Source organism: Paenibacillus sp. NPDC058071, assembly GCF_042885235.1.
Lineage (GTDB): Bacteria > Bacillota > Bacilli > Paenibacillales > Paenibacillaceae > Pristimantibacillus.
Genome location: NZ_JBHVSK010000005.1, coordinates 115,343 through 346,028, shown reverse-complemented (window position 1 = coordinate 346,028; position 230,686 = coordinate 115,343). Strand labels below are relative to the sequence as shown.

Annotated in this window: 193 protein-coding genes, 1 other RNA gene, 1 pseudogene and 1 other annotated feature (1 of these 196 only partly in view); of the genes and pseudogenes, 55 read left to right on the top strand and 140 right to left on the bottom strand. The window is 51.6% G+C overall.

The genetic code is table 11. From position 1 onward, the window contains the following. Both ACFVTB_RS11245 and ACFVTB_RS11240 read left to right on the top strand, forming a co-directional pair. Positions 1 to 106 carry the 3' end of a DEAD/DEAH box helicase gene (locus ACFVTB_RS11245; protein ID WP_387748489.1) on the top strand. It extends 1,589 nt beyond the left edge of the window, so the window shows 106 of its 1,695 coding nt (coding positions 1,590–1,695); its start codon lies off the left edge, out of view; the stop codon is at positions 104 to 106. A gap of 21 nt (positions 107 to 127) precedes the next feature. Continuing rightward, the gene (locus ACFVTB_RS11240; RefSeq protein ID WP_387748487.1) at positions 128 to 1,522 is read left to right on the top strand and encodes an RsmB/NOP family class I SAM-dependent RNA methyltransferase; all 1,395 of its coding nucleotides are present in this window, start codon (positions 128 to 130) and stop codon (positions 1,520 to 1,522) included. Positions 1,523 to 1,981: 459 nt separating this feature from the next. Here ACFVTB_RS11240 and ACFVTB_RS11235 read toward each other — a convergent pair whose 3' ends face one another. From ACFVTB_RS11235 to ACFVTB_RS11220, 4 genes are all read right to left on the bottom strand, one after another. After that, positions 1,982 to 2,749 (bottom strand): pseudouridine synthase, encoded by a 768-nt coding sequence (locus ACFVTB_RS11235; protein ID WP_387748485.1) that lies wholly within the window; start codon positions 2,747 to 2,749, stop codon positions 1,982 to 1,984. Beyond that, positions 2,750 to 4,360, bottom strand: coding sequence for an RsmB/NOP family class I SAM-dependent RNA methyltransferase (locus ACFVTB_RS11230; RefSeq protein WP_387748483.1), 1,611 nt, complete (start codon positions 4,358 to 4,360; stop codon positions 2,750 to 2,752). It lies immediately after the preceding gene. Positions 4,361 to 4,580: 220 nt separating this feature from the next. Beyond that, complete coding sequence (yjbM, locus tag ACFVTB_RS11225; RefSeq protein ID WP_387748481.1) at positions 4,581 to 5,384, bottom strand: GTP diphosphokinase; 804 nt, start codon at positions 5,382 to 5,384, stop codon at positions 4,581 to 4,583. Between the two features lie 17 nt (positions 5,385 to 5,401). After that, positions 5,402 to 6,499, bottom strand: coding sequence for a quinone-dependent dihydroorotate dehydrogenase (locus tag ACFVTB_RS11220; protein ID WP_387748599.1), 1,098 nt, complete (start codon positions 6,497 to 6,499; stop codon positions 5,402 to 5,404). 181 nt (positions 6,500 to 6,680) lie between these two features. Here ACFVTB_RS11220 and ACFVTB_RS11215 point away from each other — a divergent pair, with 181 nt between their 5' ends. Then, complete coding sequence (locus ACFVTB_RS11215; protein ID WP_387748479.1) at positions 6,681 to 6,821, top strand: hypothetical protein; 141 nt, start codon at positions 6,681 to 6,683, stop codon at positions 6,819 to 6,821. Positions 6,822 to 6,825: 4 nt separating this feature from the next. On the opposite strand, the gene ACFVTB_RS11210 is transcribed toward ACFVTB_RS11215, so the two are convergent. The 3 genes from ACFVTB_RS11210 to ACFVTB_RS11200 all read right to left on the bottom strand — a co-directional run bounded on the left by ACFVTB_RS11210 (position 6,826) and on the right by ACFVTB_RS11200 (position 9,983). After that, positions 6,826 to 8,205, bottom strand: coding sequence for a L,D-transpeptidase (locus tag ACFVTB_RS11210; RefSeq protein ID WP_387748477.1), 1,380 nt, complete (start codon positions 8,203 to 8,205; stop codon positions 6,826 to 6,828). A 116-nt stretch (positions 8,206 to 8,321) separates the two neighbouring features. Continuing rightward, positions 8,322 to 8,558 carry a ferredoxin gene (locus ACFVTB_RS11205; RefSeq protein ID WP_387748475.1) on the bottom strand — a complete coding sequence of 79 codons (237 nt, stop codon included), beginning with the start codon at positions 8,556 to 8,558 and terminating at the stop codon, positions 8,322 to 8,324. Between the two features lie 150 nt (positions 8,559 to 8,708). Continuing rightward, positions 8,709 to 9,983, bottom strand: coding sequence for a DNA polymerase IV (locus ACFVTB_RS11200; RefSeq protein ID WP_387748472.1), 1,275 nt, complete (start codon positions 9,981 to 9,983; stop codon positions 8,709 to 8,711). A 203-nt stretch (positions 9,984 to 10,186) separates the two neighbouring features. Here ACFVTB_RS11200 and cimA point away from each other — a divergent pair, with 203 nt between their 5' ends. After that, on the top strand, positions 10,187 to 11,800 hold the full coding sequence (cimA, locus tag ACFVTB_RS11195) for a citramalate synthase (RefSeq protein ID WP_387748470.1): 1,614 nt from the start codon (positions 10,187 to 10,189) through the stop codon (positions 11,798 to 11,800). A gap of 113 nt (positions 11,801 to 11,913) precedes the next feature. On the opposite strand, the gene ACFVTB_RS11190 is transcribed toward cimA, so the two are convergent. Then, complete coding sequence (locus tag ACFVTB_RS11190) at positions 11,914 to 12,447, bottom strand: TlpA family protein disulfide reductase (protein ID WP_387748468.1); 534 nt, start codon at positions 12,445 to 12,447, stop codon at positions 11,914 to 11,916. Between the two features lie 158 nt (positions 12,448 to 12,605). Between ACFVTB_RS11190 and ACFVTB_RS11185 the strand changes: the two genes are divergently transcribed. Further along, positions 12,606 to 13,061, top strand: a complete 456-nt coding sequence (locus ACFVTB_RS11185) for a M67 family metallopeptidase (RefSeq protein ID WP_387748466.1) — start codon at positions 12,606 to 12,608, stop codon at positions 13,059 to 13,061. Here the strand turns inward: ACFVTB_RS11185 and ACFVTB_RS11180 are convergent. The 3 genes from ACFVTB_RS11180 to ACFVTB_RS11170 are packed head-to-tail and all read right to left on the bottom strand — an operon-like array spanning position 13,047 to position 16,258. Continuing rightward, entirely contained in the window at positions 13,047 to 13,781 is a 735-nt protein-coding gene (locus ACFVTB_RS11180; protein ID WP_387748464.1) for a 3'-5' exonuclease, read from the bottom strand. The two genes, ACFVTB_RS11185 and ACFVTB_RS11180, sit on opposite strands and share 15 nt — an antisense overlap. A gap of 15 nt (positions 13,782 to 13,796) precedes the next feature. Continuing rightward, positions 13,797 to 14,864 carry a DUF294 nucleotidyltransferase-like domain-containing protein gene (locus tag ACFVTB_RS11175; protein ID WP_387748462.1) on the bottom strand — a complete coding sequence of 356 codons (1,068 nt, stop codon included), beginning with the start codon at positions 14,862 to 14,864 and terminating at the stop codon, positions 13,797 to 13,799. 38 nt (positions 14,865 to 14,902) lie between these two features. Further along, entirely contained in the window at positions 14,903 to 16,258 is a 1,356-nt protein-coding gene (locus tag ACFVTB_RS11170) for an ammonium transporter (protein WP_387748460.1), read from the bottom strand. Positions 16,259 to 16,632: 374 nt separating this feature from the next. Here ACFVTB_RS11170 and ACFVTB_RS11165 point away from each other — a divergent pair, with 374 nt between their 5' ends. Both ACFVTB_RS11165 and ACFVTB_RS11160 read left to right on the top strand, forming a co-directional pair. Continuing rightward, positions 16,633 to 17,064, top strand: a complete 432-nt coding sequence (locus ACFVTB_RS11165) for a MerR family transcriptional regulator (RefSeq protein WP_387748458.1) — start codon at positions 16,633 to 16,635, stop codon at positions 17,062 to 17,064. A 57-nt stretch (positions 17,065 to 17,121) separates the two neighbouring features. Then, positions 17,122 to 17,805 (top strand): zinc metallopeptidase, encoded by a 684-nt coding sequence (locus tag ACFVTB_RS11160; RefSeq protein ID WP_387748456.1) that lies wholly within the window; start codon positions 17,122 to 17,124, stop codon positions 17,803 to 17,805. A gap of 341 nt (positions 17,806 to 18,146) precedes the next feature. On the opposite strand, the gene gltC is transcribed toward ACFVTB_RS11160, so the two are convergent. Together gltC and ACFVTB_RS11150 are read right to left on the bottom strand one after the other, a co-directional pair. Next, positions 18,147 to 19,046, bottom strand: a complete 900-nt coding sequence (gene gltC / locus ACFVTB_RS11155; RefSeq protein WP_387748454.1) for a glutamate biosynthesis transcriptional regulator GltC — start codon at positions 19,044 to 19,046, stop codon at positions 18,147 to 18,149. 37 nt (positions 19,047 to 19,083) lie between these two features. Next, positions 19,084 to 19,725, bottom strand: a complete 642-nt coding sequence (locus ACFVTB_RS11150) for a rhomboid family intramembrane serine protease (RefSeq protein ID WP_387748452.1) — start codon at positions 19,723 to 19,725, stop codon at positions 19,084 to 19,086. Positions 19,726 to 19,822: 97 nt separating this feature from the next. Between ACFVTB_RS11150 and tpx the strand changes: the two genes are divergently transcribed. After that, positions 19,823 to 20,341 (top strand): thiol peroxidase, encoded by a 519-nt coding sequence (gene tpx / locus ACFVTB_RS11145; protein WP_387748450.1) that lies wholly within the window; start codon positions 19,823 to 19,825, stop codon positions 20,339 to 20,341. Positions 20,342 to 20,436: 95 nt separating this feature from the next. Here tpx and ACFVTB_RS11140 read toward each other — a convergent pair whose 3' ends face one another. The 4 genes from ACFVTB_RS11140 to cshA form a co-directional block, all read right to left on the bottom strand. After that, entirely contained in the window at positions 20,437 to 20,832 is a 396-nt protein-coding gene (locus ACFVTB_RS11140; protein WP_387748448.1) for a DUF1499 domain-containing protein, read from the bottom strand. Between the two features lie 160 nt (positions 20,833 to 20,992). Further along, a non-coding RNA gene (gene ssrS / locus ACFVTB_RS11135) (6S RNA) lies at positions 20,993 to 21,175 on the bottom strand. Between the two features lie 48 nt (positions 21,176 to 21,223). Then, a complete protein-coding gene (locus ACFVTB_RS11130; protein WP_387748446.1) occupies positions 21,224 to 22,009 on the bottom strand; it encodes a YesL family protein in 786 nt (261 codons plus the stop codon). Between the two features lie 209 nt (positions 22,010 to 22,218). After that, positions 22,219 to 23,811, bottom strand: coding sequence for a degradosome RNA helicase CshA (cshA, locus tag ACFVTB_RS11125; RefSeq protein ID WP_387748444.1), 1,593 nt, complete (start codon positions 23,809 to 23,811; stop codon positions 22,219 to 22,221). Positions 23,812 to 24,014: 203 nt separating this feature from the next. Between cshA and ACFVTB_RS11120 the strand changes: the two genes are divergently transcribed. The 3 genes from ACFVTB_RS11120 to ACFVTB_RS11110 all read left to right on the top strand — a co-directional run bounded on the left by ACFVTB_RS11120 (position 24,015) and on the right by ACFVTB_RS11110 (position 26,602). Next, a complete protein-coding gene (locus tag ACFVTB_RS11120; protein WP_387748597.1) occupies positions 24,015 to 24,812 on the top strand; it encodes a YitT family protein in 798 nt (265 codons plus the stop codon). Positions 24,813 to 25,030: 218 nt separating this feature from the next. Then, positions 25,031 to 25,219, top strand: a complete 189-nt coding sequence (locus tag ACFVTB_RS11115; RefSeq protein ID WP_387748595.1) for a hypothetical protein — start codon at positions 25,031 to 25,033, stop codon at positions 25,217 to 25,219. Positions 25,220 to 25,414: 195 nt separating this feature from the next. Continuing rightward, on the top strand, positions 25,415 to 26,602 hold the full coding sequence (locus ACFVTB_RS11110; RefSeq protein WP_387748442.1) for a putative glycoside hydrolase: 1,188 nt from the start codon (positions 25,415 to 25,417) through the stop codon (positions 26,600 to 26,602). A 109-nt stretch (positions 26,603 to 26,711) separates the two neighbouring features. Here the strand turns inward: ACFVTB_RS11110 and ACFVTB_RS11105 are convergent, their stop codons facing one another. The 7 genes from ACFVTB_RS11105 to ACFVTB_RS11075 all read right to left on the bottom strand — a co-directional run bounded on the left by ACFVTB_RS11105 (position 26,712) and on the right by ACFVTB_RS11075 (position 33,981). Continuing rightward, positions 26,712 to 27,521, bottom strand: coding sequence for a GNAT family N-acetyltransferase (locus tag ACFVTB_RS11105; RefSeq protein WP_387748440.1), 810 nt, complete (start codon positions 27,519 to 27,521; stop codon positions 26,712 to 26,714). A 59-nt stretch (positions 27,522 to 27,580) separates the two neighbouring features. Continuing rightward, positions 27,581 to 28,684 (bottom strand): sensor histidine kinase, encoded by a 1,104-nt coding sequence (locus tag ACFVTB_RS11100; protein ID WP_387748438.1) that lies wholly within the window; start codon positions 28,682 to 28,684, stop codon positions 27,581 to 27,583. Continuing rightward, positions 28,684 to 29,361 carry a response regulator transcription factor gene (locus ACFVTB_RS11095; RefSeq protein WP_387748436.1) on the bottom strand — a complete coding sequence of 226 codons (678 nt, stop codon included), beginning with the start codon at positions 29,359 to 29,361 and terminating at the stop codon, positions 28,684 to 28,686. The genes ACFVTB_RS11100 and ACFVTB_RS11095 overlap by 1 nt, the downstream gene beginning before the upstream one ends. Positions 29,362 to 29,399: 38 nt before the next feature. Further along, complete coding sequence (locus ACFVTB_RS11090) at positions 29,400 to 31,193, bottom strand: ABC transporter ATP-binding protein (protein ID WP_387748593.1); 1,794 nt, start codon at positions 31,191 to 31,193, stop codon at positions 29,400 to 29,402. A gap of 353 nt (positions 31,194 to 31,546) precedes the next feature. Further along, complete coding sequence (gene pfkA / locus ACFVTB_RS11085) at positions 31,547 to 32,515, bottom strand: 6-phosphofructokinase (RefSeq protein WP_387748434.1); 969 nt, start codon at positions 32,513 to 32,515, stop codon at positions 31,547 to 31,549. A gap of 43 nt (positions 32,516 to 32,558) precedes the next feature. Then, positions 32,559 to 33,641, bottom strand: coding sequence for a tetraprenyl-beta-curcumene synthase family protein (locus tag ACFVTB_RS11080; protein WP_387748432.1), 1,083 nt, complete (start codon positions 33,639 to 33,641; stop codon positions 32,559 to 32,561). A gap of 22 nt (positions 33,642 to 33,663) precedes the next feature. Then, positions 33,664 to 33,981: a hypothetical protein gene (locus ACFVTB_RS11075; RefSeq protein ID WP_387748430.1), complete on the bottom strand. Its 318-nt coding sequence runs from the start codon at positions 33,979 to 33,981 to the stop codon at positions 33,664 to 33,666. Between the two features lie 179 nt (positions 33,982 to 34,160). Here ACFVTB_RS11075 and ACFVTB_RS11070 point away from each other — a divergent pair, with 179 nt between their 5' ends. After that, entirely contained in the window at positions 34,161 to 35,354 is a 1,194-nt protein-coding gene (locus ACFVTB_RS11070; RefSeq protein WP_387748428.1) for an MFS transporter, read from the top strand. 66 nt (positions 35,355 to 35,420) lie between these two features. Here ACFVTB_RS11070 and ACFVTB_RS11065 read toward each other — a convergent pair whose 3' ends face one another. After that, positions 35,421 to 36,125 (bottom strand): class I SAM-dependent methyltransferase, encoded by a 705-nt coding sequence (locus ACFVTB_RS11065; RefSeq protein WP_387748426.1) that lies wholly within the window; start codon positions 36,123 to 36,125, stop codon positions 35,421 to 35,423. A 232-nt stretch (positions 36,126 to 36,357) separates the two neighbouring features. On the opposite strand from ACFVTB_RS11065, the gene ACFVTB_RS11060 reads away from it, so the two are divergent. From ACFVTB_RS11060 to pepF, 3 genes are all read left to right on the top strand, one after another. Next, complete coding sequence (locus ACFVTB_RS11060) at positions 36,358 to 36,591, top strand: hypothetical protein (RefSeq protein ID WP_387748424.1); 234 nt, start codon at positions 36,358 to 36,360, stop codon at positions 36,589 to 36,591. 110 nt (positions 36,592 to 36,701) lie between these two features. Continuing rightward, positions 36,702 to 36,884, top strand: a complete 183-nt coding sequence (locus ACFVTB_RS11055) for a hypothetical protein (RefSeq protein ID WP_387748422.1) — start codon at positions 36,702 to 36,704, stop codon at positions 36,882 to 36,884. 185 nt (positions 36,885 to 37,069) lie between these two features. Beyond that, a complete protein-coding gene (gene pepF, locus ACFVTB_RS11050; RefSeq protein ID WP_387748420.1) occupies positions 37,070 to 38,860 on the top strand; it encodes an oligoendopeptidase F in 1,791 nt (596 codons plus the stop codon). A gap of 322 nt (positions 38,861 to 39,182) precedes the next feature. Here the strand turns inward: pepF and ACFVTB_RS11045 are convergent, their stop codons facing one another. From ACFVTB_RS11045 to hemE, 6 genes are all read right to left on the bottom strand, one after another. Then, positions 39,183 to 40,022: a DUF92 domain-containing protein gene (locus ACFVTB_RS11045; protein ID WP_387748418.1), complete on the bottom strand. Its 840-nt coding sequence runs from the start codon at positions 40,020 to 40,022 to the stop codon at positions 39,183 to 39,185. 100 nt (positions 40,023 to 40,122) lie between these two features. After that, on the bottom strand, positions 40,123 to 40,866 hold the full coding sequence (locus tag ACFVTB_RS11040; protein WP_387748416.1) for a glycerophosphodiester phosphodiesterase: 744 nt from the start codon (positions 40,864 to 40,866) through the stop codon (positions 40,123 to 40,125). 26 nt (positions 40,867 to 40,892) lie between these two features. After that, positions 40,893 to 42,170, bottom strand: coding sequence for a CapA family protein (locus ACFVTB_RS11035; protein WP_387748414.1), 1,278 nt, complete (start codon positions 42,168 to 42,170; stop codon positions 40,893 to 40,895). Between the two features lie 131 nt (positions 42,171 to 42,301). After that, a complete protein-coding gene (gene hemG / locus ACFVTB_RS11030; protein ID WP_387748412.1) occupies positions 42,302 to 43,774 on the bottom strand; it encodes a protoporphyrinogen oxidase in 1,473 nt (490 codons plus the stop codon). Positions 43,775 to 43,799: 25 nt separating this feature from the next. Next, on the bottom strand, positions 43,800 to 44,762 hold the full coding sequence (gene hemH, locus ACFVTB_RS11025; RefSeq protein WP_387748410.1) for a ferrochelatase: 963 nt from the start codon (positions 44,760 to 44,762) through the stop codon (positions 43,800 to 43,802). Then, positions 44,755 to 45,825, bottom strand: coding sequence for a uroporphyrinogen decarboxylase (gene hemE / locus ACFVTB_RS11020; RefSeq protein WP_387748408.1), 1,071 nt, complete (start codon positions 45,823 to 45,825; stop codon positions 44,755 to 44,757). Before hemE ends, hemH begins: the two co-directional genes overlap by 8 nt. 173 nt (positions 45,826 to 45,998) lie before the next feature. On the opposite strand from hemE, the gene ACFVTB_RS11015 reads away from it, so the two are divergent. Further along, the gene (locus ACFVTB_RS11015) at positions 45,999 to 47,213 is read left to right on the top strand and encodes an MFS transporter (protein WP_387748406.1); all 1,215 of its coding nucleotides are present in this window, start codon (positions 45,999 to 46,001) and stop codon (positions 47,211 to 47,213) included. Positions 47,214 to 47,964: 751 nt separating this feature from the next. Here ACFVTB_RS11015 and ACFVTB_RS11010 read toward each other — a convergent pair. Next, a complete protein-coding gene (locus tag ACFVTB_RS11010; RefSeq protein ID WP_387748404.1) occupies positions 47,965 to 48,603 on the bottom strand; it encodes an O-methyltransferase in 639 nt (212 codons plus the stop codon). A 123-nt stretch (positions 48,604 to 48,726) separates the two neighbouring features. Here ACFVTB_RS11010 and ACFVTB_RS11005 point away from each other — a divergent pair, with 123 nt between their 5' ends. Together ACFVTB_RS11005 and ACFVTB_RS11000 are read left to right on the top strand one after the other, a co-directional pair. Next, complete coding sequence (locus ACFVTB_RS11005) at positions 48,727 to 49,863, top strand: THUMP domain-containing class I SAM-dependent RNA methyltransferase (protein ID WP_387748402.1); 1,137 nt, start codon at positions 48,727 to 48,729, stop codon at positions 49,861 to 49,863. A 1,210-nt stretch (positions 49,864 to 51,073) separates the two neighbouring features. Beyond that, complete coding sequence (locus tag ACFVTB_RS11000) at positions 51,074 to 53,098, top strand: LTA synthase family protein (RefSeq protein ID WP_387748400.1); 2,025 nt, start codon at positions 51,074 to 51,076, stop codon at positions 53,096 to 53,098. Between the two features lie 100 nt (positions 53,099 to 53,198). Here ACFVTB_RS11000 and ACFVTB_RS10995 read toward each other — a convergent pair whose 3' ends face one another. The 10 genes from ACFVTB_RS10995 to ACFVTB_RS10950 all read right to left on the bottom strand — a co-directional run bounded on the left by ACFVTB_RS10995 (position 53,199) and on the right by ACFVTB_RS10950 (position 59,864). Further along, positions 53,199 to 54,599 carry a PDZ domain-containing protein gene (locus ACFVTB_RS10995; RefSeq protein ID WP_387748398.1) on the bottom strand — a complete coding sequence of 467 codons (1,401 nt, stop codon included), beginning with the start codon at positions 54,597 to 54,599 and terminating at the stop codon, positions 53,199 to 53,201. A 241-nt stretch (positions 54,600 to 54,840) separates the two neighbouring features. After that, positions 54,841 to 55,062, bottom strand: coding sequence for a YuzB family protein (locus ACFVTB_RS10990; RefSeq protein WP_387748396.1), 222 nt, complete (start codon positions 55,060 to 55,062; stop codon positions 54,841 to 54,843). A gap of 55 nt (positions 55,063 to 55,117) precedes the next feature. Next, positions 55,118 to 55,420 (bottom strand): iron-sulfur cluster assembly accessory protein, encoded by a 303-nt coding sequence (locus ACFVTB_RS10985; protein WP_387748394.1) that lies wholly within the window; start codon positions 55,418 to 55,420, stop codon positions 55,118 to 55,120. A 42-nt stretch (positions 55,421 to 55,462) separates the two neighbouring features. Continuing rightward, positions 55,463 to 55,708, bottom strand: a complete 246-nt coding sequence (locus ACFVTB_RS10980; protein WP_387748591.1) for a hypothetical protein — start codon at positions 55,706 to 55,708, stop codon at positions 55,463 to 55,465. 113 nt (positions 55,709 to 55,821) lie between these two features. Continuing rightward, the gene (locus tag ACFVTB_RS10975) at positions 55,822 to 56,724 is read right to left on the bottom strand and encodes a M14 family metallopeptidase (protein ID WP_387748392.1); all 903 of its coding nucleotides are present in this window, start codon (positions 56,722 to 56,724) and stop codon (positions 55,822 to 55,824) included. A 252-nt stretch (positions 56,725 to 56,976) separates the two neighbouring features. After that, entirely contained in the window at positions 56,977 to 57,783 is an 807-nt protein-coding gene (murI, locus tag ACFVTB_RS10970) for a glutamate racemase (protein WP_387748390.1), read from the bottom strand. A 153-nt stretch (positions 57,784 to 57,936) separates the two neighbouring features. Next, positions 57,937 to 58,314 carry a YtxH domain-containing protein gene (locus ACFVTB_RS10965; protein ID WP_387748388.1) on the bottom strand — a complete coding sequence of 126 codons (378 nt, stop codon included), beginning with the start codon at positions 58,312 to 58,314 and terminating at the stop codon, positions 57,937 to 57,939. Between the two features lie 31 nt (positions 58,315 to 58,345). Then, a complete protein-coding gene (locus ACFVTB_RS10960; protein ID WP_387748386.1) occupies positions 58,346 to 58,810 on the bottom strand; it encodes a DUF948 domain-containing protein in 465 nt (154 codons plus the stop codon). Between the two features lie 200 nt (positions 58,811 to 59,010). Beyond that, the gene (locus tag ACFVTB_RS10955; RefSeq protein ID WP_387748384.1) at positions 59,011 to 59,433 is read right to left on the bottom strand and encodes a DUF86 domain-containing protein; all 423 of its coding nucleotides are present in this window, start codon (positions 59,431 to 59,433) and stop codon (positions 59,011 to 59,013) included. A gap of 143 nt (positions 59,434 to 59,576) precedes the next feature. After that, on the bottom strand, positions 59,577 to 59,864 hold the full coding sequence (locus ACFVTB_RS10950; protein WP_387748382.1) for a Dabb family protein: 288 nt from the start codon (positions 59,862 to 59,864) through the stop codon (positions 59,577 to 59,579). 106 nt (positions 59,865 to 59,970) lie between these two features. On the opposite strand from ACFVTB_RS10950, the gene ACFVTB_RS10945 reads away from it, so the two are divergent. Next, positions 59,971 to 60,225: a hypothetical protein gene (locus ACFVTB_RS10945; RefSeq protein ID WP_387748380.1), complete on the top strand. Its 255-nt coding sequence runs from the start codon at positions 59,971 to 59,973 to the stop codon at positions 60,223 to 60,225. Between the two features lie 40 nt (positions 60,226 to 60,265). On the opposite strand, the gene ACFVTB_RS10940 is transcribed toward ACFVTB_RS10945, so the two are convergent. The 6 genes from ACFVTB_RS10940 to ACFVTB_RS10915 form a co-directional block, all read right to left on the bottom strand. Beyond that, positions 60,266 to 60,655, bottom strand: a complete 390-nt coding sequence (locus ACFVTB_RS10940; RefSeq protein WP_387748378.1) for a cytochrome C oxidase subunit II — start codon at positions 60,653 to 60,655, stop codon at positions 60,266 to 60,268. 134 nt (positions 60,656 to 60,789) lie between these two features. Further along, entirely contained in the window at positions 60,790 to 61,194 is a 405-nt protein-coding gene (locus tag ACFVTB_RS10935) for a YhjD family protein (RefSeq protein ID WP_387748376.1), read from the bottom strand. Between the two features lie 131 nt (positions 61,195 to 61,325). Beyond that, entirely contained in the window at positions 61,326 to 61,718 is a 393-nt protein-coding gene (locus ACFVTB_RS10930) for a phage holin family protein (protein ID WP_387748374.1), read from the bottom strand. Positions 61,719 to 61,914: 196 nt separating this feature from the next. Continuing rightward, the gene (locus ACFVTB_RS10925; RefSeq protein WP_387748372.1) at positions 61,915 to 63,810 is read right to left on the bottom strand and encodes an ABC transporter ATP-binding protein; all 1,896 of its coding nucleotides are present in this window, start codon (positions 63,808 to 63,810) and stop codon (positions 61,915 to 61,917) included. Then, positions 63,807 to 65,537, bottom strand: a complete 1,731-nt coding sequence (locus ACFVTB_RS10920) for an ABC transporter ATP-binding protein (RefSeq protein WP_387748370.1) — start codon at positions 65,535 to 65,537, stop codon at positions 63,807 to 63,809. The genes ACFVTB_RS10925 and ACFVTB_RS10920 overlap by 4 nt, the downstream gene beginning before the upstream one ends. Next, a complete protein-coding gene (locus ACFVTB_RS10915; RefSeq protein ID WP_387748368.1) occupies positions 65,531 to 66,019 on the bottom strand; it encodes a MarR family winged helix-turn-helix transcriptional regulator in 489 nt (162 codons plus the stop codon). The genes ACFVTB_RS10920 and ACFVTB_RS10915 overlap by 7 nt, the downstream gene beginning before the upstream one ends. Before the next feature lie 286 nt (positions 66,020 to 66,305). On the opposite strand from ACFVTB_RS10915, the gene ACFVTB_RS10910 reads away from it, so the two are divergent. Next, positions 66,306 to 66,797, top strand: a complete 492-nt coding sequence (locus ACFVTB_RS10910) for a C40 family peptidase (RefSeq protein WP_387748366.1) — start codon at positions 66,306 to 66,308, stop codon at positions 66,795 to 66,797. Positions 66,798 to 68,422: 1,625 nt separating this feature from the next. Here ACFVTB_RS10910 and ACFVTB_RS10905 read toward each other — a convergent pair. Further along, positions 68,423 to 69,355 (bottom strand): manganese-dependent inorganic pyrophosphatase, encoded by a 933-nt coding sequence (locus ACFVTB_RS10905; protein WP_387748364.1) that lies wholly within the window; start codon positions 69,353 to 69,355, stop codon positions 68,423 to 68,425. A gap of 238 nt (positions 69,356 to 69,593) precedes the next feature. Here ACFVTB_RS10905 and ACFVTB_RS10900 point away from each other — a divergent pair, with 238 nt between their 5' ends. Then, a complete protein-coding gene (locus ACFVTB_RS10900) occupies positions 69,594 to 70,367 on the top strand; it encodes a Cof-type HAD-IIB family hydrolase (RefSeq protein WP_387748362.1) in 774 nt (257 codons plus the stop codon). A gap of 159 nt (positions 70,368 to 70,526) precedes the next feature. On the opposite strand, the gene ACFVTB_RS10895 is transcribed toward ACFVTB_RS10900, so the two are convergent. After that, a complete protein-coding gene (locus tag ACFVTB_RS10895; RefSeq protein ID WP_387748360.1) occupies positions 70,527 to 71,309 on the bottom strand; it encodes an SDR family NAD(P)-dependent oxidoreductase in 783 nt (260 codons plus the stop codon). A 132-nt stretch (positions 71,310 to 71,441) separates the two neighbouring features. Between ACFVTB_RS10895 and ACFVTB_RS10890 the strand changes: the two genes are divergently transcribed. After that, on the top strand, positions 71,442 to 72,131 hold the full coding sequence (locus ACFVTB_RS10890) for a metal-dependent hydrolase (protein WP_387748358.1): 690 nt from the start codon (positions 71,442 to 71,444) through the stop codon (positions 72,129 to 72,131). 210 nt (positions 72,132 to 72,341) lie between these two features. On the opposite strand, the gene ACFVTB_RS10885 is transcribed toward ACFVTB_RS10890, so the two are convergent. The 7 genes from ACFVTB_RS10885 to ACFVTB_RS10855 form a co-directional block, all read right to left on the bottom strand. Further along, a complete protein-coding gene (locus ACFVTB_RS10885) occupies positions 72,342 to 73,457 on the bottom strand; it encodes a response regulator (protein WP_387748356.1) in 1,116 nt (371 codons plus the stop codon). 2 nt (positions 73,458 to 73,459) lie between these two features. Continuing rightward, positions 73,460 to 76,567 (bottom strand): ATP-binding protein, encoded by a 3,108-nt coding sequence (locus ACFVTB_RS10880; protein ID WP_387748354.1) that lies wholly within the window; start codon positions 76,565 to 76,567, stop codon positions 73,460 to 73,462. A gap of 122 nt (positions 76,568 to 76,689) precedes the next feature. Continuing rightward, positions 76,690 to 81,765 carry a fibronectin type III domain-containing protein gene (locus ACFVTB_RS10875; RefSeq protein ID WP_387748352.1) on the bottom strand — a complete coding sequence of 1,692 codons (5,076 nt, stop codon included), beginning with the start codon at positions 81,763 to 81,765 and terminating at the stop codon, positions 76,690 to 76,692. A 271-nt stretch (positions 81,766 to 82,036) separates the two neighbouring features. Beyond that, entirely contained in the window at positions 82,037 to 82,678 is a 642-nt protein-coding gene (locus ACFVTB_RS10870; RefSeq protein ID WP_387748350.1) for an NAD(P)-dependent oxidoreductase, read from the bottom strand. Between the two features lie 129 nt (positions 82,679 to 82,807). After that, positions 82,808 to 84,481: an ABC1 kinase family protein gene (locus ACFVTB_RS10865; RefSeq protein ID WP_387748348.1), complete on the bottom strand. Its 1,674-nt coding sequence runs from the start codon at positions 84,479 to 84,481 to the stop codon at positions 82,808 to 82,810. A 14-nt stretch (positions 84,482 to 84,495) separates the two neighbouring features. After that, positions 84,496 to 84,804 carry a phasin family protein gene (locus tag ACFVTB_RS10860; protein ID WP_387748346.1) on the bottom strand — a complete coding sequence of 103 codons (309 nt, stop codon included), beginning with the start codon at positions 84,802 to 84,804 and terminating at the stop codon, positions 84,496 to 84,498. 200 nt (positions 84,805 to 85,004) lie between these two features. After that, on the bottom strand, positions 85,005 to 85,889 hold the full coding sequence (locus ACFVTB_RS10855) for an ATP-dependent DNA ligase (protein WP_387748344.1): 885 nt from the start codon (positions 85,887 to 85,889) through the stop codon (positions 85,005 to 85,007). A 130-nt stretch (positions 85,890 to 86,019) separates the two neighbouring features. On the opposite strand from ACFVTB_RS10855, the gene ACFVTB_RS10850 reads away from it, so the two are divergent. Continuing rightward, positions 86,020 to 86,229 carry an alpha/beta-type small acid-soluble spore protein gene (locus ACFVTB_RS10850; RefSeq protein ID WP_387748342.1) on the top strand — a complete coding sequence of 70 codons (210 nt, stop codon included), beginning with the start codon at positions 86,020 to 86,022 and terminating at the stop codon, positions 86,227 to 86,229. Positions 86,230 to 86,454: 225 nt separating this feature from the next. Then, positions 86,455 to 87,645 carry an enoyl-ACP reductase FabV gene (fabV, locus tag ACFVTB_RS10845; protein ID WP_387748340.1) on the top strand — a complete coding sequence of 397 codons (1,191 nt, stop codon included), beginning with the start codon at positions 86,455 to 86,457 and terminating at the stop codon, positions 87,643 to 87,645. Between the two features lie 155 nt (positions 87,646 to 87,800). Here the strand turns inward: fabV and ACFVTB_RS10840 are convergent, their stop codons facing one another. Next, on the bottom strand, positions 87,801 to 88,565 hold the full coding sequence (locus ACFVTB_RS10840; protein WP_387748338.1) for a DUF3891 family protein: 765 nt from the start codon (positions 88,563 to 88,565) through the stop codon (positions 87,801 to 87,803). Positions 88,566 to 88,651: 86 nt separating this feature from the next. Continuing rightward, on the bottom strand, positions 88,652 to 91,015 hold the full coding sequence (locus ACFVTB_RS10835; RefSeq protein WP_387748336.1) for a glycosyl hydrolase family 95 catalytic domain-containing protein: 2,364 nt from the start codon (positions 91,013 to 91,015) through the stop codon (positions 88,652 to 88,654). Positions 91,016 to 91,164: 149 nt separating this feature from the next. On the opposite strand from ACFVTB_RS10835, the gene ACFVTB_RS10830 reads away from it, so the two are divergent. Together ACFVTB_RS10830 and ACFVTB_RS10825 are read left to right on the top strand one after the other, a co-directional pair. Further along, complete coding sequence (locus ACFVTB_RS10830; protein WP_387748334.1) at positions 91,165 to 92,016, top strand: helix-turn-helix domain-containing protein; 852 nt, start codon at positions 91,165 to 91,167, stop codon at positions 92,014 to 92,016. A gap of 134 nt (positions 92,017 to 92,150) precedes the next feature. Next, positions 92,151 to 92,666: a VanZ family protein gene (locus ACFVTB_RS10825; protein WP_387748332.1), complete on the top strand. Its 516-nt coding sequence runs from the start codon at positions 92,151 to 92,153 to the stop codon at positions 92,664 to 92,666. Between the two features lie 273 nt (positions 92,667 to 92,939). On the opposite strand, the gene ACFVTB_RS10820 is transcribed toward ACFVTB_RS10825, so the two are convergent. Both ACFVTB_RS10820 and ACFVTB_RS10815 read right to left on the bottom strand, forming a co-directional pair. Then, complete coding sequence (locus ACFVTB_RS10820; RefSeq protein ID WP_387748330.1) at positions 92,940 to 93,965, bottom strand: LLM class flavin-dependent oxidoreductase; 1,026 nt, start codon at positions 93,963 to 93,965, stop codon at positions 92,940 to 92,942. A gap of 552 nt (positions 93,966 to 94,517) precedes the next feature. After that, entirely contained in the window at positions 94,518 to 96,344 is a 1,827-nt protein-coding gene (locus ACFVTB_RS10815; protein WP_387748329.1) for a stalk domain-containing protein, read from the bottom strand. A gap of 357 nt (positions 96,345 to 96,701) precedes the next feature. Between ACFVTB_RS10815 and ACFVTB_RS10810 the strand changes: the two genes are divergently transcribed. Beyond that, complete coding sequence (locus tag ACFVTB_RS10810; protein WP_387748327.1) at positions 96,702 to 97,070, top strand: globin domain-containing protein; 369 nt, start codon at positions 96,702 to 96,704, stop codon at positions 97,068 to 97,070. Between the two features lie 171 nt (positions 97,071 to 97,241). Beyond that, entirely contained in the window at positions 97,242 to 99,950 is a 2,709-nt protein-coding gene (acnA, locus tag ACFVTB_RS10805) for an aconitate hydratase AcnA (protein ID WP_387748325.1), read from the top strand. A 104-nt stretch (positions 99,951 to 100,054) separates the two neighbouring features. Here the strand turns inward: acnA and ACFVTB_RS10800 are convergent, their stop codons facing one another. The 3 genes from ACFVTB_RS10800 to aroC form a co-directional block, all read right to left on the bottom strand. Then, entirely contained in the window at positions 100,055 to 101,860 is a 1,806-nt protein-coding gene (locus ACFVTB_RS10800) for a baseplate megatron protein TIM-barrel domain-containing protein (RefSeq protein ID WP_387748323.1), read from the bottom strand. Positions 101,861 to 102,157: 297 nt separating this feature from the next. Then, positions 102,158 to 102,307 carry a hypothetical protein gene (locus ACFVTB_RS10795; protein WP_387748321.1) on the bottom strand — a complete coding sequence of 50 codons (150 nt, stop codon included), beginning with the start codon at positions 102,305 to 102,307 and terminating at the stop codon, positions 102,158 to 102,160. Between the two features lie 81 nt (positions 102,308 to 102,388). Next, the gene (aroC, locus tag ACFVTB_RS10790) at positions 102,389 to 103,447 is read right to left on the bottom strand and encodes a chorismate synthase (protein ID WP_387748319.1); all 1,059 of its coding nucleotides are present in this window, start codon (positions 103,445 to 103,447) and stop codon (positions 102,389 to 102,391) included. Positions 103,448 to 103,561: 114 nt separating this feature from the next. On the opposite strand from aroC, the gene ACFVTB_RS10785 reads away from it, so the two are divergent. The 4 genes from ACFVTB_RS10785 (at position 103,562) to ACFVTB_RS10770 (ending at position 106,533) form a co-directional block, all read left to right on the top strand. Next, positions 103,562 to 104,458 (top strand): LysR family transcriptional regulator, encoded by an 897-nt coding sequence (locus ACFVTB_RS10785; protein ID WP_387748317.1) that lies wholly within the window; start codon positions 103,562 to 103,564, stop codon positions 104,456 to 104,458. Between the two features lie 79 nt (positions 104,459 to 104,537). Then, complete coding sequence (locus ACFVTB_RS10780; protein WP_387748315.1) at positions 104,538 to 105,173, top strand: helix-turn-helix transcriptional regulator; 636 nt, start codon at positions 104,538 to 104,540, stop codon at positions 105,171 to 105,173. 165 nt (positions 105,174 to 105,338) lie between these two features. Beyond that, positions 105,339 to 106,262 (top strand): oxygen-dependent tRNA uridine(34) hydroxylase TrhO, encoded by a 924-nt coding sequence (gene trhO, locus ACFVTB_RS10775; protein WP_387748313.1) that lies wholly within the window; start codon positions 105,339 to 105,341, stop codon positions 106,260 to 106,262. 19 nt (positions 106,263 to 106,281) lie between these two features. Further along, the gene (locus tag ACFVTB_RS10770) at positions 106,282 to 106,533 is read left to right on the top strand and encodes a DUF1450 domain-containing protein (RefSeq protein ID WP_387748311.1); all 252 of its coding nucleotides are present in this window, start codon (positions 106,282 to 106,284) and stop codon (positions 106,531 to 106,533) included. Between the two features lie 109 nt (positions 106,534 to 106,642). Here the strand turns inward: ACFVTB_RS10770 and ACFVTB_RS10765 are convergent, their stop codons facing one another. Further along, a complete protein-coding gene (locus tag ACFVTB_RS10765) occupies positions 106,643 to 108,256 on the bottom strand; it encodes a response regulator (protein WP_387748309.1) in 1,614 nt (537 codons plus the stop codon). After that, positions 108,253 to 110,085, bottom strand: coding sequence for a cache domain-containing sensor histidine kinase (locus ACFVTB_RS10760; RefSeq protein ID WP_387748307.1), 1,833 nt, complete (start codon positions 110,083 to 110,085; stop codon positions 108,253 to 108,255). The genes ACFVTB_RS10765 and ACFVTB_RS10760 overlap by 4 nt, the downstream gene beginning before the upstream one ends. A 117-nt stretch (positions 110,086 to 110,202) precedes the next feature. Between ACFVTB_RS10760 and ACFVTB_RS10755 the strand changes: the two genes are divergently transcribed. The 4 genes from ACFVTB_RS10755 to ACFVTB_RS10740 all read left to right on the top strand — a co-directional run bounded on the left by ACFVTB_RS10755 (position 110,203) and on the right by ACFVTB_RS10740 (position 114,437). Next, the gene (locus ACFVTB_RS10755) at positions 110,203 to 111,090 is read left to right on the top strand and encodes a carbohydrate ABC transporter permease (protein WP_387748305.1); all 888 of its coding nucleotides are present in this window, start codon (positions 110,203 to 110,205) and stop codon (positions 111,088 to 111,090) included. Beyond that, a complete protein-coding gene (locus ACFVTB_RS10750) occupies positions 111,090 to 111,917 on the top strand; it encodes a carbohydrate ABC transporter permease (protein ID WP_387748303.1) in 828 nt (275 codons plus the stop codon). The genes ACFVTB_RS10755 and ACFVTB_RS10750 overlap by 1 nt, the downstream gene beginning before the upstream one ends. 126 nt (positions 111,918 to 112,043) lie before the next feature. After that, a complete protein-coding gene (locus ACFVTB_RS10745; RefSeq protein ID WP_387748301.1) occupies positions 112,044 to 113,333 on the top strand; it encodes an ABC transporter substrate-binding protein in 1,290 nt (429 codons plus the stop codon). Between the two features lie 159 nt (positions 113,334 to 113,492). Next, positions 113,493 to 114,437, top strand: coding sequence for a ribose-phosphate diphosphokinase (locus ACFVTB_RS10740; protein WP_387748299.1), 945 nt, complete (start codon positions 113,493 to 113,495; stop codon positions 114,435 to 114,437). 42 nt (positions 114,438 to 114,479) lie between these two features. Here the strand turns inward: ACFVTB_RS10740 and ACFVTB_RS10735 are convergent, their stop codons facing one another. Then, entirely contained in the window at positions 114,480 to 115,529 is a 1,050-nt protein-coding gene (locus ACFVTB_RS10735) for a Gfo/Idh/MocA family protein (protein WP_387748297.1), read from the bottom strand. A gap of 183 nt (positions 115,530 to 115,712) precedes the next feature. Here ACFVTB_RS10735 and ACFVTB_RS10730 point away from each other — a divergent pair, with 183 nt between their 5' ends. Continuing rightward, positions 115,713 to 116,606, top strand: coding sequence for a helix-turn-helix transcriptional regulator (locus ACFVTB_RS10730; RefSeq protein WP_387748295.1), 894 nt, complete (start codon positions 115,713 to 115,715; stop codon positions 116,604 to 116,606). Positions 116,607 to 116,656: 50 nt separating this feature from the next. Here ACFVTB_RS10730 and ACFVTB_RS10725 read toward each other — a convergent pair whose 3' ends face one another. Both ACFVTB_RS10725 and ACFVTB_RS10720 read right to left on the bottom strand, forming a co-directional pair. Continuing rightward, on the bottom strand, positions 116,657 to 117,730 hold the full coding sequence (locus tag ACFVTB_RS10725; protein ID WP_387748293.1) for an LLM class flavin-dependent oxidoreductase: 1,074 nt from the start codon (positions 117,728 to 117,730) through the stop codon (positions 116,657 to 116,659). Positions 117,731 to 118,068: 338 nt separating this feature from the next. Continuing rightward, the gene (locus ACFVTB_RS10720) at positions 118,069 to 118,827 is read right to left on the bottom strand and encodes an SDR family oxidoreductase (protein WP_387748291.1); all 759 of its coding nucleotides are present in this window, start codon (positions 118,825 to 118,827) and stop codon (positions 118,069 to 118,071) included. Positions 118,828 to 119,025: 198 nt separating this feature from the next. Here ACFVTB_RS10720 and ACFVTB_RS10715 point away from each other — a divergent pair, with 198 nt between their 5' ends. Then, the gene (locus tag ACFVTB_RS10715; RefSeq protein WP_387748289.1) at positions 119,026 to 119,646 is read left to right on the top strand and encodes a TetR/AcrR family transcriptional regulator; all 621 of its coding nucleotides are present in this window, start codon (positions 119,026 to 119,028) and stop codon (positions 119,644 to 119,646) included. A 27-nt stretch (positions 119,647 to 119,673) separates the two neighbouring features. Here ACFVTB_RS10715 and ACFVTB_RS10710 read toward each other — a convergent pair whose 3' ends face one another. After that, a complete protein-coding gene (locus ACFVTB_RS10710; RefSeq protein ID WP_387748287.1) occupies positions 119,674 to 121,722 on the bottom strand; it encodes a Na+/H+ antiporter in 2,049 nt (682 codons plus the stop codon). Between the two features lie 150 nt (positions 121,723 to 121,872). Continuing rightward, positions 121,873 to 122,781 carry an aldo/keto reductase gene (locus ACFVTB_RS10705; protein WP_387748285.1) on the bottom strand — a complete coding sequence of 303 codons (909 nt, stop codon included), beginning with the start codon at positions 122,779 to 122,781 and terminating at the stop codon, positions 121,873 to 121,875. A gap of 141 nt (positions 122,782 to 122,922) precedes the next feature. Here ACFVTB_RS10705 and ACFVTB_RS10700 point away from each other — a divergent pair, with 141 nt between their 5' ends. Further along, entirely contained in the window at positions 122,923 to 123,387 is a 465-nt protein-coding gene (locus ACFVTB_RS10700; RefSeq protein ID WP_387748283.1) for a MarR family winged helix-turn-helix transcriptional regulator, read from the top strand. Positions 123,388 to 123,445: 58 nt separating this feature from the next. Here the strand turns inward: ACFVTB_RS10700 and ACFVTB_RS10695 are convergent, their stop codons facing one another. Beyond that, on the bottom strand, positions 123,446 to 125,062 hold the full coding sequence (locus tag ACFVTB_RS10695) for an MDR family MFS transporter (RefSeq protein ID WP_387748281.1): 1,617 nt from the start codon (positions 125,060 to 125,062) through the stop codon (positions 123,446 to 123,448). Between the two features lie 271 nt (positions 125,063 to 125,333). On the opposite strand from ACFVTB_RS10695, the gene ACFVTB_RS10690 reads away from it, so the two are divergent. Continuing rightward, positions 125,334 to 125,801 (top strand): CBS domain-containing protein, encoded by a 468-nt coding sequence (locus ACFVTB_RS10690; RefSeq protein WP_387748279.1) that lies wholly within the window; start codon positions 125,334 to 125,336, stop codon positions 125,799 to 125,801. A gap of 171 nt (positions 125,802 to 125,972) precedes the next feature. Here the strand turns inward: ACFVTB_RS10690 and ACFVTB_RS10685 are convergent, their stop codons facing one another. Then, positions 125,973 to 126,710, bottom strand: coding sequence for a ThuA domain-containing protein (locus ACFVTB_RS10685; RefSeq protein ID WP_387748277.1), 738 nt, complete (start codon positions 126,708 to 126,710; stop codon positions 125,973 to 125,975). 139 nt (positions 126,711 to 126,849) lie between these two features. Between ACFVTB_RS10685 and ACFVTB_RS10680 the strand changes: the two genes are divergently transcribed. After that, entirely contained in the window at positions 126,850 to 127,773 is a 924-nt protein-coding gene (locus ACFVTB_RS10680; protein WP_387748275.1) for a helix-turn-helix domain-containing protein, read from the top strand. A 78-nt stretch (positions 127,774 to 127,851) separates the two neighbouring features. Here ACFVTB_RS10680 and ACFVTB_RS10675 read toward each other — a convergent pair whose 3' ends face one another. The 4 genes from ACFVTB_RS10675 to ACFVTB_RS10660 all read right to left on the bottom strand — a co-directional run bounded on the left by ACFVTB_RS10675 (position 127,852) and on the right by ACFVTB_RS10660 (position 131,272). Next, positions 127,852 to 128,064, bottom strand: coding sequence for a hypothetical protein (locus ACFVTB_RS10675; RefSeq protein ID WP_387748273.1), 213 nt, complete (start codon positions 128,062 to 128,064; stop codon positions 127,852 to 127,854). A 101-nt stretch (positions 128,065 to 128,165) separates the two neighbouring features. After that, a complete protein-coding gene (locus ACFVTB_RS10670) occupies positions 128,166 to 129,143 on the bottom strand; it encodes a hypothetical protein (RefSeq protein ID WP_387748271.1) in 978 nt (325 codons plus the stop codon). Then, positions 129,140 to 129,673, bottom strand: a complete 534-nt coding sequence (locus ACFVTB_RS10665; RefSeq protein WP_387748269.1) for an RNA polymerase sigma factor — start codon at positions 129,671 to 129,673, stop codon at positions 129,140 to 129,142. Before ACFVTB_RS10665 ends, ACFVTB_RS10670 begins: the two co-directional genes overlap by 4 nt. Before the next feature lie 120 nt (positions 129,674 to 129,793). After that, positions 129,794 to 131,272 (bottom strand): MDR family MFS transporter, encoded by a 1,479-nt coding sequence (locus ACFVTB_RS10660; protein ID WP_387748267.1) that lies wholly within the window; start codon positions 131,270 to 131,272, stop codon positions 129,794 to 129,796. A gap of 158 nt (positions 131,273 to 131,430) precedes the next feature. Between ACFVTB_RS10660 and ACFVTB_RS10655 the strand changes: the two genes are divergently transcribed. Beyond that, a complete protein-coding gene (locus ACFVTB_RS10655) occupies positions 131,431 to 132,276 on the top strand; it encodes a hypothetical protein (protein ID WP_387748265.1) in 846 nt (281 codons plus the stop codon). Between the two features lie 90 nt (positions 132,277 to 132,366). Here the strand turns inward: ACFVTB_RS10655 and htpG are convergent, their stop codons facing one another. Then, positions 132,367 to 134,244: a molecular chaperone HtpG gene (gene htpG / locus ACFVTB_RS10650; protein ID WP_387748263.1), complete on the bottom strand. Its 1,878-nt coding sequence runs from the start codon at positions 134,242 to 134,244 to the stop codon at positions 132,367 to 132,369. A 179-nt stretch (positions 134,245 to 134,423) separates the two neighbouring features. On the opposite strand from htpG, the gene ACFVTB_RS10645 reads away from it, so the two are divergent. Together ACFVTB_RS10645 and ACFVTB_RS10640 are read left to right on the top strand one after the other, a co-directional pair. Then, positions 134,424 to 135,398: an alpha/beta hydrolase gene (locus tag ACFVTB_RS10645; protein WP_387748261.1), complete on the top strand. Its 975-nt coding sequence runs from the start codon at positions 134,424 to 134,426 to the stop codon at positions 135,396 to 135,398. A 224-nt stretch (positions 135,399 to 135,622) separates the two neighbouring features. Continuing rightward, positions 135,623 to 136,240, top strand: coding sequence for a YqaA family protein (locus ACFVTB_RS10640; RefSeq protein WP_387748259.1), 618 nt, complete (start codon positions 135,623 to 135,625; stop codon positions 136,238 to 136,240). 112 nt (positions 136,241 to 136,352) lie between these two features. On the opposite strand, the gene ACFVTB_RS10635 is transcribed toward ACFVTB_RS10640, so the two are convergent. The 5 genes and pseudogenes from ACFVTB_RS10635 to ACFVTB_RS10615 form a co-directional block, all read right to left on the bottom strand. After that, complete coding sequence (locus ACFVTB_RS10635) at positions 136,353 to 136,796, bottom strand: GNAT family N-acetyltransferase (RefSeq protein ID WP_387748589.1); 444 nt, start codon at positions 136,794 to 136,796, stop codon at positions 136,353 to 136,355. Between the two features lie 27 nt (positions 136,797 to 136,823). Then, positions 136,824 to 137,329, bottom strand: a pseudogene (locus ACFVTB_RS10630) (GrpB family protein); the annotation flags it as partial. 353 nt (positions 137,330 to 137,682) lie between these two features. After that, positions 137,683 to 138,141, bottom strand: coding sequence for a DinB family protein (locus tag ACFVTB_RS10625; protein ID WP_387748257.1), 459 nt, complete (start codon positions 138,139 to 138,141; stop codon positions 137,683 to 137,685). Positions 138,142 to 138,306: 165 nt separating this feature from the next. After that, positions 138,307 to 139,860 (bottom strand): 2-isopropylmalate synthase, encoded by a 1,554-nt coding sequence (locus tag ACFVTB_RS10620; protein ID WP_387748255.1) that lies wholly within the window; start codon positions 139,858 to 139,860, stop codon positions 138,307 to 138,309. Between the two features lie 115 nt (positions 139,861 to 139,975). Beyond that, positions 139,976 to 140,206 (bottom strand) — a binding site (T-box leader). A 101-nt stretch (positions 140,207 to 140,307) separates the two neighbouring features. After that, positions 140,308 to 140,682 carry a MerR family transcriptional regulator gene (locus ACFVTB_RS10615; RefSeq protein ID WP_387748253.1) on the bottom strand — a complete coding sequence of 125 codons (375 nt, stop codon included), beginning with the start codon at positions 140,680 to 140,682 and terminating at the stop codon, positions 140,308 to 140,310. A gap of 101 nt (positions 140,683 to 140,783) precedes the next feature. Here ACFVTB_RS10615 and ACFVTB_RS10610 point away from each other — a divergent pair, with 101 nt between their 5' ends. Beyond that, on the top strand, positions 140,784 to 141,710 hold the full coding sequence (locus tag ACFVTB_RS10610; protein ID WP_387748251.1) for an aldo/keto reductase: 927 nt from the start codon (positions 140,784 to 140,786) through the stop codon (positions 141,708 to 141,710). 721 nt (positions 141,711 to 142,431) lie between these two features. Here ACFVTB_RS10610 and ACFVTB_RS10605 read toward each other — a convergent pair. The 3 genes from ACFVTB_RS10605 to ACFVTB_RS10595 all read right to left on the bottom strand — a co-directional run bounded on the left by ACFVTB_RS10605 (position 142,432) and on the right by ACFVTB_RS10595 (position 144,886). Further along, on the bottom strand, positions 142,432 to 142,956 hold the full coding sequence (locus tag ACFVTB_RS10605; protein WP_387748249.1) for a VanZ family protein: 525 nt from the start codon (positions 142,954 to 142,956) through the stop codon (positions 142,432 to 142,434). A gap of 157 nt (positions 142,957 to 143,113) precedes the next feature. Then, positions 143,114 to 143,656, bottom strand: coding sequence for a PadR family transcriptional regulator (locus ACFVTB_RS10600; protein WP_387748247.1), 543 nt, complete (start codon positions 143,654 to 143,656; stop codon positions 143,114 to 143,116). Positions 143,657 to 143,722: 66 nt separating this feature from the next. Next, positions 143,723 to 144,886, bottom strand: a complete 1,164-nt coding sequence (locus tag ACFVTB_RS10595) for a YhgE/Pip domain-containing protein (RefSeq protein ID WP_387748245.1) — start codon at positions 144,884 to 144,886, stop codon at positions 143,723 to 143,725. Positions 144,887 to 145,698: 812 nt separating this feature from the next. On the opposite strand from ACFVTB_RS10595, the gene ACFVTB_RS10590 reads away from it, so the two are divergent. Beyond that, positions 145,699 to 146,367 (top strand): DUF559 domain-containing protein, encoded by a 669-nt coding sequence (locus ACFVTB_RS10590; RefSeq protein ID WP_387748243.1) that lies wholly within the window; start codon positions 145,699 to 145,701, stop codon positions 146,365 to 146,367. A 190-nt stretch (positions 146,368 to 146,557) separates the two neighbouring features. On the opposite strand, the gene ACFVTB_RS10585 is transcribed toward ACFVTB_RS10590, so the two are convergent. The 3 genes from ACFVTB_RS10585 to ACFVTB_RS10575 all read right to left on the bottom strand — a co-directional run bounded on the left by ACFVTB_RS10585 (position 146,558) and on the right by ACFVTB_RS10575 (position 150,914). Next, a complete protein-coding gene (locus ACFVTB_RS10585; protein ID WP_387748241.1) occupies positions 146,558 to 149,272 on the bottom strand; it encodes a winged helix-turn-helix domain-containing protein in 2,715 nt (904 codons plus the stop codon). Between the two features lie 280 nt (positions 149,273 to 149,552). Then, positions 149,553 to 149,795, bottom strand: coding sequence for a hypothetical protein (locus ACFVTB_RS10580; RefSeq protein WP_387748239.1), 243 nt, complete (start codon positions 149,793 to 149,795; stop codon positions 149,553 to 149,555). A gap of 99 nt (positions 149,796 to 149,894) precedes the next feature. Continuing rightward, positions 149,895 to 150,914, bottom strand: a complete 1,020-nt coding sequence (locus ACFVTB_RS10575; RefSeq protein WP_387748237.1) for an AraC family transcriptional regulator — start codon at positions 150,912 to 150,914, stop codon at positions 149,895 to 149,897. A gap of 145 nt (positions 150,915 to 151,059) precedes the next feature. Between ACFVTB_RS10575 and ACFVTB_RS10570 the strand changes: the two genes are divergently transcribed. Next, entirely contained in the window at positions 151,060 to 151,647 is a 588-nt protein-coding gene (locus ACFVTB_RS10570; protein ID WP_387748235.1) for an NAD(P)H-dependent oxidoreductase, read from the top strand. Positions 151,648 to 152,132: 485 nt separating this feature from the next. Here ACFVTB_RS10570 and vanT read toward each other — a convergent pair whose 3' ends face one another. From vanT to ACFVTB_RS10515, 11 genes are all read right to left on the bottom strand, one after another. Further along, the gene (gene vanT, locus ACFVTB_RS10565) at positions 152,133 to 153,272 is read right to left on the bottom strand and encodes a serine racemase VanT catalytic subunit (RefSeq protein WP_387748233.1); all 1,140 of its coding nucleotides are present in this window, start codon (positions 153,270 to 153,272) and stop codon (positions 152,133 to 152,135) included. Positions 153,273 to 153,306: 34 nt separating this feature from the next. Beyond that, positions 153,307 to 154,365, bottom strand: coding sequence for a D-alanine--D-serine ligase VanG (gene vanG / locus ACFVTB_RS10560; protein ID WP_387748231.1), 1,059 nt, complete (start codon positions 154,363 to 154,365; stop codon positions 153,307 to 153,309). A gap of 229 nt (positions 154,366 to 154,594) precedes the next feature. Next, positions 154,595 to 156,550, bottom strand: a complete 1,956-nt coding sequence (locus tag ACFVTB_RS10555) for an ABC transporter ATP-binding protein (protein WP_387748229.1) — start codon at positions 156,548 to 156,550, stop codon at positions 154,595 to 154,597. A gap of 121 nt (positions 156,551 to 156,671) precedes the next feature. Then, positions 156,672 to 156,815, bottom strand: a complete 144-nt coding sequence (locus ACFVTB_RS10550) for an RAxF-45 family protein (RefSeq protein WP_387748227.1) — start codon at positions 156,813 to 156,815, stop codon at positions 156,672 to 156,674. 139 nt (positions 156,816 to 156,954) lie between these two features. Next, positions 156,955 to 158,091 carry a Gfo/Idh/MocA family protein gene (locus ACFVTB_RS10545; RefSeq protein WP_387748587.1) on the bottom strand — a complete coding sequence of 379 codons (1,137 nt, stop codon included), beginning with the start codon at positions 158,089 to 158,091 and terminating at the stop codon, positions 156,955 to 156,957. A 20-nt stretch (positions 158,092 to 158,111) separates the two neighbouring features. Continuing rightward, positions 158,112 to 159,074 carry a sugar phosphate isomerase/epimerase family protein gene (locus ACFVTB_RS10540; protein ID WP_387748225.1) on the bottom strand — a complete coding sequence of 321 codons (963 nt, stop codon included), beginning with the start codon at positions 159,072 to 159,074 and terminating at the stop codon, positions 158,112 to 158,114. A 22-nt stretch (positions 159,075 to 159,096) separates the two neighbouring features. After that, on the bottom strand, positions 159,097 to 160,143 hold the full coding sequence (locus ACFVTB_RS10535; protein ID WP_387748223.1) for a substrate-binding domain-containing protein: 1,047 nt from the start codon (positions 160,141 to 160,143) through the stop codon (positions 159,097 to 159,099). A 97-nt stretch (positions 160,144 to 160,240) separates the two neighbouring features. Next, positions 160,241 to 161,215, bottom strand: coding sequence for an ABC transporter permease (locus tag ACFVTB_RS10530; RefSeq protein ID WP_387748221.1), 975 nt, complete (start codon positions 161,213 to 161,215; stop codon positions 160,241 to 160,243). Between the two features lie 18 nt (positions 161,216 to 161,233). Then, positions 161,234 to 162,712, bottom strand: a complete 1,479-nt coding sequence (locus ACFVTB_RS10525; RefSeq protein ID WP_387748219.1) for a sugar ABC transporter ATP-binding protein — start codon at positions 162,710 to 162,712, stop codon at positions 161,234 to 161,236. 186 nt (positions 162,713 to 162,898) lie between these two features. Further along, positions 162,899 to 163,873, bottom strand: a complete 975-nt coding sequence (locus tag ACFVTB_RS10520) for an ABC transporter permease (RefSeq protein WP_387748217.1) — start codon at positions 163,871 to 163,873, stop codon at positions 162,899 to 162,901. Positions 163,874 to 163,884: 11 nt separating this feature from the next. Next, positions 163,885 to 165,369 carry a sugar ABC transporter ATP-binding protein gene (locus tag ACFVTB_RS10515; RefSeq protein WP_387748215.1) on the bottom strand — a complete coding sequence of 495 codons (1,485 nt, stop codon included), beginning with the start codon at positions 165,367 to 165,369 and terminating at the stop codon, positions 163,885 to 163,887. A 251-nt stretch (positions 165,370 to 165,620) separates the two neighbouring features. Between ACFVTB_RS10515 and ACFVTB_RS10510 the strand changes: the two genes are divergently transcribed. Further along, positions 165,621 to 166,436, top strand: coding sequence for a helix-turn-helix transcriptional regulator (locus tag ACFVTB_RS10510; protein ID WP_387748213.1), 816 nt, complete (start codon positions 165,621 to 165,623; stop codon positions 166,434 to 166,436). A gap of 77 nt (positions 166,437 to 166,513) precedes the next feature. Here the strand turns inward: ACFVTB_RS10510 and ACFVTB_RS10505 are convergent, their stop codons facing one another. Next, entirely contained in the window at positions 166,514 to 167,125 is a 612-nt protein-coding gene (locus tag ACFVTB_RS10505) for a DUF1697 domain-containing protein (protein WP_387748211.1), read from the bottom strand. 460 nt (positions 167,126 to 167,585) lie between these two features. After that, entirely contained in the window at positions 167,586 to 168,350 is a 765-nt protein-coding gene (locus ACFVTB_RS10500; RefSeq protein WP_387748209.1) for an SDR family NAD(P)-dependent oxidoreductase, read from the bottom strand. Between the two features lie 117 nt (positions 168,351 to 168,467). On the opposite strand from ACFVTB_RS10500, the gene ACFVTB_RS10495 reads away from it, so the two are divergent. Then, positions 168,468 to 168,905: a MerR family transcriptional regulator gene (locus ACFVTB_RS10495; protein WP_387748207.1), complete on the top strand. Its 438-nt coding sequence runs from the start codon at positions 168,468 to 168,470 to the stop codon at positions 168,903 to 168,905. 379 nt (positions 168,906 to 169,284) lie between these two features. Here ACFVTB_RS10495 and ACFVTB_RS10490 read toward each other — a convergent pair whose 3' ends face one another. The 18 genes from ACFVTB_RS10490 to ACFVTB_RS10405 all read right to left on the bottom strand — a co-directional run bounded on the left by ACFVTB_RS10490 (position 169,285) and on the right by ACFVTB_RS10405 (position 191,608). After that, positions 169,285 to 170,088 carry an ABC transporter ATP-binding protein gene (locus ACFVTB_RS10490; RefSeq protein ID WP_387748205.1) on the bottom strand — a complete coding sequence of 268 codons (804 nt, stop codon included), beginning with the start codon at positions 170,086 to 170,088 and terminating at the stop codon, positions 169,285 to 169,287. After that, positions 170,089 to 171,120, bottom strand: a complete 1,032-nt coding sequence (locus tag ACFVTB_RS10485; RefSeq protein ID WP_387748203.1) for a FecCD family ABC transporter permease — start codon at positions 171,118 to 171,120, stop codon at positions 170,089 to 170,091. Continuing rightward, complete coding sequence (locus tag ACFVTB_RS10480; RefSeq protein ID WP_387748201.1) at positions 171,117 to 172,112, bottom strand: FecCD family ABC transporter permease; 996 nt, start codon at positions 172,110 to 172,112, stop codon at positions 171,117 to 171,119. Before ACFVTB_RS10480 ends, ACFVTB_RS10485 begins: the two co-directional genes overlap by 4 nt. Before the next feature lie 37 nt (positions 172,113 to 172,149). Next, positions 172,150 to 173,226 (bottom strand): iron-siderophore ABC transporter substrate-binding protein, encoded by a 1,077-nt coding sequence (locus ACFVTB_RS10475; protein ID WP_387748199.1) that lies wholly within the window; start codon positions 173,224 to 173,226, stop codon positions 172,150 to 172,152. 945 nt (positions 173,227 to 174,171) lie between these two features. Further along, positions 174,172 to 174,924: a glucosamine-6-phosphate deaminase gene (gene nagB, locus ACFVTB_RS10470; protein ID WP_387748197.1), complete on the bottom strand. Its 753-nt coding sequence runs from the start codon at positions 174,922 to 174,924 to the stop codon at positions 174,172 to 174,174. A gap of 23 nt (positions 174,925 to 174,947) precedes the next feature. Beyond that, positions 174,948 to 175,922: a phosphotriesterase family protein gene (locus tag ACFVTB_RS10465; RefSeq protein WP_387748195.1), complete on the bottom strand. Its 975-nt coding sequence runs from the start codon at positions 175,920 to 175,922 to the stop codon at positions 174,948 to 174,950. A gap of 209 nt (positions 175,923 to 176,131) precedes the next feature. Further along, the gene (locus ACFVTB_RS10460) at positions 176,132 to 176,977 is read right to left on the bottom strand and encodes a carbohydrate ABC transporter permease (protein WP_387748193.1); all 846 of its coding nucleotides are present in this window, start codon (positions 176,975 to 176,977) and stop codon (positions 176,132 to 176,134) included. Continuing rightward, entirely contained in the window at positions 176,974 to 177,858 is an 885-nt protein-coding gene (locus ACFVTB_RS10455; protein ID WP_387748191.1) for a carbohydrate ABC transporter permease, read from the bottom strand. The genes ACFVTB_RS10460 and ACFVTB_RS10455 overlap by 4 nt, the downstream gene beginning before the upstream one ends. 72 nt (positions 177,859 to 177,930) lie before the next feature. After that, positions 177,931 to 179,289 carry an ABC transporter substrate-binding protein gene (locus ACFVTB_RS10450; protein ID WP_387748189.1) on the bottom strand — a complete coding sequence of 453 codons (1,359 nt, stop codon included), beginning with the start codon at positions 179,287 to 179,289 and terminating at the stop codon, positions 177,931 to 177,933. Positions 179,290 to 179,392: 103 nt separating this feature from the next. Further along, positions 179,393 to 181,027: a response regulator transcription factor gene (locus ACFVTB_RS10445; protein WP_387748585.1), complete on the bottom strand. Its 1,635-nt coding sequence runs from the start codon at positions 181,025 to 181,027 to the stop codon at positions 179,393 to 179,395. After that, the gene (locus ACFVTB_RS10440; protein WP_387748187.1) at positions 181,020 to 182,864 is read right to left on the bottom strand and encodes a cache domain-containing sensor histidine kinase; all 1,845 of its coding nucleotides are present in this window, start codon (positions 182,862 to 182,864) and stop codon (positions 181,020 to 181,022) included. The genes ACFVTB_RS10445 and ACFVTB_RS10440 overlap by 8 nt, the downstream gene beginning before the upstream one ends. Positions 182,865 to 183,031: 167 nt before the next feature. After that, a complete protein-coding gene (locus tag ACFVTB_RS10435; RefSeq protein ID WP_387748185.1) occupies positions 183,032 to 184,012 on the bottom strand; it encodes a PfkB family carbohydrate kinase in 981 nt (326 codons plus the stop codon). Positions 184,013 to 184,029: 17 nt separating this feature from the next. Further along, positions 184,030 to 185,028 carry a glycoside hydrolase family 88 protein gene (locus tag ACFVTB_RS10430; RefSeq protein ID WP_387748183.1) on the bottom strand — a complete coding sequence of 333 codons (999 nt, stop codon included), beginning with the start codon at positions 185,026 to 185,028 and terminating at the stop codon, positions 184,030 to 184,032. Between the two features lie 34 nt (positions 185,029 to 185,062). Continuing rightward, positions 185,063 to 185,716, bottom strand: a complete 654-nt coding sequence (locus ACFVTB_RS10425; protein ID WP_387748181.1) for a ThuA domain-containing protein — start codon at positions 185,714 to 185,716, stop codon at positions 185,063 to 185,065. Positions 185,717 to 187,271: 1,555 nt separating this feature from the next. Beyond that, positions 187,272 to 188,384 carry a metallophosphoesterase gene (locus ACFVTB_RS10420; protein WP_387748179.1) on the bottom strand — a complete coding sequence of 371 codons (1,113 nt, stop codon included), beginning with the start codon at positions 188,382 to 188,384 and terminating at the stop codon, positions 187,272 to 187,274. A gap of 74 nt (positions 188,385 to 188,458) precedes the next feature. Next, positions 188,459 to 189,082: a glycerol-3-phosphate acyltransferase gene (locus ACFVTB_RS10415; protein WP_387748177.1), complete on the bottom strand. Its 624-nt coding sequence runs from the start codon at positions 189,080 to 189,082 to the stop codon at positions 188,459 to 188,461. Next, positions 189,079 to 190,173 carry a glycosyltransferase family 2 protein gene (locus ACFVTB_RS10410; RefSeq protein WP_387748175.1) on the bottom strand — a complete coding sequence of 365 codons (1,095 nt, stop codon included), beginning with the start codon at positions 190,171 to 190,173 and terminating at the stop codon, positions 189,079 to 189,081. The genes ACFVTB_RS10415 and ACFVTB_RS10410 overlap by 4 nt, the downstream gene beginning before the upstream one ends. A 439-nt stretch (positions 190,174 to 190,612) precedes the next feature. After that, positions 190,613 to 191,608, bottom strand: a complete 996-nt coding sequence (locus ACFVTB_RS10405) for a cell wall hydrolase (RefSeq protein ID WP_387748173.1) — start codon at positions 191,606 to 191,608, stop codon at positions 190,613 to 190,615. Between the two features lie 372 nt (positions 191,609 to 191,980). Between ACFVTB_RS10405 and ACFVTB_RS10400 the strand changes: the two genes are divergently transcribed. Next, positions 191,981 to 192,901 (top strand): ABC transporter ATP-binding protein, encoded by a 921-nt coding sequence (locus ACFVTB_RS10400; protein WP_387748171.1) that lies wholly within the window; start codon positions 191,981 to 191,983, stop codon positions 192,899 to 192,901. After that, positions 192,894 to 193,850, top strand: a complete 957-nt coding sequence (locus ACFVTB_RS10395) for an ABC transporter permease (RefSeq protein WP_387748169.1) — start codon at positions 192,894 to 192,896, stop codon at positions 193,848 to 193,850. The genes ACFVTB_RS10400 and ACFVTB_RS10395 overlap by 8 nt, the downstream gene beginning before the upstream one ends. Before the next feature lie 448 nt (positions 193,851 to 194,298). Here the strand turns inward: ACFVTB_RS10395 and ACFVTB_RS10390 are convergent, their stop codons facing one another. Together ACFVTB_RS10390 and ACFVTB_RS10385 are read right to left on the bottom strand one after the other, a co-directional pair. Continuing rightward, positions 194,299 to 195,279 carry an NAD(P)-dependent alcohol dehydrogenase gene (locus tag ACFVTB_RS10390; RefSeq protein WP_387748167.1) on the bottom strand — a complete coding sequence of 327 codons (981 nt, stop codon included), beginning with the start codon at positions 195,277 to 195,279 and terminating at the stop codon, positions 194,299 to 194,301. A 127-nt stretch (positions 195,280 to 195,406) separates the two neighbouring features. Further along, positions 195,407 to 198,118: a winged helix-turn-helix domain-containing protein gene (locus tag ACFVTB_RS10385; protein WP_387748165.1), complete on the bottom strand. Its 2,712-nt coding sequence runs from the start codon at positions 198,116 to 198,118 to the stop codon at positions 195,407 to 195,409. Positions 198,119 to 198,349: 231 nt separating this feature from the next. Here ACFVTB_RS10385 and ACFVTB_RS10380 point away from each other — a divergent pair, with 231 nt between their 5' ends. Beyond that, positions 198,350 to 199,291, top strand: coding sequence for a methylenetetrahydrofolate reductase (locus ACFVTB_RS10380; RefSeq protein WP_387748163.1), 942 nt, complete (start codon positions 198,350 to 198,352; stop codon positions 199,289 to 199,291). Between the two features lie 58 nt (positions 199,292 to 199,349). On the opposite strand, the gene ACFVTB_RS10375 is transcribed toward ACFVTB_RS10380, so the two are convergent. The 9 genes from ACFVTB_RS10375 to ACFVTB_RS10335 form a co-directional block, all read right to left on the bottom strand. Then, positions 199,350 to 199,841 (bottom strand): DsrE/DsrF/DrsH-like family protein, encoded by a 492-nt coding sequence (locus ACFVTB_RS10375; RefSeq protein ID WP_387748161.1) that lies wholly within the window; start codon positions 199,839 to 199,841, stop codon positions 199,350 to 199,352. Then, the gene (locus tag ACFVTB_RS10370; RefSeq protein ID WP_387748159.1) at positions 199,838 to 200,065 is read right to left on the bottom strand and encodes a sulfurtransferase TusA family protein; all 228 of its coding nucleotides are present in this window, start codon (positions 200,063 to 200,065) and stop codon (positions 199,838 to 199,840) included. The genes ACFVTB_RS10375 and ACFVTB_RS10370 overlap by 4 nt, the downstream gene beginning before the upstream one ends. A 33-nt stretch (positions 200,066 to 200,098) precedes the next feature. Continuing rightward, entirely contained in the window at positions 200,099 to 201,244 is a 1,146-nt protein-coding gene (locus ACFVTB_RS10365) for an MBL fold metallo-hydrolase (RefSeq protein WP_387748157.1), read from the bottom strand. Positions 201,245 to 201,307: 63 nt separating this feature from the next. Further along, positions 201,308 to 201,880 (bottom strand): sulfurtransferase TusA family protein, encoded by a 573-nt coding sequence (locus ACFVTB_RS10360; RefSeq protein WP_387748155.1) that lies wholly within the window; start codon positions 201,878 to 201,880, stop codon positions 201,308 to 201,310. Positions 201,881 to 201,945: 65 nt separating this feature from the next. Next, positions 201,946 to 202,725 (bottom strand): sulfite exporter TauE/SafE family protein, encoded by a 780-nt coding sequence (locus ACFVTB_RS10355; RefSeq protein WP_387748153.1) that lies wholly within the window; start codon positions 202,723 to 202,725, stop codon positions 201,946 to 201,948. Positions 202,726 to 203,039: 314 nt separating this feature from the next. After that, on the bottom strand, positions 203,040 to 203,843 hold the full coding sequence (locus tag ACFVTB_RS10350; RefSeq protein WP_387748151.1) for an ABC transporter permease: 804 nt from the start codon (positions 203,841 to 203,843) through the stop codon (positions 203,040 to 203,042). Beyond that, positions 203,840 to 204,874, bottom strand: a complete 1,035-nt coding sequence (locus ACFVTB_RS10345) for an ATP-binding cassette domain-containing protein (protein ID WP_387748149.1) — start codon at positions 204,872 to 204,874, stop codon at positions 203,840 to 203,842. The genes ACFVTB_RS10350 and ACFVTB_RS10345 overlap by 4 nt, the downstream gene beginning before the upstream one ends. A gap of 175 nt (positions 204,875 to 205,049) precedes the next feature. Next, entirely contained in the window at positions 205,050 to 206,783 is a 1,734-nt protein-coding gene (cysI, locus tag ACFVTB_RS10340; RefSeq protein ID WP_387748147.1) for an assimilatory sulfite reductase (NADPH) hemoprotein subunit, read from the bottom strand. A 46-nt stretch (positions 206,784 to 206,829) separates the two neighbouring features. Continuing rightward, a complete protein-coding gene (locus ACFVTB_RS10335) occupies positions 206,830 to 208,695 on the bottom strand; it encodes an assimilatory sulfite reductase (NADPH) flavoprotein subunit (RefSeq protein ID WP_387748145.1) in 1,866 nt (621 codons plus the stop codon). Positions 208,696 to 209,045: 350 nt separating this feature from the next. On the opposite strand from ACFVTB_RS10335, the gene ACFVTB_RS10330 reads away from it, so the two are divergent. After that, complete coding sequence (locus tag ACFVTB_RS10330) at positions 209,046 to 210,512, top strand: MFS transporter (protein WP_387748143.1); 1,467 nt, start codon at positions 209,046 to 209,048, stop codon at positions 210,510 to 210,512. A 59-nt stretch (positions 210,513 to 210,571) separates the two neighbouring features. Here ACFVTB_RS10330 and ACFVTB_RS10325 read toward each other — a convergent pair whose 3' ends face one another. Next, entirely contained in the window at positions 210,572 to 211,582 is a 1,011-nt protein-coding gene (locus ACFVTB_RS10325) for a DUF4179 domain-containing protein (protein WP_387748141.1), read from the bottom strand. Between the two features lie 2 nt (positions 211,583 to 211,584). Further along, positions 211,585 to 212,142 carry a sigma-70 family RNA polymerase sigma factor gene (locus ACFVTB_RS10320; RefSeq protein WP_387748139.1) on the bottom strand — a complete coding sequence of 186 codons (558 nt, stop codon included), beginning with the start codon at positions 212,140 to 212,142 and terminating at the stop codon, positions 211,585 to 211,587. Positions 212,143 to 212,480: 338 nt separating this feature from the next. On the opposite strand from ACFVTB_RS10320, the gene ACFVTB_RS10315 reads away from it, so the two are divergent. Continuing rightward, complete coding sequence (locus tag ACFVTB_RS10315) at positions 212,481 to 213,092, top strand: hypothetical protein (RefSeq protein ID WP_387748137.1); 612 nt, start codon at positions 212,481 to 212,483, stop codon at positions 213,090 to 213,092. Here the strand turns inward: ACFVTB_RS10315 and ACFVTB_RS10310 are convergent, their stop codons facing one another. From ACFVTB_RS10310 to ACFVTB_RS10285, 6 genes are all read right to left on the bottom strand, one after another. Further along, entirely contained in the window at positions 213,093 to 213,485 is a 393-nt protein-coding gene (locus ACFVTB_RS10310) for a VOC family protein (protein ID WP_387748135.1), read from the bottom strand. It abuts the gene before it with no gap. A 142-nt stretch (positions 213,486 to 213,627) separates the two neighbouring features. Further along, positions 213,628 to 220,074 carry an S-layer homology domain-containing protein gene (locus tag ACFVTB_RS10305; protein WP_387748133.1) on the bottom strand — a complete coding sequence of 2,149 codons (6,447 nt, stop codon included), beginning with the start codon at positions 220,072 to 220,074 and terminating at the stop codon, positions 213,628 to 213,630. Between the two features lie 103 nt (positions 220,075 to 220,177). Beyond that, complete coding sequence (locus tag ACFVTB_RS10300) at positions 220,178 to 221,743, bottom strand: extracellular solute-binding protein (protein ID WP_387748131.1); 1,566 nt, start codon at positions 221,741 to 221,743, stop codon at positions 220,178 to 220,180. Between the two features lie 63 nt (positions 221,744 to 221,806). Continuing rightward, the gene (locus ACFVTB_RS10295; protein ID WP_387748129.1) at positions 221,807 to 222,691 is read right to left on the bottom strand and encodes a carbohydrate ABC transporter permease; all 885 of its coding nucleotides are present in this window, start codon (positions 222,689 to 222,691) and stop codon (positions 221,807 to 221,809) included. A gap of 19 nt (positions 222,692 to 222,710) precedes the next feature. Beyond that, positions 222,711 to 223,637, bottom strand: a complete 927-nt coding sequence (locus tag ACFVTB_RS10290) for an ABC transporter permease (RefSeq protein ID WP_387748127.1) — start codon at positions 223,635 to 223,637, stop codon at positions 222,711 to 222,713. Between the two features lie 221 nt (positions 223,638 to 223,858). After that, positions 223,859 to 225,658 (bottom strand): cache domain-containing sensor histidine kinase, encoded by a 1,800-nt coding sequence (locus tag ACFVTB_RS10285; protein ID WP_387748125.1) that lies wholly within the window; start codon positions 225,656 to 225,658, stop codon positions 223,859 to 223,861. Between the two features lie 188 nt (positions 225,659 to 225,846). Here ACFVTB_RS10285 and ACFVTB_RS10280 point away from each other — a divergent pair, with 188 nt between their 5' ends. Further along, a complete protein-coding gene (locus ACFVTB_RS10280; protein ID WP_387748123.1) occupies positions 225,847 to 228,597 on the top strand; it encodes an alpha-mannosidase in 2,751 nt (916 codons plus the stop codon). Between the two features lie 131 nt (positions 228,598 to 228,728). On the opposite strand, the gene ACFVTB_RS10275 is transcribed toward ACFVTB_RS10280, so the two are convergent. Further along, positions 228,729 to 230,363 carry a response regulator transcription factor gene (locus tag ACFVTB_RS10275; protein ID WP_387748121.1) on the bottom strand — a complete coding sequence of 545 codons (1,635 nt, stop codon included), beginning with the start codon at positions 230,361 to 230,363 and terminating at the stop codon, positions 228,729 to 228,731. Positions 230,364 to 230,686 lie beyond the last annotated feature (323 nt).

Sequence of the window (230,686 nt, the reverse complement as noted above, 5' to 3'; positions counted from 1 at the left end):
CGGCGGACGCGGCGGAAACCGCGGAGCCGGCTCTGGCTCTAGCTCGAGACCGCAAGGCTCACGTTCGTCCAAGCCAGGCGGCGGACGGGGACGCGGCAGATCATAGAGAAGGGAGCCGCAGACAGCTTTGTCCAACGTACAACTTCCAGAGTCTTATATCCGGCAAATAACTGCTCTGCTTGGCGCAGAGCAGACAGAGAAGTTTTTACGCAGCTACGAAGAACCGCGAGCCTACGGGCTCCGGTTCAATCCGTTAAAAACCGGATCGGCTAAGGAAAGCGCCGGGACACTGAAGGAAGCATTCAGCCTGTCCCCCATCCCTTGGTGCGAGACCGGTTACTATTACGAGCATGACGCAAAGCCCGGCAAGCATCCGTTGTATGCTGCCGGACTCTATTACATTCAAGAGCCGTCGGCGATGTCCGCGGCAGAGCGGCTCGACGCGCAGCCTGGCGAGACGATTCTCGATTTCGCGGCCGCACCGGGTGGCAAAACAACGCATATCGCCGGTCAATTGCGGGGCGAAGGGCTGCTAATCGCCAATGAAATTCATCCGGCAAGAGCCAAAATATTAAGCGAGAATGTGGAGCGGGCTGGCATCTCCAACGCCGTCGTCACCAACGGCGCGCCGCATGAGCTGTCCTCCCGATTTCCGGGCTTTTTCGATCGTATTATGCTGGACGCCCCATGCTCCGGTGAAGGCATGTTTCGCAAAGACGCCGATGCTATTGCCGAGTGGTCGCCGCAGCATGTCGACTATTGCGCGCAGCGGCAAGCCGATATTTTGGAGCATGCGGCAATTATGCTTAAGCCGGGCGGGACACTCGTTTACTCTACCTGTACATTCAATCGTGAAGAAAACGAGGAGACGATCGAGCAGTTCATCGCCAAGCACCCTTCTTTCCGGCTAGAAGCAACGGAACGGCTTTGGCCGCATCTCGTTCAAGGTGAAGGCCATTTCGTAGCCGTTCTCAGGCAGTCGGAATCGGCGGAAATGTCGGCGCAAGGCAGCGAACGGGCTGTGGGCAAAGCGTCCAAAAAACGCGACCGCGGCAAAAAGCCCGGCGGCGCGTCTACAGCGGCGCAGCAGCTGACGGCATTCAATGAATTCGCGAACAAGTCGCTTCCCCGTTTCGTCCTTGGCGCTGGGGAGCCCGTTCTATTTGGCGACGCCTTATACTGGCTTCCGCATGACGGAGAACAGCGATTTGGCGCAGCTCAATTGGACGGTTTGAAGGTAGCGCGGGCTGGTCTCCACTTAGGCGATCTTCGCAAAAACCGGTTCGAACCGGCCCACGCCCTCGCCATGGCCGTTCGGCCCGAGCAAGCGGACTGGGTACAGAACTATTCAGCCGATGCTCCCGAAATCGCTGCCTATTTGCGCGGCGAAACATTGGCCGCAGCCGATGCTCAAAGCGGCTGGGGGCTTGTAACGGCAGACGGTTATCCGCTCGGCTGGGCAAAAGCGAGCGGAGGGCAGCTGAAAAACCATTTGCCAAAAGGGCTGCGCCGACACCTTTAAGATAGACGGCTGTCAGGCAAGACGAATGCCACTCAACGGCAAAGCTCCCTTGGCGACTGACCCGAATGGCTTCATTTTCGGCCCTGACATTCGCCCAATTCCATATACACCGGGATAAAAGTCCATTCTTTTTCCTGCTTTCCCCATACAATATCCCATACCGAGCGGCCTCATTCCAGGCATTCCATTCGATTAGCAGCATGCGCCGAACCGCCGCCGGATTCTATTACAGGGAGGAATTTGCGTGTCTGGTGTATTTGGAGGCTCCTCGACGGTCGGATTCATCCTCGTCCTGTTCATCCTGCTGGTGATCATTTCGAGAGGCGCTCTCATCTAATCGAATAGCTGAAAGCGAGAAAAAGCCGCCCTTGCCAGGCGGCTTTTTCCTATTTTATATAGGGCAACAGACGTAACGCCCCTGCGAGCGTCTATAACCCATTCATCTGCTGTCTCAAATGCTCAAGAATGGCGTTCCGCCGCATCCGGTCTCCGGTAGCTGCGCAGCAGCTCCACCTCTGCCACCGTCAGCTCCCGGTACTCGCCTTCCGCAAGCTTTTCGTCAAGAAGCAGCGGCCCCATAGCCGATCGCTTCAAATAAAGCACCTTTTTGCCGACCGCTTCGAACATCCGCTTCACCTGATGAAACTTTCCTTCCATAATGGTGAGCTCAATGCTGCTGCGCGTCTCGCCGTCCTCCTGCGTTTTGTCGGCAACGACGAGCTCAGATGGCATCGTAACGTAGCCGTCGTCCAGCTCGACGCCGGCAACGAACGCTTGCCTGTCTTCCTCGCCAACATCGCCCGATACGATTGCCTCGTACGTTTTCGGCACATGCTTACGCGGTGATAAAAGCTCATGCGCCAGCTGCCCGTCGTTGGTCAGCAGCAGCAAACCAACCGTATCTTTATCGAGCCTTCCCACCGGAAACGGCTCCATTCGCCTGTCTTCCGGTGACAACAAGTCGAGTACCGTCCGCTCGCGGCGGTCTTCGGTAGCCGATATGACGCCTGGCGGCTTGTTCAGCATTAAGTAAATGAACTCGCGATAGACAGCCGCTTCCCCGCCGACCTCTACCCGCTGACTGTCCGGGTCGACGATCAATCCCCCGTCCTTCGCCACGGCATCGTCCACTGTTACAATGCCTTGCTTAATCAGCTTTTTAATCTCGCTCCTCGTTCCAAAGCCGGTATGCGAAAGCAGCTTGTCCAGCCTCATCCTCTTCGCCATTTATACGTACCTCCAACCAGCCGGCAGCTCGTTCTTCAGCATGCCGCCGTCCGAATATTTACCCCACCCGAGCGGATAGCCCTCAACGCAGACGAGCACATACCCTCTCAAGGCCGCTTTGTTCCTATCGCTATCGCCTTCCACGAGCTCGACGGCCTCGGGTTCGACAAAGAGCGTCTCTCCCTTCAAATAGCGAATGACTGCCGGATCTTCAGACGAGAAACGGATCGACCGTTTCGCCCACTGTTTTTGCAAGCCCATCGCAAGCGCTTGCGACGGCTCGAACCGTCCGCGTTCCGCTTCTCCGACATACCATCCCGCCCGGACGACCCGAACGCCGTCCAGCGACGGCAGCTCCTGCGGCTGCAAATAGACGCGGGAACCGAACGCGACGATCTTACCTTCGTCCCACCCGCTTCCCGTCAAATTCGCCTGCGCAAATTGCAGCCAGGAAGCGGCGGCGTCTTCCGTCCGTTCCACGGGACGTGATGCTCCGCGTCCTTTCAGGTTCCCGCCAGCCTTGCCTGCGTGCCGTTTCTCGCCGGCCTGCAGCGCCAATCGATCTTTCTTTCCTCTCGACCTTGAACGATCATTGTCGCTGACGCTAAGCGCCTTCGTTTCAACCGTCCGCTCTTCCATTTCAGCCGGCGGCTTTGCTTCGCCGCTATCCTCCCGTTTCCGCAGCACGGCCGCATAATGGCCTTCCCCTTCCAGCAAATGAGGCCACAGCCGCACCGTTCCGGCGATCGAAGCGAGCCGTTCCGCGTCTAATTCGTCCTTTGCTTCACCGGCCCAATCTGGATTGCCTGGCCGCCAGCCGAAGTCATGCTCCGACGGCAACAGTTCAAAATGAGGATTAGCGGCTAGAAACGCGGCGATTTGCGCTTCATTTTCCTCGGGAGAGAATGTGCAGGTCGAATAGACAATCACTCCGCCCGGCGCAAGCAACAGAGCCGCGTCTCGCAAAATGTCTCGCTGCATAACGCTGCAGCGCTCAACCGAATGCTTTTCCCAGCCGGCGATCATCGAATCGTCCTTGCGGAACATGCCTTCGCCGGAGCAAGGCGCATCGATCAGAATACGGTCGAACCATCCCCGGAAAGCCGGAATTAACGCCGAAGGCTCGGCGTTTAGCACGACGGCGTTGCGAACGCCCGCCAGCTCGATATTTTTAGCAAGCGCCTTCGTCCGTTCGCTCGCATTGTCATTGCTGACCAGCACGCCGCGGCCTTGCAGCTTGCCGGCGATTTGCGTCGATTTGCCGCCCGGCGCGGCGCAAAGATCGAGCACTCGATGACCCGGCTGTACATCCAATAATTCAACCGGCGCCATCGCGCTCGGCTCTTGGATATAATAAAGCCCGGCATGATAAAACGGATGCTTGCCCGGGCGCATGTCCTCCTTGTAATAATAGCCGTCCCCGTTCCAAGGGACGCGGCGCAAGTCGCTGCCGAACGGAGTAATCGCCCGCCATTCATCCGCATTCAGCTTCAGCCGGTTAAGCCGAAGCCCGTATAAGCGTTCATGCTCGTACGAGGCCATAAATGGCGCAAATTCATCCCCCAGCAGCTGTTCCATTTTCGTTAAAAAAGCGCGCGGTAATTCTATCATCTCTTCCCCCTGATTGTCGAAGCCTCTGTCATCGGACCTCTTAATGTCCGGTTACCGATTCTATCTATTACCTGTCCAGTCGATATCAAACTGAGTATACCTTAGGACGTCTGTCATTTCAAAAACCAGATTGGCCGCCATTCTCTCTAGCTGCCCATTCCGCCAAAATCCCCCGTTTCGCCTGTCCGCGAAACGGGGGATTTTGGCGTAGACGCCGCGCCTACGATTGGTTATTTTTCTTAGCCCGCACAATGGCCGCTTCAATCTCGGACGCCAGCTGCTTCAAACCGAACATATCCTCTTGCTCCCACAGCTCGTTGAATTTCAACTGAAATTGCGCCGCCTCGCGAACTCTGTGAAAGTAATACAGCGTCTGAATATTGTTCAGCACTTTCGTAACGACGTTCGAGCCTTCCTCGAAGCCGCGCTGCGCATCCAATATTTCGTGCCGGATGCTCGACATCTCGGTATCGAGCTGGAAAGCCGCCTCGGCCGCCTTTTTCAATCGCTCGCGAACGTCCTCCGGCAAGCTTTCTTTATATTTATAATTAAGCGAGTGCTCGATCGTCGCCCAGAAGTTCATCGCCAGCGTGCGAATCTGAATTTCGGCCAGCACGATTTTTTGTCCAAGCGCAGTTTGCACCGGATATTCGACAATCATATGGTAGCTGCGATAGCCGCTATCCTTATAATTGGTTATATAATCCTTCTCGTAAACGAGCGTAAGGTCCTTACGGGACCGGATCAACCCGGCCACCCGGTGAATGTCGTCCACAAACTGGCACATTATACGGATGCCGGCGATATCCTCAATGCCCGTTTCCATCTGATCAGGCGGAACCTGCAGCCGTTTCGCTTTTTCCAATATGCTCGATATTTTTTTGACTCGGCCGGTAACGAATTCGATTGGCGCATAAGCTTCTCGCATTTTCAGCTCGACTCGCATCGTTTTCAGCTTCACTTTCAGTTCTTCTACAGCTTGCTCATAGGGCTGTAAAAATAGATTCCAGTTCCTTCCGTCCATCCGGCCGCCTCCTGTTCCTAACGATGATCCGCGCCTACTGCTTCCGATATGCTGCGGTAGCCGTCCTTACGCAATTTTTCCTTTAAGCCGTCCGTCAGTTCGCGGAGCACGCCCGGTCCTTTATAGATGAGGGATGTATAAATTTCTACAAGCGATGCGCCCGCGCGAATTTTATCGTATGCGTCCGAGGCATTAAAAATACCGCCGGAGCCGATAATCGGCAGTTTACCCTCTGTTTGCTTATAAATAGCGCGAATAATTTCTGTCGAACGCTGGCGCAGCGGCAGTCCGCTAAGTCCACCCGCTTCCCCGGCGTTGGCATGCGTCAAGCCGTCCCGCGATAACGTCGTATTGGTAGCGATGATGCCTGCAACACCGCTTTCCTGGATCGTCGCCACCGTTAATTCCAACTGCTCGTCCGTCATGTCTGGAGCGATCTTCACCAGCACCGGCTTAGGCGGTTTTCCGGCGATCTTCGCTTGTGCGTTCATTTCCTCCCGCACTTCGCCAAGCAGCGTGCGCAGCTCGTCGCCATGCTGCAGCGCCCGCAGGTCGGGCGTATTCGGGGAGCTGATATTGACGACGAAGAAATCACCGTGCGCATACAACACTTTTATGCAGGAGCGATAATCTTCGTGCGCCCACTCGTTCTCGGTCACTTTGTTTTTGCCGATGTTGACCGCAACCGGAATACGCCGCACCTTCCGGCCTTCCAACTGCTTCGCCATGGCTTCCGCTCCATCGTTATTGAAGCCCATCCGGTTGATTAGCGCTTCGTCCGAAGGCAGCCGGAACAGTCTCGGCAGCTCGTTGCCGGGCTGTCCTTTCGGCGTAACGGTGCCGACTTCGGCAAATCCGAGGCCGATATTCGAGAAGGAATCGACCGCTTTCGCGTTTTTGTCCAGTCCAGCCGCCAACCCGACCGGATGCGGGAAGCGTAGGCCGAACAGATCGACTGTCAGCTCTGGCGATTCCGCCACACCGTACATGGCGTTCAGCAAACCGTTGAAGCCTGGCACTTTGCCCGCGGTATGTAGCCCGTCTATAATAAGATGATGGGCCTTCTCTGCGTCCATATTGAACAATACAGGTTTAAGTATCGAAGAATAAAGCACTGCCATTCACTCCGTTCTCATAATGCGTTAAGCATGTCCTACCCTTCAGTTTAGCTTTTTTATGCCAAAAAGAAAAGAGCCTTGCCGTAGCTAGGACTCTTCATGATATTGCGGCAATCTGAGAAAACGATTACAATATTTATTGATTATTCATATTACGCGATAGAAAGGTTGATTGTCGATGAGTACGGCGAAACGGAAGCCTCCGGCGTTAAAAACAAAACCAAAAGAAGAGGTCAATAAGAAAGCGCTCGTATGGGCGGGATCTATCGTTGGCATAGTTGTCGTTGCGGTTGCTGTTCTATTGATTGTCAATCCGTAACGCATTAATTCAGCCATCGATAAACTTTATCGGGATTCGTTTCGTTCGCCTGCGGCGCCAGCTTGAACCTTTTGGCTGGAGCCTGCTGCTTGGACGGAAGGGTCCCGTTTTTTATCGTCACAGCCGTGCCAAGCGGAACCAGATCGTACAGCTCTTCGACATCCTTCCGGCCCATTCGGATGCAGCCATGCGACTCATCCTTACCGATGCTGTCTGGCTCGTCCGTGCCATGTATCGCATACAGCGTATTGGAAAGCGCCATACCGCGGCTGCCGAACTCTCCGTCATCGCGGCCGTTCGGATTTCTTACCTTCTCGCTTATTTGGAACAATCCTTCAGGCGTTTCATCGCCGCCCAATCCTACTGGATAGCTGCGCACGACGATGTCGCCGCTGACAACCGCCAGCTGGTGCGTCGCTTTGTCGATAACGATTTCGAGCGGCTTGCGCCAGCTGCCATGCACCGCTTCTTCTCCTTCTGTTATAGCAGACACGGATAGCGGCGGCTTCCCTTCGCTTCCCTTCTTGCCTCCCTCCGCCGCACGTTCGGCCGCATCCGCTTTTACCGCCGCAAGCAGCGGCGCGAACATTCGCTTCATCTCGCTCGAATCGCCGGAAAGCACGTTGCGGGGATAAGGCTGGGTCAGCTGGTCCAGTCGTTCCGGCCATTTTCCGTAAAGCCGGTTATATTGGAATATGGCGCTGGATAACGTCCAGCGGGTTTCTTGTTTTTGCGCCCATTCGGTCAGCTTGGACTGAAGCTGCCTGTCATCCATTGGCACACAGTTGCAGGCTCCCCGGTCATACATTCGAACTTGCAGCGGAGCGGCTTCATTTTCTCTTTCAACCGACATGACGAGCCGCTTGCTTCCCGTCCATTTGCGCCAGCCGTCCTCCTCTTCAAGCCGGGCCGCGACGGCAAGCACCGGCTGCCTCGGCCAAGCAAGCATGGCGCTCCAAGCTTTTCCTACCTGTTCGCGCTCTTGCGGCCGGACAAGGACAACGCCAAACTGCGGTCGTATCCATGCAATGATTTGCGGCGCGTCAGCCGTCTCCGTGGAATCGTCCTGACCCCCGGGCAGCGCAACAACCAACAACAGCAGCAAGACGGCAAGACCGGCCACTCGCTGCGCCAGTCTCTTTCTCCGCTGTCTCGCGTTCCATTGCTCCAGTACTTGCTGCGGCTGACCGTCGGCTAGCGGGTGCCGCTTGCGTTCGTAGGCATCATATATTTTACCCGCTTGCAGGAAGCAGTAATTCGCTTTGCCCTCTTTACCTTGCATCATATATTGCTTGCCCAGCAAATACCATGCCATCTGATTATCGGGGTGCTGATTGACGTAGTGCTTCAAGTATAGCGTTTCTGCGTGTGTCTCCATCTCCATCCCTCCAATCCCTCCTAATACTGTATATCGGCAAATTGGAGGCAGAAACAAAGGGCACGCAAGCAAAAAGCTCCCGGCCTATGCGGGGATGCATAAGGCCGGGAGCTTCAAAATCATTACATATTAAATGGTTCGTCAGCGATTTTGATCGAATCGGTAGGGCATCCGTCGCAAGCATCCTGAAGATCGTCGTACAGATCCTCTGGAATTTCCGTATTGCCTTTATTTCCGTCGTTCGCGTAAATCACTTCGGCGATTCCATCATCGTCATAATCGTAAATATCAGGTGCCGTTGCGCCGCAAGCGCCGCAAGCGATACAGGTATCTTTCTCTACCCATGTAAACTTACCCATCACATTTCCCTCCCCAAAATATTACGGATCATTTCGGAACATTTCTCCTATAATGAAGTTATGCTTGTCTTCCGCGTGTTATCCATAGTGTAAACCTTCACTCATCAATATATAACAAACAAACGCAGCTTGGCAATAACGACCGCCTATTTATGGGCTCAAATCATCCTTCTGCAACGACGTTCCGCGGCGTTTCTTGTTACGGATCAGAGCTGACGGATCGTCCCCCAGCATACCGGCGGTCAGTACCGCGTCCTCGCCGAATTTATCCCGCAGCCGATCCATCGCAGCCGTCAGCGCCTCCTTGCGAGGCTGTTGCTCGTAGTCGAACAGATCAAGCTGAATGGCGGTATCTTCCTGCGGCGATAAATTTTGCAGTGTGATGCCAAGCAGCCGTACCGGTTCCCCGTTCGGCCAGTGGACGTCGAACAGCCGACATGCCTCTACATAGATGACATCAGCCGAATGGGTCGGCGTTCGCAGTGTATGCGATCGCGTAATCGTCGTCATATCCGGCCTCCGGATCGTAATTTGCACGGTAGCCGCCATCAGCTTTTGTCGCCGCAGCCTCCGTCCCGTCTGGTCGGCCAAATTGAGCATAATCCGGTGGACGTCCTCCGTCCGCGTCACGTCGCTTGGCAGCGTGGTCGTATGACCGATCGATTTGTTGGCTTCGCGCTCTCCGTTGACGGGAGCATGGTCAATACCATGCGCGGCTGCTTTCATCCAGGAGCCAATCGTGCCGAATTGTTTAACCAGCATCGCTTCGTCTGCCGCAGCCAGTTGGCCGATCGTGTGAATATGAAGCCTCTTGAGTTTCTCTGCCGTCTTGCCTCCGATGCCAAACAGCGTATCGCAAGGTTTATCCCAGAGCAAACCAGGCACATCGCGGATGCGAAGCACAGTCATGCCGTTTGGCTTCTTCATATCGGACGCCATTTTGGCCAGCAGCTTGTTGGGTCCGACGCCAATCGAGCAAGGCAGCGACAGCTCGCTCCGAATGCGGATCTGAATCGCCTCGGCGATGTCCAACGGCGCACCAAACAGCTTGGAACCCGTAATGTCCAAATAACACTCGTCGATGGACACCGTCTCGACTAACGGCGTATATTGGCGTGCAATCGCCATAAAACCGCGTGAATATTTGCGGTACAAATCAAAATCCGGTTGAATGAGGATCAGCTCCGGGCATTGGCGCATAGCCTGCTTCACCGTCATTCCGGTCTTAACGCCGCGCTTTCTAGCCGGATATGAGCAGGTGACGACGATGCCTTTGCGCAGCTCGATGCTGCCTGCAACCGCCGTCGGCTTTCCTTTATATAAGTCCGGCTCCTCCGCCTCATGCACGGAGCAGTAGAACGCGTTCATATCAACATGCAGGATGACGCGCCCTTTGGCCGGATTCGTTTGACCGGTCTCCCCCATCGCGGCGTCTCCTCCTTCTTCTTCAGTCTCCAGTCATCGAACGTACATTCCCATCATACCGCCGGTCCGCCGAGCAAGTCAATCAACCCTTGCCAACCGGCCAAAATAAATTACTGCCTCCTCTCTACATTCGATCTAACAAGTGCTATAATAATACATTATGATTTGTAATGGCTATCAGTGAAGGAGGCCTCCCGGCAATAATGAATACTTCGATATCGATATTCGACACAACACTCCGTGACGGGACACAAGGCGAAGGAATCAGCCTGTCAGCGGATGATAAATTGAAAATTGCGCAAAAACTCGACGCATTGGGCGTTCACTATATTGAGGGCGGCAATCCGGGCAGTAACAGCAAAGACATCGAATTTTTTCAACGCGTCAAGACGCTGAACCTGCAAGCTAAAGTGACTGCATTCGGCAGCACCCGCCGCAAGTTCAGCGAAGCCGATCAGGACGCCAGCCTCGTTCGCATCGCAGAGTCAGGCGTACCCGCCGCGACGCTTGTCGGGAAGTCTTGGGATTTCCATGTCCATACGGCCCTTCAAACAACGCTAGAAGAGAATTTGGCGATGGTTTACGATTCGATCGCTTATTTGAAGCGGAAGCAGATGGAGGCGATTTTCGACTCCGAGCATTTCTTTGACGGCTTCAAAAACAATCCGGAATACGCGTTGTCCGTATTGAGAAAAGCGCAAGATGCCGGAGCAGATTGGCTCGTCCTCTGCGATACGAACGGCGGAACGCTGCCGAACGAAATTCATGACATCGTCAGCCGCGTGCGTGCTGAGCTGACGGCGCCTATCGGCATCCATACCCATAACGACTGCGAGCTTGCCGTTGCGAATTCGCTCGCTGCCGTGCAAGCCGGAGCGCGTCAAGTGCAAGGTACGATCAACGGATACGGCGAACGGTGCGGCAATGCCAACCTTTGCTCGATTATCCCGAACCTGCAGTTGAAGCTCAATTACGATTGCTTGCCTGAAGACCGAATTCGGACATTGACGAGCACGGCGCGCTACGTCAGCGAGATCGCCAACGTGAGCATGCCGGTAGGTCAAGCCTATGTCGGCAATGCAGCGTTCGCCCATAAAGGCGGAATACACGTCTCGGCGATTATGAAGGATTCCAAGACGTACGAGCATATTGCGCCAGAGCTTGTCGGCAACAAACAGCGCATTCTCGTATCCGAGCTGGCCGGTCAAAGCAACATTATTTCCAAAGGGCAGGAGCTTGGCCTCGACGTTAACGCCAACAATGAGAAAACGAAGGAAATTATGGATCGCATCAAAGAATTGGAGCATCAGGGCTACCAATTTGAAGGCGCAGACGCTTCCCTCGAATTGCTGCTTCGGGACGCATTCGGCCAATCGGAGGAAGTATTCGTCGCCGAATCGTACAAAATGCTCATGGACAGCACGCACGGCAATATGTTGTCGGAGGCGATTGTCCGCCTGAACGTGCTTGGACAGCAAGTCTACACGGCAGCTGAGGGCAACGGTCCCGTAAATGCGCTCGACAACGCGCTTCGTAAAGCGCTTGTGCAGTTTTATCCGAAAATTAACGAAATCCATCTCTCCGACTATAAAGTGCGCGTATTCGACGAGAAGGATGCGACGGCGGCTAAAGTGCGCGTGCTCGTCGAATCCACTGATCAGCAAAATACGTGGAGCACGGTCGGCGTTTCGAGCAACGTCATTGAAGCGAGCTGGGAAGCGCTCGTTGACAGCTTCCGCTACGCCCTGCTTGGCATGTCCAACCCAGAGACGGTGCCGGTGGATAATCCAGAGCGGCTCGGCCTCGTTAATCTGTAATTCAGAGCGGCTGCTTTATCCGCTCTTAACAACATAAGAAAAGCGGAACGGACATCACTGACGATGTCCGTTCCGCTTTTTTATTTCACATATTAGGTCCGCAACGGTCGTTTCTACGACTTGTACTTCTCGATCAGCCTTTCCCATTCGGCAATCGGTATAACCCCGTTAATGCGTTCAACGATCATCCCGTTCGAATCAATCAGGAAACTGGTTGGAAACGTGTCGACTTTATATTGCTTCGTTACGTCGCCAACCCGATCCATTAAGATCGGAAACGTAAACTCATGCTCATTCACGAAATTTCTGGCTGCCCTTTCCTTGTCGAACTTCGTAGCGTTCACGCCGTACATGACAATTTGATCGCCATACTTTTCATGGAGCTCCTGCAGATCTGGCGCTTCCAGCTCGCAAGGACCGCACCAGGAAGCCCAAAAGTTGACGAATGTCAGCTTTGGCTGGGCGCCGCCCACTTGATACGATTTCTCGTCCAAGCCAGGAAGCTCGAACGAAGCCGCCTGAAAGCCCGCCTTAGGTTTAAAATCGGCCGCTTGAGCATTAAGAGCCTCATCTCCGGCTATGTATTGATAGATGGCGAATCCCGCCAAAATAAACGCAATTGCGAACCATGCCGATGCGCGCTTCATATGCTGCCCCTTCTTTCCATCTTATGCTTCACTTTCGCCTTCCATGTTACCATGAAGGGCAAGCAAGCTCAAGCGAGTGAGTCGGAAGCGCTCGCCATCCCGCTTCAATCGCTTTATAATAGCCGTAATGGATTTAGAAGAAGCAAGGAGAGCCTAAGATGAACGGAACGTATTCGATAAAAATAACACAGGAAGCGCTGCGGGAAACGATTGAGCTTTGCAGAGCAGCATGGCCGCAGGAAGCATGCGGCATTCTTCTATCGCCCTCGCCCATGCACAAGGAAAGCCTAGATCCCTTCGATCCGCCAATTGAAGCCGTGCGTCCAATCGCCAACACGCATCGCGACCCGCTCCACTCCTTTGCCTTCGATCCTGCTGAATGGACAGCCGCTTATTATGACACACAAAAAAGCCGGCAAAAAATATCCGGCTTCTTCCACTCCCATCCGTCATCGGAGGCTTTGCCGTCCGTCCGCGATGTGCGCGGATACTGGCCTGCCGACGACAGTCTCTCTTATTGGATCGTTTCGTTGTCAAACCTTGGAGAGCCGGTTGTCCGGCCTTTCGCCAGAACGAAGGACGGTTTTCAGCCGCTCGCTCTAGTGTTTGCTTAAATAAGCGTACAAGTCGCCTAGCGTCGTAATGTTGCGGTCTAAAATCCGATGTAAGTAGCTTTGCCACAATCTCGCGGTCATCAGCGAATCTTCTAACGCGTGATGCCGCTCCGTAATCGGAACCCCGGCTTCCTCAAGCAGATCATCAAGCGCATAGGAAGCTCTCTTCGGTTCCAGCCATTTCGCGACCAGCATCGTATCCAACACGCGGTGATTCAGATTGACTTTGGACGTCCGCCATAAGGCAGCGTTCAAAAATTGCTTGTCATGGCCGGAAGCATGGGCAATCAACAAACGTTTTCCGATAAACTCCATAAAGTCATGCAGCACCTGCATCAAGTCCGGAGCGTCTTGAACCATCTCGTTCGTCAGGCCCGTCAGCTCCACTATCGCACGGGGAATTCTCCTTTTCGGATTGACAAGGCTGTAAAACGTCTCTTTCTCGTACAGCTCCGTTCCTTTCATAAGCACCGCGCCGAACGAAATGATCTCATCTCCGTTGGTCGGGTAGAATCCTGTCGTTTCCAAATCGAATACGACATACTCCAGCTCTTGAAGCGGGGTTTCCAGCATCGGCTGCTTGCGCTGTTCTTTATTAACGGAACGAATAAAAGCCATTTGCTGCGCATTCTGCGAGCCAAGCATGGAGGCGATAGCGGGAGTGAATCCTCCCATCTTATAAAGACTCCACATCCTGCCGACACCTTTAGGTTCCTTCATTACGTTGCCACCGCCTTACCTGAGCCTACCCATGGTTTGCTTGTATACCGTGCGCTGCAGCCTCTTTCCAAGCCTGAGCGCGCTTTTCAATTCTTCCGTCATTTCCTTTGTCAGCTTGCGGCTCGCTAATTTACCGTTGTTGGCATATAAGCCTTCGTCGATATTCTCAGTCGTCATCAGCCGAAGACGGAGAAACAGCCTGAATGCTTGCTCGTACGCCGCGGCTTCAATGGAACTGAGATGCTCTTCCTCCACTAGACTGCGAATCCGCCTAAGCGTCGACGTATCACGAATGCCCGCCTGTACAGCTAGCAGGCGAATTGCGTTAACCATTGGAATGTAGGCTCCGTACTTAATATCCAAGCTCCCCGCATCTTCACCGTATTGCTCTTTCAGCAAATGACCAAAAACGCCGAGCAGCACTTTATGACGCATCGTATTGTCTAGCATCCGCTGAATAATAATCGGATGGTCTAGCATATCACTGAAGAAATGGTTTTTCAGTTCAACCAGCAGCTTATGCTCGCCGTACAGCGACCTTCCGTCAGCGATAATAAGCAAATACCGGACCGACTCCCATGCCGGTTCTTGAAACCAACCGTTCATCTTCTCTTTCCACTCGGACATTGACCTGCACCATTCCGGATTATTGCTGAGCACATTGCCTTCGCATGGCGGATAACCTGTTCGCTGCAAATAGCTTACCGCCTGCAAGGCCAATTGCTGAAAATAGCGCTGCACTTGCTCCGAATCAGACCCCGGGTCCTGATAGACAATGCCGCTATCCTGATCGCTGGACAGCGTTTGTTCCTCTCTCCCGCCGCTGCCGAACAATAAATAAGCGTAAGGCACGGGGGGAGAACCCATCCCCGACCGTGCCATTTCCGCTTCCGCGAGTGCAATGGCGCGGCCTATGACCGCATCATGCAACTCGTTCAATTGTTCATTAAATTGTTCGACCGGGCTCGAAGAGAGAAGAGCTTCCATCTGTTCGTGCGCTTGATCTCTCAAGCTGCGCAGCACGTTTACGTCATCGGCTTTACCGATTTGCTTTAATAGCTGCACACGGACCGAATCGGCCATTCTCTCGCCCTCTCCCCTCGGTCAGACCATCTGTTGGATTAGCCTTGAATGTTTTGACCCGATTTTTTCAGTTGCTCAGGATAACCATAAGCTCCATGTTCGCTCAGGTCAAGACCGATAATTTCTTGCTCCTCCGTAACCCGGAAGCCCATGATCCATTTCATTACGCCAAGGACAAGGAACGATGCGGCAAGAACGAATGCGCCGGCAACGACGACAGATTCGAATTGCACCCATAATTGCTTCCAGCTGCCCGTATCGATAAGGCCGCCTTGACCTACGCCCACTTTCTCAGCCAACTCTTGCGTAGCGAAGATGCCGTTTGCCAGCGTGCCCCAGATACCGGCTACACCGTGTACGGACAAAGCGAAGATTGGATCGTCAACTTTGATTTTTTCGAAAAACTTAGCGCTGAAGAATACAAGTACACCCGCGATCAAACCGATTACGACTGCCGCCCAAGGCTCAACGAATGCACAAGAAGCTGTAATGGCTACAAGGCCTGCGAGCGTTCCGTTCAATGTCGTAGTGATGTCAGCTTTGCCGAGAATCGCCCAAGAGATGAGAAGCGCTGCGAATGCGCCTGCACCTGCGCCGAGCATCGTCGTGAATGCGACATATCCGAAGAAGCCGTCGCCGATCGCCAATGTGCTGCCTGCGTTGAAGCCGAACCAGCCAACCCAGAGAAGCAATACGGACAATGCCGTAAACACTTGGTTGTGACCGGAAATTTCGTTAGCCGAACCGTCTTTGTTAAATTTACCGATACGCGGTTTCAATAGCACGGTAGCCGCGAATGCCGCGAGTGCGCCGGACAAGTGAACGACCGTAGAGCCGGCAAAGTCTTGCGCGCCGTCTTCGGCGAGCCAGCCGCCGCCCCAAATCCAATGAGCAACGATCGGATAAATGACTGCGATGAACACGATTGTAAAGATTAAGTAGGAAGATAATTTCGCACGTTCCGCGAAACCGCCCCAAGCGATGGAAAGCGATACGGCTGCGAACGCCAGCTGGAACATGAAGAATACTGAGCTTGGTACGCCTTCGCCGTCACCGGCATAACCAGGGTTGAAGAAGAAGTCGCCCCAGCCAATGAAGCCGTTGCCGCTGCCGCCGAATGCGATGCCGTATCCGACTGCCCAATAAATCAGAGCCGCAATACCTACAGTGAAGATTGTTTTGCCCGCCACATGGCCGGCGTTCTTCATTCGGGTGGAGCCCGTTTCAAGAAGGATGAAGCCGCCTTGCATGAGCAATACGAGCACGAAAGCGACCATGACCCACAACGAATTGATTCCGATGTCCAGCGACTTGCCAGATGGATCATCGGCAAAAGCCATTGCCGGGAACACCAGACTTAGCGCCCCTAATGTGATAAGTAATTTCTTGACCATGACGACCACTCCCTCAGTGTTATGTTTTCTTACATGTGATGAAAGTCTTAATGTCATTATAGTCAGAAGTGCTCAGTTTGACAATACACTTTCCTCAATTTTTCGAAAAAAATCTAACGTTCGTGTCTCGTTTTAGTTCAAATGTTAAGTTTTTTAACAGTTTTGAAGTAGTTAAACTGCCGAAGAAAGCGTATTCTTCGCATTTTGACTATACTGACGTACTTCCCTTCTTTAATAGAAGTCTTTTTCCGTCCGTTTTGCGGATGATTTTCCGATAATTACACGAGCATGTAACACGTTTGACTGTATGGTTCATTTTTGATTATCATAGAAGTAGAGATAACAGGGAGAAGGAAGGTGGAGAACATGGGGATATGAAGCTCTATCGCATTGGCGAATTAGCCAAGTTGGCCGGCATCAGCCCTCGTACCATAGATTTCTATACATCCACGGGATTAATCGAGCCGTCGGAACGTTCGGCGAAAAACTATCGTCTCTATAATGATGAAACTTTACTCCGTCTCGAACGTATTGAATCTTTGAAGAAGGAAAAGTATACGCTCGACGAGATCAAAAGCATGATCGCCGCTTGGGAAGATGTGACCGCCCAAGAGAAGGTGTCGCAGAAGCTGCTGGACCTGCAGCATCATTTAAGCCAAATCGAGAAGGAAGTCAAGGAACTCGAGCCGGTTATTAAGCAAATGAAGCCCCGGCAGGCCAACAAAATGTACACCCGGCTCATGCCACAGACTGTAGCGTGTATCGAAGCGCTCATGCTGCTCATGAATAAAGGGAACTTTATGTAGTAAAGCCGAGACGCTCCGTATCCGACAATAAAGACAAAATAATGGAGGTAAATCGTTATGCTACTATTCCATCCGATGGATTTTCTCATCCTAATCGCGTTTGCGATTTCCATTTGGGCTCAATTCCGTGTCAAAGGTACGTTCAACAAATGGACCGAAGTGCAAGCCATGAGCGGATTGACCGGTTATCAGGCGGCAAGAAGAATGTTGGACAACAACGGACTGCACGATGTGCCGATCGAACCGATTCCAGGACGTCTGACCGACCACTACGACCCAATCAACCGCGTCGTTAGACTTTCGGAGCCCGTTTACTACGAAAGCTCCATTTCGGCCATCTCGGTCGCTTGTCACGAAATCGGACACGCGATCCAGCACAAGGAAAGCTATCCGATGCTGGTGCTGCGCCACCGCATTTTCCCGGTCGTCAACTTTGCTTCCGGCTTGGCTCCGTTTCTGCTGATCGGCGGCTTCCTGTTCCAAGCAACCGGCTTGATCGGCCTCGGCATCATTTTCTTCTCGGTCGCGGTTGCGTTCCAGCTCATTACATTGCCGGTCGAGTTCAACGCCAGCAGCCGGGCGCGCGACTTGATGATTTCGGAAGGCTTTATTACGAACGATGAAGAACGCGGCGTAGCAAAAGTGCTCAATGCGGCGGCGCTCACTTACGTAGCCGCGGCGCTTATCTCGCTGCTCGAGCTCGTCAAATACATTATGATCTTCACCTCCAACCGGGATTAATCCGATGGAGCAAACAGGCATCTTCTTAACGAGGATGCCTGTTTTTTTTGCATGCAGCAATATAAAAAAAGGACTCAAAACCCAAATCAGTTCTTGACTATAAGTGAGTGGAAGCGCTGCGGGTCAGAGGGTTCTTCCGATCGCCATTAAAGCCTGATTCCTTATTTAATAGTTGTCTGCGGTAGAAATCTTGCTTTAAAAGCGAACACTATCGTTTCTCCAGAATCCCTCTGACCCTCCGCTGCTCTCTCCTATTGCGTCAAGCACTGATTTTAAGTTTGAGCAAAAAAAAGAGCAACCAGCTGTTAGCTGGTTGCCCTGAATATTCGTTATAAAGTACTTCATTTTTTCATAATATCGTTAAAATGATTCGTCAGAAAGCCGTGAAATACTTTTGCGACAAGCGGCAGCTTCTCGCCGGAGCGGTGAATGATGCCGATCGTTCGGGTAACCTTCGGATTTTCTACACGAATTTTCGCAGGCTGTAGAGCCCCTCCATGATGAAGCGCCATCTCAGGCAGCAAGCTGACGCCCATACCGGCGGCGACCAAACCCCGGATCGTCTCCGTCTCCTCGCCTTCAAAGCCGATTTTAGGGGTAAATCCGGCCTTTAGACAAGCTTCCCACACAATCGGCCGCAAAGAATAGCCTTCGCTGAAAAGTACGAATGTTTCGTCCTTCAAGTCGGCCAAATCGATTCGTTCTTTGTTTGACAAACGGTGCCCGGGAGGCAAAATCGCGTACAGCTCCTCCGTTAGCAGCACCTGGCCGGAAACCTGATCATGCTCGTCCGGAAATGGCGATATAAAAGCGAGATCGATCTCCCCTTGAACCATATCCCGAATAAGCGTTGGGTACATCCCTTGCTTGAACCTGAATTTGACGTTAGGATGCTTCTTCCGAAACGCGGCGACGACTTGCGGGATGAGTGAAACGCCAAGACTGTGCGGAAAGCCGAGCCGAATTTCTCCTCTCTCGGGGTCGAGAAATTCGTGGATTTCCACCACCATCCGCTCAAGGTCGGCCAATATCACTTCCGCCCGTTTCAGAAACAACTGGCCGACGGGCGTCAATTGCAAGTTTCTTCCCTTTTGAAGAAACAGCTTAACGCCCAACTCCTCCTCGAGCTGGTGAATTTGCCGGCTTACCGCCGACTGCGCCACATGCAGCTCCTCGGCCGCCTGCGTCACGTGTTCTTTTTTTGCTACCTTAACAAAGTAATAAAGCTGACGAAGTTCCATAACGTCTCCTTCATTCTAATAGTCCATGCAACGGAAGTTATCTCGCCCGTTTGCGGCGAACCATTGCGCGGTCAAGCAGTCCGTAAAGAAGAAAGCCGGCCAACCCGCCGCCTACGTGGCCCCATAAGCTTATTTTCGGTATCAAAATCGAATATATAATACCAAATACCAAAATCGTATAAACGGTTTTGCGCGATCCGTCATCCAGCCATGCTTTGCGGAACAGCGCAATGTACAAGAAGGCCCCGTAAACGCCGTAAATCGCTCCAGACGCTCCGACAGCAAGCAACGGCCCGTCTCCGAGCACCAGCTGCATTACAGCGCTGAATGCGCTGGCGAGAACGCCGCATAGCAGGTAGAACAACAAGTAGCGCGGTTTCTTCAGCAAACGTTCGAGCGGCGGAGCGAAAACAAGCAGCGAAAACATATTAAACAACAGATGTTGAAAGCCCGCATGCATAAACATCGATGTCACATAACGCCAAGGTTCCAATATACCATACGGATCAACATCGGGAAGGGTTACAAAAGCTCCGTACTTTATTAGCGTGTACGTATCGGTTGTACCTCCGTTTAGCGCGACAACGATAAAATAAACAATATTGAGGGCAATCAAAATGACGGTTACCGGATAAAGCCGCAAATATTCGCGAAAGCTTTCGTATCGTAAAAAAATCAAGACAATCATCTCCTTGCTGTATTGGACAATAACGATTCATTACGATTATAATAAATTTGGTATTGACCATTCAAATTTAAGGAGAGGTGTTCTTGCTATGACGCAAACACGTACCGGCGCTGCCACGTTTAAAGGCAACCCTATTACTTTGATCGGACCGGAATTGAAAGCCGGCGATAAAGCTCCAGATTTTACTGTTAGCAAATCGCTTGTCGAAGAAGTTTCCTTGAAGGATTTTGCAGGTAAAATCAAGCTGATCAGCGTCGTTCCTTCGATCGACACCGGCGTATGCGACGCGCAAACCCGCCGTTTCAATGAAGAAGCAGCCGCTCTCGGCGACAATGTAGTCGTTCTGACGGTCAGCGTTGACCTGCCGTTCGCCCAATCCCGCTGGTGCGGTGCTGCCGGCGTTGACAAAGTTGTCCTGCTGTCCGATTACAAAACGCGCAGCTTCGGCGAAGCTTACGGCGTTTACATTCAAGAGCTTGGCCTTGATATGCGCTCCATCTTCGTTATCGACGCCGACGATCAAATCCGTTATGTCGAGTACTTGGGTGAAATGACTGAGCATCCGAACTACGAGCAAGCCGTACAAGCGGTAAAAGCACTCGTCTAAGATTCAAAGACAGGGCAGGGTTGTACATACATACGCATTACGACCCTTACGCACAAACAAAGCGAGTGAAGGCTAAACCTTCCTCGCTTTGTTTTTTAACGGTTAGCGCTCAGTTTGTAGGCGCCTAGCTTCTTGTCCAGCGTACGGTAAATATCGAGAATAACCCGGTAGTTGGAGCCCAAATCGCCCATCGAGCCGCGAGAGGCGGAGTAAATGTCTACAGCGGAATTGACAGGATTGACGCTGATAACCGAAACGGTAATATCCATCGTACGGCCGAACGCGGTTCTTTTCTCAACGACGATCTCTCCGACGGATTGCACCTCGTGCAACACCTTGTAGCCTTGCATTTTCTTTAAAGTAGATACGACCTCGTCCCAAGCCTTCTCCTTGGAGAGCTTGTAGAAATGAGATTTGAGCAGAGGGTCCTTCGCTTTATCCCCTGTCTGTTCATGACTGCGCAGCAGCCCGATTAAGGTCCGCTTTAACAACGACGATCTCCTCCTCCGGCAAAATATGTACGGTCTGTGTTCATACTTTGATTTCCGCCGCAATCCGCATGCGTAAACCGGTTACGCCGACATCTATATTCATAATAAGAGGCTTCGCGCCGTCTTTCAACCTACCGCAAAGCCTCCTCGTATGGGCATAAAAAAACCCGCATATGCCGTCCGACTTACATGTTTCTGAACCCGCTCTCGCAGGTGGGTGTCCGCAGAAACGGTTATGAGATCCCTTTTCGAGGGCATGTCAGCCGCGCTTCAATATTGAACTCCCTTGAAACAGCCATTGGTTCAAAACAACGAAAAGCCGAAACGAACATCGCAGGATGTATAGACCATTATAGACGTATCGGCGGTAAAAGTAAACTTCGACAAGCAGTTATTTATTGTCTTTGCCCGAATCCGAGTTCGTCAGCTCGGCGAACTCTTCCGCTTCCTCTTCTTCGGCCTGCCTCGCCTTCTCCGCTTGATCCTGCAGCTTCTGATAGATCAAGTGGAAGTTCCAGAAGGACAGGTATGCGATAATGCTGCCCATGAAGAAAGGAATAAGGAACGTGAAGCGAGTGCTCAAGAACATAACCGCAATGGCCATAATAGCTGTGGAAAACGACCGGAACGGCTTACCAATCGTAATGAGAATGGCATTTTTGAGCAATTGAAACGTTTTCATATGATAGTGGACGACCATCGAGAAAAAGTTAAACATCGACACGACGAGCAGCAGCAGCAGCGCAATAAACAGATAAGACAGAATAGCCAGTTGCTCTCTGAAAAACTGGAAATCCAAAATCATGATGACGAACAGAACCGTATACACAATTCCGCCAATCATGCTTTGCAAGTAGTTTTCCTTATAACCGCGGAAATAGGTTTTGAACAATGGTGCGTCGGTTTCACCCATTACCCATTTACGGGCAATCGTGAACATAGCAGATGTTGCCGGAAAAAGCGTAAACGGAGCGACAATGGCAAGCAGCCACATCGTCTGATACAATTGGCCCAGCAGATCTTGTTCTGTGCCGCCTTCCGGGGCCATCAGCAGTCCGGTAAACGCGATAAACACAAACGGAATCGAGCATATAAGCCACAGTACATTAATAACGGACAGGCGCATGATCCACTCGGAAATCCTGTAAAATCCGCCCATTAGGCCTCTTGGTTCCATTCCTTCTGCCTCCACTACTGTAAGATACTTGATTAGCCTTTATTGCGCGTAGCAGGCCGTTATCCATTTCGGATACGCAAGCCGTCTTGCCGCCAGCTCATGAAAACAGGGAAGTCCGGGATGCCCGCAAGGCAAAACGGACTTCCCTGTGCTGTTCATGCTTTTTCGCATCGCGCGCAGTTTCCTGCGCACGGTGCGAAAGGATGCGCTTAGTTGTTTACGTAATCTTCGGAAGAAGGTTTCGGACGGCGCGATTCTCCGCTGTTGCTGCGGGTTCTGCCGTTATTGTCACGGTTGCGGTCGTAGCTTCCGCCACGGTATCCGCCGCCGCCATTGCCACCGTTGCTGCTGCCGTTGCTCGAACGACGATCGTCACGACCGCGGTATCCTCCGCCGCCATTTCCGCCGCGGGAGCCGCCAAACGAGCTGCCGCCGGAATAACGGCGACCGTTGGAACGGATATCCGGCTTCCGTTTTTTCGCGCGAAGCGGCTCTTCTGGAGTCAGCTCCACGTTTACGTCTTTCTTCTCTCCTGTCAGCAGCTTAACCGCTGCAGCGAGCAGATGAACGGAATCGTATTGATCAAGCAGTTGGATTGCGATGCTCTTGTACTCGTTGAAATCGTCGTTTTGCACGATTTCGAGAATGCGCTCCGCCGTAACCTTTTGCTTGCCTTCAATGGCTTCCGCCATGCTTGGCAGAGGCTTGCGGTTAATGCGTTGACGCGTTACTTTCTCGATGAAATGCAAGTGATCGATTTCGCGAGGCGTTACGAACGACAGAGCCGTTCCTTCTTTGCCCGCGCGGCCCGTACGGCCGATACGGTGAACATAGCTTTCCGGATCTTGCGGAAGGTCGAAGTTGATAACGTGCGTCACGCCCGACACGTCGAGACCGCGAGCGGCAACGTCAGTAGCGACGAGTACGTCGATGCTTCCATCGCGGAATTTGCGCATGACGTTATCGCGCTGATTCTGCGACAGGTCGCCGTGCAGACCGTCGGCCGAGTAGCCGCGCTTCTGCAAGCCTTCGCTCAATTCATCGACGCGGCGCTTCGTACGGCCGAAAATAATAGCCAACTCCGGCGATTCCATATCGAGCAGGCGGCTAAGCGCTTCGAACTTTTGGCGCTCATGCACTTCGATGTAAGCTTGATCGATAAGTGGAGCTGTAACCTGTTTCGGAATAACCGAAACATGCTCCGGATTTTTCAGGAATTGTTGGGCCAGCTTCTGAATGTTCGGCGGCATAGTAGCCGAGAACAGCATCGTTTGGCGTTCATCCGGAACCATTTTCAAAATGGATTGAATGTCTTCCATGAAGCCCATGTCCAGCATTTCATCCGCTTCGTCAAGAACGACCGTGTTAACGTCTTCCAAGCGAATGGTCTTCCGGTTGATGTGGTCAAGCAGTCGGCCCGGCGTGCCGATAATAATTTGCGGCTTCTTCTTCAGCGCGCGGATCTGGCGGCCGATTTCTTGTCCACCGTAAATTGGCAAGGAACGGAGCCCTTTGTATCGAGTCAACTTCCCGATTTCCTCGGCTACCTGAATAGCGAGTTCGCGGGTAGGGGTCATGATTAACGCGACAATGCGCTCTTCGCTGGTAGGAATTTTGTTGATCAGCGGAATTCCGAATGCAGCCGTTTTGCCTGTACCCGTCTGTGCTTGGCCGATCATGTCGCTACCGGTCATCGCAATTGGAATGGATTTGTCCTGGATCGGGGTAGATTCCTCGAATCCAAGCTCCGTAATTGCCTGCAACACTTTCGGTTCCAGGCCAAATTCAGCAAATGTTTTCAAACTTTCTCATACTCCTTTTTTTCTACAGCCTACTTAAAAATATCTGAATCATTATAGCACAAATTCGATTACGAATACCAGTAAAGTATAAAAAGGCATACTACATAAATAAAAGATCCCTTTTTATTGTCTCACTTTCAGTCATTCAAGGAGCGATCGCATTGAAGCATCCTCGAGCAAACAACCTGCTTTCGGCGACAGCCATGATCGTCGGCTCGCTGCTTATCGCCGCGAGCTTTAATCTGTTTTTAATCCCCCATCGGCTGCTCAGCGGCGGATTGTCCGGCATCGCGATGATGATCGGCTATATAACCGGCGGCAACATCGGATGGCTTTACTTATTGCTTAACCTGCCCGTTCTTATATGGGGATGGTTTGCTGTCGGGCGCCGATTTATTGCGTGGAGCATTTGCGCCGTTATAGCCTCCACCCTTTTCATGCAACTCATTCCGGTTGTAACAGTGACCGACGACATTGTGCTAGGCGCTGTTTTCGGCGGTATCGTGCTTGGCTTTGGAACCGGTCTTACGCTTAGGTACGGCGGCTCCTCAGGTGGCTTTGACATCATCGCCTCTATCGTTATCCGCAAACGCGATTTGCCTGTCGGCATGATTATCTTTATTTTGAACGGACTCGTCATCGCTGCTCTTGTCGCCTTTTCCCATGATTGGAACCTTGCGCTATATTCGCTCGTTGCCATCTATACGGCAGGCAAAATGGTCGATATTATTCATGTGCGCCACATTAAAGTGACCGCTTTTATCGTCACGACGTGCACGGAGGAACTGCTCGCCAAGCTGCTTTCCCATCCCCGAGGGATTACGATCATCAAGACACGAGGCGCTTATTCGTCCGCGGAACGGGATATGCTGATGACGGTTCGGACACGCTATGAATTAGAGGAACTGCGCAAAACGATCGCTTCTGTCGATCCGCGCGCATTCGTAAATATTGTCGAGACGGTCGGGGTCATGGGCGACTTTTCCAAACCTAAGGACTGACTTGCGCCCGCATCTCCACGCTGCATGCGACACGCGGCATACAGAGTACGGCACGCCGTATTCGGTGTGCAGCAAACAGCAAGGCACGGAAAGAGCGCTATACCTATCCCTATGTTTTTACCGATGTTCCTGTTATAATGGAATTATCCCGCTCGTTTCAATTTCATGCCATATGATTTGCCCTTAACCAATGATGAAAGGGTGATGCTCAGGTGGATATGGAAACTGTCACATTGTCTCAAATTGTGGAGAAGCTTGCGCCCGAACTTGGATCATTCCTAACGAAACGCGAGCTGGCAATCAACATTGTGCTGAGGGACGGGTTAGCCGTACTGGCTCCGGCCGATGCGATGGAAATCGTGCAGCTAAGTATTTGCGAGCACCAAGTAGAAGCTCTGTTACAGTAACTATCGGGAAAACGAAGGAAAGATTGTAAGCCTGCTGCCATGCGTCAGCAGGCTTTTTTGTTGTCCGCAACAGCACTGGAAGCCGATTTAGAAACAATTGGCGGCTTAAATATAGCCGTTTTGAAAAAAAATAAGTGCCACGGTTGTCCTTTGTGTTTTATAATTTGGGAAGAATAGCTAGCGGGGAGAGAATTTATGGACATCTTCTTTTCTACACTTATGCTGATGTACAGCCTGATGACAGGCACTGGAGAGGAAAATGCAGCGGCAAACCACGTGGCAGCTTCGCTGTTGAACGCTGCGTCGGGACAAACCGTCATCGAGACGTCGACACCGGGCCAGTCGGGCTTGCCGGGAAATACGGACGGCAAGAAGCAGGATCCGCAGCCGGATGCGCCCGTGGTCAAGGGCATCTACGTAACGGCCCACAGCGCCGGAGGAGCAAGAATGGAATCGCTGCTGAAGCTCGTGGACGATACCGATCTGAACAGCATGGTTATCGACATCAAAGACGACAACGGATACATAACTTATCCGACGGCAACGCCGGAGCTGCTGGAGCTCGGGACGCCGCAAAAGTATATTAAGGATATCGACGAGCTAATGGCTTCGCTCAAAAAGCATAACATTTATCCGATTGCGCGAATCGTCGTCTTTAAAGACACTGTCTTGGCACGAAAGCAGCCGGAGTGGAGCTTCCGACATTCCGACGGCACGATCTGGAAGAACGGCAAAGGCGAAAGCTTCGTCAACCCTTACCGCGAGGAAGTTTGGAAGTACAACGTCAATATCGCTAAGGAAGCGGCGCGCCTAGGCTTTAAGGAAATTCAGTTCGACTATGTGCGGTTCCCGGAAGGTTTCGAGAAGCGTGCCGAATCGCTCGCGTTCGACAAAAACGAAGCGAGCCGCGTCGACGCCGTCTCTGGGTTCGTCAAGTACGCCAGAGAGCAGCTTGAGCCGCTTGGCGTGCGCGTATCGGTCGATATTTTCGGCTATGCCGCCTCCGTGCCCGCTGCTGAAGGAATCGGCCAGGATTTCGTCAAAATATCGAATGACGTGCACGTCATTTCACCAATGATTTATCCGAGCCACTATACGACCGGCTGGTTCAGCCAAAAGGATCCCGATCTCAGCCCTTATGCCACAATCAAAGGCGCCATGGACGATACGCATAAGAAGCTGGACCCGATCGGCAAAGAAAAGCCGATTATCCGTCCTTGGATTCAAGACTTCACGGCAAGCTGGCTCGGGAAAGGCCATTATAAGAAATACGGCAAAGCCGAGGTCGAGGCCCAGATCAAAGCGCTTCGGGATTCGAACGTCAATGAGTACTTGCTCTGGAATGCGGGAAACAAATATTCGGCCGATGTCGAGTACAAGTAAAAGCGGTAATAAATGCAGCTGTTTGGTTTACAAAAACGAAGGACTCCTTCTCCTGCTTTGCAGTGGAACTGGAGCCCTTCGTTTTTATATTGGATTTGCAAAAAGCAGTTTAGCACAGCCCTGAGACTAAACGGGACAATGTAAAATTAACAATGAAAACCTCCTTGGTCCTTTTATAACCCAAGCTCTTATAGATATGGATAGCAGGTAAGTTATCGATAGATACGCCCAAATAGATATGAGGCGAACGCTTTTTCCCGAGATGCGTTAATTCACTTGTCAGGAGCTTTGCCAACCCTCTTCCTCTGAACTCCACCTTAGTTAATATATTGCCTATCTCTACAAGCTTTGCGTCATAAAAGTGATACCCCCCCATCGATATAAATTCGTTCCCCTGTTTAATACCAAGAAACGGATAGCGCTTAAGCTTATCTACTGTGAAAAACTTCATCCCGCCGCTTTGCAAAAAATCAACAGCCTCCGCATACTCGCTTTCCTGAACCTCGGTTACAGTGCTTGAATGAAGAAGTTTGGATTCATCTTCATGCTTCATCATTTGAAAACGCTGAGGAGTGCCGCTAATCAAGCCAAAGCCTTGAAACAGCTCAAGATCCTCCTGGCTAAGTATCGTGCCGCAAATGGCCTGTTCATCGAGCGTAATCGTTTCTCTTGTAAAAGCGATGAGTTCTGGAAAACGAATCTCCTTCCCTTCCACTCGGAAGAACGAAAAGGCGGGGAAGGAAAGCCCGCTAAAATAGGCGAATACGACTGTAAGTTGACCATTAATAAATTGGCCGATGTACTGCGCCTTCTCCTTGTGCTGCGTTACGTAGCTATAAAAAAGTAAATTCTGATCTGCATTTATATGGGGCAGTAATTCAACAACAGCTTTATGAGCAAGCAATTGGTGGGAAATCATTCTAACACCTCGCGATTTATACTTCCTTCCATTGTAAAACCCTTCTTCGATCGTTATCCTCAGCTCTGCTTTTGTTTCAGCATTTCTTCCGGTGGAAGGATAACCGTGAAAGCCGCTCCCTGGCCCGGCTCGCTCTCTAAGAATATATGGCCTTTATGCATATCGACGATTTTTTTGGCGAGCGACAATCCCAGCCCGCTGCCGCCGGTTTTGCGGCTTCTCGCCTTATCGGCTTTATAAAACCGTTGGAATACGAGCTCCCTGCTTTCCTCCGGAATCCCGATCCCATTGTCCGCGATCCGGAATCGGACAGATTGATCGGCTGCGTCACGCGACAGCCGGACGTCGATCCTGCCGCCCTCCGGCGTAAATTTAATCGCGTTGCCGAGCAAATTAATCCATACTTGGCTAAGCAGGTCTTCATCGCCAAAAACGAGCACTTCGTCCATGTCGACGTTCATCTCAAGTCTCTTCTCCGTCCATTGCGGCTCGCAGGATAAAATCAAATTGCCTAGCTGCCGATCCAGCCGATACGCTTTCGGCTCGAAGGGATGATGATCGGATTCGAGCGAAGACAGCTTGAGCAAGTTGTCGCTCAAGCGGGACAGTCTAACGCTTTCGCTTTCGATAATTCGCAAATACGACCGACGCGTCTCTTGCGGCAGGCTATCGTTTTGCAGCGCCCGGGCGAAGCCGCTGATCGACGTCAACGGCGTCTGAATTTCATGCGATACGTCGGAAATGAAAGCTTGCCGCAGCTGTTCCATTTCATCCAGCTCAACGGCCATATGATTAATTTCATGCATAATCGTTTCAAACGGCCCTCTATTCCGACGCCCAATATCGAGCCGCACTTTGAAATCTCCTTTTGCGATCCGTCGCATCGCATCGAGCGTGCTGTTGATTTCCATCGGCGTCTTGTTGCCTATCATCATGACGACGCGAATCACGCCGAAAATTAAAAATAAACCGATGAATGAATGAAGGATTTGCTTCCAGAAATCGGTTGGCTCCCAGCCAATCCAGCCGTACAGTAGGTTCATACCGAAATAAACGAGCCCCCAGCCTGCAGCCAGCACAAGACAGAACACAAAGACGCCGGCAGTCGCATGGGCAATAAAAAACCAGCGCCGATCCCCGTATTTCTCCTCCAGCCTCGACATTACCCCTTCACCTCCAGGCGATAGCCGAGGCCTCGAATCGTCACAATCCGAAAGCCGCTGTCAGCTTCCGGAAATCTTTCGCGCAGCCGATTGATGTGAACGTCGAGCGTTCTTTCGTTCCCCTCGAAGTCAAAGCCCCAAATGGACTCGATCAGCTGCCCTCGCGAGAATGATTGGCCGGGATAGCTCGCAAGCTTGAACAGCAGCTCGAACTCCTTAAGAGGAATAGTCAAGCGCTCGCCAGAAGAAGTCACCGCTAGTTGAGCACGATCGAGTACAACCTCCCCCGCCTGCACGAGCTGCGATGAGGCGATTCGATAACGCTTGAGCAGCGCCTTGACCCTGGCGATGAGCTCAAGCGGCTCGAAGGGCTTGACCAAGTAATCGTCTGCTCCCAGCTCGAACCCTTTCAGCTTTTGCGTGGTTTCCCCCTTCGCCGTCAACAGCAGACGAGGCATATCGCCGTAATGATCGCGAAGCTCCCGGCACAGCTCCCATCCGTCCATCTCCGGCATCATGACGTCGATAATGGCAAGGTCGGGCTTCTCCGCCTCGATCAAGGACAGCGCCTCTTTGCCATTCTCCGCCTCAAGCACCTCGAAGCCTTCCGCCTTCAGAAAATGACCGACCAGCCGCCGAATATTGGAATCGTCGTCCACAACCGCAATTCTCGTCATAGAGCATGCGCCCTCCTATCATCGTTTGCTTTAAAAGATTATCCCGACATCGATATCGTCTCCGTCAGCTTCAACTGCTGCTCCGCGAATTCGCGGTAAAGAGGATGCGTTTCGATCAGTTGCAGATGCGTTCCTCGTCCAGTAATGACCCCTTTTTCCATGAACAGTATTTGATCGGCGTCCACGACCGTCGACAACCGATGGGCGATAACGAGCGTTGTCCGGCCGGCCATTAAATTGTCCAGCGCTTGCTGCACGACCGCCTCCGACTGGCTGTCGAGACTGGACGTCGCTTCGTCAAGCATTAAAATGCTCGGATTGCGCAGCAGCGCCCTTGCAATTGCGATACGCTGGCGCTGACCGCCCGACAGCTTGATGCCCCTTTCGCCCACTTCCGTCTCGTATTTGTCCGGCAGCTCATCGATAAAACGATCGGCATAAGCCATACGCGCAGCTTGTCTCAGTTCCTCATCGCTAATTTCCCGCTTCGCACCGTAGCACAGATTATCCTTGATGGTCCCGGCAATGAGCGGACTTTCTTGCGAAACATAGCCGATGTGATTGCGCCAGGAAGCTAGCTGTATCTCGTAAATGCTGCTTCCTCCGATTGTTATATCGCCCTGCTGCGGCTCATAGAAGCGCTCCAGCAGCGAGAACATCGTCGTTTTGCCGCCGCCGCTTGGCCCGACGATCGCCGTTACGGTGCCCGGTTTCAACGCAAAGCTGACATCCCGCAGCACCGGCTCCTGATCCTCGTAAGCGAAGCTGACGCCTTCGACCAGAATCGGCCTCCGCGCATCGGCCAACACCTCGCCGGCTTCCGACGGTTCCTCATCGGCGCCAAGCGTCTCTACAATTCGTTCCGTCGCGCCTACCGCTTTATTCATTTGCGTGACAAACGTCGAGATTTGATTGATCGGCATGACGATCTGGATCAGATACAAAATAAAAGCGACCAAATCACCCGCCGTCAGCTCTCCGTTCGATACACGCATGCCGCCATATCCGATAATGAGCACCAGCATCGCCATCATCACTAACCCGATGAGCGGGAAAATAAACGCGCTCAGCTTGCCTTCCCGAATACCGAGCCGCAGCAGCTCGGAAATCGATTTTTTGCCTGCGTCGTATTCGATTTTTTCGGCATTCGACGCTTTGACGAGCCGAATTTCGGAAAGCGCCTGGTTCAGCGTCGATGTAAAAGTTGCCGTCTCATCCTGCAGCGTTTTCGACAACGACATCATTTTTCGTCCGATCGGGATCATGACGGCCATCGCAAACGGCACGGCAAGAAGCATCAGCAGCGTCATCCGCCAGTCCAAAAAGAGAAGAATGACAACCGCTCCGACTATCGAAATGATGCCGCTTAAGAAACCGGTCATATGCTCGGTAATTAGGCCTTTGACAATCGCCGTATCGTTTGTGACACGGCTGATCGTATCGCCCGTCCGGTGCTTGTCATAATAAGGGATCGTTAAGTTAAGCAGTTTCTTCCACAGTCTGTCTCGCAGTCCGGCAACAACCGACTGACCGATCCTCGCCAGCAAATAGATGGAAAAGCCCGAAGCCAGCGCCTGCCCGAGAAAAGCGACGCCTAACACGACGATTTGCCGCGTACCAATTTGCGACGTCGAAAAGCTGTCGACGACATCCTTTGTAAACAAAGGTACGATCAACGAGGCTGCCGTCGATACAACGCTCAGCAAAATCGCGATTGTCAAAAGCAGCTTCGGCGGCTTCGTCTCCATAATCATTTTTAAAAACGGCTTCCAGCTGCCAATACTCTTTTTCCCAGCTTTACCGGCCGGCACCTTGGCTCCTTCAGTGTGCATTTCGGCTCTGTTGTTCTGTTCGTTATGATCCATTGTCTGCTCCAACTCCTCTATCTGTATGAAAGAAGTTTACTTCCTTATTGTAAACGGAATTTAAACCGAATGCATAACGGCCCCGGAGCCAAGAACACTGAGCGCAGCATACAACGCGATGTTGCGCTGCATGGCGGTGAGTGATCGACCATTATGCATTTAAAGCCACCGTTACTTAACGCACCGCACTCCTAAGAAATTGGGCACGTCGGACGAAAAAAAGCCCGGGCATATGCCCGAGCCGCTGCAGCCGCCAGCTGGAACGAAGCCAGCAGCGCGACCAAACTATTAAATAATTGAACTTGGCTCTAAGTCTGCAATTATTGCGACAAACGGAGCGCCAGCTCGTAAAGATCCATATTAAACGGTTTTTTGGAATTAACGACCGTATCGATATCTGTCGTCACCAGTTCACCTTTAACAATGCCGCATGCCTTGCCCGATTCGCCGGCCATCAATTGCTGAACCGCAAAATCGCCGAGACGGCTTGCCAAAATACGGTCGGTTGCCGTTGGCGTGCCTCCGCGTTGAATGTGACCAAGAACCGTTACGCGCGGTTCCAATCCGCAGCCGTCCAAAATTTCGCGTGCGATATCGTCGCCTTTGCCAGCGCCTTCAGCTACCACGATAATGCTGTGGCGTTTGCCTTTTGCGAAGTTGGCTTTCATACGCTCGGATACTTCTTTGGAATCATAAGGCACTTCCGGTACGATAATCGTCTCGGCGCCGCTCGCAAGACCGGCATACAGAGCGATATCGCCGCAATGGCGACCCATAACCTCAACGACCGAGGAACGCTCGTGCGAGGACATCGTGTCGCGAATTTTGTTAATCGCATCAACAACGATGCTAACGGCCGTATCGAAGCCGATCGTATAGTCGGTGAACGGAATATCATTGTCGATTGTGCCTGGCAAGCCCATCGTTTTGATGCCCAGCTTGCTCAGCTTGTTCGCGCCTTGGTAAGAGCCGTCGCCGCCGATAACGACCAGACCGTCAATGCCTCTGGCCCGAAGCACGTCTGCGCCGCGCTGTTGGCCTTCCGCCGTCACAAACTCTTTACAGCGAGCCGTTTGCAAAATAGTGCCTCCGCGTTGAATGATATCGCCTACGCTGCGAAGATCCATCGGACGGAGATCGTCGTTCAGCAAGCCTTGGTAGCCGCGCTGTACGCCGTATACTTCAATCCCGTGAAACAAGGCGCTGCGCACGACCGCGCGTACTGCCGCGTTCATCCCTTGCGAGTCGCCTCCGCTCGTTAATACTGCAATCGATTTTACTGAAGACATCTTCCATTCCTCCAAAAAAATAATAGACTTTGTTTATATATAACTAAGCTTGCTGCTTCCGAATCCAAATGCTGTTGACCAGAAAAAACAAGCGGGTAAACGGACTTTTCTTCATCAATTTTTTCGTCACGCTTTGCACGTCGGTTTGCGACTTAATCTTCGGATCGGACAAGTAAAGCGCGAGCAGGCCTTCGATAATAAGACCGTGGAATCTGGAAGCTGGCAGCTGCCGTACGTCACGGCGGGCATGGGTCGCAATAAATCCGATTCGTTCGGCCAGACGCTGCTGACTGTCGTAATAGCTGCAAAAATTAAGATCGCCGCCCGTCTCGTCCTCCTCCTGATCGATCAAATAATCGAGCATGATATGGAGTCCGCATACGTGCGGAAAATAAATCTCCTTGATCTCCCTGGCGTCGCTTTGAGACAAGCCGTCTCCGCTCGCCGCCAAAAATAGCGTAAACATACCGAGCGTAGAGCCCGTCGCGGCGGCAAACTCATTCCACTGCAGTCCGGGGTAATGCTCCATATGCTCTTCCCACCAGGATAAAAGCTGCGGTTCCCGCAATTCTTTGCGAATATGCTTGTACACCTGAAGATCGCCGTATAACCCAACCAATTCCTTTACGCTTCGAAGCACGCTGCCGTAAGACGGCAGCTTGGCGACGTTCGTCTGGCATGTGCGAACCAAATGGTGAAGATAGCCGCCGTCGTCCCGTTCCTTGCGATGCGCATAATAGTCAGTTAACGACGCATCGGGATCAACCGCATCCAGCATCGATTGATGGAGCAGCCGGAAATCTTCCGGGTCGAGCGACGTGCTTCGATCGCACAAATTGTCCAAATAGTCGCTAATCGTCTGAAGCGCGACAATGAGCGGAATTAGGACATGCCGATATTCCATGTTCGCGCAGGCGTATACCGCTCCGCCCTGGCAATGAAATTTCTTGCTTGCCATGCTGCTGAGCGCCTGTGTACGCAGCTCAGGATCGGGAATGCGCTCCGCCAGCTGCCGCAGCCGATCAAGCTCGGCCTCTACATCGGGCAGTATGTAGCGATAAACGCGATACATTAATTTGAAAGGTCCTTGCGGGATCTGACGGGTGGTTACAGTCGTCAAACGCATCCTATTTGTCTCCTTCCATCGCTTAGGAATGCCGACGCGAATCGAGTTGTTGATTGACACGGTACCAGATGTGAAGATCGTTGATCCGGCTCGCATATTCGGCGATTTCCGCATTGATCCGGCAGGACTCTGCAAAGTTTTCTTCTTCAAACAGCTCCGCCTGCTTCACATTGATAATGCGCTCAAACTCCATGATTCGATCTGGAATGGCGCCGCGGATAAGCTCCCACCGCTCTACCATTTCCGATTGCTCCCTGGTCCCGTACGACTCCCATTCACCCTCCAGCACAGGTAGAGCGATCCGAAGCCGTTCATTCCATTGAAACCGATAATCCCCCATAATGAACCTCCACACATTAATGTACCATTTCGACAACCAATAATCCAGCGCTTCATGGTATACTGATTTACAAAAATGATAGAATTCAAGCGCTAACGGCGTCATCGAAACATCGCAAATTCACCCCTTATACGCCTTATCGCTCCCAATAGAACAGACAGGAAGTGACCCGTCCAATTATGGATAGTTCGATCTCTGCAAAAGAAACCGCTGTAAATTCGGTATCCGCCAGAAAGGAAACAGCCGCGCTGCGCGGCTTCAGCTTTGCCGCCTATGCGACGCACGCGGCGGTCGTCTCCTTTCTTCCTTTATATTTTTTGGATAAAGGCTTTACGCCTTCCCAAATCGGCATTATCGCCTCGACCGGTCCTTTCATATCCATATTCGCCAATTTGCTGCTCGGCTGGGCGAGCGACCGGTTTCAGACGATCAAAAAGCTGCTGACGCTGTTGCTGTTCGGGCAGCTCGCCTCGCTTGCGCTGCTTTTTCCAGCCGAGCAATTCGCGGTAATTTGCGCGGTGATGACCGCTTTTTATTTTTTCCAGACACCGATCAACCCGCTGAGCGACAGCCTCTTTTTGCTTTCCAGCCAGTATACGGGTACGCCCTACGCGCTCATTCGCATATTCGGCTCGCTCGGCTTCGCCGCGTCCGCTTTCGCTTTCGGCCTGCTGCTGAAAGTCGTCGGCACCGGATGGACGCTGCCTATTGCGCTCGGGACGATCACCCTCTCGCTGCTTTTTTCGTTTATCATTAAAGATTATAGGGGAAGCGCAGGCAAAATCGATTTTTCAGGCTTTTTCGTTCTGATGCGCAAGCCGCAAATCGTTATCTTCTTTTTTATAATATTACTTATTTCCATTTCTCACCGGATGTACGAAGGCTTTCTTGGACTTACGCTGCGGGAAATGGGCGCGTCCGACTCGCTTGTCGGGAGTGCCTGGCTCCTCTCCGCAATGAGCGAAATTCCGATCCTGTTCCTGCTTGGCAAGTACGGACACAAGTTTAAAGAAATACCATTGCTTGTTATCGCGTGCTTGCTCTATGCGTTAAGACTGGGACTGTTAAGCGAAATCAGCGATCCGCGCCTCGTGCTCGCCACGCAGCTTATGCACAGTGTAACGTTTGGCATTTATTTCTCAACGGCGCTTCGCTACATTTCACGCCTTATTCCAGACGAATTCCGTTCTTCGGGCCAGGCGGTGCACGCGATCGTCTGGACTGGAATCGCCGGTGTGCTAAGCGGCACGTTCGGCGGCTACGTGTTCGAATTTTTCGGCCGCGATACGTTTTTCCATATCGGCTCGGCGCTTGCGCTCGTCGCTGCAGGCGGCTTTATCGCTCTGCATCTGTACAACAGGAACCGGGTATAAAACGTAAACAAAGCTCCTCTCGGAACGGCCGAGGGGAGCTTTGTTTACGTTTTATTTAGTCAAACTTTATCGCAAGACGATTTTCAAATAGTGATCGGAGCCCGGGATAAACGGCAAATTCGACTGACAGATTTCCGGCTCGCCGCCGGCTTCCCTGATCGCGATCAGCAGCTCATCCAGCCGCTCGTATCGCTCCCAATTGAGCGACAGCAGCGGGTAAATGCGCACCTCGCCGCCCGGCTTGCACACGCGCATTAGCTCCAGCACGGATTGTTTATGAAATTCAAAGCCAAACTGCTCGGCGTATAAAAACAAAAAATGACTGCAAAGCGCCAGCGAAAAGGTCCCGTCTGCAAAAGGCAGCTGAGGCAGCCCTCCAGCAATATATCGTTGCTTTCCTTCTTCTTCGCTCAAATGAGATACAAACCGACGAAGCGATTCCTCGCGTCCAGCCCGATGAAGCTTCACATTACCGTAGTAGCTCCAGTCGAACGTTCCCTTCAGCTTATCGATCTTGGCCGTCGACACGGTGATTTCTTCGGTTGCCTCGCGGATCCATTCATTTGCGTTCTTCGAATAACGAGGATCGACGGCGTAAGCGTCCGCTCCCCTGCCGCACAATTCCGCCGTGAACGACGATGCTCCCCCCGCCACGTCGAGGACGCTTCCTCGGCTTAGCAGCGTCTCGTTCAGATCGAACATGCGGACGTATTCATTAAATCCGCGGCATGTCATAGCAACGCCAATTTGCTCGTAATGCGTAGTTGTCATTCTTGCACTCTCCTCTTCTCATCTCATCTAATCTGATCTCGCCTCGTCTTTGCGTTTGCCTGCCGACCAATTCAAACCTCGACACTCCCGATTGGAGCTTTTCTAGTCAAGTCTTTCGCCAGCGGGAAAACTGTCCTTATTCTACCATTCGAAGTTATTGATTTCCACCCCTAGTTTTGGCTATGATGAAGAGTATACAATTTTACAGCTCGTTCGAAAGGTGGTTGCAGGCATGTTCAAAAAACATGAAATCTACAAAACAGATAAATATAATATGCTAACCGTGGAAGTGAGAGGCAAAACGTTGATTGTCCGGGAAATATCCGATCAATGGGGTGAGGAATGCCACACGTTTGTCAGTCGTCCGGAGATGATGCATTGGGCGGAAAACCGTTTCAAAGTTTCTTCTTTTAAAGGCAGCGAGGAAGAACGCGAAGCGATTATCACTGCGTTTAAGGCCGTCTGATTTTTGGTTCGCCGCAGCATATCGCCGCACCGGCAGGAAAATTCCTCCTGTGCGGCGAACATAACGCTAAAGCATACCGCATAAGAGCTAATACGGGAGGCCCAACAGAAATGGATTTTACCGCAACGATTATTTTCGTCATTGCTTCCTTCGCGCTTGGCGCAGTCGTCTATATGAAACGCGATTCGCTGCCAGCAAATATGAAGCGCAGTTTGGCGCTCATTTCGATTTTAATGATCGCCTTTTCGTTTTTTCTGATCGTTTATAGTCTTTATTCGATGGGGCTGGAGTAAAAACAGGCGGAGCCGCACATACTAGGACAAACTGTGTCCCAGAGGTGACTGCCCGGATGAAATGGCTGACCATTTTGCTGGCTTTAAGCTTGGCGCCGGGGTCGTCAGCGGCCGCTTCCTATCCGCACGCCGCCCCTAGCTCCAAGCAAGCCGCACCATTATCCGTACCGAGGAGGAGTAGTACCATGAATCAAGTACCGAAACGTTCCGAATCCGCTGTCGAGACTCGCTGGAAGCTGGAGGATTTGTTCCCTAACCAAGCGGCCTGGGACAAAGAATACGACGAAGCGAAAGCTTTAATGAAGAAAGTATCGGCCTTCGAAGGAAAGCTGAGCGATGCCCAGCAGCTGAAAGCATGCTTCGAGCTTGAGGACGAAATTTCCCTCCATGTGGAACGGCTTTATGTATACGCCAATATGAAGCATCATGAAGATACGGCTGAACCCGAGTTTCAGTCGCTGTCCGAGAAATCGAAAAAAATTAGCGTCGAAACAGGCGAGGCCCTTTCGTTCATTACGCCGGAAGTGTTGTCGCTGTCCGATGACAAACTGGATGAGCTAATTGCCGATCCGGAGCTCGCAACGTTCCGCCATACGCTCGAGGAAATGCGTCGCCAGAAAGCGCATATTTTATCGAAAAGCGAAGAAGCGCTGCTTGCGCAAGTTGGCAACGTCAGCTCCGCACCGGGAACGATTTTCAACATGCTGAACAACGCGGATCTGAAATTCCCGAAAGTGAAAAATGATAAAGGCGAGGAAGTCGAGCTAACGCACGGCCGCTACATTCAATTTCTGGAGAGCGCCAAGCCGGAAGTGCGCCGGGATGCTTTTAAAGCGATGTACGATACATACGGCAAGCTGAAAAACACACTCGGTTCGACGCTTAACGCGAACGTAACGAAAAATGTTTTTTATGCGCGCGCCCGCAAGTACCCTTCGGTATTGGAAATGTCGTTGTACGGCGACAACATTCCGACAACGGTCTACACCAATCTGATTGATACGATTCATAAGTCGCTGCCGCTGATGCATCGCTATATGAAGCTTCGCAAGAAATTGCTTGGCGTCGACGAGCTTCATATGTATGATCTGTTCGCTCCGCTCGTTGACGAATTCGAGATGAACATTACGTACGATGAAGCGAAAGCGACGGTAAAAGAAAGCTTGAAGCCGCTTGGAGAAGACTACTTGGGCGCTTTGCAGGACGGCTTCGACAACGGCTGGGTCGACGTATACGAGAACGAAGGCAAGCGCAGCGGCGCTTACAGCTGGGGCGCATTCGGCACCCATCCTTACGTGCTGCTCAACCATAAAGACAACTTGAACAGCATGTTCACGCTGACGCACGAGATGGGCCACGCTCTTCACTCGTACTACTCGGACCATAATCAAAGCTACCGCGACGCGCAATATACGATCTTCTTAGCGGAAGTAGCGTCGACGACGAACGAAGCGCTGCTGATGGACTATTTGCTGAACAAGTCGACTGATCCAAAAGAAAAAATGTTCCTGCTTACGTACTACGCGGACCAATTCCGGACGACCGTCTTCCGTCAAACGATGTTTGCCGAGTTCGAGAAAATCGTTCACGAGCGGACTGAAGCCGGTGAGTCGCTGACGCCGCAGGAATTAAGCAAAATTTATTATGATCTGAACGTGCTGTACCACGGCAAAGAGATGGTCATCGATAAAGAAATCGAAATGGAATGGGCACGCATTCCTCACTTCTATACCAGCTTCTACGTGTTCAAGTACGCGACCGGTTTCTCAGCAGCGACTAGCTTTGCGAAGCAAATATTGGACGAAGGCGCTCCAGCCGTCGACCGCTATCTTGGCTTCCTGAAGAGCGGCGGCAGCGACTTCTCGATCAATATATTGCAAAAAGCGGGCGTCGACATGTCCTCGCCTGAACCGATCGAGCAAGCGATGAGCGTATTCGAAAGTCTGATTGAACAAATGGAACAGCTGACGAAATAATAGCAAGCGTGAAAAAAAGCCCCTGTCGGAACCGTTTCGCCGGACATCATCGTCCGTCGAACGGCCCTGGCAGGGGCTTTCTTGTTTATTTTGGGCTCAAAACCGAAATCAGTGCATGACTTAAAGTGAGAGGAAGCTCTGCGGGTCAGAGGGTTTTGGATAGAGTTTTGCGGTAGGAATCATGCTTTAAAAGCGACCACTGCCGTTTCTCCAGAATCCCTCTGCCCCTCCACTGCTCCCTACTTTTAGTCAATCACTGATTTTAAGTCTGATCCAATTTTTGAAAGAAGTTCTTGTCTGACAGTTCTATCGCCATTAACCGTTAGCCAATCAGCAACAAGCCAAGCGCCCAGCCGATCGCGCCCGCTGCGAGCGATGACAGCATATTCACCCGGTCGTTATTCATCCAGGCTATTCCTCTAAGAGGTACTGTCTTTGTACCGCAATGAACGGTGCGTTCTGTTTCGGCTCCGCATTTCGGGCAGCGGTACATCGCTTGAACGGTCGCACCGAGCAGCGAATCGGCGTAACAGCCGGCGAAACCCGCCAGCGCAGCGACAACTGCAACCGCTGCTGCGCTTGCAGACGTCGTCTCCGTTGGCCAGAGCCAAGCTGCGACAAGGCCAATGAACGCGGCTCCTGCGAACGCTGCGGCAGACCCGAGCGCTGTAACTGCACCGCTCGTGCCTGCGGCAACCTTCTTGCCCGACAGCAGCGAACGAGGCGCTGAGCGGCTCAAAGCGCCAATCTCAGTCGCCCAAGTATCGGCATTGACTGCTCCCATCACGCCGATAAAGGCATACAGCCAGCCGGCCGAAGGCCATATGGCGTCCGCCGCGCATAGCGCCAGACCGATTCCGCCGTTGGCCCATACTTGACCGGCGTCGCGACGGCCGGTTTTCTCATAGTTCGCCTCCGCTTGCGCTTTGGCTCGATGTCTTTTCTTATATTTCGACCATGCCGTCGATGAAATAAAAAAAGCAATGAGGCAAGCAAACCAAATCGGTTCGCCAAGCGCGATAAACCCAGCGCCCATGGCCAACGCCGAAAGCGCGCCTGAGCCAGATAGCGCCCGGGCTCGATAGGCGGCGGCAGCCGCCAAACCGGCGCCAATAACGCCAATAAGGAGACGCAGCCACCACTCGTCGATAATTCCAACCATTGCTACCCTTCATCCCTTCTGGCGTATGAATCACTGCCAACGCACCGCTCCATCACACTAAGCGTGGAGAGACGACCGGCTCTGACTGCGTTTTTTTGCATTAGCGCACGGCTATTCCAGCCAGCGCTTCCTGCCAACGATCCAAATAATTGGTGCAAATCATAATATCCGGGTCCAGCGCTGCTGTTTTTCGAATGGCTCGCACCTCGTTCGGTGTCCACGCCATCGTGCGAATGCCCGCTTCCTTTAACCGATTAATACGTTCTGGCTTCAGCTTGCCGTATTCGATGGACAAGAAATCGGAATCCGTGCCGCGTAGCTCGGCAATCAGCGATTCCCTCCACTTGTCGACGATAAGCCCGGTCCGTGCTTCTCCATCGGTCAAACTGCGCATCGTGTGAAGCGCCCCCGCGTGAAAAGAAGTGATGACTACGTCATTTTCCGCGCCATATGCTTTGACCAGCGACCAGACTCGTTCTTCGATATGCGGATAGCGGATACCGTCCGTTTTCAGCTCGATATTCAGGCCAATTCGTCCGAACCCTTCTTGCAGCACCTCTTCCAGGAGCGGAATCCGCTCACCCCTGTAACGAGGAGAAAACCAGCTTCCGGCATCGAGCGCGGACAGCTCCTCGGCCGTCCAATCCTTGACCAGGCCGCGTCCATTCGTCGTCCTCCGCAGCTTGTAATCATGGATGACGACCGGCACGCTGTCCTTCGACAGCTGGACGTCGATTTCCACCCACTCGACCCGCGGCTCCTCAATGGCAAGGCGAATAGCGGCCATCGTATTTTCCGGCGCCCGGCCAGACCAGCCTCGATGCGCAACGCACGGGTTTCTCATTGCGGCTGCTCCCTTCCCGGTATCCGTTACTTTACAGGGGAAAGCTTGCCGTCACTTCCCAGCTTCACGCCGAACGAAAGCTGCGTAAGCTGCTTCAACAGCTCCGCTCCTTTATCCGCCGCCATCGGCTTTGGCTGCGCCATATCCGCATACATCGGATGGAATTGCAGCTCGCAATCTCCCTTTGGCGTACAAACCGCGTCCAATACGCCGGTATCCCCCGATCTCCCTTTCGGATACACGCTAAAAATAAAGTTTCCTAAACTGTATGCAATCCATTTGCCTTTATACGTCTCAAAGCCTTGCAGCACGTGGGGGTGGCTGCCGATAACGAGATCGGCCCCGGCGTCGATGTATGCGCGAGCGTCATCACGCTGATATTTTTCAGGCTTATCCGCTTTTTCGACGCCCCAATGCACCATAACAGCAACGATATCGGCCCGCTCCTTCGCATCTTTGATCGCAGCTATCGCTCTCGTCACATCATACGTTTCTGCTACGCCCGGATTGTTTTTATCCGCCTTCCAGGACACTTTCGGCACGACTCGGCTTAGTCCGATATAGGCGATCTTCACCCCGCGAACCTCGCGGATAACGGGTTTGTACGCTTCTTTGTCGTTGTTGCCTGCTCCCATATGGGCGATTCCAGCCTCGTCCAAATGCCCCATCGTATCGAGCAAACCTTCCACGCCTTGGTCGAGCGTGTGATTGTTCGCCAAGCTAAGCACGTCGAAGCCGGCGTTTTTCAACGCTGGAAGCGCTTCTGGAGTCCCTTTGAACACGAACGTTTTATCTTCCGCCGGCACTCCGCGGTGCGTGACCGGATACTCCAAGTTGCCCGCCATAACGTCAGGTTCGCTCAAATAAAGCTTCGATTCCGCGTAAGGAAAATCGTAGCCGTTCTTTTGCAGCAATTCACCAACCGAAGCGCCGAGTAATATATCCCCGACGAAGGATAGACGAACCTTCTCGCTATCGTCGTAGCCGCCGTCCGTTGTCCCTTTGCCTGTAGAACCGGTTGAACCGCCGTCGTCAGTCGCTCCTTCCGAGCCTTCCGCCGGATTGCCGGTTTGATTGCCTTCTGGAGCCTCTTCATCCCCATTGCCAGCGGACGGATTTCCATCATCCTTCGAGACATCGTCGCCGGGTTCACCGCCCTGCTGCGCTGACTGGGATGGCTTACCGCCGCCATCTTGTCCAAGCGGCAAATCTTCATTCCCTTTGTCCAATATAAAGAACCACACTGCCAATAAAATAATAATTGCACCCAGCATAGACAAATTCAGTGTCAGAAGACGCCTCATTCTTCTTTTGCGCCTTTTTCTATCTTGCTGCCGAGATTCGGAACGGGATACGTACATGGATTCGGCTCCTTTATGAAAGAAAGTCTTTTCCATTATAGCAAGGTTCCCATCAATATGCTAAAATTTCATCTCTATTCTTGTGGAACGGACGGAGCGGCCAGCGCCGCTAGCGCCGTCTCTTTTCCTTGCCGGATACAATCGGGCAGACCGACACCGCCGAAAGCCGCTCCCGTCACCCACACGCCAGGCAGTTCGCTGGCCAGACGACTGCGAAGCCGCTGGATGTTGTCCAGATGACCGACCGGATATTGCGGCATGGAGCGAGGCAGCCTCGTAATTTCGGTAAAAAGCGGTTCTGCTTCGATACCCATCGTCTTGCGGATATCTTCCAATACCGCCCGCTTCAGCTCATCGTCCGGCAAATACGCCGCCGATTCGTCACCCGCGCGGCCGACGTAGCAGCGCAGCAGCACTTTATTTTCCGGACTCGTATGCAGCCATTTAGTCGACGTCCACGTGCAGGCCGTGATCCGCAACCCCTCAGACCGCGGTACGAGAAAACCAGAGCCGTCAAACGTCACGCCAAACTTGTCTTTATCGAAAGCCATCACAACGTTCGCGACAGAAACGTAATCAATCGTCTCTAATTCAGAAGCGTCGACAAGCGGTGCAATCAGCTTTGCGGCTTGGAAAGCCTGCGTCGTCACGACTACGTGGTCGGCGAGCAGCAATTCGCCCGAATCCAGCTCTACTGTATACTGCGCTTCGCTTCCGTCACTTTCGTTTTTGACTATCGCCGACACTGATGAGCCGAGTATACGTTCCGCCTTCTCTAAGGCGCTGTCCAAAGCGCGGACAAGCGTCGACAAGCCGCCCTTGAAGCTGAGAAACACACTCTCGCGAATGTCCTGCGGCATGTCTGCCAACAGCTCGGACTGAGGCTGCTTCGCCTTCTCCCGCTGCTGGATTTGAGTGCCGCGAATAAGGCTGCCGTGCTCCCGCTCCGCATCGGCGAATTGAGGAAACGTCGCCTGAATGCTCAGCTTATTCAAATCGCCGGCGTAAATGCCCGCCAGCAGCGGCTCGGAAATATCCTTCATAATTTCGGAACCAAGACGCCGCGATAAAAAGCCGCCGAGCGATTCGTCGCCCTCCGGCGCGTCGCTTGGCAGCTCTAAATCTTCAAGCGCTCTGCGCTTGCCCTCTTCAGATACAAGCCCGCTCGCAAGGAAAGCGTCGAGATCGGTCGGAATGCCGAGTACAAGTCCCTTCGGCATGGGATGGAGTTGCCCGCCTTTTAATATATAAGCCTGCTTGCCGCTTTTGTTCTGGGCGGTCAGTTCGTCCTCGATACCAAGCTCTTTCGCCAACTCAAGAATCGGCAGCTTCCGGGTCAGGAACGAATCCGGTCCCCTTTCAATGACAAAGCCGTCCCGCTGCAGCGTATTGATTTTTCCGCCAAGGGCAGGCGCGCCGTCCACAATAGTTAACTGAATCGCCCGTCCTTGCCGCTCCGCTTCCCGCTGCAAATAAAAAGCGGAGCTCAGTCCGCTGAGGCCTCCGCCAATAATGACTATTCGCTCCACAGCACTGTTTCTCCGCATTGAAATCCATCTCCTCTAGACTATCTTATCGTGACGCGACAGCCGGTGAAGCTTCAATTACCGACTCCGCGAGCGTCTCCATATACAGCGGATCGCGATTCAGCATTGCAATCCGTTCGAAAGATACGCCAAGCTTGGCGGCCTCCGCCTTCGCCTCGATATCCAGGTCGTACAGCACCTCGAGATGATCGGAGACGAAACCTACCGGTGCCGCGAGCATCGCTTGCACGCCTTCCTTCGCCAACTGCTCCATCGTTTCCAAAATGTCCGGACCGAGCCAAGGATCTCTTGTCCGTCCAGCGCTTTGCCAAGTGAACTGCCAATCGCTGTCAGCAAGTCCTGCCGCTTTCGCAACTGCTGCAGAAGTTTCCAACAGCTGCTGCTCGTAAGGGTCGCCAAGCTCGCGGATTTTCTCCGGCAAGCTATGCGCGCTGAACAGCACTTTATATGGACGCGCGCCGCTAGAAGTCGCATCCAAACGCTTCAGTCCGTCCGTTACGCGCTCCGTAATCGCTTGAAGCAGCTTCGGATGCAAATGATACTGGTGCACGAAAGTCATTGAGACGCCGCTTTTCTCCGCTTGCTCCTGCGCACGTTTAATATAAGAACCGACGCTCATCGTCGAATAATGAGGCGCGAGCACGATGCCGACTGCTTCTTTAATGCCGTCTGCAGCCATCTTCTCGACTCCGTCCTCGATATAAGGGCTTGCATGCTTCAGCCCTTGATAGCAGGCATAACGGCCTGGAGCAAGCTGCTCCAGCTTGTCTTGCAAGCCGGCCGTTTGGCTGTCCGTATTCTCCCGCAACGGAAAGACGCCGCCGACAATCGCTTCGTAACGGCTCTTCAGCTCTTCAAGCTGCTCCGCCGTTGGAGGATGGCCCCGGCGAATATGCGTGTAATAGGATTCGACGTCGTCCAGGCTTTGCGGCGTCCCGTAGGACATGACCAGCACGCCGATTTTCCCTTCGTTCAATCGGTCAGACATGGGTTTGCTCCTTTCCGTTTTGCGAAGCGATCCGCTTCTCCGAGTACGAATGAATAAATGCCGTCAGCTCCGTCAGCTTCTCAAGCGAAGCTTCCGGGAACAGGCCATGGCCAAGGTTGAATACGAAGCCCGGTTGCTCGAGACCTTGGTCAATAATTTCCGCCGCATACGATTCGATGACACTCATCGGCGCCGTCAGCACCGTCGGGTCAAGGTTGCCCTGCACCGCGTAAGCGCCGTTCAAACGTCTGCGTCCTTCGGCGATCGGAACACGCCAATCGAGACCAATCACATCGGCCTTCACATTTCCAAGCTCAGGCAGCAGTTCGCCCGAGCTGACGCCTGGGAAATATATTTTAGGCTGCCGTAAATCGGACAGCTCGTCAAAAATCCGTTCAATGGTTGGCAATACGAACCGGCGGAAATCGGCCGGCGACAACGCGCCTACCCAGCTGTCGAACAACTGGAACGCCTTTCCTCCGGATGCCATATGGGCACGCAAATAAGCGATGACCATGTCACCCAGCTTCTCCATCAGCGCATGCCAAACTTTCGGCTCGCTGTACATCAGCTCTTTCGTCCGCAAATAGTTTTTGGAAGGCCGTCCTTCGATCAGATAACTGGCGATCGTAAACGGTGCTCCAGCAAACGTAATGAGCGGCACGTCCAGCTCGCGATCCAAAATACGAATCGTCTCCAGCACATGGCTAAGATCGCCCTCGACGTCGATCGGCTTAAGCTTTCCCACGTCCGCTGCGGATCGGATCGGGTTGGCGATCACTGGTCCGATATTCGCTACGATATCGAAATCAATGCCGATCGATGCGACCGGATTCATGATATCCGAATATAAAATGGCCGCGTCAACACCCAGCTTGCGAACCGGCATCATCGTCACTTCCGCCGCCAGCTCGGGTATTTTGCAAATCTCGAGCAACGAATACTTCTCTTTAATTTTACGATACTCTGGATCATAACGCCCGGCTTGGCGCATATACCATACCGGCACGCGATCTACTGTTTCTTTCCGGCAAGCCCGAATGAAACGGTCGTTATAGCTCATCTGCCGTTCCTCTTTTCCTGATAGTTTGTCCTTATTTTCCATTATGCCCTTTTTCAATTGCCCTAACAACCTTAAGCCGTTCTGTTCCTATGACAATAGTATGACAATCCGTCCCGGCCGCGCAGCGAAGGCCTGAAACCGAGGATATTGAAATTTGTGATATACTAGCGTACATGGAACAGTGGAAAAAAAATCTCATCGTCTTATGGTTTGGGCAGTTTCTCGTCAACGCCGGCATGACGATGATCGTGCCCTTTCTCTCGCTTTACTTGCAATTCGACCTCGGCCTTAGTGATCAGCATGAGATCGGCATCTGGGCAGGCTTTATTTTCGCCGGCAATTTCGTTACATCTTTTATTTTTCAGCCCATTTGGGGCAAGCTGTCCGACCGTTACGGAAGGAAAATGATGCTGCTCCGTTCCGGCTTCGGCATGGCCGCTGTCATGACGCTGATGGGCTTCGCAACAAGCCCTTGGCAGCTGCTTTTGCTGCGTATGCTGAACGGCACCATATCGGGCTTCAATCCGGCGTCCGTCGCCCTCGTGTCGGCAACGACGCCGAAGGAACGGACAGGCTTTGCAATGGGAACGCTGCAATCGGGCGGCATCGCCGGTACGATTCTTGGACCTTTTATCGGCGGCTTGCTTGCAGACGCGGTCGGCTTCCGTCCTATTTTTTACATAACGGGCACGCTGCTTTTCGCCGCTTCTTTGCTGGCTATGTTCGTCGTAAAAGAATCGTTTGACCGATCCAAAGCGGCGGCTTTGCCGAACGAAACGGTTATCGAGGGGCTGCGCAAGCTGAGCCGTATTCCGCAACTAACGGCTCTCTATACCGTGACGTTTCTGATTCAATTCGCGATGCTGAGCCCGATGACGCTAATGCCGCTCTACGTGCAAGAGCTGCACGGCTCGATGGCGAATCTCGCCTTGTTAGCCGGGTTCGTCGGCTCAGTGACCGGCTTATCCAACATGATGGCGTCTCCGCTGCTCGGCAAGCTGAGCGACCGGATCGGGTCGGAACGCATATTGGCCGTCTCTTTGATCGGCGCGGCGCTCAGCTTTGTTCCGCAGGCGTTGGCAGGCGCAGTCTGGCAGCTGCTGCTCGCCCGCTTCATGCTCGGCATTTTTCTCGGCGGCCTCGCGCCAAGCGTCAACGCGCTTATTCGCAAGTATACGCCGAGCGGCATGGAGTCGCGCGCATACAGCTTCAACAGCAGCGCGCTCGGCCTCGGAAATATGATCGGCCCGATTACAGGAGGTGCTTTATCCGGCTTTATCGGCATTAAAGGGCTGTTTCTAATGTCCGGGACGCTAATGCTGGCCAATTCCGTTTGGGTGATGAACTCCCTCGTCCGTCGAAACCGCAAGAGCGGTACTGAGCGCTAGGAGGATGGGAGTGACGGTGACGGGACCGGGGCGTAGGACGGAATAGTGCTGGACGTGCTATATGAAAAATCGGCTCATACTTAAAGTCAGTGCGTGACGGAAGTGGAGAAGAAGAAGCGAAGGGTCAGAGGGAGTCTGGAGAAACGATAATGGTCGCATTTAAAACCCGATTCCTACTGTGAACTTTAATTAAAAGAAAAGGAATCGGGCTTTAACAGCGATCGGAAGAACCCTCTGACCTGCAGCGTTCCCTCTTCATTGAAGTCAAGCACTGAGAAGTCAAGCTCTGATTTCGGTTTTGAGCCGAAAAATCATGTGCAATGAGTACTCTGCGCTCCATTCAGCGAATTGTACAATGTACTTCGACGATACCCTTTTTTATAACAAAAGGACCTCACTGCCTGCTTATGGGCGGAAACGAGGTCCTTTTGTTTACGAATATTTTAAGTACCGTTTACGGGATGAGCACCCCATATTACGACAAGCCATTACGTATATGGCTTGTCGTATACAGTACTAAGTTGTTTTTTCCGTGCAGTTGTTCATTCAATGCTGGACTTATCATCTTGCTTAACTTATCGTCACACGCAGAGCTTTGTCACTCGAAAGAATAGTTAGCCCATGCAGTATTCGTTACCGGGTACGTCGAAAGAATCGTTATCCCATACAGGATTCGCTACCGGGTACGAAACTCACGCATATAATTCGTCAGCTTGTGAGAGACTCATCACCTCGCGCCGATCTTGTCACTTCAATTCCCTTTAAGAATGGCGATCGCAAGACCGTCATAGCCTGGCAAAACAGTGCTCATGAGCCGCTCGTCACTCGCAATTCGCTCGTTGAAGCTGCGTACCGCCAATACTGACGGACCCGCCTTGTCCGGATTTGTTGTTCGTCCTCGCAGCAGCACATTGTCGCCAATGATGACAGCCCCCGGATTGCCTAATTCAATCGCGTAGTCCAGATACACAGGATATCCTTCCTTATCGGCGTCGATAAAGAAGAAGTCGAACTTCCTTCCCTCTTCCTTCAATTGCTCTAAGCTGGCACGCGCATCGCCGATCCGATATTCGACCGCGTCTCCGAGTCCAGCCTCCTCCATATGAGCCTTCGCCGTTTCCGCATACTCTTCTTTTAGCTCGAGAGAGGTTAAACGCCCGCCGCTTGCTAGTCCTCTTGCTAAGCAAATACCGCTGTACCCGCCGAGTGCGCCGATCTCCAGCACTTCGCGCGCGCCGCGGAGCGAGACGAGCATCGTCAGCAGTCTGCCGTAGCCGTCCGCGATCGAAATATCCGGCATTCCTTTAGCAGCAATCCCCTTCTTCGTTCTGATAAGATCGGCGTCCTCACTGTATAGACCGTCCGCATATTGTTCTTCTATCGTTGACATCTTTCAAATCTCTCCAATATTTCAGTTTGTAAATCAAGCTCGCTTTGTCCTATACTTGATTGTATGATTTTGACCGCGAGGAAACAACTGCGTTTTCGCATATAAGGAGAGAAGAAACACTTTATGACCACAATCAATCTGATCGCGACTGCACCGATGGGACTTGAAGCCGTCGTCGCCCGCGAGTTGAAAGAACTAGGCTATGACAATTTAAAAGTAGAGAACGGCCGCGTCCGTTTCCAAGGCAGTCCCATCGACATTTGCCGTACAAACCTGTGGCTTCGCACGGCTGGCCGTGTGCTCGTGGAAATGGCTGAGTTTCCGGCAAGGACGTTTGAGGAATTGTTCGAAGGCACGAAAGCGATCGACTGGCCGGAATGGATTCCAGAGGATGGCGAGTTTCCAGTCAACGGACGTTCGCAAAAATCGCAGCTGACGAGCGTCCCCGCCTGCCAATCGATCGTCAAGAAAGCGGTCGTTGAGAAAATGAAGGAGCGCTACGGCACCGAGTGGTTCCATGAGGACGGCGGCAAGTTCGTCATTGAAGTGTCCCTGATGAACGATCTGGCGCTCATTACGCTTGATACGACCGGAGCTGGTCTCCATCAACGCGGCTATCGCCGAGTATCGACGGAGGCGCCTCTGCGCGAGACAATGGCTGCCGCGCTCGTCCAGCTTAGCCGTTGGCGTCCGGAACGGCCGCTGTATGATCCATTCTGCGGTTCGGGCACCATCCTGATCGAAGCAGCGATGATCGCATGGAATATCGCGCCGGGTCTCCGCCGCAGCTTCAACAGCGAAGGCTGGCCGCTCGTGTCGAACGAGCTTTGGGAAGAAGCGCGCAACGAAGCTTTCGATGCGGTAAAAGATGACGTGCCGCTGCAAATTGCCGGTTCCGACATCGATCCGTACGCGATCGAGATCGCCGAAGCGGCCGTGCGCAAAGCGGGCTTCAGCAAAGAAATTAAACTAAGCGTGCTGCCGGTCGCGAAGATGAAGCCTCAAGGCGAATATGGCGTCATTATTACCAACCCGCCTTACGGAGAGCGGCTAGGTGACGACAACGAAGCGGAGCTGGCCATTCGCCAACTGGGACTGTCATCGCTTCACTTGCCAACCTGGTCCTTCTTCGCAATAACGCCGACGAAGTCGATCGAGCATTACTTCACCCGCGCAGCCGATAAAAAACGCAAACTGTTCAACGGCCGCATCCAAACCGATTTCTACCAATTTTTCGGCCCATTGCCTCCACGCAAATAAACAGGAATGCGCTGAAAAGTTGAACTTCCGCTAAAAACGCCCCGCCCGCAACCACCGGTTGACGGACATGGCGTTTTTTTTTGCGCTCACTACTCTTGCAGAAGGTATGAGAGAGGAAAAAGGTAGATAGACTGATGCTATCGGCGTGAAACTGCAGAGGGCTCCGGCTTATGAACTGACCCCGGTGCGGTTTTCGGAGCTGTAAGACGGTTTGCCGCCTTACAGCTCGACTTGGGCTCGTTTCTTGGCTCTGTAAGACGGTTTTCCGTCTTACAGCTCGACTTGGGCTCGTTTTTTGGCTCTGTAAGGCGGTTTTCCAGCTTACAGCTCAACTTGGGCTCGTTTTTTGGCTCTGTAAGACGGTTTTCCGCCTTACAGCTCGACTTGGACCCGGTTTTCGCCTCTGTAAGACGGTTTTCGGCTTACGGCTCAACTTGGGCTCGTTTTTCGGCTCTGTGAAACGGTTTTCCGCCTTACAGCTCGTCTTGGGCACGTTTTTTGGCTCTGTAAGACGGTTTTCCGTCTTACAGCTCGACTTGGGCTCGTTTTTTGGCTCTGTAAGACGGTTTTCCAGCTTACAGCTCGTCTTGGGCACGTTTCTTGGCTCTGTAAGACGGTTTCGAACCTAACGAGCCGGCTCGGACGCGCTTTTCGTCTCCGTAAGGCTCCTTTGAGCCTTACAGCTCGGCTCGAGCACGCTTTTCGCCTCTGTAAGGCGCTTTCGAGCCTTACGGGCCGACTCGGACGCGCTTTTCGCCTCTGTAAGGCGCTTTCGAGCCTTACAGACCGACTCGGACGCGCTTTTCGTCTCTGTAAGGCGCTTTCGAGCCTTACAGACCGACTCGGACGCACTTTTCGTCTCTGTAAGGCGCTTTCGAGCCTTACAGACCGACTTGGACGCGCTTTCCGACTCTGTAAGGCGCTTTCGAGCCTTACAGACCGACTCGGACGCGCTTTTCGTCTCTGTAAGGCTCTTTCGAGCCTTACAGCTCGACTCGGACGCACCTTTCTGCCTCTGTAAGGCGCTTTCGAGCCTTACAGAGGCTCGACTCAGACCCGCTTTCTCCCTCTGTAAGGCGCTTTCCGGGCAGTTTGACAGCACTTAAAGCGTTTGCACGATACGTTCACAAGGTTTATAGTGTAGAGATGTTTGGATTGGCAAGGCAATGGCAAGGCAAGCTCTTAGAACGAAAGGAATGGAATTAAGAAGATGGAATGGGGAACTGTCCGGCAAAATCCGCTGCGGCGCGTCATGCGGACGACGCTTGAGTGGCTGGAGCGTTTGAAAGCGGTGGATTTGCTTTTATTTTGGATCGTCATCATGCTAAAAATCTTATGGTTTGATCAATTGCTCGATATCCCGAATATGCGAATGGATGATTACGACAAATACGTGGCCGCCGGGACGCTCGGGATTGTCTCCTTCTGGACGATTTGGCTTCCAACCCGCGGGCGCATTGTAGCGCTTGCTATAGTAAATGTTCTGCTTTCTTTCCTGATGTACGCCGATATCATCTACTATCGTTACTTTCAAGATTTGATTTCGGTTCCGGTGCTGATGCAGGCCAGTCAGGTCGATTCGCTCGGCGAAAGCATCGGAACGCTGCTTGAAGCGGCTGATTTCTGGCTGTTGGCCGACTGGATTATCGTGATCCCATTTGCGGTATACACCATCTGGCGAGGAGGCGCCGATTTGCGCGACACGTTCGGGGCAGATCGCCGTAAAGCAGGCTGGCGTCAATGGGCTGTTCGCGTCGCCCTTGGCGTCGCAATCGGTGTAATGGGTACGAATATGGCCATCGGCCATATTTCCGAGGCGAGGCGGACTTGGGCCATCGGCTTGTTCGAAAATAATTGGTGGAGTCTCTCGCTGTACAATGTGACGGGAGTCGTCGGGTTCCACGGCTATGACGTGTACAGATACGCTAAGCAGCACTGGCTGGGCACGGAGCAGGTATCAGCGGAAGCCGCTGATGAGATACGGCAATGGACCGAGGAAAGAGCCGACGGCAGGCATCATCTGGAACAGGCTTCATCTTTCGGTGCGTACAAGGGCAGCAATGTACTGCTTGTCCAAGTCGAGGCGCTGCAAAATTTCATGATCGATCGCTCAATCGGCGGCGAGGAAATTACTCCGAACTTAAATAGGCTTGTGAAGGAGAGCGCCTATTTCGACCAGTTTTATCATCAAACGTCGCAAGGCCGAACGTCTGACGCCGATTTCCTGGCCAACTGTTCGCTTCAACCGCTCGCAAGCGGATCGGTATTCATCCAGTATGCGAGCCACACGTTCAACTGCTTGCCGCAGACGCTGAGCGACAACGGTTATGAGACGACGGTTCATCATGCGTATGACGGAGGTTTTTGGAACCGGAATACGATGTACCCTAGCATGGGCTACGACCATTTTTACAGCAAAAAACACTTCGAGCTGGATGAGCCGATCGGCTGGTCGCTCGGCGACCGCTCGTTCTTTCGCCAGTCGATGGACAGGATTGATGGCCAGCAGCAGCCGTTTTACGCTTTTATGATTACGCTCTCGACGCATCACCCTTTCACAATGCCGGAATCTGAGCGCAAGCTTGCAGTTGGCGAACTGGAAGGGACTATGATGGGCGATTACCTGCAATCTGTTCATTACGCGGATGCTGCGCTTGGCGAATTGGTTGAATCGCTCAAACAAAAGGGCTTGTGGGACAAGACGATCTTCGCCTTGTACGGCGACCATGACAATTCGATCAAAGACTGGGAGCTGTTCGAACGGTTTCTGGAGCAGCCGCTGAACGATTTAGAACGCCAGATGATATTGAAGCAGGTTCCTTTCATCGTTCACCTTCCCGACGGAGCCTATGCAGGAACGCAAACGCAAGTCGGCGGTCAGCTGGACGTAACGCCTACGCTGCTTCATTTGCTCGGCATCTCTACCGCCGACCAAACGCTGCTCGGAACTCCGCTACTCACTGCAAACAAATCCGGCAACGATGGTAAGCTGATCGTTCAGCGCAACGGGGCCTTCACCGACGGGAAGCTTTACTTCCTTCCGTCCTCCGACGGCATTGCGGCTAATGGAGCGTGCTGGAGCGTATCGGACAACGAGATAATCGACACTGCCAAATGCCTTCCTTATGTTGAGGCCGCTGCGGAGGAACTGGCGAAATCGGATCAAATCGTAAACAATGATCTCATCCCGCAATTTATTGAAAGCCGCTCGATTCCTGCAAGCACATTTGAATAGGCCGACCATAAACAGGGCTGACCCAGCAAACTTCAAACGCTGCACTCCCGACAATTAAAAGCCTCCCGATTCGCCGCATTGACCAATACGGCTGAACTAACTATTCGATCTGCTTCGAATGCCGCTTCAACCAGTCCAGCACATCGTCGATCGATTGGACGGGAACAATGTTCAGCTTAGGAGCCGCCGCTCGTGCTTCGTCCGACGCCTCGGCCGGCACGAAAAATACATCAGCGTCGGTTCGCGACACCGCATACGCTTTTTGCGGAATACCGCCGACCATGCCGACCGAGCCGTCAGGCTCTATCGTACCCGTTCCTGCTACGTTCACGCCGTTCGTCACCCCGCCCGGCGTCAGTTGGTCGATCAGCGCCAGCGTGAGCATCGCGCCGTGCGACGGACCACCGATATGCGCAATATAATGCTTGAAGTGGACGCCGCGCGGTTTATCGGCATGAAGCTCATCCTGTACCGAGACGCCGAACACTGCCCTTCCCGGCTTGCCGTCATCCGTCTGCGCTTCGCCCGTCGGAACGCGGACGGCCGTCTCGCTGCCGTTCCGGCGCAAGCCCACATTTACGGTATCGCCGGGTTTTACCTTCTCCGTCATGTACGAGACCATTTCCATAACACTTCGAATGACGGAGCCGTTCAAGCTGACGATAACGTCACCCGCCTGCAGCGATTTGGACGAAGGGCCTTCTTTCACAACAGCCGCAACAAGAACACCTTCACTCGAGACGCCTTTGCCGATTCCTGCCTTTTGCATCGCAATAGCCGAAGCGATATCGTCTGCCCCCGTCTTCATGGCTACAACCTGCGTATACGCTTCTGTCAGCGGCGGTTCATTCTTGCTTTTTCGCTCGAACACGTACTCTGGAAACAACTTGCCATATAAAAAATCAGAAAGAAAGGCCGGCCTTTCAAATACAAGCACACCGCTGACGCTGCCGCCCTGACCCCCTCCTTCAGCATGTGCATAATGATTCATGGCGATCGTCATCGCCGGATACGTCACGCGATACGGTACAGGGTAAAGAAGAGCGGCGAATAAGACGGCGGATGAACCGAGCCAGATCAGACCGCGCTTAGGCCAGCCAAGACGCTTTCCACGGCTGCGGCCGGCGAGGACCGCTTCGCTGAACAGCCCATCGATCAATGCCAGCAGCAAAGCAGCTGCGACGGCAGCCAAGTTAACGAGCAGCCTTTCGGGATCGCTCAGCACAAGCAGAATGGCCGTTGCGGCCACTAATGCAGTTAACGCGCGTATGCCAATCAACACTCGACCCGTCTTGTGGACTGGCCGAATAAGAACGGCCGCCGCTCCGATCAGAACAAGCAGCGGCAGCACCGCTACTCCGTAGAGCATGTCGTCGATCAATTCAATCCACAATCGCCCGGAAGGAGTGCGGAATGGAGCGGGAAGCCAAATGAGTTGTACAAATACAATGCAAACAAACAGAAACGAAAACGCGGCCGCATACATTCGGCGATTCATCATGTTATCCGCCCGTTCTTTTATAAAATTTTCGGTTCATAACCGAAATCAGCGCTTATGTAGCTGCTTCATCCAAAAAAGCGACGACTTGATTCAGTTTATGCAAATCATTGGGAGCTATTTTGAAAGTCGTTCCCGGCTCACCCGTGCCACCGTAAATAAAGGGATGCTGCCTGGCTATTAAAAAAAGACTCAACATCGCTGTTGAGTCTCTTGGTCCTGCAATCGGCCGCGCGGCCTTCCGCTATTTCAAATACTGACGCGCTTTTTCAATCGCTTCGTCCTCGTTCGCCGCCTTGATATAGCGGCCATTAATAAAAATGAATGCATAGCGGGCGCATGGCCCGCAATAAGATTTGCAGCCGACGCGTATTTCCGCGTCGGGCGCCATTTGCTGCAGCTTCGGCAAGATCGATTTGACCTTGACATGCTTGCATTTCTCGCATACACGTATATCGTTTGCCATCTTTATCTTCCTATCTGCAATCAAGTTCGTTCAGCCGCCGGCTAGCAGGCAGCGATCAATGCTCGCCGTGATTTCCTTTGGAAGGATTCGTTACGGCAAAGCCCTCTTCCGGCACATAGAAATAATCGATGCGGACGCCGTCCAAAAAGTCGTTGTCCTTTTCCAAAATAACATCGATATCCTTGTCTGTGGAAACGACTACATCCTTCTCTGTAGGCTCGTCAATTCCAAGACCATAGTGGGCATGGTCGCCGTGCGCATGCGTCACGTAAACGCGCAGTTTTTTACCTTCGTTTTCCGGCTTGTCCAGCTCAAGCTTTAATATTTTTGCAGCATTACGCGAAATTTTGCAATTCATAGTATCCGCTCCTTCTTATCATTCGAACAAGATGCCTCGGCATCATCGTATTTTATTATACTTCTTCTCCATTCTCCGGGCAAACCATTCCGCAGCTATCATCGTCACGGCGATGTCATCGAATGGCAACAGCGGCATCACATCGGGCAATACCCAATAGAGTGCCACCGGAACGAGAAAAAGCAACTTGTCGAAGATGGAGACTTCTTTCGAACGGAGCAGAGCGAAAATGCGGACGAACGTATTGCGCCAATGACGCAGCGAAAAAATTTTACGCACCGGGCACATCACCTCGCTGCCATTATAGCATAGACGTGCCCGATGTTCATATTGAGGTAATTCGCGTGCGACCGCCGCCATCGTGCTGCGTCCTGACGCGCGGCGCCTTCGGCTTTGCCGCCTTACCGATGAAGCACAAGCAATTCCGTCAGCAGCGGCTGCAGCGACCGATATATATCATCAAAATGGTCGACTGGCAGCGGATTGCTGCCCATGCCAGCTTCAATCGTGAAGGCAGGCTTCCGATATTGCTGAATGAACCAGTCTTTATAGCCGGCGTCGCTGCCCGTCAGCTTAACGGGCTTGTAGCCGCTTGCCTTCCCCAGCCGCTCTGCCAGCTCTAATGCGTTGTCCGGCTCATAATCGCGATAATTCCAATAAATCTCTTCTCCTTGCGTATGAAGCGCTGCCGCCGTATCAAATTGCAGCAGTGATGTAAAATTGGCGATAGCCTGCGCTTCCGGTTCACTCAAAGGGTACGGCCCCGGATAATCGCGAGGCGCCGGACCGGCCGTTCCCCTCCTCTCGCGCTCCTCCTCCCAATGCGCCGGAAACTGATCGTTCAGGTCGACGCCGCGAGCGTTCGCCTTCCATTGATCGAATTGGTCCGAGCCCCCGTTCCAGTCCAACAGCTGCCTGTAATGCGGATGAGTCTGCTGCAAGCCGTACAACGCCAAATCGACGCCGTCTGGATTGACCATCGGCACGATCCACAGCGACGTTTCCTCGTAAAGCCGACAAGCGCGCTGGCCATTTAAATCGTTATCCTCTACGCAAGCGCTGGACCAATCCTCTAAATAGCGCATGAGCAACGCTGATGTAATCCATTCGTTCGCGTGAAAGGCGCCATTCAAATGAACGCGTCGAGGCCCTCTGCCGCAACGCAAGGCGACAATTGGCCGTCCCATGACAGATTGTCCAATTGCATACGCCTCCACAAAAGACCGCTTGCCAATCAATCGAATGCAATCCCCAATCATAGCCCGATACCCATAGCTGGCGAGACCAATGTTTTTTTCGCTCAAATTTCCACCTCACCTCATCTCGATATATCCGCTCCTTTATGCCTATTCAGAATGGCCGGAGTCCATGCAACGGATGAATGGAGGTAAGTGGGGACGATCGCCTAATGTTCTTATTGTGTTTATTGTGTTGTCTGGCATCTTCAACGAAGCCTTGAAGCTTGCCTTTTGCCGGGCGAATGTCGAAAAGAAGAACAAATAAAGGATGCCCGCTTATCCAGCCGATTGGCCGAGATAACGGGCATCCTATCGCAATTAACAAATTTGTGGAACCCGCCATACGATCGGCCTCAGCTCCATATGCTCGCCCAGCCATTGACGGGCGATCGTTTGAAACAGATCCGGGTTGCCGCTGCAAAAAAACTGATGAACAGGCATACGGACATCCGAGAGCATGCCCGATTGACGTAAAATGCTTGTTGCTTCCCTCGTCGTTTCTTCCGCCGAGCTAATCAGACTGATGCCAGTGCCCATCACCTCGGAAATCGTTTCGGATAAAAACGGATAATGCGTGCAGCCAAGTATCAGACTGTCGATGGGATACATCCGCAAATGGCCGATCGATTGACGGATCGTTTTGTACGCCTCATGCGATCGGAAGTCGCCGCGTTCGACAAGCGGGACGAACTGAGGACACGCTTCACTGATGACGCGAACGTCGGGGGACAGCTCCAGCAACGCCGTCTCGTATGCGCCGCTTCGAATGGTGCCTTCCGTGCCGATTACGCCTACGCAGCCGCTGACCGTCCGGCCGACTGCCGCCCTTGCTCCCGGTTTGATAACACCGACTACCGGCACTTGAACGAGCCGGCGAATATCGTCAAGGGCAAAGGCAGTACTCGTATTACATGCGATAATGATCATTTTCGGATGAAATTGGGTTAAATAATCGACGATTTCACGGGTGAATCGGGCTACTTCCTCCGGCGGCCGAGATCCGTACGGGGCTCTTGCCGTATCACCGAAATAGACAATGGCTTCTCCGGGCAGCTGGCGCATCATCTCTTTAACGACCGTTAAACCACCGACGCCCGAGTCGAGTACCGCAATCGGTTGCTGCACAAACACACCGCTTTCTATATGACGATATTGGCAGTTGCTGCGACCTGTATAGACACCAATATCATATGATATGCGCCTTGCAAACGTACCTAAATCCGCATAAAGAAGCAGCCAAGTCGCTTTTGAACCTCCGCGCTTGGCTGCTTCTTGAATTTATTCAACCGTTACGGGCACACGCTCTTCCTCTTGCGGCGCAACAACAGCCTCCGCATCGATATCGTCTGCAATCTCCTCTGCTGACAATGGCTTGCGGTCCCGGACGATGTCCGCCACGGAAATAGCCGCTTCCTTTGCCTTTCCTGCAATATGAGATGCTTGATCGCCGATTTGCCGAGCGATTCTGCCTGTCGTATCGCCGACTCGATTCGCCGCTCTAACGGTTGATTCTTGAACCTTGTGCGCCCCTTCCGCCAAGTCCTTACGCAATTCCTTGCCCGCTTTCGGCGCGAGCAGCAAAGCGGTGATAGAGCCTACAACCCCTCCCGCTAACGCCCCGTAAATAAAACCTCTCGATTGTTTGCGTGCTGACATCAATGAATCGCTCCCTTCGTTCTGGATGACGCTATTCGTCCGGATGCGCGGCATCGGCATCGTTTCGGCGCTTGCGATTAGTTTGCCATAGCTGCCAGGCGGCCATACCAAGCTCCGCCCAATCTAAAGCTTCCTCGACACGCCGTTGCCCAGAATCCCGCTCCGCATGGCGCGAAACAGACTTTGCCAGCACGGCGGCAGCCTCATTGGCCGCTCGGGAGGCGTGCTCGATCGTTCCGCCGATATGAGACGCAGCTTCGAAAAGCCGATTGACTGAGTGCAGCTGCCGATTAACCGTCCGGATCGTTTCCTCAGCCGGTTCGGCAATTCTCTCCAACCGTTCCGCTGAACCTTGCAGACGGCGGCTCAGCTCATCGGCCGCTGACTGTACCTTTGCTAGCTTTATCATAGCTGCCCTAGCGAACAATAACAGACCGATCGTCAATACAGTGAATGCAACTGCAGCTGAAGCAGCGCTCCATTCCACCACGCTCATGCGCTCCCCTCCCGTTATACCGTCTGACTTGCTTAACTCTGCCGTCAGAACCGGGCGAATGCCCATTTCGTATTAGCATTATAAGCAGCATAGGCTTGTCTTGACACAGTATGCGGAGGAAAACTTTCTTACGCGACGGGCAGCCAAGTCAAATAAAAAGCGCGGCTGCCTGTCGGCAACCGCGCTCTGCTTTTCTTCTGTTAAATGAGCTCGCGTTCTATGTAGCTCTCAACCGCTTCTTTATAAACCAGAAGCTGTTCGGACAGTTCCTTTGTCATCGGATGAAGCTGTTCCCGGTCCCAAGTGAAATAGTCCTGCACAAGCGGCCTGCGGAGCTTGACCAGCTCGATGAACGTCTCCTGCAAATGCCGCGGAAATACGCCCTCTTCGCCTGTAATTTCAATAATGTCTTCATAACTGCTTGCATCCCGCATAATAAAACCGTCAATCAGAAAGCTTCCTACATCCGTTATCGTCTCGGCAGCCAGATGAAGCGCCCGTTCCTGCGCAAGCCCTTCAATCAACGTACCTTGCCAGCCGTCGGCTAGCGTTCGAAGCGCTTCCGAAATGGCCGGAATAGCCTGCAGTCTCACTCCGATTTGTTCTTGGTTTACGTAATACATGGCCATTCTCCCGCTTTCAGTCTTGCTTTTTGTTTTTAGCCTTGCGTTTCAGCCAAGCCACCATGATGACGCTGCTGGCTAAGATGACGATCAAATAGGTCATCATTTCATATACGTCACGCATTCCCCCGCCAACGTCCTTTCTAGCTTTCGAAATCTACGCTGGCCGAAGCTTCGCGCACTTGGGTCATATACTCGATCACTTTTTGATGCTCCGGATGCACCTGATAAACATTCAGCGCGTCCAACGAATCGAATTTTGTAATGAGCGCGATATGATACGAACGTTCGGAGTGCAGCACGTCAATACCGACTTCAATGTATTTCAAAACGTCGATTTTTCCCTCCATGTTGCGGAGCACTTGCGCGGTTTTTTCCACGTTTTCTGGACTGCCGTCCTTTAATTTAAAAAATACGATATGTGTAATCATAATTCCCGTTCTCCCTTCGTCGAATGACAACTATCCTTTTGTCACATAATAACCCAAGAAACCGCATTACGGCAACACGCCCTAACGTAGAAAGGATCGGTCCGCTATGCGATATACGGTTACTATCGCCGCTACCCTTATCGGTCTCGCGCTATGCCTGTACAATTCAACGGGCTACGACCCGCATAATTTCGTCTTCTTTATGTTCAGCATTCCTGCATGGTTCGCCGACCTGTTCGTCGATATCCACGATGTCAGCGTCATGCTCATGTATGTGCTTACCGTCATTAGCTGGGCCGCGATCGGCCTACTTGCCGATTGGCTCATCGCCAGAGGAAGAAGCCGTCGCCGTGCAAGCTAATAAGCAAAGAGGAGCCGTTAGGCTCCTCTTTCTTTACGTTTTACGCTGCTTCAACAATCAGTTTCGTTTTCATTTCCGTATGGCCCGCTCCACATGGAACCGAGCAATGGATAATATATTCACCCGGCTTGTCGAACTCCAGATTGGTCTCCAGATTATCTCCTTCGAGGTCAACGTTCAGCTCGTCGATCTTAATGCCGTGAACGCCGCTTTTATTCTGAAGCTTCAGAATAACCTTGTCGCCGACTTTCACTTTATATTCTTCTTGACCGAACGTGAAGTCGCTGTTCGCTTCGACTTTCACCAATACCGTTCCTTCCGGCAGCGCAGCCGACTCGTCAACCGGTTTCTCTGGCAGGCCGAACGTCAGCAAATACACTCCCAGAAGAGAGGCTGCTGTCAATAGAATGAACATAATCCACTTTTGCATTACTCCGTGCTCCCCTTTACGAACGTTGTGTTTGCTTCTTATATTACATAAGATCGTCCGAAGTTCACAACCTTAAACTTCTTTTCAAGGAAAACTTTTTACTCTTTTATGACAAAACCATGAACTTTCTGTGATCATGCTTGAAAATATCGCTTCAACACCCTTTCGGATTCTGCTTTCACATGACTCCAAAGCATACGAAACGTATGGCGGTAGCCGCGGCAAACATAATCGACATCGACGCCGTCCGTGCCGCGCCTCTCCTCCAGCAGCTTGATGCCCTTCTCTTTAAACCGCTTCCTAAGCGCAGCCTGATCGAGCAGCACTCGATCCTGAACACCTCTTAGCATCGATTCGTACAGGCGGGGCAGCTTGATCGCAGATGCTCCGATCGAACGAATATCATGGTCCAGCACCCGCATCACAACGCCCAGCAGCACATACTTCTTGACCGATTCAAGCTCGTCCTCCGTCTGTACCGGCGGCCGGGCAAGCGCTAACGCGCCGCCGCTTCCGCCGAATGTCGTCCCTTTGTCCACCGTTATGGCCACCTTTCTATAACAAGAACATATGTTCTTATTATAGCCGATCCACTTCCTTTTAGGCAAGCCTTCGAAAATAAGCGTCTACCCTTCACCTCTGTCCGTTCCACGTTAATGAATCATTGCATCTACTTTTTCTCTTTTAAAATTTCAATGATTTTACGAATCCGATCCGGCATTGGCAGACCGATTCGGCCGTAATTTTCGGTAATTGAAATCAGTTCGTTCGCGATATAAAAGTAAATGGCAGCGCCCATTGTCACATCGGGCAGGTTCAAAAGCAGATCGACACGGTGAGCTAACAGAACAACAAGCAGCATTAATCCTTTCCGTGCGAGCCCCCATGCGCCAAAAGAGCTGTTTAAGCCGCGCCCCTCTCTTAATGACGCCAATACCCCCGATAAATAGTCGAGCCCCATTGCAACGACAAGAACGGTCAGAGACTCGTCCCAGCTGCCGAAAGCGAATGTAATAATCGAACCCAATATAGCGCTGACGGAACAGACTTTAATTAATGGCAAGCTTGCCACCCCTCTCCCTCGATAGAATCGCTATTATTCTATGCCGGAGAAAAAAAGGTTGTCCTCAACTAGCATACAAAATGCGAGCGTATTTTCAGTTTTCGAGTTTATTGGGCAAGCTTGACGTTGTATGGACGAAAAAAACTTCCGATCCGTGTCATCAACGGAATCGGAAGTTTCTTGCCTTGCATCGCCCTTACCCCGCTTCGACGCTGTCTTTAGGCGCCTGGCCGGTGAATTGGCTGTTGTACAAATCCGCATAAAATTGCCCCAACGCAAGAAGCTCGTCATGCGTGCCTTGCTCGATAATTCGACCTTTGTTCATCACAAGAATTAAATCGGCGTCGCGTATCGTCGACAGACGGTGTGCGATAACAAAGCTCGTTCGGCCTTTCATCAGCTCGCCCATCGCTTTCTGAATGAATATTTCAGTCCGCGTATCGACGCTGCTTGTCGCCTCATCAAGAATAAGAATGGAAGGGTCGGCCAAAATCGCCCTCGCAATCGTAAGCAGCTGCTTCTGGCCTTGCGAAATATTGGTTCCTTCCTCATTCAGCACCGTATCGTACCCCTCCGGCAGCGTCCGGATAAAGTGATCGGCATGAGCAGCCTGCGCCGCTGCAACGATTTCCTCATCAGAGGCGCCTTCCCGTCCATAGCCGATATTGTCCCTAATTGTGCCATTGAAGAGCCACGTATCCTGCAGCACCATCCCGAACAAACGGCGCAGCCCGCTGCGTGAATGCATCGTAAGCGGCACACCGTCAATCGTTATCCGACCGTCGCTCAGCTCGTAGAAGCGCATCAGCAAATTAATAAGCGTCGTTTTACCGGCTCCGGTCGGTCCGACGATCGCGACGGTTTGACCTGGTTTGACCTCAACATTCAAATCTTCGATTAAAGGAGCGTCCGCGCTGTAACCGAAGGCGACATGCTCGAACCGCACCTCTCCGCGGGCCGAAGCGTGATCAGCCGCATGATTCTGGTCTGGCGTTTCCTCTTCTTCGTCCAGCAGTTCGAACACCCGTTCCGCAGAAGCGATCGTCGATTGAATGACGTTCGAAATATTCGCCAGCTGCGTAATCGGCATTGTAAACTGGCGCACATATTGAATGAAGGCAAGGATATCGCCCAGCTCGATTGCTCTGCGCGTTACGAGCAAGCCGCCTACGATGCTTACAAACACATAGCCAATATTGCCGATAAAGCTCATAACCGGCATAATAATGCCAGAAATAAACTGGGCTCTCCAGCCCGATTCGTAAAGCTGTCCATTCATTTCGTTGAACTTTTCGATAGACCGTTCCTCACGACCGAACGCTTTTACAATCTGGTGGCCTGTAAACATTTCCTCCACATGACCGTTCAGCTTGCCAAGCTCGGCCTGCTGTCTGATGAAATAAGTCTGCGAACGCTTGGCTATGATCGCTGTTGCGACCAAGCTGACCGGAATGGTCAGGAAAACGATTAACGTCATCAGCGGACTAATCGTTAACATCATTACGATAACGCCAATAAGCGTGATAATCGATGTAATAAATTGCGTTAAGCTTTGCTGCAGCGTCATGCTTATATTGTCGACGTCATTAACGACGCGGCTTAAAATTTCGCCGTTCGAACGGGAATCGAAATACTTAAGCGGAAGCCGTTCGAATTTCGCGTTCACTTCCTTCCGCAAGCCGTAAACGGTCCGCTGCGCCACTCCCGCCATTAAATACTGCTGCAGATAAGCGAATATCGAGCTGATTAGATACAGCAGCACCAGTTTGATTAATATGGCATTTACCGCATCAAAATCGATATGCGCATCAGGAATGCCCTGCATTTTGGCCAAAACGCCTTTAGACAGCTCCGTGAACGCCTTGCCCATAATATCGGGACTCAAAATAGTAAAAACCGTACTCAGCGCAGCCGTCAGCAGCACCAATAACAATTTAAAACGATGCGGTTTTAAATACGTGATGAGCCGAAAGAGCGTTCCTTTGAAATTTTTCGCTTTCTGGACGGGCATGCTCATGCCCATACCCGGTCCCGGACCGCCCATGCCTCTGCCCGGCCCTCTTGGCGTATGCCTCTCCGATTGTCGGCTCATGCGATCTCCTCCTCCGACAGCTGCGATGCGACGATTTCCCGATAAACGCTGCAGCTTTCCATCAACTCGCGATGATTGCCGATGCCCGCGATCAGCCCTTCCTCCAACACGATAATACGATCGGCGTCCATGACGGTGCTGACGCGCTGAGCGACAAGAATGACGGTCGATTGGCCGATTTCCGGTCGCAGCGCAGCCCTCAGCTTCGCATCGGTTTTAAAATCGAGCGCAGAGAAGCTATCGTCGAACACATAAATATCCGGCTTTCTCACTAACGCTCTAGCGATGGACAGTCGTTGCTTTTGCCCGCCGGAAACATTGATCCCGCCTTGCGCAATGACCGAATCGTAACCTTGTTCCATAGCTGTGACGAAATCGTCGGCTTGTGCAATGACCGCCGCCCGGCGCACTTCTTCTTCCGTTGCGTCCTCTTTGCCGTATCTGATATTATCCGTCACCGTGCCTGTAAACAATACCGCCTTCTGCGGCACAAAGCCGATTCGCGAGCGGAGACTGCGCTGGGTCATCTGCTTGACGTCCTGCCCGTCAATCAATACGGAGCCGTCACTCGTATCGTAGAAACGCGCAATTAATCCGACTAACGTTGATTTGCCCGAACCCGTACCGCCGATAATCGCCGTCACCTCTCCAGGTCCCGCGTTAAACGAAATATGGCTTATAGCGGCCTGCTCCGCTCCCGGATAGTGGAACGTCACATCGCGAAACTCAACCCGTCCTTGACCAAGACCGGCCGCTTCCGCCGCATTCGGCGCGTCTTTCATCGAAGGCGCCATCTCCAGCACCTCGTTAATCCGTACAGCCGACGCTTGCGCGCGCGGCACCATAACAAGCAGCATTGACAGCATCAGCAGCGAGAACATAATTTGCATCGCATACTGAATAAAAGCCATCAGCGAGCCCGCTTCCAAACTGCCATTGTCGATGCGCATGCCCCCGAACGCGATAATCGCAACTGTCGAGAGATTCATGACCAGCATCATTAGCGGCATCAGTACCGCCATTATTTTATTGACCTTAACCGCCGTTTCGGTCAAATCGGTATTGGCCTCGTCGAACCGTTTTGCTTCATGCTTCGTCCGGTCGAACGCGCGGATGACGCGAATGCCGGTTAATCCTTCTCGAAGCACCAAGTTCAGTTTATCGAGCTTCACTTGCATCGCTTTGAACAGCGGTATTCCTTTGCGCACAACGCCATAAATCGCACCTGCGAGCACCGGCAGAACGACGACCAATATGAGCGAGAGCTTTGCGTCTTTGGAAACGGCCATAATGATTCCTCCTATGCACATCATAGGAGCCATGACCATCATTCGCAGGATCATCATTAAAACTTGCTGCACTTGCGTAATATCGTTTGTCGTACGCGTTATTAAAGAAGCGGTGCCGATCTTATCGAATTCCTGCATCGAGAAATGCTCAGCATGACGAAACATGCCTTCCCGCAAACGCTTGCCGAATCCCGACGCCGTTTTGGCTGAGAAGAAGCTCGCGATGACCGAGCAGCATACGCCCACTGCCGATACGACGAGCATAAATCCGCCGATCTTCCAAATATACCCGGTATCGTTTGCCGTCACGCCCTTATCTACAATGTCCGCCATTAAAGTCGGGAGATATAAATCTGCGAGCGTCTGCAAAAAAACGAAAACGAGCACCATCGCCACCTCCATGCGGAAATGGTTCAAATATCGAAAAAGCTTTAACAAGTTTGCTCGACCTCCTGCCGTTCTGAACGATTGCCCTGCTGCTCAAAATAGGTTTTTGTCTTGAGCAGCAGCCTCGTAAAATGCTCCGTATCCTGTTTGCCCAAGTATGCTGCCAGCCCCTCCAGCCTCTCCTTCAGCATCGCGGCCGCATGTGCTGCGCGTCGCTCACCCTCCGGAGTCAACGCAAGCAGAACAGAACGCCGGTCCTTTGGATCCGGTCGCCGTTCTACCGCTCCAGCCGACTCCAGCCGGTTAATCAGCTGCGTTGCCGTCGGCGAGGTGACATGAAGCAGCTTGCTCAGCTCCGACACCTTCACCCCGACTCGCTCCCGCACGACCGACATGTGCTTGATGCACATAAGCGCCTGGAGCTCGCTCCGGCTGCCGTTTTCCGAGGAGTATTGCCAATGCTGTTTATGAAACAGCGTGAATGCTTCCAACAGCTTCATCGTATCAAGCTTCCACTCCTGTTCCTCTATCAATACGTATCCCTCCGCTTCCAAAAAATCGCTATTTGTTTTATGAGTAAAATAATAGGCAACCTAATTATAATCAAGCAAATGAAACAGCGTCAAATTAAATGAGAAAGGAATGTTGCATTTATGAACGTATTCTCATAAAACTCTCATAATGATTAAACCGCACCCGTGGTTAGGGATTTCCGCTCTAATTGGAACAAATTAGCGGATTAAAGTTATGTTATAGTGGTTCCAGTCGAGATGAACCTCAAATTCGAATAAAATTGAATCGAAAGGATATATTACATCTATGCGAACATTTAAACTTCCTGGTATTAAGAAAATAATGAAATTGACTATCTGCGCCACCATTGGTTTTTCCGCTTTTGCGTTTGGCTCCTTGGCCGATAAAGCCCAAGCTGCAACGCCCGAATCGCTAGCACTTATCGACAGCGGTAAAAACTATATCGGAACGCCTTATAAATTTGGAGCTCCCGTTGGCGTTACATATGCGTTCGACTGCTCTTCCTTTACAAAGTACATGTTTAATGGACTAGATATCGAGCTGCCAAGAACGGCCGGCGAGCAAGCAAACGTAGGCAAGAAAGTAGCAAAAGGTGAGCTAAGCGTGGGCGATCTCGTTTTCTTTAAAACAAACGGAAAAAACATCAGTCACGTCGCCATTTACGCCGGCTCCAACAAGATGCTGCACAGCTCCAGCAGCCAAGGCGTAACGCTTTCGAACATGAACTCTGCTTACTGGACGAAAAATTATGTTACGGCTCGCCGTGTGATGAGCTAATTTCCATATTGTAAAAAGCCCGGCCGCTGAGCCGGGCTTTTTTTGTCGTGAGCCGGGGACGAGGGCAACGCGTTGGGTGATGTCTGCTCCATGTTAGTTGGCCTTTTTGCAGCCGATTGTTAGTTGCGGTAACTCTCTTGAGGAGTATGGCGTTATGGGCGCGGATAGTTTTCCGGCTCATGGAGGCGCGATTGCGACGTTCTCACTGTTGTAAGGCTCCTTTGAGCCTTACAGCGCGACTCGGGCGTACTTTTTGCCTCTGTAAGGCTCCTTTGAGCCTTACGCTCGACTTGGACGCGGTTTTCGTCTCTGTAAGGCTCCTTTGAGCCTTACAACTCGACTTGGACGCGGTTTTCGCCGCTGTAAGGCTCCTTTGAGCCTTACAGCTCAACGTGGGCGTACTTTTCTTCTCTGTAAGGCTCCTTTGAGCCTTACAGCGCGACTCGGGCGCGCTTTTCGTCTCTGTAAGGCTCTTTAGAGCCTTACAGACGACTCGGGTGTGCTTTTTGCTTCTGTAAGGCTCCTTTGAGCCTTACAGACCGACTTGGGCGTGCTTTTTGCCTCTGTAAGGCTCCTTTGAGCCTTACAGCTCGACTTGGACTCGGTTTTCGCCTCTGTAAGGCTCCTTTGAGCCTTACAGCTCGACTCGGGCGCGGTTTTCGCCGCTGTAAGGCTCCTTTGAGCCTTACAGCTCGACTCGGGCGCGCTTTTCGCCTTTGTAAGGCTCCTTTGAGCCTTACAGCTCGACTCGGGCGCGCTTTTCGCCTCTGTAAGACTCCTTTGAGCCTTACAGACCGACTGGTGAATGTAGATCAAAAAGTACGCTTTAACAGCCATCCTGCTGCAATAAAACAAACACAACATTGTCTCTTTGTAAGACGGTACCCCTCTGTAAGAAGACTTACCGGCATACAGGGGCACGAATCGACTTTTCCACCTCTGTAAGACGGTTTTCCGCCTTACAGGGGCTCGATTGCGACGGTTTCGTCTCTGTAAGACGGTTTTCCGCCTTACAGGCTCGCAATTGCGACGTTTTCGTCTCTGTAAGACGGTTTTCCGCCTTACAGGCTCGCGTTTGCGACGTTTTCGTCTCTGTAAGACGGTTTTCCGCCTTACAGGGGCTCGATTGCGACGGTTTCGTCTCTGTAAGACGGTTTTCCGCCTTACGAGCTCGCGTTTGCGACGGTTTCGCCTCTGTAAGACGGTTTTCCGCCTTACAGGGCTCGATTGCGACGGTTTCGTCTCTGTAAGACGGTTTTCCGCCTTACAGGCTCGCAATTGCGACGGTTTAGACGCTGTAAGACGATTTTCCGCATTACAGACTCGCGATTGCGACGGTTTCGTCTCTGTAAGGCGGTTTTCCGCCTTACAGGGGCACGATTGCGACGGTTTCATCTCTGTAAGACGGTTTTCCGCCTTACAGGCTCGCGATTGCGACGGTTTCGTCTCTGTAAGACGATTTTCCAGCTTACAGGCACGCGAAGCGGAATATTGAGGAGCGACGAGCGCACCTGTTCGCGCGGTGTCCCCTTCACTCACTCCCTTCACCTCAATCAGCCATAAAAAAAGAAGCTCCGGCAACGGTTGAGATACCGTGCAGAGCCTCTTTTTTACTATATATATGATTACAGGCTGCTGAGCGTCTCCGTCAGTACAGGAACGATTTGCGATTTCCGGGAAACAACGCCTTTCAGCACCGCTTTGTTATCGACCAGCGATACGTTGTAAGCCTTCTCTACCGCTGCCGTTTTCGCACCAAGGGTCAGAGCGACCGAATCGCTGTTCAAAATGTCGGTTACGACGAATACGAACAAGTCCAGTCCTTTCGACGCGATAATGCCGTTCAGCGCCGCTTCCAGCTCTTGCTGGCGAACGAGCACATCGTTCACGTCGATCGCGTTCACTTGTGCGATTTCAACTTTGTAGCTGCCCATTTGGAACTCTTTCGCGTCCAGCGAGATGAGCTGCTCGATCGTTTTGTCGCGCAGGTCGGCGCCGGCTTTCAGCATTTCCAAGCCGTACGTTTGCGCGTCCACACCTGCGATTGCAGCAAGCTCGTTAGCTGCAGCGATATCTTGCTCCGTGCACGTTGGCGATTTAAACAGCAAAGAATCGGAAATGATGGCCGAAAGCATCAGACCGGCAATGTTTTTGCTAACCGCAATGCCGTTTTCTTTGTACAATTTATTCAAAATGGTAGCCGTGCAGCCTACTGGCTCTGCGCGGAAGTAAAGCGGCTGCGCCGTTTCGAAGTTGGCGATGCGGTGGTGGTCGATGACTTCCGTCACGCGCACTTGATCGATATCGGAAACGCTTTGCTGGCGCTCGTTATGGTCAACCAGAATAACGCTGTTTACTTCGTTCGCTACCGTCGAAACAAGACGCGGAGCTTCCGCGTTAAATGTACGCAGTGCATATTCCGTCTCACCATTCAATTCGCCAAGGCGAACTGCCTCTACGTTCGCTCCAAGCTGCGTTTTCAAATCGGCATACGCAATCGCGGAACAGATCGTGTCCGTATCCGGATTTTTGTGCCCGAAAATCAATGTTTTTTCCATTGCCTGCATTCTCCTTATTCGTTCGATATTGTTGACGAGACTTGTTCGGACAAGCCCGCTCGTTACCCAAACTCGATTATAGCGCAAATTAATATTTATTCCTATTCCTTTACAGAGAGTAATACAGAATGTCATCTTTTTTATGCCCGCCGAGTCTTGCCTATTTTGCCGTGCGGATGGTATAGTACGACAATAATAGAGAGATCGTCTACACAACATCGGGATAGGAGAGATCATCATGGCCTACAAAATCGCTTTTTTTGATATTGACGGTACGCTTGTGAACGAGGAAAAGCAAATTCCGCAAGACACGATCGACGCGATTCAAGAAGTGCAGGCAAAAGGGATCGAAGCGGTTATCGCCACCGGCAGAGCCCCTTATTTCTTCGCAGCGCTCGCCGAGCAGCTTGGCATCGATTCCTATGTCAGTCTGAACGGCGCTTACGTCGTATACAAGGGCAAGCCGATTTACAGCAACCCGATTCCGCAAAAGGACATGGAAGCGCTCGTCCGGCATGCCGGGCAGCATGATCATAAGCTCGTATTCGAAGGGCATTCCGCTTTTTATGCAAACGACGACGTCCACCCTTCCGTTATTCAAGCAGTCAAGTCACTGCGCGTCGAACTGCCCGGCTACGACCCTGATTTTTGGAAAAAGGAAGACATTTATCAAGCGTTCCTTCATTGTGAAGCGGAGGAAGAGCACTTGTATGAGGACGCGCTACCCGGTTTGCGGCTGATCCGCTGGCATCCTTCAGCAATGGATGTGCTGCGCGAGGACGGCTCCAAAGCAAAGGGTATTCAAGCTTTGCTTGAAAAGCTCGGCCTGTCGACCGACGATGCGATCGCCTTTGGAGACGGCTTGAACGACAAGGAAATGCTCGAAGCGGTAGGACTCGGCATCGCGATGGGCAATTCGCATGAAGAGCTGCTGCCTTTCGCCAATTACGTCACCGCACACGTGAACGAAGGCGGCATTCGCCAAGGGCTTCAGCACGCAGGATTGCTGTAACGTAAATTAATATAGAAATGATCCGTATGCAAAAAAAAGCCCGCAAGCAGCAGTCACGCTGTTTGCGGGCTTTTAGCTGTTGCAAGCTTTTAACTGTTTGCAAGCTTTCAGTTGTTTACGAGCCCTTTTATATGAAGAAAAACTTTCAAGCTAAAAAAACTAAAGAACCGATGATTTACCTCCGTCGATATTGATCGCCGTGCCTGTTACGTAGGACGCCGCGTCCGAGACGAGAAAAGCGATCGCCCGGGCAGCCTCCTCAGCTTCGCCGATCCGGCCGAGCGGAATACCGTGCCCCGGCAGCGCGGAAAATTGCTCCCACGTCAGCTCTGAATGACTAGACTGCCACATCCGTTCGATTTGCGCACTGCGAATGAGCCCGATGCAAACGGCGTTTACGCGAATGCGATTGCCTGCCAAATCTTTGCTCATTGCTTTCGTAAGCGCAAGGCCGGCTGCGCGGCTGACCGAGGTCGGCAGCGACGACGCTGGAGGCGTCTTGCCTGCCACTGCTGTGACATTTACGATCGCTCCGCCCCCCGCCTTCTTCATATGCGGCAGTGCCGCCTTCGCGAAATGGACGGCTCCAAACAGCTTCAAGTCGAGATCGTCCAACCAGCCTTCCGCTTCTACGCGCTCAAAAGGCGCTGCCGCCGATGTGCCGGCATTGTTGACGAGAATATCAAGACTCCCAAAATGTTCGGCCGTCAGTTCGACCGCCCGCTCACATTGCTCACGCTTCGCAACGTCGGCCGCGATCGTCAGCGGTCTGCCACCCGTCTGTTCCTCTATTCGAGCTGCGGCTTCCTCAAGCCCTTTCTCATCACGAGCGACGATTGCAACCTGCGCTCCTTCCGAGGCCAGCAGCAGTGCCGTCGCAAGGCCGATTCCTTTGCTTCCTCCCGTTATTAAAGCCACCTTACCCTGCAATCCTAAATCCATTCTTGCTCGCCTCCCATCTCATATAATTCCATCATAGCATATTTAGAACCCGCTGCCTTGCTTGCCGATGCGTTTACTTGACTTTGAATCTTCCTATCGGTATGGTGGAAATAAAAGGAGGCGTTATTCATAGTGGAACTGATCTATCATGGCCATTCTTGCATCCAGTTGTCAGCAGAAGGTAAATCGCTTGTCATCGACCCGTTCTTGCGAGGTAACGAGCTTGCCGTTACAAAACCGGAAGACGTGAAAGTCGATGCCGTATTGCTTACACACGCTCATATAGACCACATTCTCGACGCCGCACCAATTGCTAAAGCGAACAATGCGCCGGTCGTCGCCAACGTCGAGCTGGCTGCCTACATGTCTTGGAAAGGCGTGTCGACGCTTGACATGAATATCGGCGGCACGATCGATCTCGGGTTTGCGCAAGCGAAAATGATTCAAGCAATCCACAGCTCCGGTATTGTCGTGCCCAAGGAGGAGCGCGTTATCTACGGCGGTATGCCGGGCGGCTACATCGTAACGATTGGCGGTGTTACCGTGCTCCATCCAGGCGACACGGCACTGTTCAGCGACATGAAGCTAATCGGCGACCGCCATGAGATCGACGTTGCGCTCGTCCCGATCGGCGACCATTATACAATGGGACCGGACGATGCGCTGCTCGCCGCGGAATGGTATCAGGCGAAGCTGACGATTCCGATCCATTACAATTCGTTCCCGGCCATTCGTCAGGACGCCGAGCAGTTCGTCGAACGACTAGCGGCGAAAGGGTTGCGCGGACAAGTGCTGCAGCCGGGACAAGCCATCTCTCTATAACCCGCAATCCTGATTCTCGGTTCAAAAATACCATAAAGAAACCCGGTGTCATATGACGCCGGGTTTCTTCATGCTGTCTACAAAGCCCATTTCGAGTGTTCATTGAATTCAAAAACACAGAAACCATACGAAAATGCAGAAGATCGCCTACCTCGCCTTATGCTGCTAAGAAGAGGGTTCAAACTTTAAATCAGTACTTGATTTCAGCTATCACTGCTCTGCCAATCCTGTATACAAACGTTCTACAAACTCCGTTAATCGGCGATCCGGCTTGATGCCAAGCTCCAGCTGTAAATGCTCCTCCATCCGGCGATAGGATCGCACAGCTTCATGGCTTCGTCCCAGCTCCGAGAGCAGCTTGATCATCTCGAAATAAATATCCTCGCGAATCGGATCGAGCCGGACGATCTCTCCAAAGTAATGCAGCGCATTTTGAGGCTGCCGTCCCGCCAGCTCATAGCTTGCGGCAATCTCCATCAGCTCTATGTAATGGCGCTCCAGCCCCCGCGCCTTATCGACAGACCAGTCATAAGCCTTCCCCTTCAACAATGCACCGGTATAAAGCGCCTCAGCCTGCGTGATCTGCCCTGCGCTGTCCATCGGCGCCTGACGAATCTCCTTTAGCAATCGCTCGAATAGATAGAGATCGCAATCGACATCCGATTCGGTCAATTTGATCTCTTCGCGTGTAGAGTGAATCGATAAGCCCGCTCCGCTGTCGGAAATCGCTCTTCGCAAGTAATAGAGAGTGGAATTCAGATTTTTCCATGCCTTTTTCGGTTCCAGATCCGACCAAAGCGTCTCGACAATCTCGTCTCGGCTGGCCGTTCGTTTGTAGATGAGAAAGGCAAACAGCTCCTCGGTTTTAGGACTTCGGAATTTAAGCGGCTCCGAACTGCTTTCAGCATAGATATGCAAGCCGTTGAACATGCGGATATGTAAGCTTGCCTGCTCCCTCGCGGTTGCGGCTCTTACGGGGATTTTGCCCAGTGTCTGCTCGAGCCGATGAGCTGTCACCGGCTTGAGCAAGTAGTCGAGCGCATTGACATCGAAAGCTTGAACCGCATAATGATCATAGCCTGTTGCAAATACAATATGAATCGACGGATTGATTTTCTTGAGCATGATAGACAGCGACATACCGTTTATTTCCGGCATCGATATGTCCAGAAAAGCGACGTCAATCGCGTTTTCCTCCGCAAACACGTAGGCTTCAACCGGATTTATAAAGGTATGGCAGCTTTCAAGTCGCCCACTTTCGGTCAGCAGCCGTTTAAGCCTTTTAATAGACAGTTCTTCATCATCAACGATCATTACCCGCAGCACTGTTATCCCCCACCTGTTTGACCTGATGTAATTGGAAGTGAAAAGACAACCTTCGTCCCCTTCCCTTCCTCACTCTCGATATGCAGCTGCGTACCGTATAGCAGCCGCAGCCGCTGACTGATATTCCATAGTCCTACGCCCGATACTTCGCTATCCGATCGTTCGATTTGTCCCAACCGCTCTGCCTTTATGCCGCAACCGTTATCTTCTATGACAAATCGCAGCGTATCGGCAGATTCCTTCGATATTTCAATTCGGACGGTGCCGCCGTCTACCTTGGACATAAGCCCGTGCCTGATCGCATTCTCCACAAGCGGCTGTAGAATTAACGGCGGAATGCCAATATTGGCATTCAGGTCGGCATTAATGCGATACTCCACTTGCAGCCGCGACCCGAATCGCGCTTCTTCGATGCGCGTATACGTTCGGACGAGCTCCAGCTCATTCCGAAGCGTAGTCAAGGAATGAAGCTGCTTGAAATCAAAGCTGCTTCGCAAATAGGCTGACAGTTGAAGCGTCAACTCTTCCGCCCGCTCTGCGTTATCCACGCACAGCTCGGCAATCGCGTTAAGCACGTTGTATAAGAAATGCGGGTTAATCTGAGACCGCAGGAATGCGATTTCCGCTGCTCTGGCCTGACGAACGGAGGCTCTTAATCCGGTCAAGCTCCTGACCCTAGCAAGCAACTCGTCCGCCTCGAACGGCTTGCCGACATAATCGTTAGCCCCTTTCTCGAGCGACAACCGGGCATCGGACAATCGGCTGCGCGCCGTCAGCATCAGAACAGGCAGCTCGGCTGCAGAGTACTTGCTGCGCAATTGTCCAAGCACTTCATAGCCGGACATATCCGGCATCATAATATCGAGAATGACCAGCGATAGATCACGCCTTCCGTTAATTTGCTCAAGCGCCAGCTGCCCTCGGTTTACGACGATGAGTGTGTAGCCGTCAAGCCTGAGCAAATTCATCATCGATTGCAAATTGGCATAATCGTCATCGACAATCAGCACCGTCTCGCCGAGCTCCCCCTCGATTACGATTGGGTAGTCTGGCCGCTGCGGGGATGCCGTACCCTCCCGGGCTGCAGCCTCCAGACGAAGCGTGCGGACATCCGTCTCATCCGCAAGCGGCAGCGTAAAGGTAAAGGTGGAACCCTTTCCCGCCTCAGAGCGTACGTCTATGCTTCCTCCCTGCAATTCAACAAGCTTCTTCGTAATGCTCAGTCCAAGCCCCGTTCCTCCGGCTTTCACCGCTTCCGGTGCGTCCGCCTGAGCAAATGCCTCGAAAATCTTTCCCTGCTGTTCCTTTGGAATGCCGATCCCGGAGTCGGTGACCGTAATTTCCGCTAAGCCCTTCCTCAACTTCGCATCGATCTCAACGGCACCGTGCGCCGTAAATTTGACGGCATTGCCGATCAGATTGTGCAAAATTTGCAGCAATCGGTTATTATCCGCATGCACAGGCGGAAAATCGATACGCACATGGTTGACCAGTCCAACTTGGTTGCTGCCGAGCAAAAAGGAATGGATGTTGACCACTGCATCTACAGCCGCCTTTAAGTCAATGCTGGCGGGATACAAGGAAATATCGCCATTTTTCAGCTTCGAATAATCGAGCAGTTCATTGACCATATGCGTAAGCTTGCGGGCGCTGCTGACGACAATGGCCAAATTTTGCTCCTGCTTGCCGTTCAACGGACCCGCAATCCCTCTGAGCAGCGTATCTGTAATATTGACGATGCCATTGAGCGGTGTCTTGAGCTCGTGCGAGGTAAACATCAGAAACTCTTCTTTCATCTGATTCGTCCGCTCCAGACGATTCTTCATTTCGTTGATGGTACGGTAAGCGGCAAAGAAGCGAAGCAGGACAAATAATATAAGCGCTATATTAAAAATGAGAAGATAGAGCTGGCTTGCCCATAATTGATCCTTCCAGAAAAGCGAGAACAAATAGATATCGATTGAATATAAATTGACGCAGAGCAGCGCGATGAACAGGAGCAGCGAGCCGCTTTGCATCTCCGCCTTCCTTATATAGCTTTTGACGCTGCGCACAAGCATCCAAAGCGCGAGAAGCTCGCAAAGAACGACAATGAAGGTATATCCGAGCACATAGGTACGCATCGGCAGCACCGCGATCAGCAAGAACAAAACTCCAAGCGACGCAGCGGCTGTACAGGCTTGCTTAAAGGAAAGCACCGATTTCTGTATATGATAAAACAAGAATGTCAGCGCCATATAATAAATGATGGAACTCAAGTCCTTCAGCTTGTACAGCTCGGCAAAGGACAGTCCCGGCAGCACAAGAAACAACGCCCGCTGTCCCATCAATCCATTATAGACCCCATAGATTATACAAATGATAGCCATAGCCAACAGCGTGTAGTCCTTGCCTTGGTAAATGGCTGCCACGATAAAAAAGATAAAATAAATAAAGGCCAGCGTAAACAGCATGGCGATGATGCCGAACTCGCGCGCAAGCATGCCGTCACGTTCGGCCAGCATCGCCTTCTCCTCGCCCAGATACAGCGATAATGGAATTCCTCCATGAATGTAGTCATGATTGGCGACCTGCACCACAATCTCTATGGTTCCGTCCGACGGAGGCACCCGAACCAGACTGGGCACGTTGCCCGGCTCGTAATCGGCCGCGTCCAGAGCCGGCTTCCCATCCATATTCTGGAGTTGACCGTTAATATAGATTGCGCTGGAAAAGCGAATATTGGTCTTTTTAACCGCAAGCTCCACATCTTTAGGGGCATGAAGCAGAAGCAGCCTGTAGGTTGCGGCCCCGTACGCCGGGAGCGGCTCACCGGCTACAATCTTGCCTTTCCATTGTGACGGTACGTTCATGAAGCCGGACATCTCGGACAGGCTGCCCTGTCCGGCAGCAAATTGCTCCGGTTCAAGCAGGCGATTCCAATAAAACGCCCACTCGCCGTCTAGCGCAACTTCCGGCGTCTTGTTCCTATCCCAATCAGCCAAGTCAAGCACGCCTTGATGCGCCTGCAGCTCTTGCAGCTGCTTGCCTCCGCCGAGCAACATCGATAACGGTATAAATGAACAGGCCGCAATGACAATGAGGCCTAAAAATATCGTTCTTTTGAACACGAGCTTCCTCCCCCGGCTCCTTCACATGCTTTATTATGGTAATTCTACATATTGCGACAGAAACCTTCCATCCCTCCTAAAGAAGCAGACCCGGCCGAATAGCCGGGTCTGTCCGATGATGTTTAAATCAAGTTGGAGCGTGAGAGCAGCCGCTGAACAATAACAGCCACTTCTGCGCGCGTAATATTTTGTTTAGGAGCAAGCAGTCCATTGCTGCGTCCCTGAATAAGGTCGGCCTTCAGATTTTGCGCCACGTCGAGGCTAGCCCAGTTCGCTACAGCACCGCCGTCCTTGTAGGCGCTCAACATCTCGCGGGTCGAGGCCTCGGATAAATCGGCGTAAATTCCGGTCAGCTTCATAGCCCGAGCTGTAATCGCAAGAGCTTGTTCTCTTGTAATAAGCGTTCCAGGAGCGAACTCCGTGCTGCTGTAGCCTTGAATGAGGTCATAGGCATAAGCGGTGTCAATCACTCCGCTATACCAGTCCGTCTGCTTCACATCGGCAAATGGCGCAGCGCCGCTCTTCTGACCAAGTCCCAGCGCTCTGACAATGATAGCCGCAAACTCCGCACGGGTAATCGCTTGGTCAGGCTTGAATGTACCATCCTCATAGCCGTTAATGACCGTGCGCGAGGCCATATCGTGAATGGCTTCATTTGCCCAATGCTTAGTAGTATCCTTGAATGCTGCCTCATTCCAAATGACCGAGTAGACGCCGTTCGTCAAGCTGTTAATTTGCGCATAGTAGATTCCGTCAACGACGACGACTTTCGTCGGCACGTGGCGGAGCGTTCCGTCCGCTTCAACAATGACGCCGGTTGTAATTTTTTTCGGGTCGGTCCCTTTCGGAAGCGCAATCGTTTTCGTAGTATAAACACCGGATTCCCGCACTACGGACTCTTGCCCGCCGTAGTTCGCCTTTACCGAAAATTCGATGACCGGTCCGACAATGCTGACGCCGCGCTGCGCTGCCGCTTGCTCGGCTTTAGCCTTCACTTCGGAAGACGGTATCGAAATCTCAACGCGAAGACGGATATCCTCCACCGCTGTACCCGGTCCGAATCCTGCCGCAAGCTTATCAAGCTCAATGGAAGATGCCGGGAGCGTATACGTGCCGCCATTCCCATGCAGCTCGATTACGCCATCCAGACGCTGCAAATCTTTGATGCTGCCGCCTGTCAGCTCGCCTGCTGCCGTCTGGGCATTCCCTTGAACTGGAATGACCACGACGACGCCTTCCTTCTCGCCTTCAAGCCGCTGCTTCAGCTTCGCTTCGTCTACCGATGTCACAACAACCGTCCGGCCGTTGACCGTTTCGTTTTTCGTCGCGCCTCCGCTTACCGGCTTGCCGTTAACGATCAAATCGACGCCTGCCGGTTCCTGTGGAGACTGTGAAGGCTGCGGCTGTGGCTGCTGCGGCGTACTGCCGCCAGAGCCGTTCGGCACGACCGGAGCCGACTCAGCAGACGCGCCGCCTTCTCCGGCCTCATTTTTCGCAGTAACGGTAAAGGTGTAAGAGACGCCGTTGGTCAATCCGTCAATGGTAATCGGACTGCCGGTTCCTTCAACCTTCTTCCCGCCCGGCATGACCGTAACGATATAGCCTTCGATTGGCTTACCGCCATTATCTGCCGGCGGATCAAAGCTCACAATCGCCGTACCGTTGCCGCCCTCTGCGCGAACGCCGGTCGGTACGCCAGGCACCGTGAACGGCGTTGCTTTTACTTCTGTAGAAGGCGTTCCATTTCCGTCAGCATTTTTCGCCTGTACGGTGAAGGTGTATTCGACGCCGTTCGTTAAGCCTTCCACGACAATTGGGCTAGCATTTCCTTCTATCACCCTGTTGCCTGGCTGAACTATCACTACATAACCGTCAACCGGACTGCTTCCGTTGTTAGCAGGCGGATCAAAGCTCACCACAGCGCGGCCATTCCCGCTTTCTACGTGAACGTCCGCTGGCGCTGAAGGTACAGAAGAAGGTGCCGTTCCGACCTCTTCAGAAGTGTTGCTCTCACCGTTTTCATTCACTGCTTTTACGATAAAGGTATAGTCGACGCCGTCCGTTAAGTTGTCCACCGTAATCGGACTAGTCGTTCCCTGTACCTCTCTGCCGCTGGGCAGCACAATGACTTTGTAGCCTGTAATTGGTTTGCCGCCGTCGTTCACTGGCGGGTCAAAGCTAACCGTCGCCTTCCCGCCCTTGACTTTCGCTTGGACGTTTGTCGGCGCTCCAGGAACGGCGGAAGGTGCGATTCGGCTTTCACCCGAGGCGACGCCTTCACCCGCTTCGTTTTTCGCTTTGACGGTAAAGGAGTAGACCGTGCCGTTGGTAAGGCCATCCACCACAATCGGGCTGGACGTTCCAGTGACTTCCCGATTGCCTGGCATAATGGTTACGATGTACTCGTCTATCATTCTGCCTCCATTATTCGCTGGAGGATCGAAGCTGACTTGCACTTCGCCATTGCCGCTCACAAGCGTAAGGCCGGTTGGCGCTTCCGGAGTCGTAAACGGTATCTCGTTTACGGCTGTGGACGGCGTACCTGCGCCCGCCAAGTTTTTGGCCGCTACAGTAAAGGAATAGCTTTTGCCGTTGGTCAAGCCATCGACGACAACCGTCGTCGTCGTGGCGTCAACCTCGATCATCCGATTGCCGGGCATTACCGTGACCACATAGCCCTCTATCGCTTTGCCGCCGTTATTTGCCGGAGGATCGAAGCTGATCTCTACAGTGCCGTCTCCCGCTTCCGCCGACACTTGAGTCGGCGCGCCTGCCACCGAATAAGGCACTGCGCTGATTTCATTGGAAGATGGGCTGTCCCCACCGGCATTCGTCGCGATCACTGTAAAATAATACGTTGTTCCGTTCGTCAATCCGCTTGCCTGATAGCTGTATACTGACTCACCGACAGTCGCAACCAGCAGGCCGGCTTGACCGGAATTCTCGCTTTGATAAACCTTGTAACTATCAGTCTGTGGTACCCTCAACCAGTTGATGGAGACCGTCCCGTCTCCTGCAACGCTGTTTGTCAAAGTTGGAGCATCCGGTGCAGGAACCTGCGGTGTTACGACAACTTCCTCCGAAGCCTCGCCAATAACGCCCATCGTATAGGCTCTGACGATAAAATGATAGTTCGTTCCGTTTGTTAAACCAGTCAGGTTGTAGCTGAGACCGGCCGTAGAAGCATAAGGAGCGCTGTATCCGCCGGCCAATTCAAGCACGTAGATATGGTAGCCATCCGCTCCTTCTACCGGATTCCAGCTTAAGGTCGCCTCCCCATCGCCCGAGTCCGCCGATACAATAATCGGGGCCGCAGGCGGCGCCGGCAGCGGCTTAGCAGTCACTTCATTGGAGAGAGCGCTCTCCGATTGCCCCCGCTTCGCGGTTACCGTGAAATAATAGGTTGTTCCGTTTGCCAGTCCGTCCGCTGTATAGCTCGTCGCCGTCTCATTCAGCGTAGCGATAAGCTGGCCTCCCGAGCCGGAAACGGTGCTGCGATAAACCAAATATTGCTGCGCTCCGTCGACGGGGCCCCAGTCCAGAAATACTTGTCCGCTGCTGGCAGATGGAGTCGCCAGCTTCGGAGCAGCCAATGGACGGGTGATCGTCAACGTATAGTCCGAACCTTTGTATTTCCCGTTGCTCGACCGGCTATTTACTGTGATCAAGTTCTCGCCGTAATCAAGCTTTACCGTTGCCGGCAAGCTGCTTGCCAGCTTCCCGTTGATGTAAATGTATGCGCCGTTGTCCGCTGCTGTCGGAGACAGCTGCAGCTGATCCGCATTTGCCGGCACAATCAGCGTATAATCGAACACCCCGCTGTTGAAAGAAATGTTCGTTTGCACGCCCGTAAGCCCTAGGGCAGAAAGCTTCCCGGAAAACTGATCGGTGACAAACGATGTGACTGCGCTATATGCGGTACCTTGCGCGTTGATTGCATATGAGCGAACATATACTGTCGTATTTTGAGCCAAACCGCTTAAGGTCGCGGAAAACTCACCTAATCCAGACCCTGCGGCACCCTTTATGACAGCTGTGCCTCCCACTCGCGGATCGGTATTTGACGTTGAATAGAGGAAGCCCCGTTCCGTGATCGGCGAATTGGCCTGATCAATTACGCTGGACTTAACCTGTCCTGTCGTTAAATCTTTATCCAGCACAGTGACCGGCGACAGCGAAGGCAGAATTGTCAGCGTCCAGGTTTCATCGGTCGGAGTATTGCCCTGAATGTCGTAGCCGCCAAACATAACAAACTGCTCTTTGCCGTTATCGTATACCATGGTGGCATCGTTGCGAGGCTTCAGCGTTACGTTAGGTGTAATCGGCGTAAACGTGCTGCCGGTTAAAGCCCATGCGTCACTTTCAATTTTGTTGCTATATCCACCGTAAAGCACAATCTTCTTGTACTGCGGATCGTAAGCGAAAGCCGAGCCGTGACGAGCCGATGGCTTGCTGGATGTAATTGTGCGCTCCGACCAAGCCGTTCCGTCCCAAACCCACATATCGTTGAGCTTTCTGTTGCCTGGAACCTGCTCGCCTCCGAACATCACCACATTGCTGCCGTCGAATGCGATCATGCCGAAATCCCTTTTCGGAGGCTTAACGGTTACGTTGCGCTGCTGCCAAGTTGTGCCGTTCCATGTCCAAGTATCGTCCAGCGATTGAATAGTCTGCGATATTCCGCCAAACAGCACTACATTTTTGTTTTTTCCGTCATACGCCATTTGCATGACGCCCCGCCCCGGAGGACTCTGCGCCGGCGTCTTTTGAATCCAGTTGTTCGTCGCAACATCCCATACCCATGTGTCGCCCAACTGAGAGGTCGCGCCGTCGCCGCCAAACATCAAAATCTGCTTGCGCTGCTCGTCATAGACCATGCCGCCGCCGCTGCGTACGGGAGGCTTGGTTGCCGTATTCAACTGCGTCCATTTGCCGTTTTGAAATTTCCAAGTATCGTTGAGACGCCCGGTAGGCGTCCAGCCACCAAACATCAGCACATAACCTTGCTCCTGATGATAAGCCATAAGCGGAGCAGTTCTAGACCTTGGCCAACTGTCCCCCGCTTGTTTGACCTGCTGCTCCCAATAATAAGTTCCCGTAATTCCCTCTGCCGGTGCGGCGTATGTGCCTGCCATAGGCAGACTTGTCCACAACAATGCCAGACATAAGAGGACCATCGCTGTTTGTTTCAGCTTCATCCGTATACCTCGCTTATATTTTTATGTAGTGCCTTTTTTCGGCAAAATCTGACTTTATTCTACTCAGGCAGGATAAACAAGAAATAAACAGGCTCAAAACCGAACTCAGTGCTTGACTACAAGTGAGGGGATGGGTCAGAGGGTTCTTCCGATCGCCATTAAAGCCTGATTCCTTTATCCGTCAAAAACTGATTTTGATGTAGAATCAATAAACAAAAAAAAGCCAGCCCCCGATTCAATCGGAGACTGGCTGTTCGTTGCGGCTGCTATTTTATTCCCTTTCGGAGACGACGGTGAAGCGCTCGTTCACATGGCTCGCTTGCTCGATTTCATCAACGATGGCGATCGCATAATCTTCGTAGCTGACATAGCTGTGACCTTTCGAGTTCACGAGCAGGAAATCGGTGCCTTTTCCATACTTGCCTGTCCGTTTCCCAAGCGCAAATTCGGCGGAAGGACTGACAAACGTCCATTTTATGCGATTGTTCTGACGCAAAATATCCAAGTTTTTCGCTTGATTCGAAGCGGTCGCAACGAACATCTCAGGGAATTCCGGCGTGTCTACGACGCGGATTGTTTTATCCGGATCGACATACAGGCTGCCCGCTCCGCCAACGACGATCAACCGTGTATCGCTGCCTGCCTCTTCCAGCGCCTTAATAAGGACGTTGCCCGCATCGACATGCAATTGCTCTTGACCGAGCGGCGCGCCGAACGCATTGACTACAATATCGAAAGCTTTTAAATCATCGCCTGTAAGATCGAAAATATCTTTCTCCAGCACAGCGGCGCCTTGATTCTGTACTTTAGACGCACTCCGTACGACAGCGGTCACTTCATGGCCTCTATCCAGCGCCTCCTTCACGATATTGCTGCCCGCTTTGCCGTTTGCTCCTATAACTGCTATTTTCATTTTCATCCGCCTCCGCTTTTGAAATCTTGTATAACGCTCTACATGTAACTATAATAGTTACAAGTTATTGTTTTGTCAACGGCAACAGCTGGCAGCCAATATCTCTCCTTTGGGCGGCTATGCCAAGAGCTAGAAACGTCCGGACCGAAAAATGGCATACGTCAGCCAAAGAAACAGCGCTGCCGCTATTCCGAAGCCGATTTCAATGGCGGGGATGTTCCACAGCACCGTTCTCTGATGCTGCAAAGAGGACCCGATAATTAGTCCGACCATAATAATGCTGAAACTGAGCAGCACGATGCTAAGCGACAGACGGTTGCTGATCTGATCCATTTTGCGCAACAGCTCGCCCAATTCGGGCACCGTTATCTCCAACCCCAGCTTTCCTTTGCGCAGAAACGTCCACAGCTTGCGCGCGTTTCGCGGCGCGTCGGTTGCAAATGCAGCCAGTTCAGGCAGCTCTTCGAGCCATTTTTTGGCCGTAAGGAGCGGGTTTAACCGTTCCAGCAGCAGCTTCTTGCCGAACGGCTCCGCAACATCGAACACGCTGAAATTTGCATCGAGATGCGTAACAACCCCTTCCATCGTCAAAAACGTTTTGCCAAGCAGCGTCAGCTCGGCCGGCACTTGAATCCGGTGCCTCATGGCGAGATCGAACAAATCGTTAACCGTCTCCCCCATGCTGACCTGGCTGAGCGGCACTTTATAATATTTTTCTCTCAACTCGTCAACATCGGCTCTCAACGCTTCTCGGTCCGTATCGTCCGTTATAAAGCCCATACCCGCGATTGCGCGAATGACGCCATTTGTGCTCTGATTGCGCAAGGCGATTACGAAAGATATAAAATGCCTTTTTCTTTCTTGCTGCAGCCTTCCTACCATGCCAAAGTCTAAAAACGCGATTTTACCGTCCCGCAGCGCAAGTACGTTGCCTGGATGAGGATCGCCGTGGAAGAAGCCGTCGGTCAGCACCTGCTCGAAAATAGCTCCGGCAAACCGCTCCGCCAGCTTTTTACGGTCCAATCCGGCCTCCTCCAGCGCCCCGAAGTCCGACAGCTTGATGCCGTTTATGTATTCCATCGTCAGCACTTTTTTCGTGGAGTACGGCCAAAATACGGCTGGGATGCGCACCTGCTCCGACTTAGCCGCATAGATGGCAAACCGCTCCGCATTGCGGGCTTCCTTCTCATAGTCGAGCTCACGCCAAAGCGCATCAGCCAATTCTTCGATCATATCCCGCAGCTTATAGAGGCGCGCCCACTCCAGCCTTTTTTCCGCCGCTTTCGTCAGCTCCGTCAAAATATCGAGATCGGTTTTCATGTTTGCCGCGATTTTCGGCCGCTGTACCTTGACGGCCACTTCGGTTCCGTCTTTCAGCCGGGCCAAATAAACTTGGCCGATCGAGGCGGAAGCGACAGGCTCGCTTCCGAAATCGTCAAACCATTCATCAATCGGCGCGCCTAGCTCTTCTTCAATGATCCGTGCGGCCTCCTCGTATGGAAATGGGGGAACATGATCCTGCAGCAGCTCAAGTTGTGCAATAATAGTGGCCGGGATAAGATCGGAACGGACGCTGGCGATTTGACCGAGCTTTACGAAGGTTGGCCCCAGCTCTTCGAGAAACAGCCGCAGCCGTTCGCCGACCGAGCGAGTGCGGGCGCTCCCCTTCCCGCCGTCGATGCGTCGAAATAGCATATCGGTCAGTCCTAGATCTTTTGCGACATATCCGAAGCCGTTGCGGACGAAAGCGGATGCAATTTCCCGGTATCGCCGCAGATGGCGCAGCTTGCCGACGACGCTCATATGGCGGCCTCCCTTCAGCTTTGCGGAAATTCGCGCTGCTCCAGCGCTTCAAGACGGCGCTCCAGTCTCTCGATCTCCTCTTTGCCTGCATACTTGCCTTCCCGCTCGCTTAATATCGATTGCACGCGTTCTCGGACAGTCGACTCCACCTGCTGCCTTGCTTCCTCTCCTTTCTGAACAAGCCGATCAACGTACTCCGCCGACTCGGCTTTGCCGACCTCGCCCTTCTTCACCCAGTCGTCCACCATTTTCTCCACCTGCTCCTTGCTGGCGACCGCGAGGCCAAATCCCAGCGATAACGCTCTATCCAGCTTGTCCAGCATTACGCATACATCTCCTTCTTTTTCTAGCATTGGTTTTCGTACAGTTTGCGCAAAAATGACAAAAACCAGTCATGACAGCCAGCAAGGCATCAAGCCTAATTGCATGCGAAAAAAACCGACAGCTAATGCCGTCGGTTGTCTGCTTTACGATTGCGTTGAACAGGATCAAGGGTATCTCAAACTATTATTGCATCTGTTATCTAACTTTTGCTTAGCGCCGCAATCATACGTTTTTCATGCTCGCTGTAAAGCCGCAGCAATGCCGGTTTGCGCATTCGGCCGTCGCTTAGCCAGCCTCTATGCGCAACCGAGGCAAGCACACCCGCTTTCAAGTAATAATTGTCGCGATCTTCCCTGGCGATTGTACCGTTGTCCTTGAGCCAAGCCGCCAGCTCTGGGGCGACCTGTCCATCAACAAACGACGTATTCGATTCATTCGTTCGAATCAACCATCCGCGCCTGTCCTTCCGCCATCCGGCAACCTGCAGCTCTTGCCGCCGGTGGTTGATCACCTTCAGCCATTCGCCGTCTCTTCCGCCTATGTAGCGGCTCTCCGCAGGCTTGCACGCCATCCCGTCTAGCTGCAGACGCTTCACCATTTCGAACATCCGCTTCCCATCTCCTCGGATATGAGGCAAGATGCGGAAATGGGTATTATGACCTAGCAGCTCGGACAAGAGCCGCTTTCTTTCGCTCAGAGGCCAGTCCCGCAAATCTTGACCATTATAATAAAGAAGATCGAATACGAAATAAGTAACCGGCAGTCTCTTCGCTGCCTCACGAATACGCGGCCGCTTCTTCATTCGAAAACGCTCCATCAGCGTTTCGAAACGCGTCTCGCCCGTATCCGAGTCGACAAAGGCGACTTCTCCGTCAACGATGATGTCGGCATTCCGAAGCATTGGAACGTTTAACAATTCCGGGTACTGCTCGGATATGTCGTTGCGATATCGGGTAAACAACCGCGTCCGCTGGCCGATAAAAGAAAGCAGCAGCCTATGGCCGTCCAGCATCGGCTCGAATAAATAATCGTCGTCGGAAAAGGGCTCCTCAACCTCGGACGTCAGCATCGGTTCCATCCACATGCGCCGTTCCCTCCCCGTATTCCGATTTTATCACGACTATGCATCCGACTTCGGCGGTAAATAACGGCTGAAATGACGAATAATCCATATACGGCCGCCGCATAATAACGGCAAGAAGGAGGTCGAACCTATGGCGAGAAACCAAAACCAGCTGCTTATCCCGCAAGCGCGGGCCGCACTTGAGCAGTTGAAATACGAAGTGGCGCAAGAACTGGGCATACAGCTGCCTGCGGACGGATATTACGGCCATATGACTACGCGCGACATGGGCTCTATTGGCGGCTCCATTACGAGACGTCTCGTTCAACTGGCGGAACAGCAAATTTCCGGAACAAGATAGGCCGCAGCCGCATGGCGGAGTGGTTGCAAGACAAGGGCTGGCCCGATGCGGATCGATCCGCGAAACCGGGCGCAGCCTTTTTCATTTGTCGAAACCGGGAACGCTTTCCTATTTTGCGAAATACAGCCGCCGTTTGCTTCCCTTTAGCGTTAAAAATCGGTAAAATGGGATAGAGTGTCCTCATCCGCGAATACATGAATTTCAAATCAGAAAGGAATATCCCATATGAACATTCAACCGAAAACGCGCGGCTTTATTTGTACGACTGCGCATCCCGAAGGCTGTGCCCAGCAAGTAAAGAGGCAAGTCGAATATGTAAAAGCTCAGCCTGCACTTGAAGGCCCTAAAAACGTCCTCGTCATCGGCGCTTCCACCGGATACGGCTTGGCGTCGCGCATCGTTGCCTCTTTCGCTTCCGGCGCGAACACGATCGGCGTATACTTCGACAAGGCGGCAGAAGGCTCCCGCACGGCTTCGGCCGGCTGGTACAATTCCGCAGCGTTCGAGCGCGAAGCTGCTGAAGCAGGCCGCAAGTCTTACAGCATTGTAGGCGATGCTTTCTCCGATGAGATCAAAGCGAAAACCCTCGATCTGATCCGCACCGAATTGGGCAAAATTGACTTGATCGTTTACAGCGTTGCGTCTCCGCGCCGTACTCATCCGAAAACAGGTGAAACGTTCACTTCCGTCATCAAGCCGATCGGCGGTACATACTCGAATAAAACGGTCAACTTCCATACTGGCGAAGTGACGACTGCCGTTATCGAGCCCGCTACCGAGGATGAAATTCGCCAAACGATTGCTGTCATGGGCGGCGAGGACTGGCAAATGTGGATCGACGAGCTGCAAAAGGCTGACTTGCTGACAGCCGATGCAACGACGGTCGCCTATTCGTATATCGGACCGGAAATTACGCATGCCGTATATCGCGAAGGTACGATTGGACGTGCGAAAAACGATCTGGAAGCAACGGCGCTCCGCTTGAACAAGCAATTGGGCGCAACGGGCGGACGGGCATACGTATCGGTAAACAAAGCGCTCGTCACTCAATCGAGCTCGGCGATTCCGGTTGTGCCTCTCTACATTTCCGCGCTGTATAAAGTTATGAAAGAAAAGGGCAACCACGAGGGCTGCATCGAGCAAATGTACCGTTTGTTCTCCGAACGGCTCTACACGGGCGGCGAGACGCCAGTTGAGCCAGACGGTCTGATTCGGATCGACGATTGGGAAATGCGCGAGGACGTGCAAGCGGAAGTCATGCAGTTGTGGGCCGATCTTGCTACGGAGAACGTATACGAGAAGTCCGATCTGGAAGGCTATCGCCGCGAGTTTTTCCAGCTGTTCGGCTTTGAGACCGAAGGCGTCGACTACGAGGCCGACACGAATCCGGAAGTAGATATTCCTAACCTTCGCTAACGAATAGCCCTATTGCAGAAAAAAGCCGGGAAATCGGATTCAATTCCGATTTCCCGGCTTTTTATTTTGCGCTTTAGCCGTTATTTGGACGGCTATATCCTATCGCACGGCGACAATAGGGAAATAACGCGCACCGAGTGAAGTGATTATTGCTGTTACTTCCCCGGCTCTCCGCCGCGAAACACAATTGCTTTTTCCTTTAATATCTCTCGTTTGTAAGCTTCGCCGATCCCAAGACGGGCGACTTCTGCTTTATCTACTTCTTTATAGATGATTACGGTACGAACCTCTGAAGCGAAGGGGAACGGCCGCAGCTCGATCGACTCGACTCCGTTCCAGTCGGCATTCAGCCGCCGCGGCTCTCCCTCCCGAATATACGCGAAACCGTCCGCAAACCATTCAAATTGCTCTCTAGGCGTTCCCGGCTCATTCATGCAGGCAAATAAGCTAAGCCCATCGCACAGAACGAGCGCGCTGATATGGTTTTGCAGCCTGCTTTCATCTACTTTGAAGAGCCGCTTTATCGTGCGCTGACGAGCATATTCGCGATTGACGAAACGAACCGCATCGTCGTTCTCGAATTTTTCGGCCAAGGACGTGTACAGCATGCTGCCCAGCAAAGCAGCGTACCCGTTGCTCCGCTGTACCTCGTCCAAACCTTTCGTGTAATAATGAAATCGGATATTGCCCGGAAAGTCGATAAAGGAATAAGGCTTTCGAGCCGCATCGTTCCAAAGCGGCCAGCAGTCCAGGTCAATCCAGCTCCGGTCATGCTCATAGGCAGCCAATATCATATCGTCTGTCCGCGGGTCCCGCTGCCCCGCTTCCGATTCCCACGCTTTCATCAAATCGCCGGAAATGCGCGCGTGGTCGTGTTGGGCAATCAGCACAAAGGCGTGCTCTTTCTCGTATACGATCATTTGGAGCTCCTCCTCTCGCATGCAAGCAGTATACTTCTATTGTACTCGCTTACATGCCAAGTAAGGAAGAGCATCTTGTCCCGGGCTTACAATTGCTGCGTCAGTTCGAACTGATCTCCCGCCGCCATCGTCAACGTTATAACACCGCCAACCGGTTCCATCTGCCTGCCATCCGCCGAATGCCAAGCGCTCTCTGAAACAAACCGGAAATCTCCTCCGTTCACGGACTGTACCGTGATCCGCTCCGCTGCGCCATCCTTCCACGATACGTTAAGCTCGAAGCCGTTTCTTGCTCGCAAGCCGCCAAACTGGCCTTCAGCTCTCCATTGCGCCGGTAGCGCCGGCAACAGCCGCACCACACCGTCATGCGATTGCATCAGCATTTCCGCAACGCCAGCCGTGTAGCCAAAGTTGCCGTCAATCTGGAACGGCGGATGCGCGTCGAATAGATTCGCGTACACGCCTCCCCCTTCGCCGCCGTGAGCGTCACTGCGAACGAGACGAAGCAAATTGCCGATCAATGCAAGCGCGCGATCGCCTTCGCCGAAGCGGGCCCATAAATTCAGCTTCCAAGCTAAGCTCCAGCCTGTTCCTTCGTCGCCTCTCCGCTCCAGCGACCGTCTGCCTGCTTCGAACCACACTTTACGATCCTCGTTCCAAGGCGTCAATTCTTCGCCAGGGTATATCCCATAAAGCCCGGAGACATGACGGTGATGAACGTCCTCGTCTTCGAAGTCTTCCGCCCATTCCTGCAGCTGGCCGTATTTTCCGATCTTATAAGGCTGCAGCTTGGCACGCGCTTCCTCTAGCTTGCTGCGGAACGACTCGTCCTCGTCCAGCTCCTTGGATGCTTCGATCGTGTTCGTGAACAGGTCACGGATAAGCGCAATATCCATCGTCGCGCCTTCGCTGACTGCCGCCAGGCCGCCCTCCGGACTTTGGAACTTGTGCTCCGGCGATGTGGAAGGTGAAGTCGTCAAGTATCCGTCCCGGTTCGGAACGAGCCATTCGAGGCAGAACACAGCCGCTTCCTTCATAACGGGATATGCTTTTTCCCGCAAGTACTCAAGATCTCCGCCGAACGCGTAATGGTCCCATAAATGCCGGCACAACCAAGGCGCCGATGCGAACCAGCTTGCCCACACCGGATCGCCGTCCCCGTAATCGCCGACGGGAGCCGCGTGCGCCCAGACGTCGCTGTTATGATGGGCAACCCAGCCGCCTAAACCGTAGTTTTCTTTTGCAATCGCAGCCCCGTTGACCGCAATTCGTTCGATAAAATCGATCATTGGCTCGTGACACTCAGCCAAATGGCAGGTTTCCGCCAGCCAATAGTTCATTTGCAAGTTAATGTTCAGCGTATAGTTGCTGCTCCAAGGCGGACGGGTCTCTTTATTCCAAATACCCTGCAGGTTCGCTGCTTGCGTGCCCGGTCTGGAGCTGGCAATTAGCAAATAACGGCCGTAATGAAACAATAGCTCTACAAGGCGAGGATCGCTTGCGCCATAGGTTTTGACCCGCTCGTCCGTCGGCAGATCTTCAGGTAGCTGCGAAGCGCCAAGATGGAGACTAACGCGGTCGAACAACGGCTTATAGTCATTAATATGGCGTTCCAGTAGTTCGGTATGCTTTCTCGCAAGCACCGCCTCGAGACGCTCGCGTGTAATCGGAGAAGGATCTTTACCTTCCATATGCGGGTGGCGATCAAAGCCGTTGAAGCTGGTCGCCGCTGTAAACACGAACGTTACGGCCGATGCGCCTTCAATATGGATGCCGTCATGATCGGTTTGCCGTGTTCCGCCTTCAGTAATTGCGAACAGTCTTCCTTCAAATCGCATAGCCGGCTCATCATAAGAGAACGGTTTGCGGGATGCGAAGTAGTTCGGGTCAACATTGGATGGACAATTGCCTTTCAGCAAATAATGCTCGCCTTCCACGGCCGTTTTATACTTGAGCTGACTGCTCAGTCGCGCAGAGCAATCGATGCCGTCCGGCCCATCCGCTTCGATGCGCAGCACAAGCGCCTGATCCGGGAACGAAACGAACGTCGTCCTTCTGTAAACTGTACTGCCGATGCGGTAAGCAGTCCGCTGCACCGCATCCTTCAAGTCGAGTCTGCGCTCGTAGTCTTCGGCGATTCCGCCATGATAAAATTGCACGGCCAGGTCGCCAAACGGCATATAAGATTGCGTATAGGGACCCATCGTTTTTTTCGCCGCCTGGTCAGCTTCGATATATTTGCCTTCCCCAATCAGCCTGCGAATTTCAGGAAGCACCTCTTTGGCTCCCGGATTCGCGCCCAAGTGCGGGTAGCCCGAGTAGAGCGTATCCTCGTTTAATTGAAGAAGCTCCGACTCAATTCCTCCGAATATCATCGCTCCTAGACTGCCGTTGCCGAGCGGAAGCGCTTCCGTCCAGACGGATGCCGGTTTACGGTAAAACAGTTCCATGTCTGTTCCTCTCTTTCTATCGCTCCCTATATCGATTATGATAGTAGGACAGCGAAATGGTCATTTTGACCGGTATGGTATTACGATTATGATTACCGGAAGTTATACGCATTTCTCCAATCCAACAATGAAACGCGGTGAAACACGGTTTGAACCCGACTACGGAAGACAAAGCGTTATCGGATCTGCTGCAATCGCTTCATATGGAGCTGCTAGTCGCCGCCTACACGCAAGTATCGATGCAATGGGGCGAAACCGATTCGATCCGTTCCTACAATAAATTGTATTATATCGTGGACGGGGAAGGCTGGATCAAAGTCGGGCAGGAGCATCTGCATCCGAAGCCTGGCCAGCTATGCATCGTCCCGGCCGGCATGCAGCATTCCTTTTCGCCAATCAACGACAAGCCTTTTTTGAAATATTGGTGCCATTTCACGTTGACAGCAGGGCCGCTTGATTTGTTCCAATGGATCGGCGTGCCGCTCTGCATCGATATCGAGGATGCCGAACGGATGACCCGCCTGTTTCAGGAAATGGTTCATTGGAACGGCCAGTCTTCGGTCATCGCCCGTTTGCGCGAGAAGCTTGTCCTGCTGGAAATCGTCTCCGCCTTTTTAGAGCTGGTTCCGGTCAAGGCGCTGCAGCAGCGTACTGAGGAAATGAATCGGCTGAGCGTTATTCAACATTATGTCGAAGCCCATCTCGACCAAACGATCAGCACCCGCATGCTGGCCGACGCCGTTCATTTGCATCCGAATTATTTTATCGCCTACTTCAAAAAGCATTTCGGCATGCCGCCGCTTAAATACGTAGGGCGCAAACGGATCGAGCGGGCTAAGCTGCTCCTGACGACGACGACGCTCAGCGTGAAGGAAATCGCCGTTCGGACCGGTTTTTCCGAGACGAATCATTTCACCAAGTTTTTCAGAAAAGATACGGGCTACTCCCCTACCGATTTCCGGACAGTTTACACAGCCAAATCTCCTGCTGACGCACAATAATGTCTTGACCCGTATGCCTCCATTATAGGAACGGAATCGGGAAGGTGCGATGGATGAAATTAAGATTCGACTGCATATTTTTAATGTAGTTATAGAGATGGATGGAACTTAATATCGAGGAGCTTGTTATAACTTTGGGCTACTTATTTGATTTTATGCTGCTGGTGCTCGTTTATTTTTTGTTCTTTTATCGGAAATGGAATAGGATTTCGAAACAGAAACTAGCGGTTAATACGCTGTTATACGTCTATATTGCAATGGTCTTGTTTGTTACCCTCATGCCGTTTACCATTCCGTTCGCAGGCACGAATAACTTTTTTTGGGAGACAGCAAACTTTGAACCATTTAGAGATTTAAGGCTAAATCATGGAGGAGCGGCTAAAGAGATATTTTTGAATGTCATTATGATGATGCCGTTCGGATTCTTGTTTCCTCTAACGACAAAGAAGGGGTTTTCGAGTACCGTTGCTTCTACCTTTCTCTTCAGTTTGATGATCGAATGCGCACAATTGCTGAGCGCGTGGTGGGGTGATTTACATTCGAGAACATTCGATGTAACGGATCTAATTACGAACACAACGGGTGCGCTAACAGACTTCTTACTATTTGTTGTCTTGCGGCCAGTTGTTTCTAAAATAATCAAAATATAGGCTCAACCTTATAGCCCGATGCCTCCCCCAAACTTCGATGAAATAAAGGAATCGGGCTTTAACAACGATGGGTAGAATGGCCGCACGAGGTTTGACCGTCGGCGTGTTACCGAGCACCGCGCGCCGGGAGGCGCGCGCTGTGCGTTCCCTCCTTTTTCCTATATGCATCAAAAAAAAAGCCTTACGGACTTCCGGCTACCCATCTGGCGAATGGGATACGGTTGTTCGTAAGGCTTATTTTTGTTAGCGAGGGATTGTCTCGCCCGTGATAGGTTAGACGGATGGATTCAACCCGAGTTGAGCGATCAGCTCGTAAGACCGAAGGCGATCTTGATGGTCGAATACGCTTGTATTGATAATCACTTCATCCGCTTGCGTCTCGTCGATGAACTTATTCAGCTTGTCGCGGAATGTTTCCGGACTTCCGGTAATAGCGGACTTCAGCTGTTTCATGACGGCCGCTTTCTCATACTCGTTCCAGATGCTGTTCATGTCGGCAGGAGGCTGAATCTTTTTCGGCGTTCCTCCGCGAATGAGGTTGACAAATTGCTGCAGCATCGTCGAGAACAGAAATTCCGCTTTCTCGTCCGTATCGGCCGCAATGCCGTTAATGCCGACCATCGTGTAAGGACGGTCCAAATATTTGGACGGACGGAAATGGCTATGGTAAGCGTGCAGCGCCGGCAGCGTGTAATCCGGCGAGAAATGGCTTGCAAATGCAAACGGTAGCCCCAGCTCGCCCGCCATTTTCGCGCTAAAATCGCTGGATCCGAGCAGCCATACCGGAACATCGAGTCCTTGGCCCGGAACAGCGGTCACCGGCATCCCGGCCGACGGTTCGCCAAAGTAGGCGAACAGTTCTTGTACTTGCGCAGGAAAATCCTCGCCATGGTTCAAATCCCGTCGCAGCGCCATCGCGGTAAGCCGGTCGCTGCCCGGCGCCCGGCCCAAGCCGAGGTCGATCCGCCCCGGATAAAGCGACTCAAGCGTACCGAACTGCTCGGCGATCACGAGCGAAGAATGGTTAGGCAGCATAATGCCGCCTGATCCGACACGAATGGTCGAGGTTCCGCCAGCGATATGGCCAATTACGACCGACGTAGCCGAGCTTGCGATGCCCGGCATATTATGATGTTCAGCCACCCAATATCGGTTATAGCCCCATTTCTCGGCATGCTGTGCCAGGTCGAGACTGTTTTGCAGCGCTTCTCTCGGAGTAGCGCCTTCTACGACCGGTGCTAAATCAAGAATAGAAAGCGGAATCGTGCCTAGTTGCTTTTTACGCGTTGAATGAGTCATTTATCGTTTCGCCCCTCTTCATAGATATATTCATAAAAATAGATATACATTTTCTAGAAAATGATGCTCTAAATGTACAATTGAATACTGTAGATGTACATTCGTTCGCACCCATAAGCTCCATTATAGTTTGTTAGCTATTTATGTTCAAGTAATTTTGTTCATGTGTGTTGTTCATGTGTGTTGTTCATGGGATCAAGGATCACAGTCAATCGTTCGTCGTATGTGCTTGATTCGACCGACGTTTGCCTCTGTAAGACGGTTTTCCGCCTTACAGCGATCGATTCCGGCCGATTTGGACTCCGTAAGACGGTTTTCCGTCTTACAGCGCTCGATTTTTCAACCCATTTAACGCGACAAAAGGCGGGCTTCCGCTTTACAGCTTCTACCCCGCCTTTATCCCCTATTGGTCCGCCTGGCATCACATCTCAGACATACAGTCAGTCAGTCAGTCAATCAAGTAAGCAGCTGAAAACAAATGTTCAGCTCCCATTTCTACATCCGCACTGCCTTACCGCCAGCGCTTCTTGCTGCTGCGCCCTGCGGATTCGATTAAAGAGCTGATGGAAGCGGCAGGAAGATCAAATTGATCGGCAGGTTGCTGCCGGAAGCCGGTGAAAATACGATGGTGACTTTCTCCTCGCGGCTGCCTGTACGATACAAGACGCCTGCCTCGCTTGAGTTGCTCAATATGTTCTCGGTCGTCATATACGTCAGCTTGCCGTTCACGAGGAATGCCCCACCGTAGTGGCCGCCGCGCGCATTCAGAGCGATAAGCGTGTTCGGCTGCACCCGCTCCAGCGTAATGGTATAGTTGGAGCCGTAGTTGCCGCTGTTCACCTGCGGCATGCCGCTTAATGCATCATATCCTTGCAAATACGAATCATAAGTTTGATCGGCAAGCACCATCCGCGACGGCGAGCCGCCAAGCGATTCGCGAAGCGTAATGGACCGGTCGGCCTGCTCAAACGTACCGCGCGCATGCTTGCCATCCCACGGCAATACCGGAAGCTGCGGCATTGCGACAAGCGGATCACGCCCGTCGTTCACTACGACCGAAGTAAAACGAAGCGGCTGCGAAGTAACCAAATCGGCGTGCGCAGTAATAACTTTTCCGGTATCGAGCCTGATATTGCTGATTTCCCGCAGCACGATTCGGCTCTCTCCTGGCGGAATGACCGTGGTAACGGAATCGTTCGTCCCCTGCAAGTAACGGGCAAGCGCATTTTTGCCGGTTGCAGAAACGTATGTGGAAGGTCCTCCTATTCCGATTTTACCGGAAGTGACAATAACGGGGTCCTCATTTGTGTTGGTTGCGATCAAATAAATTCTAACCGGACTTGTCCGGTTGTTTTGGTGATGGAGCAAAAACCGCACATTGCCGGATGCTGTATCACTGTAATAAATGCCTTCTTCATAAATCGTCTCCGGGCTGTTCAAACGCATCAGCGTTTGCTGTCCGCTCTTCTCAATGGCATAGTTAAGCGCCTGGAACTGCAGTACGCTTGCCGCATCAATAGGGAACTTATCCCCGATTTTCGTAAACAGCCGATCGTATTGTTCTTTCGTATAAAGAATTTCGTTCGTAACCGTTACATCTAACGAATAATCGGCAGACAACCCTTCTTTATCGGTAACGCGAAGCGTCACGGTATAATTGCCTGGCTCGAAAAACACATCTTGCTTATTCATCCATTCGGTTTTTACGATACCTTTATCGTCTGTGCTTTGATCGGTATAGAGAACTTGTTCTCCGATTCGGTAACTCTGCTTATCGGTAATAAAACGTGCGACAGGCGGCTCGTTAGCCGGAGGAGTCGGAGTTGTTGGCGGATCAGTTGGATTCGGCGGTTCAGTCGGCTCGACAGGAGTCTCCCCTCCAGGATCAGGAGTCGGAGTAGGATTCGGAACCGAGGTCGACGATCCTGAGACGACGATGCGTTTTTGCTGCTTGTCCAGTGCCAGCGTCATGCCGAGCGGAGAAACGAGGGATCGCAGTGGAACCATTAGTGAGCCATTTTTTATGTATACCGCGCCAATTGCGTTCGCTTGCGTTCCGTTTACCGTATACGAAGCGGAATTCAACTTGTAGCGTAATTTAACGCTATTATTCATAAAATCGTACTCTTTCGTCTTCGCGTTGTAGGTCACCTGCATGCCCAGCTTCGATGCGAGCGAACGCGCTGCCACAAATGTGACGCCTTTCTTCTCTTCGGTTGGCTGAGTCGCCATAAACAATTGGCCATTATCGTACATCTTGCTGCTTTGCTGCATAACGATCATTTGCTTCGGACCGCCTGCCGCCGCCGAGTAGGCGGGAACAGCCAGCGTTGCAGCCAGCAGCGCGGTCATCGCCGCTATGCTTGCTTTTTTTAACATTACAATCTCCTTTGTCCACTCTAGTTGTCGCTTCAAGGCTTTTCTATCATTCGTTAGACGCAATTTTACTAGAAAAGTTGCTGAAACGGGGATATTTATAGGAGGTAAATGCAGCCAGTTGGCTGTTGCAAGCTAGAAAAGCTCCATTATAAAGACCGGAGAAAGCTGTCAGGAGCGGACGCATTATGACAGCAAGCTACGATGAAACCTGCGCTCGGCACGACTGCCGCCGACGGTCACGAAAGTTTACAAACCCGGCCAATTCCATTACATTGAACATGAGGTTGCTATACGCTATCACATACGCCTTAATAATAGAAGCAAGCGATAACCAGTAAAAGAGAGGACGAAAATACGATGACAATGACAATATACGAAGCACTTGGCGGACAAGCTGGCATTCGCCGGATCGTAGAAGCCTTTTATCCAAAAGTTGTAAAAGACCCGTTAATCGGTCCATTATTCCCGGAGGACATCGATCCTGTTATAGATAAACAGGAATTGTTTTTGACGCAATTTTTCGGCGGGGAGCCCTTATATACGGAGCAGTATGGGCATCCTAGGATGAGAGCGCGCCATATGCACATTTCGATTGGAAAAGAACACGCCGAAGCGTGGCTCCAATGCATGTATCAGGCTTTGCAGGAAGTTGGCGTGCCGGAGGAAGTTGTCGACCCCGTTATGGAACGGCTTGCAGGCAGTGCCTATTTCTTTGTCAATTCGTAATCCTTAACGCCTAAAATCGAAAAAATCCGTACCTATTCCGGTCGTTACCGCTTTACGAACGGACGCTTTTCACGCTATAATAGAGCCATAGACGATTTTTGAAATAGTGTTTCACAGAGTGAAACAAAACCAATCGTTCATCTCATTTTCAAAAGGAGGAGCTTCAAGAAAATGGCTAACAATGACCATTACGCTGTCCGTTCCAGCCTCGAGGTTGGCGGAAAGAACTATTCCTACTTCAGCCTTCAGGCGCTTGAAGGACAAGGGCTAGGCGACATTTCCAAACTTCCTTTCTCCATTAAAGTGCTTCTGGAGGGTGCCGTACGTCAATTCGACGGACGCGCGATTACGAAAGAGCATGTCAAACAACTTGCTGATTGGGCGGCTAACCGCGACGACAAAGAAATTCCTTTCATTCCTTCCCGTATCGTACTGCAGGACTTGACCGGCGTACCGGTTGTCGTAGACCTTGCGGCAATGCGCGAAACCGTTAAAAAAGCAGGCGGCGATCCTAAAAAAATCAACCCGCTCGTTCCGGTCGACCTCGTAATCGACCACTCGGTCATGGTCGACGCATTCGGTTCCCCGGACGCGCTCGAGATCAACCAACGCATCGAGTTCGAACGCAACGCAGAACGCTACCGTTTCTTCCGTTGGGCGCAAACAGCGTTTGACAACTTCCGCGCGGTTCCGCCGGATACCGGTATCGTTCACCAAGTCAACCTCGAGTACCTCGCTTCCGTAGCGACTACGAAGACAGTTGACGGCGAAACTTTTGTATTCCCTGACTCGCTCGTCGGTACGGACTCCCATACGACGATGATCAACGGTCTCGGCATCGTAGGCTGGGGCGTAGGCGGCATCGAGGCGGAAGCCGGCATGCTTGGCCAACCGCTGTACTTCGTAACGCCTGAAGTTATCGGCTTCAAGCTGACCGGCAGCCTGGCGGAAGGCGCTACTGCGACTGACCTTGCCCTGACAATTACGCAATTGCTTCGTAAAAAAGGCGTTGTCGGCAAATTCGTTGAGTTCTTCGGCTCGGGCTTGTCCAACATCAGCTTGCCTGACCGTGCGACAGTTGCCAACATGGCTCCAGAGTATGGCGCAACGATCGGCTTCTTCCCTGTCGATGCGACGACGCTCGACTTCCTGCACCAAACAGGCCGTACGGAAGAGCAAATTGCACTCGTTGAAGCTTACTACAAAGCGCAAAACATGTTCCGTTCGGATGATACGCCAGACCCTACGTTCACTGAAGTAGTCGAACTGGATCTCGGTTCCGTCGTTCCGAGCCTTGCAGGTCCAAAACGTCCGCAAGACCGCATCAACCTGACGGAGATGAAAGATTCCTGGAATACGATCGCTCGTCAACCGGTTGACAAAGGCGGCTACGGTCTATCCGACAGCAAGCTTGACCAAACGGTCGAAGTGAAGCACGGCAACGGCAAAGTCAGCCAAATGAAAGACGGCGCTGTCGTTCTCGCCGCAATTACAAGCTGCACGAACACGTCCAACCCAAGCGTTATGGTGGGCGCAGGCATCGTGGCGAAGAAAGCTGTCGAGCTCGGTCTCGTGAAGCCTGAATATGTGAAAAGCTCGCTGACTCCAGGTTCCCTGGTTGTTACCGACTACTTGCGCAAAGCAAACCTGCTGGAATCGCTCGAAGCGCTTGGCTTCCACGTAGCAGGCTATGGCTGCGCAACCTGTATCGGCAACTCCGGTCCGCTTCCGGAAGACGTAAGCCAAGCAATCGCTGACAATGATATGACGGTGGCGGCTGTCCTCTCCGGTAACCGGAACTTCGAGGGCCGCATCCATGCGCAAATCAAAGCGAACTACCTGGCTTCGCCTCCACTCGTTGTTGCTTACGCACTTGCAGGTACAGTCAACATCGACTTCGCTAGCGAGCCGATCGGTACGGGCAAAAACGGCCAACCGGTTTACCTGAAAGACATCTGGCCAACAAACAAAGAAATTGCGGACGCAATCGGCGTTTCCTTGTCGCCTGAAATGTTCCGTGCAAAATACGAAAACGTTTATACGCAAAACGAACGCTGGAACCAGATTCCAGTACCGGAAGGCGAGCTGTACGAGTGGGATCCGAAATCGACGTACATTGCAAACCCTCCATTCTTCGACAAGCTGGCTGACGGCATCCGTGACGTTGAAGATATCAAAGCGGCAAAAACGCTGCTTGCACTCGGCGACTCGGTTACAACCGACCATATTTCCCCTGCGGGCAGCATCCGTCCGGACGCTCCAGGCGGCAAATACTTGATCGCTAACGGCGTTGAGAAGAAAGACTTCAACTCGTACGGTTCCCGTCGCGGTCATCATGAAGTGATGGTTCGCGGTACTTTCGCGAACATCCGCATCAAGAACCAAATCGCTCCAGGTACAGAGGGCGGCTTCTCGACTTACCAGCCAACAGGCGAAGTAACGTCGGTATACGAAGCTTCCATGAAATACCAAGCAGACGGCACGAACCTTGTCGTGCTCGGCGGCAAAGAGTACGGTACTGGCTCCTCCCGTGACTGGGCGGCAAAAGGTACTTTCCTGCTCGGCGTTAAAGCCGTTATCACGGAAAGCTTCGAACGTATTCACCGTTCCAACCTGGTCGGCATGGGCGTTCTGCCGCTGCAATTCCTGCCTGGCGAAGGCTGGAAGCAACTTGGCTTGACCGGCTATGAAACATTCGACATCGTTGGTCTTTCCAACGACGTGCAGCCTGGCGACAAAGTGAAGGTTGTAGCTACGAAAGAAGACGGCGCGACTATTGAATTCCAAGTTATCGTTCGTCTCGACTCGCTCGTTGACGTCGACTACTACCGGAACGGCGGCATTCTGCAAACCGTTCTGCGTCAAATGATCAACAACTAATAGTTGACGATAGTCAACCACAACTGGTCCCCATAGACTGGACACTTATAAAAGTGTTTAGACTATGGGGACTTTTTGTGTACTGGTATTAGCATCAATTGAAATCAAATGAAAATAAGCCGTACAATTTCAGCAAATTTTTGTAAATGAACTATAGTGAATATCGAAATCAAATAAAAAAAACGGTATAGTTGCATCAAATTTTTGTTAATGACATGAGCTCCATTGGAAGTGTCAATTGGATCAGCTATTAGCGATTGACTGTCGGTGTATTCGGGATATTCTCTCCTTAGCGTCTCTACACTAAAGTCCCCGGAAATTGAAGGATGTGTTTTACCTTGCAACCAATGCCCCTTCTCCCAATTGCCCCCGTCTGACCAAAAGCTGCTTAACGGAAACGCCGGGAAGGGCCTGGCATCCCAAGTCCAAACAAACACATTGCCTATCCAAGGCTGGGTGTTCAAAAAATCCAAAGCAGCATCTAATCCCACCGCCTGTGCCATCACACTCGTCTCACTATTCGATCCTCTTGGATACCCGCTCTTTAATGATGTAGGGTCAACAAATATATTAGGTTGAACGGTAGTACCGTTAACCGATGCAAATCCCAGCTCGGTAAACCAAATCTTTTTGGAACGGGGAATCCAATCGGTCTGGCTGCCATCCGGATTGAAGTGTTCATTTTCCCACCAATACTGGATGTTCTTTATGGCATATTTCTCCTGTATAGGAAGCCTGTTCTCATAATCCGTACCCTCGTAATAATAATCAAAGTATTCACCTGATTGCCACCCGTTGTAAATCTCTTGATAATCTACAGAATGTTGTTCAGTAAGCGGAAAATAAGCATCAATCCCTACAAAATCTGCTTCCTTCCAGAGCTTGTCAAGATGATAGTAGCCGTTGCTCGGGTCATGATGGTACTCTGACCAGTTCGCTGCGTAAGATACCTGCACACGCGATCCAAACTCTGCCTTGGCCTCACGAATCAATTGAATCAGATGATCAACGGCAGGGTATTCAGGCGATGCGGACAGTGTTAGTGCTTCCATCTCCGATCCAACTAAAAATCCGTCAATTCTTTCATTTTTCAGCAACTGAATATAGTGACCAATAAATGAATTGTAGCCTGTAGACTTTGTCATGAAGTTATGAACTTGCGCCTCTGAAGAAAGCGCCAGTCGTCCACGCCATGGCTTATCAGCTCGATAGCCAAGCAAGAACGGATAGATCATAACCTGGTAACCTTGAGATTTATAATATCTAACTGCTTCAATGATTTCCTGATCGGAAGGTGTTTCACCGTATGTAATCGAGGGATCAATAAGCTGAGCGGCATTTCTGTCTTCACTGCCTACCTTCCAATAAGATTGCGGAGCCTCTATGACATAGCCATTCGAAACTGTACGCTGATACGTTGCTTCATCTATCAGCACATTTTTACGAATTGTTCGAACATATTGCTTGAAGACGATTTGGTCATTCACGTCTTGTTCTCTGATTGTAATCGTTTCTTGTTCAAATTCTTCCTTCTTCTCTACCATTGGTCGTACTTCCAATTGTTCGAAGTCAAGCTGCCAGCCTATTGTTAACGCTATCCATTTATTGTTAGGCAGTTCCGTTTGCAATTGTTCGGTCGATATTCGAATATTGGGGGTTCCCGGCGTATTCTGGTCATTAAATGTCGTCTCCCAATAAATCTTCCCAATATCCGGGTCATTGGGCCAGGTCGAATCGTACAAGTAGTTGATTTGATAAATAACCTGATCGGCATAGGCTCCTACGCCAGAAGACGGGATCATGGTTACACCTTCTACTTTTTCTTTATAATCAGGAACGTACGCAGCCGCCTCCGCTCCATATGCCAGTATCATACTGATCACTGTCATCCACGTAATGAGCTTTTTCATCCCTGCCCCCCGTTAACGAATTTGATAAGCAAAATGGTCCAGTATGATCGTCGCGGCGCCATTTGTATAAGTATATTCCTACCCGTGTACTGAGGCTGCATTTAACCAACACAAAACAAAGATAAATGTAAATCTGGTTAATAATGAATAATCGATGTCAAAGATACCTTTTGAAATAAATTGTAAATTAGTTTCTATTTATAGTAAATAATATTTACCAGAACTGCTCATTCACTCCTTCAAGAGCATATCTCCAGTACTACTACCTCAGATACCCTTGTCCATAATAGATCCTTCTCAGAGGCCGATAGCGACGAGAATAATGTTGCCATGAGCCGCTCCCGCCACTGCGATAACGTCGGACAAGTTTACTTCCAATCTTGTTTTACGCAATAGACGATTTTGGTCTTCGGTTGTCAAAAAAAAGAAACGGCGGCGCAGGGACAACCTCCCTAGCACCGCCATTTCTTCAATATAGCTATATCGTGAGAATGAGCCAGTAAACACGCTCATCTCCACTGTTCATTATTAATCGTGCAAGGCGCCTTGACGCTTGTACAGATCCTCGAGCACCATGCAAACCATTGCTTCAACAACCGGAATAACGCGCGGACAAATGCAAGGATCGTGACGGCCGATCGTTTCGATCGTTTGCTCTTCACCCGACTGGTCTACCGTCTTCTGCTGCTTGGAAATCGACGAAGTCGGCTTAACCGCAATGCGGAAGACGATGTCTTGTCCAGTGCTGATGCCGCCGATAATGCCGCCGGCGTTGTTGCTCAAGAAGCCGTTCTTGTCCATCTGGTCGTTATGCTCGCTGCCCAGCATGTCCGCCGCTGCAAAGCCCGCTCCGAACTCGATGCCTTTCACGGCGCCGATCGACAGCATCGCTTTGGCCAATTCAGCGTCCAGCTTGTCGAACGTCGGCTCGCCGATGCCCGGCTTCACGCCGCGAATAATGCATTCGACGATACCGCCGCAGCTGTCCCCAACGCTTGCCAAGTATTCGATCTTCTCGACCATTTTGGCCGCTGCTACTGGATCGGCCGCGCGCACCGGATTTTTCTCGATGAAGTCTACATCGACCGTCTCGCCTTTAATACCGCCTACTTCTTTCGTGTAAGCAGTCACTGACACGCCGCGCAGGCTGAGCAGCTTGCGCGCAACCGCACCAGCCGCTACGCGTCCTGCCGTCTCGCGTCCCGATGCGCGGCCGCTGCCGCGATGATCGCGGTGAACGTACTTTTGCACGTACGTGTAGTCGGCATGGCCGGGACGGAACAACAATTTATTTTTCTCGTACGCAGAAGGTCTCATATCCGTATTGTTCAACATAACAGCCAGCGGCGCGCCGGTCGTTCTGCCCTCGAACACGCCCGACAAAATGCGGATCGTATCCGACTCCTTGCGCGGCGTCGTCACCGACGATTGGCCCGGCTTGCGGCGGTCCATCTGATATTGAATTTCCTGCTCCGTAATTTCAACGCCCGGTGTCACGCCGTCGATAATAACGCCGACTGCTTCCCCATGCGATTCTCCAAAAGTCGTCATCGTAAACAATTTGCCAAAGCTGCTGCTTCCCGACATCTTTCATCATCCTTCCCGTTAATAATGCTCTATGTCCTTTATTATAAAGAGGGTCGTGTTATAATGGAAATAATAAATAAGGCATCTTGCCATAGAGAGGATTTATGACAGGACATGCAGCTGGAAAACTATCGGATTTTTCTCCAAACCGCTAAAACCGGCAATTTCACAAAGGCGGCTCAAGCGCTCCATATGACGCAGCCCTCCGTCAGCTATGCCATTAAGCAGCTGGAAGAGGAATGCGGCGTCAAGCTGTTCGATCGCCTGTCCAAAGGCGTTCGGCTGACGCCGGAAGGAACTGCGCTGCTCGGCTATGTGGAGCAAAGCTTCGCGCTGCTCGGACGAGGCGAGCAAAAGCTGAAGCAGCTCGCCCGCTTGGAAGACGGCGAGCTGCGTATCGGCGCTAGCGGACCTATTATCCGGCATGTGCTGCTGCCCCATCTAGACCGCTTTCACGTCAATTATCCCGATGTCCGCATTCGTCTCCTGCAGCTTAGATCGAGCGAGGTTGCCCGTCAGCTGCAGGAGAATACGATCGACCTCGGACTGCTTTATTTGCCCTTTGCGGACGATGCGCTCGTTGCACAGCCTCTGCTGGCGATTCAAGACTGCTTTATCGTCGGGCGGGCTTACGAGCGTTTGGCCGATTCGCCGGTCGACGCCGTCCAGCTCCAGCGCATTCCGCTGCTGCTGCCGACTTCAGGCAGCAGCACGCGAACGTTTGTCGAGCAATGGTTCGCCTCGCAAGGAGTAAGCAAAGAGCCCGATTTCGAACTGACCAGCACCGAGACCATGATCGAATTCGCAAGGCTCGGATACGGAGCTGTCTTTGTCGCGCGTCAATTCGCCCGCAAAGAGCTCGAGGAAGGCTCGTTGATTGAGCTGCGGCCGACTGTGCCGATTCCGCCCCGCGAAATCGGCGTAGTGACGCGGCGCGACGCGGCGCTGCCAAGCGCCTCCGCCGTCTTCCTGCGCCTATTGACAGCAGACGAATCATCCGCTGGATATTGATTCCGGCTACTTTTGAGACATTTATATTGAATAATGTGGTATGATGGAGAAAGCATCAACTACCAGGGCGGTGAACCAAATGAATCAGGAGAACGCGATGTCGACCCGGGAAACGATCTTGCATCTATTGAAGACGAACGGCGAGCTGAGCGCTAAAGAGCTGACGGGTTTGCTTGGCTTGACCGGGATGGCCGTTCGCCGCCACCTTGACGGCTTCGAGAAGGACGGCTGGCTGAAGAGCCGAACGGTCAAGCAGGCAATGGGACGGCCGACCGCGCTGTACAGTCTAACCGACAGCGCGCAGCAGCATTTTCCAAGAAACTATCATTCTCTCGCGCTAGACCTGTTAGGCGAGCTCGGGCAAGAAGCCGGCGGAGAAATGGTCGAGCGGCTGTTCGAACGCCGGCAGCAATCGCTTTATAACAAATACGTTTCCGCAATGGAAAACAAAAGCTTGTCCGATAAGGTGTCAGCCTTGTCGCGCATTCAGAACGAGAACGGTTATATGGCTCATTGGGAGCGGGGAGACGAAGGCGAGTTCGTGCTGCGCGAGCATAACTGCCCGATCGCCGACGTCGCCAATCAATATAATCATGCCTGCAGCTGCGAGCTCGATTTGTTCGAATCGCTGCTGAACGCAGACGTTACGCGCTCCGAATGCCTTGCAAAAGGCGACCGCTGCTGCGTCTATCGAATCAAAGAGCGTGAGTCTTGATTTTTCGGGCGTTTACACGGCCAATCCGTCCAATAGACGAACGATTGTAGTTCGTTTTATTCGCGCGACGCTTGCTCGATTTGTCATTGATAGATACAGGTTGACTGAGAAGCAGCCCAAGTATAGCATTAACAATATTCATTCTTAAACTGGAGAAGATCGAACATGAGCGAAACAAAACCTTACCGCATTTTGCTTTACTACAAATACGTGAAGCTTGAGAACTACGAGCAGTTCGCCGCCGAGCATTTAACTTTTTGCAAGGAGCTGGGCGTAAAAGGACGCATCCTCGTCGCCGAGCAAGGCATTAACGGCACCCTTTCGGGAACCGTCGAGCAGACGGAAGCCTACATGGCTCATATGCGCGCGAACCCTCTGTTTGCCGATATGGTATACAAAATCGATGAAGCCGATACGCATGCGTTCAAAAAAATATTTGTCCGTCCGAAGAAAGAGCTCGTAACGCTGCGCTACAACAAACCGCTCGATCCGAACGTGCGGACCGGCAAGCATTTGTCGCCGAAGGAATTCCACGAGCAGTTGCAGCGCGACGACGTCGTTATCATCGACGGACGCAACGATTACGAATATGATATTGGACATTTCCGCGGCGCCATCCGTCCGACGGTCGAATCGTTCCGCGAGTTTCCCGAATGGATTCGCAAAAATTTGCAAGAGTCGGACAAGGACAAGACGATCCTCACCTACTGCACCGGCGGCATCCGCTGCGAGACGCTGACCGCCGTGCTGTTGGAAGAAGGATTCAGCGACGTCGCCCAGTTGGACGGCGGCATCGCCACTTACGGTAAAGACGAAGACGTACAAGGCCGTTTGTTTGACGGCAAAATGTATGTGTTCGACGAGCGGATTTCCGTGCGCGTCAACCATACCGACGAAGACGTGATCGTCGGCAAATGCTACCATTGCGGCAAGCCGGAAGACCGCTATATTAACTGCGCCGACGACTTGTGCCACCGTCAGCACATTTGCTGCGAAGAATGCGAAGCGGAGCATTCCGCTTATTGCTCCGACGAATGCTTCGTCAACGACGAACCGAAACGCAAGCTAAAAGTGCTGCAATCCTTTTAATATAGGCAGGTGTTGAGCGATGGGTCTCGGACTTGTCGTCGTTGAAATATGCGACCGTAACGACATGGCGCTGCTTCCGCTCGAAGAAATCGAGGAGAAATATCCGGAGGCAGCCGTCATGCGTACCAATTGTTTGAATATGTGCAATTTATGCCGCGCCCGTCCGTATGCGATGGTCAACGATAAACGGATATTTGCTGAAACGCCTGCGAAATGCCTCGCTCTTGTCGAAGAGGCGGTTCGAGAGGAAATCGAGCAATTTTTCAGTTGATCCCATCCATCGCTGAAGCGCGCAATGAGCGTATCCCCAGTGAACGCAGTAAAAAACCTCGGAAAGTCGGCTTCGTGCCGCTTCCGAGGTTTTTTCGTGTTCAGTGTAATTATCCCTCCTGCTGTTTCCGGTATTGATTGGGCGATTGTCCGGCGATTTTTTTAAACACTTTGCTAAAATACTTCTCGTCGTCGTAACCGACCATTCCGGCGATTTGACCGATTTTCAAATGTGGGCTTAGCAGCAGCTCCTTCGCTTTGCCGACGCGGACTCGCGCCAGATAGTCGAACACATTCTCGCCAATTTCCTGCTTGAACTTCCTGGAGATGTACTCCCGGCTCAAGAAGAACCGCTCGGAAATATCCTGCAGCGTCACTTCGTGATGATAATTTTGCTCCATATATTTGGCAATGTCGAGCATGACGCTGTCTCTGCCGCGATCACTTCCCGCCTGCGCCGACAACGCCGTTAAGCCGCGAACCAGCTCGGTTTTCCATGCCGCCAGATCGAGCTTCCCGTCATCGTCCAGCAGTTGCTGCAGCGGCGGCCTGTCGTATTTCCAATTCGCCGCCTTGTCTTCCCCCGCCTTCGACAGCCGCTCATGGATAAGCCGGTTCAACAGCATTTCATATTCGTACAAGTGCAGCTCCAGCTGTTCCAGCTTGAGGGTCGGCTGCTGTTCAAGCGCCCCGATCCAACTGTCCGCCGCGGCGCATATATCTTTCTCTTTACCGCTGAGGGCCGCCACGAGAAATCGCTCCTCAAATTGAGACAGACTAACAGCGTTCAATCCTAGCTTGTGGTCTAGCTGAAAGCAGTATAGACCTTCCGACGCTGCCAGCACGTTACGCTGCTTTAGAGCGACGCTCGCCTCCCGGTACGACACGCGCGCCCCTGCCGGAAACGGCTGCTCCCGTCCTATGCCAAGCAGGAAACGTCCGGGAATGATGCGCTCGAGCCCTTCTCTAATACTCGCAAACAGCTCAAAATGCGCATCCAATCCGTCCCACAGCAGCAGAACGATTTCGTTCTCGCTGTTCCAATAACGGAAGGCAAATCCTTGATTGCCGGCTCTTAAAAATTCATTGCACACATTAATAACGGCGAAGTTGAGCAAATCGCGATTGTTGCGAAACCGGTTTCCAGCTGCTTGCTCGGCAGCTGTCGTGCTCAAAATCGCGGTCAAGCAGCGGTCTTTTCCAGAGAGGTCGAACTCCTCTTTCAATACAACGGGCAGCGCTGGGACGCCTGATTCGCCGATCAGACCGGAAAACAGCTTATCCCAATAGACCGGCTTAATCTGGTTCATTTCCATATTCCGCTGCTGGTCGACACGGCGCGCCCGCTCCTCGCTCTCCCAACTGAGCACCGCCTTCTGCAGCGCTTCCCGGAGCTGCTCCGGATCAATCGGCTTCAGCAAATAATCGAGCCCTCCGTATTTCATCGAGCTGCGGACGAGCTCGAAATCGTCGTAGCCGCTAACGACAATCGTTTTACATCTATGCCTGCCGGCGTGCAGCCAGGATAGCAGCTCTACGCCGTCGCGGTGAGGCATCCGCATATCGGTAATGACGATTTCGGGACAATCGCGCTCGATCAACTGGGCCGCGGCGTTGCCATTATCGGCTTCATAAAGCTCGGTGACGCCCAGCTCTTCCCAATCGATCAGCAGCCGGATTGCCTCCCTCACATGCTGTTCATCGTCGACTAGCAATACTCTCATGCCTGCCCCTCCAGTTCATATCGCAGCGGTATCCGCAGCATCACCCGGAAGCCTCCGTTCGGCTCCGAACCGATACTCATTTCCGCCTCATCGTTATAATAGAGCTTCAATCTCATCCATACATTGCTAATGCCGATATGGCTCTGCTCCTCAATCAGCCCGCCCGAGGAACGCTGCAGCATTCTTTGCAGCTCCTGCAGTCTCTCGCTGTCCATGCCGCTGCCGTTGTCCTCCACTTTGATCGTCAGCCAATCGCCGTTTTTCGTATCGGCGCTGATTCGAATCTCCCCTCTACCTTCCGCGCCTTCGTAGCCGTGCTTAAAGTAATTTTCAATCAACGGCTGCAGCAGCATTTTCGGTACAAGAATCGGCAGGGCGGCTGAATCGATCTCGTAGTCTACGCTCAACTGGTCATTGAACCGCTGCTGTTGCAGCTCTAGGTAGGCCTTGGCGTGGTTCAATTCAACCGAGAACGGCACAATTGCCTCGCTCGTATTCATGTTGTAGCGCATCATTCGGGCGATCGCCGAAATGAGGGAGTAAACTTTGGGCGCTTTATAATGCAGTGCAAGCGTACCGATCGATTGCAGCGCATTGTAAAGGAAATGCGGATTGATTTGCGCCTGCATCGCTTTCAGCTGATTCGTCTTATTGGCGATCTCAAGCCGGTACTCGCGATTAATCAAATCTCTAATCGTCTGTATCATCGTATTGAACCGTCTTGCCAATATGCCGATTTCGTCCTTGCCCTGCACCGGCACAGAAATATCAAAATTGCCGACCTGCACCTGGTTGATATGACCGATCAGCCGCTTAATCGGCTTCGTAAATTGATACGACAGCAGCACGCTCGCGATCACGACAATCGTTACAAATATGGCCAGAATCGTCGTATTGATCGCCGATACCGCATTCGCGCTCTCGTACAAATACGAGTAAGGCAGCTGCTTGACCACGATCCAATCCATATAGTTCGCGCTCAGCGTATCATAAATGACGATGCCCGAAAAGGAACCGTCCACGCGGCGGATAACGCCGTTCTCCGAACTGGACGAAACTACCTCCTGCACCCACGGCAAGTCCAGCTCTCCCTCCTGCTCGTCGTTGCCCGCGCAAATGATTTGCTTATTTCTGTCGATGATATACAGCTTCTCGCGCTCGTCCAGCGTCAGCTGCTTGCATATTTTGTTCAGCTCCGTCATTTTCACGTCCATCGACAAGTATCCGATTACTTCGTCGCTTGGCGTGCGAATGACCGGACGATGGAGCGTAATGACGCTCTCCTCCTTCACCCATCTGCTCCAGTCGAGCTCGTAGCGGCGGCTTGTATGCGTCGCCTCCAGAAAGGGGCGCGGATTGCTGCGGTCCTCTTCCCGCCATTCGCTTTCAAGTCCGATGTCGCTGCGGAACATCCCTCTTGCCAGAAGATAAGAGAGCCGCCGCTCCTTCCCCATCTCCAAATACAGCTGATGAATCCCTTTATTGGATTGATAGATATTAAGCATATGCGTAAAAATTTGCATATTGTTCTTTTCTTCGAAAGCGTTTACATTTACATTCGGAGATTGTGCGCGCTCGATTAGCGCATAGAGCGAGTTCGGTGCATTGATTGAATTATAGACATCGAGCGACGTTTCGTTCACTGCATTCATATAGCTGATCACATTGTTTTTCCCCAGCGACAGCAGCTTTTGATTCTCGTGAATCGACTGCTCAGTCACTTTATTTTTAATATAATTGTTCGAAATCAGCATTGAAATGATGATCGGAATGACCGTCACCGCAAGCAAAAGCGCCGTCAGTTTTTTGCGTATGCTCGATGCGAACAAGACGCTTCACGCTCCCCCATGTCAATATATTGCACCAAACCCATCATATCTATCAGTGTTCCAAAAAACAATAACTGTTTATATTTTAGGTACACAAACCTGTAGGAGGAGGCTGCCATGGGCATGCGCAAAAGATCAAGTCAATGGATGCAACAGCTCGTTTTCGTCGGTCCCGGCACAATCGCTTTTACCATCATCGTCCTCATTCCGTTCCTGCTGGGCTTCTACTATTCGTTTACCGAATGGAACGGGCTCGACTTGGACAAAGCCAAATGGGTAGGACTGGACAATCTACAACGCATCTTTACGAATGACGAAAAGTTTTGGAAATCGTTCTGGTTCACGATTCGGTTCACGGTCGTAACCGTCGCCGCCACCAACTTATTCGGATTTTTGCTGGCGCTGCTGCTGACCCGCCCGATGAAGGGCCGCAACGCGCTGCGCACCATATTTTTTATGCCGAACGTCATCGGGGGCATTTTGCTCGGCTACATTTGGCAATTCATTTTCACCAAAGGCTTCAAAACGATCGGCGAGTTGACAGGCATTCCCTTGTTCGAACTGTCGTGGCTCGGAACGCCGCAAACCGGCTTTTGGGGACTCGTCATCGTCTTCATCTGGCAAACGACCGGTTATATGATGATTATTTATATCGCCGCTATTGTCGGCGTTCCAAAAGATTTGATGGAAGCGGCCACGATCGATGGCGCGTCTTACTGGCAAACGATTCGCAAAGTGACGGCCCCGCTTATTATGCCGGCCATTACCGTCTGCCTGTTCCTCACCACCTCGAACGCGTTCAAGATGTTCGACTTGAACCTGTCGCTGACCAAAGGCGGTCCGGGCACGTCGACGCAATCGCTTGCTTACAACATTTATGCCGAAGCGCTGATCAACAACCGGTACGGACTCGGCACGGCCAAAGCGATGCTGTTCTTCTTCGCTGTCTCGCTCATCGCCGTCACGCAAGTGTGGCTTACTAAACGGAAGGAGGTTGAAGCTTGATGACATCGCGTACTAGACAATTCAGCCTGCTTGCAATCGGCATCTTGTTCGCGCTTTTGTTCATGTTGCCCTTCTACTTCGTGCTAGTCAACTCTGTAAAATCACTTGGCGAAATTATGGTCGACGCCGCCTTGCTGCCGGTTGAATACCAATTCGCCAACTATCAGAAAGTATGGGAAATTATTAAGTTCCCGAAAGTACTGGGCAATTCGGTTCTGATCACCGGCCTTAGCGTTACCTGCATCGTGCTTGTCAGCGCTATGACCGGATATCGGCTCGTAAGACGGCCTACTGTGTTCAACAAGCTGCTGTTCACCTGCTTCGTCGCCGCGATGATCATTCCGTTTCAATCGGTTATGCTGCAGCTTGTTCGGATCACGAGCTTACTGGAGCTTCGCGGCAATCTGTTCGGCATTCTCGTCTGTTATCTCGGCTTCGGCCTGTCCCTCTCGGTCTTCCTTTTCCACGGCTTCGTCAAAAGCGTGCCGCTCGAGGTCGAGGAAGCGGCGATTGTCGACGGCTGCTCCCCTTACGGGGTGTTTTGGAAAATTGTATTCCCTCTGCTGACGCCAATCATGATCACCGTCGTTATCTTAAACGGCTTGTGGATATGGAACGATTATTTGCTTCCGGTCCTCGTGATTGGCTCGAACAAAGATTTAACGACGATTCCGCTTGCGGTGACCCGTTTCTTCGGGCAGTACACGAAGCAATGGGACCTCGCGCTGGCCGGTCTGACGATGAGCATCATTCCGATATTGACACTTTTCCTTGTGCTCCAAAAACATATTGTAGAAGGAATTTCCTCAGGTTCCTTAAAAGGGTAACCCATCAATATATTACACTTTTGTCGTCAAAAACGTCGGTTTTTCTAACGATACTCCTCTCCTATAATCTAGTTGTAAGCGTTGTAAAACAATAAAAGCACTATAAAAACTTTGGGAGGTCATCAAATGAAACGTTTTTCATTATTTCTCGCGGCGCTGACACTTGTGGTTGCAGCGGGCTGCGGCAATGGCAACAACGGCGGCAATACAGCAACCGATGCGCCGAAAAACAACGCCGAGAAGCCTGCGGAAGGCCAGAAAAAGAACGTGACGATCAAAGTATTCCAATTCAAGGTTGAAATCGCTGATGCGCTGAACCGGATGGCCGAAGCGTACGAGAAAGAAACCGGCATCAAAGTCGAAGTGGAAACGCACGGCGGCGGTGAAGATTACAGCGCCCTGTTGAAAGCAGAAATCGCGGCCGGCTCCGAACCGGAGATTTTCAACGCCGAAAGCTTCGCGGCTTTCGACGCCTACAAGGACCGCGCGACTGATTTGTCAGGCGAGACTTGGGCGAAGGACGTCGTTCCGGCGGCGGCTGTTCCGGCGCAAGTTGACGGCAAGCTGCTCGGCATGCCGATGAACATCGAAGGCTACGGCATTTTCTATAACAAAGAGCTGTTCAAGCAAGCTGGCATTACCGAAAATCCGAAGACGCTGACCGAGCTTGAGAATGTGGCGAAAAAGCTGCAAGACGCCGGCATTACGCCATTCTCGACAACGAACGAATGGTGGTCGATCGGCCATCATACGATCAACGTCGCTCTCGCCGACCAAGCCGATCCGGTTGCTTTCGTCGAAGGAACGAAAAACGGCTCCGAGCAGTTCAAAAACAATGAAATTTTCAAGAAGTGGATCAACTATGTAGACCTCGTGTTTAAGTACAGCCAAAAAGACAAGCTGACGACGGACTACGCGACTCAAGTTGCCAACTTCGCTTCCGGCAAGTCGGCGATGATTCAGCAAGGCAACTGGATTCAAGGCGACGTTGACAAAGTGGCGCAGCTCGATATCGGCCTCATGCCGATTCCTTATGACGACAGCGGCAACGCGCACATTTATACCGGCCCAGCTAACTTCTGGGTCGTTAACAGCAAGTCGAAGCATCCGGAAGAAGCGAAAGCGTTCCTCGACTGGATGGTTACTTCGGAAACGGGCAAATCGTATTTGACGAAGGAATTCAAGTTCATCCCGGCGCTTACTTCAATTACGGCAACATCCGAGGACGTTGGCCAAATGGGCGCAGAGGTGTCCGAGCAAGCGGCAACCGCCGGCGGCTGGCAGTGGGGCCGTTATCCAGACGGCGTGCCGCAAGGCTGGGGCGCGGCGATGCAGGAATATCAAGGCGGCACGATCAACCAAGAGCAGCTGTTCGATAAGCTGAACAAAGCGATCGACGAGATCGTATCGAAATAAGCGGCGTTATGCCGCGCAGTTGGACGGCCCGGAAGCCAAGCTTCCGGGCCGTTTCTTTTCCGCTATCGTCTGGTGGCGGTTTGATTATTCCTACTATAAAGGTATAATGTAAGGGGTACATACAGGTGTGAAACAACAAAGCTGCATTTGGAGGCTGTTATGCATAAAGTTAAAATTTTTTCTGGCAATTCGAATAAATCGCTGGCAAATCGACTGTGCGAGCAACTGAATCTATCGCTCGGCAATGTCGATATTTCTCGCCATCAAAGCGGTGAAATTCATCTTTCTTATGGCGAAACGCTGCGAAACTGCCATGTGTTCATCGTCCAATCGCTGTCTCATCCGGTCAATGAGAACTTGGTTGAACTGCTCGTGATGATCGACGCTGCGAAGCGGGCTTCCGCTAAAACGATCAATATTGTTATGCCGTATTACGGCTATGCCCGACAGGAACGGAAATCCGCCCCGCGCGAGCCAATTTCGGCCAAGCTGGTAGCCGACGTCTTGACGACGGTCGGAGCCAATCGTCTCGTCACTGTCGATTTGCACGCCGATGCGATTCAAGGCTTCTTCCAAATTCCGGTCGACCATTTGACGGCGCTCGATCTGATTACCGATTATTTGAAACGGCAAAACATACCGAACCCTGTCGTCGTTTCCCCGGATGCGGGACGCGCGTCGGCGGCTGAGAAGCTGGCCGACTATCTCGACTGTCCGTTCGCCATTATGATTAAAAATCGGCCTGCTCACAACCAGACCGAGATTACGCATATTATCGGCGAAGTCAAAGGCATGACGCCGATCATTATCGAGGACTTGATCGATACGGGCGGCACGATCGTCAACGTCGTCGAAGCGCTGAACAAGCGCGGCGCCAACGATGCTTACATTTGCGCTACGCACGGCCTGTTCTCGTCCAATGCGCTGGAGCGGCTGAACCATCCGAATATTCGCGAGGTGGTCGTAACCGATACAATCGAGCTGGACAACAAATACCCGGACAAGTTCGTCGTGCTGTCGATGGCGGACCTGCTCGCCAATGCTATCCGCATTATCAGCAGCGGCGGCTCTATCGACCATCTGCTCAAACACAATATAGAATAGAACAACAAACGCCCGGACGCAATCGTCCGGGCGTTTGTTGTTCTATTGATTTTCCTTTATATAATCGGCTATGCTCACTTTCTGCCCTAGCTTGGCGCTTTCCAAAGCAGCCAGCACCATCGCCATGCTGAACCGATTGTCCCGACTGCTCGTTTCAGCCGGACGGCCCTCCTCCAGCGACAGGAACATTTCGTCCAAGCAGCCTTGGTGGAAAGTCGCTCCGCCCTCTTCCGGAGCCGTGTCGACGCGAACAAATTTGTTCATGAACGGCTGCTCCTCGCCTTCGCCCTTCTCTGCAGTCACTTCCGCATATGGAGCGCCGTTGCCGTCCCATATCGCCGTTCCCTTCTCGCCCGTCACGCGCCACTCTGCTTCCCAGGAGGTCGGCGCCCCTTCGGCACACCACGATCCGCGGTAGCAGAAGACGGAGCCGTCCGACATCTCGAAAATGCAAATGGCCGCCGCGCTGCCCGCATACCAGGAGCCTGCCGGATTAAATTGCTGGCAGTACACCGTAACTGGATCGGCGTTCAGAATCAGTCTTGCTTGATCGAACGTATGGATCGCCATATCAAGCAGCAGCGGACTTTCCATCGCCTCGCGGAAGCCTCCGAAATGCGGTGCCAGGAAGAAGTCGGCCCCTACGAAGCCAGGCTTCCCGATCGTGCCTTCCTCGATAAGACCGCGAAGCGCCCGGATTCGCGGATCATAGCGCCGGTTTTGCATAATAGCGTGCGAGCGCCCTGTCTGCTCCGACAGCTCAACTAGCCGGTTGCACTGCTCCATCGTTTCCGCCAGCGGCTTCTCGCCGAATACGCTGCAGCCCAGCTCCATCGATGCGGAGGCAATGCCAAAATGAGTGGACGGAACGGTGACGTCAAACACGAGGTTCGCCCCCGTCTCCTTGATTGCTTCTCCGATGTCGCTATAAATTCCGCAGCTCAGCCCGTGTCTTGCCGCCATCGCTTCCGCATTCGAACGCATAATATCAACCAATCCCACAATTTCCGTATCGGGACGCTTTAACGCATATTCAATCCAAGTATTCGCCATGCCGCCGCAGCCGGCTGCGACGATTTTGTAGATTGCCAATTCAATCCCTCTCTTTCCCTCTGTTAGCGGCTTGCCGCCACTCTTAAATTGCTCTATAGTGATAGGACTAACCCTATTATAAACCCGAAAACACAACGTTTTCTCTATCTATATTGCGTTTCACTAGTCGGATATTGCGCTTTCGTTAACTTGTGGAAACGTTCGAAAGGAGGGGCGTCTATCGTGGTCGCTGTCACCGCCAAATCGATGGAATTATGGGAAAATACGAGGCTGGAGGAAGACGACTATCCTTTCCAGCTCTTCTTCAATCGCAACGACAATGCGTTGCCCGGTCAAACCATCCTTTTTTTGCACTGGCATGAGCATCATGAAATTATCGTTATGGAGCAAGGCTCCGCCGTTTTTCATATCGACAGCGAACGCTGCGAAGTCCGTCAAGGCGATGTGCTGTTTGTCCCCGCCGGCGCTCTTCATGTGGGTTATAGTCAGGTTGAAGGACCCGTTGCTTATGTGTCGCTCGTGTACAATCCTTCCCTCTATCAAGACCGGATCGGCGATCTGCATCATGATTCACTAATCGCCCCGTATCTTGAAGGCTCCATTCGCCTGCCTGTGCAGCCATCTTGGCTGTCTGCTTCCGGCCACAGCCGGATTATCGGACAAATCATCCATGAAGCCCGCTTGAAACGCGACGCATACCGGCTGATGATTAAAACGATGCTTTATCAGCTTCTACTATTGCTCGCCCGCGAGCAGCTATCGATGCCTGCATCTGGAGGAAGAAAGGAGCCCAGCGCGGCCAATCGGGAACGGTTCAAGCCGTTAATCGTCGAGATCGAGCAGAACTATGCCAACAAATGGACCGTAGCAGAAGCAGCTGGGATGGTCGGTCTCAGTCCCTATCATTTTTGTAAAACATTCAAGAAGCTGACCGGACGCACGTTTGTCGAATATATACATCTGTGCCGGATGAACGAGGCCGAGCGGCTGCTTGCCGACACGGACTGGACTGTGACCGAAATCGCTGTCGCGGTCGGCTGCGACAATCCGAATTACTTTACCAAGCTGTTCAAGCTGTATAAAGGCGAAGCGCCCTCCCAGTTTCGCGGCAAATAAAAAAGGCGGGATCGGCTATGCCTTGCGCATGCGAATCCTGCCTTTTCACCTTATTTCGAGCCGATCGCTTTCCTGACCGCCGGCGCCACTTTCTCCGCCAGCAGTTCAATGGCTCGAGCCACTTGCTCGAACGGCAAGCCGCCGATATCGAACTGCGCCATAAACCGGCACGTACCGAACAGCTCATGCTGCTTGATCCATTTCTCCGCCACTTCTTCCGCACTGCCGACTGCAAGCGCCGTATCTGCGCCGGTCAGCTGCTCGAATTGTTCTCTCGTCAGCTCCGGCCGGCCCATAAAATGCGAGTAATAGTGGGCGTAGTGAGGATAAAACTCGTCTCTTGCCCGCTTTGAATCGTCGGCAATATAGCAATGTCCGGTGATGCCGATGCGCAAATCTTCCGGCCGATGTCCGGCAGCTTGACCGGCCTCCCGGTACGTGTCGGCCAAATGACGGAACGCATGCGGATCGCCGCCTAAAATCGCAATCGCCATGCCCGCTCCCATCGACCCCGCCAATGCCGCGCTCGAAGACGTTCCGCCGACTCCAAGCCATAACGGCAGCTTAGGCTGTACCGGACGCGGCGCGATTTCCGCATTTAGCAGCGCCGAACGGAATTTGCCTTCCCACGACACAATCTCCTTCTCGTTCAGCTCCCGAAACAGATCGAGATTCTCACGTAGCAGCTCGGCGGAATCATCCACCTCGTAGCCAAACAAAGGAAAAGACTCGATATACGCTCCCCGCCCCGCTATCATCTCCGCCCTTCCGTCCGACAGCAGGTCGAGCGTTGCGAAATCCTCGAATATTCGAACCGGGTCGGATGTGGCAAGCACCGTAGTCGCGCTTGTCAGCTTGATCCTTTTGGTTGCCTGAGCAACCGCAGCCAGCAGCACCGGCGGCGACGAAATTGCAAAATCTAGCCGATGATGCTCGCCTACTCCAAACACATCAATGCCGGCACGATCCGCCAGTACAGCTGCGTCGATGACTTCCCGAATACGCTGCTGCGCCGTTAACGCGCTGCCAGTAACCGGGTTTGGCGACAAATCGCCTAATGTATAAATGCCGAATTCAATCGGACATGCCTCGTTCAGCTCCGAATCTCTCTCGCTGTCTGCCATTCGAATTCCATCCTCCTGCTTACGTTCATCCTTGAATATACTCACTCAACGTCTGTTAAGTTAGTTACTTTATATTAGTAATTATAATTTAGTAATTAGCTGATGTCAAACGTCCTCCTCCATTTTGTTTCATCGTATGCGAAGCGCAGCGGTTTTGCCGCATTGACGGCGATCGTAATAATGGAAAACATATCCATATTGACTACTGCAGGAAGATGACCACGAAAGCGAAGCAGCAGGCATATCAATTAAAGACTGTCGGACTGCCGTTCCGTAGCGAAAAGGGCCGGCCGCAATTGCCGCAGCAATCGGGCCGACCCTTATTTTCAAGACCTGAATTATACCGCTGTCCAGCCCGCATCCGTCGTAACAACTGTACCGTTCACGAAGCTCGACTCGTCGGAAGCAAGGAACAACGCCACTTTAGCGATCTCGGACGGCTCGCCCGCTCTCGGAATAGCGGCCATGCCGGCTTTCGCCTTATCGAGTCCGAATTCATTCGGCGCGGAGCTGCCCATGCCGATGTTCGTATTCACCGCGCCAGGCGCAATAGCGTTGCAACGAATGCCGAGCTTCGCATATTGGAAGCCAACGTTTTTCGTTAAGCCGACAACGGCATGCTTGGCCGCTGTGTAAGCTGCGCCTGCTCGAGAACCGAACAAGCCGCCGACGGAAGCGATATTGACGATCGCGCCGTTTCCTTTCTCCATGAAAATCGGAAGCGCCTTGCGGATCGCACGCATCGGACCGGTTGTATTGACCGCGAATACTTTCTCCCACATCGCGTCCGTCAATTCATGCGCCGGCACCATGCCGTCCATAATGCCTGCATTGTTGACCAGAATGTCAAGCGTACCATATTTCGAAGTTGCTGTATCGATCATGCGCTGCACGTCCTCTTCTACCGCAACGTTCGATACGACGACAACTGCGCTGCCGCCGTCCGCCTCGATCTTCGAAGCCGTCTCTTGCGCCGATTGCTCATTCAAATCTGACACAACCACTTTCGCGCCCTCTTTCGCAAACAATACCGCAATCTCTCTGCCCATGCCGGAGCCTGCTCCCGTTACAACCGCCACTTTGCCTTCTAATCGCATTAGATAAGCCTCCATTCGTCTATTTGTTATTCGTCAAAAGTGTGTTATACTGTACAACTGTTCATTAAAGTACAATTGTACAACCTCAGTATAGCGAATCTCATGAAGGCGAACAATCAGCAGAACCGGCGCGTTTGTTCGTTATCGTACAAAAGGGCAGCCGTTGTACAAAATCTATTAATGGAAGGATTGGAAATCGTGACAGAAGCGAAATCCAAGACGGATAAGCGGATTATCAGGAGCAAGGAAGCGTTAAAGAAAGCGCTGCTGGAATTGATGAAAATCAAGCCTTTCTCCGCGATCACAACAACCGAAATCGTTAAAACAGCTGATTTCAACCGCGGAACGTTCTATGCCCATTACGAGCATAAGGAAGCACTGCTGGAGGACATTATCAACGATATGCTGAACGGCTTGATCGCCGCTTTCCGCAAGCCCTATCTGGAGATTGATTCGTTCGATTTCAGGCATTTTCCGGCCAGTGCGGTCGCCCTGTTCGATCATATCTACGAGAATGCATCCCTCTATTCGCTTATGGTCGATGAGCAAGTGATGCCTGGCTTCAAGGAAAAAATGTATCAAGCGATCTCTACAACTAGCGCCACCGATTTGATCTACGATATCGACAAGACCAATCCGCCGATCGACGGCGAGCTGCTTAACGTCTATCACATGCATGCTCTGCTCGGATTAACCTTCCATTGGATTCAGGATGGGTTTAAGCAGACGCCGGATTATATGGCCAAGCAGCTCGTTCTTTTCCTCGGCTTGTCAAAAGGCGAGCGTAAAGTCGTCACGCGTATGAAGCCGCAAACGTAACGTAACCCGTTAACCTGTTCACAGAGGCTAACCTTCGCTTGGGCTCATGTTTTGCTCGATAATGTCCGCTTCGCGGTAATTAACCATCATTTGCAGCTTGTGCAGCTGTTTGCGCGTCAGCCTTGCATTCTCGTACAAACATTGCAGCTCATTGCGCTCGGCTTGCAGACATGCCAACTGCAGCTCTTTTTTCTGTTCCTCGAATTGGTCATTCTCACAGTTCGTTCGCAGATGCTTGCGCATCTCTGCAATTCTTCGATTGTAATGAGAGATGACCTTGTAAGCAACCGCCCTATTTTCCGGCGTTACAGCTTGCTTCAGTTCTTTCACAGCAGCCTCCGCCGTTCGCAGCCCTAGCGCGAATACGCTCATTTTCTCTACCGCCGTCATTTTGCCGGCTTGCTGCGTGTGGCCAGGAAAGAGCCGGTTCCCCAGCTTTCCGGCCAACCCCTTAAAGAGTACCCACAGCATGCGGAATCGATTCGTTAGCGCGAGCTCCACCGTCGACAGCACCGATTGCAGCCTTTTTGCAGCCGCAGGATCGACACTCTCCTCCTCAAGGAATCGCGACAGCGCTTTTTTCTCAGCCTCCAATGCGATACGCCTCATGCCAAGCTCTTCACCCCGCAGCGCCTGGCCGTTCTCCGCCGATACGGAAGCCGATTGGAGCATGGCCAACTGCTGATGATAGGAAGAAAGGACGGCTGACGCTGCCGCTTCGTTTTGTTCGTTGCGGGCAAGCTGCACCGTCTGAATGGCTGCTTGAATCGCCTTGGAGACGGCATCTCGCGGCACAACGGAGGATTGCGAATGCTCCTCCTCAGGCTGCGTCCTCGACGCAAGTAGCGGAAGCAGGATACTGGCCGTAATTAATGAGAGCAAAATAACGCCGGCGGCTAAAAAGAGGATTAAATCCCTTTCCGGAAAGACTTCTCCGTTCGCCAAAAATAACGGAATCGAGAAAGCGCCTGCCAGCGTTAACGTCCCTCTTACACCCGATATCGACAATAGCGCGATCGACAGCCAAGATACCTTTTCTGCATCTCCATTATCCGAGAAGAGAGACGGCATGTGAGTCGACAGCAGCAGCCAGACGAACCGGATAGCAAGCAGCAGCAAATATAAAAGGATGACATAACCGACAACGAGCAGATTGTTATGCGTCGTATCAATAAATATTTTTTCCATTACCACTGGAATATGAAGGCCGAGCAGCATAAAAACAAATCCGTTTAAAATAAAGAGCGCGACCGACCAGGTGCTGTCGGAGACGATCCGCAGCTCGATTTCTTCCTTCCGGATTTTATCCCTTTCCACCGCATGAACAATCCCTCCCGCCACGGCGGCCAAAATACCAGACAGGCCCAGTTCTTCCGCTAAAATGTAGAGCAGGAACGGCGTGATGAGAACAATCATCATATGGACGGTGACGTCTTCCATGCCGAATCGGCGAAGCAGCGCTCTCACCCAAATAATAAACAAGCCAAATACCGCGCCAAACAGCAATCCGCCAAGGGCAATGATGACAAAGCTGTATGCCGCCTGCCAGAGCGAAAAAACGCCGGTAACGGTTGCCGCAATGGCGAAACGGAATGCAACCAGGCCGGAAGCGTCGTTCATCAGTGCCTCGCCCTCCAGCAGCCGGTGAATTCGGCGAGGCAGGTGAACGCGTGATGCCATAGACGAGACCGCTACGGCATCGGTAGGCGACAAAATCGCAGCCAGACCGAATGCGGCGGCAAGCGGAATGGTTGGAATAAGTTGATGAATCGTATAGCCGCCAATTAGAACCGTAACGAATACAAGCCCAACCGCCAACAATAAAATCGGCGCCCGCAGCTTCCACAGTTCATCCCTCGGCGTCACTTTTCCGTCATTGAACAGCAGCGGCGCGATGAACAGCACCATAAACAGCTCCGGGTCGAGCGGAATATCCAGTTCTACCGGCAGCAGAGCGACTGCCGCGCCGAGCGCAATCTGAATAATAGGCACCGGAACAAACGGAACAAGCCGATTGACCACATGCGAAACGGCTATTAATGTAATCAATATCAAAATAGCGATAAGAAGCTCCATAATTCCTCCCCGTGCTGCCCACTGCTTACCATGGCATGGGCGGTCTCCTCTAGATTGCCCTTCGCCATGCGGCAGCTATTCCCTATTCGAAAAAGCCCGAATCGCATGTCAGATTCGGGCTTTCGTTCATGATGGTCGGCAATAATGATTTCAGCGATGCTGTTCATATCGATTTGGACGAGTCAGCGCGCGCAGAGCGGACAGCTCCGCTTCCGTTAAAGCTGGGGAATGAGCCGCCTCGATATTGCCAAGCAGCTGCTCGCGCGAGCTCGCTCCGGGAATCGCTACTGCAACAGTTGGGTCTGCTAACGTGTAACGGATTGCCAGTTGGGCAAGATCGCGTCCGTCGGCCAATTCCAGCAGCTTCCGATGCAAGTCCGCCAGCTCTTCTGGATTGTAATCGAGGTAGCCTTTCACAGCTTTTTGGGCGCCGTTCCCCGTCAGTACGCCTTTAGCGACCGGTCCGCGAGCGATAAGGCCGATCTCTGCTTGCGCAAGCAGCGGCAGAACCGTTTCCTCTGGTCTTCTGTCTAACAAGCTGTACTGGCTCATAACGGATACCATTCCCGATCTGGCCGCATATTCGCGTATGACATTCGGCCGGATGGAAGAAATGCCATAGTGGCGAATAACCCCTTCTTGCTTCAGTTGCTCGAATGCTTCGATCGTCTCATCGATCGGATCGTCGAGCGTCCCTCCATGAAGCTGATACAAATCAATGTAATCGACGCCAAGCCGCTTCAAACTGCCTTTAACCGAGGACAATATGTAAGCTTTAGACGGGTCCCAAACCCAGCCCTCCTGCCCCGGAATACGGCGATTGCCAACTTTCGTGGCAAGGATGATATCTTCCCGCCTTTTTCCTTTTATCGCTTCGCCTACGATTTCCTCGCTCAATCCGTCGTCGTACAAGTCGGCGGTATCGAGAAAATTAACGCCATTATCCAACGCTTCATGGATCAGTGCAATTGCTTTCCCGCGATCCGTTCCAAGCGACATGCAGCCTAATCCAATTTCGCCGGCCAGCAGCTCGGATTGACCTAATCGATTTTTCCTCATCCGTACACTCCCCTGCCTTCAGTATGAAATTATTATACACGGGTTGCGAGCCAGTCTTCTATTATAAATGTGTGAAGGTTGACTGAAATGAACAACAAAACTTATAATGAACCCAATTAGAACGAGGTTCGGAGGATAGCCATGACTGCAGACAAGCACGGCAGCGTGACACAATTGATCGAAGTGTTTCAAAAGTTCGGCAGAGCCGACTGGCGAAAAAGAACGATGTGGGGACTAAAGGCCAGCGAAGTCAGAGTGCTGCTTTGCATCAAGGAAGGGTCTCAGCAGAATGAGAGTGGCATTACCGTCTCGGAAATCAGCAAAATGCTGTTCGTTACCTCCCCCACCGTTACACAAATGGTCAACAGTCTCATCGAGCACGGATACACAACACGTACAGCCAACTCGCGCGACCGGCGGATTGCACACTTGACGCTGACGGACAAAGGCGAGCAAATCGCGCAAAAGGTTTATGAAAGATACACCGCCTATTTCGAAGGCTTGATCGATTTTTTAGGTCAAGAACAAAGCGATCAATTAATCCATCTGCTAACTCAAGTATTCGAATATACGGATGAAGCGAACAAAGCGGACATTCACGATTGATTATTGAAGTGAAAAGGGAGAAGCGGCCAACAGCCGTTTCTCCCTTTTCTTTCCCGTCTTATTCCAGCACAGGCTGTTTAACAGGCTTCGCGTCCGCCTTCTCCGATTCGTTGACGGAATTAGAGGTACGAAGCGGAATTTCCTTCAAGAATAGCACGAGTATCGCCGCTACGATGAGCAGAACCATGCCGACAAGGAAAACGACGGTCAACGTGTCGCTCAGCACGTTGCGCAGCATTTCCAACATCTGGTTGAATAACGGCTGAATCGCGTCGGGCAGCGTCGTTTGCAGCTCCTTCAGCTTCGGCTGATCAAGCAGCAGCTGCGGGTTCAAGAAGCCTGAAAGCTGCTGCGCAGTCTCCGGATCAACTTTCGACAAATCCGCTCCCTGTCCCGAAGTGACAGCTGCTTCCAGCTTATTCTTCATAGTCGAGGTCATTACCGTACCCAGAACGGCGATCCCGATCGTTCCTCCTAAATTGCGGAACAAAGTAGTCGTTGCCGTCGCTACGCCAAGCTCGGAAGGCTTCACTGCATTTTGTACCGTAAGGGTAAAGACCGGCATTGAGATGCCCAGTCCGATACCGAATACGATCATGCTTGCAACGGCCACGGCTATGCTGTTCATAAATGCCATCATCAGCATTCCGATGACCATAAACGGCATCCCGATCACGGCGTATCGTTTGTATTTGCCCGATTTCGAAATCCAGTTGCCGGCCAGCGTACTGAGCACGATCATCGCAATCGACATCGGCATATTTACAAAGCCCGATGCGGTCGGGGAAATGCCTTTTACCCCTTGAACAAAGAACGGCAGGTACATCATGGCGCCCATCATGCCCGCGTTCATCAAAAATCCGATAATGTTCGAAATGTTGACGATTCCGTTCTTAAAGAGCGACAAAGGCAGAACCGGGCTTTTCGCTCTCCGTTCCACAAGCAGTAAAATACCGATCAGTACAACCGCTCCGGCAAGCAGGCCGATAATTTCCGGGGAGCCCCATTCGTATTTGCTGCCGGCCCAAGAAAAGCCGAGCAACAGCGAGATAATCGCCAAAGACATGATCAACATGCCCAAGTAATCGATGCTTTCCGATTTGGCGCGTACCATCTTCGGAAACATGCCCATAATCATGGCAAAGGCAACGACGCCGATCGGGAGGAAGATCCAGAACAGCCATTTCCAATCCATATGGTCGACCATGAAGCCGCCCAAAGTCGGCCCAAGCACGCTGGAAAATCCGAAAATCGCCATCATGACGCCGGTCCATTTCGCCCGTTCGCGAGGTGCGAACAAATCGCCGACTGCCGTGACCGTAGCCGACATTAGAACGCCGCCCCCGACGCCTTGAATGCCCCGGTACGTAATCAACTGAAAGATCGTCGTCGACGTACCGCTTAAGAAGGCGCCGATAATAAAGAAAATAATACCGATCAGCAAAAACGGCTTCCTTCCGTAAATGTCTGAAAGTTTTCCGACCAGTACGGTTGCGATGGTTGAGGTCAGCATGTAAATCGTAATGACCCAGGAGTAATACTCCATACCGCCTAGCATCGCAATAATGCGCGGCATCGCCGTGCTGACGATCGTTTGGTTGATTGCCGCAAAAAACATAGCAGCCATTAGAGCAATCATGATCGTCACTTTCTTTTTCTGAGTGAGCTGCTCCATCGTTCAAGACCTTCCTTCCTGCATTGTAAAGTTATTATTTTCGTTTGGCAGTTATCCCATGCAAGAAAGATAGGTTGCCAATCTATTTATGATTATAAAACAATCGTTTATGAAAAACAACTTCAGTACTAAATTATTTTGAAATAAAACAATAAAGCGCTGTCATCAATTTATTGACGTTATCCGCCCTTTTATGCTATTTTACTTTACGCATATGCACCAATGAATTGTAAATCGTATACAACATATAACGAAGGAGGTCGAGCCGTGTATGATCGCCCAGGATATTATGATTAGACAAGTATACAAAGTGAAAGAGCAGGACAACGTTCGGTCCGTCATTGATAAATTTATTACACATCAAATCAGCGGCCTTCCCGTTGTTAACGACCGGAACGAAATTGTCGCTTACATTAGTGACGGCGATATTATGCGCTATATCGGCAAACAGCCGAACCTTGTCGTCAACCATTATTTGTATCTTGGCATTTTACGCGGAGATTATGACCGCTTCGACGAGAAAACCGACAGCCTGCTTAAGCTGAACGTCATGGAGATTGCCCGTAAAAAAGTAATTACGGTTAGTTGGGACGAGGATGTGGAGGAAATCGCCTCCATATTGGGCGAGAAGCATATCAAGAAGCTGCCCGTCGAACGCAGAGGGGTATTAGTCGGTATCATTAGCCGAGGCGACGTCATTCGTAACGTCTTCGGCCGTAAGGAATCGGACTGCGAGTAAATAAAAGCTGCAACCAGCTACTTACCGTAGTCATCGGTTTGAACGCCTAAAAGCGCCAGCCATCTAGACGAGACGCAGCAGAGCGGCATGATAAAGCTAGCAAGCGAACACCAAAAAGGCCGGAAATCCATTCAGGGATTTCCGGCCTTTTTCTCATATAGAAGTTAACGCTTACGGAGTATAGCCTTCGATCGGCTCGAGCGGAACCGGCGCATGACCATAGCTTGGATTCTCGCGTTTCACCGGAGCCGCCCATTTAACGGCGTTGCTGATGACTTTGCGAACATCCGCATTATAGTAGGTCGGGAACGTCTCATGCCCCGGACGGAAGTAGAAGATTTTGCCCGCGCCGCGCGTGTACGTGCAGCCGCTGCGGAACACTTCTCCGCCCTCGAACCAGCTGACGAAAACCAGCTCGTCCGGCTGCGGAATATCGAAATGCTCGCCGTACATTTCTTCTTCCGGCAGTTCGATATAAGGACCGATGCCTTCCACGATTGGATGACCTGGGTTGACAACCCATAGCCGCTCCTTCTCTCCGGCTTCGCGCCATTTCAGGTCGCAGCTTGTACCCATCAGCTTTTTGAAAATTTTCGAGAAGTGGCCGGAATGAAGCACGATAAGTCCCATTCCTTGCAGGACACGCCGTTGAACGCGTTCTACGATTTCGTCCTGCACCTCGTCATGGGCCATATGCCCCCACCAGAGCAGCACATCGGTCCGGTTCAACACTTCCTCCGTCAAGCCATGCTCAGCATCGTCAAGCACCGCATACGTTACGTTGCACAACTCGGGAAGCCCGTCGGCAATCGCCTTGTGGATGCCGTCCGGGTACAGCTCGGCCACTTTCGGATTCGATTTTTCATGTCGAAACTCATTCCATATCGTTACATTAATTGTCGTTGTCAAAGTGAGTCACTTCCTTCGTCTAAGGTGAATGTCCTCTTCATTGTAACGAAACGATGTCCGTTCACCAATTCCAAAATGCGTCTCATTATTACGCTATTCTGTTATAATCAACATATATAACGAAAAAACGAGGGATTCCATGTATCCGGAAATGTATCATGAAAAGGTCGTTTATCAAAATCCGCTGCTTGCTCTGCGCGCCTGGCGAATCGATGGGAACGACAGTGCCCCTGACCATATCAGAGAACAAACCGAAGCCAGCTGGCACTCCAAAAATTACGCCAAATGGCACTATCACAAAGAAGTGGAATTTCTGCTCGTCATTCAAGGGCAAATGACGGCATTCTGTCCAGATGAGAGGCTCGAGCTGAAAGAAGGCGACGTCGCAATCTTCGGTTCGAATGAACCGCATACAACGTTGCCTACCGGAGGACGGCTCAGTTATTACGTGTTTCAAATCGATATTAAACAGTACTGGGATCCGAGCAGCATGAACAGTATGAGACGATTCTCGGAAGTCATTCGGCCGCTCAGCAGCTTGAATTATATCTACCGGGAAAACGAGGAGATTAAGGAAGCCACCGCCAAGCTGATCCGCGATATTTACCGGGAAATGCAGCAAGCGGAGGATGGCTGCGATCTTGCCGTCTCCTCCAGCTTCAAGACGATGCTGCTCATGCTGCTTCGCCACGACAGCCGCTCTATGCTTCATGACAGCGACAATCTGCTGCTGCACCGCTTCCAGCCAGCGCTCGACTATATCGAAGCCAGCTTGGGAGATAAAGTGTCTGTCGAAACGTTAAGCCGGCTTTCGAATATGAGCTATACTTATTTTATAAAGCAGTTCAAGCAAGCGCTCGGCATGTCGTTTACCGAATTTCTTGCCTTTCGGCGGGTCAAGCGAGCTGAACAGCTGCTGCTGACAAGCAGGCTAAGCATAGCTGAAATCGCTGAAACGGTCGGGATCTCTAATATCGGACATTTCTATCGGATGTTCCGCCGTATCAACGGCTGTACGCCGCGCCAATATCTCGATCGGCTGCAGGAGCCCTTCTCCCAATAGCTAAACCAAACAAAGCCTTCGAGAGATGCAGCCGCTGCCGCTCCCGAAGGCTTATGTATAGCGCCTGATCGTGCCAAGTTACAGCTTGACCAGCTCTTTTTTCCAAAAATCGATGACGGTATATCCTTTCAACTCCATCGACGCCCAGCTCACCTTATACTTGAAACCGTAGTTTTCCATCATTACGAGCACGTCTTTGGTTTCCGAATCAGGCACCCGCAACTCAAGCGACACGCTATGCCGGATGATGTAATCCAGCTCGCGGAGACGTTCGGCATCGGCTTCCGTCAAGGCTGCTCCCTCCTTCGCTTCATCTCGTCATAGATTGCCCCTCGAAGAGATGATTATCCGAATAAAGCTCATGAGAGACGTCAAAGAAGTCTTATGTCTTGTCAATCATGCAGGCGAATGAACTGATTCCGCCCTTCCGCATAGCGGTAATTGCGTATGCCTTCTCCGCTGGACATTTGGAAAATTTGACGGGACGGTTCGTAGTATACGCGTTCATCATAATCGCTTGCATCCAGCGCTTTGTTGACATCGACGTACATGATGCGATCGCCCATTTTCTTATAAATGAAGACATGCTTTTTGTAGTAATCGGTCGTTGCGACAACGATTTCTTCCTCGCCGTCCCTATCCAAGTCGGCAATATACATAGGGCCTTCGAATGATGCATGGCTGTTGAGGCCGCCTTCGCTGTCTGGCGTAAACCAGAACGAGCAGACTTTGAAAGTTGGTCCGCAATTGACCTGCAGCAGATAGCCCTCTTCGCCGAATGCCCTCTCTCTTGTTAGCTGGGGATCCCACATCAGCGTGCCGAAATAAAAGAGCTGGCCAGGAGTTTCGATGTCGTCCAGCACAAACCCTGTTTTTGGATATCGCTTAGGATCTTCCAGCTCCGATTTAAAATAAAAATGATAAACGGTTCCTACTCCTTGAGCAGGATAAACGTCTTCGATTTGAACCGATGACATGTCTACGAGCTCGATAGAACGGGGTTCATGCATAATGCTTGGATTGGTCATACGATCCTCTTTTCGTATAATTTCTCCCTCTCCGTAATATTGGACATTGGAGTAATCCAGCAAGGTTACATCTTCAGGCGGGGGAGCCGACGCTCCGCTGCGATCCACGCCGCGCTCGGACCACAGCAGGTCGCCGTTCAATCCGACCCAGATCGCGAGAAGCAGTACAACTGCTGTTAAGCTGCCGAATGTTACAACTCTGTTTCGAAACAGCAGTGAAATGCGGCGGCGAGGACGGTTAATTCGATCGATTACCGCCTGCATCGAGTGTTCGTTGAATTTGCCTTTTGCAATATCATCCCGAACAGCGACGGAATACCAATCCGGCTTCGTTTCGTTCATTCTTCTCTCTCCTTCCATTGGCGTTCCACCTCTTTGCGCGCCCGATAAAGCCTCGATTTGACCGTACCTTCCGACAGCTCCAGCAGCTCGGCTATTTCCTTCATCGTCATATCCTGCTGAAGATCGAGAACAAGCACCTCTCTCAGCTTGCGGGGCAGCTGCATAATAATCGTCCATATATCGTCAGTCGATTGACGGCCCATATAATCGGCCTCCGCTGACGGCGCAACCTCCCGTCTCCGGACGCTTTCGAGCAGCAAAACCTTGCGAAAGTAACTCGATCTGCGAACGTTGATCGCCTGGTTGCGGGTAATGGTGAGCAGCCATGTCTTGAACGTCGATCGTCCCTTAAACGTATGCAAGCTGTAATAGGCCTTAATAAACACTTCCTGAGCAATATCGCTTGCTTGCTCCCGATCGCGTGTAATCGCATAGGCGTACCGCCATACGTCGTCCCCGTATCGGTTCATCAGTTCGGACAGTTCGGCCTCGCCGACCGACTCGATATATTTCAAATAATCGGCTTCCATCGATTCACCTCCACCCTATTAGACAAGACGGAATCGCCATTCGTTCCGTAGAAGCTCATAAAAAAAGACGACCCGCTTTCATGTGCGGGTCGTCTATGATTGTCTGCTATCGTTTATCGGTTAGTTAGCTTGTTTCTGCTCCGCTTCAGGGCTTTTCGCACGCTTCACGAAGAATGCCAACACGATTGCAACGACGGCAAAGCCAAGGCCAATCAAGAAGGCGTCGTGAACGCCGGCAACGACAGAAGCCGGAATTGCTTGAGCCGGGTCGGCTCCTGCCTCAAGTCCTTCGAAATATTTGCGCTGACCGTTCGTCATGATACTGATGAAGAACGATACGCCAATTGCGCCTGCTACCTGCTGCAGCGTGTTCAGGATCGCTGTGCCGTGCGGGTAGTATCTGGCCGGCAATTGATTCAAGCCGTTCGTCTGCGTCGGCATCATGATCATCGAGATGGCGATCATAATGCAAATATGCAAAATCATCAGTGTCGGTTTCGTCGTCTCGACCGTAATGCGCGTAAAGAAGAACATAACGACAGTCAATAAGATCGTTCCCGGAATGACGAGCGCTCTCGGCCCGAATTTATCGAACAGCTTGCCCATGACCGGCGACAGGAAGCCGTTCAACAAGCTGCCCGGCAGCATCAGCAAGCCGGAAGCGAAAACGGTCATCGCAAGCGCCCCTTGGAATAGGAACGGCAGCAGCGTCATCGTCGAGAACAATGTCATCATCATAATGATGAGCAAAATGGCAGTGAGTGTAAACAACGGGAATCTGAACGCCCGCAAATCCATTAGCGGCTCTTTTACCCGCAGTTGGCGAATAACGAACAGAATTAATGCAGCGCCACCGGCGATTACCGTACCGTACACTTCCGGATGAGTCCAGCCGCCGCTGCCTTCACCCAAGCTGCTAAAGCCGTACACGATGCCGCCGAAGCCGATAGTCGATAAAATAATGGACAATACGTCCACCTTCGGTTTTGTAGGCGTCGATACGTTTTTCAGAAAGAAAAACGCGAACACGACAGAAAAAATAGCGAATGGCAGCACCAGATAGAACAACCAGCGCCATTCGAGCACTTCCAAAATAAGACCGGACAGCGTCGGCCCGATCGCCGGCGCAAACATAATAACAAGACCGATTGTTCCCATCGCCGCTCCCCGTTTCTCAGGCGGGTACAGGACGAGAATGGTATTCATCATGACGGGCAGCATCAGTCCCGTGCCAGCCGCTTGCAGGAGCCGGCCAACGAGCAGAATGGAAAATCCGGGCGAGAGTGCACATACAAGCGTGCCGATCGTGAATAGGCCCATCGCCCCGAGAAACATTTGTCTTGTTGTGAACCATTGAACGAGCAAAGCCGATGCCGGTACGAGCACGCCGACGACGAGCATGTAGCCGGTAGCCAGCCATTGCAGCGTGGATGCCGTGACGTTAAGCTCCGTTACAAGCTTTGGAAACGCGATTTGAAGAAGCGTCTCGTTCAGTATGGAGAAGAAAGCTCCAATAATGAGCGAAATAAGGATCGGCAATCGTTTTACTTGACCGAGGTCAAAAGGAGCCGCCGAAGCTCCGGTAGTAGCAGTATTCACTTGGTTCTTTCCCTCCCTTTGTATATTGGGCTATTATATTACAAGAATGCTCTTTCTTTCAATCCTAAAACGTCATTTCAACCTTATCGATTTTGTTAACAAAAAGCAAGCACATTTGTTCGGTTTTTCGGAATTATTTCAGAAAGGATGACTGTCATTTGAAACGATTGCTTTTGCTGATCTGCTCGCTTATTTGGATAGCCGCATGCAGCAGCGCCGTCCAAACCGATGAAGGTCCGGAAAGCCCTGTTCTCCCGATGCAAACTAATGATGCAAACGCCCCGATTACTCCTGCGCAAGCGCCGAACGAATCGCCGCCAGCCACCTCCTTCGCTGCGGAAATCGAGCTTGCTTTTACCCCGTTGCAGATGAATCCGCTTAACAAGGAACGTCCTTCAAGGCAGTGGCTATTGGCAGGAGAGCTGCCCCTCGGCAATGTGCTGGACCAACCGGCAACGCTGGTTCTATTCGGGGAAGATGACCAAGAAATCAGTGATACTTCTCCTTTGCATGCTATGATACGACATAACGACGATTACTATGTGCTGCCGTACGAATTACTCGGCATTCCGTCCATTGAAAACTCGTCCTTATTTCTACTGAATTATTCGTTCTCCGAGCGTTACCTGTTAGTCGGCGGATTGGAATTGTACGCTAATGGTCCAGGGCTAGTCGGTTATGTCGTTTATGATATCGCAAACGGCCAATGGCTCACTTTTGACCGGTGGGGAAAACCGCAAATCATCGATTTAGATTCAGATGGCAAGGAAGACTTCATCATTCAATTCGAAGGTCTTCATTTAAGCTTTCCCGATTTAACGATTTACGCTTGGAGCGGCGAAGACATTCAAGAAAGTGAATCGGTTCAAGTCGCGGTTACGGGAATAAGCAAAGGATACGCCCTGCTTGGCTCGGAACGAAAAATTGAAATCGGCACACTCGAGTCGGAAACGCATGCTTTGTATGTTTACCGAGAAGGCAAGCTGATTCGAATCTCCTCTTAGAAGCGCCAATGAAACTGACCCCTGAGCACTAGAAAACGGGACCGGAGCTATTGTCCGATCCCGTTTTCTTGTCATGACTTCATTTTCTCGTTACAGCATTACTTTACAAATGTTATTTGTAAATTCAACCGGATCGCTAATCGGCAAGCCTTCAATTAGCAGTGCCTGGTTATACAGCAGGCTCGTATACAAGGCCAGCTTTTCCTTATCTCCTGCTTGTGCAGCCTTCAGCGATTGATAAACCTCGTGGTTGACGTTAATTTCAAGCACCTTGTCAGCTTGAACATCCTGGCCGTTCGGCATCGCCTTTAGTATCTTCTCCATCTCGATCGACAGCTCGCCCTCGCTCGACAAGCAAACCGGATGCGACTTGAGACGCTTCGAAGCCTTGACCTTTTTCACCTTGCCGCCAAGCAGCTCGGCCATTTGCTCGAACAGCTCCTTATCTTTCTCCTCCGCCTCGGTAACGTTCTTGTCTTCTTCCTGTTCGATGCCAAGATCGCCGCTCGATACCGACTTAAACGATTTTTCCTTGTACGTATCAATCGTCTTTAAGGCAAATTCGTCGATATCGTCAGTCAGGTAAAGAATTTCATAGCCTTTATCGGCAACAAGCTCGGTTTGCGGCAGCTTATCCAGCCTGTCGATCGACTCCCCGGCGGCGTAGTAAATATACTTCTGATCCTCTGCCATTCGAGATACGTACTCGTCAAGCGTAACAAGCTTCTTCTCTTTCGACGAATAGAACAGAAGCAAATCCTGCAGCACGTCCTTGTTCTGGCCGTAATCGCTGTACACGCCATACTTCAGCTGACGGCCGAATGCTTTGTAGAACTTCTCATAGCTCTCACGGTCGTCCTTCAGCGTGCTTTGCAGCAGCGATTTGATTTTATTTTTGATATTCTTAGCGATCAGTTGCAGCTGGCGGTCATGCTGCAGGAGCTCGCGAGAGATGTTAAGCGACAGGTTTTCCGAATCGACCATCCCTTTGACGAAGCTGAAATAATCAGGCAACAGATCGGCGCTTTTGTCCATAATAAGCACGCCGTTCGAATACAGCTCCAGCCCTTTCTCGAACTCCTTCGAGTAATAATCGAATGGCGTATTTTCCGGAACGAACAGAATCGCGTTGTAAACAACCGCGCCGTCGGCGCTAATATGCAAATGCTTGAGCGGCTTGTCGAAGCCATACCGCTTCTCCATATAGAAGTTGTTATAGTCGTCTTCCGTCAACTCGTTTTTGTTTTTGCGCCAAATTGGCACCATACTGTTGACCGTTTGCTCTTCCGTGTACTCCTCGAACTCGTTGTCCGCGCCTTCCTTCGGACGGGAGCCGTTGATGTCCATTTTAATCGGATAGCGAATGAAGTCGGAGTATTTTTTAATAATCGACCGCAGCCGGTACGTCTCTAAATATTCGTCGTACTGCTCGTCTTCGGTGCTTTCTTTAATTTTCATCGTAATTTCGGTTCCAATGCTATCTTTCTCGCAAGGCTCGATGATGTAACCGTCCGCTCCCTTGGACACCCACTTGTAAGCCTGGTCGCTGCCGAGCGCCTTGCTGATAACCGTTAGTTCGTCGGCTACCATGAACGCCGAATAGAAGCCTACGCCGAATTGACCGATAATATTATGGCCGTCTTTCGACTCGTTCTCCTTCTTGAAGGCAAGCGAGCCGCTTTTGGCGATCACGCCGAGATTGTTTTCGAGTTCCTGCTCAGTCATCCCAATTCCGGTATCGGAGAGGGTCAACGTCCGGTTCGCCGGATCAATGCTCACTTTAATGAAGTAATTGTCCTTGTCAAAGGTTAGCGAGTCGTCAGTCAACGCTTTATAATAAATTTTATCGATCGCGTCGCTCGCATTAGAGATCAGCTCTCTTAAAAAGATTTCTTTCTGGGTGTAAATCGAATTGATCATCATTTCCAGCAGACGCTTTGATTCCGCTTTAAATTGTTTTTGGGCCATAATTGATAAAAGGCTCCCTTCGCTTCATTATCGTTAGCACTCCTTGCAACCGAGTGCTAAGCCGTCATCTTAAATATTACCGATTGCCTATTTTCATGTCAATAAGAGTTGGTTGAGAAAACAGCCGATTTGCTATACTAACGATAAAGAAACGCTACTAAATTAATGAAAGGACTCGAATGGTCATGGGAAACGGCCTTCAGCTCGCGCTTCTTATTTCTCTGCTGCTTCTCTTTTTAATCGCTGTGTATGCTTTCATCGGCAATTATTTTTATAACTTCGCCCTAAACGCGCGAAAAAAAGATTTATTTATGAAGCGCAACGGCGTGTCCGACACTGTCGAGCCTCAATCGGTCCGCTTGGACGACGAACATCAAACTGCGGACGACGCTTTCGCCGTTCGTTTTCTTCCGGAGCGGCTGACGATTGTCTCTGCGGACGGACTGCGGCTGGCCGGTTATTTATACAGCAATGTTGCAACGTCCGACAAATGGGCTATCGTGGCGCATGGTTACCATGGCAGTCACGTGCAGATGATCGGCTTCGTGCGCCATTTTCATGAACGCGGATACCATGTGCTGGCCCCCGATCTGCGCGGCCACGGCGACAGCGAGGGACATTATATTGGGATGGGCTGGGATGATCGCAAAGACGTATTGTTGTGGATCGATGAGGTGCTTCGCAGACAGCCAAACGGCAAGATCGTGTTGTTCGGTATTTCGATGGGAGGAGCGACCGTAATGATGGCCTCGGGAGAGCCGCTTCCACCAAACGTGAAAGCAATTGTCGAGGATTGCGGCTATACGTCGGTTATGGACCAATTCGTCCATCAATTAAAGGCGATGTTCAAGCTCCCGAAATTCCCGGTCATGTATGCCGCAAATTGGATGACGAGATGGAGGGCAGGCTTCGATTTGAATGATGCCTCTTCGGTTAAACAGCTGGCATCGAGCCGCACTCCGATGTTGTTCATTCATGGAGACAGGGATGATTTCGTCCCTTATCGGATGATGGAATCGGTCTATAAGGCGACCGCTGCGCCTAAAGAAAAGCTAACGATTCGAGGTGCCGCTCATGCCGAGTCGTCGCTCAAAGATCCCGATATTTATTGGGAAACCGTCTGGACATTTCTTGGAAAATACATGCACGGTTAACCGTGACTACCAGCATTCCTGCCCTTCCCCCGACGCTAGCATAGGGACCGGCTGGGCCAGGGTCCAGTTTACGTATCTAAAGGTTTTCATTTGCCCGCGCGTATGGTAATGTTTAAGTAATAAAAGAATATGAAACCGAACGTATACTCAGTTCGTATTATGTTACGGTACGTGCATCCCGCCGATCGAGAAAATCTTCTCGTTTCGCAGAAGAGAGGCCTTATATGATTCAAGATTTTATCGATTATCTTATGGAGTTCGGAACGCTCGGATTGTTTATCCACTCGTTTATTGATGCCATCATTTTTCCGATTCCCGCCTTGTTTCTGCAAATTCCGCTCAGTCTCGTCAATCCATCGAACGCGCTTTGGCTCGCGACGGCCGGGTTCGTCGCCTGTATGCTCGGATCTCCGATAGGTTATTATATCGGCCGGACTCTCGGCGGCAAGCTGCTTTATAAAATACTGAAGAAAGAATGGGTCGACAAAGCTACTGATTTGTTTCAGAAGAACGGCGAAGCCGCAGTCATGATCGGCTCCTTCACTCCCATTCCGTTCAAAGTGTTCACGATTTTATCCGGGTCGCTGAGATTTCCATTGTGGAAGCTGCTCGCTTATGCGGCGGTTGGTCGCGCGATTAAGTTTTATGCCGTTGGTGCGCTCTTTTATATTTACGGACGTTCGGCTGAAGGTATGGTCAAGGATGTATCGATGTATATATTCGCAATCGGCGTTCCGCTTATCGTGATCTTCTTGTTTGTTCGCAAAAAAATGCGTCAGAAGAAACAGAAGGCTGCGGATGCAACCCAAACAACTGCAACGGCGCACGAATTATCAGAGTAATCGAACGAGAGCCTGTTCGTCATCAAAGACGAGCGGACTCTCTTTTTTGATTGGTTTCTCCAGAATCTCTCTGCCCCTTCGCTGCTTTCTCTATTTTATCAAAGCGCTTATTTTATGTTTGAGTCGATTTTTCATGCCCATTCTCCAATCTCATTGCAACGCTTCTTTCTTTAAAGCCAAGCGAGCTCCAGAACGAGTATGCCGCCTTATTCCAGTACAACACTTCGATATCGATCTGATCCGTATCTAAAGCTTGAAGCAGCTTTCTGAAAGCCGATTTGCCAAACCCCTTTCTTCTGCTTTCTCTGCCTATAAAAAAATGCCTCAAATATAGAGGGCGATCCGTATGCTTCACCAAAGCATAGCCGATCACTTGATCGCCGTTTTCAAATAAATAGGCCTTATATTCAGTATGGAGAAAATGATGCATTCTTGCTTTCAACTGCTCGACATTCATTTGATTGTCATGCTGCTCATCCTCAATAAGCTGTTCGTTGAGCCCCGCGAGGAGGTACAGATCTTCGTCTGAGCAAATCCGAATCGACAGTTCATCCATCGCATGAGCTCCTCCATCAGCTGTAAGCGATTCATTAAACCATAAAAGCGCAAGTTGTTCCATTTCTGTTACAAACGCCTTTTTCGCTGGGCTATATTGACTTGTGTTTTCATATTGTTGAGCTAATTGTTCCTTAAATCGGCCATACCTCGTTGCCTCTTCAGGATGGCTTCTTAAGTAATCTCTGAATATAAGATGGCGTTTAATCTGAGGGTTATTGAGTTGATAAAAGTGGATGTTATGGGTTCTGTTTTTCCCGCCTTTGCGAAATAATCTTCTTCCCGGGATACCCCATTCTCCTGCAACATCATAATCTAGAGCAACCATTTCTTCGTTAAATGAATCAATTGTATTAATGTCTTTCACGATGCACATCATGTCGATGACAGGCTTAGCTTTTAAGCCCCGAACGGCTGTGCTTCCAAAATGCTCGAATCGTATGATTTCATCCGAAAATATGGCTTGCAGAAATTCAACTTCATCCTGGAACAGCCTTACCAATTTTCATCGTAATCCGTTAATCTTACCTTCACGCGTTCCGCCTCCTATGCATAGGATATATATTCCATATGCCCTTGCAAGTTCCTGTCCGCTCTTATGTCACCCATAGAAAAAACCAGTTCAAAGCGGAAATTAGTACATGACATTAAGTGAGGAATGCGCTGTGGGTCAGAGGGTTCTTCCGATCGCCATTAAAGCCAGATTCCTTTATTGTATAGCGGTTTAAGGTAGGAATCTTGCTTTAAAAGCGACCACTTTCGTTTCTCCAGATTCCCTCTGCCCCTTCGCTGCTCTCTACTTTTCAGTCAAACACTGAGTTTGAGTCAAAAAGAACAAAAAAAAAGCCTTCGAACTTCGTTCGAAGACTTTAACTTACTCCATCTATCTAACCGCGGCTAACGAAGAAAGGCAGCTTCTCGATGCCGGCGAGACGCAAATAAGTGAACAATTGCCCTTTATGATGAATTTCATGATCTTTTGCGTTTTGCAGCAGCGCGCTGCCAGGCAATGTATTGCCGAAAAATGCGATCAGCTTGTCCAACTGCTCTGGAGCGAGCGATTTCAACATCTCCACCGTTTGTTCCGTAACAGCCGTAACGTTCGCCCGAAACTCATCAGCGGTCGCAAATGGCTTCGGCGCTCCCGGTTGCGTATGCTCGCTGTTCTTCACGGTAAGGGCGAACATGCTCATGGAACCGGTAATATGAAGGATAAGCTCCGATACGGACATCCCCTTCTCCCAAGGCTTGAAGGCAAGCTGTTCGGTGGTCACTTCCTCTAGCATCTGATGCAGGGTATTGCGATGGCTCATCCAGCCCGAGATAAATTCATTCATGTTCGTCATGTCATAAATTCTCCTTTGATGTATGCGTCTGCTGCGCGTGAGTTGAATCAGATCAGCAGTATCCCTCTATTATAACGGATAAAGGAGTGGACAGACAAAAGCCCCCAAGCTCCAGCTTGCTGACAAGAGCTTGGGGGCGGATTGCCTCCATCTATTCAGTCGACGCTAGTTAGCTTCGACTGGAGCCGCGTCCTTTGCTGTATCCAGCAGCGCCGCATTAATGCCGTTCAGAAAAGCCATCGCGCTTGCCTTGATAATGTCGGCATCCATCGCCCGTCCGGCATACGTTTTGCCTTCGTATTCCATACGGATGTTAACCCGGCCGATTGCTTCCTTGCCTCGGGACATGCTGTTAATTTTATAGTCCTTCAATTGTACATCCGCTTGAGCAAGCGTCTTGATTACGCTGTACAGCGCATCGATTGGCCCATCGCCGACGGCGCTTCCTTCCACAAATTCGGCGCCCTTCTTCAGCTTTACAGTAGCTGTCGGCAGCAGATCGTTCGTAATGACCTGGAACGAATCGAGCTCGAACAGCTGCTTGTCGCCTTCTTCAATCTTTCTGTGGTTCGAAACAAGATAGAAGACGTCGTGATCGTATACTTCCTTCTTCGAGTCGGCAAGCGCCAGAAACTGTTGGAACAGCTGCTCGAATTCATCGCTGTTGCCCGCTTCAAAGCCCAGCTTCTCTACCGCGTTTTTGAACGCATGACGGCCCGAGCGAGCGGTCAGAATGAGTTCCATATCCTCCACGCCGACTTCGTCTGGAGACATAATTTCGTAAACCTGCTTATCCTTGAGCAGTCCGTCCTGATGAATGCCCGACGAATGGGCAAATGCGTTCTCGCCGGTTATTGCTTTGTTCACTTGGACATCCAGACCGGTCAAATAAGTCAGCAGACGCGAAGTTCGCATAATTTCCTCTGTTCGAATGCGCGTATTCGCTTGGAAATGATTCTCCCGCACTTTCAAGCCCATGACAACTTCCTCGAGCGATGTGTTGCCGGCGCGCTCGCCCAAGCCGTTAATCGTAACTTCGACTTTGTCGGCGCCGTTTTTGACTGCAGCCAGTGTGTTGGCTGTCGCCATACCGAGGTCGTTATGGCAATGAACACTCAGCACGACCTTGTCGTTGACATTTTTCAGACGATCGTTAATTTTCCGAATCAGCTCGCCAAACTCTTCCGGAACGGCATAGCCGACCGTATCCGGAACGTTAATCATCGTAGCTCCCGCCTTAACAACGGCCTCAATCGTTTTCCACAAGTATTCAAAATCGGAGCGCGAAGCATCCTCCGTCGAGTATTGAACGTTTGGCAGCAAAGTTTTGGCGTATTTGACCGCGTCAACGCCCATTTGCATTACAGCGTCTTTGGAGCGGTTGAATTTTTTCTCCACGTGAATGTTCGACGTCCCCAGGACGATATGAATCAACGGATTTTGCGCCAGCTTAATGCTTTCGTAGACAGCGTCGATATCGCCTTTGACCGCTCTGCCGAGCGCCGTAATCGAGATCGAATCGCCAACCGCTTTCGCAATTTCCTGAACAGCGCGGAAGTCGCCGGCAGAAGAGGCCGGAAAGCCTGCTTCGATAATATCGACGTTCAGCCGTTTCAACTGATGAGCGAATTCCAGCTTCTGTTGTACGTTCAGTTTCGCACCCGGTACCTGCTCACCGTCGCGCAGCGTCGTATCCAGCACAATAATTTGTTTTGTCATTTTCATATCCTCCTGTATGCTCGTCATTGATTTGTATTTCAAGCCTCGCTTGTCTAAACCCGGAATTTAGCCAAACTAGGCGATTTCTAGATACAAAAAAACCCCGTCTCTATTATCTAGAGACGAGGTTTAACCCGCGGTACCACTCTAATTCATTTCTTGCGAAATGAGCTCATTTCGATGGCCATCACCATCTATCCCTGTAACGGTGGAATTCCGTCTAACCCTACATTATCGGGCAGCTGTTCATAGACGAGTTCGAAGGGACCGACGCTGCCGTTTCACACCAAACAACGGCTCTCTGAAAGGTCATATCACTTCTACTATTTCTAATCAAAACATTTGTGTATGAATTATGGCTATTATAGGACCTTGCGTTCGAAAATGTCAACCGCTTTTCGCATTTATTTTATTTTGCACTTTTTTGTTCCCCTTTAATGCACGGTCTTAAAGCTTGGCAAACTTCTCTTTGTACATTTTCGGCAAATGTGCGATTTTATACTCGATTGTGTCCAGATGGCGGCGCGTTTCCTCCATTTGACGCTGTACGTTCTCTTTGTGGCGCACGAGAATTTCCAGCCCCTTTTCCACGACAGCGCGGTTGTCCGTACACGTCTGAATAAACGTGCGGATTTCTTTAATCGGCATGCCCGTATTTTTCAGGCAGCAGATCAAATCGATCCAATCGATATCTTCCTCATGAAAAACCCGAGTGCCATTATGGCGGTCTACAAACGGAAGCAGCCCTTCTTTGTCGTAGTAACGAATGGTGAAGATGGATAGGTTCGTTTTTTGCGCAACTTGCGAAATGGTATATGTCACAGCAAGTCCTCCCATAATAATTGCGATGCAAGTATTGACCTAGAGTTAACTCTATCATTTATCCTGTATTTGATAAAGAGATCGAAGGGAGATTTTTGACGATGAAATATTTTCCGATTGCTAACACTGACTTGAACGTTTCCAACCTTATTCTTGGCAATATGCGCCTGAAAGAGCTCAGCCTGTCTGATGCAGAGAAGCTTGTGCGCACGTCTATGGAGGAAGGCATTAATTTCTTTGACCACGCCGACATTTACGGCCCGAGCTACGGCGAGTGCGAATCGTACTTTGCCGAAGCGGTGCAAATGAATGCTAGCCTTCGCGAGAAAATGATCATTCAAAGCAAATGCGGCATCCGTCCAGGCTTCTTCGACTTCTCGAAAGAGCATATTTTGAATGCGACGGACGGGATTTTGAATCGTCTGCAAACCGATTACTTGGACATTCTGCTGCTGCATCGTCCGGACGCGCTGATGGAGCCGGAAGAAATTGCAGAAGCGTTCGAAACGCTGCATAAAAGCGGAAAAGTTCGCTATTTCGGCGTATCGAACCAAACGCCAAACCAAATCGCATTGCTGCAAAAATATATCCCGCATAAGCTGGTCGTCAACCAGTTGCAATTCAGCATCGCGCACACGCCGATGATCGATGCAGGCATCGCTGCGAACATGAACATCGACCAGTCGATCGACCGCGACGGCGGTATTCTCGACTATTGTCGCCTGAACGATATTACTGTGCAAGCATGGTCTCCGTTCCAGAAAGGCTTCTTCGAAGGTCCTTTCCTCGGCGATCAGGAACAATATGCTGAACTGAACAAGCTGATCGACGAATTAGCTGCGAAGTACAACGTTACTAACACGGCCATCGCCGTTGCTTGGATTACACGCCATCCGGCGAACATCCAAGTCGTGCTCGGCACGACCAAGATCGGCCGTCTGAAGGATGCGATCCAAGGCTCCGACCTTCCGCTTACCCGCGAAGAATGGTACGGCATTTACAAAGCGGCTGGCAACATTTTGCCTTAATTGCCCGTGCGCTGTATTGGCCCTGATGCTGGGCCAAGCGGCTGCTTTGCGCGCCGTAACTAGCAAAAGAGACTTGATCCGTTGCGGGTCAAGTCTCTTTTTTTCCGTTGCAACAATCCCGGCAGCTTGAACTGGTGTGACTTTTCTTTCTTTTCTTTTCTTTTCTTTTCTTTTCTTTTCTTTTCTTTCCTTTCCTTCCCTTTGCCTTCCCTTCGCATCGTATCGCTTCCCAATGCTAATTGAATTCTGTCTGTCGATACCAACCAGTAGTGGGACAACGGCTATCATGCAACGAAGCACCGCGATCTGGCCGGGAGGCTGTGCGTAGTTTTAGATGTATCAATTATGAAATTCAGGCTGGTTTGATAAAGCTCCTTGCATCCCGCACCCCGTGCCCCGTGCCCCTCGCACGTCTTGCCTCTTGAACCAATAACTGCATTTTTGCAGTTATTCCTTACCTTTATAGCTGTCAAAATAAAAATAACTGCCATTCTGCAGTTATTTCGCCCCCGGATCCGCCAATTGCTCTCGTTTGCCTGTCAATAACTGCGTTTTGGCAGTTATTCCCTCATAGAGCACTCCACAGCAAAAAACAACTGCAGTTTTGCAGTTATCTTTCATCCCATCGGCAGCGCCAGAACATTTTATCGCTTGATATGTGTGAGAAACGTCCCCCCACTTAACGAGAGCTTGGGAGCATGCGGCAATAGGCAACCTCATCTCAACGATTCTCCACTCTTGCCTGCACATGTCGCCGCCTCGTCTCATTCTGCCCCGCCGTCGGAGCGATCCATTTGTACAAAGCAAAACCTACAGCACCGCCGAGTGTATTCAAAATGAGATCGTCGGTATCGAACGTCCCGATAAAGAAGACGAGCTGCAATACCTCAAGCAGCAAACTGAGTCCAAACGATGCGAGGACCGCCCCTGACCACGACAGGCCCCGTACCAAATAACCAAGAAAGAGCCCCAACGGCACGAACAACGCAATATTGCCAAACAGGTTTATCCAGCCATGAATGGATGGGTACAGGAGCGTGTCCAACACCGACCTGAACGGCACGACATTGTATAAGTACGTAAACTCCCTAAGGAATGAACGCTCTGGCAAACGCTGCAGCTGCTCCCACAGAAACGGCAGATTCGGGGTGCCAAATTTAAACAAAATAATAATAAACAGTACATACAAATAGGCGGTAAACAGCCCGACTACGGCTATTGTCCCTATACGAAACCCGCTCTTCACTTGCATCGACTCCTTCTGTTTTTCTCTCTAACCGATTCGGATTCGATTCGATAGAAACAGAATACAGAAATCTTTTTAAGAAGAAGCAAGGAAAACCTAAAGTTTCTCTTAAAAGAGTGTGAAGATCCCGGGTAAATTACAACAAAAGCCTCTTTGCTTATTGTTGGTGATTGTCTTGACGAATTTTGGACAGCACGCTTCGCAGCAGGGTCAAATTATTGCTCAGCGTTTGAGCCGCATGCTGGAACAGAATTTGAACCGATTCAGCCTGGCTTTCGGTCATCTTGCCCTTGTCCAGCTGATAATCGGCGCCCTTCCTCTCCCATCCCTCCAACCGTTCAATCGTCTCTTCAATAATAAAAGCCAGCTTCGTTTTATTGACATTATCGAGGAATAATAATGAAGAGTAAATGGAGGCATTATTGTTGAAATTTTTAAAGCTCGCGTAAACCTCCTCCTCCAGCGCTTTTAACCCCGGCTCTGTTATACCGTAGGTCGTTTTCTCCGGGCGGTTGTCGATTTGCACAACATCGACCTTGCGAATAAGCCCTTTTTTGAGCAGCGAGTCAAAATGATAATATAATGTGCCGTCCGTTATGTTGATTGTATTTTCTAGCGACCGCTGTACCGTCTTTTTAATATCGTACGGATGATGGTCGCCTTGGCTAAGCATGCCAAGGATGAACACTTGCAGTGACAATCTAAAGCCCTCCTTCATGCAATAAAAGCCGACAGGCCTATGCAGCCTGTCAGCCCTCTTATTATTCTACATGATTATCGGCTGAGATGCAGGCTCAACTTGCTCATCAAGTGCTTTCGCCTTTTCCTTTTTGAACAAGAAGATGACAGCATTTATCGCAAGCGCTGATAAGGCGATTGCTGCCAAACTGAATAGATAAACGCCTGTTTTGCCTCCGCCGAACAAGAAATTGTAATCAAGCTGCACTGTATAGTACATGACCGAAATGTGGCTGACGGCCTCGAAAAAGCCTGGCATCATCGCACGCGGCATAACGGCCCCATTGCTGATCGTCTGCACCAAAAGCAGCACCATATTGAGAAGCATGCCCGCTTGACCGAGCAACAGCGAGAAGATGCTTGTGAACTCGATGGCCGCGAACAGCTCGAGGGAATGGTTCAGCCATACTTGGAAGAAGGCGGCCGCGTCGTACCCTTGAACTGAAAAGTAAATGCCGAGACCGACTAGCGGCGCTATGACGGCAATGACGGCGTTCGTGCCTTGCAAAGCGAGGAAAGCTTTCCACTTGCCCATTTTCCCTCTCATGCTTTTCAGAGCGGATACGCTCATCATGGAATAGATCATCGCGCCGACGTAGGTTGCCATCGTCAGAAACATCGGAGCCATTTGATTATGCATGCCCGCCGGCTGCGGGTTCGTTACGACAATATTGGATTCGACCTTCGTCATAATCGAGTCGACAGTTGCTTTTGCCTGCTCCTCCGGCATTTGCATAGTGGTCAGCAAGCCTTGGAAGCTCTGCGATTGCAGCTGCGCGGCGATTTGATTCGTAATTTGTTCTGCAACGCTTTGAACAGTGCTGACGACGATTGCCGGATTTCCTCCATTTGCATAGTAATTCAGACTGGCTTTCTCACCCTGACCCGACAGCTTCTCAGAGAAGTCGCTTGGAATTTGCATAATGAAATGAATATCGCGATTTTCAAGTTCTTCTTTAGCTTGAGCAAGCGACTGGTCCGTTATAACGCGGAACGGCAACTGCTCCTTTATTTTGTCCGCGAACTCCACTCCGTACTTCGCATCTTCGTTCACGACTGCGACAGTCAACCGGTCAATGTTTTTCGGAACTGCGCTGTACCCGGACATAAATACGCTAAGCATAATAACCTGGTAAAGCACAATCATAAAAATCCCGCTAAGCACGCCTTTGTTTCTAAAAAAGTTTCTCATCCCTATCCTCCGCCTTCTCTCCTCAATTTACTCTATATCTTTTACTCTAATTAGAGTAATCTGTTTGGAGTATGAAGTCAAATCAAAAGTTTCTTTCTAAAATCTTGTTGGATTGCAACCGTTTTCCACGCATTTTCTGTTATAATGAGCACGAAAATCTGTTTGTAGATAAAAGATCGCCAAAATTGTTTCGGATAAAGGATTATTAGCTTTTTGATAAATGATTAAAATAGGAACGGTCAGAGTTCTTGCAAGCTATGCAAGCTCCGTTTCCTCCTTGAGGTGATTTCGTGAACAAAGTGAACTTAGCTTCAAGAATAGCCATTAGTTTATTGCTCTCATGTGTATGGATAATAATTGGAACTATCCTTTACATCAATTCATTGGCAACGCTATCTACTTCAGGTTTTGGAATGAACTACTTGGTCCGTTTCTAATGGGGCTTACCTATTGTTGCAGCATTACTGGGTGTAATTTTCTTGAAAAATTTAGGGTTGAAAATCTCAATCGTCTCGTTCACGGCGGGAACAATACTGTTTACAACAATGATTCCTATATTATTTGAGTGAGTTTTCTAGTTTCTGTGGCTGGTGGGAAGGAAGCTAAAAAAAACGCTAGGCGAAAGGCTAGTACTAGCACTAGCACTAGTGCTTTTCTATATTTTGGGATATAATAAATAACAACGCGACGAAGAACGTCCCGACTCATCCTTAAGCAGGGTGGCGGGACGTTCTTTTTTATTTCAGTAACTACAGCCGATGGTTAAAAATTCGAATCGACGCCTGCGGGCGTCACATGAGAGGAAGATGAGCATGAATTTTGATGAGGCGCATAGCGCTTTTTTGAAAAGGCACATCGCGAGGCGAACGGGTGAGCGAAAAGGAAGGTTGGAGCGGGGACATTCGGAAGCAGAGCAGTTATTTTGCCGTAATGTATGGTGGCGGTTGTGGGGAAACTTCGACAATCTGCATCCCGAATATGAGATTTTGGACTGGAGGGGGGTATCTTACTTTTGCGACTTCGTCTGGATGAGTCCTTCCGTTCAGCTTATTATCGAGATTAAGGGCTTTGGTCCACATGTACGCGATATGGATCGGCAAAAGTATTGCAACGAGTTGAATCGGGAAACCTTCCTTACTGCCATGGGATATTCGGTCATTTCTTTTTCGTACGACGATGTCGCTTACCGTCCCGATTTGTGCGTTACGTTATTGCGTATGGTCATTAGCCGCTTCTCGGCTGAAGCTTCCCATGATGAACAGCTAATCTACTCTGAACGTGAGATCATTCGGCTTGCCTACGCCATGGCCCGTCCGCTTCGACCGGTGGATGTGCAATCGTCCCTTGGAACTAGCCACCGCAAGTCGGTGCGATTGCTACAAGCGCTTTGTGACAAAAGATTGCTTACTCCAATTACTGGCGAGCATGGCAGACGAATAACACGTTACGAGCTGGTTCCTGGAGCCAAGCCACTCCTGTAGACTGTCTGTGGCAGGCCGTTCGTGTTAAATCGCGCGGAGCAAGTGAGGGACTTTTCGAGACCAATAACTGCCTTTTTGCAGTTATTGGTCTCGTTATCAGCCTTATCGGAGGGAATAACTGCATTTCGGACGTTACTACTCCCTCCGCTCGACCTTAGCGAGGCTTTTCGTGGGCATCACCCAAAACCAGTCACAACAAATTCAACTCTCGTGCACGAGACACAGCTTGTACGCGATTTTTCGTCCGGAGTTTTTGATACAGGTTATGTGAGTACCGTTTGATCGTGCCTGGTGAGACAAATAAAGCCTCGCCAATTTCCGCGTTGGTACGCCCCTCTGCAATCAGGCACAGAATCTGGAGCTCTCTCTTCGTTAGCGAAATGGTTTCTGCCACCGATGAAGCACCGGTCGTCGAATCACCACTTGCCACGTCAAACGCCGAACTAGCGCCGGTAACCTGTTCACCGCTGTCACCGCTTCTCGCGCCCGGCACCGCCATCCTTTCAACGCTGCTCGCCGATTCCAATCCAGCCGACTCCGCTTCAAACGCCGCGAACAATTCGCTGGCATATCGATATAACGCATCATTTTCCAGCGTTTCGTTTTTAGCCGCCGCGTGCAGATAGCTTGTCAGCATCTCCGCCAAGGGCTCCCCCTCGTCGAGAAAAATACGGACGTAGCCTTCCGGCTCCGCGAGCTGCAGCGCTATCTCCAATGAACTGCCCGCTTTTGCCGCATTCCCTTGGCAATGATAAACTAACGCCAACAAAATCAAAATTTCGATGCGGCTGCCCAGCCGGTCGGACTGGATCGCATTTCTTTCTAGCTGCCTTAAAAGATGAATAGCCGGCTCATTCCTCTTCAATTTCAGTAAAAGCCGTGCTAATGTAATCAGCTCATATTCCCTCTCGACGGTTACGCGACTATCAGGTTGAATGCGCCGCCGTTCGCTCCAGCGCAGCCCTTGATCTACGTCTCCTTTCGACAGTCGCATCCGGACGAACCGTGCTTCAAGCATTAGCTGCCAATGCGGTGAACTGAAGGGTTCCATCTCAGCGATCATGGTGCGCAGCAACTGCTCGGCCTCGTTCCATTCGCCTAGCGCTTGAAGGATTTTGGAGAGCAATATGGTACCTGGCGTTACGACGCCCAAATTGTCTTCCGACCTTTGAATACCGCCAAATCCTGCCTCGATCATTTGCCGAGCTTCTTCAAGCTTGTTTTTCTCATACATAAAATCAGCCAGAAATACGACCCCATGGCCTTGCAGCATATATTGCATCGCTTGTCTGATCTGGTTATCGGCAGCAATTCGCTGCGACAAATAGGCCATTTTACCAAGTCTGCCGCCAAAACCGATTGGTCCTCGATGCAGCATGGCCTCTCCCAAATTTACGACCTTTACGATCGGAGGGAAATGCTCCAGCTCTTCGACATTGACCGCCACCAGTTCGATAAACGAATCAATATCGCCACGGTAGTAGGCGACAGACGCCCGATAGAGCTCCGAACCGACTTTGAGCTTCCTTCTCGTATCCGATGATAGCTGCTTATGCCCCTCCGATAATAATTCAAGCGTGCGATCGAGCCAATTCTGCGCCTCAAGACTTCGCCCGCCCGCGGCCAGTGTCCCCACCAAATAATAAAACAAATCGGGCCGGCCAGCGATTTCGCCGAGCGGCAATTCCTTGATCCAACGAAGCAACGAAGCCTCGGAACCGTTCTTGATAAGCGAGGGCAGATGGCGATCCATGTATGACGCGGCCGATTCGTAATCTTTTGCTTTAATGGCATGTTCGATCGCATCCGAATAGAAGTCGTTCTCCTCAAACCAAATATGCGCCCTTTGATGCAATTCCTCGATATGTTCTAACTCTGCATAATCGTTCAGCTTGCGTCTAAGCATCTCGCCAAATAAATGATGAAAGCGATACCACTTCCGACTGTCGTCGAGCGGCACAAGGAACATATGGGCCTTTTCTAAAAAAATGATCTGCTCGGAGGAATCGCTGCGTTCCGTAACAGCATCGGCTAATGACGGACAAAACCGATCCAATACGGATAACTGCAGCAAAAAACGTTGTAGCTCTCCCTCTTGCCGGTTCAACACTTCGTCGACCAAATAATCGATTACATACCGGTGACTGCCTGAAAATGAATCGATAAATGCCGAGACGTCGCTCCGCTTGTCGACAGATAGAAAAGCAAGCAGCAACCCCGCCGCCCAGCCTTCTGTCTTCTGCTCCAAACGCGCCAAATCTTCTAGTGGCATCGGCTTCTCCAGTGACAGCTTCTGCAGCTCGTCCGCTTCATCGATTGTAAAACGAAGCTCGTTGGCGTCGATATGAAGCAGTTGCTTGCTGACTCGCAGCCTTGGCAGAGGGAGGTTTGGAATCGTCCGGCTCAGCAGAAGCAGACGACTTCGCGCCGGTAAATGCTCCGTAAAGAAAGCCAAGCTTTCTTGCACGTCTTTGTTCGTAATGACATGGTAGTCGTCCAGCACCAAATGAAATATTTTCTCGTTTCGATCCATCTCGTTCAGCAGCAAAGACACAGCAGTTTCCATTGAAGAGCTTCTCAGCGCCTTCTTCGCAGGCTGCAGCCTTTCCCCAAAACCTCCATGCTGCTCAATCGCGGAAATGAGGTGACTCCAAAATCGAATCGGATCGTTGTCGCTCTCGTCCAGAGAATACCAAGCCGCTTCAACGGAACGGCTATGTACCCAACTGCTAGCCAGCGTCGTTTTGCCGAATCCGGCAGGAGCGGTAATCAATGTTAAAGGTATTTCGCCGCCGGTATCCAGCTTACTCATAAGCCGGATGCGGAATACTTCGTTGCCGCTTAAACGCGGCAAATAGATTTTTGACTGCAGAACCGATTCTTCCCATTCCTCGGTCACCGCCATTCACCTCGTCTCTCCTAGTACGATTATCCAATTACCGATGATATGACTTCTATCAGCTTATAAAATCGACATTCCGCTTGTCAACTTTCTTTCCATGAGGATTGTCACAATGAAATGTGATGTGATTGTCCTTTTTCAACTTAAGGCCACCAGTAGGCGCCGACGCTGAATCACAACAAAGTAAAAAGCCGCGAAAGACTTTGTTCGATCTACTGCCTGATTCTAAAAAAAGAAAAAACCCCGTTTTTGATATTCGGGGTTTCTTCTCATCTATACGAAATTAATAACCTTTGCCCACGTTTGCTCCAGCCACGTTGCCGTATCCCGTATTCACGCCGGCTACATTGCCATAGCCGGTGTTAGCGCCTGCCACGTTGCCATAGCCGGTGTTAGCTCCGCCCACATATGGACTGCCGCCCCAACCGCCGAAAATTCCGCAGCTGCAAGCAATAATAACGAGCAAAATGAACAATACCAAAATGATACCCGTGTGATTAAAAGCTCCGCCTACAAAACCGGACATAATTTACAGCACCTCCTGGAAGATTGAGTACGTTGTAGGTTATGAGCAAACGCCTCTCTTTGATTGGGTGATTGTACCGGAATGGCATTCGCCTACCTGTTAACCGTGCTGCTCGTTCTGCCATTGTGTCCGGTATTGTCCCGGCGTCAGACCGGTCCATTTTTTGAACGCATTTTGAAAAGAGCTCGGTTCAGAGAAATGCAGCGCAAAAGCAACGTCCCCAATGGATAGGGCGCTTTTGCGCAAATAGCCGATGGCAAGCTCTTTGCGTAAAACGACCGATAACTCGTAAAAAGAGGTGTTTTCCGCTTTCAGCCTGTTTTGCAGCGTCCTAGCGCTCATCGCAAACCGATCAGCCGTTTGCTGCAGAGTGGGAAGGCCTGCCGGGAGAGCGTCTCTCAGCCATTGCAGCACTTGCGACGAAAATGTCTCTGCCTGCGACAGCCCGCGTAGTGCTTCATCCGCAAGCGTCCGGAACATGCCGAGCAGCTTAACATCCGAATAAAGCACCTGTTCCTGCAACGCTTTTTTCTCGATAACGAGCTCGTTCTGCCTGCAGCCGAACCTCGGACTAAGGCCGAATACAGCAAGGTAAGGCTCTACGTCCAAAGGTGCCTCGTGCGAAAAACGAACCTCCTTCAACGGAATTATTCGGTTGCACAGCCTGCCCATCAGCCTATACAGTGATGTCGCCATATCCTCCACACAGTGCCTGGATAAGCGGCGGGGATACTCCGCAGATATAACGATCGCCACATCCGCCTCCCCCCGATCCTCCAACTCAATCGTAAAGCCGCTGCAAAGTAAAACGTTATACCGCCGGTAAGCGGCCAGCGCATCCGCCACTGTCTCCGAATGCAGCATCATATAACCGAGAATGCCCATATCTTCAAATTCCATCAACTGCCCTTGCAGCAGCCCGAAATGGTCGTTTTGCGTAAAAGCAGCGGCTGCGACCGTCATGCGCTCCAGCTCGCTGCCTGTTATTCGCGCTTCAGGATCTTGCAGAAGCTTCGTATCAAAGGAAGCGTAGCGGCAAAAATGCTCCTCGCTGTACCCCATCCGTACGATTGTTTTCATAATCGGATATATCATCGAAATCGCAATTCCTTGTTCCATTCGTTCCCCCTTGCGTCAATTCGCAACCGGCTTGCGTTCCCGATCATTTTCTCGGCGGCAGCAACCGTCTAAACTGACTATAAGCACTATTGGTCTTTAACCAATATAGCATAGGACAAATAGGTTGAGGAGGCGAACCACTATTATGCAATCCAATAAAAAAATCGTCGTCATCGACGGCCATCCCGATTTGCAAAGCTACTGCGCATCCCTTTCCGAAGCTTATGCGGCAGGCGCAGTCACGGCAGGCTCAGAAGTTCGAATCATTCGCTTGCGTGATCTCCAGTTTAATCCGATATTGCAGTACGGTTACCGCAAAAGAACCGAGCTGGAAAGCGATTTGCTGAACGCACAAGAGTTAATTCGCTGGGCCGATCATCTTGTGTTTGTTTATCCGATATGGTGGGGAGCGATGCCCGCATTGCTGAAAGGATTTATTGATCGTGTCTTTCTGCCGGGCTTCGGATTTAAGTACCGCGAAAATTCTATAATTTGGGATAAGCTGCTAAAAGGAAAAACAGCCCGATTAATCGTAACGTCAGATACACCGTCCTTCTATAACCGGATCGTATATGGACGCGCAGGTTATAACATCATGAAGAAAAACATTTTGCAGTTTTGCGGCATCTCGCCGGTGCGCATCACCGAGATCGGCCCTGTGAAGTCGTCCGTCCCCGAACAGCGGGATAAATGGTTGGCGCGTGTAAAAAAATTAGGGACGCGGCTTGGCTGATGTCACAGCTTTGGCGTTACCCGGTTTGTTTCGTCGACATGTTGCAGAAAGGGCTATTCCAAAGTAGCTCTATGAAATTATTAACTTCTGCAAAAGCGGCTCAAAACCGAAATCAGTGCTTGACTATAAGTGAGGGGAAACACTACGGGTCAGAGGGTTCTTCCGATCGCCATTAAAGCCTGATTCCTTTATTTAATAGAGGTTTGAGGTAGGAATCATGCTTTAAAAGCGACCACTGCCGTTTCTCCAGAATCCCTCTGCCCCTTCGCTACTCTCTTCTTTTGCGTCAAGAACTGATTTTGATGTAGAACCGCAAAAGTAATAAAAAGCCTTCAAATCCACGATAGAGTGGTTTTGAAGGCTTTCTTGTCGTTTAGATTTGAGACTTGCACATCCATAATCAGTGCTTGACTTGTAGTGAGGGGAATTTATTTTGAAGGACTGCACAAGTCTTCTCGACAGCAAAAAGAGCCAGCCCTGTTGGGCTAACTCTTTTTGCTGTACCGGCGCTCTACCCGAGCCCCGATGGATACCAGCACTTCGTTTGGCAGCGTGCCAAGACGCTGCGCAATATGCTCTGCGGTAATGATCTCGTCGCCGTCTTGACCGATAAGCGTCGCAACATCGCCTTGGCTCACGCCTTCAATGCCAGTCACATCGACCATCAGTTGATCCATGCATATTTTGCCAACCATCGGCGCTCTCTGGCCCCGAATTAGTACATAGCCTCTCCGTTCCGATAGCTCCCTTGCTACGCCGTCCGCGTAGCCAATGGACAGCGTAGCAATGACGCTTTTACGAGCTAGGAGATACGCTCTATCGTAACCGACACTCTCATCCGCCTCCATCTCCTTGACGTGAGAAACGAGCGCCTTCAGCGACAGAACGGGGAGCAACTGGACAGGCGTTGCTACTTCTACTTTTACCCTATAATCGGGCGGATAACCAAATAGCGCAATGCCCGGCCTTGCCAAATCCATACCCTCCGTTCCAAATCGAAGCAAACCGCCGCTCCCATGCAAATGTAACCGGCCGGGATCGATGCCCGCTTCCTTGATACGTTCGATGGCCCTGCGAAAACGGATATGCTGCGCTTCTGCAAACCAAACGCCGTCTTCATCGGCACTGTCTGCCGTCGCCAGGTGGCTGAACGTTCCCTCAACCCGCAGCCTCGAATGCCGATAAATCGACAGCAGACGCTTAATCCGGTCGTATCGTTCGCCAAGCCGTCCCATTCCGGTATCGATTTTGACATGAACACGAATTCGCTTCCCGTAAGCTTGCAGCTTCTCCGCATAATCGGCGCCGACAATCGTTTGACTGAGCCTACATCGAACAAGGTCCGCGAACCGGTGCTCCGGCGTATAGCCCAGAATCAAGATTTCCCCGCGAATACCGCTGCGACGAAGACGAATCGCCTCGTCAACCGATGCAACGGCCAAAGCGCGAATGCCGAGCTTGCGAAGAACGCGCGCAACCTGCACGCTGCCGTGACCGTAAGCGTCTGCTTTGACTACGCCCATCAACGAGGTTCCGTTTGCTACCGCCTTCACCAGTTCCTTTCCATTGTGCGCCAACCGGTCGAGATCGATTTCGGCCCATGCGCGGGCAGGCGGCTTCAACATGGTCCGCTCCTCTTAGGCATAATAACTCGCAGCCTCATACCCGCTCTTCTTCCATCGCCAGACCGATTAATCGATCGAGCAGATCGGGAAAGCCGACGCCTGCCTGCCGCATCATATTCGGATATCGGCTCTTCGCAGTGAAGCCGGGGATCGTATTGACCTCGTTAAACAGCAGTCTGCCGTCATTCGCAAGAAACAGGTCGACGCGGGCAAAGCCGCTGCAGTTCAATTCGCGATAAATGTGCAGCGCCAATTCTTTAGCCCGGATAGCCGTGGCCGCATCAACACGAGCCGGCAGCCGGATCTCGGAGGTGCTGAGCGAGTATTTCTCTTCAAAATCAAAAAATTCGCCGGTTAATGTGATTTCGTCGATTTCGCCCGTGATCGGCTCTCCGGAACCGAGAACGGCGCAGCCAAGCTCGACGCCGTCAACATGCCGTTCAATAATCAATCTGTTGTCAAAATGAAGCGCATATTCGATGCCGTCTTTCAGCTCTTGCAAGCTGTAAGCTTTCACAATACCGATCGAGGAACCAGATCTCGACGGCTTGACGTAAAGCGGGTAACCGAGCTTGTCCGCCGCTGCAGCTGCGTCCGTTACGGCAGTACCCGGCGCGACGGCGATATAAGCTGGAACGGCGATACCCGCCGCCTCCACCGTTCTTTTGGCCAGCGCCTTGTCCATGCATAGCGCGGACGAAAGCGTGCCGCAGCCGACAAAAGGAATGCCGGACAGCTCCAGCAGGCCTTGAATCGTACCGTCTTCCCCATTTTTGCCGTGCAGCGCTGGAAAAACGGCATCGAGCGGCGTGTAGCGATGATGGTCGCCAACGAGCTCGATCAACCCTTGCCGGCTCCTGCTCGGCGCAATGAATGCCGGTACGCAGCTTTCATGCGTATCCCAGCAATCATCCCTGATGAGTGAAGGATCGCCTTCGTACCGGTACCAATGCCCCTCCTTCGTTATTCCAATCATAACGATCTCATACTTTTGTTTATCCAGATGGTCGATAACCGCCGATGCCGACGCCAGCGAAACGCTGTATTCCGTCGAACGTCCGCCGAATACGACACCAATTTTTATTTTTTCCATTGCAATGCCCCCTCGTCTGTTAACTTCCTCTATCTTACGGAGGACAATTTAACAGACGCTAAAGACAAGCTTAAGAAAATCCAAAGATTGCATCGGCAAATCTTTCGCAAATATAAAGCGGCTTAATATTTATCTTATTCAGATGCAGTCGTTTCTCAAATATTATTAAAACAGCCTCGCGCACAGCTCCCAGCACGCGGAGGGGCGGCACGGGTGGTAACAACACTTTTCACTCGCCTGACCGCTCCAGCCATTGCTCCATCAGCTCGTCAAGACGGCTCGCATGCTGCTCCCGATCGCTCCAAAGCCCGGCCAGCGACTCCATATCGCCTTCTTCCGATAAGCGGGAAAGCTCCCGGTCGATCTGAGCCAATTCGGCTTCCGTTTCCGAGACCGCTCTCTCCAGCTCTTCAAGCGAAAGCGCTGCTCGAGCTGAAGTTTTCCGTGCAGCAGCAGACCGCTGCTCTTCCTTCTCCGTCGTCGTTCGGCTTCCGTCCCGTCCGTTTCGCCGCTCCGCTAGCGGCTCCTGCTGACGCTCATCCATCACGACACGACGCTTTTCTCTCTCTACTTTGTAATCGTCGTAATTGCCAAGGTACGAAACAATCCTCCCTTGCTCCAGCTCCCATACGCGTCCGGCCAGCCGGTTAATGAAATATCGGTCATGAGAAATAGCAAGCATCGTTCCGGGATATTCGGTCAGCGCTTCCTCAAGCGCCTCGCGGGAGGCTGCGTCAAGATGATTCGTCGGTTCATCCAGTACAAGCAAGTTGGGCTTGCCGAGAACGAGCAGCGCGAGCCGCAAGCGCGTCCACTCTCCGCCGGATAGCATTCTGAGCGGCTTGAAAACATCATTTCCGTAAAATAAATATTTGGCCAATAGTTGCCGCGCTTCGCCTTCCTCAAGCTGGCCTTCTTCCCGGAAATAGGCAAGCATCGTCCGCCTATCGTCACTAATCGGCTCTTGCTGTGCCAGATATCCGATCGTTACGCGCGGTCCTTGTTTAATCTCGCCGGCATCCGGCTCATCCATCCCGAGCAGCAAACGCAGCAGCGTCGTTTTCCCCGTCCCGTTATCGCCGACGAGCACCGTTTTCTCTTGGTACTGCAGTTCACCCTCTGCACCCTCCAGCAGCAAACGCGGACCGAATTGCTTGCGCAGTCCTTCGAACGAAAGCACTCGCTTCGCGGAACGATCCGTCGGCGACAGATCAAAACCGGCCGTTTTCCGCTCCATAACCGGCCGCTTCACCTTCTCCATCCGATCGAGCGCCTTCCTGATCGAAGCGGCCCGCTTGAAAAACTTATCGCTTCCGCCGATACGGCCCCATTCCTCCAGCTGACGGATACTCTCCATCATCTTCTTAATCGTTTTCTGCTGCTCCTGGTATAAGGCGAATTGCTGCAACAGCCTTTCTTCCTTCTCTTTCAAATATCCGCTGTAGCCGGCTAAATATTGATGCAGCTCGCCGTCCTCCAACTCCCACGTTTCCTTCGTAACGGCATCCAAAAAGTAGCGATCGTGAGAGACAACGATGAAGCCGCCTTCGTAACGGGCAAGATATTGCTCCAGCCACTCGAGGCCGCTCAGATCGAGATGATTCGTCGGCTCGTCGAGCAGCAGCAGTTCTGGGCGAACCACAAGCTGGGCTGCGAGAATCACGCGCGTCTTCTCGCCTCCCGACAGGCTGCCGAATCGCCTGCCGTCAAACTGTCGGTCGATACGGAGTCCGCTTGCCACCTGATCGATTTCCGTCTCGATGCCGTAGCCGCCTCCCTGCTCGTAACGCTGTTGCAGCTTCGAATAGTCGGCAAGCAGCTTCTCCATCACTTCAGAATCAGCCGCAGCCTCCGCTCCGGACATCCGGACCTCGAGCGCCGACATTTCCGCTTTCGCGTCAAACAGCTCTCGGAAGCCGGAGGCCATCACTTCATACACGGTCATGTCTTCATATTCGACCGGGATTTGCGGTAAATATCCGACCTGCAGCCCCTTCTTCACGGCAAGCTGCCCTTCGTCCGGCCCTTCCATTCCTGCAATCAACCGCAGCAGCGTCGACTTGCCGCTGCCGTTTGCGCCTACGAGGCCGAGCCTTGCGCCTTCGCCGATTTGACCGGTTATGCCGTCCAGCACGAGATTGGCGGCGTTATATTTTTTCATTTGCTGTATATTTACGATTATCATAGTAGAGTCCTCCTGGTATAGAGAAGACCCGACCTTGCCTCAACCCGGTATTGAAACAAAAAAAAGAGCCGCGGCAACAAGCCCGCGACCCCCGTGGATTCATAACATGCATCCGTAGCGGTTAAGGTAGGCGTCTTCTCGCGAATGGTAAGATCGTATAGTTAAAAATGGACAGACCTATCCCGTTCGCAAATTGTGCATGGATAATGCCAGCCATTGCTACCATAAGCTGGCTAATACGATCATAGACCTTCTCGAGTTTCACCTACCTCACCTCCCTTTACAAAGTTGAAATCAATATATCATATTCTCTGCGTCATGCCAAGGGCCGTCCGCTCCATGAGCAGACGGCCCCATTCCGTTAATCGTTATTTCATGATCTGTCATCTGTTATCCGCTATCCGTTACAAACTATCTACGTCAATCCACGCGCTATCTGCAATCGACTTCTCGACGGCTTCCAGCACTTGCTGGCATTTCACACCGTCAGAGAAGTCCGGATACGTCTTCGTCCCGTCTTCGCGCATGCTTTGAACCAATTCGTAGATGAGATGAATAAACGCATGCTCATAACCGATTGTATGGCCCGGCGGCCACCAGTTTCCTGCGTATTTATGAACGCTTTCCGTCGCTATAACGGTGCGGAACCCCTGTAAGCGAGGCTCGTCTTCGCGAAGATACACTTCCAGTTCGTTTAACCGTTCCAGATTAAAGCGAATGGCGCCTTCGCTGCCGTAAATTTCGAAAGTATTGCCGTTTTTCCAGCCCGTTGCGAAACGGCTTGCTTCGAATACGCCCATCGCTCCGTTTTTGAATTGCGCCAGGAAAGAAGTCGTATCGTCAACGGTCACATCGCCGTAAGTCTCCGATGCAACGGCGGTCAGTCCAGTCGTCGAGAGAGGGATTGGCCGTTTGCCGACGAAAGTCCGCTGCTGGCCGACCACTTTGTCAAAATCGCCGATTAAGTAACGAGCCAGATCAACGCAGTGTGCGTTCAAATCGCCGTGCGCCCCGGAGCCCGCATATTCTTTCTGCAAACGCCAAGCGAGCGGGAAGGCCGGGTCGATCAGCCAGTCCTGCAAATACGTAGCGCGATAATGATGAATTTGACCGATTCGTCCTTCGTCGATTAGCTGCTTGGCTAATTGGACGGCCGGAAGGTACCGGTAGTTGAAGCATATCGCATGGCGGACGCCGGAGGATTCTGCCGACTGCAGCATTTCTCTCGCATCTGCCAGCGTGAGCGCGAGCGGTTTCTCGCAAAACACGGCCTTGCCGGCTCTTGCCGCGGCAATAATAATATCCTTGTGCGCATTGCTCGGTGTATTTACATCGATCAGGTCGATATCCTCTCGCTCCACCAACGCTCGCCAATCTGTCTCGTAGCCATTCCAGCCGAAGCGTTCAGCCGCTTCCTTTACGCCTTGTTCGTCCCTGCCGCAAATCGCCTGCATCTGAATCGGACGATCCAGATCAAAGAACATGCCGATGTCCTTATAAGCATGGCTGTGCGCTTTGCCCATAAATTTGTATCCAACCATCCCGATGTTCAAAGGCCTGTTTACGCCCACCACATTTCACCAGCTTTCTCGCCAATAATTAATTCATTTAGAAACTGAGCGGCTTTCAGGAAGCCTTCCTGCACCGACATGAGGCTGTCCTCGTGCTCAATACTAATGACACCGTCATAGCCGATCTTGCGCAGCGTGCTGACGATATCCTTCCATACCTTCGCTTCGTTTCCGTAACCGATTGTGCGGAAAATCCAGGAACGCTCCAGCTCGCTCGCATACGGCTTGACGTCCAGCACGCCGTTTAATGCGGTATTTCGGCGGTCGATGGACGTATCCTTTGCATGCACATGGTAGATCGCCCCGCCAAGCGCCTTAATGCACTCCACTGGATCCATCGCTTGCCAGAACAGATGCGACGGATCGAAGTTGACCCCGATATTGTCGCCGGCTTCGCGGCGAAGGCGAAGCGCCGTTTCCGTATTGTAGACGACGAATCCCGGATGAGCCTCGATGGCTACGCGCACGTTGTACGAACGGCAAAACTCGGATTGCTCGCGCCAATAGGGAATGACTTTATTCGTCCACTGCCATTCCACCACTTGCTGGAAGTCGGGAGGCCAGGCACAGGTAACCCAAGAAGGATAAAGCGAATGCTCCGAGTCTCCCGGACAGCCGGAGAACGTAATGACGGTATCAACCCCGAGCTGCGATGCCAGCTTGACTGTATCCGTAAAATCGTTATGATCGGCTTCCGCCTGTTCTTTGTTCGGGTGAAGCGGATTGCCATGGCAGCTAAGCGCGCTGATCGTCAATCCACGTTCCTTGACCAGTTCAATTATTCGCTCGATGGCGGCCGGATTTTGCAGCAGCTCGGAAGGTGCTATGTGGGCTTTGCCCACATAGCCTCCCGATGCGAGTTCGACTGCCGCGAGTCCCGCCGCTTTTGCCGCGTCCAGCGCTTCCTCCAGGCTGCGATTGCTAAACAATGCGGTGAACACGCCTAATTTCATCGCTTCCTACCTCCGATCGGTTCTAATAGTTGGCGTCAGGCTTAAAATACTCGTCGACGTTTTCCGGCGTAATCGGCGTCGCTTCCAAAATAATGTGATGCGGGATCGTTTTCTCCCAAAATCCTTCAAGCCCTTGATGCTCCAGTACCTTCACTGCCAGATTGACGGCCGTGCCGCCCATCGTCGGCGAATAGGTCAGCGAAACGATAACTTCCGGCAAGCTCTTCTCTTTCATCATTTGATAGACTTCCTTCATGCCGCCGGAGCTGACGATGAACATTTCCTTCTCCCGCTTGGCGTCGCGTATCGCCTGAACGATGCCAATCGTCATATCGTCGTCCTGCGAGTAGACAGCGTCGATCTCCTTATTTGCCTGCAGCAGGTTTTCCGTCGCTTTAAGCGCCTTCTCACGTGTAAAATCACCTGGCTGTGTAGCGATGATTTGAATGCCCGGATAATCCTTAATGTAATCGCGGAACCCTTTCGAGCGCAGATCGGTTACGGTGGAAGGCACACCGGAAATTTCGATAACTTTACCCTCCGCTTTGCCCTTCTTCTTCGTTAACTCTTCCACCAAGTGCTTGGCGTCTCCGAAGCCGATGCCGTAGTTGTCGCCGCCTACGTAAGTACGATAGCTTTCGGTGTTGACCGCACGGTCTACAACGATTAGCGGGATGTTCGCTTTCGCCACTTTCTCAGCCGCAGGCGTCAGCGCCGCCGATTCCATCGGAAGCATGACGACGGCGTCCACTTTTTTGGTAATCAGATCTTCAATGTCGGACGTTTGCTTTGCTGGGTCCTTTGCCGTGTATAGTAAATATTTGACGTTGTCGTGCTTCTCAGCCTCGGCTTTCGCGTTGGCAATCAACGCTCCCATCCAGCCATGGTCGGCAGACGGCAAAGAAATGCCGATTGTATACTCGCCTTTGGCGGCAGGCTTCGGATCGTCCTGCGCCGCCGCAGTAGGCTGCGATGGCGGCTTATTTCCGGCTCCGCTCGAGCATGCCGACAGAATGGCCAGAATAGCAACTAGTGCGATGACGGGCATCGCTTTCCTTTTTTTCATCATAAATAATGACCCTCCAATACGTTCATTTTTTGGTCTTGCAATGAAACGGAATTTCAACTCAATACGCTGCAATACGCGGTGAACGGCAGCACTCGTGCTAATCACGCTTCTGAAGCAAAACGGCTGCGATAATGATGATGCCCTTAACCACCCCCTGCAAATAGGATGAAATGTTGAGCAGGTTCATCGTGTTGCTTAGTACACCCAAGATGAGGACGCCGAACAATGTGCCGAGAATTCGGCCCCTTCCTCCAGCCAAGCTTGCGCCCCCAATAATGACCGCGGCGATTGCGTCCAGTTCGTACATATTCCCCGAGGTCGAAGTTGAAATCGAGTTGAGTCTGGATGTCTCGATGATCGAGCCTACCGCTGCCGTAAAGCCGCATATCATATAAGCGATGATCGTGACGCGGAATACCGAGATGGCGGACAAGCGAGCCGCTTGCATATTGCCGCCAACCGCGTAGAGATGTCTGCCGTATACCGTTTTCTCGAGAACGATGTAGGCGAGAAGAACCATCACGACGAAAATAATGACCGGGATCGGGATTCCGAACAAGTACTCGTTGCCGATCTTTGCATATGTCGAGTTCATTCCCGAAATGGCGCCGGCGTCGGCGTAAAACAGCGCTAGAGACCTTGCGATCGTCATCATCGCCAGTGTCGCGATAAAAGCTGTAATTTTGCCGTAGGTTACCATAAGCCCGTTAATCAATCCGATGAGCAGACCGCAAAGCAGGCCGAGAATAATGGAAACCGGAATGGAGGTCGAGTAGGTTACTTGCGACGCCATAACGACCGTGCCAGACAAGGCGAGCACAGAGCCGACCGACAAGTCGATGCCGCCAAGAATAATAACGAACGTCATGCCGAGCGACAAAATGCCGACAATTGACACTTGGCGCAAAATGTTCGTAATGTTGGTGACCGTCAAGAAGTATTCGCTTAATATCGATGCGATTACGACAAGCAGAATTAACGCGAACAAAACGCTGTACTGCTCCCATAAATAATTGAACCATTTCCGCTCGCCGATCTTCGATTTTTTCACTTCGGTAACTGCGTTGGACATTGCCTTATACTCCTCTCGTTATACGCCGGCTGCCAGGGCCATGACATTTTGTTCGTTTGCGACGGAATGGTCGAGCTCCCCTTTGATCCGGCCGTGGTGCATGACTAAAATCCGGTTGCACAAGCCCAGCAGTTCGGGCAGCTCGGACGAGATGACGATGACGGCTTTGCCTTGGGCGGCAAGCTGCGAGATCAGCTCATATATTTCGCCTTTGGCTCCTACGTCGATCCCTCGGGTCGGCTCGTCGAGAATGAACAGCTCGCTTTCCGCCGCCAACCATTTGGCGAGCACGACCTTCTGCTGATTGCCGCCGCTCAAGTTTTTGACCGGACGGTTCAGCTTTGGCGCCTTAACCCTCAGCTGCTCGACGTTCTGCTGTACGAGCCTGCTCTCGGACTGCTTGCGCAAAAAGCTCCATCTGCTGATCTTATCGGGACAAGTTACCGAGACATTCTGGCTGACGCTCATATTCAAAAACAACCCGGTATCCTTCCGGTCCTCTGTTGCGAAACCGATTCCCGCTTTAACGGCTTCCGCCGGCTGCCGGAAGGAGACCGGCTTTCCTTTCCAATAGACGATTCCGCTGTCCGGCTTCCAGTCTCCGAACAGCGTGTGGGCCAGTTCCGTTCTGCCGGCGCCGATTAGACCGGCGAAGCCAATAATTTCGCCGCGCCGGACGGAGAAGCTGACGTCCTCGAAGCTCGGTCTCCGCGTAAGTCCTTCCACACGCAGCAGCTCCTCTCCGAACTGCTCGCGAACGGCCGGATACAAATCATTAAGCTCGCGGCCGACCATCAGGTTTGCAATTTCCTTCTCGCTCAGCCCTTCGATCGGCGACGTGCATACATAACCGCCGTCGCGCAGTACGGTAATCCGATCGCAAAACCGCTTCAGTTCATTCAACCGATGCGAAATGTAAATGATCGAGACGCCTTCGCTCTTGAACTGCTGAATCAAGTCGAACAGCTTCTGCGCTTCCCGCTCCTCCAGAACGGCGGTCGGCTCATCCATAATGAGGATTTCGGCGTTCATCGAGATCGCTTTGGCGATTTCGACGATTTGCCGCTCGCCGATGCTGAGGCTCGATACGAGCGCTCTCGGGTTCAGATCCAGCTCGAACCGGGCAATCAGCTTTTCCGTCTCCCGGATCATCTCGCCAATATTCGAGAATAAGCCGAGACGCTTACGCTCCCGTCCGAGAAAAATGTTTTCCGCCACAGTCATGTAAGGAATCAGGTTCAACTCCTGATGAATAATGGAAATGCCGTGCCGCTGGGAAACGGTCGGTGAAGACAAGGCTACCAGCTCGCCATTAAGCCAAATTTCACCTTCGTCGGGTTGATAAATGCCGGCCAATATTTTCATCAGCGTCGACTTGCCTGCGCCGTTCTCGCCAACGAGCGCGTGCACCTCGCCCTTTCTAAGATCGAGGTCGACCGCTTGAAGCGCTTTCACATTAAAAAAGCTTTTGGAGATGTTTCTCATCTCCAGCACCATAGGGTTCACCTGCTTTCAATCTCTTTGTTTGTTGATCTATGGTCATTCTATCGAATTGCTAATAACCGGACAATTAAGTAAATTGGGGCAAAACTACATATTCTTGCGGAGCAGAGCGGTGCTTTTTTTCTCACAGCAACGAAAAAGCAGCCGCTCATAACGAGCGGCTGCAGGACGCTGCATCGCTTAGCCGTTGCGGCTTCTGCGGTACAGCATAACGAGGACGAGTAGTCCCTTTAATACCCCTTGCAGATATGGAGAAACGTTCTGCAAGTTCATATAGTTGCTTATTATGGTCAGCATGAGGACGCCGCAGACCGTGCCGAGTATCGTTCCTTTCCCGCCCTTTAGATTAGAGCCCCCGATGACGATAGCCGACATCACGTCAAGCTCGTAAAAAATGCCCGACGTGCTTGTCGAGATCGAATTGAGCCGGGACGTTTCGAATACTGCGCCCATGCCCGATGCCATGCCGCTAATCGCAAATGCGGTCACGATAATCCAGCGGGTCGGCGCCCCGCTTAGCACAGCGGCCATCGGATTTTGCCCAAGCGCATAGATGTATCGGCCTAGGAGAGTCTTAGCCAGCACGATATGGGCGATTACGGCGACGGCGACGAGCGGGAAGACGAGGTTCGGAACGCCCCAAGTGGAACCGTGTCCCAGCTCTGTATATTTCATGTTAACACCGTTCACCGCGCCTCCCGAGCCGTACCACATCGCAAGGGAGCGGAATATGAACATCGTGCTGATTGTAGCGATGAAGGAGGGAACCCTGCCGTATGCAATCAATACACCGTTCAAGAAGCCGACGGCACAGCCGGTAAGGACCCCCATGCCCATCGAAAATATAGTGCCGGTGCCGAGCACGCTTTGGCAGATCATAATGACCGTACCGGAGACGACAAGTATAGAGCCAACCGACAAGTCGAACATGCCAAGCAAAACGACGAAATGAACGCCAAGCGCGATCATGCCGATGATCGATGCTTGCCTGACGACATTAACGAGGTTGATCCAGGTGAAAAAATAATCGCTCGTCAACGATGCGAATACGAAAATAAGCAGCAATAAGGCAAGCGGCTTGTACCCGTTTAGCCATTTGAATCCCTGGTTGCGTTCCATTGGGGACAGCGCCATCCCCCGCTTATTGACAAGCATAGGCTTCCCCCTTAGCTGTGTAACCCCGAGGCGGAGCTCAGTATACGCTCTTCCGTCGCTTGCTCGTGATAGATTTGATCGACAATGCGGCCTTCATGCATGACGAGAATACGGGTGCATATGCCGATTAACTCGGAGATATCCGACGAAATGACGATCATGCCTTTCCCTTGCTGCACCAGCTCGTGAATTACGACATACAGCTCGCTCTTCGCTCCAATATCGATGCCGCGAGTCGGCTCGTTCAAAATATACAAATCGCTGTCCGCAACAAGCCACCTGCCGAACATAACCTTCTGCTGATTGCCGCCGCTTAAAAACTTAATTTCCTGCTCGGGATCAATCATTTTGATATCGAGCTGGATAACGGCGTCAAGCGCCTTGCCCTGTTCTTTCTCTTCGTTAATGAAATGCCATTTATTGAGCATGCGAAGCCCGGATATCGTCAAATTACGGGAAACCGGCATATCCGAGAACATCCCCGCTTTGACACGATCCTTATCCACAAGACCGAAACGATGGCGGACCGCCTGCCGCGGACTGCGAAAAACGATTTTCTCGTCCCGCCAGTAGATAGAGCCGCCGTCCACGCGCACCCGCCCGAAAATCGCGTTCGCGAGCTCAGTCCCGCCCGAGTCGGCGAGTCCCGCAAAGCCTAATATCTCCCCTTCGTACAGGTCGAAGCTGATATCGGTAAACTGCCCGCGCTTGCTCAATCCCGACACTTGCATCAATTGAGCACCTATTTCCACCGGCACGGGCGGAAAATGAAGAGATAGATCCTTGCCGACCATGTGCGTAATGATTTCCTTCTCGCAGAAATGCTTAGCATCCCGGGTAATGACATGCTGCCCGTCTCGCAATATTGTGATTCGGTCGCATATGCCCTGCAGCTCCTTCAGCCGATGTGTAATATAAATAATGCCGACGCCTTGCGCCTTGAATGTCTCGATCATCCGAAATAAACGCTCGGTTTCCTGTTCGGTCAAGCTAGCGGTCGGTTCATCCATAATGATGATTTTGCTTTGCTGCGAAATCGCTTTGGCTATGGCGACAGCCTGCTGATCGCTTGTTGACAGCGTCCGTATCGGCGTATTGGGGTGAAGGGCGTAGCCGAGCTGCTTCAATATTTTTCGCGTCGCCGTCTTCATTTTGCGGTATTGCGTTAAAAAACCGAACAGCTTCGGCTCCCTGCCCAAAAAAATGTTTTCGGCAATCGTCATATCGGGAACGAGCGCCGTTTCTTGATAAATCGTCGAGATGCCCAGCCGCTGCGCCTCTATCGTTGTCGGAATGCGGACAAGCTGCCCGTCCAAGTAAATTTCGCCGCTATCCGGCTGCTCCACCCCGGAAATCAGCTTCACGAGCGTCGATTTGCCGGCCCCGTTTTGCCCCAGAATAGCATGAACTTCGCCCGCGTGAAGGTCGAAATTGACATGGTCCAATACCGTTACGCCAAAAAAGGATTTGGTAAGCTTATTCAATTGCAAAAGCAAGACCTTCACCACCCATCCAATCATCCGTCAAAGGGATTAGCTTCGGATTCTTTATACATTCTCACCTTAAAGTCTAGTGGAACGGACTGACATTCGAAATCAACTATCTTGTGATAAACGTTTCCTATCTTGCTGGTCATGATCTTACATATTGATTTGTTACCTGTTTTTAGAAATAATAATAACATGAAATAAATGTAAGCGCTGTATTTTTTGCAATTCACTAGAGACGGAAGGTGATTTCTATAAATATGACCACCACGGCCATTTTATTGGAGACGCCTCGTCTCATCTCGGTAAAGACGATTCAAGAAATATGTGCGGACGACGGGGACGGTAACCGCCGCGATCCGGGGAGTACCTGTACGGATCTGTTGCTGTTCCAGGGCGGGAGAGGGGAAATCCATTTCGACGATCAAGTCGTCTCGGTCAGAGAAGGCGATATGATTATCTGGGGTTTAGGCGAACTGCCCTCCGTTCATTCCTCTCCCGATTACTCGCTGAAAGGGATTGCCATTCGGATCGGCGACTTCAGACTGCAAGACCGACCGGCCGGCATTATTTTGGAACCGGAAAGCAGCCCGATTTGGCATTTGCAAAAAAACTACGATATGCTCTCCAGATACTTCACAGACGTCCTTCATGAGAACAGCAACCCGAAGCTTGGCAGCGGGGATCTGATCTCTTTTCTGCTGCAAAGCATCATCATCCATATCGTGCGGATTATTAACCAGCCGAAGGAAACGGCCAATATTTCTACGATTGCGCAAAATGCCAGAGATTATATTCGGGAAAACTATGCGCAAGATCTATCGCTTAATACACTCGCTTCCTTCGTTTTTGTCAGTCCCTATCATCTCGCTCATATCTTTAAAGAAGAGATCGGCATGTCGCCGATTCAGTATATGATTAAGTGTCGGATTGACGAAGCGAAGCGCATGCTCTCCCAAACCGAGCTGTCCGTGCGAGAAATCGCGCAGCTGGTCGGCTATCCGAACGCGAACTATTTCAATATTTTATTTAAAAAAATGACGGGAGAATCGCCGGGCAAGTATCGAAAGAATTAACAGCGGCCGCTTCCAACACTGCAAGGCAAAACCAAATAGCGCGCCCTTGCGGGCGCGCCTGTTTTTTTGCGTTTCATTCAGCTGCAGTCATCGCAGTCCTCTTTCGCAGCTATCGAAACGTCATAGTTTTCCGAAGCCATCTCATCGGCCATAGCGATAAGCTTATTGACCGTTTTCCAGTTTCTCGTCGTCACCAGCACGCCCAGTTTTTCCACCTGAACGGCGAGCTTCGAGTCTCGGATACTATTGTGATACAGCAAATAAATATTGCGGCCGACCATACGAAATTGCTCCTCGTTCGTAGCAAACTGCTGCAGCCTCTCCAGCTTCTCCGGCTCAGGCGCGTGCAACAGCATGGCCACATACAAGCTCTCGCTGTCCGATGCCGATTCCGCTTCTTCAATCTGTGCGGCGGTAAATGGACAGCTCGCGACAATTTCATTCAGTTCTTGAGCGCTCCGCAGCATAACCGGAATGTTCAAACCAAACGCTTCATTAATTTTTGCGCTGATTCGTTCGCACAGAACGGCTTCCTCTTCGTCCGAATCAAATAAAATATTTCCGCTCTGAATATACGTTTGGACACGGGACAAGCCAAGTTCGCCAAGCGCGATCTTCAGCTCCGCCATCTTAATTTTATTTTTGCCGCCTACATTAATCCCTCTTAGCAAGGCGATTTGAATCGTCATCTGTCACTGACCCCCGTTCGTTATTTCCCCCGCAATGCGCGTCGTTTATCACGACTTTGTTCCTCAATTTTAGCTCATCCAGCATATATTTTCCCTGAACCGGCTCACTTTTCCTCCTGCCTTATAAAAACTTGTTCTTAAAACCGTTATCAGTGCTTGACTTAAAGGCGGAGGAGAAGCTGCGGGTCAGAGGGTTCTTCCGATCGCCATTAAAGCCTGATTCCCTTATTTTATAGAGGTTTGTTGTAGGAATCATGCTTTAAAAGCGACCACTATCGTTTCTCCAGAATCCCTCTGACCCTCCGCTTTTCTCCTTTTCAATCAAGCTCTGATTTTATGTTTGATCCAAAACTTCGTCAAAAAAGCAAATCCCCGCCGCCTAATTGGCGTCGGGGATTATGCCGCGAATTCGCGGATTCTCAAACCGCTTCAAACCCTATCTTATCTATACGAGTCTACTTTACAGAACCATGCCGCCTGAAGCTTCGATCCGCTGCGCGTTAACCCAGCTCAATTCCTCGGTACAAAGTGCCGCAATAACGCCTCCGATATCATCTGGCTGACCGACTCTTCCGAGCGCCGTTTGCGAACGGATAAATCCGTGAACCGCCTCGTTGTCGCGAACGGAACCGCCGCCAAAATCGGTCGCAATTGCGCCTGGAGCGACAACATTGACGCGGATGCCGCGACCGCCGAGCTCCTTCGCCCAGTATTTCGTCAGCACTTCGACCGCGCCTTTCATTGCCGCATACATGCTGTTGCCTGCAAAAGAGAAGCGCGTTAAGCCGGAAGATATATTAATAATGCCGCCGTTGTCGGCCAAGGCAGGAAGCAGCTTTTGCGTCAGAAAATAAACGCCTTTAAAATGTACGTTCATCAAGCTGTCGAACTGTTCCTCCGTCGCCTCGGTAAACGGCACATTAATGCCAAAGCCTGCGTTGTTGATCAAGAAATCGAACTGCTCCCGGTCCCATTTTTCCTTCAGCACATCGCGCAGCTTCGCTGCGAATTCGTCAAAGGAAGCTACCTCGCTTGCATCCAATTGGAGCGCTGCCGCTTTGCCGCCGCCATTCTCGATTTCTCGCACAACGGTTTCAGCATTTTCTTTTCCGCTGTTATAGGTAATAACGACGCCAATCCCTTTTTTCGACAAAGCCACTGCCGCATTGCGGCCTAACCCGCGGCTTCCGCCAGTAACCAGCGCGATTTTATTCAAGTTTCCCATTTTGCATGCTCCTTCATCGCTTTTTGTCAGACAGCTTGAAACGATCGTTCTCGCAGTCTATAATGAGTCTATTACTTCGAGTTAACTCTAAGTCAAGCAGACAAGGTGATAAAAAAAATGAATTACACCATCAATGAAGTTGCAGCGAAATATGGACTGACGGCCCATACGCTTCGCTTTTACGACAAGGAAGGCTTGCTGCCGTTTCTGACGAGATCCGGATCGGGACGGCGGACGTTTACTGAAGACGACCTGGAATGGGTAGCCCTCATTTGCTGCCTGAAAGATACCGGGATGGCGATCAAAGAAATCAAGCAATATATCGATTGGTGCATGGAAGGCAGCCGTACGATCCATATCCGCAAGGCGTTGTTCAGAGAGCACCGGAGTGCGGTTCTCAAGCAAATTGAAGATCTGAACAAGCATTTGGAGCTGATCGATTCCAAAATCGCCTTTTACGAGCAGCCCGGCATCGAGAGGTTTTTGGACGAACGCTTCGGGATTCATAAGTCTGCCGAGCCAGCAGCCGCCGAACATCATTCTTCATCGGTATAGTGCTCCACTACTGGCAAACTTATAACAATTGCTCGTTTCGATAACTCATTTGCACATTTTACTAATGGCTGGCTATCGATAAAACGGCTCAAAACCGAAATCAGTGCATCAAAACCGAAATCAGTGCATGACTTGAAGTGAGGGGAGACGCTGCGGGTCAGAGGGTTCTTCCGATCGCCATTAAAGCCTGATTCCTTTATTTGTTATAGGCTAGAGGTAGGAATCATGCTTTAAAAGCGAACACTATCGTTTCTCCAGAATCCCTCTGCCCCTCCGCTCTTCTCTCCTTTTCAGCCAAGCGCTGATTTGAAGTTTGATAAAAAAAAGCAAAAAAAAATGGCGCTGCACAGGTTGTCCTGGCATCGCCATTTTTTCGTATTTAACCGATAATATGATGCCGTCCCTTCGGTACGACCATCGGAGAGTCCGACAGCGGGTCTTTGATCACGGTGCAATCCAGTCCGAAAATATCTTTGACCAGCGTACTTGTAATCACCTTAGACGGCTCTCCCTGGGCAACAAGCTTTCCTTTATGAAGCGCGAAAATATGGTCCGCGTAACGCGCAGACAAGTTAATATCATGCAAAACCATAACGATCGTCGTACCGTGCTTGCGGTTAAGATCGGTGAGCATATCCAATATTTCGACTTGATAAGTGATATCCAAGAAGGTCGTCGGCTCATCGAGAAATAAAATATCGGTTTGCTGCGCCAATGCCATGGCAATCCAAACGCGCTGTCTTTGCCCTCCCGAGAGCTCGTCAATCGGATGGTTCGCGAACTCGGTAATATCCATAATGCTCATCGCTTCCGCGACGGCCTCATAGTCTCTGTTCGTCCAACCCCCAAGCAAGGACTGGTGCGGAAATCGTCCGCGTCCAACCAGATCGGCTACAGAAATGCCTTCAGGCACAATGGGAGATTGCGGCAGCAGCCCTACGACTCGAGCCAACTGCTTGGACGGCATTTTGCCGATTGGCTTGCCGTCTATCGTAATTTTCCCGGATATCGGCTTGATCAGTCTCGCCAATGTTTTAAGAAGCGTCGATTTTCCGCAGCCGTTGGCGCCTATAATTACGCTAATTTTATGACTTGGAATAATGAGATCTATGCCTTCGATTATCGTTTTTTGATCATAGCCGGCTACAAGCTGCTCAGCCTGAAACAAATGTGTTGATTTCATTTATAACTCTCCCTTTCGGTTCATTCGGACGAGCAGGAGGATCAAATACGGCGCTCCGAGCAATCCTGTTATGATGCCTACAGGGAACCTGACCTCGAAAGCGAACTGTCCGATTAAATCCGCCGCCAAAACCAAATTAGCGCCAACGAGACCAGCCGGAATAATGTTGGAGAAGCCGGTTCCGACTAATCTTTTTGCAATCGGTCCCGAAAGGAAGGAGACAAAAGCGATCGGACCTGTCGTAGCGGTAGCAAGCGCAATCATGAAGACGGAGCTAACAATGAGCGTAACTCTCGTCTTGTCTGTGCTGACTCCAAGAGAAGAAGCGGATTGTTCTCCCAGCTCCAGCATGTTCAGATGCTTGCCCAGAACGATAACAATCGGCGTAAAAATAATGACCGACCAAATAAGAGGCGGAAGCTCATGCATTTGAGAGCCGTTGAGGCTGCCGCCGAGCCATCTGAGCGCTGCGGGAATATCCTGCTGCGCGCTAATGAGTAAGAGATAAGAAATAACCGCGTCAAGCATCGCCTGAATCGCTATTCCGACCAATATCAATCGACCGATGGAAAAGGTCTTTCCCCTGGATAATAGATACATCACAATAACGGTAGCAAGGCCTGCAAGCACCGAAGCGATCGAAACGACAGCCCCATTCGAATGAAGAACGGTGATGCAATAAACAGCCGCTGCACTTGAGCCGGAAGTAATGCCGATGACATTCGGGTTTGCAAGCGGATTACGCAGCATGGTCTGAAAGATGTAGCCGGCAACTCCGAAAGCGAAACCAGCGAATAGACCGGCCAGCATTCTCGGCAAGCGTATCGTTTGAACGGCAAACGATACGCCTTTAATCTGCTCTCCCGAGAGCGCTCGGATAACGTCCTGAACAGGATAAACGGTGTTTCCCAACATAAGCATAGCGCAGCAAAGTATGCATGCAAGCGCCGCGAGTGAGAGAGTTACGAGCATCCAGCGGCGGCGTCTTTGACGCCTTCCTGCCGCAATAACAGCAATCGATTGATTTATCATAATGAACGCACTTTCGATCTCATAGTGACTATGATTAGTATCGGAGCCCCAATAAATGCGGTAACGACGCCGACCTCAAGCTCACCCGGACTACCCAGCAGCCTTCCGCAAACATCTGCCAAAGTTAAAATAACGGCTCCGGCCAATGCGGACATCGGGATTACATACCGCAAGTCAGCTCCAAGAATAAGGCGTATGACATGCGTCGCCAACAGTCCGATAAAGCCGATAGGACCGGCCAGCGCTGTAGCTGCGCCGCACAGCACAACCCCCGCAAGAGCGGCAATAAACCGCAGTACGCCTGTTCGAACGCCCAGCCCGGTTGCAGCCTCGTCACCTAACGCGAGCGCATTTAACGCCGGGGCGGTCAAGAGAGCGGCTAACAGGCCAAACGCCAGAAATGGAGCAAACGTCCCAATCGCACTCCAAGAGCCGGAACCGACGCTCCCCACCTGCCAGAAACGGAATTGATCCATAACATGGGAGCGAGGAATGAGAACGGCAGTGACTACAGAGGACAGAGCCGCGCTAGTAGCAGCTCCCGCCAAAACAAGCTTGATCGGCGTGGCGCCGCCTCGCCCGATCGAGCCAATTCCGAATACGAAAATCGCCGTAATGGCAGCTCCAGCTAATGCAAGCCAGATATACTGATTTGCCGTGCTGATGTTCAGGAACGCCATTCCGCAAACGACAAACAAAGACGCACCCGTGTTAACTCCAAGGATGCTCGGATCTGCGATCGGGTTGCGAGTGACAGACTGCATCAATGCTCCAGAAACCCCAAGTGCCGCGCCGCAAAACAAACTGAATACCGTTCGAGAAATTCTTTTGCGAACGACGTTTGCGCCGTAGGAGTCTATGTCGGAATGGAATAAGCCGTTAATTAGCTCATTAAAACTCACCAGCCGGGAGCCTAGCACGAGAGACGCAATAATGCATACGCCAAGCAGAACGATACAAATCGTAAGAACGATTGGAAAGTTGCTCGGCATATGCAAGCTTTGCGCTTTATTTTTTTGAAGTGAAGATTTAACCATTGTTTTTGTCGAGCGCTTCACCAATTAATTTCAAGTAATCGTCAATGGTATAAGCGATCGAAAGCGGATTTGGAGTTCCTGCAGCTACCAGCGGCGTATCGCTGTCGATAAATGCAACCGACCCTCTTTGAATCGCTGGAATTTTACCAAGCAAGGAATCAGCTTTAATCGCTTGATATAGCTCTTCATTGCCGTATCCGATCAAGAGATCCGCATCGTATAGAGCCTCGACGTTTTCAGCGCTTAATTTCAAAGAGTAGCTGGAAGGGTCTGTAATTTGTTTCGTGATGCTTTCCGGATAAACCATGCCCAGTTCGTACAGGAAAGAGACGCGCGCATCTACAGGTGTATAAATATGTAATTGCGACATATCTTTAGCCGAGAAATTGACCCAAACGACTTTCTTTCCTTCTATTTGCGGGTATTGGGAAAGCTTTTCTTTCACCAAATCCTCGGTGTCTTTAATCAGCTGCTCGCCCTCCGCTTTCATGCCCATCCCTGTAGCGTTCAAAATAACTTGCTCCCGCCATGCCGTGGACCACGGAGACGTTGTATAAGGTACTACCGGTGCGATTTTGCTAAGAATATCGTAATCTTCCTTCGTGATCCCAGAGTAGGACGCTAGAATAACATCTGGGTTTGAATCGGAAATAGCTTCAAAATCGAGGCCGTCCGTATCTTGGAACACATTCGGATCTTTTACGCCAAGCTCGTCGAGCTTTTTAGCTGTCCAAGGCAAAAGGCCGCTGCCGTCCTGTACGCCGAAATTCGCTGCCGAGAATCCGACAGGCACAACGCCGAGTGCAAGCGCCACATCGTGGTTAGCCCATTGAACGGTAGCTACTCGTTCCGGCTTGCTTTCGATGACGGTTTCTCCGAAAGCATGCTTAATGACAATTGGATATTCGACAGTTGAAGGCTGGGAAGCAGGCGCCTCCGTTGCTGGCGTTTGCGTATTCTCAGGAGCGTTTCCGTTTGGAGCGGATGTTGAACTGGAGCAACCAACAAGCGCTAACATAAGCGCAACCGAAATAAGTAATGTTTGGATAGAAAGCTTGCTTTTAGTCATCTTGTGTGCAATCCCTTTCTTCTTATGAATGATGGCTGTAATCATTTATTAATGATTATCATTATCATCAATAATAATTCTCAATTATAAAAGTGTCAATGAAAATTGTCCCACACAATCAAATGGATTGGGATCATCCTCGGAAATAACAAGCAAAATCGGCTCAAAGCCGAAATCAGTGCTGGACTTCAATCGAGGGTAACGCTGCGGGGCAGAGGGTTCTTCCAATCGCCATTAAAGCCAGATTCCTTTATTTGATTGAAATTTGCAGTAGGAATCGGACTTTAAAGCGAGTTAGAACGAGGAAATTTAAAAAAGGTGGGAGGCGACCACTTTCGTTTCTCCAGAATCCCTCTGACCCTCCGCTCTTCTCTCTTTCCTCCTTCATATAGATCGTTCGGAGAGGACTCTCCTCCAAACATGTCGACAGGCGCTGGCTAGTATGTAGAGTCGATTTTACACATACATTTAGCCAAGTCTCCATCTGAGTGAATAATGTATACGATTTTTCATATATAATTTTCAAAAATTCTACCTGGGAGCAAATTATGTATGATTTTTCGCATATATTTATCCAAATATCCACCTTAGATCGAAATTATGTATGATTTTTCGCATATATTCAACCAAATCTCTACTTCAGAGCAAATTATATATGATTTTTAGCATATATACTATCGTTCAGAATCCCTCTGCTCCTCCGCTCTTCCGCCCCGCCCCTCCGCTCTTCTCTCTCTTTTCCGTCAAGCACTGTTAAAGCTTGAGCCAAAAAATCAACGAAAAAACAGGCGCTTCCTTTTTTAAAGGATTGCGCCTGCTTTGATTATCGTGAAAACCTCGTATTGTCCTCCAACTGCAGAAGGGTTCAGCAATTTGAAGGAATAATCATAAAAATCATATCTAATCGCTACATTTACACAAATTCGGCCAAATGTATCTTAAAAATCATAGATACCTGACTCCAGGCAGGCCTTGCACGTCACGCGCGGCCCCCTCGTCCAGAAGTACGGTCAATCGCGGATGCAGCTGAAGCAGTGAGCCCGGACACGAGGTTGTAATCGGTCCAAAGAGCGCCTCCTTCACAACAGCCGCCTTCCCTTCTCCGCGAGCGATGAGCACGACATGCTTCGCCTTCATCATCCAGCCTACACCCATCGTCACCGCTTGACTCGGAACGTCCTCCAGATGATCGAAATAACGCGAATTGGCATCCCTCGTCTCTTCGGTCAAAGCAACGACATGCGTACCAGCATGCAAATGCGGTCCTGGCTCGTTAAAACCGATATGGCCGTTGTGGCCGATGCCCAGCAGCTGCAAATCGAGCTGCCCAGCCTGCTCCAGCAACCGGTCGTAAGCCTTGCTTTCCGCTTCGAGGTCGGCCGCCAAGCCGTTCGGAATGTATGCCCTATCCAGCGGCAAATCGATCTCGTTCAGCAAATGCTTAGCCATGTAGGCAGCATAGCTTTGCTCATGCTCCGGCGGCAAGCCTGCGTATTCGTCCAAATTGAACGCGCTCGCCTGCCGGAAGCTGACCTCTCCCCGCTTGAAACGCTCGACCAGTGCCTCATAGACGCCAATCGGCGTATCGCCGGTCGCCAGTCCGAGTACAGCATCCGGCTTTTCTCGCAGCAGTTCAGCAATAAGTTCAGCCGCTCTTGCCGATACTTCCTTGTTGCTAGAAAAAACGCTAATGTTCATCGTACCGCTCTCCTGACTCTAATTTATACCCGCGAACTAAAAGGCGGTTTGAACGAAAACGCTTCTGCCGGGTTATGGATCATCATGCGATCAATTTGCTCGGCCGTTACGCCGTACTGCTTCAGCAGCGGCAAAAACTGCTGCGACAAATAATCGAGTCCGATAGAGCCGCCGTAATGCTTCATCCGCTGGCGGGTCGTATCCAGCCCGAGAAGCAGTTGATTTCCAAGACCCCAATCCATCATCTGGCGAATTAATTCCGCTTCCCCTTCATCCGAATGATATTTGAAGCGGCCGATCGTATCGTATTCTAAATAAATGCCCAGTTCAGCCAGCTTGCGATGGTTTTGAGGCTTGTCCAGACTGCGCTCCAGGTGGCAAATAATGATTTGCTCGGCCAATATCCCGCGAGACATATACATGTCGACCAGCTCATCGGCTTGCTCATACGACTCGATATGACACATAATCGGTGCCCCAGTCCGTCTAGCCGCAGCTGCAGCCGCGTTAAACCAGCGCTTGTCCGGATCATTCATCCGGTCCTCGTCCATCGCCGTTTTAATAATGCCCGCTTTCGCCCCGATATGCGCGCTTGGCTCGCCTTTATCCGTTCCTGTATACATCCCTTGGGTCAGTTCATGCACAAAAATTTGCTCTAGCCGCTCCTCGTCGAACCGGTGAATCCAATGATCCTCGCGGTAAAAGCTTAATTTATGAAAGCCGGTCGAAGCAACGACATGAACGTCGGACTCCGACGAGACCTTCAGCAGCCACTCCTCCATTCTTCCACTGCCCAGCGGCTGCGCGTCGACAACCGCGCGTCCTCCGCAGTCGTGCAGCATCCGCAGCTCCGCAAGCGTTTTATCGTATTCATCCATATGAAGCGCCGGATTAAGCGTCGACGGGTGTCCTTCCGCCAGAAACAAATGCTCATGGCTGTGGCAAAAACCGAATTGCGTCTTGTCGATTGGGCCGCGAACCGTTTGAATCGTCATCATGAGTATCCCCTTTGCCAGTTGTTGTTGAAATCATATCGAAATATCGAATCAAAAATATATGAATGCATACGCCTCTAACCATAATAAGCTTCTCTTATCGCCTTACCTGGCGAAACTACGAAAATGCGCTGTCTGTCCGGAAAATCGCAAACGGCATAGCGACCGCAATCGGATCGCCTATGCGCGATGCCTACTAGCCTACTAGCCTACTAGCCCTTCACCGCCCCGGCCGTCAGACTGTTCGTAATTTGCTCGGTAAACAATATATACAACAGCACAGCCGGCAGCGCAATAATCGTCATAACTGCAAATTGAGCTCCATAGTTGGATGCATATTGCCCGGTAAATTGAATAAGCGAGAAGGGCAGCGTTTTGAACACGTCGCTGCGGATGTACGTAACGGCCATAATGAACTCGTTCCAGGTGCTCATGAAGGTCAGCACCGCAACGGACGCGATTACCGGCTTCGAAATTGGAAAAATAATACGAAACACGATGCCCGTCAAGCCAAGTCCGTCCATGACGGCTGCTTCCTCGATAGCCCGCGGCGTCGACTCCAGAAAGCCGATGATTACGAACACGCTGATCGGAATGGCAAATGCGATATTCGGCAAAATAAGCACCAAATACGAATCGATAATCCGCATATTCGTGAAAATAAAAAAGTTTGGCAGCAGTGTCGAGTAGATTGGCACAATCATGCAAATCATGACCAGTCCCATTAGCAGCTTGTTCCACTTCCACGGGACACGGGCGATCACATAGCCTAGCATCATTGAGACCGCTATGGTAACGGCAATTACAATGGCCGTCACCAGGATACTGTTCAGTAAGTAGGCCGGAACGTGTCCGAAGCGGAAAGCGTCGGCGTAGTTTTTCCACTGAAACGGCTCCGGCCATTTCAGCAAATAACTGCCGTAAAAATCTCCGCTTTTCAAGAACGAGAAATTCAACAGCCATGCCAACGGGAAAATCTGCACCGCCGCCACAATCGCCAGTCCGGCGTAAAGCAATCCCCTCGCAAAGCCTATGGACGTTCGTCTCAAAGCGGTCATGCGACTTCACCCGCCCCTCTTTTCAACAAACGATTCATCAAGATCGTGAGCGCGAGGCAGCAAGCGACGAAAAGCACGGAGATCGCGCTGCCGTAACCAAACAATCCTTCTCGAAACGCCTTCGAATAGAGATAGGTGGACAGAAACTGCGTGCTGTTGGCCGGACCGCCGCCCGTCATCAGAAAGACGGTCTCCATCTGCTTAAAGCCGGCAACGATCGCCAGCACGACGTTGACGCGAATAATCGGCGTCAGCAGAGGCAGCGCAATACACATGTTGTATTGCCGCTCGGTTGCCCCGTCGACCACTGCCGCCTCCCTCATCTCGGCGGGAATGCCCTTTACCCCGGCGTAATACAGCAGATAGGCGTAGCCAAAGCCTTGCCACATCGCTACAAAAATAATGGACAGGATGGCGATGGACGGATCGCCCAGCCAATCCCGCTTCCACTCAGGCAGCCCTGCGACGTCCAGCAGCCGGTTCACCATACCGAACTGAACAGATAAAATGCTCACCCACATTTGCGAAGTCACGAACGTCGAAATCATCGATGGGATAAAGATAACTACGCGCAGTATCCGCTCGAACTTGCCGGTATAAGGCGTCAGAATGGCCATCAGTATTGCAAGCGGATGCTGCAGCAGTATAAAAGCGAGACCAAGCCACACGGAATTGCGCAACGAGCTCCAAAACACGCCGTCGGCGAAAAGCAGCTCCTTATAATGGCTTAATCCGATAAACCGGTAATCGACGCCGTCGAAATCGGTGAGACTGAGAAAAAAAGCTGCCGCGATCGGAAGCAGTACAACACCGGCAATGAGCAGCAAGCCGGGAGTGACTAAAAAAGCGAGGTTCCGTTTGTCGATCCAAAGCTTGTTCATAACCGTCAATCTCGCTCCTTAAAAGAATGGAGCAAAACTTACGCCTCCGTTTTACTCCGGCTATTTATCGGTTTAAGAATGCAATTCTTTATACGATTTCGCCGCAATGGCGTCGATCGATTGGGCGAAATGCTCTGGCGTTACTTTCAAGGCAAGCAGTTCCGTGATCGCGTCCAAATAGCTCTTCGAGGTGGACGCAGAGAAGCGATCCTGCGAGTTCGCGCCGCTAATGTTGTCGGCGTTTTTCAAAATCGCCGTCAAATCCTGCTGCAGCTGCGCCTCCTCCCCCGTTACAAATTCGTCGTACGCTTGCGCGGGGAATGTAATGCCATTCTCCCAAACCGTCTTCGCCCAATTTTCTTTCTTGAACAGCCAGATGGCGAAATCCTTGGCCTCCTTGGCATGTTTAGACTTGCTCGCGACGCTGTATCCGCCGCCGAACCATGCTAGCAAATCAGATGCCGGGCTTTTGCCGTCGTCGGAAGCCGGATAGGGCACCGCTGCCATGTTATCGCGCACTTCCTGCGGGAAATTGGCGTCCTTCGCCATGCCCATCTCCCATTGTCCCATCAGGTACATGGCTGCCTTCCCTTGGCCGAACAGGTTGCGCGCTGCGCCGTAGTCAAGATTCAGAAACCCTTCGCCGAACAAGCCCGCCTTGACCATCTCCTGCAGCTTTTGCGCGGAGGCGACGACGTTCGGGTCGTTGAAGCTGCCCGTCCGATCGACCGCTTTATGATACGTTTCGAAACCGCCGGTTTGGCGAGAAACGACAGCGTCGAACAGCAAGCCGAGCGGCCAAGCGTCTCTCCCGTCCAAGGCCATCGGCACGATGCCTGTGCCGTTCAGCTTCTCGGCGATACGGAATAGGTCGGACTCCGTTTTCGGAGGGGCAAGCCCGTTATCGGCCAAAATCTTCTTGTTCACGTATAACACAAGAAAGTCGGTGTTTTTCGGAATGCCGTACAACTTCCCGTTCATCGTAAAAGAATCAAAAGCGGCGTCGATAAAGCCTTGTCCGGCAAAATCTTCCCTCGAAAATTCAACCAGCGAATCATTCTTTACGTATGGCGACAAATAACGGGCACCGCCCCACATCATCGTCACGTCGGGCAGCGTGTTCGACACGTTGTATATTTTTAGCTTGTCTTGGAATTGAGGATCGGGCGAGAGCGTCTCTGATTTGATCCTGATATTCGGATTCTCGCTCATATATTGTTCGATCAACAGCTGCTCGGCTTTCCCTTGGCCGCCTGTGCGATCCGGATTGTTGCTGAAAAAGGTAATTTCAATCGGCTCGCCTGCTCCGCTGCCGTCATCAGCATTTCCCGGCCCAGCTTCCCTGCCTGCATTCGGGCCTCCGCTTCCGCAAGCCGCCGTCAACAGCATGACGACTAAAAGCGCCGAGATGGCGCCAATTGTTTTTTTCACTGAAAACCTCCTCTATGGGTGCGAGAACATTGCTGTCTTTTTATTATAAAATAGCCGGTGTGCCGCCAGCCCCCCGCAATTCTTCGGTTACGCTGTATGTTTATTAGGAGCCGTACTGCTTTTTGAATTGGGATGGAAGCATCCCCGCCCATTTTTTGAAAAACCGGACGAAATGAGCTTCGTCGTAGTACCCGACCTCGCGCGCGACCGTATACACTTTGCCGTTGTCCTGCATCAGCAGTTGCTTGGCCTTCTCAATGCGATATTGGTGCAAATAATCCAAAAAGTTAATGCCCATCTCTTGGCGGAACAGCGTAGACAGATGGGACTGCGAAATAAAGACATCCTCCGAAATAGATTTCAGCGTCAAATTGGTCATATACTTTTGCTCGATCAGATCAAGCACATATTGAATCGTTTTGTGCGGCTGCTTTTTCATATTCGTATGCCGGAACTCGACGAACTTCTGAATGACGACGGTGAGCAGCGTCGATAGCTCCTCAAATGTTTCCTGCGCTCCGATTTGCTCCGCGTACTGCTCCAACTGCTCCGCCGCTTCTTTCGAGGCCTCCCCGTCAAGCACCTGAATCTCTCGGATTAGTGAATCGATAAACGAATACGAATGCAGACGGATACGCTGGATTGACAAATCCCGCTCTTTAAAAGCCTGCAGCCACTTTTCCACCTCGTTGATGAAATTCGAATAATTGCTGGCGGCTAGCGATTCGCGAATACGTTGTTCGAGATCGGCAAAGTCCTCCTGGAACTTAGGATTTAGACTGTCAGCGACCTCGGCGACGTTCGTCTCGCCCGTCATGAACAGCCCTTCCGAACCGTGAAAAAACCGTCTGGACAACGCTTCCTCCGCTTCTCGGTACGATAAATGCACATCGCTTAAGCTCTGCTCCCCTCCAACACCGATGCTTACGCTTACTTTGAGGAAAACTGACAGGTTGCTCTGAATAGGTTCGAGACTGCTGACTATTTCGCTGTGCGGCATGCCGTCCGGCACATTCGCGATAAGCACAAACTGATCGTCAAGCGTCAGCAGCTCGTGATGAGCGGCGAACCGGTCTCCGATGCTTTCCTCCATAATGTTGGCGGCTGCAAACCGGATGAGCGGCAAATCATCCTCCGTATAGGACAATGCGTTCAGTGCTTTCTTATCGAACCGGAAAACGATCGCGAGAACCGGCTTGTCTACGAGCTTAATGCCGTAATCCTCGATATCCTTCAAATAGTTCGGCAGCGGAAGCGGTTTCGGGGCGCGCAACCACTTCAACAGCCGTTCCTGCTTAATCATGCTGACGTTCGCATTCCACTTCTGTTCCAGCTTATCCGCCTGCTGATGGCGTACTCTCGTCTGGATCAGCTTATTTTTCGCCCGTCCGATCGCCTCGCGCACCTGCTTCGGATTGCACGGCTTTAAAATATAATCGAATACGCCAAGCTTAATGGCTTGCTGCGCATATTCAAATTCACTATGTCCGGTAAGCAGCACCGGGATGAACTCCCAGCCCCGCTTATTCGCCTCTTCTACCAGCTCTAAACCGGTCATTTGCGGCATACGAATGTCGGTCAGTAATATATCCGGCTGCTCCTGCTCCATTAGGGCAAGCGCCTGACGGCCATTGGCCGCTGTGCCCAATATGCAGATGCCTTCTGACTCCCAGTCGATCATCGTCAGTATGCCTTCGCGAAAGGCGTGCTCGTCCTCTACGATCAGCAGTTTATACATTTTCGTCACCTTCGCCCTTCTCCTTCTCCATCTCCTTCTCCAACTCTTTAAGCTGGCCCTCTGCTTTTTGGCGGTCGATTCGCAGCTTCACCGACGTGCCAAAGCCGACCCGGCTGTTAATATCGATGGTTACGCCGTCGCCGAAATAATTGTGCAGCCGCTCTCGTGTGTTATACAAAGCGAAGCCTCCGCTGCGTTCGGACGAATCCACGAGTGAGCGATTCCCTTGGCCTGTGGAGCGCAGCGTCTCCAGCTTGTCAGGCTGAATACCCACGCCATTATCCGTCACTTCCATCACAACCTCGGTTTCCGTCTCGTAGATCGATAGATGAATAAACCCTTCTCCTTCCATCTGCTCGATCCCATGAACGACAGCATTCTCGACTAGCGGCTGCAGCAGCAGCTTCGGCATAAGCACGCGCTTTAAATGCGGCTGTACGTCGATGGAGTACGTCAGCTTGTCGCCGAACCGGATTTTACTCAGGTACAAGTAGTTTTCGACGATTGCAAGCTCCTTCTCGATCGATATTATATCGGCCCCTTGGCTTAAATTAAAGCGGAAAAATACCGACAGCCGCTCGATCATATCAGCCGACTTGTCCGCTCCTTCGCGGTACGCCATCCACGTAATCGAATTGAGCGTATTGTAGAGAAAATGCGGATTAATTTGCGACTGCAGCATTTTCAGCTCCGCATCCTTTTGCGATAGTTCGGATTGGTAGACGTTCTGGATAAGCTCCTTGATTTTCGTCACCATTGTATTGTAGCCGCGTCCAAGCTGGCCGATTTCATCCCGCAGTTCGATATTGACGTATTGGCTGAAATCGCCGTCCTGCACCTCGCGCATCGACTTCAGCAGCCGTTTCAGCGGGTTTAAGAACAGCTTTGAAAACAGCCAGCTGAGTGGAATGTTAACAAGCAAGATCATAATCACGAATCCAACTGTCAGCCAGCGGATCTGATTCAGCTGTTGCAGCTCCTCGCTGCGCGGCTGGATCACAAGCACATGCCAGCCCGTCGCCGCCGAAGACGAATGCGAAATGAGCCACTCCTTGTCATGCGCGTTCCAGTCTACCTCGTCGAATGCCGTATGCTCGTAATAAGGCAGCTCCATAAAATCGCGACCGCTCCATTTGCCGTCCGAATCCGATAGGATCGTTCCGTACTCGTTAACAACGATAATTTGGACGTTATCACGCTTCTGACCAAACGACTTGCGGAAATCCTCCTCCGTCATGCCGATCAGCATCAGACCTTCTCTTTCCAACGTTTCGGGGTTAATTAATACTTTGCTGTAAAACACTTTTTTTCGCTGGTCACCGATGAAGAGCTTGAGCGGTCCCGTTTCCACTCCCCAAGCCCCGTTTACAACATCGGCTTCAGTTTGTTTGTAAATATCGTGATTTTTATAATCGCGGTAAGTAATAATCTCGTTATTGTTCAAACTATTGAAGGTAATAGGCGGATAATCGTCGGTGAAAATAAGCAGCGATTGAAAAAACTGTCTCGTGCTGAGCAGCCGGTTCACCATCGAATTGACGATTTGCGCGGAATTGTAGTTGGATTCCGGCGACAGCATGTCGTGCAGCTCCGAGGACAGCGACAAATAGCTGTAAATATCGTAAATGTCTTTGGCCAAATAATCGAGGTGCGAGATCGTCTGAGACGAAATATTATTCTGCCCCTGCGAGATTTTGTCGAGCACCTGATTGGAGGCGGTTGTATACGAGAAGTAGCCGATGCTGATCGCCGTCAGCACAATCAGGGGCATAAACCACATCTGAATTTTATAGCGGATCGGAAGCTCCAAATAGAGGTTTTTCAGTTTCGTCAGCATGAGAATTGTCTCGCTTTCTTACGCGACCGCAATAGTAGGATTTTATGTATAAGCTTACCCGAATCAAACTTTTTTTGAAAGCCGCAAAGCGGTAAGCTCAGGTCCCTGTTCCAGGTACCGAGCCTACCGCTTTGCAATGGAGTAGCTGTCTTATGTTTTTCGCACGTTTATTGAGAAGTAGAAGCGAGCAGCGCATTCACATCAGCTTTGGCAGGCAGCGACGGGATGGCGCCCATTTTCGTTGTCGCAATGGAGCCTGCGGCGTTCGCAAAGCGAAGCACTTCCGCAAGTGATTCGTCGAAAATCGGCTCTCCCGCTTTTTTCCGCTCCGCCAGATGATGCAGCACGGCTGCGACAAATGCGTCGCCGGCGCCGGTTGTCTCGACGACATTGGCTTTAAAACCGCCGACGTATCCGCTGTTTTTGCCATCCGTATAGTAGCATCCGTCCTTGCCCAGCGTTACGATGACGAATTTCGGTCCAAGATTCAAAATGTATTCGCCGCATTGCTCCACTGTATCGCAGCCGGTAATAAACTTGAATTCTTCCTCCGAAATTTTGGCGATGTCCGCATAGGCGAATGCGGCGTTTATTTCATTGCGCGCAAGCTCCGCATCCGGCCATAGATCGGTGCGCAAGTTCGGATCGTATGAAATGAGAAGTCCGTGCTTACGAGCGTAGGACAACGCAGTTAGCGTCGCTTCTTTGCTGGTTGGGCTGCCTAAGCTAATCGATCCATAATGGAAAATTTGCGCGCCGTGAAAATAATCTTCTACGATATCGGCCGGCTCCAGGCGCATGTCCGCGCCAGGGTGGCGGTAAAACATCGCTTCGCGCTCGCCGTCCGGACGCTGTCCGACGAAGCTTAGTGTCGTTCTCGCTTCTTTATCGTGGGCAAGATAAGAGGTATCTACCGTGAGTTCATCCAGCACACCCTTCAAATAGTAGCCGAATGGATCTTCTCCGACCTTGCCGATAAAACCAGACGTGCCACCCAGTCTTACGACGCCCGCCGCTACGTTTGCTGGCGCTCCTCCCGGCGCTTTCAAAAATCCGGGACTATCGATCAGCGAAACGTCTTTCGCCGTCGATACGAAATCGATCAATAATTCGCCCAAACAAATAACATCGAGATTTTTAGTGCTCATGCTGAAGCTCCCCTTTATCATGGCTTGAATTGCTCGTAATTAGCCGCCGCGCTTTCCATCAGCAGATAGAACGCTTGGCTCTCCGGCGCAGTACCCGGTCGGTCGAAGAATGGCGCTGCACAGGAGCCCTGCACAAGTCCATTCTCGTCAACCTTGGCGCGAGCGGCCTCCTTCATTCGATCCGCGGCTTCGATATAGTTGTCGTCGAACACGCCCAACATCGCTCCGCGGTATATCGCATAGCTCACCATTTGCGCCGCATTCGTCTCTACGAATGTAGACGGATCGTCCATTACGTCGTGGAATAAGCCGTCTTCTCGCAAATGCGCGAGGCAGCCGTCCACTGTTTCCTTTATATAGGCTGCAAGGCGCTCTTTTTCATTGGTCATTGTTTGTGGAAGCGCCGCCAGCACGCGAATCATGCCCGCTGCCGCCCAGCCATTGCCTACGCCCCAGTGAGCCTGCCGAATATAACACTCCGTTTCGTCATCCCAAATGTGACCGTACAGTCTTGCGGAGGAATCCCACAATAACTTGCGATAGCCTTCAACTTGCTTGACCGCTTCCTCGAAGTGGCCGGCAACGGCCAGAAAGGGCGGCGCCATGTAGATCGAGTCGACCCACACTTGCGGCTTGTCGACGACATGCCGCAGAACGCCCTCTTTCGTTCTTGGCGCATGCTGCAGCAGCCATGCCAGCATCCGGTCGGACGCTTCTGCCAACGACTGTTCACCGGTTGCTTCCGCCGCCCGGAGAACGGCCTCGCCATTAGCTGCAGCATCGGTGACCGAATAGCCGTCGTTCATTACGCCGAGCTTGCCATAGGCATCCTGCCGATTGACCGCATCACGGGCCAGCCCTAACGCCAGCGCCTGCTCGCCTGACTCCAGCATCGCCTGCGCGGCGACGCCTTGCTCCCAGGAGTATCTTTGCATGGCGAGGAGCGCCAGCTTAACTCGCTCCAGCCTCCGGACATGCGCTTCATGCAATTCCTTTGCTTCCGCATTCGCTGTCATGATGAGCGTCCCTCCCGACTTCTGTTTATGAATATTATTGAGCCGCTTCCGTTCGGTCCGCACACCAGCGCAGCGCTTCTCCCAGCAGCCTTAGCAGCTCAGGATTGGCGAGTCCTTCCTGACGGTGAGCCGGAGCAAAAGCGTTAACTCTTCCTTTGCCGTACGTATGACGCCAAGCGGCGATCGACTTTCCGTCAACCGAGGAGGAACGCAAATACACTTCCGTCCGCGCTTCGTCGCAATGGACGAAATAATGTTCGTCTACTATCTCGAATACCGTTGAATCTCTTTCGCCTTCATATAGAACGCTTTCATGCTGGTCCGGGTGAGAGACGAAGCCTCCCCGAAGCATGCCGACGTATGCCCCTTCTCTTGGATAGGAGGCCAAACCGGAATGCCAAGCGAGCCAACCGCCGCCCTCCTTGACGTAAGATTCGATTCCCCGTTCAATCGTATCGTTCATCCACATCGCGTCCCGCACTCCGACAGGATCGATTCGGTTTTCTTTAAACAGCACAACCGCATCCGGGCGATCTGACAGCGCTTGCAATAAATCCGCAGCGTCAATGAAACGGATAGAAACTGCGTCTTCTCCTCCGAAGCTTGAATGCGCAGCCGTCAACAGCGCTTTGCGGATGGGTTCTTCGCGATGATAGTAATCTCCGATAATAGCGACAATACTCGTCATGGTGAGTCGTCTCTCCTTTGCCCGCTTTCGGTTATAAGTTCCCGCTTCGCCTTGCCTATTTATCGTTATGTATTCAGCATAAAGCGAATGCCATTCGGACAGCACCCTATATCATTCGAAAATACTGTATGTTTCTACGATCATTTAAGTTAAGCGGCATAGATCGCCGCCGGTTCGTCTAGGGGCTGCTGCTGATCGTGGGTGCGCAGTTGCTCGTAACGGTCTCAGTTGTCTCCGAACAACACCTCTCGCATGCCGTCGTTTGTGGTTTGTCGTGTGCATTTGTGGCTGCTAGCGAGCGGTCGCTATCGTTCGTGGCTGTTAGCGCGCGGTGGCAGCGCTTAGTGATTGTTAGCGACCGCTGTCGTGGACTCGCCCAGCTACTCCCAGTTGCTCGCAGACTTTCATGGACGTTCCCCGGCAATAACTGCATTTTTGCAGTTATTTCTTCGACTCGCAGCCTGTTTTTAAGAAATAAATGCATTTTTGCATTTATTTCTCTCCCGGAACCCCATTTTTCTCTTACTCCCAGACAAATAACTGCCATTTGGCAGTTATTCGCTCAACCAAAGCCATTGCGGGGAAAATAACTGCTTTTCTGCAGTTATTCCTGACGCTCCTCGTGCCAAAAGTAGAATAAAACACGCAAACTGGAGCTAGCGTAACTTCGAGTTTGTTTATCAACAATTACAGCCCTCAGCGCGCGGTGTTTCGCTGCATGACGGCGGTCAGTCGGCCTCATGTTATTACGCCCCATAGCATTCGCATCTCACACAATTTGCAGGTGACACAAACTTTCTCACGCTATGCGAACATTGGGCGGTAACCGATTACTTCTCCTATCTCGCCTACTCAAGAGGAAACACTAGCAGCCCCACTCTACGCTAACCTTTGGAAGTACGCCTAGTTACAGATATCACAAACTTTTCTCACGCTATGCCAACGTTTGATGGTAACCCGTTTACGTCTCCTATCTCGCCTACACTAGAGGAATTACTATCGGCCTCACTCTACACCAACATTTGGTAGTACGCCTAGTTACAGATATCACACTTTTCTCGCGCTATGCGAATGTTTGTCGGTGCGGTCAGTAACTTCTCCTATCTCGCCTACTGTAGAGGAAACTCTAACGGCCTCACTCTACGCCAAAGTTTGGTAGTACACTTAGTTACTTTTCTGTTTAGCCTACTTTCCGCATACGCGACTGTTATCACGCTACGCCAACGTTTGCTGATGTGCACGGTTACTTCTCACTCTCCCCTACTTCCCGCAAACGCTAGCTGTTGCTCACTCTACGCTGACGTTAGATGATGACCTAGTCATTTCTCACGCTCCAACTTACCCCACAACCAATCATCTCCCTAGCATTGATCATCCAGACAATTAAGCAAAAAAGAGGCCGTACCTTAGGTCGGTTTAGGACCTTTCGGCACAGCCTCTTCTCTCGATTAAGCAATATTTATTCACCCGGCGATCTCCTCGCCCAGCTTGTTCCTATTCCTTAAGAACCGACCGGCAAGCGGAATAAATGCAGTGCTGACAAAAATAATTCTCCTTAGCTTGCCGATCCAGTGAATTTAACGTCGATGACAACGATTTCCGCACGCGAACCGATGCGAATCGGCGGTCCCCAGAAGCCGTAGCCCGACGAGACGATAGAATGCATTTGCTCCTTGCGCAAATAGCCCCAGTCATTTTCGAACAGCCGCTGCGTAACAAGGTTGCCAGGAGCGATTTGGCCACGATGGGTATGGCCGGATACGATCAAATCAATGCCCTGCTGCTGTGCAATGTCGAAAGCGACAGGCTGATGCTCTAGCAGGAACAACGCTCCGCTATGATCGGCCCCTTCCGTAAGCGACGATAGCTCCGCACGACTCTGGTCGCTGAAATCTTTGCGCCCAATTAAGGTCAGCCAATCGCCGATCGTCTCATTTTCGTCATAAAGCACCTTCATTCCGCTTTCCTCGAGAAGAGAGATCAACTCACTCATCTCGCCTCTGAACCGGTCGTGGTTGCCGAGCGATGCGTAAACCCCGTAAGGCGCTTCAATCTTCGAGAGCGTTTGCCCGATTCCTTTTTCCTTATAAGGCTCAATGTCATCGTCGATAATATCACCGGGAAACAGGACGATGTCCGGCTTCAGTTTATTAATCTCTTCCACCATCCGCTCGGCATGGCGCTTGCCGGACAAGTACCCGAAATGCATATCCGAGGCCATTACAACCTTCAGCTGGCCACTCTCAGGTCCCCGCTTGTCCACTTCAATTTCATAGGAATTAACATACGGTGTATAAGCATTGAACGTGCCCCAGCTCAGCAAGCCGACAAATACAATAAGTGTAACGACTCCCGCCCACTTCTGAACCTGATGGCGCGGGAGCGACGTAAGCCGGGTTAGCCAAACGATGAGATGAACAACGGGCAGCAGCATCACAAGCAAGCAAAATGCCGCCAGCCAATAATTGCCGATAACGCTCAAAACGACGGAACCCGCAAACACTCTCGCCAATATGAAAGAAACGGCCAAGAAAATAATAGCGACACTATACAGCAGACGAAACCGCCGATTAACCTTCGGCTTCATCCACGACCAGCCACTCCAGCCGATATAAAAGACGATTAATCCATAAAGCAGCAAAAATAATATTCCTACAGCAATGAACATGAAGTCCTCCCTTTCGCAAGCATACTATCTCTAGTATACCATCCGGGAGCCGCGATCTAAAATCGAACGGGTTGCTAAGCCCCATGTCCGCTTTGCTTCTTGCCGAACCTGCTGCCCAATTCCTTCCGGTGCGTATACAGCAGCACAGCGAAATTACCCGCCCACACTAGCATAATTGCAAAAGGAAACAGCCTCACCAGCAAATAAACGGCCAGCAGAATCATCCCTCCTATTACCTGCAAGCCGTCTTTCTCGGATGACTCGGCCGTTGCCTTCGATTTGTAGCGAAAAAGAACAGCCAACAACGCTAAAATGAGCGCATAAACAAATGAAGCCTCGAAGCTCGTCAAGGCGCTCCATACGCCGAAGGTGACAGCGATAGCTTTTCCGCCTTTTCCTTTCAGAAAAGGAGAAAAGGCGTGACCGGCAATCGGCGCAAGCGCAAGCGGAACGATCCAATAGCCGCTAGCATAATCGCTCCAGACGGATAAGACGAGAAGCACGGGAATATAGCCTTTCATAAAATCGAGCAGCACCCCAAGCAGACCGAGCCGGTAGCCTGAAGCTTTCCATAAATTTAAGGCGCCCGGATTCCCGTCTCCCACCGACTTGATGTTCTTCTTGCCCAACAGTCCAAGCCAATATGAGAACATAAGCGATCCTGACAGAAAAGATCCCGCCGTCAGCAATAGTATCATCGTCCGCCTCCTACCCGGATGTTCCTTCCCTTCCATTTGACATGCCGCAGGAAGACGACCTGATAAACGGAATAAAGCATGACTGCCGCGAGAAAGAGCGCAGCAACGGCATGCAACGCCGGAATGACAACACCAAAACGGCCGACGTACCGCTTAAAATAAAACAATTGAAGCATATACAAGACGTAGCCGCCCCATAAAGGCCATGCCCACGGCGTAAAACTCATGAAGAGTGCGGTACTTGATAGCAGCAGACCGGCAACCCATGCTGCGATCGGCACGATCGTTCGCGGGCTAAGCGTGCCGGTGCTGAGAACAGCTCCTTTGCTGAAGCCTTCGATTTGGCTGCGCATGCCGTTCGGATACATGCGAAATGAAACCAAGCCGTAGCCAATAAAATTTGTGACCGGGACGCCGGCCGCTATAAACCTCGATCCGATCATTAAGTCGTCCAACACCTCGTATTTGACGCTTTCATGACCGTTTATTTTCTCATAATCGTCCCGAAGAGCGACGATGCAGGAGCCATAGACGCCTTTCTTCGGATTATGCTTCTCGTATACGGAAGTAAACGTAAAAATGCCAAGCATATTGAGGACCAATGCCAGCTTCTCGTAAAGCTTCTCCGTATGATGATAGGGAACGACGGAAATAACACCCTGCGCTTGTTCCCTCGCATAAAGCAGCGATTCGAACGCTCGGGGGTCTAGCCTAATATCCGCATCCAAAAAGATAAACACGTCTCCGCTTGCTTGAAGGTAGCCGTTCCACACCGCCCAGCTCTTGCCTGTCCATCCTTCGGGCAATTGAGGGTTCTCAATCAGCTTAATGCCGTAGCTTAAAGCGATCTCTTTCGTCCGGTCTTCCGAGAAATCGTCCACGACGATAATTTCATGCGGAGAGATCGTTTGCGCTTTTAAGGAGTCGAGCAAATATGGCAGGTTACGCTCCTCATTTCTGGCCGGTATGATGACCGATACTTTATACGCATCCGGGCTGAACGTTTGAGAGACGGGCAGCACGTTTTTTCGGAACAAGATCCACCCGCAAAGACAGCCTGCCGCAATGAGAACGATAATAACGATCGACATGTTCGGATCCCCCTTCTGACACTATGTATATGATGGATAAGCCTGTAATAAGCCCGAAAATCTATCCGTCCCGAACGAATCTCCTTCGTTGTCGCATCCTCCCTTCGGCAGAAATTGCCCAAAACACCATTTCTTCAGCATAATTAGTTACAACCTTCTTTATTTCTTCAAAAAATACAACAAAACCTGACATCTCTTTTGTGATAATTCGTGTTTTAATTTTATTTATCTTCTTTATCATTCAATCTGGAAGTGTTTTCACGATTTAGCATAGAGCGTTTTCCAATCGTTCTTGTCACTTGAACCTTTGTTGTCGATCCCTAACTGCCGATTGCATCGGGAGCTTCCGAATGGCTTTTAACAGCCGTTACGGGAGCTCCTATTTCATGTGGAGAGCAAAAAAAAAATCGCTGCGGCATAGACCGCAACGATTCGTTACTTATTTCGCAAAGCTATGGCTGCCGATAGTCGCCACTACGTCCAATCCCGACCAGAACGATCCTTTCGTTACGTCGGGATTAAAGAAGTAGACCGCCCCGCCGACATTGTTTTTGCCGTTCAGCGCATCCTTGGCGGCGCGCAGCACGCTGGCGTTTGGCTTGCTTTTGTCCAACAGCCCGTTATGAGCGGGCGGGAATTGCTTGCCGGAGTAGATAACTTCGCGGATCGTATCCGGGAACTTATCGGATTTCACACGGTTCAGAATGACGTTCGCAATTGCCAACTGACCTTGGTATGATTCGTAACCCGACTCGACCATCGTAATCTTGGCAAGCAGCGTTAAGTCTTCCTCCGTATACGGCTTCGCTTCGTTGCCCAGCACCGCAGGCAGGACTACTTTAAGCTTGGCGCCGGACTTGACGGCGTCTTTCGTTTTCAATCCGTTCCGTTTCAACAACGCCGCTTGGCTGGAGCCGGTTTCTTTGACGATAGCGTCCAAGCTGTACTCTTCCGTAACGGTCGCTGCCGGTACCGTCTGCAATTCTACGATTCCTTTCTCGGAATCGACTTTGACGGTCGCATGAAGCATCTCTGCAAGATGACGCAGCGGAACGTACAGTCTTCCTTCCGTCAGAAACGGCGCTGCATCCAGGACATACCTGCCACCGTTAAAATAGACGACTGGCACGCCGTTGCCCAATACCACTTTATCACCCAAAGCGCTATGTATCGTTAATTCTTCGTTATCGTTGTCCCAGCTCGATTTCGCCCCAAGCAATTCCGCAAGGCGGCTTGCCGGAACGTAAACCCTTCCGTCGAGCATTAGAGGGGAAGCCGACAGTTTAATCGTCTCGCCGTCAAGCTTTATGGCCGTATCCTTCGCCTCTACCGCTTCCGCTGCGGAGACACCGGCAGCCGGTCCTGCGCCTAGCAGCATCAATGTCAGTGCCATGACGAATATCCAGCCTTTTATCGGCTTGCCTTCTCTGAGCATGCGTACCTCCCAAGGTTTGAAAGTAGGTATATTCTCCCAATAAACTCTTTGGGTATTATAACATAGCCGAGAGGGGCAGTAGGATTAACATTTTCACAGAATTCATATCAAAAGGCGAACATGAGGATAATTCCCCTTTTTTGGACAGCCTTTAATTAACGGGAAAACGGTCACCTCTCGCTCCAGAAACTGTTGTGTAAGTCGGAAGGATCAGCCAGTAATTTCGAGGACGGACAGCGGTAATTAGGACCGTACGTCTAGGACGCAGCCCCGACCTGAGGAGGGGAGCAAACCTAATCTCAAGTCCATTTTGGCTTATGAAAACATCCGGTATAGTTTTCAATAGATTATTTCTTAGGAGGTTTATCGAACATGACTGAAGCCGTGCTGCAGCTTCGCAATTTAACAAAAAGAATCGGTACCCGCAAGATCGTCGACAATCTCACCTTTGACGTCCCTCCGGGCGAGATTTTCGGCTTTCTCGGCCCGAACGGCGCCGGCAAAACGACAACGATCCGCATGATCGTTGGCTTAATATCGATATCGAAGGGCGAAGCGCTCATTAAAGGCATTTCCGTAAGCAAACATTTCGAGCTGGCGATGACTCATGTCGGGGCAATCGTCGAAAACCCGGAAATGTATAAATTTTTGACCGGTTATCAAAATCTCGTCCATTACGCTCGCCGCCATAGCGGCGTAACGAAGGAGCGTATCAACGAGGTCGTCAACATGCTCGGTCTGCAAAACCGGATTCATGAAAAGGTAAAGCGCTACTCGCTCGGCATGCGCCAGCGTCTCGGCGTCGCGCAAGCGATCTTGCACCGCCCATCCTTGCTTATTCTTGACGAGCCAACCAACGGCCTTGATCCGGCGGGAATTCGCGAACTTCGCGACTACTTGCGCAAGCTGACCCGCGAGGAAGGCATTTCCGTTATCGTGTCCTCTCATCTGTTGTCGGAGATGGAGCTGATGTGCGACCGTGTCGCCATCATTCAATCCGGCAAGCTGATCGATATCCAGTCGATAAATGAGGTGCGCAACAGCGCTCAGACGAAGATCGTGATTGAAGTGGAAGATGCCCATGCCGCCTACGAACTGCTCGCCTCCGCATTCGACCCGTCGAGGCTGTCACTCTCGGGCGATCGGATCGAGCTGACCGCTGACAAATCGGCCGTTCCGACGATCACCAAACTGCTCGTCAGCTCCGATATCGACGTGATGGGCATTTACGCGGAGCAAAAATCGCTGGAGGATCAATTCCTCGAACTGACCGGAGGTGAGATGGTTGTCTAGTCTAAAAAATCTCGTTCGCAACGAAAATATGAAAATTTACCGCCGTCCGCGCACTTGGATCATGATTTTATTTTTGATCGCCGCCGTTGGCTTGATGAGCGGTATTATGAAGTGGGACGAAAGCCGGAGCTACAATGCAGAATGGAAGCAAAACTTAACGGAACAAAACGAATACATGGAGAAAGCGCTGACCGAGAGCCAGGAGCTGGACGATGCCAGCAAGGCGCGCTTTAACGAGCAAATTCTGCTCAATACGTATTACTTGGAGCATGATATAAATCCTCATCAGCTCGGCTTGTGGAGCTATGTCGACAGTTCAGCCGCATTGATCGTGCTTGTGACGATTTTGACCGTTGTCATTGCTGCTGATATGATTGCCGCCGAATTTTCTTGGGGTACGATCAAGCTGCTGCTCGTCGGTCCCGCGTCGCGAACTAAATTAATGGCAGCCAAATATATTGCGACGCTCGGTTTTGCGCTGCTGCTGCTTCTGATCTGCTTCGCTTCAGCGTTCGCAGCCGGCGGCATTTTAGGAGGCTTCGACAGCGTGAGCCAGCCTTCTCTGTCCGTCAATGCAAACGGAGTCGTTCAGGAAAGCACCATGATTATTCAATCGCTGCAAAAGTACGGCTTCGCGGTCGTATCGCTCGTGATGTACGTCACGATGGCCTTTATGATCTCGTCCGCCTTCCGCAGCTCTTCGATGGCGATCGCCTTCTCGCTGCTGTTCATGCTGATCGGCAATACGTTGTCGATGATGCTTAGCAGCTACAGCTGGGTCAAATATTTGCTCTTCTCCAATATTGACTTGTCGCGATATATGACCGGCGGAACGCCTTTGCGGCCGGAGATGACGCTGACCTTCTCCATCCTTATGCTCGCTGCTTACTATCTTGTCTTCCAGCTCGTCGCTTGGCTGTTGTTTACGAAACGAGATGTTGCCGGATAAAATGAAAAGTAACAGTTTCAAAAGGGCCGCTCGTAGCGAGGCATTCCCTAATATATAGCAAGAAAAAATCCCGTTTCACAGTTTAATGTGAAGCGGGATTTTTGCGTTCATGCTGTAATAAATAACTGCCTTTTGGCATTTATTTTGCCGGTTCTGACTGTAAAAAAGGAAATAAATGCTTTCCGGCTGTTATTCCGAGCAGCCTCCTGCCATTTGCGTGAATACCACAGTAATAACTGCCTTTTGACAATTATTCCTTTGTTTCTTACTTGAGAGAGTTAAAATAACTGCTTTTATGCAGTTAATCTACTGAGAAGGTGTATTCAATCAGTTGTTAACAAAGGATGTGCCGGGATGGGCAAGCCTTTCCAACCCAACAGGTCTTAGCCCTAAAAATGAAAAGAAGCCCAGACGTCATCATGCATGACGCGGAGCTTCTATACAATGTCTAAGGCAGCGGCGATACTTGAATGACGACGTTGCCCTTCTTCCGTCCCTGATCGACGTATCGGTGGGCGTCGGCCATTTGCGCAAGCGGATACTGCCGGTCGATCACCGGCTTCAGCTTGCCCTCCTCGATCCGCTCTTTCAAAAAGAGCAACACCTCGGCGTTCTCAACCGCTACGCCAGCAACGACTTTTTTTCCACTCGTCATCGATGTCCAGCCTCCGCGTAACAGATGCTCTAGCTCCGTGACCGCCAGCAAATAAAAGCCGTTTCTCGTCAACGACGAAAGAGTGCGGCCGTAATCCGTTTTGCCGACCGTATCGAAAATGAGATCGTATTGCTCGCCGTTTTGAGTGAAATCTTCGCTGTTATAATCGATCGTCTTCTGAGCGCCAAGCGAACGCGCCAGCTCCGCGTTGGACGAACTGCAAACGGCCGTCACTTCCGCTCCGAAATAGCGGGCGAGCTGCACCGCATATGTGCCGATGCTGCCCGAAGCGCCGTAAATAAGCGCCTTTCTGCCCGGTCCAGTTTTGCCTTTGCGCAAGTAATGAAGCGCCGTCAGTCCGCCGATCGGAACGGCGGCCGCTTCTTCAAAAGTGAGATTGGACGGTTTGGGCGCCAACGCGCCGTTTTCCGGCATGCAGATATATTCTGCGTATGCGCCAAACTTGAAACCGGCTGTGCCGAACACCTCGTCGCCTGGGCGAAAACGGGTGACTGCAGCTCCAACCGATTCGACAATGCCCGCGAATTCGGTTCCTAGTATCGGCTGTCTCGGCTTACGGAAGCCCATAATGAAACGCATGGGCAACTTGAAGAGCGGCGGCGGCGACATACCTCTTACTCTACAATCGCCGGCCGTTACCGTACAGGCGACAATTTTCACGCGAATCTCGTTATCCTTCGGAACTGGAGCAGGCACCTCTTTTATTTGAAGCACGTCCGGAGAGCCGTACTGCTCGCAAACGACCGCTTTCATCTATTGACCTCCCTATCGCATCCCTAATAGCTTTTCCGAATGCATCAGCTTTCAGTTGCAGTTTACATGCAGACAGGTATCGGACAATAGCTACTAAAGTAGGGTTGCGACGGATTCAGCCTCAAAATTAAAGAAGTTCCAGCTCGCGGGCGCGGGCAACCGCTTCGGTTCGACGCTGCACCTGCAGCTTGCCGAAAATATTCTGGTTATACCCTTTCACCGTGCTTAAAGCGAGATACAATCTGGCTCCGATTTCTTGATTGGACAATCCTTCGGCAATTAGACGAAGCACTTCAAGCTCCCGATCAGTCAACGGTTCGAGCAGCGGAGCAACGCTGCTCGAATATTCGGCGGCAGCCGAGCCTGAAACAGCTCCCATCGCCTTCAGTAGCTTGCGGGCATAACCGGCTCGAGGCCCTCCTTTCGCCGCTTCCGAGAGCAACCCTGCCATCGGTGCTCCTTCATCGGTGAACAGCCGAATATAGCCGCCAGACTCGGCCAGCGCTAACGCTTCTGACAGCCTTTTCAACGCTTGTTTGTGATGGCCTAGCCATTGAAGAGCCACCGTTTCCAGTACAATCGCACGGAGCGTTTCGGCTTTCCAGCCATGTTCCTCTGTTTGATGGCGGTAACCGACCAGTTGAGCCAATGCTTCCTGCGCTTTTCCTTGCACGATAAAAACTTGGGCCAGGCTGAGTGGAAGGTCGTACTGCCTAGCCGCTTGCTCGGCTTCAGTCAATCGGCCTTGTCTCAGCCGAATCAGCGCTCGCAAGGAGGCCACTTCCGGGAATTGGAGACGGTATTGGCCGCGAACCGCATCAGCTTCCGCTTTATCCGTTAATACGGCTGCTCCGTCCTCGTCGCCTCGCGCAAGCAGCAAGCGGGCCGCAAACAAACGAGCGGCAACATGGCGGTCCGTTCCGACAAGCTGCCCCGCCATCTGTTCGCTCGCACGCACGTGAGCTTCCGCCTCCTCCAGCTCGTTCCATTCATAATGAAGCTTCGCTAGCCCTAAATGCGCTTCGCATGCGGCGGGAATCGGCATATCGCCGGCAATTCGCAGTACACGCCGGTAGGTTGACGCTGCTTCCGTCAGCTCGTTGTCAGCCTGCTGCAAGCTTCCAAGACCGATAGCAGCCATCGCTTCTATTATTTTATGGCCGATCCGCTCGCTGACAGCGAGTGCCTCAGCATAAGCGAGACGTGCTGCATGACGATCGCCCAACAACTGTCGTGCGTAGCCAAGTGACCAGCTCGCTGCGGTTCGAACCGGCAAATTGCCGGGGAGAAGATGGGCCAGCGCACGCTGCGATTGCCGCTCGATCTCGGGAGCATCATGCTTTGCTACCGCAATTGTCGCTCGAACCGACGCGATATGTCCGATCAGATCAGCATCCACTGCTCCTGCCGCCCTTCCTGCAATTACCGCCTCGGCCTCGATTAGCTTCCGTTCAGTCTCATCAGTTCGTCCTAGTAACAGCAGCGCGGAGGCATGCATCACCGTCAAAGCCGGATGGGCCAGAAGCACGTCCCCTTTTAACGATTCCAGCCATTGCACGATCGGGTACACGGCTCCCCGAAACAGCAGAGGCATTCCTTTCCCTTCCATCAACCGCGCCGCCTGTTCGATATCGGAAGCGGCAGCAGCATGTCGGAATGCTTCTATCTCTAAGCCGTTCGTTTCGAACCATTCACACGCTCGCATGTGAAGCTGACGAATGGACGGCTTAGCTGTTCCCGCTCCGGCTCCATCAGAAGGCAATCCAAACCGCTCAAGCCGATCCCGCAGCAAATCGGCAAAGAGATGATGGTACCGAAACCATTTCCGTTCATTGTCGAGCGGTATAATAAACAAATTGTCTTTGTCCAGTATGTCCAGCATCTGTTGACCGGTGCGCTTTCCCAGCGCCTCGCCGAGAACCGCTTCACAAAGCGGGCCGTTCATCCGCTCTAAAATCGAGGTTCCCGCCAAAAAACGTTGAACGTCTTCTGGCTGCCGCAATAGAACCTCCTCCAACAAATAGTCGACGACCATTCGATCGCTTCCCGAGAACGATCGGATGCTGCCGGGGATGTCGGGCTGTCCTTTTATAGAAATCGCGGCCAATTGCAGTCCGGCAGCCCAGCCCTCGGTCCGAGCCTCCAGAACGGAAATATCTTCTGAAGACAATCGAAGTCCCATCGTATCTTGCAGGAAGCCGGCTGCTTCGGCATGTGTAAACCGAAGATCGGCAGCGCGAAGCTCGATCAGTTGGGCACGGGCGCGAAGCCGCGAAAGCGGCAGAGAAGGATCGTGCCGAGTGGTCATGACGAGACGCATCGACGGCGGCAACCGATCGAGCAGCCAAGCAAGCGCTCCGAGCGTCTGCTCGGACTGCAGCACATGTGCGTCGTCCAGCACGAGCACAAAAGGCTCCCGCCTTTCGGCCAGCCCGTTTAGCGCAGCCGTCAACACTGACTCAAACGGCGGGGACTGCGGCGATTGAAGCATAGCAAACACGCCTTCTCCAACCGTTGCTCCAACGGTCTGCAGGGCAGCCAGAAGGTAGGCAAGAAAGCGTGATGGATCATTGTCCTCTTCGTCCAGCGAAAGCCAAGCAGCGGGAAGGCCGTTGCCAGCGAGCCATTCGCTGACCAGCGTCGTCTTCCCGAAGCCGGCAGGCGCGGACAACAGTATGAATTTGCCTTGCAGCCCTTCCTCCATCGCCTCGAACAGACGCGGGCGGTAAACCGTCTTTGGACGGGGCGGCGGCATAAACATTTTAGTCGATAATAGGTTCATGCTTTGATTATAGAAAGCGACGTTCGGCGGAGTCAACTGTGAAGGCGCGAGTGGCAATTAACCTGCATGAGTACGGCTGCCGCGACCTGCAAAAACGATTGGCATACGATAATCTATCAACGATTGATGGATTGCTAGAGATACGATATCGTTTATAGACTAGCATTCATGTCGGAAAACAGTTATTATTGAAGGAATTAATTATAATACTATTATAAACTTCCATCTGTTGCATCTATTGCAAGAAAGTCGAATGATGCTCAAAGCGTAGAAAGGGAAATCGAACATATGCTCAAGCAAAAAATTGCGAGCCGTACAAGCGGTATTTTGACATACGGCATTACACCCCCGAAAAAAAGCCATACCCCTGAGAAAACAGCCGAAATCGCACAGAAGCAAATCGATCGGCTGCGCAGCCTCGATCTGGACGGACTTATTTTGTACGATGTGCAGGAAGAGGACGCACGCACCGGCGATGAGCGCCCGTTTCCTTATTTGGAGACAATGGATCCTGGTGAGTTCAGCCGCCAATACTTAAGCGGGCTTGCAGTACCGAAAATTATTTATCGCTGCGTCGGCAACAATACGGAGCAAGAGCTTTCGGACTGGGTTCACTCGGACAACGAGCAAGACCGGTTCTCGGTATTTGTCGGCGCTTCCTCCAGCAAACAGCAGGTCAAGCTGGACTTGCTGGACGCGTACTCGATTGCAAGCAAGCAGACGAGCAATCTGATGCTGGGCGGAGTCGTCATCCCTGAGCGGCATATGAAGAAGAACGACGAGCATTTGCGCGTTGCTGCAAAAACGGCCGGCGGCTGCAATTTCTTCATCTCGCAAGCGACGTATAATATAGAATCTTCGAAAAACTTTTTGTCTGACTACTACTATCACTGCCAAAGCAACGGGCTCGAAATGGTGCCGATTTTGTTCAATCTGGCGCCATGCGGCTCGCAAAAAACGTTGGAGTTTATGAAGTGGCTCGGCATCAGCATTCCGAAATGGCTGGAAAACGACCTCGTCAATTCCAACGACATCTTGGACAAATCGATTAATTTATCGAAAAAAATATTCGAAGAGCTATTCGAATTCGGAGTTGAAAAAGGAATTCCGATTGGCTGCAGCGTCGAAAGCGTATCTACCCGCAAAGTGGAAATCGACGCTTCGATTCAGCTGACCAAAGACATTCGCGCCGTTATGGATAAACGGATGCCAAGCGTGGCTATCCGATAGCATTCCGCAAGCAAAGAGAGTCGCCGGGAAACTCGTTCCCGGCGACTCTCTTTTTAGATTAAATAAATAAGTTCACTTTACCATCCGCTGCGTCGCCCAAGTACGCGGCCACGCCTGCATATTCGATACCGTCAAGCAGCTCTTCCTGCTGCAAGCCGAGCAGGTCCATCGTCATCGTGCATGCGACCAGCTTTACGTTCTGCTCTCTTGCCAGCTCAATAAGCTGCGGCAGCGTTAATGCGTTATGCTTTTTCATCACATGCTTGATCATTTTCGGGCCGAGCCCTCCGAACTGCATTCTCGAAAGTCCCATCCGGTCGGCTCCCCGCGGCATCATTTTGGCGAACATCTTCTCCAAAAACCCTTTGCGCACCGGCACTTGTTCATCCTTTCGAAGAGCGTTCAAGCCCCAAAAGGTGAAAAAGATCGTCACCTCATGCTCGTAGGCTGCCGCTCCATTGGCGATAATAAAAGCGGCCATCGCTTTATCATAATCTCCGCTGAACAGTACAATTGTCGTTTTCTCGGCGGTTGTGCTCAATGGTTTCATCCCTTCCTGATCCAAAATTTGAATACGCCGTTCTCTTCGGCATCGCCCAGCAGTTCGTTGCCGGTGCTTCTCGCCCAAGCGGTCAAATCGTTTTTCGAGCCTTTATCGGTCGCGTGAACTTCCAGCACCTGCCCCTGCTCCATCTTCTCGATTTCCTTTTTCGTCCGCACAATCGGCAGCGGGCAAGCCAAGCCTTTTGCATCCAATACTTTATCGCTGTTCATTTTCATTATTCCTCCTCGTAATTGCTTGTTTATTTATCGATCATGCACGGCGCAGCGGTTCGGTCCCATCTCCATCTCGCGTTGCTGTTCCTCATCAGGCGTCAATTTCCCCATATTCGTTTGCCGAATTTCTTGATAGGCATTTGGCTGAGGCGGCAATTGTTCCGTAACGGTACGGCGGAATTGCTCCTCGTCCGCCATGTTCAGTCCCGGATTTTGTTCATATAAAAGGCCGAGTCGCGCAGATACAAGTCCGCCTTCGCCCAGCTCGCTTACTTTGCCGAAATGCGCGGGCAGTACGATCAATTCGTCCGGCAGCTGCTTAAAGCGGCTGTAGAGCGTTTCACGCAGATCGCCCACCCAGTCCTCGGCAAGACCGGCCAAGTCGGGGCGTCCGATCGATTCGACGAACAAGATGTCGCCGGACAACAAGAAACGGCCGTCGATAACAAATGACGTCGAGCCGATCGTATGGCCCGGGGAATAGATAGGCTGGATATGAATCTTTTCTTTGCCGACGTACAAGTCTTGTCCCTCCTGCAGCGGCACGTAGTCGAACGTTACCTCCCCCGCATCCTTTGGCGGCAAATGGTACATCCCGCCGTGCTTTTCAGCCAGCGCCCGGCCTCCCGAGATATGGTCGGCATGCAGATGGGTATCGATGGCATGGATGAGCTTGGCCCCTTTCTGCTCCAGCATTCGTTCATAAGGGACAATCATCCGATTCGAGTCGATAACGGCTGCTTCACCTTCCGAAATGACCATATAGGACAAACAGCCCTTGCCGATCCGCACGAACTGATACAGTTCCCCGCCTCCCGACAAATCGGCTACTTTAACCGGCTCCAAATACTCGCTCCAAGTCTTCATGCCGCCTTCGAGGTATCGGACATTCGTTTTGCCCTCTTCTGCAAGCTGCTCTGCTACCATCACCGAAGAGCCTTCCTTCGCGCATACGACCAGCACTTCCTGATCTTCCGGAATGCGGTTCAGCGCAGGGGCTATGTCGTCGAGCAAATCAAAATAAGGAATATTTATGATTTCAATCGTTTCGCCTTCGATTTTCCAATTGCTAAAATCAGACTCGTTGCGCACGTCAAGAATAAATAGCGGCTTCTTGCCGAGTACGTAAGCTGCGGCTTGCTCCGCCGTCATTTTTTGAACAGCTGTTTCTGTCATTTTCCTATTTCCTCCATTCGGTTTGTGAGTGCCCCTAGAGCAACAAGCCATACTCTGCAATGATTAAACTTGCTGTTCGGTTTTGCCTGTCCACGCAGACATGCCCTGCACGGCATTCGTTACATTCGTGAAGCCGCTCTCCTTCAACAATTGCGAAGCCATATCGCTTCGGTTGCCGGAGCGGCATACGATCACATACGATTCGCTCGGATCTAACTGGGCAAGACGGCCCTCCAGCTCGCCAAGCGGGATCGACAGGGAACCGACAATGTGCCCGAATGCATATTCCGCCGGTTCCCGCACGTCGATAACGGTCAGTTGGTCGCCGGCATCCAGCCTGCGGGCCAGCTCCTCATTCGTCAACGTATGCGGAAAACGGGCCTCGTCCTTCGCTTCAGACAAATGCGCTTTCCGAATGTAATGGCAATATACGCCCTTCTCTTCTTTCAATCCGATATAATGATGGCCCGTTCGCTTCGCCCAGCTTTGCAGGTCGGCCACCGAGCCTTTATCGGTCGCCCTCACTTCCAGCACTTGTCCGGCGAGCAGCTCTTCCATCGTTTTCTTCGTGCGGACGACGGGCAGCGGACAGGCCAGCCCTTCGCACTCCAGCGTGCGGTCAACTTGTAAAGTCATATTGATAGTCCTCCTCGTAATTGAGATCTTTATGCCGGATACTGATTTATCCATATATCACTTCGTTACACCAGCAGGTCGAGCCATATTTTAATGACCGTACCAACGATGAGCGCAGCCAATATCCCTTGCAGCACTTTCACGTTCATTCGCTTGCTAAGCTTGGCTCCAATAGGCGAGGCGATCATGCTTGCCGCTATCATAATGATCGACGGCGCAAGCAGCATATGGCCGCCCATCAGCTTGCCGGCAGTCGAGCCGATTGACGATATAAACGTGATGGCCAGTGAAGATGCAATGGCGACGCGGGTTGGTATTTTTAATAAAACGAGCATGACCGGTACGGTAATAAAAGCGCCGGCCGCTCCGACAATGCCGGACATGACTCCGATAACAGCGGCGGTAAAAGCAGCGAGCGGTTTATTAAAGGCAAGCTCTGCGTTGTTTTCGGCAAGGTCGCCTTTTTTCGGCATAAACATCATGACGGCGGCGATTAGAGCAAGTACGGCGTACGTCAGATTAATAGCTCCATCGGGCAAATATTTCGACCCATATCCGCCGGCAAAGCTGCCCATGACAATGGCGACACCCATGTAAATCACTAACGATTTGTTAATGAAGCCTTCTTTGCGGAAAGCGAGCATGCCAGCCAACGTTGCGAAAAACACTTGTACGGCACTGACGGCCGATACTTCCTGCGCGGTAAAAGCGGCAAACCCGAGTGCAGGCGGGATATACAAAAGCATCGGATACTTGATAATGGACCCGCCGATGCCGACCATGCCGGAAATGAATGAGCCGATAAAGCCGATGGCAAACAAGGTAACGATCCAGCCTATATCCATTCTTGAGCCTCCTTTCTAGCGTATTGCTTATCGTTTTATACCCTACAGGGTATTATTTAAGGCAAAAAAAAGAGTTGGATTCGTTATCCCAATCTAAATCTAATCCTCCTTTATATTTTATACTTATACCCCTATAGGTATATAACTCATGTGAATCACTATAATCGTTTTCTTTCCGTTCGTCAACTCTAATGCATCAAGAAAATTGCATACAGAACAACCGCTTTGCTTCAGGTATAGAAAAAGCCGCAAGGCTTATCCTAGAGGACAAGGCCTTGCGGCTTTTCTAACGATCGATATATACAAATGTGCAATCATGTTTTACGCATATAAGCGCGCACGGTAAGCGGGGCGAATATGGCTACGATAACGGCTGCACCAATTAATGAAATGACAAGATCGGACCCGGCCGTTCCGCTATTGGTTAACTCTCTGACCGCCGTGACGAGATGCGAGATTGGATTGACGTTAACAAACCATTGCAGCCAATTCGGCATCGTATCGACCGGAACGAAGGCGTTGGACAGAAACGTCAACGGGAATAAAATGATCATCGAGATCCCTTGCACACTGGAAGCCGTTCGAGCGATTACACCGAAAAAGGCAAATATCCAGCTCATCGACCAAGAGCATACAATTACGAGCAGCGCGGCAATCGCTACAAAACCTAGTCCGCCTTCTGGACGATACCCCATGATGTATCCCATGGCAAACGTCAGAACGGTTGCAATTGTATAGCGGATCGTATCCGCCAGCAAAGCGCCTGCAAGCGGCGCAATACGGGCAATCGGCAGCGATTTGAACCGATCGAATACCCCTTTATCCATATCTTCGCGCAACTGAACGCCGGTGACGACGGAGGTCGTAATGACCGTTTGAACCAGGATGCCCGGAATAATAACCGGCAAATAGCTGGCCACATCGCCAGAGATTGCGCCTCCGAAAATATACGTAAACATGAGGGTGAAAATGATCGGCTGAAGCGTCACGTCAAACAATTGCTCTGGCGTCCGCTTCAGCTTCAGCAGGCCCCGGTAAGCCATCGTTAATGAGTTGCGTACCGTTTGGCCAATGCTTGTATAGTTTTTTAAAGGTCGGTTATATGCGTTGCTTCTCATACATGCACCGCCTTCGCTTTATTCGATTCAACGACCGGGTCCGAATCGCCGTTCTCTTCTTTTTCGACGCCATGTCCCGTTATGGTCAGGAACACTTCATCCAACGTCGGCTTCTGCACGCTCATCTCGCTTAACCGAATATCCGCTTGGCGCAGCGCCACGAGCAGATCGGTGACGAGATCGGCGTCAGCCATCGGCGCCGTTAATTTGCCGACTTCTTGCGAGACGGTTGCCGGGACTGACAGGATGCGCTCTACAATATGCCGTGCGGACGCTACGTGCTTCGGATCGGCCACTCGGAGCTGCAGCGAAGATGAACCAACGGAAGCTTTCAACTCATCGACCGTTCCTTCGGCCACGACTTTTCCGCGGTCGATAACCGCAATACGGTCGGCTAGTTGATCAGCTTCTTCCAAATATTGCGTGGTCAGCAGTACGGTAGACCCCGTATTCACCAGACGGCGAATCGTATCCCACATTTGCGAGCGAGTGCGCGGATCCAAACCGGTTGTCGGTTCGTCGAGAAAAATAAGCGGCGGCTGTGCGATGAGACTGGCCGCCAGATCCAGCCGGCGCCGCATGCCGCCGGAAAAGTTTTTCAGCGGCCGCTTCGCTGCTTCCGTCAGTCCGAATTCCTCCAGCAGCTCGGCTGCTTTTGTTTGGGCCTCCGCTTTTCCGAGTCCGAGCAAGCGGGAAAAGATAATGAGATTTTCGGTTGCGCTGAGCGACTCATCGACCGATGCATATTGACCGGTCACGCCGATTAGCTGGCGCACAATCTGTGATTCTTTAACCACGTCATGACCAAATACGCGCGCCGAGCCCCCATCAGGCCTCAGCAGCGTTGCCAGCATGCTGACGGTGGTCGTCTTGCCAGCGCCGTTCGGTCCGAGCACGCCGTATATAGTGCCCGCTTTGACCTTCAAATCGACGCCGTCCACCGCCCGGTTCGAGCCGAACGTTTTCACGAGTCCATGCGCCTCAATCGCCCACTCTTCGGCCGCTCCTGTTTTTTTATACGGTTGGTTCATTTCCACTCCTCCATTATCTCTTGGAATAAACCGATCGTAACTTGCCAATTTAAACGGAATTTAAACGAGAGAAAAAAGAGTTATGGAGGTAATCGTTCTCATAGGAACCGTTAATCAAAAATACAAAAAACCGCCCCTGAAAGGCGGTTTTCGCGGAATGAATTATTTATATCCGTTAATCGTGAAATTGCAGGCCGTTCGTTACCGGCTTCACGTAGCCGGCACGGATGACGAAGTCTCCGAAGTGCTCGCCGGAGCTGCGTTCCACCGCATATCGGTTAATAATCGGTTTTAACGTATCAATAATTTCATCTTCACCGATATTTTCGCGATAAAGCTTGCTGAGCCGGTCGCCAGTGAAGCCTGCGCCCATGTACATGTTGTACTTGCCCGGCGATTTGCCGATAAAGGCGATCTCGCCGAGGGCTGGACGAGCGCAGCCGTTCGGGCAGCCCGTCATGCGAATATTGATTTCTTCGTCGCGAAGACCGGCTTCCTCCAAGATCGGTTCCAGCTTATCGATCAGCGTCGGCAAATAGCGCTCGGCCTCAGCCATGGCCAAGCCGCAAGTCGGCAATGAGACGCAAGACAGCGCGCTGCGGCGCAAAGCGGAATAATTCGAGCCCTCCGCAATGCCGTACTGCTTCAGCAATGCATTGATTTTCGTCTTTTTCGGGCTCGTTGCATTGGCGATAATTAAGTTTTGATTCGCCGTCAGACGGAAATCCCCAGTATGGATTTTCGCAATTTCACGTAGCGCCGTTCTCAGCTGGTAGCCTTCGAAATCGGCAATCCGGCCGCTCTGCACGTACAGCGTCAAATTCCATTTGCCGTCCTTACCCTTCACCCAGCCGTAACGGTCGCCCGTATGCTCGAATGTGAATTCACGGGTAGGAGCCAGCTCCCAACCGAGACGCTCTTGCAGCTCGTCGACAAACCATTCCAGTCCGTGACGGTCGATCGTATATTTGAACCGTGCGTTTTTCCGCACGGAGCGGTTGCCGTAGTCGCGCTGAATCGTGACCGTTTTCTCCGCAACGTCCAGAACTTGATCCGGCGTAACAAAGCCGATAACGCGGGCCAGCTGCGGATACGTCGCCGTATCGCCGTGCGTCATGCCCATGCCGCCGCCTACGCAGACGTTGAAGCCGGCCAGCTTGCCGTCTTCCACGATCGCGATGTAGCCCAAATCTTGCGAGTATACGTCCACGTCGTTCGAGGGCGGTACCGCAATGCCGATTTTGAACTTGCGAGGGAGATAAACGGGACCGTAAATCGGTTCCACTTCAGCTGTCTCGCCGGATTGCTCCAGGCTGTCCACGACCTTTTCGCCATCAAGCCAAATTTCATGATAAGCCGGCGTCTTCGGCGACAGATGCGTCGTCAGCTGCTCCGCCCAATAATGAACCTCGCTATGAATGTCCGATTGGTACGGATTCGGATTGCACATCACGTTACGGCTGACGTCGCCGCAAGCTGCCAGCGTCGTCAGCAGCGCTTCGTTGATTTCCTGGATCGTTTGTTTCAAATTCCATTTCAATACGCCATGCAGTTGAAAAGCTTGACGTGTGGTCACACGGAGGCTGCCCGTGCCGAATTTGTCGGCGAGCTCGTCCATGACCAGCCACTGCTCGGGAGTCGACAGACCGCCCGGCGTGACGACGCGGAGCATGAATTGATAGTACGGTTCCAGCTTTTTCTTCTCCCGCTCGTTGCGGTGGTCGCGGTCGTCCTGCATATAACTGCCGTGAAACTTCAGCAGCCGGTTATCCAGCTCGGGCAGTCCGCCCGTAATCCGGTTCGCCAGCGAATCAGTCAGCGATCCACGCAAATAATTGCTCTCCAGCTTCAATTGCTCGACGTCGCTCGGCGGTCCGCCGATCGGCTCTACCTTATGCTTTTTCGCCATTGCTGTCAGCTCCTTTATCCCTCTAATCGGGCCATGCTATATCGATTTAATAAACATCGCGTTGGTAACGTCCTTGCTCCTGCAATTCGGACAAGTAAGCGGATGCTTCCTCCGAAGACTTGCCGCCGTATTGGCCGATAATGGCGAGCAGCGCCGCTTGCACGTCATGCGCCATATGCTTCTCGTCGCCGCATACATAGACATGGGCGCCTTCCAGCAGCCACTTGTACAGTTCCTCGCCGTTTTCCAGCATCCGATTCTGCACATACACCTTCTCTTTCGTGTCCCGCGAGAAAGCAACGTCCAGCTTCGACAGCACGCCGTCATTCAGCATTCGCTGCCAGTCGGTCTGGTACAGGAAATCTGTGACGAAATGGCGGTCGCCGTAGAACAGCCACGTCTTGCCCGTCGAACCCAACTCTTCCCGATCTTCCATAAATGCCCGAAAAGGCGCTACGCCTGTACCTGGTCCGACCATAATGACCGGCGTATCCGGATTAACCGGCGGTTTGAAATTCGGATTTTGCTGAATAAAGATCGGCAGCTTGTCGCCGGCCTGCAGCCGCTCGGAAGTATACACGGAGCAGACGCCTTTGCGCTCGCGGCCATGAGCCTCGTACTCGACCTTGCGAATCGTTAAATGCACTTCTTCCGGGTGAGCGTTCAAGCTGCTTGCGATCGAATACAGTCGCGGCGGCAGCTTGCGCAGCAAAGCCGGAATGTCTCCTTCGGTAAGGCTCCACGGACCGTAGTCGCGAAGCAGGTCGAGCAAATCGCGCCCGTTGGCATAAGCTTTCAGCTCTTCCTTCTGCTCCGGTTTCACCAGCTCGGCCAGTTTGCCGTTGACCGAGAAGGCAACCGCTTTCTCCAACAGCGGCTTCGTCAGCACCGTAATTTCATAATGATGAAGCAGCGCTTCGCGCAGCGTGAACGTCTCGCCAGCTTTTCCTGTTGCGACCGACTGTTCCGGGTTCCATTTCAAGTACGCGATAATATCGTCTACTAAGGACAAATCGTTCTGCGGATAGACGCCGACGGCGTCACCCGGCGTGTAGACAAGGCCGGAGCCTTCCAGCGACAGCTCCAGATGGCGCGTCTCGCGATCGGCGCCCCGCCCGTTCAAGTTCAAGTTCTCAAGCACCTCTGCCATAAACGGATTGGCGCGAGTATAAACCGACTCGCCCTCTGCCGACGTAGAAACAACCGAAGCGGACGAGGCTCCAGCGGAAGCACCTGCTCCAGCAGCGGCGGCATTTACCGCGCCGTTAACAGCTTCGAGCCAGCCGGCAGCAGCTTCTTCGAAATCGAGGTCGCAATCGACGCGATTGACGATCCGCTCGGCGCCCAACTCGGCCAGTCGGTCGTCGAAATCCTGTCCCGTTTTGCAAAAAAACTCATAGGATGTGTCACCCAAGGCAAGGACGGAAAACTTAATGCCGTCCAGTTTAGGAGCGCGCTTGCTGTACAAGAACTCATGAAACGTAAGCGCATTGTCTGGCGGATCTCCTTCGCCATGCGTGCTCGCCAAGACAAACAAGTATCCGGCTTTCTTCAAATTATTCGTTTTGTATTTGTTCATCGCCGACAGCGTAACCTCAAAGCCTTGCGCCTTCAGCTTGTCAGCCAGCCGTCCCGCCAGCCGCTGCGCGTTGCCCGTTTGCGATCCGAATAATACGGTCGCTTCTTTCGGGCCTTGCGGCACTGCCGTTTCCGGCGTTGGCGCCATTGCAGGCGCTTCGACTGCAATGCCAGCCGCAATCGCGGACGCGGCCGCACTTATTTGGCCTGACTGGTAAAAGGCTAAATATCCGCTCAGCCAATTGATCTGAGCCTCCGTCAACGTAGGCAACAGCTTATTGATTAATTCGGCTTGCTCGCTTGTAAACGGACTGTTCGTCACTTGAAGTTGCAACCCTCTCCACCTCGCATCAATCTTTAAAATCCGACCTTATTACTTTGTATTAATCTGTATTTATACTAACGCAGTCTCCGTATACGTTCAATGCGTTTGAGCGATATTCATCTATAAGAAATTTTATAAAATCGATTACTTTTCATTATAAAGCTGGAAAACCGCTCAAAAACCGCAAATCCCCGAATAAATATCGCCAGCCTGCTTCAATGTAACGATAGATGGAAGTTGTCACCGAATCAAAGCCAGCCCGATTGTCGATAATCTTTCTCATTTCTTCCTATTGACGCGCATAGTATCGTGTTAGAATGGACTCATTGAAATAAAATCTGACTTTAGGAGCATCTACCGTGCGATTACATCCCATCTCTTTATTGCGCATAACCGGTTTGTTGGACGGCATTTCGCTGCTCGTTTTGCTGGGCATCGCCATGCCGTTAAAATATATTGGAGGCATCGAACAAGCGGTCACGATCGCAGGCAGCATTCACGGCGGCATCTTCGTCTTATATGTACTGGCGATTGCCTACTCGGCCCTCCGGGTAAAATGGAATCTGCTTTGGCCAGCACTTGCATTTGCGGCCGCATTCGTACCGCTCGGCAACTTCGTACTCGATTGGCAGCTTAAAAAAGCGCAGTCCAAATACGAATTAAAACCGTTTCATTACGGCTTGCTTGTGTACAGCATCGTGTTCTTCTCCTTTTTCGATTTGTTCACGCAACTGCCGGTTATGAGCACATTCGCAACTTCCGTCGGCGCAAGCTCGTTTGTCGTGGGCTTTGTCATTGGGCTTTATTCATTAACCAATACGGCAGGCAATATCCTTTCCGGCATATTAACCGACAAAATCGGGCCTTTTAAAATATTGATGGCCGGACTGCTGCTGTCGAGCGGCGCTTTGCTGCTGTATCACTTCGTCGACCGTCCTTCTATTCTCATTGCCGTTCGGCTGCTGCACGGCTTTGTCGCCGGGTTGATCGTACCAGCCGCCTTCACGTACTCGGCGAACACGACAGCCAACAATGAACAAGGTAAAAAGGTCGCATTCACCGGCACGTTTGTCGGGCTCGCCGCCATTATCGGACCGGCATTCAGCGGTATCATGGCAAGCAAAACATCGGTGCCGTTTGTCTTTACATGCGTCGCGGTGATCGGACTATTGCTTGCTGTGCTGTCAGCTTTCTTTCTTAGTAAATTTAAAATCGTCAAAAAAACAAAAACGGATGGCGCCTCGCCGAAGCTTGTCTCCATCCTGAACGCAGGCGTCGTCAAGTCGTTCGCGGGCGCTTTCTTCTTAATGTTCTCGCAGGGTGTTATTGCTTACTTGCTGCCGCTGCACGTCCAATCGCTCGGATATGATTCGCGATTGAGCGGCACGCTGATGAGCACCTTCGGCATTATCGCCGTCCTGCTGTTCGTGCTGCCGACGAATCGTATTTTCGACCGGGTCGCGCCGTCCGTTACGATGTCGGCAGGCATCGGCCTAATGGGCGTCAGCCAGCTGCTGATCGGCCAGGCCACGACGACTCTAACCTTGTATTCCGTCCTCGGCCTTTACGGCGTTGGCTTTGCACTGCTGTTCCCTTCGATCAATACGCTGCTCATTAACGCTACGCCTCCAGAGCTGCGAGGAAAAGCATACGGCTACTTCTACGCCTTCTTCTCGCTTGGCGTCGTCGCCGGCTCCTCGCTGCTCGGCTGGCTGCCATTCAACACGATTGGCGGGTTCTTGTTCACCGGAACGCTTCTGCTGTGCGTCGCTGTATTCGCTGCTTTCGACAAGCAGCGGCAGCGTACGGCTGACGCTCGCAGCTAATCAATTTAAAACAAAAAACCAAGGAACGGAGCAGCTATCTCGCTCCGTTCCTTGGTTTTTTACTTGGGTCTTTTTATTTCAAATGGCGGACTGCTGCCATCAATCAGTACGATAAAGAGCTTTTTCTTCTCCAAATCGATCGGCGGATAGCGAAATTTGAATTGTTTAGCTGCGTCGGGTCCTTGTGTACTTACCGTTTTTATTTTTTCACCAGTTTCATCAACTAGCTTAAACGTTTTAAAATATCCTTCTCCTTCAAAATAGATCGTTGTTGAAACAGGAGTCGTTACCAGCTTCACAAAGCGGGAATAGGCTCCGTCCTCCGAATTAAATTCCTTATCTATCGGAATGACCGTTTTGCTTCTTTCCATCTTTTCTTGATCTATGCTGAATTCAAAAGTCCAAGGGTCGTCAACTGGCCATCGTGGGTACACAGCATTTTCCATAGGCTCAGAATAGTTAAATGCAGCACGGAAAGTGATCGTTTTCAAATCCGGTATTTCTGGAAGTGTAATCTCGGCAATAAGGGTATATTTTCGCTTACCTTCGGCTGTTATTCCACCTATAAGCTGGCTTAACGAAGTAACTTGTTCTCCGTTCATCCATAGTTCAACCGGATGAGGAATGTCTGTATTAAAAAAAACGGCTTCCGTTTCCGGTCTTGTGAACGTATAGGTCAGCAACAGATAACCGTCGTTGATCATCCCTTCTTCCAACGTTATCTTTCCGTCCTTATTTTCAACTGTAATGCCTAGCTCCGTTTTGTATTCGCTGAAGCTGCTGCCTTGCTTGTTAAAGCCTTGCAGGCCGAGGCCCTTCTCGATAAAGTTGCGCAGCATCATCGGATCGTCAGCAAATGTGACCGCTGCCGTGCTAAAAACGGCAGTCAGCGCGATCGCGATAGCAGCCGCATAGCCGGCGTAACGCCGTTTGCGCCGCGGAGCTTTCTCCCGTTTTATTTTCCGCAGCACCCGTCTCTGCCAGCCCGCCTTTTGCTCTTCTGGCAAAGCTTCATCCGCATAATCGGATAAATCAATGGAAACGCCGTTCAATTCCTTATAAAGCGACATCGTTAAGCCCCTCCCTCCGAGCCGGTCTCTTTCATCCACCGTTCCTTCAATAATTTCCGCCCTCTAGAAAGCTTGTTATGGACCCAAGATTTTTTGGCGGCGTACTGCGCAGCAATTTCGTCCGACGGCTTGCCCTCCAAATAGTACTGCTCGAAAATAGCGCGCTCGCCGGCAGGCAGCATGTCCAGCAGTTCTTCCACCTTTTCCGCGCTGGCATCAGACGTTCTGTCCGATCGCAGCATTGCATCGTCCATCTCGGAAACAGGAAACTGTTTTTGCCGCAGCATGATTTGTTTGCGCCGATAATCGATCGCCTTGTACTTCGCGATTGCCGCGATCCAATTTTTGAACGTGCTTCGTTCCGGGTCGAAGGCGCCGATATTCCGCCATACCGCCAGCAGCACGTCGTCCAAGCATTCCTGGCAATCGTGATGGCCGTCCGGAATATGTCTCCTCACAATCGAAGCCAGCAAACCGCCGTACTGCTCGATGACGCATGCAACCGCCTTCTCATTCCTGTCCCGCAAAAGCTGGACGAGATTGTCCTCTGTCTCCTTCAACCGCTTCCCTCCCTCCACTCGATGTGGCCTACTATTCTTTTATTCGTTTGAAAGTACGCAAACCTATCATTGAACTTCAATAAATTTTGGATTGAAAAGGAGAGATTAGCGAAGGGACAGAGGGATTCTGGAGAAACGATAATAGTCGCTTTTAAAGCATGATTCCTACCTCAAGTCTCAATAAAACAAAGGAATCAGGCTTTAATGGCGATCGGAAGAACCCTCTGACCCGCAGCGCTTCCCTCACTTAAAATAAAGCACTGATTCCGGTTTTGAGCCATAAAAACGTTATATAATAAGGGTACATTTGTTACATAACAAACAAGGAGGCGAGGCAATTGCATCATCAAGAGCTTTTCTATTCCAAAACGTTCTGGGAACGTTATTACTGGCAGGTTCAAGACGACTTTGCCTACGAAATGTTTGATGACCATCCGATCCGCTTTCAATTAACTGAGCATGACGCATTGCTGCTGGACCCCGGCGAAGACTTTGCCTATATCTCGCTAATCTATCAGCATAAAGACGAAGATGAGTTGGAAATTGCATGGGATGACGAAGCTCATTTCCATCCATTTGTTTTCCGGTTCAGTGAATATCAGACCATCGTATATCAAATTGCGGAGAAAAATAACATTGAAGTATGGATCGCAGCTTTGCTCTTAAGAAGGTTTGTAGGCTCTGACAATGCGGCTGAGCAACAAGCGATTGACGAGTACGAAATGGATATGCGGAAAAAATCCGGCCTTTTTACAGAAGACGAATGGAACGAGCGGTTTGAAGAAAGGGTGCTTTTTGATGAAGTCTTGGACCGAAAATGGGCTTATCGATTGCCTTACGGGTGGGTATTGGAAGGAGAAGACGCCTATTCGCTAAGAAGCCCGGCTAACGACGGCTTCCCATTTCAACAATGGAACCGCTTGTTAACCGAGCTTGGCTGCTTTCCGTAATCAACCGTCGTTGCGATTGCCTGACCCGAAGCCGATCACATAACCGTCCGGATCGCTTATCGAAAAATCCTTCCATGCGCCCCAATCATGCTCAGTCACAACCGGCTCGGAGGCGATAATCGCTCCGTTCGCTTTGAACTCCTCATACAAAGCATCCAGCTCTGCATGCGTTCTGACATAGGCGTATGTGTTCCAGGTGTCCTTGTTGGGCCTGACGTCTTCCTTGCTTTCCGCCTGCACAAGCTTGAATCCCAAGCCGAAGCCATCCCGAATCGCCCAAAACTCGTTCACCTCGCAGCCAAGCGCTTGTTCATAATAGGCCTTCGATTGTACGAAATCGGATACGAGCAAAACGGTTAAGGAATTCTCAACCTTCGGTTTAATCGCTTCCATCCGTTCATCGCCCTTTCTAAAAATGGTAAATACATCCACGTCGATCATATCGAATGTATGTTCGTTTGTAAAGATTCTAGCCCATCCTATTCAAAAATGAAGCAAGCGCCGGCTGCGAACCGGCGCTTGCTTCATTTTTTTGTTACAGATTATAAATACGATAGAGCAGAACGGCCGCTTCAGCGCGAGTCAAATTGCCTTTCGGATAAAGCATTCCGCCGCTTCCTTGGAGAAGCCCCGCTTGCACGACGGCGGCAACGCCGTCCCGAGCAAAGGCCGAGACGCTGGACGCGTCCTTAAACGCTGCTAGTGATTGCTCCGAACCACCGGCTTCCCCTGATACTGCCAGACGAATCGCCCGGTCAACGAATACGGCAACCTCCTCACGGGTAATCGCCGATTCAGGCAAGAAACGGTTATCTCCCGTTCCCGTTGCAATGCCGAGCGTCTTGGCAATTCCAACCGCTTCGGCATAATAGCTGTCGCTCTTCACGTCAGAGAAGCTATCGCCTTTCGCATCTGCCGTTAAGCCCAGCGTGTCGATCAACAGCTTGACGAAATCGGCCCGCTTAATCGATGCTTGCGGCTGGTAAGCAGCTGCCGAGACGCCGTTGACGATGCCTTTTGCGGCCAATGCCTCGATCGCCTGCTTCGCCCAGCCATGCTTGCTCAGATCGTTAAAGCTCTTTTGCACATAGACTACTGCATATTGGCTGAAATGCGTCGTATGGAATACGATTTGTCCTTTCGTTTGGTTGTAGCGTCCACTTGGAACGGAAAACGGTTTTCCGGACGCGTCGATGTACCAAACCGTCAGCTTGTCGGCGTCGCCTGCTTCTCCCGCCGACGGCGTATACGGCAGCGATACGGTTACTTTCGAATCTTTATTTTGCCAAGCAACCGCACGTCCGGCCGACCGGACGCTCAAATCGACGGCAGGGCGGCTGCCGATTTGCTGACGGAGCGATTCGCTCCAGCGGCTTCGATCCGCTTGCCCGATCACAATCGTTACTGTTTCTCCTAACGCCGACTTATTCGGCGACAGCATGTCGCTCGTCAGTACGATTGTACCGAGAGGAGTAACAAGCTCGATTGTCTGATTTGGCGATGTCTGCGTTACGTAACCGGACGGAAGCTCTAACGAGTAGCCGTTCGATCCGCTGACGGCGGACAGTTGAATCGTCACTTTCTTGTTGCCGCCCGCACCGGCCGTCGCTTTCTGGAACGCTTCGTCCAGCAGTTCCTTCGAGAGTGAAGCGTTCGCCGTTTTCGACGCATTGTCTAGCGTAGGACTCGTTGCCACAACAACGCTGCCGTCGGCATTTACCGTAATGACCGGCTTGGCGCCCGATCCGCCTCCGGCACTCGATCCCGGATTCGTTCCAGGATTCGTGCCTGGATTCGTTCCAGGACCCGGATTGCCCGACCCGCCGCCAATAGCGGCAAGCCTTGCCGCAAAGCCGGCTTTCACCGTTCCATCCGGCAGCAGGCTGACGAAATTGGCAGCCGTGTCGATGCGGGTAACGTCCCGATGCTGCTCAGCCGCAGCAACCGCTGTTTCCGCCGATTGCGCCAGCAAGTCTGCATACGAGGCGTCAAGCAGATACAGATCACCGAACTGTCTAGCGTCCTTGCTCGTACCAATGCCTTGGTTGTATTCAATAAAGCCTGCGCGTCCCGCTCCGTCATTTTCGTTCAACAATACTGTCAATCCAATCGGATCGCGCTTCGAGAACGTGTAACCAGATCCGTGAAGCTCAGCAAACGGAATTACGATGTCGTAGACCGTTTGTTTATTTGCTTCGTTCCGCGCAATATCCGCTGTTACTCCGTTCAGCGTGCCTGTTGCCAATCCTTCAGGAGCGCGCCATCTCCATTTGGTAGCGACGCCGCTGTTCGTGACGGCAAACCCGAGCTCGCTTACATTTTTACTAGTGGCGCCGTCCTTTCTCGACAGGTCAATACCCAGCTGCAGGCTATCGCCTTGCCAAATATCGCCGTTCGTCCACGTTTGATGATGCGTATTATCCTTTGCCGTTACTTTAATGTACAAGTTGTCATCATCCCACTCGACTTCCGTCACGGCGCTCAGATCGTCCGGCCCGTTCCAGCTGCCGCCTTGGCTGCTGTAATGGCTAGGACTGGAAATGTCGATGATCGGCCGCACCGATTGTGCCGCATCGGCACGAGTCGCGAACGATTGCGCCGTTCTAACCGACGTCGTATAAGTAAATCCTCCCGCCAACGTCACTTTGTATTTCAGCGTGTCGCTCGACAAGTAAGGAAGCGGAATGGATACGCTGTCCAGCAGAGCAAGATTTTCGAACCGAATCGGCCCGAACAGGCTGCCGTAATGCTCCGGCGAAAGCAGCTCGATTTTGCCGGAAATCGGAGCAGGCTCCGATACGTTGGTCAGCTTCAGCGTTAGATTCGAATTAGCCGAATTTCCTTCGTCGAACGCCGTTTTAACAATATCAAGCGCAACAGGAACAAGATTCGTGCCCGACACGCGATCGAGCGCTTCGTTCGTCAGCTGCATGCCGCCTTTGAACAGGTTGTTCGTTACGATCAGCTTTTCAATTCCAGGGCCAGCATAGACATGTTCTGTATTCGGCTGCTGGAAATAGGAATTGTACAGCGTAACGTCGCCGCCGATCGCGTTAATGCCGCGCTCGCCTACTCGCGTGAAGTTGCTTTGCTGAATACTTACGTCGCCGGCGAAAATATCGAATGACCGCGTCGTATCGCCCCACATCGACGTGTTGAAGAAAATCGCCTTCGAATCGAATTGCTCACCTACAAGCACGTACACTTTATCGGACGTACTCATCGATACGAGCTCCGTATTAATAAATTGCAAGCCGCCCGGACCGGCGCTGTCCAGCACCGCCCCCTTCTTGCTGCCGTCCGTGCCGTGGCCGATAACGATCGCCTCCGGCCCGCTGCCGTTCTGCTCCTCGAAATGTATACCGTATTTGGAGCCATAGACAAATGTGTTGAAAATCGTTTCATTCGTCACGTCGCCGATACGGAACGCGTCCAAATGCTCTTTCTGGTACGACCATACCGCGTCAAAATCGGCATCCGTCGACGGGTGATTCGGATAAATGTTTCTTCCGTAATAGTGCGGATTGAACTGCACGTTCCGCATCAAGCCGCCATCCGCGCCTCCGCCAAGGAAAATCCCTTCGAGGAGCGGCGAGCCCGCCACGTAATCGATGTAATGGCCGCTCGTATTGTACGTGCCGAAATCGACCCCTTTATACGGGTTGACCAGCGTCGTGTCGATCAGATAGACGCCGCTGCCTTTGCCCTGCACTGTCCAAGCGTACGGCTTAACGACGTTCCAATTTTGTTTGTCATAGTAGACGGAAAGCCCGCGAATGCCTGCATCCTGCTCCAGCGATAGGAAGGCTTCACCATCCGGATCGTTCTCTCCGTAATTCGTAAACAGAACCGATCCTCCGCCGATCGTATGATGCGGCACATCCCATGAGCCGCGAAGCTCAACGCCGGTCGGAATCGTAAGCCGCTGCTCGACGCGATAGATGCCGGCCGGCAAATATACCGTGCCTCCCCCCGCCGCGCTTGCGTCGTCCAGCGCCTCTTGAATGGCGGCCGACGCATCGATTAAACCGTTGTTGTCGGCATCGTAAGGGGATGCTGTCACGTTAAACAACTCATTCGTCGCAGGACGCGGCTGCACTTCACGGTCAAGCGCCCCTACCGCAGGAAGCTGCTCGAGCGTGTATCTCGCATCCTGATGAACCGAAACATCAGCTCCGTCGCTCTGGTCATCGACGAGCAATGCGCCGCCATGACCGGAATTGACCGCATTCACTGCCGAAACTCTGCCTTCCAGCCGTACATGATTTGCATTCTTCGCAAATTCCGACTGCCCGATAATGAGCGAGCCGTTCTTCGCTGCGATTGCATAGCCGCCCGCTTGATCGTTCCAGTTCTCGAAGGTGCTGTTCTCGAACGATAAAACGCCGTTGCCTTCGTTCACAACCGCATGCTGCGGACTGCCGCCGAATACGGAACCGTTGAACTGTACGATCGATTGGAAGCCTCTAGTCGCATGCACCGCGATCGGATTTGTTCCTACGTTCGCCTTGAAGCTGCTGTCCGTAATCAGCAAGCCGAAGTCGTTGACGCCTTCGATTTTGAGCGCCACGTTGCAGTCTTCGATGCGAACCTTGTACATTTGCGCGTTCGCCGTTTCGAGGCTGCCTGTTCTTGTCGTTACTCGCATGCCAGTCTTAAAGCCGGAAATCGAAAGATTGGACATATACTCCCAGTCGGAGCGGCCCATCACGATTCCTTCCGCATTTGCCGTCATGTAGGCGAACAAATCGGATTGCGACGGCGAGCCTGGAAGACCGGAATTCGCCCAGACTGAAGGCGATAGGCTCACATCCTCCAGCCGTCCAATATCTGTCGTAAAGTCAAGGAAAATACCTGTTTTCAACGCCGTCCCGTAAACGTTCTTCACATAATGCAGCTCGTTCCAAACCGGGCCGATTTTAATGCCATTGTAAGCATTGACCAGCGTCACGTTCTTAATCGTCGCGCTGTCGCCGGACAGCTGCTCGAACGTCCAAGGATAAGCAACCGGATTGGTTATCGATTGCTCCGGATACCAGACGGACAAATTCGTCACGCCGCTCACCGGGGCCAGCTGCAGGAGGCTCGCTTCGTTCTCGTCTCCTTTACCTGCATAGGCAGCGAGCACCGTACCGAGCACTTGCCCGTTCGTCGATTCCGGATTCGCCCAGTCGCCGCGCAGCGTAACGCCGGTCGGCACAATCAACGAACGAGTCAGCTTGTAGACACCTGCCGGTGCAAAGACAACTCCGCCGCCATTATTGCCGGCCGCATCAAGCGCATCCTGGAACGATTGCGTATCATCTGCAATGCCGTCCCCTGCTGCGCCAAAATCACTGACGCTCATATCGGCGATGACGACATCGTCCGTTTCATAAAACGTATCGTACACTTTCGTTACCGAATTGACGACTCGCTGTTTGGCCTTCTTGACTGTTACAGAAGCGATTTGCAGCTCCGGATTATTGCCAAGCGATCCCGGCCCAGACACATGGAGGCGGAAATCGCCGTTGTTGTTCCGGTTGGCGAATTTCGCATCACCCAGCTTAAACGTACGTTTCTTCCAAGTATTCGTATCCGTGTACGTAAATTCAGGCGCGTCCTTGAAATCCGCCGTTTTCGAATCGTATTGCAGCTTCATGCTGCCGTTGCCGCGGTCGAAATATTCGACGATAACATAAACATCTTGATCGGTATTGTCGTAGAGGAAGCTGTCATCTACGTCAAAATAGAAATATAAGATGTTGTCGCTGTGCTCGGAGCTGCTGATCGTTTGGTTCGTTTTCCAATAACCTTTCCCATCCTCGATACCGGTCACCAGATGCGAAGGGTCGCCGTCGCCCGGTTTCGCCGTAATGCCGTTCAATACCGGCGTATCGCCAAGCATGATGCTAACTTGCTCTTCCGGCGCTTGCTTCGGCGTTTTCTTGACGGTGACGCCAGCCACCTTCAAATCGGGATTAAGTCCTCCGTTAATGCCTCCGCCCTCAATGCTCAGCCGGAAGTCGGAACCATTCGTCCGGTTGGCGAATTTGGCGTCGGTCAGCGTAAACGTATGGCGCTTCCACTGCTGTGTATTGCCGTACGTATGTACGCCGCTGTCTTTAAATTCGGCAGACTGCGCATCGTATTGGAGAAGAAAGCTGCCATTTCCTCCGTCGAAATAGTCTATTGAAACGTCGACGTTATAATCGGTGCTGTCATACAGGTAGCTATCGTCGACATTGAAGTAGAAATAGCTGATGCCTGAGGCTTTATCGGTCTGCCAATAGGATTTGCCTCCGGTTTCCCCAACGATATAGCCATCATCGGACGTATCGCCCGCCCTAGCGTCAATGCCCTGCTTATCGGGAGTCGCCCCCAGCGCAATACTCACTTCTTGGAGCGGCGCGTTTTTCGGAATCTTTTTCACCGCGACCTTCGCAAGCTTCATGTCGGCGTTCGTCTGATAGCTGGCTCCGCCGCCCTCGATGCCGATCCGGAAATCGGTGCCGTTCGCCCGGTTGGCAAACTTAGCATCGGTCAGCGAGAACGTATGTTGGTTCCACTGCTGCGTATTGCCATAAGAAAATAATGGCGCATCCTTGAAAGATGGACCGGCTGAATCATATTGCAGTACAATTTTGCCGTCGCCCTCATCGTAATAATCGATGGTTAATTCCACATCGTAATCGCTGTTGTCGAACAAAAATCCGTCGTCCACGTTCATATAAAAATAATAAGTGCCATCCGTTTTATCCGTCTGCCAGTAGGTGCTGCCTGCCACCGTACCGGTTTTCAGCCCTGCCTCATTGTCACCTGCTCTTGCCGTAATGCCGTTGGAAACGGCCGTATCGCCAAGGATAATATCCACTTGGTCTTGCGCTCCGGCGCCACCCGCCGCACCGACGGTCGGCAAGCCAATCGATGTGATTAGTAGCATGATCGCGAGAAAAACTGATATTCGTGTGCGCACCTTCACCCATCTCTTGACAATTTTCACTATTAAACCTCCCATGCATGCTAGATTTGTTTTTACAATTAGAGTGTAAAAAAGAGAAGCCGCCCTTCAAACGCAGCGGTCGGCTTCTCGGCAAGCGATTTACTTATTTTTTCGCGGCAAGAAACTCGTCGATTTGTCGTTGCGTCTCAGCAATAATTTTGTCGAGACCGTTTTTCTTCTGCAGCTCGATATAATCTGCTACCGCTTTCTCGGTATTCTTGGCAACGCCGAACTCAATCGGCTTGTTGAATTCTTCTACTGCCGTGTCGCGTTTGGCAATTTCGTTTTTCATCGCGTCTTCGGCAATAAACAGTCCGTCGATCGGCGAATTGATGTTTCTTGGCTCGTTGGCAAATTCAGCTTCCTTCACCCAGAAATCCGCTCCATACGTCATTGTAGGACGCATGAATTGCGGCTTCCAGAACGCCCATTGGCCGCCCCACTCCATGTAGTTGCTCGTCGTTGTTTCCATGCCTTCCGGATACTCGGCGGTTTCGCCGTTCAGCACGTACGTTTTGCCTTCGATACCGTATTGCACAAGGTCATAAAGTGTTTTGTCTGTCTCGATCATGTCGAGCAAACGGAGCACGCGTTCTGGATTTTTGGAGTTCCGGTTGATCGCCACGACGTTAGCCAAAGCTGTACGGTTGATGAAGCGTTTGTCCGGATACAGTTCCGCCGATTCCATCTTGTAGGCCGGATCGGCAAAGCCCGGATTTGCGCTTACCCACTCGTGGGAAGTAACGGTAAACAGCTTCTTGCCGTTGCGCCATTCCGCTGCTTCATCCGTTTTATCGATCATAGCGTCGCGGTTGATCAGATTGTCGTCGTACCATACTTTTGCCAGCTTAGCCGCTTCCAAATAGAAAGGCTGCTGCTCGACTGCTTGAATCGTCACTTTATCGTCGTTCAAGTAGAAGCCGAGGCCGTGGAAGTTCATATCCACCCATTCGTCGCGGATCATGATGAGCGATACCGGCGGCGTACGGGAAATACGTTCGTTTGGATACGCTTTCTTCAAATCGCGCAGCAAGCGGTCGACGTCTTCGATTGTCTTCACCGAGCCGCTCGGATAGTCGAGTTCGGCTTTCTCGATCAAGTCAGAACGCCAGCCTGTGAATTTGCGCTCGTTCATCTTCATCGTCCATGGCAGGCCGACGATTTCGCCGTTGACCGTCGCCGCAGCGAGCGTGCCTTGCTCCTCGTACTTTTTGTACAGGTTTGGAGCATATTTCGGCAGCAAATCATTCAAGGCCATGTAGGAGCCCTTCGCTGCCATTTGTTTATAGGACAGCCAGTCGCCGTCGAAGTTCATGTCCCAGTTGTCGCCGGATGCGGCCATAACAAGCATTTTTTCCTTAAAGTCGTTGAATGGAATAAAGTTAATGTCGAACTTGACGTTGAGGCCTTTTGCTTTTACGTACTCGCTCACTTTGCCCCATACTTCGTCCGTAGCCGCTTTCTTGTCGCCGCCGAAGTAGAACTTCAGCGTTACTTCCTCTTCCGGCTTTTCGCTTGGCGTTTCAGCCGAAGGCGAATTCGTCGCCGCGTTATTGTTGCTAGGCGGCGTGTTGTTGGTGCTCTTGTTGGAGCTGCATGCGGCAAGAATTAAGCTGAATACCATGATTGCGGCCAGCAGCAGCGGTAACCTTTTAACGCTCCTCATCATCTTGACCTCTCCCTTAGCTTGTCATTATATACTACACGGCAAAGCCGATATAGCCATTGAAAATTACCCTTTCACAGCGCCGACCATCAGACCTTTGACGAAGAAGCCCTGTACAAACGGATAGAGGAATATAATCGGACCGATCGTGATGACCGTTAGCGCCATCTTGATCGATTCGGACGGAATTTGCGCCGAGATGCGCTGCATGGCAGCAGCGTTGCTTGAGCTTTTCAAAAACTCAACGTTCGACACGAGTGTACGCAGCAGCAGCTGAAGCGGCTGAAACTCTTGCTTATCGACAAACATAAGTCCCAAAAACCAGTCGTTCCAGTAGGAAAGAGCGACGAACAGCCCGACTGTGGCCATAACTGGAAGCGATAGCGGCAGGATTAGCCTGTAAAAGATTTTGAAATCGCCCGCGCCGTCCATTTTTGCCGATTCGTTCATATCCTCCGGTATCGAGAGCATAAAGTTGCGGATCAGGAACATGTTGAACGCGTTGGCCAGCATCGGCAAAATCAGCGCCCACAGCGAGTCCTTCAAATCCAAGTAACGAACGCAGATGATATACCACGGCACAAGGCCGCCGTTAAACAGCATCGTTATAATAACGTAGATCGATAAAATGTTCCGGTATTTGAACGTTCGCCGGGCCATGGCGTATGCTCCCATGCTTGTGACGAGCAGCGACAATGCCGTGCCGGCCACCGTAACCAGCGTACTGATCCCGTAGGCGTCGAGTATGCGAGAAGAACCTAGCAGCAATATTTTGTAGGAATCGAGAGTGAAAGTTTTCGGCCATAGCCGATAGCCGTAATCAAATATGTCTTTCTCTGTACTCAGCGATCCCGAAACGACCATTAGAAACGGAAAGAGGCAGGATAAGCTGAACAAGGTAATAAAGATAACGATGAGCGTTTGAGAAAGCGTAATTTTTTTGCTAACCACGGTAGTTGCTCCTCCCTTGTCAGAATATCGCCGAGTCTCGGTCGATTTTGCGGGCGATGTAATTGCTTCCGATGACGAGCACGAAAGCGATCAACGATTGCATGAAACCGGCGGCGGAGGCCATGCCGATATCGCCGGACTTGCGCAGGCTTCGATATACAAATGTATCGATAACGTCCGTCGTTGGGAAGATAAGCGAGGCGTCGCCGACCATCGCGTAAAACATACTGAAATCGGCATTCATAATTTTCCCGACGGCAAGCAGCGTTAATATAATAATCGTAGGCCTCAGCATCGGGATGCTGATATACCGCATTTGCTGCCATCTGGAAGCTCCGTCGATCGCAGCGGCTTCATAGTACGAATTGTCGACCGAGGTCAACGCCGCTAAATAAATAATGGTGCCGTAACCGGTCACTTTCCAGCGGATTGTAACGACCAGAATAAGCGGCCATAGACTTGCTGTGCTGTAAAAATCGATCGGATTTGCGCCGAAGGCCGTCAGGACGCGGTTAATTAATCCGTTATCGAAGTTGAGCAGGTTATAGGCGAATACGCCAACTACAATCCACGAGATGAAGAATGGCAAAAACGTTAGCGATTGAGCAAAGCGTTTGAAGTATTTATTGCGAATCTCGTTCAGCAACAAGGCAAAACCGACTTCAAATACAAGGCCAACCGTTATAAACAAAGCGTTGAGCAGAATCGTATTGCGCACCGCCCGAAACGCCGTTTCGGATGAAAATAAATAATCGAAGTTATTGAGCAGCGGCTGCATCCAATCGCTTCCTAAAATGCCTTTCTGAAAATCGAAATCCTTGAAAGCGATAACAAGACCGAACAACGGCAAGTAGTTGAACAGGAATAGGAGCACTGCTACGGGCAGGAACATCAATAGTACGGTCCGATTTCTAAACAACTCCCCAATGACTCCAATTGATTTCATATCGATTTCCCTTCCCTCTTGTGATAGTTTCATTGTAGAGGAGCCGGCTATCGTAAACTATGAGCCATTCTTATCCTTTGTGGTTTTGTTTTATCCTCCTCCCCAGATTCACAATTCCCGGTTCAAAAAAAGAAAGCCGCCGCTGCCGGCGCCTCCCTCTTCTTCATCACCTTCTATAACTGTCGCGGTAAAACGCGATTCCCCAGTTTCACAACCGCCTCTTAACCCGCACCGGCCAGCTCCGGCTTCTCGCCTTCCTTCAAGATCGGGTGTCTTAATGTAATCGTCGTGCCGATCTCCGGCCCCGTTTCGATTTTAAGCTTGTAGGCGTCACCGAAGTACAGCTTGAGGCGCTCATTCACGTTGCGCAGGCCGACTCCTCCGCTTTTATGAATTGGCTTGTCGCTAAGCTCGCCCTCCTCCAATTGACTGAGCACCGATTGTGGAATGCCTTTGCCGTTATCCGCCACCTCAATCAGAATGTCGTTGCCGTCCCGGTGAGCCGTTATCATCATTTTGCCTTTGTCGAAGTCGCCGCGCACACTGTGCTGAATCGCGTTCTCGACAAGCGGCTGCAGCAGAAGCCGCAGGAACGGAAGCTCCGTCACCGACTCGTCCACCGAATAAAAGATGCGTACCGTTTTTCCCATACGAGCCTGTTCGATCGAGACATACGCTTTCACTTGCTCAATTTCACGGCGCAGCGTCGTAATTTCTTTCCCTTGATTGAGGCTGAGCCGAAGCAGGTTGCCAAGTGACGATACCATTTCGCTAATATCGCTCCGGCCGTGGTTTTCCGCCTTCCAACGGATCGACTCCAACGTATTATATAGAAAATGCGGATTAATCTGGTGGCTGAGCACCTGGAATTCGAGCGCTTTCTTATTCCGTTCGGCCTGCGCGGCTTCCTTGACCAAACCCTCGATTCGCTGTACAAGGCTGCCAACTCCCCGATAGAGCCAGCCCACTTCGTCCTTACGGGGCGACCATGGTACCAAATAACGAAGATTATCCGTTTCCAGCCTGCGCATAATGCGAACCAAATGGGCGATTGGCTGCGTATAGTAAGCCGTAATATAGAAGACTACGCTTAAACAGCAGAGTACATAAATAACGAGAAAGACGCCAAGTATCCGATTGATTTGATCAATCGTTCCCGTCAACTCTTGAAGCGGGGTCAGGCTGACAAGGCTCCATGGCTGATTGGCCATTTTCACATAAGTCGCCAAGTACGTTTGCCCGTTAATTTCGATCGACTCAGAGCCGGAGTCGCCGCTCATCGATTCGATAAACGTGTCGGATGGAAACTCCTTTCCAGTCCATTCATTGGACGTAGAATCGTAATGAACGATGCCGAGCTCATTGATCAGCAGCAGCTTCTGATTGTTCAGCTGATCGGACGGCGAGAAATAACGCTTCAAATAATCCTCCGACAAATCGGCGGAGATCATCCCCCTCACCTTCGAGTCGTAAAGTCCTGTGAAGCGCTTGACGTAAGTAAGCAGCGGCTTCCCGTATTTCCCGCGCTCTGGCATCGTTAAATACCAGGTTGGGCTGACGTTATCAAGGGAATGGCGGAACCAGTATTGTTCACCTACTGAAACCGATTCGTCGATCGAACGCATATATGAAGGATACATGCTCGGCTTCGTCGGGTACACTTTCAAACGGAAAGCATCAACGTCTGTGGCCGATTGATGAAGCACGGTCAGCATATTGCCGGCGAACATTTCCTCCTCGTATTCGTTCAACGTTTCGTCGGACAGCAACTCCTGCACCTTTTTATTGCCGATGACTTCGTTGACCTGTTCATTTAAGGAATTTAAATAGATTTGGAAGCTTTTCCTCGCCTGCTGCAAATAGCTCATCGTCATTTTCGTATTCGTATCGGAGATGCCTTCAACCGCTTTAACGCTGGCGTAATTGGCAAACAGCAAAAACGGGATCAGAATAAGAATAAGAAAAATAATAATGACGCGATTGCGGAACGATGACGCTAACCGTAATGATACTTTTCTCACCCGCCATACCGCCTTTCGTTAAATTGCCCTCGATTGCTCGGCAGCCGGCTCAACGAAATCGTCGGCGCTGTGCCAAAAACGAATAACATTTCCCCTTAAAGTTTGCTTTCTCCTCATTGTGACAAATCATCCGATTCTTTACACTATTTTCGTAATACCTACTTTTTTACGGAAATGAGGAACGAGTCATGACGGCATCCAAACGGGTAGTTCATGTCATCTCCCACACCCACTGGGATCGGGAATGGTATATGCCTTACGAAGCTCATCACGTCAAGCTGATCGAAACGTTGGACACGCTGCTCGATACGTTCGAGAACGACCCGGAATTCCGCAGCTTTTATTTGGACGGACAAACGATCGTTGTCGAAGACTACTTGCAGGTGTATCCGGAGAAACGGGAACGGATTCAGCAGCTATGCGACGAAGGCAAGCTCTCGCTCGGCCCCTGGTATATTTTGCAGGACGAGTTTTTGACAAGCGGCGAAGCCAATGTTCGCAATTTGCATATCGGCCGTCGAGACGCCGCGGCATTCAAGTCGTATTCGAGGCTCGGCTACTTCCCCGATTCGTTTGGCAACATGGGGCAGGCCGCACAATTGCTGAAAGAAGCGGGCATCGATACTGCCGTTTTCGGCCGCGGCGTAAAGGCAACGGGCTTTAATAACCGGGTTAGTGAAGGCGCTTCGCTGGAATCGCCTTACTCCGAGCTCATCTGGCAATCGCCAGACGGCTCCAGCGTGCTTGGCATCCTCTTCGCCAACTGGTACAACAACGGCATGGAAATACCGGTGGATCCGGCAAAGGCGAAGCCCTATTGGGAGCTGCGGCTGTCCCGCGCCGAGCAGTTTGCCTCGACCCGGCATCTGCTCCTAATGAACGGCTGCGATCACCAGCCGGTACAAACAAATTTATCAGCTGCGCTTCGCACGGCTAGAGAGCTGTTTCCCGATTACGAATTCGTCCATTCCAACTTCGACGATTATGTGCAAGCCGTTAAAGCGGAAATGCCGCGCACGTTAAGCGTTGCCGAAGGAGAGCTTCGCGGCCAGCAAACCGACGGATGGTACTCCTTGGTCAACACCGCCTCCGCTCGCATCTATATCAAGCAGCTGAATCAACGGAATCAGACGCAGCTGGAGAAAATTGCGGAGCCGATGGCGGCCATCGCCCACGGTCTCGGCAAGCCTTATCCGCACGCTCTGCTCAACTACGCATGGAAAACGCTGATGCAAAACCATCCGCACGACAGCATTTGCGGCTGCAGCGTTGACGAGGTTTATCACGAAATGGAAACCCGTTTCGCCAAGAGCACCGAGGTCGGCAAACGTTTGACGGCTGAAAGCGCCGCTTTCATCGCCGCCAAGATCGGCACTTCCGTTTTTTCGGAGCATGGCGAGGAGGCAACCCCGATCGTCTTGTTCAATACGAGCGGCTACGAAGGCTCGTCCGTCGTGACGGCGAAGGTTGAGCTGTCCCGCCGCTTCTTCGACCAAAGCGAAGACCCGGTGGCCATCTCCGCCGAGGTTGCGGCCCGAACATTCGCGAACGGTTTTCTGGTTGATGACAGCGGCGGCTTCGTTCCGCACACCGTGGAGGATCTTGGCGTCCGGTTCGGTTACGAGCTGCCCAATGACCGTTTCCGTCAGCCTTATATGGCCCGCACGCTGCGGCTGACGTTCGAGACCAGCGCTTTGCCGTCCATGGGCTATCGGACATTCGCTTGGATTTCACAGCGGGAGCTGTCAGCTACCAGCAAATCGTCGTCTTCTCCATCGCTCGTTAGCAATGACGGCCGCCAGCTTGAGAATCGTTTTCTCAAACTGACGATTGAGGAGGACGGCAGCTATTCGATCACGAACAAAGAGAGCGGACAATCGTTCACCGGTCTTGGCGTTTACGAGAATATCGGCGACATCGGGAACGAATATATTTTCAGACAGCCGGAAGGCGATTCGCCCGTGACGACGAGAGGGTCGCAAGCGGCTATCCGCATTGTCGAAGACGAGTCTTACCGAGCGACCGTGGAGATTACGCATACGCTGACGATCCCCGCCAGCGCCGACGAGCGGCTCGTCCAAGAAATAGAGACGATGACCGAGTTCCGGTTGCGGAAGGCAGGACGTTCCGGCGAGACGGTCCCGCTTACGATCGTCACTCAATTGAGTCTCGAGCATGACGGCCGCGGTGTGCGGGCGCATGCACAGATTGACAACCGCTCGAAGGATCACCGCCTTCGCGTCCTGCTCCCGTCCGATGCGGACGCATCCGTTCATTTCGCCGATTCGGTATTTGAAGTCGCAAAACGTCAATCCGAGCCTTCGGCAGTATGGGAAAATCCAAGCAACTGCCAGCATATGCAAGCTTTTGTCGACGTTCACGACGACAGCCGAGGGTTAACGATCGCCGGCAAAGGCTTGAACGAATACGAAGTACTGCTTGACGTCCGCAACACGATTGCGCTAACGCTGCTGCGGTCCGTCGGCGAGGTTGGCGACTGGGGCGTCTTCCCTACACCGGAAGCGCAATGCTTGGGCTTACAAGAAGCGGAATGGTTGATTCTCCCTTATGGCGGAGCGAATGAGCGCTTTTCCGCTTATCGGGAAGCTTACCGGTTCCAGGTTCCCGTGACCGTCGTGCAGATCGGCTTGCAAGCAGGCGAGCTTGCGCTCGCGTACAACTTCCTAGCTTGGCAAGGCGACGGCCTAGCGTTCTCCAACCTGAAAATTAACGAAGAACGCGGCGACTGCATGGCAAGGTGGTTTAACCTGTCGCCAGAAACAACGAAGCTTAGCCTCTCTCCAGACGGCGCATCCGAATGCTACAACAGCACGATTATGGAAGATGCAAGCTCCGAGCGCGTAGAGGGCGAGCTAATTGTCGGTGGCTGTAAAATCGTCACCATCGGCTACTCTGCAAGACCGGCTGCACGAAACTGACATCACATGAAAGAGGCCAATTCCTACGGGCAAACGATTTTGCTCTTGGAACTGGCCTCTTTGCTTGCTTTGCTTACTTTGCTTGCTTTGCTTGCTTTGCTTGCTTTGCTTGCTTTGCTTGCTTTGCTTGCTTACTCTTCTACGATGCCTCTTTGTCTGCGATATTCCTTTGGCGTGCAGCCTACTTGCTTCTTGAACAGCTTCGAGAAATGGACCGGGTCTTTGTAGCCGACCTGATAAGAGATTTGATAAACCTTAAATCGTACGTCGCCCAGCATTTCCTTCGCTTTGTCGATGCGAATATCGGTCAAATATTCGAGAAATGTTTGCCTCTTCTCTTTTTTGAACAGCTTGCTCAGCCATACGGGAGTGACATGAACCGCAGCAGCAACGCTTTGCAGCGTCACGCCTTCCGCATAATCGCGCTGCATAATTTTTTCCGCCTCGCATACGATCTGGCTTTGCGACGCCGACATCTTACGGAAATCGGCCGCCGTCTCCTTCAAGATCAGTTCCACCTGCAGCCGCAGCGATTGAAACGTATCATACTGCTCAAGCTGCTCCCAAAGCGCAATCGGATTCGTTTTCCACGATTTATTCGAGACACCTGCCGCTGATGCCCGCTTCAAAACCTCAAACAGCCATTCGAACCATTTTTGCTGAATATCCCTCAAATGAGCCGGCTGCCGCGCATTCATCATCCCGACTAAGCGATCCATACCGGACGAAATATCTTCATCCGATCCGAACCGGATAAGATCAAGCACCTCCTCGGGCTCAGCCATCGACAGGTCGCCTCCGTCGCTTTCCTCGTAGCTGCCATGCGGGGTAAACAACCTGTTTCCGCCATATACCGCTTTTTGCTCTAGAACACTGACCGCCTCATTATAAATTTCATGGAGCTGCTCGAAGCTTCCGGGCGATTTCGGTATGCCTGCGCTCGCCTCCACTTTGACGTAATCATTGATTCGTTTAATGCACAGCTGCGCGATATTGCTGCCCAAATCGGCCTGTTGCGTGCGCACGTTGCTGAGCAGCAAAATGACCCATCGGTTGCCGCTGTCCATACAAAGCGCAAAAGGAAACGGAAATTCCTCCTCAAGCGTCTGGTTGACTACATTGCCGATGCCGAACAAAATCAAATCCTTTTCCTGGCTTCGACGATTTTCGACCGCCTTCAAATCGTCGGCCTCGATGACGATAACCGTCATTGGCTGATTGGCGATCCACTCCAAATTGAGCGAAGCGAGCCGATGACGCCGACGGACCTCTTTATACGGATCATATTCCTGTTCGAAAAGCTCTCGCAGCAGCTCTTCCCGCATTTTCGGTATCGCAAACTTCACCTGATTAAGCAGTTGCTGCTCGTTTTGCTCCTCTAACTTTCTTCGATGAATGCTCTCCATCGCTTTTCCAACGATATGCTCCAGTTCATGCATGTTGATCGGCTTGAGAATGTAATCCATCGTGCCGACCTGCATCGCCTGCTTCACGAAACCGAAATCGTCGTAGCCGCTAATGACGACCGTCTCCGGACAATAGTTTTCTAACGGCTCTAGGGAACGGAGAAACTCCAGTCCGGACATCCGGTTCATTTTTATATCGGTCACAATCAGATCCGGACGGACGTCGGAAGCAAGCGCAAGCGCTGTATCGCCGTCGTCGGCCACCAATACCTCTTCAATCCCGTACGCGTCCCAAGGAAATCGGTTACGCAACCCTTCGCGAATCTCGAATTCATCATCGACAATTAAGGCACGCAGCATCCGTTCACCATCCTTCTTCAAGTAATCCATCGCATTCTGTTTGTTCGTCGAACAGCGGGTCAATCTATTTCCATACTACTCGACCGGATTTTGGATTGCACGGGGGTAAAACAAAACTTTATAGGGTAGTTTTAAAAGTGTTTCAGCATTTTTTGAAACCGCTGTCATCTGTAGTTCCAGATAGAGCAATTAAATTCCTTCTTATCCTGAACGGCAATTCAATTGCGGCCAAAGTGTGCGTGTGAGGAAAATGCTTCCTATCTGCTCCTTTAATACTTGAAAGTGTTCAATTCTGCAGCTACAGGGATTATGTACTAAAAATC

Bases quoted from the DNA above. Each gene is read 5' to 3' on its own strand.
- ACFVTB_RS10875 (WP_387748352.1), bottom strand. From the start codon at position 81,765: ATGAAGCTGAAACAAACAGCGATGGTCCTCTTATGTCTGGCATTGTTG.
- ACFVTB_RS10780 (WP_387748315.1), top strand. From the start codon at position 104,538: ATGAATCAGGAGAACGCGATGTCGACCCGGGAAACGATCTTGCATCTA.
- ACFVTB_RS10670 (WP_387748271.1), bottom strand. From the start codon at position 129,143: ATGAACGAAACGAAGCCGGATTGGTATTCCGTCGCTGTTCGGGATGAT.
- ACFVTB_RS11165 (WP_387748458.1), top strand. From the start codon at position 16,633: ATGAAGCTCTATCGCATTGGCGAATTAGCCAAGTTGGCCGGCATCAGC.
- ACFVTB_RS10435 (WP_387748185.1), bottom strand. From the start codon at position 184,012: ATGAGCACTAAAAATCTCGATGTTATTTGTTTGGGCGAATTATTGATC.
- ACFVTB_RS10965 (WP_387748388.1), bottom strand. From the start codon at position 58,314: ATGTCAGCACGCAAACAATCGAGAGGTTTTATTTACGGGGCGTTAGCG.
- ACFVTB_RS11160 (WP_387748456.1), top strand. From the start codon at position 17,122: ATGCTACTATTCCATCCGATGGATTTTCTCATCCTAATCGCGTTTGCG.
- trhO (WP_387748313.1), top strand. From the start codon at position 105,339: ATGAGCGAAACAAAACCTTACCGCATTTTGCTTTACTACAAATACGTG.
- ACFVTB_RS11015 (WP_387748406.1), top strand. From the start codon at position 45,999: ATGGAACAGTGGAAAAAAAATCTCATCGTCTTATGGTTTGGGCAGTTT.
- ACFVTB_RS11060 (WP_387748424.1), top strand. From the start codon at position 36,358: ATGTTCAAAAAACATGAAATCTACAAAACAGATAAATATAATATGCTA.
- ACFVTB_RS11130 (WP_387748446.1), bottom strand. From the start codon at position 22,009: ATGGAACCAAGAGGCCTAATGGGCGGATTTTACAGGATTTCCGAGTGG.
- ACFVTB_RS11000 (WP_387748400.1), top strand. From the start codon at position 51,074: ATGGAATGGGGAACTGTCCGGCAAAATCCGCTGCGGCGCGTCATGCGG.
- ACFVTB_RS10540 (WP_387748225.1), bottom strand. From the start codon at position 159,074: ATGAAATTAGGCGTGTTCACCGCATTGTTTAGCAATCGCAGCCTGGAG.
- ACFVTB_RS11090 (WP_387748593.1), bottom strand. From the start codon at position 31,193: ATGCACACTGAAGGAGCCAAGGTGCCGGCCGGTAAAGCTGGGAAAAAG.
- ACFVTB_RS10910 (WP_387748366.1), top strand. From the start codon at position 66,306: ATGCGAACATTTAAACTTCCTGGTATTAAGAAAATAATGAAATTGACT.
- ACFVTB_RS11055 (WP_387748422.1), top strand. From the start codon at position 36,702: ATGGATTTTACCGCAACGATTATTTTCGTCATTGCTTCCTTCGCGCTT.
- ACFVTB_RS11115 (WP_387748595.1), top strand. From the start codon at position 25,031: ATGGAAACTGTCACATTGTCTCAAATTGTGGAGAAGCTTGCGCCCGAA.
- ACFVTB_RS10625 (WP_387748257.1), bottom strand. From the start codon at position 138,141: ATGACGAACATGAATGAATTTATCTCGGGCTGGATGAGCCATCGCAAT.
- ACFVTB_RS11105 (WP_387748440.1), bottom strand. From the start codon at position 27,521: ATGATTTCCCACCAATTGCTTGCTCATAAAGCTGTTGTTGAATTACTG.
- ACFVTB_RS10640 (WP_387748259.1), top strand. From the start codon at position 135,623: ATGATTCAAGATTTTATCGATTATCTTATGGAGTTCGGAACGCTCGGA.
- ACFVTB_RS10710 (WP_387748287.1), bottom strand. From the start codon at position 121,722: ATGGAGCTTCTTATCGCTATTTTGATATTGATTACATTAATAGCCGTT.
- ACFVTB_RS10905 (WP_387748364.1), bottom strand. From the start codon at position 69,355: ATGGAAAAAACATTGATTTTCGGGCACAAAAATCCGGATACGGACACG.
- cimA (WP_387748470.1), top strand. From the start codon at position 10,187: ATGAATACTTCGATATCGATATTCGACACAACACTCCGTGACGGGACA.
- ACFVTB_RS10345 (WP_387748149.1), bottom strand. From the start codon at position 204,874: ATGAACCAACCGTATAAAAAAACAGGAGCGGCCGAAGAGTGGGCGATT.
- ACFVTB_RS10590 (WP_387748243.1), top strand. From the start codon at position 145,699: ATGAATTTTGATGAGGCGCATAGCGCTTTTTTGAAAAGGCACATCGCG.
- ACFVTB_RS10725 (WP_387748293.1), bottom strand. From the start codon at position 117,730: ATGGCAGACAGCGAGAGAGATTCGGAGCTGAACGAGGCATGTCCGATT.
- ACFVTB_RS10765 (WP_387748309.1), bottom strand. From the start codon at position 108,256: ATGAGAGTATTGCTAGTCGACGATGAACAGCATGTGAGGGAGGCAATC.
- pfkA (WP_387748434.1), bottom strand. From the start codon at position 32,515: ATGTCTTCAGTAAAATCGATTGCAGTATTAACGAGCGGAGGCGACTCG.
- ACFVTB_RS10990 (WP_387748396.1), bottom strand. From the start codon at position 55,062: ATGGCAAACGATATACGTGTATGCGAGAAATGCAAGCATGTCAAGGTC.
- ACFVTB_RS11175 (WP_387748462.1), bottom strand. From the start codon at position 14,864: ATGGCCGATTCGGTCCGTGTGCAGCTATTAAAGCAAATCGGTAAAGCC.
- ACFVTB_RS10500 (WP_387748209.1), bottom strand. From the start codon at position 168,350: ATGGGAAACTTGAATAAAATCGCGCTGGTTACTGGCGGAAGCCGCGGG.
- ACFVTB_RS10700 (WP_387748283.1), top strand. From the start codon at position 122,923: ATGACTGCAGACAAGCACGGCAGCGTGACACAATTGATCGAAGTGTTT.
- ACFVTB_RS10365 (WP_387748157.1), bottom strand. From the start codon at position 201,244: ATGACAGAAACAGCTGTTCAAAAAATGACGGCGGAGCAAGCCGCAGCT.
- ACFVTB_RS10475 (WP_387748199.1), bottom strand. From the start codon at position 173,226: ATGACTAAAAGCAAGCTTTCTATCCAAACATTACTTATTTCGGTTGCG.
- ACFVTB_RS10445 (WP_387748585.1), bottom strand. From the start codon at position 181,027: ATGTATAAACTGCTGATCGTAGAGGACGAGCACGCCTTTCGCGAAGGC.
- ACFVTB_RS10610 (WP_387748251.1), top strand. From the start codon at position 140,784: ATGAAATATTTTCCGATTGCTAACACTGACTTGAACGTTTCCAACCTT.
- ACFVTB_RS11120 (WP_387748597.1), top strand. From the start codon at position 24,015: ATGATCGTCGGCTCGCTGCTTATCGCCGCGAGCTTTAATCTGTTTTTA.
- ACFVTB_RS11075 (WP_387748430.1), bottom strand. From the start codon at position 33,981: ATGGGGGATTATCGGTTTCAATGGAATGAACGGCTTCGGATCGCTCTA.
- ACFVTB_RS10310 (WP_387748135.1), bottom strand. From the start codon at position 213,485: ATGGAAGCGATTAAACCGAAGGTTGAGAATTCCTTAACCGTTTTGCTC.
- ACFVTB_RS10695 (WP_387748281.1), bottom strand. From the start codon at position 125,062: ATGGAGCAGCTCACTCAGAAAAAGAAAGTGACGATCATGATTGCTCTA.
- ACFVTB_RS10325 (WP_387748141.1), bottom strand. From the start codon at position 211,582: ATGTCGCTTTATAAGGAATTGAACGGCGTTTCCATTGATTTATCCGAT.
- ACFVTB_RS11210 (WP_387748477.1), bottom strand. From the start codon at position 8,205: ATGGAGATGGAGACACACGCAGAAACGCTATACTTGAAGCACTACGTC.
- ACFVTB_RS10430 (WP_387748183.1), bottom strand. From the start codon at position 185,028: ATGACAGCGAATGCGGAAGCAAAGGAATTGCATGAAGCGCATGTCCGG.
- nagB (WP_387748197.1), bottom strand. From the start codon at position 174,924: ATGAACATTAGCGTTTTTTCTAGCAACAAGGAAGTATCGGCAAGAGCG.
- ACFVTB_RS10800 (WP_387748323.1), bottom strand. From the start codon at position 101,860: ATGAAAAAGCTCATTACGTGGATGACAGTGATCAGTATGATACTGGCA.
- ACFVTB_RS10810 (WP_387748327.1), top strand. From the start codon at position 96,702: ATGACAATGACAATATACGAAGCACTTGGCGGACAAGCTGGCATTCGC.
- ACFVTB_RS10895 (WP_387748360.1), bottom strand. From the start codon at position 71,309: ATGGATTTAGGATTGCAGGGTAAGGTGGCTTTAATAACGGGAGGAAGC.
- ACFVTB_RS10770 (WP_387748311.1), top strand. From the start codon at position 106,282: ATGGGTCTCGGACTTGTCGTCGTTGAAATATGCGACCGTAACGACATG.
- ACFVTB_RS11045 (WP_387748418.1), bottom strand. From the start codon at position 40,022: ATGGTTGGAATTATCGACGAGTGGTGGCTGCGTCTCCTTATTGGCGTT.
- ACFVTB_RS10595 (WP_387748245.1), bottom strand. From the start codon at position 144,886: ATGAGAAACTTTTTTAGAAACAAAGGCGTGCTTAGCGGGATTTTTATG.
- ACFVTB_RS10485 (WP_387748203.1), bottom strand. From the start codon at position 171,120: ATGATAAATCAATCGATTGCTGTTATTGCGGCAGGAAGGCGTCAAAGA.
- ACFVTB_RS10465 (WP_387748195.1), bottom strand. From the start codon at position 175,922: ATGATGACGATTCAAACGGTTCGCGGCCCAATCGACAAGACGCAATTC.
- ACFVTB_RS10705 (WP_387748285.1), bottom strand. From the start codon at position 122,781: ATGAGGAAAAATCGATTAGGTCAATCCGAGCTGCTGGCCGGCGAAATT.
- ACFVTB_RS10850 (WP_387748342.1), top strand. From the start codon at position 86,020: ATGGCGAGAAACCAAAACCAGCTGCTTATCCCGCAAGCGCGGGCCGCA.
- ACFVTB_RS10680 (WP_387748275.1), top strand. From the start codon at position 126,850: ATGTATCCGGAAATGTATCATGAAAAGGTCGTTTATCAAAATCCGCTG.
- ACFVTB_RS10960 (WP_387748386.1), bottom strand. From the start codon at position 58,810: ATGAGCGTGGTGGAATGGAGCGCTGCTTCAGCTGCAGTTGCATTCACT.
- hemG (WP_387748412.1), bottom strand. From the start codon at position 43,774: ATGCGGAGAAACAGTGCTGTGGAGCGAATAGTCATTATTGGCGGAGGC.
- ACFVTB_RS10350 (WP_387748151.1), bottom strand. From the start codon at position 203,843: ATGAGAAGCAACGCATATAACCGACCTTTAAAAAACTATACAAGCATT.
- ACFVTB_RS10545 (WP_387748587.1), bottom strand. From the start codon at position 158,091: ATGGTTGGATACAAATTTATGGGCAAAGCGCACAGCCATGCTTATAAG.
- fabV (WP_387748340.1), top strand. From the start codon at position 86,455: ATGAACATTCAACCGAAAACGCGCGGCTTTATTTGTACGACTGCGCAT.
- ACFVTB_RS10720 (WP_387748291.1), bottom strand. From the start codon at position 118,827: ATGCGATTAGAAGGCAAAGTGGCGGTTGTAACGGGAGCAGGCTCCGGC.
- ACFVTB_RS10405 (WP_387748173.1), bottom strand. From the start codon at position 191,608: ATGCTCAGAGAAGGCAAGCCGATAAAAGGCTGGATATTCGTCATGGCA.
- ACFVTB_RS11200 (WP_387748472.1), bottom strand. From the start codon at position 9,983: ATGGGGGAGACCGGTCAAACGAATCCGGCCAAAGGGCGCGTCATCCTG.
- ACFVTB_RS10505 (WP_387748211.1), bottom strand. From the start codon at position 167,125: ATGACGATTCAAATCGCCTTGCTAAGAGGGATTAATGTAGGCGGCAAA.
- cysI (WP_387748147.1), bottom strand. From the start codon at position 206,783: ATGGCGAAAAAGCATAAGGTAGAGCCGATCGGCGGACCGCCGAGCGAC.
- ACFVTB_RS10495 (WP_387748207.1), top strand. From the start codon at position 168,468: ATGAATTACACCATCAATGAAGTTGCAGCGAAATATGGACTGACGGCC.
- htpG (WP_387748263.1), bottom strand. From the start codon at position 134,244: ATGGCCCAAAAACAATTTAAAGCGGAATCAAAGCGTCTGCTGGAAATG.
- ACFVTB_RS10635 (WP_387748589.1), bottom strand. From the start codon at position 136,796: ATGGATGAACTGTCGATTCGGATTTGCTCAGACGAAGATCTGTACCTC.
- ACFVTB_RS10420 (WP_387748179.1), bottom strand. From the start codon at position 188,384: ATGTTCATTGCTGTAGGAATATTATTTTTGCTGCTTTATGGATTAATC.
- ACFVTB_RS11080 (WP_387748432.1), bottom strand. From the start codon at position 33,641: ATGCGTTTGACGACTGTAACCACCCGTCAGATCCCGCAAGGACCTTTC.
- ACFVTB_RS10300 (WP_387748131.1), bottom strand. From the start codon at position 221,743: ATGATGAGGAGCGTTAAAAGGTTACCGCTGCTGCTGGCCGCAATCATG.
- ACFVTB_RS10955 (WP_387748384.1), bottom strand. From the start codon at position 59,433: ATGTATTACGTAAACCAAGAACAAATCGGAGTGAGACTGCAGGCTATT.
- ACFVTB_RS10855 (WP_387748344.1), bottom strand. From the start codon at position 85,889: ATGTGGATGGAACCGATGCTGACGTCCGAGGTTGAGGAGCCCTTTTCC.
- ACFVTB_RS11065 (WP_387748426.1), bottom strand. From the start codon at position 36,125: ATGACAACTACGCATTACGAGCAAATTGGCGTTGCTATGACATGCCGC.
- ACFVTB_RS10380 (WP_387748163.1), top strand. From the start codon at position 198,350: ATGCTCAAGCAAAAAATTGCGAGCCGTACAAGCGGTATTTTGACATAC.
- ACFVTB_RS10410 (WP_387748175.1), bottom strand. From the start codon at position 190,173: ATGTCGATCGTTATTATCGTTCTCATTGCGGCAGGCTGTCTTTGCGGG.
- ACFVTB_RS10400 (WP_387748171.1), top strand. From the start codon at position 191,981: ATGACTGAAGCCGTGCTGCAGCTTCGCAATTTAACAAAAAGAATCGGT.
- ACFVTB_RS10480 (WP_387748201.1), bottom strand. From the start codon at position 172,112: ATGCCGAGCAACTTTCCAATCGTTCTTACGATTTGTATCGTTCTGCTT.
- ACFVTB_RS11170 (WP_387748460.1), bottom strand. From the start codon at position 16,258: ATGGTCAAGAAATTACTTATCACATTAGGGGCGCTAAGTCTGGTGTTC.
- ACFVTB_RS11035 (WP_387748414.1), bottom strand. From the start codon at position 42,170: ATGAGGCGTCTTCTGACACTGAATTTGTCTATGCTGGGTGCAATTATT.
- vanG (WP_387748231.1), bottom strand. From the start codon at position 154,365: ATGGAAAAAATAAAAATTGGTGTCGTATTCGGCGGACGTTCGACGGAA.
- ACFVTB_RS10745 (WP_387748301.1), top strand. From the start codon at position 112,044: ATGAAACGTTTTTCATTATTTCTCGCGGCGCTGACACTTGTGGTTGCA.
- ACFVTB_RS11040 (WP_387748416.1), bottom strand. From the start codon at position 40,866: ATGAGAAACCCGTGCGTTGCGCATCGAGGCTGGTCTGGCCGGGCGCCG.
- ACFVTB_RS10520 (WP_387748217.1), bottom strand. From the start codon at position 163,873: ATGCTTGTCAATAAGCGGGGGATGGCGCTGTCCCCAATGGAACGCAAC.
- acnA (WP_387748325.1), top strand. From the start codon at position 97,242: ATGGCTAACAATGACCATTACGCTGTCCGTTCCAGCCTCGAGGTTGGC.
- ACFVTB_RS10835 (WP_387748336.1), bottom strand. From the start codon at position 91,015: ATGGAACTGTTTTACCGTAAACCGGCATCCGTCTGGACGGAAGCGCTT.
- ACFVTB_RS10665 (WP_387748269.1), bottom strand. From the start codon at position 129,673: ATGGAAGCCGATTATTTGAAATATATCGAGTCGGTCGGCGAGGCCGAA.
- ACFVTB_RS10415 (WP_387748177.1), bottom strand. From the start codon at position 189,082: ATGATACTATTGCTGACGGCGGGATCTTTTCTGTCAGGATCGCTTATG.
- gltC (WP_387748454.1), bottom strand. From the start codon at position 19,046: ATGGAACTTCGTCAGCTTTATTACTTTGTTAAGGTAGCAAAAAAAGAA.
- ACFVTB_RS10555 (WP_387748229.1), bottom strand. From the start codon at position 156,550: ATGATAATCGTAAATATACAGCAAATGAAAAAATATAACGCCGCCAAT.
- ACFVTB_RS10820 (WP_387748330.1), bottom strand. From the start codon at position 93,965: ATGACTCATTCAACGCGTAAAAAGCAACTAGGCACGATTCCGCTTTCT.
- ACFVTB_RS11070 (WP_387748428.1), top strand. From the start codon at position 34,161: ATGGATAGTTCGATCTCTGCAAAAGAAACCGCTGTAAATTCGGTATCC.
- ACFVTB_RS10945 (WP_387748380.1), top strand. From the start codon at position 59,971: ATGCGATATACGGTTACTATCGCCGCTACCCTTATCGGTCTCGCGCTA.
- ACFVTB_RS10580 (WP_387748239.1), bottom strand. From the start codon at position 149,795: ATGTCCGGTTTTGTAGGCGGAGCTTTTAATCACACGGGTATCATTTTG.
- ACFVTB_RS10375 (WP_387748161.1), bottom strand. From the start codon at position 199,841: ATGAAACCATTGAGCACAACCGCCGAGAAAACGACAATTGTACTGTTC.
- ACFVTB_RS10455 (WP_387748191.1), bottom strand. From the start codon at position 177,858: ATGAACAAGCTTTGGATCGACAAACGGAACCTCGCTTTTTTAGTCACT.
- ACFVTB_RS11100 (WP_387748438.1), bottom strand. From the start codon at position 28,684: ATGTCGAGGCTGGAGGAGAAATACGGGGATCGGCGCTGGTTTTTTATT.
- ACFVTB_RS10865 (WP_387748348.1), bottom strand. From the start codon at position 84,481: ATGAGCGTCGTCGGCAAGCTGCGCCATCTGCGGCGATACCGGGAAATT.
- ACFVTB_RS10740 (WP_387748299.1), top strand. From the start codon at position 113,493: ATGCATAAAGTTAAAATTTTTTCTGGCAATTCGAATAAATCGCTGGCA.
- ACFVTB_RS11215 (WP_387748479.1), top strand. From the start codon at position 6,681: ATGAGTACGGCGAAACGGAAGCCTCCGGCGTTAAAAACAAAACCAAAA.
- ACFVTB_RS10575 (WP_387748237.1), bottom strand. From the start codon at position 150,914: ATGGAACAAGGAATTGCGATTTCGATGATATATCCGATTATGAAAACA.
- ACFVTB_RS10620 (WP_387748255.1), bottom strand. From the start codon at position 139,860: ATGACAAAACAAATTATTGTGCTGGATACGACGCTGCGCGACGGTGAG.
- ACFVTB_RS11005 (WP_387748402.1), top strand. From the start codon at position 48,727: ATGACCACAATCAATCTGATCGCGACTGCACCGATGGGACTTGAAGCC.
- aroC (WP_387748319.1), bottom strand. From the start codon at position 103,447: ATGTCGGGAAGCAGCAGCTTTGGCAAATTGTTTACGATGACGACTTTT.
- ACFVTB_RS10360 (WP_387748155.1), bottom strand. From the start codon at position 201,880: ATGACTTTACAAGTTGACCGCACGCTGGAGTGCGAAGGGCTGGCCTGT.
- ACFVTB_RS10900 (WP_387748362.1), top strand. From the start codon at position 69,594: ATGGCCTACAAAATCGCTTTTTTTGATATTGACGGTACGCTTGTGAAC.
- ACFVTB_RS10370 (WP_387748159.1), bottom strand. From the start codon at position 200,065: ATGAACAGCGATAAAGTATTGGATGCAAAAGGCTTGGCTTGCCCGCTG.
- ACFVTB_RS11180 (WP_387748464.1), bottom strand. From the start codon at position 13,781: ATGAAGGAACCTAAAGGTGTCGGCAGGATGTGGAGTCTTTATAAGATG.
- ACFVTB_RS10940 (WP_387748378.1), bottom strand. From the start codon at position 60,655: ATGCAAAAGTGGATTATGTTCATTCTATTGACAGCAGCCTCTCTTCTG.
- tpx (WP_387748450.1), top strand. From the start codon at position 19,823: ATGACGCAAACACGTACCGGCGCTGCCACGTTTAAAGGCAACCCTATT.
- pepF (WP_387748420.1), top strand. From the start codon at position 37,070: ATGAATCAAGTACCGAAACGTTCCGAATCCGCTGTCGAGACTCGCTGG.
- hemH (WP_387748410.1), bottom strand. From the start codon at position 44,762: ATGTCTGACCGATTGAACGAAGGGAAAATCGGCGTGCTGGTCATGTCC.
- ACFVTB_RS10585 (WP_387748241.1), bottom strand. From the start codon at position 149,272: ATGGCGGTGACCGAGGAATGGGAAGAATCGGTTCTGCAGTCAAAAATC.
- ACFVTB_RS10645 (WP_387748261.1), top strand. From the start codon at position 134,424: ATGGTCATGGGAAACGGCCTTCAGCTCGCGCTTCTTATTTCTCTGCTG.
- ACFVTB_RS10425 (WP_387748181.1), bottom strand. From the start codon at position 185,716: ATGACGAGTATTGTCGCTATTATCGGAGATTACTATCATCGCGAAGAA.
- ACFVTB_RS10980 (WP_387748591.1), bottom strand. From the start codon at position 55,708: ATGTGCCCGGTGCGTAAAATTTTTTCGCTGCGTCATTGGCGCAATACG.
- ACFVTB_RS10535 (WP_387748223.1), bottom strand. From the start codon at position 160,143: ATGATGAAAAAAAGGAAAGCGATGCCCGTCATCGCACTAGTTGCTATT.
- ACFVTB_RS10530 (WP_387748221.1), bottom strand. From the start codon at position 161,215: ATGTCCAACGCAGTTACCGAAGTGAAAAAATCGAAGATCGGCGAGCGG.
- ACFVTB_RS10460 (WP_387748193.1), bottom strand. From the start codon at position 176,977: ATGACCGCTTTGAGACGAACGTCCATAGGCTTTGCGAGGGGATTGCTT.
- ACFVTB_RS10490 (WP_387748205.1), bottom strand. From the start codon at position 170,088: ATGAAATCAACACATTTGTTTCAGGCTGAGCAGCTTGTAGCCGGCTAT.
- ACFVTB_RS11095 (WP_387748436.1), bottom strand. From the start codon at position 29,361: ATGACGAGAATTGCGGTTGTGGACGACGATTCCAATATTCGGCGGCTG.
- ACFVTB_RS10280 (WP_387748123.1), top strand. From the start codon at position 225,847: ATGACGGCATCCAAACGGGTAGTTCATGTCATCTCCCACACCCACTGG.
- ACFVTB_RS11230 (WP_387748483.1), bottom strand. From the start codon at position 4,360: ATGATAGAATTACCGCGCGCTTTTTTAACGAAAATGGAACAGCTGCTG.
- ACFVTB_RS10290 (WP_387748127.1), bottom strand. From the start codon at position 223,637: ATGAAATCAATTGGAGTCATTGGGGAGTTGTTTAGAAATCGGACCGTA.
- ACFVTB_RS10570 (WP_387748235.1), top strand. From the start codon at position 151,060: ATGCAATCCAATAAAAAAATCGTCGTCATCGACGGCCATCCCGATTTG.
- ACFVTB_RS11235 (WP_387748485.1), bottom strand. From the start codon at position 2,749: ATGGCGAAGAGGATGAGGCTGGACAAGCTGCTTTCGCATACCGGCTTT.
- ACFVTB_RS10755 (WP_387748305.1), top strand. From the start codon at position 110,203: ATGGGCATGCGCAAAAGATCAAGTCAATGGATGCAACAGCTCGTTTTC.
- ACFVTB_RS10950 (WP_387748382.1), bottom strand. From the start codon at position 59,864: ATGATTACACATATCGTATTTTTTAAATTAAAGGACGGCAGTCCAGAA.
- ACFVTB_RS10870 (WP_387748350.1), bottom strand. From the start codon at position 82,678: ATGAAAATAGCAGTTATAGGAGCAAACGGCAAAGCGGGCAGCAATATC.
- ACFVTB_RS10815 (WP_387748329.1), bottom strand. From the start codon at position 96,344: ATGTTAAAAAAAGCAAGCATAGCGGCGATGACCGCGCTGCTGGCTGCA.
- ACFVTB_RS10510 (WP_387748213.1), top strand. From the start codon at position 165,621: ATGACCACCACGGCCATTTTATTGGAGACGCCTCGTCTCATCTCGGTA.
- ACFVTB_RS10860 (WP_387748346.1), bottom strand. From the start codon at position 84,804: ATGCTGGACAAGCTGGATAGAGCGTTATCGCTGGGATTTGGCCTCGCG.
- ACFVTB_RS11205 (WP_387748475.1), bottom strand. From the start codon at position 8,558: ATGGGTAAGTTTACATGGGTAGAGAAAGATACCTGTATCGCTTGCGGC.
- ACFVTB_RS10750 (WP_387748303.1), top strand. From the start codon at position 111,090: ATGACATCGCGTACTAGACAATTCAGCCTGCTTGCAATCGGCATCTTG.
- hemE (WP_387748408.1), bottom strand. From the start codon at position 45,825: ATGAGCTATAACGACCGTTTCATTCGGGCTTGCCGGAAAGAAACAGTA.
- ACFVTB_RS10355 (WP_387748153.1), bottom strand. From the start codon at position 202,725: ATGGATATAGGCTGGATCGTTACCTTGTTTGCCATCGGCTTTATCGGC.
- ACFVTB_RS11185 (WP_387748466.1), top strand. From the start codon at position 12,606: ATGAACGGAACGTATTCGATAAAAATAACACAGGAAGCGCTGCGGGAA.
- ACFVTB_RS10275 (WP_387748121.1), bottom strand. From the start codon at position 230,363: ATGCTGCGTGCCTTAATTGTCGATGATGAATTCGAGATTCGCGAAGGG.
- ACFVTB_RS11010 (WP_387748404.1), bottom strand. From the start codon at position 48,603: ATGTCAACGATAGAAGAACAATATGCGGACGGTCTATACAGTGAGGAC.
- ACFVTB_RS11110 (WP_387748442.1), top strand. From the start codon at position 25,415: ATGGACATCTTCTTTTCTACACTTATGCTGATGTACAGCCTGATGACA.
- ACFVTB_RS10840 (WP_387748338.1), bottom strand. From the start codon at position 88,565: ATGATCGTATACGAGAAAGAGCACGCCTTTGTGCTGATTGCCCAACAC.
- ACFVTB_RS10995 (WP_387748398.1), bottom strand. From the start codon at position 54,599: ATGATGAATCGCCGAATGTATGCGGCCGCGTTTTCGTTTCTGTTTGTT.
- ACFVTB_RS10390 (WP_387748167.1), bottom strand. From the start codon at position 195,279: ATGAAAGCGGTCGTTTGCGAGCAGTACGGCTCTCCGGACGTGCTTCAA.
- ACFVTB_RS10985 (WP_387748394.1), bottom strand. From the start codon at position 55,420: ATGAATTGCAAAATTTCGCGTAATGCTGCAAAAATATTAAAGCTTGAG.
- ACFVTB_RS10690 (WP_387748279.1), top strand. From the start codon at position 125,334: ATGATCGCCCAGGATATTATGATTAGACAAGTATACAAAGTGAAAGAG.
- ACFVTB_RS10785 (WP_387748317.1), top strand. From the start codon at position 103,562: ATGCAGCTGGAAAACTATCGGATTTTTCTCCAAACCGCTAAAACCGGC.
- vanT (WP_387748233.1), bottom strand. From the start codon at position 153,272: ATGTTGAAGCCGCCTGCCCGCGCATGGGCCGAAATCGATCTCGACCGG.
- yjbM (WP_387748481.1), bottom strand. From the start codon at position 5,384: ATGGACGGAAGGAACTGGAATCTATTTTTACAGCCCTATGAGCAAGCT.
- ACFVTB_RS10925 (WP_387748372.1), bottom strand. From the start codon at position 63,810: ATGAGCCGACAATCGGAGAGGCATACGCCAAGAGGGCCGGGCAGAGGC.
- ACFVTB_RS11190 (WP_387748468.1), bottom strand. From the start codon at position 12,447: ATGAAGCGCGCATCGGCATGGTTCGCAATTGCGTTTATTTTGGCGGGA.
- ACFVTB_RS10440 (WP_387748187.1), bottom strand. From the start codon at position 182,864: ATGCTGACGAAACTGAAAAACCTCTATTTGGAGCTTCCGATCCGCTAT.
- ACFVTB_RS10525 (WP_387748219.1), bottom strand. From the start codon at position 162,712: ATGGTGCTGGAGATGAGAAACATCTCCAAAAGCTTTTTTAATGTGAAA.